The 230,686-nt window shown below is 34.7% G+C and carries 184 protein-coding genes, 1 tRNA gene, 1 pseudogene and 1 riboswitch (2 of these 187 running past the window's edge); of the genes and pseudogenes, 78 read left to right on the forward strand and 108 right to left on the reverse strand.

Annotation, left to right across the window (positions count from 1 at the left end; translation table 11 throughout):
• The 5 genes from FEZ18_RS01950 to FEZ18_RS01970 form a co-directional block, all read right to left on the reverse strand.
• Positions 1-439, reverse strand: the 5' end (the start) of a protein-coding gene (locus FEZ18_RS01950; RefSeq protein WP_153266756.1) for a type IX secretion system membrane protein PorP/SprF. 488 nt of this gene lie to the left of the window's left edge; only the first 439 of its 927 coding nucleotides appear in the window; its start codon is at positions 437-439; its stop codon lies off the left edge, out of view.
• Positions 440-462: 23 nt separating this feature from the next.
• Complete coding sequence (locus tag FEZ18_RS01955) at positions 463-8,709, reverse strand: PA14 domain-containing protein (protein WP_153266757.1); 8,247 nt, start codon at positions 8,707-8,709, stop codon at positions 463-465.
• A 1,397-nt stretch (positions 8,710-10,106) separates the two neighbouring features.
• Positions 10,107-11,414, reverse strand: a complete 1,308-nt coding sequence (murA, locus tag FEZ18_RS01960; RefSeq protein ID WP_153266758.1) for a UDP-N-acetylglucosamine 1-carboxyvinyltransferase — start codon at positions 11,412-11,414, stop codon at positions 10,107-10,109.
• A gap of 8 nt (positions 11,415-11,422) precedes the next feature.
• The gene (locus tag FEZ18_RS01965; RefSeq protein ID WP_153266759.1) at positions 11,423-12,073 is read right to left on the reverse strand and encodes a DUF4290 domain-containing protein; all 651 of its coding nucleotides are present in this window, start codon (positions 12,071-12,073) and stop codon (positions 11,423-11,425) included.
• Positions 12,074-12,138: 65 nt separating this feature from the next.
• A complete protein-coding gene (locus FEZ18_RS01970; RefSeq protein WP_153266760.1) occupies positions 12,139-12,432 on the reverse strand; it encodes a DUF493 family protein in 294 nt (97 codons plus the stop codon).
• A gap of 90 nt (positions 12,433-12,522) precedes the next feature.
• Here FEZ18_RS01970 and FEZ18_RS01975 point away from each other — a divergent pair, with 90 nt between their 5' ends.
• From FEZ18_RS01975 to FEZ18_RS01995, 5 genes are all read left to right on the forward strand, one after another.
• Positions 12,523-13,062, forward strand: coding sequence for an AAA family ATPase (locus FEZ18_RS01975; protein WP_153266761.1), 540 nt, complete (start codon positions 12,523-12,525; stop codon positions 13,060-13,062).
• Between the two features lies 1 nt (position 13,063).
• Positions 13,064-14,965: an ATP-dependent DNA helicase RecQ gene (locus FEZ18_RS01980; RefSeq protein WP_153266762.1), complete on the forward strand. Its 1,902-nt coding sequence runs from the start codon at positions 13,064-13,066 to the stop codon at positions 14,963-14,965.
• Positions 14,966-15,153: 188 nt separating this feature from the next.
• Positions 15,154-16,101, forward strand: a complete 948-nt coding sequence (gene fmt, locus FEZ18_RS01985) for a methionyl-tRNA formyltransferase (RefSeq protein WP_153266763.1) — start codon at positions 15,154-15,156, stop codon at positions 16,099-16,101.
• 182 nt (positions 16,102-16,283) lie between these two features.
• Complete coding sequence (locus FEZ18_RS01990) at positions 16,284-16,556, forward strand: HU family DNA-binding protein (RefSeq protein WP_153266764.1); 273 nt, start codon at positions 16,284-16,286, stop codon at positions 16,554-16,556.
• Positions 16,557-16,680: 124 nt separating this feature from the next.
• Positions 16,681-17,241 carry a YqgE/AlgH family protein gene (locus FEZ18_RS01995; protein ID WP_153266765.1) on the forward strand — a complete coding sequence of 187 codons (561 nt, stop codon included), beginning with the start codon at positions 16,681-16,683 and terminating at the stop codon, positions 17,239-17,241.
• On the opposite strand, the gene FEZ18_RS02000 is transcribed toward FEZ18_RS01995, so the two are convergent.
• Positions 17,238-18,080 (reverse strand): aminotransferase class IV, encoded by an 843-nt coding sequence (locus FEZ18_RS02000; protein ID WP_153266766.1) that lies wholly within the window; start codon positions 18,078-18,080, stop codon positions 17,238-17,240. The two genes, FEZ18_RS01995 and FEZ18_RS02000, sit on opposite strands and share 4 nt — an antisense overlap.
• A gap of 62 nt (positions 18,081-18,142) precedes the next feature.
• Positions 18,143-18,535 (reverse strand): START-like domain-containing protein, encoded by a 393-nt coding sequence (locus FEZ18_RS02005; protein ID WP_153266767.1) that lies wholly within the window; start codon positions 18,533-18,535, stop codon positions 18,143-18,145.
• Between the two features lie 133 nt (positions 18,536-18,668).
• Between FEZ18_RS02005 and FEZ18_RS02010 the strand changes: the two genes are divergently transcribed.
• A tRNA-Met gene (locus tag FEZ18_RS02010) sits at positions 18,669-18,742 on the forward strand.
• A gap of 104 nt (positions 18,743-18,846) precedes the next feature.
• Here the strand turns inward: FEZ18_RS02010 and FEZ18_RS02015 are convergent.
• Both FEZ18_RS02015 and FEZ18_RS02020 read right to left on the reverse strand, forming a co-directional pair.
• Positions 18,847-19,827 carry a D-cysteine desulfhydrase family protein gene (locus tag FEZ18_RS02015; RefSeq protein WP_153266768.1) on the reverse strand — a complete coding sequence of 327 codons (981 nt, stop codon included), beginning with the start codon at positions 19,825-19,827 and terminating at the stop codon, positions 18,847-18,849.
• Positions 19,828-19,971: 144 nt separating this feature from the next.
• The gene (locus tag FEZ18_RS02020) at positions 19,972-20,970 is read right to left on the reverse strand and encodes a metal-dependent hydrolase (protein WP_153266769.1); all 999 of its coding nucleotides are present in this window, start codon (positions 20,968-20,970) and stop codon (positions 19,972-19,974) included.
• A gap of 145 nt (positions 20,971-21,115) precedes the next feature.
• Here FEZ18_RS02020 and FEZ18_RS02025 point away from each other — a divergent pair, with 145 nt between their 5' ends.
• From FEZ18_RS02025 to FEZ18_RS02045, 5 genes are all read left to right on the forward strand, one after another.
• Complete coding sequence (locus tag FEZ18_RS02025; RefSeq protein ID WP_153266770.1) at positions 21,116-22,426, forward strand: TolC family protein; 1,311 nt, start codon at positions 21,116-21,118, stop codon at positions 22,424-22,426.
• Positions 22,427-22,490: 64 nt separating this feature from the next.
• A complete protein-coding gene (locus tag FEZ18_RS02030) occupies positions 22,491-23,567 on the forward strand; it encodes an efflux RND transporter periplasmic adaptor subunit (RefSeq protein ID WP_153266771.1) in 1,077 nt (358 codons plus the stop codon).
• A gap of 158 nt (positions 23,568-23,725) precedes the next feature.
• On the forward strand, positions 23,726-26,920 hold the full coding sequence (locus tag FEZ18_RS02035) for an efflux RND transporter permease subunit (RefSeq protein WP_153266772.1): 3,195 nt from the start codon (positions 23,726-23,728) through the stop codon (positions 26,918-26,920).
• A gap of 93 nt (positions 26,921-27,013) precedes the next feature.
• A complete protein-coding gene (locus FEZ18_RS02040) occupies positions 27,014-27,319 on the forward strand; it encodes a hypothetical protein (protein ID WP_153266773.1) in 306 nt (101 codons plus the stop codon).
• A gap of 29 nt (positions 27,320-27,348) precedes the next feature.
• Complete coding sequence (locus FEZ18_RS02045; protein ID WP_153266774.1) at positions 27,349-27,573, forward strand: DUF2892 domain-containing protein; 225 nt, start codon at positions 27,349-27,351, stop codon at positions 27,571-27,573.
• A gap of 428 nt (positions 27,574-28,001) precedes the next feature.
• On the opposite strand, the gene FEZ18_RS02050 is transcribed toward FEZ18_RS02045, so the two are convergent.
• The 4 genes from FEZ18_RS02050 to FEZ18_RS02065 form a co-directional block, all read right to left on the reverse strand.
• Positions 28,002-29,147: an efflux RND transporter periplasmic adaptor subunit gene (locus tag FEZ18_RS02050; RefSeq protein WP_194269503.1), complete on the reverse strand. Its 1,146-nt coding sequence runs from the start codon at positions 29,145-29,147 to the stop codon at positions 28,002-28,004.
• Positions 29,148-29,157: 10 nt separating this feature from the next.
• Positions 29,158-33,486, reverse strand: coding sequence for a CusA/CzcA family heavy metal efflux RND transporter (locus FEZ18_RS02055; protein ID WP_153266776.1), 4,329 nt, complete (start codon positions 33,484-33,486; stop codon positions 29,158-29,160).
• 81 nt (positions 33,487-33,567) lie between these two features.
• Complete coding sequence (locus FEZ18_RS02060) at positions 33,568-33,894, reverse strand: hypothetical protein (RefSeq protein WP_228122811.1); 327 nt, start codon at positions 33,892-33,894, stop codon at positions 33,568-33,570.
• Between the two features lie 276 nt (positions 33,895-34,170).
• Positions 34,171-34,665 (reverse strand): Hsp20/alpha crystallin family protein, encoded by a 495-nt coding sequence (locus FEZ18_RS02065; RefSeq protein ID WP_153266778.1) that lies wholly within the window; start codon positions 34,663-34,665, stop codon positions 34,171-34,173.
• A gap of 239 nt (positions 34,666-34,904) precedes the next feature.
• Here FEZ18_RS02065 and FEZ18_RS02070 point away from each other — a divergent pair, with 239 nt between their 5' ends.
• The 3 genes from FEZ18_RS02070 to FEZ18_RS02080 are packed head-to-tail and all read left to right on the forward strand — an operon-like array spanning position 34,905 to position 37,239.
• Positions 34,905-35,225 (forward strand): helix-turn-helix domain-containing protein, encoded by a 321-nt coding sequence (locus FEZ18_RS02070; protein ID WP_194269504.1) that lies wholly within the window; start codon positions 34,905-34,907, stop codon positions 35,223-35,225.
• A gap of 4 nt (positions 35,226-35,229) precedes the next feature.
• Positions 35,230-36,270: a DNA cytosine methyltransferase gene (locus FEZ18_RS02075; RefSeq protein WP_153266780.1), complete on the forward strand. Its 1,041-nt coding sequence runs from the start codon at positions 35,230-35,232 to the stop codon at positions 36,268-36,270.
• 6 nt (positions 36,271-36,276) lie between these two features.
• Positions 36,277-37,239 carry a HaeIII family restriction endonuclease gene (locus tag FEZ18_RS02080; protein ID WP_153266781.1) on the forward strand — a complete coding sequence of 321 codons (963 nt, stop codon included), beginning with the start codon at positions 36,277-36,279 and terminating at the stop codon, positions 37,237-37,239.
• Positions 37,240-37,476: 237 nt separating this feature from the next.
• On the opposite strand, the gene FEZ18_RS02085 is transcribed toward FEZ18_RS02080, so the two are convergent.
• The 11 genes from FEZ18_RS02085 to FEZ18_RS14810 all read right to left on the reverse strand — a co-directional run bounded on the left by FEZ18_RS02085 (position 37,477) and on the right by FEZ18_RS14810 (position 53,197).
• The gene (locus FEZ18_RS02085; protein ID WP_153266782.1) at positions 37,477-37,893 is read right to left on the reverse strand and encodes a hypothetical protein; all 417 of its coding nucleotides are present in this window, start codon (positions 37,891-37,893) and stop codon (positions 37,477-37,479) included.
• A 23-nt stretch (positions 37,894-37,916) separates the two neighbouring features.
• On the reverse strand, positions 37,917-39,290 hold the full coding sequence (locus FEZ18_RS02090; RefSeq protein WP_153266783.1) for an MBL fold metallo-hydrolase RNA specificity domain-containing protein: 1,374 nt from the start codon (positions 39,288-39,290) through the stop codon (positions 37,917-37,919).
• 5 nt (positions 39,291-39,295) lie between these two features.
• Entirely contained in the window at positions 39,296-40,138 is an 843-nt protein-coding gene (locus FEZ18_RS02095) for an ATP cone domain-containing protein (protein WP_153266784.1), read from the reverse strand.
• A gap of 315 nt (positions 40,139-40,453) precedes the next feature.
• Positions 40,454-41,284, reverse strand: a complete 831-nt coding sequence (locus FEZ18_RS02100) for a universal stress protein (protein ID WP_153266785.1) — start codon at positions 41,282-41,284, stop codon at positions 40,454-40,456.
• Between the two features lie 4 nt (positions 41,285-41,288).
• Positions 41,289-42,131 (reverse strand): universal stress protein, encoded by an 843-nt coding sequence (locus FEZ18_RS02105; protein WP_153266786.1) that lies wholly within the window; start codon positions 42,129-42,131, stop codon positions 41,289-41,291.
• Positions 42,132-42,153: 22 nt separating this feature from the next.
• Entirely contained in the window at positions 42,154-43,002 is an 849-nt protein-coding gene (locus FEZ18_RS02110) for a universal stress protein (protein WP_153266787.1), read from the reverse strand.
• Positions 43,003-43,443: 441 nt separating this feature from the next.
• Positions 43,444-46,011: a toxin-antitoxin system YwqK family antitoxin gene (locus FEZ18_RS02115; RefSeq protein ID WP_153266788.1), complete on the reverse strand. Its 2,568-nt coding sequence runs from the start codon at positions 46,009-46,011 to the stop codon at positions 43,444-43,446.
• A gap of 103 nt (positions 46,012-46,114) precedes the next feature.
• Positions 46,115-46,531 carry a hypothetical protein gene (locus FEZ18_RS02120; protein WP_153266789.1) on the reverse strand — a complete coding sequence of 139 codons (417 nt, stop codon included), beginning with the start codon at positions 46,529-46,531 and terminating at the stop codon, positions 46,115-46,117.
• A gap of 10 nt (positions 46,532-46,541) precedes the next feature.
• On the reverse strand, positions 46,542-47,531 hold the full coding sequence (locus FEZ18_RS02125) for a hypothetical protein (protein ID WP_153266790.1): 990 nt from the start codon (positions 47,529-47,531) through the stop codon (positions 46,542-46,544).
• A gap of 175 nt (positions 47,532-47,706) precedes the next feature.
• A complete protein-coding gene (locus tag FEZ18_RS02130) occupies positions 47,707-52,719 on the reverse strand; it encodes a DUF4132 domain-containing protein (RefSeq protein ID WP_153266791.1) in 5,013 nt (1,670 codons plus the stop codon).
• A 352-nt stretch (positions 52,720-53,071) separates the two neighbouring features.
• Entirely contained in the window at positions 53,072-53,197 is a 126-nt protein-coding gene (locus FEZ18_RS14810) for a hypothetical protein (protein ID WP_255473332.1), read from the reverse strand.
• A gap of 593 nt (positions 53,198-53,790) precedes the next feature.
• Here FEZ18_RS14810 and FEZ18_RS02135 point away from each other — a divergent pair.
• Both FEZ18_RS02135 and FEZ18_RS02140 read left to right on the forward strand, forming a co-directional pair.
• Positions 53,791-54,075: a hypothetical protein gene (locus tag FEZ18_RS02135; protein ID WP_153266792.1), complete on the forward strand. Its 285-nt coding sequence runs from the start codon at positions 53,791-53,793 to the stop codon at positions 54,073-54,075.
• Between the two features lie 168 nt (positions 54,076-54,243).
• Positions 54,244-55,134 (forward strand): phosphatase PAP2 family protein, encoded by an 891-nt coding sequence (locus FEZ18_RS02140; RefSeq protein WP_228122812.1) that lies wholly within the window; start codon positions 54,244-54,246, stop codon positions 55,132-55,134.
• Positions 55,135-55,439: 305 nt separating this feature from the next.
• Here FEZ18_RS02140 and FEZ18_RS02145 read toward each other — a convergent pair whose 3' ends face one another.
• From FEZ18_RS02145 to FEZ18_RS02175, 7 genes are all read right to left on the reverse strand, one after another.
• The gene (locus FEZ18_RS02145; protein ID WP_153266793.1) at positions 55,440-55,640 is read right to left on the reverse strand and encodes a hypothetical protein; all 201 of its coding nucleotides are present in this window, start codon (positions 55,638-55,640) and stop codon (positions 55,440-55,442) included.
• Positions 55,641-55,653: 13 nt separating this feature from the next.
• Positions 55,654-58,224, reverse strand: a complete 2,571-nt coding sequence (locus tag FEZ18_RS02150) for a DUF1963 domain-containing protein (protein WP_153266794.1) — start codon at positions 58,222-58,224, stop codon at positions 55,654-55,656.
• 1 nt (position 58,225) lies between these two features.
• A complete protein-coding gene (locus tag FEZ18_RS02155) occupies positions 58,226-59,095 on the reverse strand; it encodes a hypothetical protein (RefSeq protein WP_153266795.1) in 870 nt (289 codons plus the stop codon).
• Between the two features lie 465 nt (positions 59,096-59,560).
• Complete coding sequence (locus tag FEZ18_RS02160) at positions 59,561-59,947, reverse strand: hypothetical protein (protein ID WP_153266796.1); 387 nt, start codon at positions 59,945-59,947, stop codon at positions 59,561-59,563.
• Between the two features lie 5 nt (positions 59,948-59,952).
• Entirely contained in the window at positions 59,953-60,801 is an 849-nt protein-coding gene (locus tag FEZ18_RS02165; protein ID WP_153266797.1) for a universal stress protein, read from the reverse strand.
• A 111-nt stretch (positions 60,802-60,912) separates the two neighbouring features.
• Positions 60,913-61,965, reverse strand: a complete 1,053-nt coding sequence (locus tag FEZ18_RS02170; RefSeq protein WP_153266798.1) for a response regulator — start codon at positions 61,963-61,965, stop codon at positions 60,913-60,915.
• 100 nt (positions 61,966-62,065) lie between these two features.
• Entirely contained in the window at positions 62,066-63,949 is a 1,884-nt protein-coding gene (locus tag FEZ18_RS02175; RefSeq protein WP_153266799.1) for a PAS domain-containing sensor histidine kinase, read from the reverse strand.
• Positions 63,950-64,064: 115 nt separating this feature from the next.
• On the opposite strand from FEZ18_RS02175, the gene FEZ18_RS02180 reads away from it, so the two are divergent.
• From FEZ18_RS02180 to FEZ18_RS02205, 6 genes are all read left to right on the forward strand, one after another.
• Positions 64,065-64,475 carry a hypothetical protein gene (locus FEZ18_RS02180; protein WP_153266800.1) on the forward strand — a complete coding sequence of 137 codons (411 nt, stop codon included), beginning with the start codon at positions 64,065-64,067 and terminating at the stop codon, positions 64,473-64,475.
• Between the two features lie 3 nt (positions 64,476-64,478).
• Positions 64,479-64,778: a thioredoxin gene (gene trxA, locus FEZ18_RS02185; protein ID WP_153266801.1), complete on the forward strand. Its 300-nt coding sequence runs from the start codon at positions 64,479-64,481 to the stop codon at positions 64,776-64,778.
• 89 nt (positions 64,779-64,867) lie between these two features.
• Positions 64,868-65,473 carry a WG repeat-containing protein gene (locus tag FEZ18_RS02190; RefSeq protein ID WP_153266802.1) on the forward strand — a complete coding sequence of 202 codons (606 nt, stop codon included), beginning with the start codon at positions 64,868-64,870 and terminating at the stop codon, positions 65,471-65,473.
• Positions 65,474-65,484: 11 nt separating this feature from the next.
• A complete protein-coding gene (locus tag FEZ18_RS02195) occupies positions 65,485-66,570 on the forward strand; it encodes a site-2 protease family protein (protein ID WP_153266803.1) in 1,086 nt (361 codons plus the stop codon).
• A gap of 194 nt (positions 66,571-66,764) precedes the next feature.
• Positions 66,765-67,616 (forward strand): universal stress protein, encoded by an 852-nt coding sequence (locus FEZ18_RS02200; RefSeq protein ID WP_153266804.1) that lies wholly within the window; start codon positions 66,765-66,767, stop codon positions 67,614-67,616.
• Positions 67,617-67,911: 295 nt separating this feature from the next.
• The gene (locus FEZ18_RS02205; protein ID WP_153266805.1) at positions 67,912-68,307 is read left to right on the forward strand and encodes a VOC family protein; all 396 of its coding nucleotides are present in this window, start codon (positions 67,912-67,914) and stop codon (positions 68,305-68,307) included.
• A 68-nt stretch (positions 68,308-68,375) separates the two neighbouring features.
• Here the strand turns inward: FEZ18_RS02205 and FEZ18_RS02210 are convergent, their stop codons facing one another.
• The 3 genes from FEZ18_RS02210 to FEZ18_RS02220 all read right to left on the reverse strand — a co-directional run bounded on the left by FEZ18_RS02210 (position 68,376) and on the right by FEZ18_RS02220 (position 71,228).
• Entirely contained in the window at positions 68,376-69,365 is a 990-nt protein-coding gene (locus tag FEZ18_RS02210) for an MlaD family protein (protein WP_153266806.1), read from the reverse strand.
• Positions 69,366-69,674: 309 nt separating this feature from the next.
• Entirely contained in the window at positions 69,675-70,454 is a 780-nt protein-coding gene (locus FEZ18_RS02215; protein ID WP_153266807.1) for an ABC transporter ATP-binding protein, read from the reverse strand.
• Positions 70,455-70,457: 3 nt separating this feature from the next.
• Positions 70,458-71,228: an MlaE family ABC transporter permease gene (locus FEZ18_RS02220; protein WP_153266808.1), complete on the reverse strand. Its 771-nt coding sequence runs from the start codon at positions 71,226-71,228 to the stop codon at positions 70,458-70,460.
• A 134-nt stretch (positions 71,229-71,362) separates the two neighbouring features.
• Between FEZ18_RS02220 and FEZ18_RS02225 the strand changes: the two genes are divergently transcribed.
• Positions 71,363-72,121: a patatin-like phospholipase family protein gene (locus FEZ18_RS02225; protein WP_153266809.1), complete on the forward strand. Its 759-nt coding sequence runs from the start codon at positions 71,363-71,365 to the stop codon at positions 72,119-72,121.
• 161 nt (positions 72,122-72,282) lie between these two features.
• Here FEZ18_RS02225 and acs read toward each other — a convergent pair whose 3' ends face one another.
• The 17 genes from acs to rpsF form a co-directional block, all read right to left on the reverse strand.
• Positions 72,283-74,190, reverse strand: a complete 1,908-nt coding sequence (acs, locus tag FEZ18_RS02230; RefSeq protein WP_153266810.1) for an acetate--CoA ligase — start codon at positions 74,188-74,190, stop codon at positions 72,283-72,285.
• A gap of 44 nt (positions 74,191-74,234) precedes the next feature.
• On the reverse strand, positions 74,235-76,163 hold the full coding sequence (nagB, locus tag FEZ18_RS02235) for a glucosamine-6-phosphate deaminase (RefSeq protein WP_153266811.1): 1,929 nt from the start codon (positions 76,161-76,163) through the stop codon (positions 74,235-74,237).
• 173 nt (positions 76,164-76,336) lie between these two features.
• A complete protein-coding gene (locus FEZ18_RS02240) occupies positions 76,337-77,650 on the reverse strand; it encodes a sugar MFS transporter (RefSeq protein ID WP_153266812.1) in 1,314 nt (437 codons plus the stop codon).
• Positions 77,651-77,669: 19 nt separating this feature from the next.
• Entirely contained in the window at positions 77,670-78,737 is a 1,068-nt protein-coding gene (locus FEZ18_RS02245; protein WP_153266813.1) for a phosphotransferase enzyme family protein, read from the reverse strand.
• Positions 78,738-79,640 carry an NDP-sugar synthase gene (locus FEZ18_RS02250; RefSeq protein ID WP_153266814.1) on the reverse strand — a complete coding sequence of 301 codons (903 nt, stop codon included), beginning with the start codon at positions 79,638-79,640 and terminating at the stop codon, positions 78,738-78,740.
• 366 nt (positions 79,641-80,006) lie between these two features.
• Positions 80,007-80,642, reverse strand: a complete 636-nt coding sequence (locus FEZ18_RS02255; protein ID WP_194269505.1) for a carbohydrate-binding family 9-like protein — start codon at positions 80,640-80,642, stop codon at positions 80,007-80,009.
• A gap of 139 nt (positions 80,643-80,781) precedes the next feature.
• Positions 80,782-82,557 carry a beta-N-acetylhexosaminidase gene (locus FEZ18_RS02260; protein WP_228122814.1) on the reverse strand — a complete coding sequence of 592 codons (1,776 nt, stop codon included), beginning with the start codon at positions 82,555-82,557 and terminating at the stop codon, positions 80,782-80,784.
• A gap of 22 nt (positions 82,558-82,579) precedes the next feature.
• A complete protein-coding gene (locus FEZ18_RS02265) occupies positions 82,580-84,850 on the reverse strand; it encodes a glycoside hydrolase family 2 TIM barrel-domain containing protein (protein ID WP_228122817.1) in 2,271 nt (756 codons plus the stop codon).
• Complete coding sequence (locus FEZ18_RS14625) at positions 84,777-85,919, reverse strand: sugar-binding domain-containing protein (protein ID WP_228122819.1); 1,143 nt, start codon at positions 85,917-85,919, stop codon at positions 84,777-84,779. Before FEZ18_RS14625 ends, FEZ18_RS02265 begins: the two co-directional genes overlap by 74 nt.
• A gap of 296 nt (positions 85,920-86,215) precedes the next feature.
• A complete protein-coding gene (gene hisS, locus FEZ18_RS02270) occupies positions 86,216-87,589 on the reverse strand; it encodes a histidine--tRNA ligase (protein WP_153266817.1) in 1,374 nt (457 codons plus the stop codon).
• Positions 87,590-87,780: 191 nt separating this feature from the next.
• The gene (locus FEZ18_RS02275; protein ID WP_153266818.1) at positions 87,781-88,194 is read right to left on the reverse strand and encodes a type II toxin-antitoxin system VapC family toxin; all 414 of its coding nucleotides are present in this window, start codon (positions 88,192-88,194) and stop codon (positions 87,781-87,783) included.
• Complete coding sequence (locus tag FEZ18_RS02280) at positions 88,195-88,446, reverse strand: DUF6364 family protein (RefSeq protein ID WP_153266819.1); 252 nt, start codon at positions 88,444-88,446, stop codon at positions 88,195-88,197. It lies immediately after the preceding gene.
• Between the two features lie 783 nt (positions 88,447-89,229).
• A complete protein-coding gene (locus tag FEZ18_RS02285) occupies positions 89,230-89,697 on the reverse strand; it encodes a DUF6495 family protein (protein WP_153266820.1) in 468 nt (155 codons plus the stop codon).
• 18 nt (positions 89,698-89,715) lie between these two features.
• Complete coding sequence (locus FEZ18_RS02290) at positions 89,716-90,603, reverse strand: glycerophosphodiester phosphodiesterase family protein (protein ID WP_153266821.1); 888 nt, start codon at positions 90,601-90,603, stop codon at positions 89,716-89,718.
• A 73-nt stretch (positions 90,604-90,676) separates the two neighbouring features.
• Positions 90,677-91,120 (reverse strand): 50S ribosomal protein L9, encoded by a 444-nt coding sequence (gene rplI, locus FEZ18_RS02295; RefSeq protein WP_153266822.1) that lies wholly within the window; start codon positions 91,118-91,120, stop codon positions 90,677-90,679.
• 13 nt (positions 91,121-91,133) lie between these two features.
• Positions 91,134-91,430 (reverse strand): 30S ribosomal protein S18, encoded by a 297-nt coding sequence (rpsR, locus tag FEZ18_RS02300; RefSeq protein ID WP_153266823.1) that lies wholly within the window; start codon positions 91,428-91,430, stop codon positions 91,134-91,136.
• Positions 91,431-91,432: 2 nt separating this feature from the next.
• Complete coding sequence (gene rpsF, locus FEZ18_RS02305) at positions 91,433-91,771, reverse strand: 30S ribosomal protein S6 (protein ID WP_153266824.1); 339 nt, start codon at positions 91,769-91,771, stop codon at positions 91,433-91,435.
• 201 nt (positions 91,772-91,972) lie between these two features.
• Here rpsF and FEZ18_RS02310 point away from each other — a divergent pair, with 201 nt between their 5' ends.
• The gene (locus FEZ18_RS02310) at positions 91,973-92,668 is read left to right on the forward strand and encodes a LytR/AlgR family response regulator transcription factor (protein ID WP_153266825.1); all 696 of its coding nucleotides are present in this window, start codon (positions 91,973-91,975) and stop codon (positions 92,666-92,668) included.
• 457 nt (positions 92,669-93,125) lie between these two features.
• Here the strand turns inward: FEZ18_RS02310 and priA are convergent, their stop codons facing one another.
• From priA to nadC, 3 genes are all read right to left on the reverse strand, one after another.
• On the reverse strand, positions 93,126-95,576 hold the full coding sequence (gene priA / locus FEZ18_RS02315; RefSeq protein ID WP_153266826.1) for a primosomal protein N': 2,451 nt from the start codon (positions 95,574-95,576) through the stop codon (positions 93,126-93,128).
• Positions 95,577-95,579: 3 nt separating this feature from the next.
• Positions 95,580-96,521 (reverse strand): YihY/virulence factor BrkB family protein, encoded by a 942-nt coding sequence (locus FEZ18_RS02320; protein WP_153266827.1) that lies wholly within the window; start codon positions 96,519-96,521, stop codon positions 95,580-95,582.
• 62 nt (positions 96,522-96,583) lie between these two features.
• Positions 96,584-97,444 carry a carboxylating nicotinate-nucleotide diphosphorylase gene (gene nadC, locus FEZ18_RS02325; RefSeq protein ID WP_153266828.1) on the reverse strand — a complete coding sequence of 287 codons (861 nt, stop codon included), beginning with the start codon at positions 97,442-97,444 and terminating at the stop codon, positions 96,584-96,586.
• A 131-nt stretch (positions 97,445-97,575) separates the two neighbouring features.
• Between nadC and rlmH the strand changes: the two genes are divergently transcribed.
• Positions 97,576-98,049 (forward strand): 23S rRNA (pseudouridine(1915)-N(3))-methyltransferase RlmH, encoded by a 474-nt coding sequence (gene rlmH, locus FEZ18_RS02330; protein ID WP_153266829.1) that lies wholly within the window; start codon positions 97,576-97,578, stop codon positions 98,047-98,049.
• A 13-nt stretch (positions 98,050-98,062) separates the two neighbouring features.
• On the opposite strand, the gene hpf is transcribed toward rlmH, so the two are convergent.
• On the reverse strand, positions 98,063-98,362 hold the full coding sequence (gene hpf, locus FEZ18_RS02335; protein WP_153266830.1) for a ribosome hibernation-promoting factor, HPF/YfiA family: 300 nt from the start codon (positions 98,360-98,362) through the stop codon (positions 98,063-98,065).
• A 315-nt stretch (positions 98,363-98,677) separates the two neighbouring features.
• On the opposite strand from hpf, the gene FEZ18_RS02340 reads away from it, so the two are divergent.
• From FEZ18_RS02340 to FEZ18_RS02390, 11 genes are all read left to right on the forward strand, one after another.
• Entirely contained in the window at positions 98,678-99,250 is a 573-nt protein-coding gene (locus FEZ18_RS02340; RefSeq protein WP_153266831.1) for a non-canonical purine NTP diphosphatase, read from the forward strand.
• A 73-nt stretch (positions 99,251-99,323) separates the two neighbouring features.
• The gene (locus FEZ18_RS02345) at positions 99,324-101,537 is read left to right on the forward strand and encodes a RelA/SpoT family protein (RefSeq protein ID WP_153266832.1); all 2,214 of its coding nucleotides are present in this window, start codon (positions 99,324-99,326) and stop codon (positions 101,535-101,537) included.
• 27 nt (positions 101,538-101,564) lie between these two features.
• Positions 101,565-102,017: a Fur family transcriptional regulator gene (locus tag FEZ18_RS02350; RefSeq protein ID WP_153266833.1), complete on the forward strand. Its 453-nt coding sequence runs from the start codon at positions 101,565-101,567 to the stop codon at positions 102,015-102,017.
• A 7-nt stretch (positions 102,018-102,024) separates the two neighbouring features.
• Positions 102,025-103,299, forward strand: coding sequence for an adenylosuccinate synthase (locus FEZ18_RS02355; RefSeq protein ID WP_153266834.1), 1,275 nt, complete (start codon positions 102,025-102,027; stop codon positions 103,297-103,299).
• A gap of 401 nt (positions 103,300-103,700) precedes the next feature.
• Positions 103,701-105,506 (forward strand): OstA-like protein, encoded by a 1,806-nt coding sequence (locus FEZ18_RS02360; protein WP_153266835.1) that lies wholly within the window; start codon positions 103,701-103,703, stop codon positions 105,504-105,506.
• Positions 105,507-106,700 carry an aspartate aminotransferase family protein gene (locus FEZ18_RS02365; protein WP_153266836.1) on the forward strand — a complete coding sequence of 398 codons (1,194 nt, stop codon included), beginning with the start codon at positions 105,507-105,509 and terminating at the stop codon, positions 106,698-106,700.
• Positions 106,701-106,847: 147 nt separating this feature from the next.
• Positions 106,848-108,236 carry a tetratricopeptide repeat protein gene (locus FEZ18_RS02370; protein ID WP_153266837.1) on the forward strand — a complete coding sequence of 463 codons (1,389 nt, stop codon included), beginning with the start codon at positions 106,848-106,850 and terminating at the stop codon, positions 108,234-108,236.
• Between the two features lie 52 nt (positions 108,237-108,288).
• On the forward strand, positions 108,289-109,299 hold the full coding sequence (locus tag FEZ18_RS02375; protein ID WP_153266838.1) for a DUF368 domain-containing protein: 1,011 nt from the start codon (positions 108,289-108,291) through the stop codon (positions 109,297-109,299).
• Positions 109,299-110,315 (forward strand): DUF368 domain-containing protein, encoded by a 1,017-nt coding sequence (locus FEZ18_RS02380; RefSeq protein WP_153266839.1) that lies wholly within the window; start codon positions 109,299-109,301, stop codon positions 110,313-110,315. Before FEZ18_RS02375 ends, FEZ18_RS02380 begins: the two co-directional genes overlap by 1 nt.
• A complete protein-coding gene (locus FEZ18_RS02385; RefSeq protein WP_153266840.1) occupies positions 110,312-111,052 on the forward strand; it encodes a shikimate dehydrogenase family protein in 741 nt (246 codons plus the stop codon). Before FEZ18_RS02380 ends, FEZ18_RS02385 begins: the two co-directional genes overlap by 4 nt.
• A gap of 105 nt (positions 111,053-111,157) precedes the next feature.
• Positions 111,158-113,164 (forward strand): DUF349 domain-containing protein, encoded by a 2,007-nt coding sequence (locus tag FEZ18_RS02390; protein WP_153266841.1) that lies wholly within the window; start codon positions 111,158-111,160, stop codon positions 113,162-113,164.
• Between the two features lie 68 nt (positions 113,165-113,232).
• Here FEZ18_RS02390 and FEZ18_RS02395 read toward each other — a convergent pair whose 3' ends face one another.
• A complete protein-coding gene (locus FEZ18_RS02395) occupies positions 113,233-113,886 on the reverse strand; it encodes a TrmH family RNA methyltransferase (RefSeq protein ID WP_153266842.1) in 654 nt (217 codons plus the stop codon).
• A gap of 82 nt (positions 113,887-113,968) precedes the next feature.
• Here FEZ18_RS02395 and FEZ18_RS02400 point away from each other — a divergent pair, with 82 nt between their 5' ends.
• A complete protein-coding gene (locus FEZ18_RS02400) occupies positions 113,969-114,649 on the forward strand; it encodes an SIR2 family NAD-dependent protein deacylase (RefSeq protein ID WP_153266843.1) in 681 nt (226 codons plus the stop codon).
• Between the two features lie 60 nt (positions 114,650-114,709).
• On the opposite strand, the gene FEZ18_RS02405 is transcribed toward FEZ18_RS02400, so the two are convergent.
• The 5 genes from FEZ18_RS02405 to FEZ18_RS02430 form a co-directional block, all read right to left on the reverse strand.
• The gene (locus FEZ18_RS02405; RefSeq protein WP_153266844.1) at positions 114,710-116,731 is read right to left on the reverse strand and encodes a heavy metal translocating P-type ATPase; all 2,022 of its coding nucleotides are present in this window, start codon (positions 116,729-116,731) and stop codon (positions 114,710-114,712) included.
• Between the two features lie 486 nt (positions 116,732-117,217).
• Positions 117,218-117,493: a hypothetical protein gene (locus FEZ18_RS02410; protein ID WP_153266845.1), complete on the reverse strand. Its 276-nt coding sequence runs from the start codon at positions 117,491-117,493 to the stop codon at positions 117,218-117,220.
• Between the two features lie 335 nt (positions 117,494-117,828).
• Entirely contained in the window at positions 117,829-118,869 is a 1,041-nt protein-coding gene (locus FEZ18_RS02420) for a hypothetical protein (protein ID WP_153266847.1), read from the reverse strand.
• Positions 118,870-118,945: 76 nt separating this feature from the next.
• Positions 118,946-119,548 (reverse strand): hypothetical protein, encoded by a 603-nt coding sequence (locus tag FEZ18_RS02425; RefSeq protein ID WP_153266848.1) that lies wholly within the window; start codon positions 119,546-119,548, stop codon positions 118,946-118,948.
• Positions 119,549-119,645: 97 nt separating this feature from the next.
• Positions 119,646-120,506, reverse strand: a complete 861-nt coding sequence (locus tag FEZ18_RS02430; protein ID WP_153266849.1) for a M57 family metalloprotease — start codon at positions 120,504-120,506, stop codon at positions 119,646-119,648.
• 491 nt (positions 120,507-120,997) lie between these two features.
• Here FEZ18_RS02430 and FEZ18_RS02435 point away from each other — a divergent pair, with 491 nt between their 5' ends.
• On the forward strand, positions 120,998-121,195 hold the full coding sequence (locus FEZ18_RS02435; RefSeq protein ID WP_153266850.1) for a hypothetical protein: 198 nt from the start codon (positions 120,998-121,000) through the stop codon (positions 121,193-121,195).
• 644 nt (positions 121,196-121,839) lie between these two features.
• On the opposite strand, the gene FEZ18_RS02440 is transcribed toward FEZ18_RS02435, so the two are convergent.
• A complete protein-coding gene (locus FEZ18_RS02440) occupies positions 121,840-123,096 on the reverse strand; it encodes a glycosyltransferase (protein ID WP_153266851.1) in 1,257 nt (418 codons plus the stop codon).
• A 224-nt stretch (positions 123,097-123,320) separates the two neighbouring features.
• Between FEZ18_RS02440 and FEZ18_RS02445 the strand changes: the two genes are divergently transcribed.
• The 3 genes from FEZ18_RS02445 to FEZ18_RS02455 all read left to right on the forward strand — a co-directional run bounded on the left by FEZ18_RS02445 (position 123,321) and on the right by FEZ18_RS02455 (position 126,949).
• On the forward strand, positions 123,321-123,941 hold the full coding sequence (locus tag FEZ18_RS02445) for an adenylosuccinate lyase (RefSeq protein WP_317164448.1): 621 nt from the start codon (positions 123,321-123,323) through the stop codon (positions 123,939-123,941).
• Between the two features lie 88 nt (positions 123,942-124,029).
• A complete protein-coding gene (purB, locus tag FEZ18_RS02450) occupies positions 124,030-125,373 on the forward strand; it encodes an adenylosuccinate lyase (RefSeq protein WP_153266852.1) in 1,344 nt (447 codons plus the stop codon).
• Between the two features lie 220 nt (positions 125,374-125,593).
• Positions 125,594-126,949 (forward strand): transposase, encoded by a 1,356-nt coding sequence (locus tag FEZ18_RS02455; protein WP_153266853.1) that lies wholly within the window; start codon positions 125,594-125,596, stop codon positions 126,947-126,949.
• A 145-nt stretch (positions 126,950-127,094) separates the two neighbouring features.
• Here FEZ18_RS02455 and FEZ18_RS02460 read toward each other — a convergent pair whose 3' ends face one another.
• The 4 genes from FEZ18_RS02460 to FEZ18_RS02475 form a co-directional block, all read right to left on the reverse strand.
• Positions 127,095-127,646, reverse strand: a complete 552-nt coding sequence (locus FEZ18_RS02460) for a DUF4252 domain-containing protein (protein WP_194269506.1) — start codon at positions 127,644-127,646, stop codon at positions 127,095-127,097.
• 82 nt (positions 127,647-127,728) lie between these two features.
• A complete protein-coding gene (locus FEZ18_RS02465; protein ID WP_228122822.1) occupies positions 127,729-128,304 on the reverse strand; it encodes a DUF4252 domain-containing protein in 576 nt (191 codons plus the stop codon).
• Positions 128,305-128,384: 80 nt separating this feature from the next.
• Entirely contained in the window at positions 128,385-128,828 is a 444-nt protein-coding gene (locus FEZ18_RS02470; protein ID WP_153266855.1) for a hypothetical protein, read from the reverse strand.
• Positions 128,815-129,324 (reverse strand): RNA polymerase sigma factor, encoded by a 510-nt coding sequence (locus FEZ18_RS02475; protein ID WP_153266856.1) that lies wholly within the window; start codon positions 129,322-129,324, stop codon positions 128,815-128,817. The genes FEZ18_RS02470 and FEZ18_RS02475 overlap by 14 nt, the downstream gene beginning before the upstream one ends.
• Before the next feature lie 317 nt (positions 129,325-129,641).
• Here FEZ18_RS02475 and FEZ18_RS02480 point away from each other — a divergent pair, with 317 nt between their 5' ends.
• Positions 129,642-131,078 carry a S41 family peptidase gene (locus tag FEZ18_RS02480; RefSeq protein ID WP_153266857.1) on the forward strand — a complete coding sequence of 479 codons (1,437 nt, stop codon included), beginning with the start codon at positions 129,642-129,644 and terminating at the stop codon, positions 131,076-131,078.
• Positions 131,079-131,090: 12 nt separating this feature from the next.
• Complete coding sequence (locus tag FEZ18_RS02485) at positions 131,091-131,804, forward strand: ATP-binding protein (protein WP_153266858.1); 714 nt, start codon at positions 131,091-131,093, stop codon at positions 131,802-131,804.
• A 142-nt stretch (positions 131,805-131,946) separates the two neighbouring features.
• On the opposite strand, the gene FEZ18_RS02490 is transcribed toward FEZ18_RS02485, so the two are convergent.
• Positions 131,947-133,818, reverse strand: a complete 1,872-nt coding sequence (locus FEZ18_RS02490) for a TonB-dependent receptor plug domain-containing protein (protein ID WP_153266859.1) — start codon at positions 133,816-133,818, stop codon at positions 131,947-131,949.
• Positions 133,819-133,884: 66 nt separating this feature from the next.
• Positions 133,885-134,121: riboswitch (cobalamin riboswitch) on the reverse strand.
• Positions 134,122-134,192: 71 nt separating this feature from the next.
• Between FEZ18_RS02490 and FEZ18_RS02495 the strand changes: the two genes are divergently transcribed.
• The 6 genes from FEZ18_RS02495 to FEZ18_RS02520 all read left to right on the forward strand — a co-directional run bounded on the left by FEZ18_RS02495 (position 134,193) and on the right by FEZ18_RS02520 (position 140,991).
• Positions 134,193-135,335: an ABC transporter substrate-binding protein gene (locus FEZ18_RS02495; protein ID WP_153266860.1), complete on the forward strand. Its 1,143-nt coding sequence runs from the start codon at positions 134,193-134,195 to the stop codon at positions 135,333-135,335.
• A complete protein-coding gene (locus FEZ18_RS02500) occupies positions 135,336-136,367 on the forward strand; it encodes a FecCD family ABC transporter permease (RefSeq protein WP_153266861.1) in 1,032 nt (343 codons plus the stop codon). It abuts the gene before it with no gap.
• 190 nt (positions 136,368-136,557) lie between these two features.
• Positions 136,558-137,352, forward strand: a complete 795-nt coding sequence (locus tag FEZ18_RS02505) for an ABC transporter ATP-binding protein (protein WP_153266862.1) — start codon at positions 136,558-136,560, stop codon at positions 137,350-137,352.
• Between the two features lie 86 nt (positions 137,353-137,438).
• Positions 137,439-138,761 carry a DNA recombination protein RmuC gene (rmuC, locus tag FEZ18_RS02510; RefSeq protein ID WP_153266863.1) on the forward strand — a complete coding sequence of 441 codons (1,323 nt, stop codon included), beginning with the start codon at positions 137,439-137,441 and terminating at the stop codon, positions 138,759-138,761.
• Between the two features lie 403 nt (positions 138,762-139,164).
• Positions 139,165-140,043, forward strand: coding sequence for an Abi family protein (locus tag FEZ18_RS02515; RefSeq protein WP_153266864.1), 879 nt, complete (start codon positions 139,165-139,167; stop codon positions 140,041-140,043).
• Positions 140,044-140,439: 396 nt separating this feature from the next.
• Positions 140,440-140,991 carry an acyl-CoA thioesterase gene (locus FEZ18_RS02520; RefSeq protein WP_194269507.1) on the forward strand — a complete coding sequence of 184 codons (552 nt, stop codon included), beginning with the start codon at positions 140,440-140,442 and terminating at the stop codon, positions 140,989-140,991.
• A 116-nt stretch (positions 140,992-141,107) separates the two neighbouring features.
• Here FEZ18_RS02520 and carB read toward each other — a convergent pair whose 3' ends face one another.
• Together carB and rpmH are read right to left on the reverse strand one after the other, a co-directional pair.
• Positions 141,108-143,960 (reverse strand): carbamoyl-phosphate synthase large subunit, encoded by a 2,853-nt coding sequence (gene carB / locus FEZ18_RS02525; protein ID WP_153266866.1) that lies wholly within the window; start codon positions 143,958-143,960, stop codon positions 141,108-141,110.
• A 113-nt stretch (positions 143,961-144,073) separates the two neighbouring features.
• Positions 144,074-144,235, reverse strand: a complete 162-nt coding sequence (rpmH, locus tag FEZ18_RS02530) for a 50S ribosomal protein L34 (protein WP_153266867.1) — start codon at positions 144,233-144,235, stop codon at positions 144,074-144,076.
• A 306-nt stretch (positions 144,236-144,541) separates the two neighbouring features.
• Here rpmH and FEZ18_RS02535 point away from each other — a divergent pair, with 306 nt between their 5' ends.
• On the forward strand, positions 144,542-145,117 hold the full coding sequence (locus tag FEZ18_RS02535; RefSeq protein WP_153266868.1) for a DUF2892 domain-containing protein: 576 nt from the start codon (positions 144,542-144,544) through the stop codon (positions 145,115-145,117).
• 2 nt (positions 145,118-145,119) lie between these two features.
• Here FEZ18_RS02535 and cls read toward each other — a convergent pair whose 3' ends face one another.
• The 3 genes from cls to FEZ18_RS02550 form a co-directional block, all read right to left on the reverse strand.
• Positions 145,120-146,577: a cardiolipin synthase gene (gene cls / locus FEZ18_RS02540; RefSeq protein WP_153266869.1), complete on the reverse strand. Its 1,458-nt coding sequence runs from the start codon at positions 146,575-146,577 to the stop codon at positions 145,120-145,122.
• The gene (locus FEZ18_RS02545) at positions 146,578-147,507 is read right to left on the reverse strand and encodes a lytic transglycosylase domain-containing protein (RefSeq protein WP_153266870.1); all 930 of its coding nucleotides are present in this window, start codon (positions 147,505-147,507) and stop codon (positions 146,578-146,580) included.
• 145 nt (positions 147,508-147,652) lie between these two features.
• Complete coding sequence (locus FEZ18_RS02550) at positions 147,653-148,318, reverse strand: alpha/beta hydrolase (RefSeq protein ID WP_153266871.1); 666 nt, start codon at positions 148,316-148,318, stop codon at positions 147,653-147,655.
• Between the two features lie 114 nt (positions 148,319-148,432).
• On the opposite strand from FEZ18_RS02550, the gene FEZ18_RS02555 reads away from it, so the two are divergent.
• Entirely contained in the window at positions 148,433-148,729 is a 297-nt protein-coding gene (locus FEZ18_RS02555; protein WP_153269025.1) for an N-acetyltransferase, read from the forward strand.
• Positions 148,730-148,796: 67 nt separating this feature from the next.
• On the opposite strand, the gene mtaB is transcribed toward FEZ18_RS02555, so the two are convergent.
• The 4 genes from mtaB to FEZ18_RS02575 all read right to left on the reverse strand — a co-directional run bounded on the left by mtaB (position 148,797) and on the right by FEZ18_RS02575 (position 152,904).
• Positions 148,797-150,107 carry a tRNA (N(6)-L-threonylcarbamoyladenosine(37)-C(2))-methylthiotransferase MtaB gene (mtaB, locus tag FEZ18_RS02560; protein ID WP_194269508.1) on the reverse strand — a complete coding sequence of 437 codons (1,311 nt, stop codon included), beginning with the start codon at positions 150,105-150,107 and terminating at the stop codon, positions 148,797-148,799.
• 277 nt (positions 150,108-150,384) lie between these two features.
• Positions 150,385-151,110, reverse strand: a complete 726-nt coding sequence (locus FEZ18_RS02565; RefSeq protein WP_153266873.1) for a lysoplasmalogenase — start codon at positions 151,108-151,110, stop codon at positions 150,385-150,387.
• 114 nt (positions 151,111-151,224) lie between these two features.
• Complete coding sequence (locus tag FEZ18_RS02570; protein ID WP_153266874.1) at positions 151,225-152,415, reverse strand: GlmU family protein; 1,191 nt, start codon at positions 152,413-152,415, stop codon at positions 151,225-151,227.
• Positions 152,416-152,652: 237 nt separating this feature from the next.
• Entirely contained in the window at positions 152,653-152,904 is a 252-nt protein-coding gene (locus FEZ18_RS02575; protein ID WP_153266875.1) for a type B 50S ribosomal protein L31, read from the reverse strand.
• A gap of 156 nt (positions 152,905-153,060) precedes the next feature.
• On the opposite strand from FEZ18_RS02575, the gene FEZ18_RS02580 reads away from it, so the two are divergent.
• The 7 genes from FEZ18_RS02580 (at position 153,061) to FEZ18_RS02610 (ending at position 160,164) form a co-directional block, all read left to right on the forward strand.
• Complete coding sequence (locus FEZ18_RS02580; protein WP_153266876.1) at positions 153,061-153,591, forward strand: DUF4199 domain-containing protein; 531 nt, start codon at positions 153,061-153,063, stop codon at positions 153,589-153,591.
• A 36-nt stretch (positions 153,592-153,627) separates the two neighbouring features.
• Positions 153,628-154,578: a glycosyltransferase family 2 protein gene (locus tag FEZ18_RS02585; protein WP_153266877.1), complete on the forward strand. Its 951-nt coding sequence runs from the start codon at positions 153,628-153,630 to the stop codon at positions 154,576-154,578.
• A gap of 84 nt (positions 154,579-154,662) precedes the next feature.
• Positions 154,663-156,393, forward strand: a complete 1,731-nt coding sequence (locus FEZ18_RS02590; protein ID WP_194269509.1) for a phospho-sugar mutase — start codon at positions 154,663-154,665, stop codon at positions 156,391-156,393.
• Complete coding sequence (locus tag FEZ18_RS02595) at positions 156,393-158,219, forward strand: ABC transporter ATP-binding protein (protein ID WP_153266878.1); 1,827 nt, start codon at positions 156,393-156,395, stop codon at positions 158,217-158,219. The genes FEZ18_RS02590 and FEZ18_RS02595 overlap by 1 nt, the downstream gene beginning before the upstream one ends.
• Before the next feature lie 381 nt (positions 158,220-158,600).
• Positions 158,601-159,143, forward strand: coding sequence for an RNA polymerase sigma factor (locus FEZ18_RS02600; protein WP_153266879.1), 543 nt, complete (start codon positions 158,601-158,603; stop codon positions 159,141-159,143).
• A 46-nt stretch (positions 159,144-159,189) separates the two neighbouring features.
• Positions 159,190-159,699 carry a hypothetical protein gene (locus FEZ18_RS02605; RefSeq protein ID WP_153266880.1) on the forward strand — a complete coding sequence of 170 codons (510 nt, stop codon included), beginning with the start codon at positions 159,190-159,192 and terminating at the stop codon, positions 159,697-159,699.
• A gap of 15 nt (positions 159,700-159,714) precedes the next feature.
• A complete protein-coding gene (locus FEZ18_RS02610; RefSeq protein WP_153266881.1) occupies positions 159,715-160,164 on the forward strand; it encodes a sensor of ECF-type sigma factor in 450 nt (149 codons plus the stop codon).
• 43 nt (positions 160,165-160,207) lie between these two features.
• Here FEZ18_RS02610 and FEZ18_RS02615 read toward each other — a convergent pair whose 3' ends face one another.
• The 5 genes from FEZ18_RS02615 to FEZ18_RS02635 all read right to left on the reverse strand — a co-directional run bounded on the left by FEZ18_RS02615 (position 160,208) and on the right by FEZ18_RS02635 (position 165,507).
• A complete protein-coding gene (locus FEZ18_RS02615) occupies positions 160,208-161,257 on the reverse strand; it encodes a WD40/YVTN/BNR-like repeat-containing protein (protein WP_153266882.1) in 1,050 nt (349 codons plus the stop codon).
• A gap of 208 nt (positions 161,258-161,465) precedes the next feature.
• Positions 161,466-161,972 carry a GNAT family N-acetyltransferase gene (locus FEZ18_RS02620; RefSeq protein ID WP_153266883.1) on the reverse strand — a complete coding sequence of 169 codons (507 nt, stop codon included), beginning with the start codon at positions 161,970-161,972 and terminating at the stop codon, positions 161,466-161,468.
• A gap of 50 nt (positions 161,973-162,022) precedes the next feature.
• On the reverse strand, positions 162,023-162,388 hold the full coding sequence (locus tag FEZ18_RS02625) for a heavy-metal-associated domain-containing protein (RefSeq protein WP_153266884.1): 366 nt from the start codon (positions 162,386-162,388) through the stop codon (positions 162,023-162,025).
• Between the two features lie 173 nt (positions 162,389-162,561).
• Positions 162,562-164,802 carry a TonB-dependent receptor gene (locus FEZ18_RS02630; RefSeq protein WP_153266885.1) on the reverse strand — a complete coding sequence of 747 codons (2,241 nt, stop codon included), beginning with the start codon at positions 164,800-164,802 and terminating at the stop codon, positions 162,562-162,564.
• Between the two features lie 303 nt (positions 164,803-165,105).
• Positions 165,106-165,507: an HYC_CC_PP family protein gene (locus tag FEZ18_RS02635; RefSeq protein WP_228122824.1), complete on the reverse strand. Its 402-nt coding sequence runs from the start codon at positions 165,505-165,507 to the stop codon at positions 165,106-165,108.
• Positions 165,508-165,747: 240 nt separating this feature from the next.
• Between FEZ18_RS02635 and FEZ18_RS02640 the strand changes: the two genes are divergently transcribed.
• The 7 genes from FEZ18_RS02640 to rodA all read left to right on the forward strand — a co-directional run bounded on the left by FEZ18_RS02640 (position 165,748) and on the right by rodA (position 173,819).
• Positions 165,748-166,203, forward strand: coding sequence for a GAF domain-containing protein (locus FEZ18_RS02640; RefSeq protein WP_153266886.1), 456 nt, complete (start codon positions 165,748-165,750; stop codon positions 166,201-166,203).
• A gap of 183 nt (positions 166,204-166,386) precedes the next feature.
• Positions 166,387-167,919 carry a bifunctional phosphoribosylaminoimidazolecarboxamide formyltransferase/IMP cyclohydrolase gene (gene purH, locus FEZ18_RS02645; RefSeq protein ID WP_153266887.1) on the forward strand — a complete coding sequence of 511 codons (1,533 nt, stop codon included), beginning with the start codon at positions 166,387-166,389 and terminating at the stop codon, positions 167,917-167,919.
• 321 nt (positions 167,920-168,240) lie between these two features.
• Complete coding sequence (locus FEZ18_RS02650) at positions 168,241-169,269, forward strand: rod shape-determining protein (protein ID WP_153266888.1); 1,029 nt, start codon at positions 168,241-168,243, stop codon at positions 169,267-169,269.
• 23 nt (positions 169,270-169,292) lie between these two features.
• A complete protein-coding gene (mreC, locus tag FEZ18_RS02655) occupies positions 169,293-170,105 on the forward strand; it encodes a rod shape-determining protein MreC (RefSeq protein WP_153266889.1) in 813 nt (270 codons plus the stop codon).
• On the forward strand, positions 170,102-170,608 hold the full coding sequence (locus FEZ18_RS02660) for a rod shape-determining protein MreD (protein ID WP_153266890.1): 507 nt from the start codon (positions 170,102-170,104) through the stop codon (positions 170,606-170,608). Before mreC ends, FEZ18_RS02660 begins: the two co-directional genes overlap by 4 nt.
• The gene (gene mrdA / locus FEZ18_RS02665; protein ID WP_153266891.1) at positions 170,605-172,542 is read left to right on the forward strand and encodes a penicillin-binding protein 2; all 1,938 of its coding nucleotides are present in this window, start codon (positions 170,605-170,607) and stop codon (positions 172,540-172,542) included. The genes FEZ18_RS02660 and mrdA overlap by 4 nt, the downstream gene beginning before the upstream one ends.
• Positions 172,542-173,819 carry a rod shape-determining protein RodA gene (gene rodA / locus FEZ18_RS02670; protein WP_153266892.1) on the forward strand — a complete coding sequence of 426 codons (1,278 nt, stop codon included), beginning with the start codon at positions 172,542-172,544 and terminating at the stop codon, positions 173,817-173,819. The genes mrdA and rodA overlap by 1 nt, the downstream gene beginning before the upstream one ends.
• A gap of 69 nt (positions 173,820-173,888) precedes the next feature.
• Here rodA and gldC read toward each other — a convergent pair whose 3' ends face one another.
• Together gldC and gldB are read right to left on the reverse strand one after the other, a co-directional pair.
• The gene (gene gldC, locus FEZ18_RS02675) at positions 173,889-174,224 is read right to left on the reverse strand and encodes a gliding motility protein GldC (RefSeq protein ID WP_153266893.1); all 336 of its coding nucleotides are present in this window, start codon (positions 174,222-174,224) and stop codon (positions 173,889-173,891) included.
• Positions 174,224-175,210, reverse strand: a complete 987-nt coding sequence (gldB, locus tag FEZ18_RS02680) for a gliding motility lipoprotein GldB (protein WP_153266894.1) — start codon at positions 175,208-175,210, stop codon at positions 174,224-174,226. Before gldB ends, gldC begins: the two co-directional genes overlap by 1 nt.
• A gap of 76 nt (positions 175,211-175,286) precedes the next feature.
• Between gldB and nadE the strand changes: the two genes are divergently transcribed.
• A complete protein-coding gene (gene nadE / locus FEZ18_RS02685) occupies positions 175,287-176,075 on the forward strand; it encodes an NAD(+) synthase (RefSeq protein ID WP_153266895.1) in 789 nt (262 codons plus the stop codon).
• A 134-nt stretch (positions 176,076-176,209) separates the two neighbouring features.
• Positions 176,210-176,839, forward strand: coding sequence for a response regulator (locus FEZ18_RS02690; RefSeq protein WP_153266896.1), 630 nt, complete (start codon positions 176,210-176,212; stop codon positions 176,837-176,839).
• Here FEZ18_RS02690 and dnaG read toward each other — a convergent pair.
• Together dnaG and FEZ18_RS02700 are read right to left on the reverse strand one after the other, a co-directional pair.
• Positions 176,834-178,804, reverse strand: coding sequence for a DNA primase (gene dnaG / locus FEZ18_RS02695; protein WP_153266897.1), 1,971 nt, complete (start codon positions 178,802-178,804; stop codon positions 176,834-176,836). The genes FEZ18_RS02690 and dnaG overlap by 6 nt on opposite strands.
• Positions 178,805-178,952: 148 nt before the next feature.
• On the reverse strand, positions 178,953-180,308 hold the full coding sequence (locus tag FEZ18_RS02700; protein ID WP_153266898.1) for a UDP-N-acetylmuramate--L-alanine ligase: 1,356 nt from the start codon (positions 180,306-180,308) through the stop codon (positions 178,953-178,955).
• A 438-nt stretch (positions 180,309-180,746) separates the two neighbouring features.
• Between FEZ18_RS02700 and FEZ18_RS02705 the strand changes: the two genes are divergently transcribed.
• Complete coding sequence (locus FEZ18_RS02705; protein ID WP_153266899.1) at positions 180,747-186,857, forward strand: alpha-2-macroglobulin family protein; 6,111 nt, start codon at positions 180,747-180,749, stop codon at positions 186,855-186,857.
• A gap of 179 nt (positions 186,858-187,036) precedes the next feature.
• Here the strand turns inward: FEZ18_RS02705 and FEZ18_RS02710 are convergent, their stop codons facing one another.
• Positions 187,037-187,558 carry a DUF4136 domain-containing protein gene (locus FEZ18_RS02710; protein ID WP_153266900.1) on the reverse strand — a complete coding sequence of 174 codons (522 nt, stop codon included), beginning with the start codon at positions 187,556-187,558 and terminating at the stop codon, positions 187,037-187,039.
• Positions 187,559-187,692: 134 nt separating this feature from the next.
• Here FEZ18_RS02710 and FEZ18_RS02715 point away from each other — a divergent pair, with 134 nt between their 5' ends.
• Positions 187,693-188,799, forward strand: coding sequence for an alpha/beta hydrolase family protein (locus FEZ18_RS02715; protein ID WP_194269510.1), 1,107 nt, complete (start codon positions 187,693-187,695; stop codon positions 188,797-188,799).
• On the opposite strand, the gene FEZ18_RS02720 is transcribed toward FEZ18_RS02715, so the two are convergent.
• From FEZ18_RS02720 to FEZ18_RS02735, 4 genes are all read right to left on the reverse strand, one after another.
• Complete coding sequence (locus FEZ18_RS02720) at positions 188,796-189,509, reverse strand: ion transporter (RefSeq protein WP_153266902.1); 714 nt, start codon at positions 189,507-189,509, stop codon at positions 188,796-188,798. The two genes, FEZ18_RS02715 and FEZ18_RS02720, sit on opposite strands and share 4 nt — an antisense overlap.
• A gap of 112 nt (positions 189,510-189,621) precedes the next feature.
• Positions 189,622-190,620 carry a GTPase ObgE gene (obgE, locus tag FEZ18_RS02725; protein ID WP_153266903.1) on the reverse strand — a complete coding sequence of 333 codons (999 nt, stop codon included), beginning with the start codon at positions 190,618-190,620 and terminating at the stop codon, positions 189,622-189,624.
• 111 nt (positions 190,621-190,731) lie between these two features.
• Positions 190,732-190,911 carry a PLDc N-terminal domain-containing protein gene (locus tag FEZ18_RS02730; protein ID WP_153269028.1) on the reverse strand — a complete coding sequence of 60 codons (180 nt, stop codon included), beginning with the start codon at positions 190,909-190,911 and terminating at the stop codon, positions 190,732-190,734.
• 62 nt (positions 190,912-190,973) lie between these two features.
• Positions 190,974-192,089: an adenylate kinase gene (locus FEZ18_RS02735; protein ID WP_153266904.1), complete on the reverse strand. Its 1,116-nt coding sequence runs from the start codon at positions 192,087-192,089 to the stop codon at positions 190,974-190,976.
• Between the two features lie 145 nt (positions 192,090-192,234).
• On the opposite strand from FEZ18_RS02735, the gene FEZ18_RS02740 reads away from it, so the two are divergent.
• From FEZ18_RS02740 to FEZ18_RS02755, 4 genes are all read left to right on the forward strand, one after another.
• Positions 192,235-193,389, forward strand: coding sequence for a 5-(carboxyamino)imidazole ribonucleotide synthase (locus FEZ18_RS02740; RefSeq protein WP_153266905.1), 1,155 nt, complete (start codon positions 192,235-192,237; stop codon positions 193,387-193,389).
• Positions 193,390-193,466: 77 nt separating this feature from the next.
• Positions 193,467-193,949 carry a 5-(carboxyamino)imidazole ribonucleotide mutase gene (purE, locus tag FEZ18_RS02745; RefSeq protein WP_153266906.1) on the forward strand — a complete coding sequence of 161 codons (483 nt, stop codon included), beginning with the start codon at positions 193,467-193,469 and terminating at the stop codon, positions 193,947-193,949.
• A gap of 100 nt (positions 193,950-194,049) precedes the next feature.
• Positions 194,050-196,089 (forward strand): M3 family metallopeptidase, encoded by a 2,040-nt coding sequence (locus tag FEZ18_RS02750; RefSeq protein ID WP_153266907.1) that lies wholly within the window; start codon positions 194,050-194,052, stop codon positions 196,087-196,089.
• Between the two features lie 207 nt (positions 196,090-196,296).
• Positions 196,297-197,145, forward strand: coding sequence for a glycosyltransferase (locus FEZ18_RS02755; RefSeq protein ID WP_153266908.1), 849 nt, complete (start codon positions 196,297-196,299; stop codon positions 197,143-197,145).
• 22 nt (positions 197,146-197,167) lie between these two features.
• Here the strand turns inward: FEZ18_RS02755 and FEZ18_RS02760 are convergent, their stop codons facing one another.
• Both FEZ18_RS02760 and pafA read right to left on the reverse strand, forming a co-directional pair.
• Complete coding sequence (locus FEZ18_RS02760) at positions 197,168-197,977, reverse strand: DNA/RNA non-specific endonuclease (RefSeq protein ID WP_153266909.1); 810 nt, start codon at positions 197,975-197,977, stop codon at positions 197,168-197,170.
• A 1-nt stretch (position 197,978) separates the two neighbouring features.
• Entirely contained in the window at positions 197,979-199,649 is a 1,671-nt protein-coding gene (pafA, locus tag FEZ18_RS02765) for an alkaline phosphatase PafA (protein ID WP_153266910.1), read from the reverse strand.
• Between the two features lie 105 nt (positions 199,650-199,754).
• Between pafA and FEZ18_RS02770 the strand changes: the two genes are divergently transcribed.
• Both FEZ18_RS02770 and FEZ18_RS02775 read left to right on the forward strand, forming a co-directional pair.
• On the forward strand, positions 199,755-200,495 hold the full coding sequence (locus FEZ18_RS02770) for an MlaE family ABC transporter permease (RefSeq protein ID WP_153266911.1): 741 nt from the start codon (positions 199,755-199,757) through the stop codon (positions 200,493-200,495).
• Positions 200,492-201,259 carry an ABC transporter ATP-binding protein gene (locus FEZ18_RS02775; RefSeq protein ID WP_153266912.1) on the forward strand — a complete coding sequence of 256 codons (768 nt, stop codon included), beginning with the start codon at positions 200,492-200,494 and terminating at the stop codon, positions 201,257-201,259. The genes FEZ18_RS02770 and FEZ18_RS02775 overlap by 4 nt, the downstream gene beginning before the upstream one ends.
• A gap of 439 nt (positions 201,260-201,698) precedes the next feature.
• Here FEZ18_RS02775 and FEZ18_RS02780 read toward each other — a convergent pair whose 3' ends face one another.
• The 4 genes from FEZ18_RS02780 to argS all read right to left on the reverse strand — a co-directional run bounded on the left by FEZ18_RS02780 (position 201,699) and on the right by argS (position 206,820).
• Positions 201,699-203,162, reverse strand: a complete 1,464-nt coding sequence (locus FEZ18_RS02780; RefSeq protein ID WP_153266913.1) for a DUF389 domain-containing protein — start codon at positions 203,160-203,162, stop codon at positions 201,699-201,701.
• 110 nt (positions 203,163-203,272) lie between these two features.
• On the reverse strand, positions 203,273-204,355 hold the full coding sequence (locus FEZ18_RS02785; protein ID WP_153266914.1) for a mannose-1-phosphate guanylyltransferase: 1,083 nt from the start codon (positions 204,353-204,355) through the stop codon (positions 203,273-203,275).
• A gap of 67 nt (positions 204,356-204,422) precedes the next feature.
• Positions 204,423-205,019 carry a SprT-like domain-containing protein gene (locus FEZ18_RS02790; protein WP_153266915.1) on the reverse strand — a complete coding sequence of 199 codons (597 nt, stop codon included), beginning with the start codon at positions 205,017-205,019 and terminating at the stop codon, positions 204,423-204,425.
• Between the two features lie 16 nt (positions 205,020-205,035).
• Complete coding sequence (gene argS / locus FEZ18_RS02795; RefSeq protein ID WP_153266916.1) at positions 205,036-206,820, reverse strand: arginine--tRNA ligase; 1,785 nt, start codon at positions 206,818-206,820, stop codon at positions 205,036-205,038.
• A gap of 400 nt (positions 206,821-207,220) precedes the next feature.
• On the opposite strand from argS, the gene FEZ18_RS02800 reads away from it, so the two are divergent.
• Positions 207,221-208,069: a sensor histidine kinase gene (locus tag FEZ18_RS02800; RefSeq protein ID WP_153266917.1), complete on the forward strand. Its 849-nt coding sequence runs from the start codon at positions 207,221-207,223 to the stop codon at positions 208,067-208,069.
• Positions 208,070-208,447: 378 nt separating this feature from the next.
• Here the strand turns inward: FEZ18_RS02800 and ctlX are convergent, their stop codons facing one another.
• The 12 genes and pseudogenes from ctlX to pflB form a co-directional block, all read right to left on the reverse strand.
• Complete coding sequence (gene ctlX / locus FEZ18_RS02805; RefSeq protein ID WP_153266918.1) at positions 208,448-209,383, reverse strand: citrulline utilization hydrolase CtlX; 936 nt, start codon at positions 209,381-209,383, stop codon at positions 208,448-208,450.
• A 165-nt stretch (positions 209,384-209,548) separates the two neighbouring features.
• Complete coding sequence (locus tag FEZ18_RS02810) at positions 209,549-210,073, reverse strand: methyltransferase (protein ID WP_153266919.1); 525 nt, start codon at positions 210,071-210,073, stop codon at positions 209,549-209,551.
• A gap of 69 nt (positions 210,074-210,142) precedes the next feature.
• Complete coding sequence (locus tag FEZ18_RS02815; protein WP_153266920.1) at positions 210,143-211,204, reverse strand: 3-oxoacyl-ACP synthase III family protein; 1,062 nt, start codon at positions 211,202-211,204, stop codon at positions 210,143-210,145.
• A 104-nt stretch (positions 211,205-211,308) separates the two neighbouring features.
• Positions 211,309-214,161, reverse strand: coding sequence for an aminomethyl-transferring glycine dehydrogenase (gcvP, locus tag FEZ18_RS02820; RefSeq protein WP_153266921.1), 2,853 nt, complete (start codon positions 214,159-214,161; stop codon positions 211,309-211,311).
• 1,155 nt (positions 214,162-215,316) lie between these two features.
• Entirely contained in the window at positions 215,317-215,580 is a 264-nt protein-coding gene (locus tag FEZ18_RS02825) for a hypothetical protein (protein WP_228122826.1), read from the reverse strand.
• 2 nt (positions 215,581-215,582) lie between these two features.
• Positions 215,583-216,136 (reverse strand): annotated as a pseudogene (locus tag FEZ18_RS02830) (sigma-70 family RNA polymerase sigma factor).
• A gap of 187 nt (positions 216,137-216,323) precedes the next feature.
• A complete protein-coding gene (gene tsaA, locus FEZ18_RS02835; RefSeq protein WP_153266923.1) occupies positions 216,324-217,295 on the reverse strand; it encodes a tRNA (N6-threonylcarbamoyladenosine(37)-N6)-methyltransferase TrmO in 972 nt (323 codons plus the stop codon).
• A gap of 45 nt (positions 217,296-217,340) precedes the next feature.
• Entirely contained in the window at positions 217,341-218,417 is a 1,077-nt protein-coding gene (locus FEZ18_RS02840; RefSeq protein WP_153266924.1) for an iron ABC transporter substrate-binding protein, read from the reverse strand.
• A 6-nt stretch (positions 218,418-218,423) separates the two neighbouring features.
• Entirely contained in the window at positions 218,424-220,862 is a 2,439-nt protein-coding gene (locus FEZ18_RS02845) for a TonB-dependent receptor (protein WP_153266925.1), read from the reverse strand.
• 704 nt (positions 220,863-221,566) lie between these two features.
• Entirely contained in the window at positions 221,567-224,296 is a 2,730-nt protein-coding gene (ppdK, locus tag FEZ18_RS02850; protein WP_153266926.1) for a pyruvate, phosphate dikinase, read from the reverse strand.
• Between the two features lie 366 nt (positions 224,297-224,662).
• Complete coding sequence (pflA, locus tag FEZ18_RS02855) at positions 224,663-225,415, reverse strand: pyruvate formate-lyase-activating protein (RefSeq protein ID WP_228122828.1); 753 nt, start codon at positions 225,413-225,415, stop codon at positions 224,663-224,665.
• 77 nt (positions 225,416-225,492) lie between these two features.
• On the reverse strand, positions 225,493-227,718 hold the full coding sequence (gene pflB / locus FEZ18_RS02860; protein WP_153266927.1) for a formate C-acetyltransferase: 2,226 nt from the start codon (positions 227,716-227,718) through the stop codon (positions 225,493-225,495).
• 449 nt (positions 227,719-228,167) lie between these two features.
• Between pflB and FEZ18_RS02865 the strand changes: the two genes are divergently transcribed.
• Positions 228,168-229,940 carry an AMP-dependent synthetase/ligase gene (locus tag FEZ18_RS02865; RefSeq protein ID WP_153266928.1) on the forward strand — a complete coding sequence of 591 codons (1,773 nt, stop codon included), beginning with the start codon at positions 228,168-228,170 and terminating at the stop codon, positions 229,938-229,940.
• A 629-nt stretch (positions 229,941-230,569) separates the two neighbouring features.
• Positions 230,570-230,686: the beginning of a MarR family winged helix-turn-helix transcriptional regulator gene (locus tag FEZ18_RS02870; protein ID WP_153266929.1), read on the forward strand. 339 nt of this gene lie beyond the right edge of the window; 117 of the gene's 456 nt are visible here — the first part of the coding sequence; its start codon is at positions 230,570-230,572; the stop codon falls past the right edge of the window.

Genomic DNA, 230,686 nt, shown 5'->3' on the forward strand with positions numbered 1-230,686 from the left:
CCGCATCTTGATTTTGGTACACACCTTTTGTCCAATCGGTTGAAATATTATGCCAACCCGCCTTTACACCAAAGGATAGCTTGGTGTTGTTGTCATCAATAGGAATGGTGTACGAAAAATTAGCATCCAAAAAATTCTCGCGTGCCGGCCCCAAGCCATCACTAACAAAATTTAATCCCAAACCTATTCGCCTATTGCGTAATGGTGAGTGTACACTAAACGACTGTGTCTCTGGAGCACCGTCGATACCCACCCATTGTGTTCGATTTAAGCCTAAAATACTCAAAGTCTCACGTTGCCCTGCATAAGCAGGATTAATACTCATGGTATTATACATGTAATGGGTGTACTGCGGATCTTGTTGACTAAAACCATCTTGTGGAGCTAAACCCAGTATGAGCACCACAACAATAGTTGTTAATGAAAGTCTTTTTATCATCTTTTATGTTTTATAAGAATTTTTTATCTGTTTATATATAACCATCCTACTTTAGGTTTATTACCATCTCCTAAGTCTAATACATAATAATAGGTACCTACAGGAAGTTTCTCTGAGGCTCTTATAACCGAGCGCCCGTTTGATGTGCCATCCCAATCATTATTATAACCCGTTTTACGGTAAACCAAATTACCCCAACGATTATAAACCTCTAGTGTGTTATTAGGGTAATTTTCAATACAGTTAATTATAAAGGTATCGTTATTACCATCGCCGTTTGGTGAGAATAAATTAAATGTAACTAGACATCCTAATTCGGTCTCTACACCACTTGAAGCTCGAACAACTTCTCCATTGTTTGTTCCTACTGCCGAAATATTAACTGTATTAGATACACCGCCTGCCGTGATGGCTTGTTGGTTAATGGTAAAGCGCGCAGTATAAATAGCAATCTCTCCAGGCAATAAAGTGCCCTCTTCACTATTTAAAGATGAGCTCACAAATGTTGGCAAATTACTTAAGCTTAAGGCATTGTCTTGCGCATCGGTAAATATGTCATTCAATTCAAGACCAGATAATATCACATTCCCAATATTTTCAACTTCGATAGTATAATTAATTAGGTCTCCTATATTAGTTTCAGAAAAATCTGCCGTTTTAGTCACTTCTATGGCCGCTTGACATACAACATTAGTCGTTACTGGCAAGGTAATATTTGATGCATTAAAACTACAAGCATCAAGAGGATTGGTTTCTGTACCATCAGTATTCGCAATACCGTCTCCATCTGGATCAACTTCATCGGCATTGGTTACACCATCTCCATCACAATCGGCATTAGACCATATCGGATTGTTTAAATCTCCTAAAACAACTCCCGGATCGCATGGATCTAGAGGATCGCTTATTCCATCTGGAATTGCAGTGGTTCTTGGATCGTCAATTCCTGTGGTTTCTTCACAATCGCTAAGACCATCGCCATCGGTATCTACTGGAGATGGACAAGCTGCTACATCAACCGTTACGGTAGCTGTATCGCAGTTAGTCGGATTATTATTCTCGCAAAGCATATAAGTAACACTATATATCCCGCCAGGAGTTCCAGGTGTCACTGTAACTGTACCATCTGAATTCACGGTTAATTCTGGCGTCGCAGTCGATGTTATCGTCACATCCGATGGCACTACTGGTAAACCGTTTAAGGTATCATTATCTAAGACATTGATGCCTGCATCTCCACCATCGAAGCCGTTGATTGGGCCTGCACTGTCATCTACAGCAATTATTACTGGGGCTTCTACCGTGATGGTTACGCTTGCTGTACTACAATTCGTTGGGTTGTTGTTCTCACAAATCGTGTAATCAATGGTATAAGTGCCTGCTGGTGTCCCTGCCGTTACCGTAACTGTACCGTCTGTATTTACCGCTAATTCAGTAGTTGCTGTCGATGTGATTGTCACGTCCGCTGGATTTACTGCTACACCGTTTAAAGTATCGTTACCTAATACATTAATACCGGCATCTCCGCCCGTTGCCCCGTTGATTGGCCCTGAACTGTCAGGATTAGCAACTATTGCTGGAGCCTCTACCGTGATTGTAACTGTAGCCACATCACAGTTGGTTGGGTTATTGTTCTCGCAAATTGTGTAATCAATAGTATATACGCCTGCTGGTGTCCCTGGGGTTACCGTAACCGTACCATCTAGATTTACACTTAATTCTGGTGTTGCAGTTGATGTGATCGTGACATCCGCTGGATTTACTGCTACACCGTTTAAAGTATCGTTAATTAACACATTGATTCCTGCATCTCCACCATCGAAGCCGTTGATTGGGCCTGCAGTGTCAGCATTAGCAACTATTGCTGGAGCTTCTACCGTGATGGTTACGCTTGCTGTACTACAATTCGTTGGGTTGTTGTTCTCGCAAATCGTGTAATCAATGGTATAAGTGCCTGCTGGTGTCCCTGGGGTTACCGTAACCGTACCATCTAGATTTACACTTAATTCTGGTGTTGCAGTTGATGTGATCGTGACATCCGCTGGATTTACTGGCACACCGTTTAAAGTATCGTTACCTAATACATTAATACCGGCATCTCCGCCCGTTGCCCCGTTGATTGGTGCTGAACTGTCAGCATTAGCAACTATTACTGGAGCTTCTACCGTGATTGTAACTGTAGCCACATCACAGTTGGTTGGGTTATTGTTCTCGCAAATTGTGTAATCAATAGTATAAGTGCCTGCTGGTGTCCCTGCCGTTACCGTAACCGTACCGTCTGTATTCACGGTTAATTCTGGCGTGGCTGTTGATGTGATTGTCACATCCGCTGGATTTACTGGCACACCGTTTAAAGTATCGTTACCTAATACATTAATACCGGCATCTCCGCCCGTTGCCCCGTTGATTGGCCCTGAACTGTCAGGATTAGCAACTATTGCTGGAGCCTCTACCGTGATTGTAACTGTAGCCACATCACAGTTGGTTGGGTTATTGTTCTCGCAAATTGTGTAATCAATAGTATATACGCCTGCTGGTGTCCCTGGGGTTACCGTAACCGTACCATCTAGATTTACACTTAATTCTGGTGTTGCAGTTGATGTGATCGTGACATCCGCTGGATTTACTGCTACACCGTTTAAAGTATCGTTAATTAACACATTGATTCCTGCATCTCCACCATCGAAGCCGTTGATTGGGCCTGCAGTGTCAGCATTAGCAACTATTGCTGGAGCTTCTACCGTGATTGTAACTGCAGCCACATCACAGTTGGTTGGGTTATTGTTCTCACAAATCGTGTAATCAATGGTATAAGTGCCTGCTGGTGTCCCTGCCGTTACCGTAACTGTACCGTCTGTATTTACCGTCAATTCAGTAGTAGCTGTCGATGTGATTGTTACATCCGCTGGATTTACTGGCACACCGTTTAAGGTATCATTATCTAAAACATTGATGCCTGCATCTCCACCATCGAAGCCGTTGATTGGGCCTGCAGTGTCAGCATTAGCAACTATTGCTGGAGCTTCTACCGTGATGGTTACGCTTGCTGTACTACAATTCGTTGGGTTGTTGTTCTCACAAATCGTGTAATCAATGGTATAAGTGCCTGCTGGTGTCCCTGCCGTTACCGTAACTGTACCGTCTGTATTTACCGCTAATTCAGTAGTTGCTGTCGATGTGATTGTTACATCCGCTGGATTTACTGGCACACCGTTTAAAGTATCGTTACCTAATACATTAATACCGGCATCTCCGCCCGTTGCCCCGTTGATTGGGCCTGAACTGTCAGCATTAGCAACTATTGCTGGAGCTTCTACCGTGATGGTTACGCTTGCTGTACTACAATTCGTTGGGTTGTTGTTCTCGCAAATCGTGTAATCAATGGTATAAGTGCCTGCTGGTGTCCCTGGGGTTACCGTAACCGTACCATCTAGATTTACACTTAATTCTGGTGTTGCAGTTGATGTGATCGTGACATCCGCTGGATTTACTGGCACACCGTTTAAAGTATCGTTACCTAATACATTAATACCGGCATCTCCGCCCGTTGCCCCGTTGATTGGCCCTGAACTGTCAGCATTAGCAACTATTGCTGGAGCTTCTACCGTGATGGTTACGCTTGCTGTACTACAATTCGTTGGGTTATTGTTCTCACAAATCGTGTAATCAATGGTATAAGTGCCTGCTGGTGTCCCTGCCGTTACCGTAACTGTACCGTCTGTATTTACCGCTAATTCAGTAGTTGCTGTCGATGTGATTGTCACGTCCGCTGGATTTACTGGCACACCGTTTAAAGTATCGTTACCTAATACATTAATACCGGCATCTCCGCCCGTTGCCCCGTTGATTGGGCCTGAACTGTCAGCATTAGCAACTATTGCTGGAGCTTCTACCGTGATGGTTACGCTTGCTGTACTACAATTCGTTGGGTTGTTGTTCTCACAAATCGTGTAATCAATGGTATAAGTGCCTGCTGGTGTCCCTGCCGTTACCGTAACTGTACCGTCTGTATTTACCGCTAATTCAGTAGTTGCTGTCGATGTGATTGTCACGTCCGCTGGATTTACTGCTACACCGTTTAAAGTATCGTTACCTAATACATTAATACCGGCATCTCCGCCCGTTGCCCCGTTGATTGGCCCTGAACTGTCAGCATTAGCAACTATTACTGGAACAACAACGGTTACATCAATAGTAGCTGTCGCATCTGTACTACATGGTGGTGTTGCTGATACCGTATAAGTAACGGTTGCCGTACCGTCATTAATAGCTGTAATAAAACCAGTAGTGGAATCAACCGTTAAAACACTTGGATCGGAAGATGTATAAGTTCCTCCAATATCTCCATTTGTTGTTTCAGTTATAATGTCTCCCTCTGTTAAGGTTAAGGTAGGAGTGCTAAATACGCCCGCATTGGGTGCTGGGGTTACCGTTACTTCTACCGTTGATGTAGCCGTCTCTGTAGCACAAGCTCCAGATCCTGTTACGGTATATCTATAGGTATCGGCTGCTGTGATCGGAAAGCTTACCGCTGTACCGCTCGAATCTGTCCATGCACCACCAGAATCCGCGCCTGTTAAATTTGAAAATAAATCGGTTTCACTAATACTTTCTGTGGAACAGATGGCTATGGCGCCATTACTAACTCCCGCATTAGGTAATGCTGTAACCGTGATGCTGATTGTTTCTTCCTGCGAACACCCATTATTGGTGGAATACACCTCAACTCTATAATCGTTACCATCAAAACCAATTGGAATATTACTAATATTTAAAGTTGCTGTACTCGTACCTGAATAGGGCGCCACATCGGTTAAAGGTGTTGTACTCGCTCCTAAATACCAAGTGTATGCATAATCGCCTGTTGGAATAGCAATAGTTGTATCATCAGTAGTTGTTCCAGTTGTACCAAAATCAGTTACTCGAAGTCCAGTAGACGTGACTGTAATAGTAGCGTTAGCTCCTTCACAAAATTCAGCAGGGTTTGGCGCTATACTTAAATTACTAATAACATCACTAATAATTTCTGTACCATTAACACCATCATAACCTCCAACACCTCCAGTAACTAAACCGTTACTATCGAAACCTGTACCGTCTAACCTACCATCGTTATTGGCATCAATTCCACCAGATTCTACAACATCAAAACAACCATCGTTATCTGAGTCTAAATCCAATCGATCTGGAGTACCATCTCGGTCTGTATCTCTTTCTATAAAAGTAGTATGTGTAGATAGGGTACTAAATGGTACGTTGGTTTTGTTTATTGTGCTACTACTATAGCTTACAGTTAAGGTTTGATTCCCACTACGCTCATAAAACAAAATGGTAATTGGATAAACACCAGAAGTAAGATAAATATCACCAAATCTTTCTCGAGCACTGTGGTTACCATCGTTATCAACAACTTCTATACCATCGATAAAAAGTTTCGAACCATCATCCGACCGTGTATAAAATCTATAAGTATCAGCAGAAGTAATATTTATAAACCCTGTATAACGAACAGAAAAATTATTAGTGCTACCTGTTAATGCTCTACTTAAAACAGTTACATCAAAATCACCTACTGCGCCTGTGGCAAAAGCACCTGAGTTTGGGATATTATCTACAGTATTGCCTGCTGGTGGCGAATTATAAAACTCGTAGTTTAAACTCCCTGTGGCACCAAGCACAACAGATTCTACCTCATAAACATCTAAAATACCGTCGTTATCATCATCTAAATCGCATATATTATTAACGCCATCTCCATCTGGATCGTTTGCTGTGGGTGTTCCAACTATAGCGCCTTCACTACAAGGATCTTCAACCGTTAGGGTTGCCGATTCTACAAAAAGAACACAAACATTCTCCTCATGAGTTACCACAACATAATACGTCCTGCCATCTAAAGCTAAATTTACAGAAGTAATACTATAATATGGGCTATTAGCTCCAGTTATAATGGTACCTTGCACAGTCGTACCTGGTATGGTTATGGCTCCTCCTGCATCGGCGTAATACCACTGATAATTAAGTTTAGCACTAGCGTTTCCAAGATTTAAGTAATCAGGTGTCCTGTTCGTAATGGAACCTGTAAAAACAGTGGTTAAATCGGCTCGAGCAGAAACATTAAATAACGCTGCGGATCCCACATTAATTGTTTGGTCAACAAGTCCTGAGGTAATTGTAGCTCTTACTGCTCTTGTTTCATTACCTGTAAGTCCGTTATAACCGCCTGCGCCTCCCGTAACCAAACCATCGGCATCAACTCCAGTACCGTCTAACACACCATCGTTATTAGCATCAACTCCTCCAGATTCTACAACATCGTAACAACCATCGTTATCAGAATCTAAATCCAAGCGGTCTGGAATACCGTCACCGTCGGTACCTTTATTTTCATCCATTGTAAACGCTACAGGAGCCAATATAGAGAAAGGTACTTCAGTTTCACTTATACTACTGCTACTATAACTTACACTTAAGTTTTCTGCTCCACCACGCTCGTAATACAAAACACTAATAGGATATACTCCAGAATTTAGTGTAATATCCCCAAATCTGGTTCGAGCACCGTGATTACCATCGTTGTCGACAACTTCTACTCCATTGATGAAAAGCTTCGACCCATCGTCCGACCGTGTATAAAATCTGTACGTGTCGGCGGTGGTAATATTTATATACCCCGTATAGCGTATTGAAAAATTATTAATGTTTCCTGATAAAGCGGTACATAAAGCTGTTACATCAAAATCGTTTATTGTTCCTGAAGCAAAAGCCCCTGAATTAGGTATATTATCCACAGTGTTACCAGATGGTGCCGTATTATAGAACTCGTAACTAAGACTTCCAAATGCGCCAGGAACTCTTACCTTATTTTCTTCTGTATCTAAAATACCGTCGTTATCGTCGTCTAAATCATCTCTATTAAAAACACCATCACAATCTGTATCGCTTCGCGCGATTGAAAACGAATTATTACTCGTATTTATATCTACTTCGGCAATATTTACAATATTAGCGTTTAGTGTAACGGGCTGAATGGGGGCAGAAGCAGTTGCCTCTAAGGTTAGCGTAACGTTTTCTCCCGGCTCTAATAAGCTTATAGACCAAGTACTTGTTGTCGAGTTAAATGTTGCCACACCAGAGGACCCTACAGAAAAAGAAGCATTATCGCTTGAGTAAGTATAACCTATAGGTAACGGGAGATCCACTTCGAAACCATTAGAGATATTAGAACCTGAGTTAGTTACCGTAGCCTCGAAATTTACAACACCAGAGCATAAGGTAGTATTAGGCACTATAGATGCCGTAACACTGAGGTCTACAGGATTTACAGCAATGCTATTTTTGTTAAATGCCGTAAAGGCAATATCTGTATTTCCAGAGGTTCTGTGCACAAAATTTTCAATTAACAAAGCGTTGCCAGAAGTTATACCAAAATCTAATAAGCTAAAAGTTAAAACCCTCAAATCTCGATAAGTATTTGCACCAAAAAGGTTGTTTACACTCCCTGTTGCTGTGTCAATATTGTAAATCGTCCAATCCACGCCACCTACTACTGGTACTGAAGAAAAACCTACCGTTACAGCATTCCCAACAGTGTTACCCAAAGCATCTGTAAATTTAAATGTATCACTCCCGCTTGGTGCACCCGTTTGCGTCGCAATTATAGCTGGCGCATTGCTAATACTTGTGGGTAAATTTATAATTACGCTATTATAGGTAAAATCTTGTGCATTAATATTAAAAAAATTGGTACTTAACTCCAGACCATTTATTCCATCTTGAATAAAATAGGCTGGGTTAATAGGACTAAAAGTTCTTATATAATCAGTTGGCGCATTAGTTTGATTGGTACCGCCCCAATTGTAAGCAATACCAACCAACTCTTGAGCAGAGTAATTAACAACATCTGGCATTGGAAAAGCTTGAAACTCGGCAGGCGTAAAAGACACTCCATTTGAAGTTAAAATATTATCGTTTACACCCGTAGAGTAAGTGTTAGCGCCAACAGTAAAACCAATAAGATTATTAGAATCATTGGCTGTTACTCTCAACAATTCAGAAGATTGATAAAAACCTCCCTGATCACCATAAATGGTCGTTACATCTTGCTGAGCTACCGCACCAAAAGATGTGAACAAGCTTAAAACAAGTATGCCAGCCATTACTCCAAATTGAGTTTTGTGGAATAATGAACTGTCGTAATTTTTTATACCATTTATCCATGCGGTAATTAGATTACAGATTCTTAATTGAGGTATCGTATTTTTTTTCATAAAGTATGTAGGATAAGTTTTATAATTCTTAAAAACGCCTAAGTTTTTTAAGTGCTACTGTTAATGTTTGAGATGGAGTAAAGTCGTACAGTTTTTGTACCATAAAACATTTTAAGCTAGAACTATTTTAAGCTAGAACTAACCATTTAAACACTAAATCCAAAAAAGAATATTTTATATTCAATCTCTTGTTTAGTTGATTATGCTAGTGGAAACTATGATACTCTGTTTAATCATGAATATTTGCAAATAAGTGTTTTTAAGTAAAGACTTGGTCTTAGGTTCGAATAAATACGTTATTTCAAATTCACTCATTAAATTAGACTCATATTTTTAATTAAAAAACCAATATTTTAATCAGAATACAGCGAAAAATATTTTCAAAACTTTTTTAGATAAACTAACAAGTTCAATTCCATAAAAAACTTTAGTCTGCTGATATTTTGAACAAGCATCAGGTCTTATTAAAAATGATTTTTCCTAAAAAAAAAGAATGTAGTTTTAACTCATATAACCTTTATTAATTAATTATTTACTTTATAAACTTAATATTTTGACTTAAATCCTTTAGTTCGAAAAATATGAGTTAATTAATGCTATTCGAGATTAAATTGAACACTTTAAATGAAGCTATTTTCTATTGAAAACATTTTCCCTAAAGCACTCATTTTTAAACAAAACAATAATTAACATAAAATCTTGTTAAAAAATCCTATTTCACAAATATAATTCATTTTGAGAGAAAAAGAAACAATAACTGTAAATAATTATTAATAAAAGTATGTTAAATCTGAATAATCGTTAATTACTAACTGCATTTTCTTTAAATAAAAAACAGTATAACCGCTTGAAACATACTTGAACAGCCCTAAACAATAGGTGTGTAACTGTTGTGTTTAGATTATTTACTGAAAAAGAAAAAAATTGCAATCTAAATACAGATAAGCCAAAAAAAATCCTGAGAACAGCTCGAGTTTTGGCACAAAAACTTCAGATTTTGTAAACTTTACTCTGTTATAAAGTAAACCTTACTTCATAGAAATCCACCAGAATATAAAAACTTTAGGTAGGAGAATAAACAGATGATATGTCGACCATAGCATAAAAAAGCTTCAGCAATACAGAAGCATCAAAAAAGTCTAATTTCAAAAAACAGACCCCTAAGTACATATTACGAGCATTTAAGATAGCGAAGATTGATACTTATAGCTTTAACTAAACGACATTTCAAAATTAAATTGGCAGAAAAACTCTACAAAAAAGAAATTAAAAACAAAAACATTTAGCTTTTACTTTATCACCTATTCTTATTGTACAATCTGCTTAAATCGTTTATATTTTATTCGTATTTATTCAAAAATTAAACGACTACACAAAACAGCTCGTGCTGTGTATTATTAAATCCGCTCAATATGCGCTCCAATGGCACGCAAACGATCGTCAATATTTTCGTAACCACGATCTATTTGTTCTATATTCATTATCGTAGAGGTTCCTTTTGCAGAAAGTGCTGCAATTAGCAAAGAAACACCAGCACGTATATCTGGCGATGTCATGGTAGTAGCCTTTAAGGTCGATTTAAAATCATGACCAATAACGGTTGCGCGATGCGGATCGCATAATATGATTTTCGCTCCCATATCAATCAGTTTATCCACAAAAAACAAACGACTTTCAAACATTTTTTGATGGATTAGAACACTACCTCTAGCCTGTGTTGCAACCACCAAGACAATACTTAATAAATCTGGTGTAAATCCAGGCCAAGGTGCATCAGAAATTGTTAGAATAGACCCATCAATATAATTTTGAATTTCGTAACCGTTGGTATGCGCTGGTATATAAATATCGTCGCCGCGTTTTTCTACCGTAATACCTAATTTTCTAAACACATTAGGTATAACTCCTAAATCGTCCCAGCTCACATTGGTAATGGTTAACTCACTTCTAGTCATAGCCGCTAAACCAATCCAACTTCCAATTTCTATCATATCTGGAAGCATGGTATGCTCGGTTCTACCTAAGCGCTCTACCCCTTCAATAACCAACATATTAGAACCAACACCCGTAATTTTGGCACCCATTCTATTAAGCATTTTACAAAGTTGCTGCAAATAGGGTTCGCAAGCTGCATTGTAAATAGTGGTTTTTCCTTCGGCTAAAACCGCAGCCATAACTATATTTGCCGTACCAGTAACCGAAGCTTCCTCGAGCAACATGAATGTGCCTTTTAATCTTTCAGCCTCCACCCCATAAAACTGATCTTCTTTACTGTATTTAAAAGCGGCACCAAGCTTTATAAGTCCTTCAAAATGCGTATCTAAACGACGCCGCCCAATCTTGTCGCCCCCAGGTTTTGGGATATATCCTTTACCAAAACGAGCCAATAAAGGACCAACTATCATTATAGATCCACGTAAGCCTTTACCATCCTCTTTAAATTGTGGTGATTCTAAATAATCTAAATTAATGGTATCTGCTTGAAATGTGTACGATGACCGAGATAATTTTTCGACTTTAACGCCTAATTTTTTTAACAACTCGATGAGTTTATTAACATCTACAATATCGGGGATATTATGTATTGTAACGCGCTCTGGAGTTAATAAAACAGCACATAAAATTTGTAATGCTTCATTTTTCGCACCTTGTGGCTGTATACTTCCTTGTAATGTATAACCACCTTCAACTTTAAATGTTCCCATATTTGCGCTTAATAACGTTTTCTACTACGAGTACCCGTACCCTTTTTTTGGTGGCCGCCTTTTTTTCCAGAACTACCATATTTACTTTTAGTTCGCATTAGGCTTGTGGCGTCTGATAAGTCTTCCTCAGAATTTCTCAAATCTATCTTCCCTTCCGATAATTCATACAAATGCTCATAAATAACAGCATCTTGAACGGTATCCTTATTCCAATTTAAAAAACATTTTTTCATGTGATTTGCAATGGTATAAATTAAGGCCTCCTTAAGCTCTCCTTCTTCCCAGGTATTAGCGACGTCTATCATTGTTTTAATATTGTTTCCGTAGAATCGATATTTAGGGAAATTTTGAGGATATTTTAAGGGTTCAGGCTTCTCCTCGAAAAGTTCTTTTGAAGGTTGTGGAAAGGGTGAATCGACATCCAACTCGAAATTAGACATGATAAAGAGCTGATCCCACAATTTGTGCTGAAAATCTGGAACATCTCTTAAATGTGGTTGCATATTGCCCATTACAGCAATTATAGCTTTGGCCAATTTATTGCGTTCTTCTTTTGTTTCTTGGGTTTTAGCGTAGTTAATCATTTTCTGTATATGCCGCCCGTATTCTGGAATGATTAAATGCTCACGTTCTGTATTGTATTCTAATTCGTTTATCAAAATAAGTGTGTGGAGTTAAATTGTATGCATGTAGTTTGTATGCTTGTGCAAAGTACAAAAAATATCTAAAGACTTATAACGCCTTCAACTTTTTCTGCGACTTCTTTATACTTTTCAATGACTGCATCTGGATTTCTCATGAGTAAACTAACAGAAACACTGGTATATTTTCCGTTTTTAGACTCATGTGTTGTAATAACAGCACCCATATTATCAAATATGGCATCAATTTTAGCAATCTTATCTAAATTTGATTTTACTATAAATTTATACAAATACTCTGCTGGCCAATTATTCGCTTCCTCTAATTGCCCTTTTAACTTTTTGTAGAATTCTTCCGAATTTGGAGATGTGCTCATAAAATTATTTAATAAGTTGCAAATATACTGTTTATTTGTATTTTTTTTATAGAAGTTAAATTCCGATTTTTACAGCTTAATATTATTTATTTGGATACTAAAAGAATTGTTATAACTGGTGGTCCTGGAACAGGAAAATCTAGCATAATTAACGAATTGATTAATAGAGGTTACCTGTGTTTTGAAGAAATTTCGAGACAGGTCACTATAGACGCGAAAAAGAAAGGTATCGATCAGTTATTTCTAACAAACCCCCTATTGTTTAGCGAATTACTTTTACGAGGTCGCGAAAAGCAATACGACCAAACCAAAAACTTAAACAAAGAAGTGGTTTTTCTAGACCGTGGTGTTCCAGATGTTTTAGCTTATATGGATTTTATTGGAGATTCGTACCCCAAATATTTTAGGGATGTGTGTAAAGATACGGTTTACGACTCTATTTTTATTCTAAAGCCTTGGCAGGACATTTATGTGAGCGATAGCGAGAGATATGAGAGTTTTGAGCAAGCTGTAGGCATTCATGAACACCTCCTTAAAACCTATCATTCTCTTAACTACACATTAATTGATGTGCCTTTTGATACTGTTGAAAAAAGAGTAGACTACATTCTTAACACTCTAAATATGTAATATGGAACACCCCATAAACATATTAGAGCGCTATTGGGGATTTACATCGTTTAAACCCAACCAAGAGGCTATAATAAACGCCGTTTTAGAAGGCGAAGACACCTTCGCTTTACTTCCTACAGGCGGGGGTAAATCGCTGTGTTTTCAAATACCAGCTTTAGCGAAACCAGGAATCTGTATTGTTGTTTCTCCATTAATCGCACTTATGAAAGATCAAGTGCAGCAACTTAAACATAAAGGCATTAAAGCCATGGCGCTAACAAGTGGTATTTCTTATAGTGAATTAGACACGCTTTTAGACAATTGTATTTATGGAAATTACAAGTTTTTATATCTATCGCCAGAACGTTTACAACAGGAAATAGTGCAAGACCGTATACGTTTAATGCACGTCAATTTAATTGCTGTAGATGAGGCACATTGTATCTCGCAATGGGGCAGCGATTTTAGACCCGCCTACAAAAACATCACAATTTTACGCCAATTACAACCCAGTGCAAATGTTATTGCTTTAACAGCTTCGGCAAAACCAGAAGTTATTGAAGACATCACAAAAGAACTCGATTTTATACAAGCTAAACTGTTTAAACAGTCGTTTTACAGGCCTAATTTAGCCTATATGGTTTATCATGAAGACGATAAATATTACCGCATTCAAACCATTTTAAAAAAGTATAAAGCATCATCAATTATTTATGTTAGAAATAGAAAATCAACCTTAGAGCTCACTTCTTTTTTAGCCTCTAAAAATATTAGCGCTACCTATTATCATGGCGGACTTTCTAATGATGAGAAAGATATTAACATGATGCAATGGATTAACGACCAAAAACAAGTCATGGTCGCCACAAATGCTTTTGGAATGGGTATTGACAAACCCGATGTAAAAACGGTTATACATTTAAATTTACCAGAAAGCATAGAAAGTTATTTCCAGGAAGCTGGTCGCGCGGGTAGAAATGGTGAGAAGGCCTTTGCAGTTATCTTAAAAAATAATAGCGATGCCATTTTAGTTGAAAACCAATTTCTAAAAGTACTTCCTACCGTAAGTTTCGTTAAACAGGTTTACAAGAAACTGTGTAGCTATTTTCAAATCTCATATGGAGAAGGCGAAAACAGCACCTACGATTTTGATTTTAATAGCTTCTGCAAAACCTATAAATTTAACGCAATATTGTGCTATAATGCCTTATTAATTTTAGACAGAAATAGTGTAATAACCCTTTCTAAACAGTTTAAAAATAAAGTTACACTACAATTTATTGTCTCGAATGCCGCTATTTTTAACTATCTAGAAACACACCAAGAATTTAGTCTTGTTGTAAAATCTATGCTCAGAATGTATGGAGGCATTTGCGACCATGTTACTAAAGTAGATTTAAAACGTATTGCTGAAAAAGCTTCGACAACAGAGTTAAAATTGATTGAAATTTTAAATAAGTTACAGCATCATGAAATTATTGAGCTCGATTTGGCAAAAACCGATGCTCAAATTACCCTTATACAACCGCGTGAAGACGATAAAACTATAAATAGAATCGCCTCAATTATCGAGCAACAGAATCAATTAAAACAGGGACAAGTTAAAAGCATGCTTGAATACATTGAGAACAACGCAGTTTGTAAAAGCATGCAACTTCTTGGTTATTTTGGTGAAAAAAACCTTAAACCCTGTGGCATTTGTTCGGTTTGCATTTCGAAAAAAACAAGAAATAAACCAGAAGATATTAATGCTTTAATGAAACAAATTGTAAAATTACTTGAAAGTGGAGACCTGTCTTCTAGAATAATTAGTAGCACTTTAAAATGTTCTGAACAAGGTTTAAAAACGGCTTTGAAGGTATTGTTAGAACATCGTATAATTGATTTGACACAAACCAATACCTATAAATTAAGAAGCTAATTCTAATCCTTATATTTAGAAAAGCTGTAACTAATAATGCAAACAAGTTGTAAATAATAGGCATAATACTATATTTAGCAGATAGTCGCGTTAGGGATAGTAGTGAAAAGCCCGCAGGCACGAGGACTTGAAACGGATAGCCCGACCCGCAGGGGAACGCCAAAATTTTAAAAAAAAAGAATAAACAAATGAAAGATTTAAGAATTGTTTTTATGGGTACACCCCATTTTGCAGTAGCCACTTTAAAGATATTAGTAGAAAACAATTATAATATTGTGGGTGTTATTACGGCCCCAGATAAACCTGCTGGTCGTGGAAGAAAATTAAACGAAAGCGCCGTAAAGCAATATGCAAAATCGATTGGTTTAAACATTTTGCAACCCACTAATTTAAAAAATGAAGATTTCTTGGAAGAGCTTAAAGCTTTAAATGCTAATCTTCAAATTGTAGTGGCTTTTAGAATGTTACCAAAGGCAGTTTGGCAAATGCCAGAACATGGCACCTTTAATTTACATGCCTCTTTATTGCCAAACTATCGCGGCGCGGCGCCAATTAATTGGGCTATTATAAATGGGGAAACTAAGACTGGAGTTTCAACATTTTTTATTGATGAAAAAATTGATACTGGCGAAATGATACTTCAAGAAGAGGCCCCTATTGATGCCGAAGATAATGCAGGAAGCCTGCACGATAAATTAATGGGTATTGGTAGCCAACTCGTTTTAAAAACGGTTGCTTTAATAGAAAAAGGCAAGGTAGAAACGACGCCGCAAATAGATAGTGACACTATTAAGACCGCACACAAACTAAATAAAGAAAACTGTAAAATAAACTGGCATGATACTTTAGAAAATATTTACAATAAAATACGAGGTTTAAGCCCCTATCCTGCAGCTTGGTGTACTTTAATTAATAATGACGAAAAATTAGACCTTAAGATTTACAGTGCAAAAAAAGAAAAGACAACACACACTTTAGATATAGGCAAAGTTGTTTCTAACAAAAATGAATTAAAGGTAGCCGTCTCTAATGGATATATTAATTTAACAGAAATTAAACTTCCTGGGAAGCGAGCAATGGATGTGAAATCGCTATTAAACGGCTATACTTTTAACATCAATGCGCAAATGCTATGACCAAAAAACGTGCTTATTTCGTAAAAACATCGACAAACGCACAAGGCTTATTAACAAAAACAACAAGTTATTAACAATATGAGGTATTTCGCCCGCTATTGCTTGCATGATTGCATAATCCGTATAAATTTGTAGAACAATTAATAACTATAATCAATTTATTAATAATTAAATTTTATATCATGAACAAAACAGATTTAATCGATGCCATGGCAGAGCATGCAGGAATTACAAAAGCTGCTGCAAAAAAAGCTTTAGAATGTGCACTTATTGAAATTGAAGGAGCTTTGCAAAAAGGCAATAGAGTTTCTTTAGTAGGTTTCGGATCTTGGTCAGTTTCTAAAAGAGCTGCTAGAGAAGGAAGAAATCCTCAAACTGGTGAAACCATTAAAATAAAAGCCAAAAACGTTGTTAAGTTTAAACCTGGATCAGATTTAACTAATGCCGTAAACTAATATTTATTCTTAATATATTATCAAAAAGCCTTCCTTATCGAAGGCTTTTTTTTATTGTAATTTATAAAAGAGTTGCATTTTAAATAAATAAATACTAGTTTTAGTATCTAAACTGCATTATTATATGATTTCTATCAAACCAAAAAAAGGAGATTTGTTAATTGCAGAGCCATCAATAATTGGAGATGTTTCTTTTAACCGTTCCATTGTTTTATTGGCAGATCACTCACTAGAAGGTTCGATAGGTTTTATACTTAACAAACCTTTAAAGTACAGTATAAGTGATTTGGTACCAGAAATTGAAGTTAATTTCAAGGTTTATAATGGCGGCCCTGTAGAACAAGACAACCTTTACTTTATACATAAAGTACCAGAATTAATTCCTAACAGTATTGAAATTTCCTTAGGTATTTACTGGGGTGGCGATTTTAGTAAAGTGGCAGAACTTATAAAAAATGGAAAAATAAAAGAAAACGATATTCGCTTTTTCCTGGGGTATTCTGGTTGGGAAATTAACCAATTAAATCACGAATTAAACGCTAACTCTTGGGTTGTAACCAACAACAATTACAAAGCCTTAATTATTGAAAAAGATTACGAATCGTTTTGGAGGGAGAAAATGTTAGAATTTGGTGGCGAATATAGCATTTGGTCTAACGCTCCAGAAAACCCGAGCTATAACTAGGTCAATCTTATTTTTATATTCAATTTTTGCAATAACATTTTAGAAACCTCATTGGTAAATGTTTTTTTTCGGTATTTGGTTATGGGCTGAATACCAACCATAACATTGCTTATAAAAATTTCGTCGGCCTTTTGAAGCTCGAAAGGCGACACCGAATCTTCAACTAGCTCGTACTCTGAAATTGTTTTAATAATATCTATAAGTTGTTTTCTCATTATACCTTTTAAACAACCATCGGTAATGGGTGGTGTTTTTATAACTTGCCCTTTAACCACAAAAATATTACCATTTAATGCTTCGACAACATGTTTATTGGTGTTTAATAGCAAGCCATTGTCCAGTTTATTCTCTTTAGCATAAATACTCCCTACCACGTTAATGGCTTTATTGTTTGTTTTTAAGGTAGACAACAAGGTTGGTGCCACGTAAAAATCTTTAAACAAATCAACCTCATAGAAATCTGTTTTATGCAGGTAAAAATCCTCTGCAATAGGAATTGCTGTAATTAAAAAATCGACGGTATTATGCTCTGGCAAGTACAAACCACCTTCACGTCTTTGTACCATCAATTTCACGCGGGCAGACCCCTGCTGTATTTGGTTTGCTTTAAGTGTTTTATGAATTTCATCTTCAAGGTATTCCATCGTAAAATCCATAGGGATTTCCATTCGCATAATACGCATCGATGCCATTAATCTAAAATAATGGTCTTCCCAAAAAAGTATTTTTCCGTAGGAAATTTTTATGGTCTCAAAAAGCGCATCACCATAATTAAAACCGCGACTATGTATAGATAGATTAGAACTTGATTCTAAAATTTGTGTATTAAAGTTTACCATAAAAAAAAACACTCTTATTTTTATTAAGAGTGGCGCAAATATAATTTATTTATATGATATAGTTAGACTGAACCCAACACTTGTTTTAGGTCGGATATCTGGTTTTCCCAAAGCATTTTTGCTTCATCTATCTCATCTTCTTCTGCGAAATCGGTTATAATCAAAGAGACGTCTTTTGTAATTTCATCCACTTGAATTCTAATTTCAAAATGACTATTAATACCCTCTTCTTCATCGGCTAACCACTGAAATTTTATACGCTCTCCACTTTTTTTACTTAAAAGTTTGGCAGCCTCTTCACTATCGTCCCAAATAAAGGTAAAAAACTCTCCACGGGAGTTCACATTGTCTGCAAACCATTCGGATAACCCCGACGGTGTAGAGATATATTGATACAATAATTGTGGTGATGCCTGAATAGGAAACTCAATATTAAATTTAATTTTATCGTCCATAAGTTTAGAAAGATTTGTGGTGCTCAAGATATTAATTAAATAATGATTTTTTATGATAATTTTAAAATAAAATTTTTTGACAAAAAGTTTGCTGTAAAGCATAATGTTATATATATTTGCAGCCTTAAAATATGGCGAGGTAGCTCAGCTGGTTAGAGCGTCGGATTCATAACTCGGAGGTCGGGGGATCGTGCCCCCCTCTCGCTACAAATAGAGTACTTTAAAAAAGCTGAAGAGCAATCTTCAGCTTTTTTGTTTTACGCATTTCTTCTCATGTGCAGATCACTTTTTAAGCATGATTCCATGCTTGGTTATAGCTTTAAATCTTTAGAGTAATAGAAATTAGCCGGCAATCCGCCAGTATGCCAGAAAAGTACATTGCTGCGATTTCTTAATTTTTTAGTTTTAAGATGATCTAACATCCCGTAAAACGCACGTCCCGAATATACGGGATCTAAAATTATACCTTCAGTTTTAGCTAACTCTAATATAGCTTCCCGCTCGTTAGATGTTACCACACCGTAGCCCGCAGCATTATAATCGGCTATAAGTTTAGCGTCTTCAATAGTATATGCTCGCTTTATACCAAGTCCTTTTTGTCCTTCAAGTAATAAATCTAATACAACTTCATCTAAAGACTTAGATCCAAAAGCAGATTTATCTATACTTACAGGCATTAATTTTGCGTCTAAATCAAACAAATCAACTCCAAGTTTTAATCCCGCTTGTGTACCTCCAGAACCAGAAGCAAAAAAGATATAGTCCATTTTTAAATCTAACTCCAATAATTGGGTTTTCAATTCTCGAACAGCATCTACAAATCCTAAAGCACCAAGCGTATTAGAACCACCATATGGAACAACATACACCTTTTTGTTTTGAGCTTCCAAATTTGTTTTAACCTTATTTAAATCCTCTCCTTTCCTATTGTCTCCTGTAAAATGAATTTTTGCTCCTAACAAATGTGAAAGTAACAAATTACCGTTGTAATGCTCAGGTTCTTTACCCCCAAGTAATAAATGGCACTCTAAACCTGCTTTAGCACAGGCCGCAGCGGTTTGTCTACAATGGTTAGATTGCTGTGCTCCAGCAGTAATAATGGTATTGTAACCTTTGCTTAAAGCCTCGTGAATAAAGTATTGTAATTTACGAACTTTATTGCCTCCAGAGGCCAATCCAGAATTATCGTCTCGCTTTATAAATAAGTTGTAATCGGGATACTTTTTTGATAAATTTCCCATATGCTCCAAAGGCGTTGGAAAAAAACCTAAATCGTATTTATTATTTAGCATTTTGGCGTTTTTTTTATGAAACACCAATATAAAACTTCTTTACATCTAAATGAAATATTTTTCGACTTTACCCCAACATTTAAATTATGGCATGTGTTTAAATGCGGGTTGAAAACCAAATACATCTTTAGGTATTTCCACAGATTAATTTCCTTTTAAACGCTGCCATAAGTCTGATAACAACTTTTTTCCATCACGAGTATCTTTTGGTGCTTCTGTAAATATCACATTGCCAAAATTATCTACATCTATTTTGTACTGAAAAACGAAACTTTGAGATTGCGGCTCTAAACTAAGCAGTCCAAATCGCAAATCGTTAAAATATAGCTGGTCGTTCTTTTTTGTGATGGTAAACCAACCTTCAGAAATAGAAATCATAAGTTTTACCTTTTCGTTTTCTAACAGATTACCTAAAAGCTCATGGTTTTTCGGGTAGCTTTGAAAAGCAATAGGCTGGGTATCAAAAAACGAATAATTCCCCAATAAATAAGCATTTTCGGTTTCTACATTAGCACTCCAAAGTATGGTATTTAAAGGTGAAGGTCTGGTGTCTAACTGTAAATAGTTAATATCCTGATTTTTTAAAGCCAATTGAAATTGCGTGTAAGCCACCCCTTTTAAAATTATTGTAAGCATTAAATAAGAAGAACTTACTACCAAACCTAGGTTGTTGTAAAACCGCCGTTTTTCAGAAGTTCTTTTTTGTACCATAGCCAAAATTAAAAACACTAAAAAAGGCAAGGTATAAACGGGATCAATAACAAATATGGATTTAAAAGCTAGCCTTAAATCAAAAGGCCAAAATAATTGTGTGCCCCAAGTGGTATGCGCATCTAAAATAGGATGCGTAACAAAGGCTAAAAAAAACAACAGAAACCAACCTTTAAAATTCTTATAGGTCTCGTAACGCGATACCAACCAACCAAAAAGAGCACCAAAAAGCACAGCAAACAAAATAGAGTGCGTGAAACCACGATGGATATGAATGGCGGTAACCGTATCTGTGAAATGAGAACTAAGTATATCTAAATCTGGTATGGTTCCAGCAATAGCCCCATAAAGCATGGCTTTATTTCCAACTTTTCGTCCTAAAACAGCCTCGCCAACAGCGGCTCCTAATACTATTTGAGTAAGTGAATCCATATCGTTTGCAAAAATAAGACTTGTAAACGAAACCATTTAATAATACTTTGCTTTATCCTTTTTGTTGGGATACATTTGCTAAGTAACCTTTGTTACCCACTAGCTTTATTAAACGCACTATTTTTGTAACAGAAATAATTTAAAAATGAAAAAAACAATATACTCGATTCTACTTTTTAGTTTATTTGGACTGTACAATTTGCAAGCCCAAGACGTGGTTTTAATTTCAAAAACAGAAGTATGGTCTAAAGTGTCAAATAATAACACTTCTATTAAAATTTCTGAACAGGAATTCAAGCAAGCCAGAGCCGATTTTAGGCAAACAAACGCCATATTTTTGCCAAATATTACGGCAAGCCATACGGCCATAGCGACCACAAACCCTTTAATGGCTTTTGGCTCTAAATTAAATCAGGAAATTTTAACGCAAAACGATTTTAATCCTGCCTTATTGAATAATCCGTCGCAGATTGAAAACTACGCTACGAAATTCGAAATCCAGCAACCGCTAATTAACATCGATGGTATATATAAACGCAAAGCCGCCAAATCTAAAATGGAAGCGATGTCTTTAAAAACCGAGCGTACAGAAGATTATTTAGCCTTTGAAGTTAATAAAGCCTACATGCAATTACAATTGGCTTATAAGGCTGTTGAAGTTTTAGAAAAAGCTTTTAAAGCAGCCAATGCCAATAAAAAATTAGCAGATAATAGCTTAAAACAAGGTTTTTTACAACGGGCCGATGTCTTAAATGTTGAAGTACGGGTAACCGAGGTTCAAAACCAACTACAAGCAGCAAAAAGCAATGTGCAAAATGCTTCAAATTACTTGTCTTTCCTAATGAATGATGATACCTATGTCGTTTACAAACCATCAGATGAATTAGCGGTAGCAAGCCTAACCATAGAAGCGCAAAATATATCTGAAAACCGTGCAGACATTAAAGCTATGAAATTGGCCAGCAATGCTTTTGAAGCCATGAATAAAGCCGATAAAATGTCCTTTTTACCAACATTGAATGCCTTTGGTAGTTATGAGCTATACGACGACCAAGTTTTTCAAGGCGATGCCAATGGTTATCTGTTTGGTGCGCAATTAAGTTGGGATATTTTTAAAGGCTCAAAACGTTTTGGTAAAGCACAAAAAAGTAAGGCCGAATTTGAACAATCTAAATTAGAGTACCAACAATACGTATCGCAAAGTAATTTAGAATTAAATAAAGCCAAACGCGCTTTTATAGATGCTGAAAACAAATTAAAGTTAAACACTTTGGCTTTAGAACAATCTGAAGAATCTTTAAGAATTAGAACCAATAGGTTTAAAGAAGGTTTAGAAAAAACATCAGATTTATTAACAGCAGAAACCCAATACGCACAAAAAGAGTTAGAATATTATCAAACTATTTTTGAACATAATTATGCGCAAGCTTATTTACAATTTTTAACCAAAGAGTAACATAGAATTAAGATAAAAAATCAAGACAAAATACTCGAAAATTCGAGGCTTTAAAACCAATACAATGAAAAAATACCTATACCTATTTACACTAACTACAGCTTCATTATTTCTTACCAGTTGTGGTAGCGAAGACCAAAAAGCAGTTGATAATGGCCCAACAATTCCTGTAAAAGTCAATCAAGTACAAGCTAATGGCAACAGTCCGTTTTTATCTGTAAGCGGTAAAATTCAAGCTGCTAATAGTGCCGATTTAAGCACTAGAATGATGGGTTACGTTAATAAAGTACACGTTAATGTTGGCGATAAAGTGCGTAAAGGCCAATTATTAGTATCGATTAACAATGCCGATTTACAAGCGAAACGCGCCCAAGTAAATGCCGGAATTACCGAAGCTACCGTAGCCTTCAACAATGCTGAAAAAGATTATAAACGTTTTCAAAATTTATTCGCAGATAATAGTGCCTCGCAAAAAGAAATGGACGATATGACGGCACATTACAAAATGGCAAAAGCACGTTTAGAATCTGCCACCCAGATGAAAAACGAAGTTAACGCCCAGTTTGCTTATAGTAATATTACAGCGCCTTTTAAGGGCATTGTAACCAGTAAAAACGTTGAAGAAGGGAATATGGCAAATCCAGGAGTCCCTTTAATAAGCATAGAAACCCCAGGAGATTTTGAAGTTATGGCTATGGTGCCAGAATCGGAAATATCAGATATTAAAAAAGGTACATCGGTAGATGTTGTGGTAAAAGCCATCAATAAAACTCTAAAAGGAAAAGTTACCGAAGTGAGTACTTCTGCTAAAAACACAGGAGGACAATATCTGGTGAAAATTGATTTAGACAATACAGAAGCAAATATTCTGTCTGGTATGTTTACAACCGTTCAATTTCCTGTAGAAAGAAAAGCGAAATCTACCATGGTTTTAATTCCAACAGAAGCCCTTGTAACCAACGGTCAACTTTCTGGAGTTTATACCGTAAGCCAGAGCAACACAGCAATTTTACGTTGGTTGCGTTTAGGTAGAACTTTTGGAGATCAAGTAGAAGTATTATCGGGTTTAAATGCAGATGAAGCTTATATAGTTTCCGCTGAAGGGAAGCTTTATAATGGCGTTAAAATTTCAATTCAATAACTATAAAGCCGCGTTAAGGACCTGCCTGCCGGCAGGTAGTAGTGAAAATCCTTTTTTTGCTGCCATATATGGCAAAAAAAAGATTGTAACGGATAGCCTGTTAAAACGCCCAAAAAATAAAGATTACCTCCTTCGAGGTAAAATAAAAAGGAATCATTATGAAAGAAGGAATCGCAGGAAAAATTGCCAAAGTCTTTATGCAATCCAAATTAACAGTACTGTTAATGATTGTGTTTATGGTGGTTGGTGTTTACAGCTCATATTTAATTCCGCGTGAGGAAGAACCACAAATTGACGTGCCTATGGCCGATATATTTGTGGGCTACCCAGGCGCAAGTCCTACCGAGGTAGAATCGCGAGTAATTAAGCCTTTAGAGCAATTAATTTCGAATATTAAAGGTGTAGAATATGTGTATTCTACCTCTATGAAAGAACAAGGGATGGTAATCGTGCAGTTTTATGTGGGTGAAGACATTGAGCGCTCATTTGTAAAGCTATACAACGAAATAAGCAAGCACATGGATAAAATGCCGCAAGGTGTCACCATGCCTTTAATAAAAACGCGTGCCATTGACGATGTGCCGATGTTGGGTTTAACACTTTGGAGCGAGCACTACGACGATTACCAATTAAGCCGGATGGCGCAAGAACTGGAGTCTGAAATTAATAAGGTTAACGACGTTGCCATTACCCATAAAATTGGAGGAAGAGACCGTCAATTACGTGTAGTTTTAGATAAAAACAAACTGGCTGCTAGCGGCTTAGATTTCTTGTCGGTTTCTGAAATGATTAAAGCCAACAACAGCCAATTAAGCTCGGGAAGTTTTGATAAAAACGACACGGAATTCCTTGTAAATACTGGCAACTTTTTAGCTACTGTAACCGATGTTGAAAACTTGGTGGTTGGGGTGCAACAAAATCAACCTATTTATTTAAAGCAAGTGGCCAACATTATTGATGGTCCAGAAGTACCACAAAATTACGTGAGTCTCGGCTTCGGGAAAGGAAGCGTGAAATCTTCAGAATACAAATCAGAATACCCTGCTGTAACCATTTCTGTTGCGAAACGCAAAGGTGCAGATGCTATGCAAATAGCAGAAGTAATTATCGATAAAGTTGAGCATTTACGCGCTACTTTAATCCCAGACGATGTTCATGTAGAAATTACAAGAAACTATGGCGAAACGGCTTCTCAAAAAGTATCAGAACTATTACTGCACCTCATAGGGTCTATTATTGCGGTGACTATTGTTGTGATGTTAGCCATGGGGTGGCGCGGCGGATTGGTGGTGTTTTTATCAGTGCCAATCACCTTTGCCTTAACCCTGTTGAGTTATTATTTAATGGACTATACCTTAAACCGAATTACCCTTTTTGCTTTGGTTTTTGTTACAGGAATCGTGGTCGATGACTCGATAATTATTGCCGAAAACATGCATAGGCATTTTAAAATGAAACGCTTGCCATTTAAACAAGCTGCTTTGTATGCCATTAACGAGGTGGGTAACCCAACCATCTTAGCCACTTTTACCGTAATCGCTTCGGTATTACCTATGGCTTTTGTATCGGGTTTAATGGGGCCTTATATGGCACCCATGCCAATTGGCGCATCAATCGCCATGATTTTATCTCTGTTTGTCGCTCTAACCATTACACCTTATTTAGGTTTAATTTTCTTGAGAGAAAAAGACAAAAAGAAAACAGAAGAAAAGGAAGAAAAAGCCATAGAGCACACCCTTATCTACAAAATATACAACAAACTTGAAAGACCATTATTAGAAAACAAAGCAAAACGTTGGATGTTTTTAGGCGGAACCTTTGCCGTATTAATGGGGACTATGCTGTTGTTTTTAACCAATTCGGTAGCCGTAAAAATGTTGCCATTTGATAATAAAAATGAATTCCAAGTAGTTATCGATATGCCAGAAGGCACCACCTTAGAGCGTACTGGTGTTGTTGCTAAAGAAATTGCGCAATACTTAGCCACAAGGCCAGAAGTGGTGAGTTACCAGAATTATGTTGGTACCTCTGCGCCTATTACGTTTAACGGTTTGGTGCGTCATTACGATTTACGTGGCGGAAGCAATATGGCCGATATTCAAGTGAACTTAATTGATAAAAGTGAGCGCTCTGCACAAAGTCATGATGTCGCTAAATTATTACGTCCAGATATTCAAAAGATTGCTAAGAAGTTTGGTGCCAACGTTAAATTAGTCGAAGTCCCACCAGGACCGCCTGTACTATCTACCATAGTTGCAGAAGTTTACGGACCAGATTACGAGGAGCAAATTAGAATTGCCGATAATATTCAAGATATTTTAAAAAACACAGATGATGTGGTTGATATCGACTGGATGGTTGAAGACGACCAGATTGAATACCAATTCGAAATTAATAAAGAAAAAGCCATGTTGTACGGCGTTGCCCCGCAACAAATTGCTTACACCATGAATATGGCCTTATCTAACAGAGCCATCACGAATTTATACGATGAAAATGCCGTTAATCAAGTAGGTTTGGTTTTGGCTTTAGATGAAAAAGAGAAATCGACTATTACCGATATTTCTCAATTAAACGTAAAATCGAAGCAAGGGAACATGATCCCTATTGCAGATTTGGTGGACATCTCTCAAACTACGGCTGCAAAAAGTATTTATCGTAAAAACCAAAAACGTGTGGTTTATGTCATGGCCGATATGGCTGGAAAATTGGAAAGTCCTGCCTATGCTATTTTAGGAATGGAAGATAAATTGAAACAAATTCCATTACCAGAAGGCTACGAGCTTAATGAAATGTATTTAGGTCAACCAGATTACGAAGATAACTATACCGTAAAATGGGATGGCGAATGGCAAATTACTCTAGAAGTATTTAGAGATTTAGGTATTGCCTTTTTAGGTGCGCTTATCTTGATTTATATTTTAATTGTAGGCTGGTTTCAAAACTTTAAAGCACCAATTGTAATGATGGTTGCGGTGCCTTTGTCTTTAATCGGAATTATTTTAGGACACTGGATTATGGGTGCATTTTTTACAGCAACATCATTTATTGGAATGATTGCCTTAGCGGGAATTATGGTTAGAAACTCGGTATTGCTAATTGACTTTATCAATTTAAGAACCGCAGACGGTGTACCCCTTAAACAAGCTGCCATTGAAGCTGGCGCAGTGCGTACAACACCTATTTTATTAACAGCAGGAACAGTTGTTATTGGCGCATTTGTAATCTTGTTTGATCCCATTTTCCAAGGTTTAGCCATATCTCTAATGGGAGGTACTATTGTTTCAACGGTATTAACCTTGTTGGTTGTACCATTAGTGTATTATATGATAGAGAAGAAGAATTATAAATAATCATTTTTCCGGCAGATTTCAGAGATTCACGCAGCAAAAAAACACAATCTGCGTTATCTGTGAAATCTGCGGAAAACAAAAAATAAAGAGCATATGAAATTAGTTATAGTTACCTCAGTCGAAGCCTTTCAAAAAGATGTTTTAAAACTCTTCAAAAATGCGAATATCCACAACTTAAGCAGCTCTGATATTGATGGTTATAAAAACGGATCGTCGGTATTAATGGCTTCAAGCTGGTTTCCTGGTCAAAAATTTGGTGATGAATCACGTTTGTTTTTCTCGTTTACAGAAGATGAAAACATTGATGCATTATTTAATTTAATCAAAGAATTTAATGCAACTGTAGAGACTAAGAATGCGGTTAGAGCGGTTGTAGTTCCTATTGAGAAATTTATATAAAACAAATATTAATCTTAAAACAAATTAAAATGTTAAATACATATTTTAGAGTTATTGTTGGTTTCATGGTCTTGTTAAGTGTGGTATTAACCACTTTTGTTCACCCCAATTGGATGTGGTTTACGGTGTTTATAGGTGTGAATTTAATTCAATCGGCCTTTACAAAATGGTGCTTATTAGAAACCATTTTAATGAAACTTGGCGTTAAAAAAGGTGGCGGAAGCTGTGCTGTACCAACATCTAAAGACAGTTAAACTAAAACATATTTTATTACATTAATGTCCGATAAAAGACATAATACCGCTTCGCTTTTAGACATTAGAACCAAGACTAGATTCTAACTAACTGATTGGCAGAAGTGAATTGAATAATAAAACATCTCATCGCACTCTTTATAATTGTTTTATATAAACAAGGTATCATTTTAAAAGACGCGTCAAGTTCTTTATTTAAAAGCGATTAATGATTATAAAACATTTTTAGTCGGACACTAATGATTGTATTAGTTATTATCATTCTTTATGATGAATAAAAAAGCTAAGCATTTCTTTAAAAAAATGCTTAGCTTTTTTTAGTTCATAGTTAAAACTGACACTCATAAGACCTCACAGGTTTTTGAAACCGGTGAAGTCTATAAAAAAACTGAGCTTTTTCAAGCCGAAGTAAACTAAAAGATGCGTGCTTAATTCTCTACTAAACTAAACGCCCCTTTAGCTAGAAATTTAGTGTTTTCAGAAAAATTATCAATATTCTCTATTTTCGAAAAACCTTCATAGCTCGCTATTACCTTAACTTTCTCTTGACTAAAATAGTAGGTATCGCCTTCTTTCTTATTCAGAACTAAAACATAAGACGTGCCATCGACTTCAATAACAGATTCGCTTGGTAGCGCTTTCGCGGAATTTGATGCTGTTACTATTACCGCTTCTACAAACATGCCTGTTAAAAAGTTGTGATTGGCTTCATCATTAATATGTGCATGCACCGTAATGGTTCTGTTGTCCATAATAGTGGTGCCCACTAAATACACTGTAGCTTTAAATGCTTCTGTGGAAACCTCAGGGATTTTAAAAGTAATCTCTTGCCCCTTTTTTACTTTCATAATATCTTTTTCAAAAACCGAAAGCTCCAAATGGATATGCTTATTATCTATAATTTCTAAAATCTCGGTTGCTGGCGACACATACGCTCCTTTTGTAACATTTATTTTTGTAACACTACCAGAAACAGGTGCATACATATTAACGACCGAACTGATTATTCCGGCCCTTACTTGTGATGGGGAAATATTCAACATTCGTAATTGTTTTTCCAATCCCGTATGTCTTGCTAAAGCACTTTTATAATCACTCTCTGCTTTAAGAAAACTTTTCTGAGAGGTTATGTTTTCAGCTTTCATGGTTGTTTGTCTGTCGTATTCCGATTTTAAATACGTAAGCTGTCCATTAACCTCCATATACTGCTGTTGCATACTAATAAACTCAGGGTTTTCTATGCTTAATAATACCTGTCCTTTACGCACTTTATCACCCACAAGTAATGGTGCTGTTTTAATATAACCACCCATGGTAGCACTTACTACTGCCCTATTTGCTGGTGGTACATCAATCATTCCGTTTACATTCACAAGGGTTGGAAACGACTTTTCTTCAAGCTGAGCTAAACTCATGTTACTTTGTTGAAATTGCGCTTGTGTGACTTGAATATGTTCATTTTCCGTAGCCCTATCGTCAGACTCGTTTTCTGTAGATTGACTGCTTTTTTCGCCACAACTAAAAAGGGTAAAGATCAAGCTTAAAAGGACTGTTTTATATAGAATATTCTTCATGATTGTTTTTTTATAAGGTTAGGTAATTTATAGCAATAACGGTTTGATTGTATGCACTTAACTCCTCCAGATAACCTAATTTTATCTGGTAAGCACTTTCTAAACTTTGAATGTATTGATAAAAATCAATTTCACCGTTTTCAAAACTGCTATGTGCGGTTTTTAAAATTTCTTCAGAAAGTGTATCACCTTCATTTTCATAATAATACAAAGCCTCTTGAAGCTGAGACAAAGCCAACTTAAGCGCATTAAACTTGGCGTTAATCTGAATCTCGTAGTCTTTAGATTCTGATACAGCAACCTGTTCAGCTATTTTAGAAGCTTTAATTTTAGAGGCTTGTCCGCTAAAAAACAAGGGTATTTTTAAACCCAATTGGTAGCCGTACAAATGGCCTTTTAATTCTGAATTGGACCCCTGAAAATAATTAAGGCTAATGTCTGGCAGCAATTGTTGTTTTTCAAAACGACGTTCGGCTTGCAACAAGGCAATTCTATTTTGATAAAATGCCGTTTCTGCACTGCCGTTAATTTCTAAAGTCTGTAGTGGCACTTTTAATGAAGGCTGGGAGGCAATAACCAGTGCTTCATCTGCTTGAACAACTTTTATAACATTTGCATAAGCGGCTGTAACCTCTTTTTGTGCTTGCAAATAATTTAGATTAATTTGTTTCTGCTTAGAGGCTGCGGTAATCTTCTCTAAATAATTGGTTTCACCCAATTCAAAACGTCTAGCTGCAATTTGAGAAAAGTTAGTATATAAACTGTCTAGCGTTTTATAGACTTGTTCTTTTTCTCTAGCAATTTGATAGTTGTAATAAGCCGCAGTTACCTCTCGTTTTATGGCTTTTTCTTCAATATCATAACGACTTGATGTGATATTATAACGCGCTTTATTCATCTTCTTTTCTGAAAAATAAACCGTTGGGAATTTAAAGTCTTGCTGAATCCCGAAAATTTGAAGCGGTTCATTATTCACCGCTAAATTATTTTCATCAAACTCATAATACACTTGCGTTTTATCGAAACTAAAAGCCGAATTAATTAAAGCATCAAATTGTTGTGTTTCCAGTCGGTTTGCTTGTAATCCCGCATTATTCTCTATAGCTAAAGGTATTAAATCGTCTAAAGTTTGAGGGTTTTGCTGCGCCATTGCCGGTATTGAAAGTAATAAGGCTACGACACTTAGACCCACCATATTATTTTTATTCGTGCGTTTTTTATCTTCTTTAGGCGTATTAAAATGGGCGTATAACACCGGCAATACCACTAAAGTTAATAATGTAGCCGTAAACACGCCACCAATTACCACCGTTGCTAAAGGGCGTTGCACCTCTGCCCCAACATTGGTTGAAACCGCCATAGGCAATAAGCCCAGTGCTGTGGACGATGCTGTTAATAATACAGCGCGTAATCTATCTTTTGTACCTTGTTTTATTAGGGCGTCCATACTTTTAAATCCTTGAGTTTTTAGTTCTTTAAAATGTTCAATTAAAACGATTCCATTAAGCACAGCGACACCAAAAAGGGCAATAAAGCCAACACCTGCCGAGATACTAAAAGGCATATCTCGAAGCCATAACAATATGATACCACCTACGGCCGCTAGTGGAATTGCCGAGTACACAATAAGCGCTTCTTTAACCGATTTAAGCGCAAAATACAGTAGCACAAATATTAAAATAAGCGCTACAGGAACAGCAATCATTAATCTTGCTTTGGCACTTTGTAAATTTTCAAACTGGCCGCCGTAAGTAATGGTATAGCCTACAGGTAGTTTTATATTGTCGTTTATTAAGGCTTGCACATCGTCTGCAACCGACTGTAAATCGCGGTTACGCACGTTTATACCTACTACAATTCGCCGTCTGGTATCATCGCGAGAAATTTGTGCAGCTCCAGTTTTAAAACTAATATCTGCTAATTCACTTAAGGGTATTTTTCCGCCGGAAGGCAAATCGATATACAAGTTTTTTAAATCCTCAATACCTTGACGTTTTTCTTGTTCTAGTCTTACAACCAAATCAAAACGTTTTTCGCCTTCAAAAACACTTCCTGCGGTTTTTCCAGCAAATCCCATAGACACCATATCATTCAGGTCTTGAATGTTAAGTCCGTATCTCGCAATTTTAGAACGGTTGTATTGTACGCTCATTTCTGGTAATCCTGCAATTTTTTCAACAGATATATCTGCAGCACCTGCAACACCTTGTATTAGCTCACCTATTTCACTTCCTTTTTGAGCTAAAATTTCTAAATCGTCACCAAAAATCTTAATGGCTATATCGGCACGAACACCAGTAATAAGCTCGTTAAAACGCATTTCGATAGGCTGTGTAAATTCGACTTCCATACCGGGAATAATGGCCAATGCTTCTTTAAACTTATCGGCCAGTTCATCTTTTGAAGCTGCCGATGTCCATTCGCCTTTAGGATTTAACACAATAATAACATCGCTCTCTTCCATAGACATCGGGTCTGTTGGCACCTCGGCAGCACCAATACGGGTAACCACTTGATTAACTTCGGGAAACTCTAAAAGTATCTTTTCAATTTGGGTGGTTATTTCTACCGTATTACGCAGTGAGGTTCCTGTTTTTAATACGGGTTGAATTACAAAATCGCCTTCATCCAGAGTGGGCACAAATTCACCTCCCATAGTTGAGTATAAATACACCGAAAACCCTAATAATACAATCGCAATACTTAACACTAACTTTTTACTACGCAATGCCCAATCGATAACCGGATCGTACCATCTAGTAACCCATTTCATTATCCTAACAGCGATGTTTTTATCTGTGGCCTTAGAAGGTTTTAAAACCAAAGATGCGACCACCGGAACATAAGTAAAACAAAGTATCATGGCGCCAATAAGTGCAAAACTAAAGGTGAGTGCCATAGGTTTAAACATTTTACCTTCTACGCCGCTTAGTGATAAAATGGGAATAAACACAATAAGAATAACAAGTTGCCCGAAGATGGCAGAATTCATCATTTTTGAGGTCCCCGAAAAGGTGATCTTATCTTTTAAACTTTGTCTTTCAATTTTAGGTAATGCGTTAATAGTTAATTTTTGCTTTGTAATTTTAAAAGCCACAAACTCTACAATAATAACGGCTCCATCAATGATAATACCAAAATCTATAGCCCCCAAGCTCATTAAATTGGCATCGACGCCAAATAGGTACATTAAGGACAATGCAAAAAGCAAACACAAAGGAATAATGGAAGCCACTACAAGGCCAGAACGCCAATTACCTAGCAGCAATACCACTACAAAAATCACGATTAAACAGCCTAAAACCAAATTTTCGGTGACGGTATAAGTGGTTTTATTTATAAGCTCACTTCTATCCAGAAAAGCATTAATAAAAACACCTTCTGGTAGAGATTTTGATATCTCATCAACACGTATTTTAACGGCATCGATTACTTTTTTGGAGTTGGCATCTTTAAGCATCATAACTTGCCCGAGAACCTTTTCGCCTTCACCGTTACCCGTAATCGCGCCAAAGCGTGTAGCCCTACCAAAACCCACTTGTGCGACATCTTTTATGTAAATTGGCATGCCGTTGGTGTTTTTTACCACAATATTTTTAATATCGTCTAGAGACGTGATTAGACCTTCGCCACGAATAAAATAGGCTTGATTTACTTTTTCAATATAACCGCCACCAGAAACACTGTTATTCATTTCTAAAGCCGTAAAAATCTCACGGGCAGAAATATTCATCGCGTTTAATTTTTCGGTATTGATGGCGACTTCGTATTGTTTTAAAAAGCCACCCCAAGTATTCACCTCAACAACGCCAGGAATACCAGAAAGCTGTCGTTTAACCACCCAATCTTGAATGGTACGCAAATCTTCAACTGTGTATTGGTCTTTAAACTCTGGCTTTACATCTAGAATGTATTGGTATATTTCGCCGAGCCCTGTGGTAATAGGGCCCATTTCTGGAGAGCCAAAACCTTCTGGGATTTTTTCGGCAGCCGATTTAATTTTTTCAGCAATAAGTTGTCGGGGGAGATAACTTCCCATATCGTCTTCAAAAACGATGGTGACCACCGATAATCCAAACTTTGAAATGGAACGAATCTCGATAACACCCGGCAAGTTCGCCATTTCTAACTCCACAGGATAGGTAATAAATTGCTCCATATCTTCGGTGGAAAGATTACGAGAAGTGGTAATAACCTGAACCTGATTGTTGGTAATATCTGGTACAGCACCAATAGGGATTTGCGATAAAGAATAGATCCCAAAACCTATAATAAAAGTGGTGAATAGAAGAACAATAATTTTGTTCTTTAAACTAAAATTTATAATATACGATAGCATTTTTTTGTAAATAATCAAGGTTAAAGTGCCCAAACCACCATGATGTGATTAAGGAACAAAAAAGAATAAATCTGCGATTATTTATGAAAGCCGAGGCGGCTGAAAAAGGTTATCTGAATGCCATGAAGAAGATGGTGGCTGATAATAAAAATGATGTTTTCTAAATTCTGAAAACTCTAGAGTTCTGAATCCGTTTTTATTGGTAAACTGAAAAAAATAAGTCATAGAAGCCACATGAGTTTGCTGCTTAAAAGGAAGCTTTTCGTGGTCTTCTTTTTCCTCTTGATGATTTTTGTCATGTTCTGCTTTTAACTCGCCATAATGCTTAGAAATAAACATGAAAAGATTGTCGCCATGTGCTTCATTATGGAATTTAGCGTGTTCAATAAACTCGTCAATTTGAGACAAATCATTAAGGTTTATACCAAAACTTTGAATTAGTATAATGAAGGATAAGGCTATGGAACTAAATTTAAACACTATACAAATATAAGGATTTTAATAGTTTGAAATACATTATTTTTTTTATACCCTATGATGATTAGTTTCTTAACCTGAAATGCTCATGAATTTAAGGTAATGAACGTTTGGTTTTACTCGTTTAAAAAGCTGCATTACTGTAAAGTTAAATAAAAAAACAGAAAGCGGTTTAATTTAAAAGACTACTTTCTGTTTTTAAAGGTGTTAGTGAACTTCAATCACTTTTTTAGAAGCTTGTTTGTGGTCAACTGCTTCTAATTTAGACAACTTAATTTTTAAAATCCCATTCTTATAAGACGCTTTAACATCTTGATCTAAATCTACCGAAACTGGCAGAGCCATAGACCTTTTAAAAGTAGTATAATTAAACTCTTTACGAGAAAAATTATCGTCGTTATTCCCTTCTTCTTGTTCTTTTTCGCCAGAAACATGAAGCACATCGTCTTCAATAGTTACTTCAAAATCCTTTTTATCGAATCCGGGTGCCGCAAATTCAATTTTAAAATTGTTTTTGCGCTCTTCAATGTTCATTGCTGGCATGTGGCTATCGGGGTCAATAAAATCTTCAAATCTGGTAAGGCTGTCTAAACCAGTGTTGAAAAACATAGCATTCCAAGGTGTTAAAAAGTTACTTGCCCATGGGGATAACGTTTGGCCTTCAAATAATTTTCTCTTTCTTGGATTTAATAATGCTGACATAATGATACAACTTTTAGGTTAAACTGATATCTTGTGTTGTAGTCGTAATGTACAAACAGAACAGAAGCCATACAATGATACAAATCAGTCAGTTAACCAACTTAATCACACTGTAGAAACAGTTAATTCATGACAACACTTTCGATGTATTGGAAAAATCGAAAAAGCTTAAATTTTTCAAGATTAAGAATAGAATATTCCATGAAAAAGCTTAAATTTGTCAAAAAATGACAAGTCTCATGAAAACCACATTTGGAGAATACATCCGACTTTTACGAAACAAAAACAAATTGACTTTAACTCAACTTGCGGCTAAATTGAATTTGGACTCTGCAAATTTATGCAAAATTGAGAATGGAAAACGAGATTTTGATGAAAAACGCTTGCCAAAACTTGCGAAAATCTTCAAACTCAATCTTACAGATTTGCGAAATGAATATATTACCGATAAAATTGGAAAACATATTTATGAAACAAATTGCACAAAACAACTTTTGCAAGTTGCTGAACAAAAAGCAGAATACAGAAGAACACTTAACAAAACCCTTCAAACACAATAAAAATATGGATGTAGTATCATTTTTCGCAGGAGCAGGTGGTCTGGATTTAGGATTTCAAAAAGCAGGATTTAATGTGGTTTGGGCAAATGAATATGATAAAGACATTTGGGAAACCTACGAGAAAAATCATAAAAAAACCATTCTTGACAAACGAAGTATTGTAAACATTGAATCGCACGAAGTACCAGAATGTGACGGAATTATTGGTGGACCACCCTGCCAAAGTTGGAGTGAAGCGGGTTCGTTACGTGGAATAAATGACAAACGTGGTCAATTGTTTTTTGATTTTATTAGAATCTTAGAAGCAAAGCAACCAAAGTTCTTTCTTGCTGAAAATGTAAGTGGTATGCTGTTAGACAGACACAGTGAAGCTCTAAAAAACATTAAACAATTATTTAAAAATGCTGGTTATAAATTATCTTTCAAATTGCTCAACGCATCAGATTTTAACGTTCCGCAAGACCGAAAACGAGTTTTTTTCGTTGGCATTCGAAAAGACCTTGATTTCAAATTTGAGTTTCCCAAACCATTCAAAGAAAAAATAACTCTCAAGGAAAAAATTGCTGATTTACAAAATTTAGTTGTGCCTGCAAAAGAAGGCAACAAAACCAATAAGGAAAATTGCAAAGTTCCAAATCACGAATATATGATTGGTGGATTTTCATCTATGTTTATGTCTAGAAACAGAGTAAGAAGTTGGGACGAGCAATCTTATACAATTCAAGCGGGCGGACGACACGCACCAATTCATCCACAAGCACCAAAAATGAAATTTATAGAACAAAACAAACGTATTTTTGTTCCCGGAAAAGAAAAATTATATCGTAGGTTGAGCGTCAGAGAATGTGCGAGAATCCAAACTTTTCCAAATGATTTCATCTTTTATTATAAACATATAGCAGCTGGATATAAAATGATAGGAAACGCAGTTCCTGTCAATCTTGCAAAACATATTGCCATTAGTATAAAATCGCAGATTGAGAATGCGGAAAAGAAACAAAAATCAGTTTCACAAAATAAAATGGAATTAGAAAATACACTTTAATACAATATGGCAAGTCAAACAGTAAACGGTAAAGCTTTTGAATATGCGTTGCTTACAGAGTTTTATGAACGTTTAAAAAACTTAACAAGCGTTTCTATAACAAAAAATGAACCGTACAAAACAGCGAAAGGATTTTTTGATGAATTTAGAGAAAATGAGCAAGACACTTTTAGGATAACTGCAAGTGCTTCAATCAATTTTCTTATTGATATTGAACCAAGATTGTCAAATAAAATTAGTAAAGATGATATTTTAGTTTTGGAATTAGTTAGCGATAAAGCTGGACAAACAGGAGATGTTCGTGACGTTCTAATAATTCGCTCATTACAAAATTGGGAGATTGGAATTTCTGCAAAGAATAATCACAGAGCGGTTAAGCATTCAAGATTATCGCAAAGAATAAATTTTGGTGAGAAATGGCTTGGTGTTTCTTGTTCGCAAAATTATTTTCAAGAAATTAAACCAGTTTTTGATATGTTAACTAATTTAAGAGCTAAAGACAAATCAACGAAATGGACTTCGATTAAGAATATGCACCAAATAGTGTATGTTCCAGTTTTAAATGCTTTCAAGAAAGAATTACTTCGTCTGGATAAAGAAAACCCAAACTTAGTAGCAGAAAATTTAGTACAATATTTAATTGGTAATCGTGATTTTTACAAAGTCATTAAAGGAAAGAAGAAGGTTGAAATTCAGGCATATAATTTACACGGAACTCTAAATTTACCATTTGAAAAAGTAAAACCAAAAGCAAAGATTCCTAAATTGAAATTGCCGACCAGATTAATAGAAATTGTTTATCAAGAGAACTCGACAACAACGTTACTGGTATCTTTAAACGAAGGTTGGCAAATTTCTTTTAGAATTCATAATGCAAGTTCGAGAGTTGAGCCATCTTTGAAATTTGACATAAATTTAGTTAGTGCACCACATACTTTGTTTACGAATCATATTTTTGTTAATAGATAGCTTAAAGACATTCATATTTGCAATTCTTTCGATAGCAAACCCTTTACCAAAACATGAAAAAAACTTGTCTTTACTCATGCTAAATGACAACAGAAAGCGAAAAAAACAGTAGTTTAATAGCTTTAAAAAAGAAGGTAAGTAAATATATTTATTAAAAAAACTATAGGTAGCTGATTAAAAATCTATCATTAGATACAAATCAGTCAGTTAACCAACTTAATCACACTGTAGAAACAGTTAATTCATGACAACACTTTCGATGTATTGGAAAAATCGAAATTTAAAATTAGCGATTTCTGTTTTAAAATTAAACACTTGTAGTTCTAAGGCATCATGCTCTTGAATAAAAAAATTGTCGCAAGCCACATCGTCGCATTCAATTTTGTTGCTAATTTGATTCGCGTGCTGTTGCAAAGCGCTTAGCAGAGCTGTGCAGGTTGTATCTAAAGTCGCAATTTCCCGTTTAAAAATAACAAGCCTTTCGTATAAATCAAGAACTTGAGGCTTATAAATGGATTTTTTTAACAAGGTTTTGTAAAAATCTAAATCAATCTTAATATTTTCAAGATTTACAATATCCAGTGAGGTGGCATATTTAAGCGCTTCGATAGATTTTGTGCTATTAAAGCTTTTGTAAGTGAGTTTTGATTTCATTTTGTTTTAAATTTCGAAGCAGATTATAGCCTTAGTTTTTCGACGCTATTAAGTTTTGGTATTTTAACATGCCAACCATAGGTGTTCTCGATTTTAACTCTAAAAGCATCTAAAGCAGTAGGTTCGCCATGAATTAAGAACACCGTTTCTGGAATGTTTTTAATACTACTCATCCAGTGTATTAAATCGTTTTGATCGCCATGAGCTGAAAGGCTTCCTACACATTTAATAGTCGCTTTTACAGGGTAATATTTCCCGAAAAAGCGTATTTCGTGTGCACCTTCTTGTAATAACCGGCCTCTGGTACCTTCAGCTTGATAACCCACCAATAAAACGGTTGTAGACGGCTCATCTATCAGTTGCTGTAAATAAGTTAGTACACGGCCGCCAGTAACCATACCACTACCTGCGATAATTATTTTTGAGCGGTTATCATCTATAGTTTCCCAGGTTTCTTTATACGATTGAATAATATTAATATGATTACACATGGCATCATACTCTTCAGTAGATAATTTGTGCCACTTCGGGAAGCGTTTAAAAACGTCTAAAACGTTATTTCCCATAGGGCTATCTACAAAAATAGGAATATCAGGAATTTTGTTGGCTTTGTAGAGTTTCCAGAGCACATACATGAGTGTTTGTAAGCGTTCTACAGCAAAACTTGGAATGATTAAATTTCCTTTCTTATGAATGGTGTCCTTTATTAACGCCGCCAAAGTCTCCTCAATATTTTCTTTGGGATGTAATTTATTACCATAGGTACTTTCTATAAAAAGGAAATCTGCCCATTCTGGAGACTTGGGATCATCTAACAAATAGTCGTTAGGTCTACCAATATCGCCAGAAAACACAAAGCGTTTCCCTTGAATATCCAATTCTACAAACGTGGCACCAATAATATGCCCATTATATTGAAAACGATACGATATGTTTTCAGATAACTTTATCCATTTGTCTGGCATTTCAACTTGGAATAAGCTTATCGTTTTTTCTGCTTCAAGTGTTGTGTAAAACGGCAGTGCGGGTTCGTGTTTTGTGTATTTTTCTTTATTTGCTTTTTCAGCCTCTTCTTCATGTATTTTAGCACTATCTTTTAGTATAATTTCTGCAATAGCCAAAGTAGGTGCTGTGCCTATAATTCTTCCGGTAAACCCTTGCTTTAATAATCGCGGCAAATACCCTACATGATCTAAATGCCCATGGGTTAGAATAACGACATCTATAGCAGGAACATCAACTTCCAAATCTTCCCAATTTAGTTCTCTTAAGTCTTTTAAACCTTGAAACATACCGCAATCAATCAATATGTTTTTTTCTGGAGTTTCCAGAAGAAATTTAGATCCGGTTACTACCCCAGAGGCTCCTAAGAAGTGTACTTTAACAAATGTATCCATAGCTTTTAATGATTACACAATATTTTTATTTCTTTTAATATTCTTTGTTTTCGAGTTTCTGAAATGCCTAAATGATCTAAATAAAAATCGTCGCCAATTAAGGCTCTACACAACACCACATCTCTACTTAATAAAAATTGTTTCTCCCTATTGGTTAACAATGTAGATACTGTAATAGGGTACAATCCTAAACGATCAATGCGGTCTTTTAAACCATTGTTTTTTGGGTAATCCCAACTTAATAAATACAGTTTAACACATTTGCCGTATTGTAAAGCATCATTTGTAAAACGTGTATTGGTCACCACCCAGCCAGCTGTAAGCTTAGATTTGTTTTTTGAGCTACCATTCCAATGTTCCTTTACATCAAGGTAACGAGAATTTATGTAAAGCGGAATTTTAACGTTACAATTAAGCCCCTCTTGGCTATGAAATTTACATTCTATAATTGTAGTTTCACCGTTTTTATGAGCTAAAACATCAATCTCATGTCTTACACATTTACCTTGTAGAATCTTACCAACTTTGGTCTCGTATCCAGAGTACTTTAGCACATCGGCTATAAAACGTTCAAAAGGAAAACCCGTGGGGCCCAACTCATAAATAGCTTTTTTTAGCTTATATCTTGAAGCAAAATAGCTCTTCTCTTTTTTTAATAAAGCAAAAGCCCTATTATAAATTTCTTTTGTTGAAATGCCTTGATATAATTCATCCCTAACCCTATCTACAATTTGGTTTACAGTATGCTCGTCTGCACCACTACGCTTTAATGAGTCCTTTAATTTTTCTATTGAAAACTTTACTTTTTCACCCGAAGTTTTAATAATGTCAATTGTGCTTGTATCCATATTTAGTATTTAAAATTCAAGGTAACAAAAGCGATTATATAGCTAATACCAATTTAGTTTTGAAATGTCGTATTATTAATTTGAATTATTTTTTGTCCAGATGAGATAGAAAATCAAAGCATAGCCTGAGTTATGGTTTTATTTTATACCGAAATATGGGCAAAAAAGAACTGCGAAGCACATCACGAACACCTATTTATAAAATAGAAAGATGTGAGTAAACGAATTCTATGCGGCATAACATGGCTAATTTGGTATTAAACCCATCTAAATAAGATGTTATTAAATTTAAGAATAAGATACCTAATAATTAAATTACTCTGGTATCACTAAAAACGGTACAATAGGCTCGTAACCTATCTTTTTTATTAAAGGATCTTTTATAATTCTTTCAATAAGACTTAACTTAAAGTTTACAAGCACCAACATATCTATGCCCTTCTCTAGGATAAACTCATTAATCTTTTCTGATTTATTATCTAGTTTAGGTATCCAGTGTAAACTGTAATCGTAGTCAGCTAAATGATTTCTTAAGTTTTTTTGGTTTTGTTGTTGCGTATCGTTTAGTTCTTCATTTTTATGTATGTGCACTACGGCTATTTTAGAATGGTGTAAATCTACCAATTTCTTTAACGGTTCTATTTCTAATGCACTATGGCTACGGTTGTAGTCTGTTAAAAAACCAATTTGTTTTGGGATAATAAAATTAGGCTTTTCTGGAACTACTAAAACAGGGCGTTTTATAAGACCATTAATGAGACGCATGGTATTACCGCCCACAAAAAACTCTTTTGCCCCCGTTGCACCTTTTGCTCCCATTAAGACAAAGTCAATATGATGAGTTTCTATAGCATTGTCTACTGCTTTATTCAAATTGTTAATACTTAAAATAGTATGAAAATTATGATTAGGATTTGCGTGCTCTTTTTCTGCAGAGGCCTTTAAATCTAATAATAATCTCTTAGCGTCTTCTTGCATTTTTTTTAAAACTTCAGAAGAATACTTAGACCGCATAGCGGCATTAATATCAATGGAGTTCAGAAAATAAAAATTACATTTTTCTTTGGCGTATAATTTTAAAGTATAAGCCGTGGCCGTCCAGGCATTCGCAGAAAAATCTGTAGTAAGTAAGATATTGTATTCCATAATTTTAAATATTTGAAGGTATTACTAAAAAGGGTAGATTTAAATGAAATCCTATTTGGTTGATAGTCGATTTAAAGAACAGATTTTCGAAAAAAGAATGTTTATTATTTATCATAATTAACATATTAATACGTGTTTTTAATTGAAAATCGGTTATCGCATGGGGTACACTTTGATTACTCACATTATGAAATAAATGAGTTTGGTCTTTAAGATATTTTTTTAATGTTGCTTTGTTGCTTTGTTGTTTTTCAGTTAAATCGTACCCATAAGACACATGTAAAATATTAAGATTAGCGATAAAAAGTGAAGTAATATTTGTTATGGGTTTGATGTGATTATCGTTATAATCAATCTCATAATCTGTAGGGAAAAGAACCTCTTTAAGCGGTTCAAAGTCAAAATCATCTGGTATAGCGAGTATCGGGCATTTAATGTTTTTAAACATGTGTACCGTATTAGATCCAAATAAAACCTCTTTAGCACCAGTAGCCCCTTTGGTTCCCATAACAATATAATCGATGTTCTTTTCTTTAACAATGTCCTTTACTTCTGGAATAAGCATATTAAAAACCGCCATCGTTTCAATGGTATGATTTGGATTTTTAAATTCTTGATTCATTTTAAGTTCGAACTCTTCTAACTGTCTTACCGAAGTGTCTCGTGCTGAATAACCTAAGTCGAATTGTTCTGGACTAACCAAAACATATTCTGTGTGATACACGATAGGTGTGTAAGTATTTAACAAATAAAATGTACAGGTATCATCTTTAAAAAGCTGCAAAGCGTAAGCAATGGCGTTCCAAGAGTTTTGAGAAAAATCGGTTGGGAGAAGTATTTTTTTCATGATAATTTGGTTTTGTTGTATATTAATTCCGTCTCATATTTTGTAAGGCTAAAAACGGAATATCCAGATTTAAACTTAACTCGTCTATGGTTGATTGAAATAAAATATTCTCTAAAATGGAATACCTTGTATTGACCATAACTAAAATATCTGTATTATTTTCCTTGATATGTTTGTACACTGCATTAATAACATGTTTACTGTTATCTATTTTAAAATTTATGGTGTTTTTACCCAATTCATTTTCAATAAATTTCCTGTTATCTTCTTGTCGTAATGACAACCTATTGCTTTTTGAGACGTAAAGCATATCAATAGTCGCCCTATAAGGCGCCGCTATTTCGCAAAGCAGTTTAAGCTCGCGACGTTTATAGGGAATCATATAATCTGTGGTAAAAAGAATATGTTTTGGTTGCGTATATTTATAACCCTGAGGGATGGCTAAAACAGGACATTGAACGTATTTTAAGACCTGTAAGGTGTTGCTGCCAAATGTTAATTTTCTGTCGTCTGTTTTACCACGTGTTCCCATTAGAATGAGATCTATATTTTCATCATCTACAATTTTATTGGCCTCATCAACCAATAAATTGTTTGCTGATATGATGTGGTAAGAATGTCTTGGATTACTAAAAATACTTTTGGTATTCGCAACAATATCTTTTAATTTTTCTTCGGATGTTTTGCCTATAGCCGCCGCAACATCATCAATATTTTCTTGTGTTAAGGAAACCTCGTCTGCATAAACCTCATCTTGATAAGCATGTAAAAAATAAAACTCGCAAATCTCGTATTTAAACAAATCGACAGCATAATTTTTCGCGTTTTGGGCATTGTCTGAAAAATCAGTTGGAATAAGTATTTTTCTCATGGTTAGGATAAATTTATCACTAAAGTTAAGCAAAAAATTCTGCTGGTGCAATGATAAATATCAGCTAAGGGGTCTTCTGATTGTAAGTGCTTTTTTAAACATGAGCTCTCCCCTATAAATTTAGTCATTTATAGTCTAGATGCAGTTATAATTTAATGATACTGTTAATTAAGTAGAAACACGAGATTTTAGCTTATAAAAACGCACTTAAAGACTGTAAATTACTCGATACGCATCTTTTAAAAGTATGGTGTAGCTACCCCGACCTACACAAAAACACCTCGAATACCAAATTAACCATACGATATTTCAAAATTAAATTGGTATAATAATTTTTAGTAACAAATTATTAGAGGTGTGATTATGTCAAAACCAAATGGCTATCTAAACGAGCACGATATTAAAATAACATAATAACGTAGGAAACGTAGCCCATATGTGTTAGTATAAATCTTCTGGCTTGATATTATTAATATAGATATTTAAATTTTGTATAAATACTGTAGCTGTTCCAAAGGTTAATACTTCTTCTGCTTTTAATAGTACCTTGTTATTTTGCCCCATCAATCTAACCTTTACCGTACCTAAATCTCGTTCTAAAATCATGTACTCTGGTTTTCCTTTAATGCCATTGGCATTAAGTAAAACGCCACCTTCCTTAAGCTTACCATCGTCAAAAACGGCTTTATACTCTGCTTTTCCTTCCTTGTTGTATCTTACGACCTCACCGTGTAAATTCCTGCCTTTTAAACGATAACTAAAGCGTTTATTATTGGTATCACCATAATATGCAATCCCTTTAACTTGTGTTCCATTTTCGTAAAAAGCTAGGCGTTTGCCTTTATCGTCAGAATAAATACTTTGCACCAATTCGCCATTAGCAAAGGTTTGGTTCGTTTCTACCCCGTTAAACGTAAGTTGAACGATACGCGTGCCATCCATTGGCTTATCCGCTTTATAAGACATCTCGCTTAGCAACTTACCGTTTTTATCGTAGTAAGAAGCAAGCCCCTCTAATAGCCCGTTTTTATAAGTTTCTTTTTTTAATATATTGCCACTATAATCGTAGTAAGTAAAAAGCCCATCGGCTTTATCTTCAACAAAATTACCTGATTCTAAAACGTTATGGTTATAATCATATTTTTTATAAGCCCCATGACGCACACCTTTGGCTATGGTATATTTTGTTCTAATTTGTGGATCGTAAATTTGGCCCTCCCAAGGTTTGCCATCTTTATAGATAGCCTCTGCTATAAGCTCACCGTTTCTGGTATAAAACTTTGCGCAACAAGTAATGTCAATATCTTCAACCAAGACAGGATTAATCTCTCCATATTTACTTTGAATACCATAATCATAGCGCTTTAAGCTTAATTGCTTACCATTTTTAAAAACGGCTTTGCTTTTTAATTGGTCACTATTTCTAAAGAAAACAAACAATTTACCATCTTTTGCTTTGTAATCATATTCTCCTATTTTCTCACCTTGTTTGTTGTAAAAGGTACCCAATGTTTCAGTATAACCCGAGAATTTTATGTCACTTTGCATAACCCCATTGCTGTAGAAACGCTGTTCTCTGTTCTTTTTGAAACTATCGGGTTCAGTTAACTCAATGGTTTTAAATTTCTTTGTAACATTTTCAGCGACACGACGTGAGTAGTAACTGGTAATACTAACCCTGTACCCGTTACTATACAATTCTTCACTTCGAATATCCCCTTCTCTATCAATAAAATAACGATAACCATCTGTGGGTTTTTGATACCCGTTGTCGTCTTTTAAAATTAAACGCCCCAATTCCTCCCCATTTTTGTTGTAATAAATTTCGAGGTCTGAGGTTTTTCTGCTAAAAATCAGATTGGTATCTTGATAGTAATTCAACTCCTTAACCAGTTTACCGTCTTTATAGGTTTTGCTTCCGTTACCTATAATTTCTGTTCCTTCAACTGGATTCCAATTATTGTAAACCATTCTTGCAATCTCCTGACCTGCTTCATTGTAACTTATTTGTAACTCTTTTTTACCATCGGTATAAATTGTTTTAGATTTTAAGTTTTGATTCTCGTAAAATTGTTCGTCTTTTTTTAATTTCGAATTACTGTACTCACGGATTGAACGTATCAATTCTGTTTTGTCTTTATTATAATTGGAAAAAAACGTGATTTTACGACCATTAGCGGCTCTTAAAACATCATTTTTTAAACTGTACTCAATTTTACCTATTTTTTTCCCATCTGGACTAAAATAGGTTTTAGACAGTTCGTTTTCCATATTAAATTGCTCGCGAACTTGATTGTTGCAATAAAAAAAAGTAGACCCCAACCTCTTACCGTTTGGATAGTATATTATTTGCATAGGGCGCATAGGCGTTTCATAATAAAACACCTCTAAACCTCTAAAATTTCCTTTGTGCAGAAGTTCTCTTTGCCCAATAAATTTACCGTGATGATCATAATATTTCACTAACTTATCCCGATGACTTCCTAAGCTATATCTTTCAAACCTCGCGCCATTGATATCGTTTTCATAAATAATATTTACCACCGTATCTCCTCTAACTTCTTGATAATATCTCCTATTTTTTAGCCATTTTCCATTGGTTTTTCCTGAAATTATTCTACCGTTTTTAAACACTGCCTCTAATCGCTTGTCGTTTAAGTATGAAATGTATTTTCCTTCAAGTTTTCCGTTATTATAAGTGGCTTGTTGCAAAACACTACCGTCTTCATTATACCATGTTACTTCGCCTTGCCACAAATTGTTGTCAGATTTAGTAGACATTCCTCGCATTTGTAGCTGGCCAGAGCTATAGTAGTCTTCAATTTTATAAAGCGACCCCTGTTTTTGTACTGGTGGTCTAAAATACGCTGCGCTATCTTTAACCGTAAGTTTCCAATTGTTGTTGTAATACAGGGTGTCTTGCTGGGCGTGTACCACCAAGTTTACAAGGTTTAAAAAAACGAATAAGAACAAATTAGTATTTCTAAGTATAATGTTTTGAAACTTCATGTTATTTTTTTTTTAAGGCGATGTTAGTATATTGAAAAACAAAAGTAATAACTCATGTTTAAGGATCTACCCCTGTTTTCAGTTAATTTTTTTTAATGGTTTACTACCAATAGGCACCAGACAAAAAAGTCATACGAATAAAAGTTACACAACTTTGTTCGTTTAAGCTTATGGTTTGCTCTAAACTGGTGATTTCGTCATCGTTTATAAACACAAGGTACAGACCGTCTTTATGGGCTAATAAGGCATTTTCAATAGCCGTTTGTTCTACAGCCAAAGTTTTATTGGCCGTATCGCCAAAATTAATTTTACCCGATGCGCTTTGTTCCTTAATTTCGGTAGCATTTAAAAACGAAAGCACGTTAGCACCTTCACGTTTCTGGTTGTATTTACTTACTTCGTGACGCACACAGGCCGTTATGAGTTCTCGAAGGTTTTTAGGGCTTGAATCAAGCTCCATATTGAGCGTTTTAATCTTTTTCTTGCCTAAACGTTTGAGTTGTATCGTGAGTGTATTCATATTTTATTGTTTAAGGCTTACTGCTATTAAGCTCATTATATTTATTTAAAATAGTAGCATATTCTTGTAGCATCATACCTCCTAAAACGATTTGATAGGGCAACTCTTTATCTTCTCTTCTTAGAATTAAAAACAAGACACGATCATCCCCTTTCCAGATGGTGAATTTATGTTCAAATTCATAGGCTAAGTGGTATTGACTGGCAAACGCTTCAAAAACATCATAATTATCGATTGAGATATTAAAATTTACAGGAAAGAAATCTTCATGAGGAGACATTGCTAATAATTGTGTTATTTGGCTAACATAGGCATTGTATTTTTGTTCTGCTAATGTTTCTTGCGCTTGGTATGATAAATGTCCCGCATCATTAAAACCATAAAAAGTTTGAGAATGAGCTAAGTTTATTTCTGGCCAAAAATAAGCTTCCTGAAGGTCTTGTGCTGTCTCAAGCTCTTTTTCAAAATCCTCTTTAAAATCGTTATCCATATCATGCCCAATATTAGGATTAACTTCCCAAAGTTGTTCTAAATTTTTGATGATTTCCTGCTTTTTTTCCTCAGAATAATAAGGCAACTCCAAGATCAATTTTTTAAAGCTGTCTTTATCTGAAGCCGTAATATGCTTTTCATCTTTTTTTTCAAGACCCTCTTGTAAATCATCTAAAAAGGCATAAACGGTCGCCTGAGTAAGTGTTTTGGGTACTAGGTAATCTTGTGCGATTTTTTTTGCTACTAGAATTAGATTAGCGTCTAAATAATCAAATAGTGGTTCCTCGCCATCAAAAACAAATGCTTCAATAGCACAGCATAAATTTTCAATTTGAATTCTGGATAAAGTCACATGAGCCAAATCAAAATTTATAATTGTTTGAATTAGTTTATCTTTTTCGGCCAGCCACTGTTCACTAGTATTAGGTGCCTCAAGTCCCGAGGGTATCCTGGCGTAATCTGAAAAAACATCCCAAAAAGTGGCATGCGGATTATCTTTTTGGAGCATGTTATAAAATAAAAATTTGGGTGAAGTTTCTGTTAACCAAAAATTTTTCATTGGTGTTTTTTTGAGTTTTATTACAAATGTATGTCTAGCTGTAATGTATTAACATCGGCCAACTTGGTACAACTTAAACTTATTAAACTTAACATAAGCTGAAGTAAACCATTTATCTGCTTCATTAGGCTTTATTTATCTGTCCCAAGACTGTTGGGTCTTGAATTTTATGGTCTTCGGCTAAGAGTTTCATTTTAGAAATAAGTTCTGCTGTTTTTGGGTCGTCATCTACAAAAGGTAAAAACACACGGCCTCGATGCTGACTTTGTATGGCTATAATATTTAGTGCCAAACCGCCTTTGCTCACATTGGCACTGCCTAGATGGATACTGTATTCTGCCAGCTTTCCTTTTATGATGATGTGACGTTGCTTTACCTCAACATTATCCAACTTAAACAAACGTGCCGATTCTCGGGCCAACACGGCTCGCATTTCCATAGTACTATGACTGGCCTCTGGGTCCACACCACCCACATGAGCCACGCTTACCACCAAATCGATATCCCGCATCACCTCGCTAAAAATTACAGGTGGTATTTCGGTCATTGGTAAAGGTTTGTAATCTATTAAGGAATGAAAACAAATGTATTCTAAAGTGGGTGCTTCCACATCGGCAGGAGAAAACCAATCGGCCATAGCATACATAGTCACCATAAATCCTTTTTTATGATATACTTTTTGCAGGCCTTCTTCGCGGTTTACCGTCCAACCTCTGCTACGTAATAAAGCAACGGTTTTTTTAGGCTGAATTTGATGCCCTTGATAACGCTCTGACCGGAAACTGCGCTCGCGTTCATCTTCAGTAATTACATACAACTCCCTGAACACTTGTTTAAAAGGCTGAACCATTCTGTTTTCGAACAGGTATTTTTGATATAAATCCCATTGTACGGCTTGGTATAAATGAGAAGGATGGGCAATTACCAATCCATCGGACGGACTTAGCGCATGCGATTGACCTTCAGCATTAACCAAAACACCCGCTTTGTAAAACCCTGAAGCCTTAGTTTCTGGATTAAAAAGCACCAATTTACTTAACATGGCTTTCACCACGGGGTGCTGCATAATTTGATCCAGCTCTTTAAGTTCGAAAACATCTTCACGAATCATGGCGTTTTCAAGAGACAAGCGCGTTCTAGAATATTGCTTAGACAAATAACTCTTACTGTTTTTAAGTGCTATGATTTTTTTGTCTTTTTTATATTTTGCAGGAATCGTTTTTTGAGTTTTTTCACCCTTAAATACTTTTATGTCTGCCTTTCCGTAATCATCAACCACCAATTTTACAGTAACATCTTCAAATTGCACGGTGTCGTTTTCCATAATTTTCTCAGTCGCTTTGCCTTCCATGGCCCAACCAAACCTAATGCGGTCTTCAAAGCCAGCATTTCTAGAAAGGTTGTCTAGTGCAATTTCTGAAGCAATCTTCTCACTCTCTTGACGTTGCGCGCCAAATTTCTTACTCTCTTTAATGAAGTTTTGAATGAGATTATAACGGTTTAGCAAATCTTTTTCGGCATTAGCTTTACTTAAAGGAACCAATCCTAAAGCTCTTAGATAATCTTTATCCCGCTTATCCTTTATTTTTTTTAGGGTTTCTGTAATTTTAACTTCACCCAACATTACACCAGAGTAAAGTTTTACCTGCCTGTGCCCATTGCCACGAGAAATGTATTTGGCGCCGTCGTGCAACAGTTTCCAGTTAGCCTTACCTAAGCTGGAATACACCCGATTAAACCAATCAATATCGATAGCGCCTTTTGCAAAATCACTCTTATCAATGTTGGAATAACGTGCAATAATGGTTTCTTTATGAGCCGACATATAATCTGAGGCGTGGGCGTGAAACCACCAAATGGCATCCTCTAAATCGTCAATTTTAAGGTAGCGTCCAATCCACTCTGCCCATTGTGTAGCGTAACATGCAACTTCTACTAAGCGTTTTTTGGTGATTTTAGAAGCTTTTATTCCCGCTGCAAAAACTTCATAGGTATCGGTTTCTGAAGGTGTACTTATGCTTAATATGGTACTAAAATTTACTTTTTTACTCGTGTTATCATAACTGTAGCCTCTGTCTAGATTTTCTTTGCCTAAGCGTTCTAGAATTTCAAAAACATAATGTACGCCTTCAACCTTTACCAAGTTGCCAATGTACGCTGAAGCCTCGGTAGGCAAATCACCACGTTCAACTTCTACTTTTAATAAATTGGTTTTTAAAGCTGGAATACTACGGGTTGTAAAAGTTTTGTCTTTATACCTTCTTGTCCTATAACTTATGCCACCATTAAGCAAACGCAATAAATCGGGTTGATAAAAGGCTTGAAACATTAGATTTTCTTCTGGCAACACCCCTTTTTCAAATAAACTGAGGCTTAAATCCATGTTTGGAGGGCGCAGGCGCATATCGGTATTTTTTGTCTCTGTTACGGATTTAATAGTTGTTATTAGATTTGGAAATCCTAAACGCTGAGCAAACAGATAAAAACTTAAATCGTAATACCGTTTTGCAAGATTAATGTCTTGCGCCATTACCGTTTCAATTTCGTGAGTATAAATACCAAAAAAACTATCGTTAATCATATCTGTCCAGATCAAGTCGTTCAGATATTGAAATTTCTCACGTTTTAAATGTCGGCTTTTAAATTCTTCGGGACAATTGGCTATCATGTCTTCAAATACATCCACTTTAAAATTAATAAGCATCATCTCGTCACGATATACATTATTCAAAGCCGATAACACAATGGCAAGTTGCCTGTTTTTGCTATTGTAGCCCATATTAACATCATCACTAACCCATTTTTTTTCAGGGTAATAGGTTTTTATAAAATCTGCCATTTCACCGTAACGACCAAAGGGATCTCCGTAGGCATTCATGTAAAACAAGGCATAAAAGACTTCAAAATCGTTTAATTTACTTTCGGCATACCATGTTTTCCACACTTCGGCTAAGGGTAAATCGTTCAAGTACTCTTGATGAGTAAAATTTTTAGTAAGTCTTGTTTTTGTGTGTATTCCGTTACCCAATAAAATGGTTTCAGTTGCGCCTTGGTAACCCTCGTACTGGTATTCATAATTTCGATGTTCTTCATAAAGTGCCATCAATTTATTAATTTCGGTACCCATTTTCTTTTCATCAACAATACCTTTAAGACGAAAGTTTGTTTTAGATTTTATAAAATCAAACACACCTTTTTTATTTTCAAATTTATTTTTGGGTGTTATTAGAGGCGTCATTTTAGCGTAATCAATTACCCCGAAACCGTTGGCAAAGGTGTATTCGCTAGTCTGTTGTTTAGAGAATTTAGCTAAAAAAACCTCTTCGTTTTTGTTTAAGTTTTGGCGTTCTTGGTAATTAGACACCTGAGCTGTCACAAATTCAGGGTATTTTTGTGCTTCGTCTAAAACGGTTAAAATTTCTAGACCTGCCAGGCGTTGCTCCAGTTTTTTAGAACCTACCAAATTTTTAGTAGTGGATTTTAAGGTGCTTTCTGGTTGTTTTATTATTAATTCTATGGTGTGCTTTCTCAAGTCTTTACCTTTTCTTGCTAAAAGGGCCTCTAAGACATCGAGTTCTTCGGCACCTAAATCCATGTAATCAAAAGCTTTAAGACCTGTTGCCATCACAGCGCTGTTTCTATCGGTAACCGCCTGGCGCAACAAAACACGCTGCCAAGCATTTTTTTCAAAATTAAGTTTTGGAATGTCTGGTTGCTTGTTTTGGTAATAGTTTCTGGATAAAGAATACGTGTAATGCCTTGGAAAAATTTTTCGAATAAACGCCTCTCTAGCATGGCTTGGTAATTTTGCTAAATCTTGAGCCAAAAGTATCATTTGTTCTTCTTTGCCATACCTAATCAAATAATTATAAAAATAATATGGTGTAATTTGATAGGTTTTCCATTCAAAAACACCACCACCAAATCTTTTTCCATCTGCAGGTAAAGCATCGGCGGTAGCTTTTACTTTATGGAAGAACTCATCAGTCCATTCAAAAGTAGGCGCATTTAACAAAAACCAATAATCTAGTTCTACATCTTTGCCCCAATGCTCCATCATATAAGGCGTAAGTTTATGCTTGGTCCTCATGGTTTCATAAATAAAGAACAAGGCTAATAATTTTTTCTCTTTGCTTGTGTGATCACCAAACACCAAAGTAAACGCTTTGTTATTGGCTTGGGTCACATTGTGAAGCCCTAAAGTCCATAAAGCCACATAGGCCTCTAGATGATCTTTACTGTTTAGGGCATCGTCAACGTTTTCGGGATTGTCCATAAAGCTGGCTGCCAGCTCTAAGGTTCTTTTTATAGTTGCTTTTTTAGGAGCATCCCAGCCAAAGCCAAACCACGTATCTACCGCTCTTACTACGCTACTAAAACGCATTAAATCATGCTCTAAAATGGTATTCATTAAATAACGCAGGGCACCAATACTGGTTTCGTCTAAGCTTTCTAATATGGTTTGACGCAGGCCTTCTTGACGTTGTGCTGCCAATAAAAGACCTTCTACCATTTGCCAATTTTCCTTTTTATTTGTGAGCAACAAGGCTTTTATAATATCTCTAGACACGGCACCTGCCACCTCATCTTCACCTTTAATAATATCTGAAATGATGCTTTGTAGTTCTGGATTACCTTCCTTTAAAACCACAGCAAAAAAGTAGGCATTCCCCATATTTTGGTAATAACCAGTTAATTGTGCCTGCTCTGTTAAATTACAATCGGCAAAACCATAGTAGCTGGTATTTACAAAACTGCGCAATTGGTTTATAGCTTTAGTAATGTGTTGGCTATTTACAGCCATTCGAAAAGGGCGCCTATTATAACCAGACTGAAAAGGCAATTGTAAAAGTAGCGCCCACATGTTTTGAATATAAGGCGCCCGTTGTTTTCCAAAAAGCAATTGTGCCAACTTTAACCCTTCATCACTTGCCCATGGGCTTGTTTTATAATCTTTACCAAAAGCCTCTTCATAAAAATTAATAATTGGCGTTGTGTCTCTGTATTTTGGTAGTTTACCCACTAATAATTTTCCCAAAATCTCATAAGACTTTGAGAAATCACTAAAAGTTTCGTTTTTAAAATCTAGTTTCATTTTGTCCTTTAAAATGGCATCAACTTGTTTTTTTGAGATCATACTGTTTTGTTTTTTGGTATCATTGCCTTAGCTTTCCAGATGGAAACTGCTTCTTTTAGTTTAGTATATTACTTATTGAAAAGTAGTTTATTGTTTATTTCATGTTTTTATTATGCTGATTCTAATTTGTGAATCAATTTAAATTCTAGTTCGAACGACAAAAATTTAAGATACTTATCTGAATCTAGCTCGTCTACTTCTTCGAAAAACACGTTTAAAGCAAATATTAAATAAAGGCCTAAATAAAAACGCATGCCTTTAGCTTCAAGAAAAGAGAGTACACTACTGCATTTATAGATATCTAAAATTGAATTTTTTGTCAATCATGTCGCTCATCTTTTACTTTATAATACTAATGTTCATTAGTGATTTCTAGCCTATCGTCTAATACTAAATCTTCCCATAAACCAACGCCCTCTTCTAATGCAACATCTTTAAAAGCTTTATAAATTTGTCCTAAAAGTTGGAGTTTTCTCAATTACACAGGTTAAAATAGCGGTGTTTGTTTAAATATTATATCTAATTTATAAATATATTATAAAACTAAATTAATTCCTTTTATTCAAACCCCCTGTTTTCAGTGAAAATATAAGGTTTTAGCGGTTTTTTTACGCTAAGATGCTACATTTACTCTATTTTTAACTTGAAGACTTTTTTTTAAAATATGACAGTTCATGTACTGGAAAAGTAAACTAAAATACAGACTACCTAATACCCCTAGTAATCGTAATTATCAATTTCATTTGTTGGAGCTTTTGTTTCCTGAAATAGATTTTAAATAGATCAATGCTTTTTCCTTTACTCATACCTATGCTAATGAGTTAAACAAAGAAGAGGCCCTCGAGATATTTGAATGTGTAAAACGTCATATGAACTTAGACCATGCTGAAATACAACTTGATTTTTTTTGAAAAAAGCCTTTTGAAACCAAAGAACCTAGTGCATTTATAGCTACTTCAGAACTTTACAAAACGAACAACTTAAAATTGTGGAATACCAAAAAAGTGATTTGGGTTTTAGGTTTAATTAAGAATGACCACCCTAAAAAAGATATCAAATTTGGTGTTTATAATGACTCATGAATTCGCACATTATAATTTACTTAGTCAAAAACATTTTTTTAATGATGAAAAACTAACCGATATTTTTGCTATAGCTAGTGGTTCTGGCTCATATTGGCTGGAGGCACAAAATTGGAAGCGTTATTTTACTACAGAGCAATTAAGCTATCTCAATAAAGAAGAAGGTTTGTTTGCGTTAGGTCGTTGTCATGCGGTTTGCTCTCTTGATATTGATGTTAAAATACTCCCAAAACCTATGGCACATATAAGCTTATTTATCGACCAGAAAAATTAACAAATAGTGATTGGTTTCCTAGACAAAACAATTTAATTTTGACACTCAAAATGGCGATTATTTTTTAAAATTAAACATTTGCTGTTAGACCATCAAATTCAACACTTTACTAATATACTTCCCTAGAAATAGTGAATTCTTCGGGTGAAACCAAACATGACCAAACTAATGAATTTCAGCATTAAAAACCATCTAAATTATCAACCTTCAAAACCATATTTCATATTTTTTTTAGTAGTATCTATATTTTTTAGTAATGTATTACATACGCAAACCAAAAATAAAATTGAAAAAGATAGGACTACTTTATGGAATGATTTTACTTACGATATGGGAACGATATTTTCAGGAGTTGGTTATACTTATTCAAGACCATTGTATTGGCAAGGTAACGACTTCTTAAAATTGGGTGGTGTGGTAGCATCCACCATAGGAATTAGCTTACTAGACGAAAATATTTCAACAAAATTGAGAAGTCACAAAGATAACGTACCAAAAGAATTATTAGACTATGGATGGTATGCAGGTAGCCCACAAAATAATTATGGTGTTACTGGTGCTGTATATTTAACTGGTCTATTTACCAGAAATGAAAAGCTACGACGCACTGGTGTTTTACTCATTTCTTCTGCTACAGCCACAGGTTTTTTACAGCAACTCACTAAATCTGCTGCTGGTAGAGCCAGACCGAGTGCAGGATTTGGAAATCATCATTTTAAACCTTTAGGTGGTGATCCAAAATACAGATCTTTCCCTTCAGGTCATGCTGTACTCACCTTTACAAATGCTCACGTTATAGCAAAACAATTTAAGAGCTGGTGGTTAAAGGCTCCAATCTATAGTGTTGGACTTATTCCAGGTATCTCAAGAATCTATGCCGATGCCCATTGGGCGAGCGATGTTTTCTTAAGTTGGGCTACGAGTTATTTTGTTGTGGAAGCCATAGACATGTATCTCAATAAAAAGTATAAGGAAAAGTACAATAATAGTCCTAACAAAATAATTAGTTTCAATTTTACATTTTCAGGAAATACGTTAGGGGCAGTACTATCCTTTTAATGTTTTTATTGAAGTTCTCCTGTGTAATCTGATAAAAAAGGTAGAAATATATCTTTTTTATAACTATGGGATAAATTTTATAAAGGGAAATGCATTTGTTTGAAGACACTAAAAGCAATCGCATCTTTGCACCAACCAAAGAAGCTATAAGCATTAGTACAGCTATCTTTTGTTAGGAAAATTTTTAAAATTTTACAAACTCATAATGTTCTAAAGTTCACCTGTTTCAAATGTTAACTTCACCCAAGCTTTTACAATAAAACTCATAACTATTGGGCAACCAAAAAATGGGTTTCTAAGCTGTTTTAACCAGTACCTCCAAAAATTATGGCATCGGTATCTTCTAAAAGCATTTCATAGCTTAGCAAAACGGAAAACCTGAGAACACTATCCACATTTTTATAGTCCATGTTACGCCAATTTTCGTCTAAGATGCAACTGCCTGTAAGAACACCTTGCCTTAAAACGAATTTATGGCTTTTGTCTTTAATTTTGAGGTGTATCATTTACACTCAGTTCTTAACTGCTCTCCAATGTTACGAACACATTTGTAAAATCTTGTTTTGCCAAATCACTTTTATGGATAACAAAGAACAAATCGCCCGCATCTCCCCATTGCATATCGCCTGCCGAAGTTACCGTTAGTAATATTACCCAATCTTCGGGATTTCCTTTTTTGGATAAGGATGCTTGTAATTCTGGGGCTTCATGCTGGGTAAACCCGTATGCGTTTACGGCATACTGAAAGTTGTTTTTATCGTTAATAGGGCGCTCAAAGCTATCGTATAGACTATCCAGAAGTTGTTCATTGTCCATTAGTTTTTTCGCTTCACCCAAAAAATGGTGCTTATTTACATAACTTGCATAAAAGGAAGGCGCACTATTTATTTTATCAGGTTTTACTTTATAAGGAGCGTAAGCCTGATCAAACATTTCAAAATAATCGTCTTCGGTAAATTGAAAACGTTTGCCGGAAGCCAAGGCCTTATTATTTTTTACATAAATAACTTTCCCAGGATTATTGTCTCGTGCGTAAATATGGTGCATGGTCTCTAAAAAGAAAAATAAACTACCCGTTCGTGGCAAATAGTCTTGCAAATGGGCAATGGCCTCACAATTGATTTGCCCTATAAATTCATAAACATAATCCTCCTTACCTTCACGCCAGTTCTTTCCAAATCGAGGATAAGGCATGTTCTCGGGTAAATCTGGCATGCCACCAAAACGGTGATTACCCACCTTGCTATAATCTTCTGCTGCTTCATGACTAAAACCAATGGCTTTCTTAACAATGGATTGTAATCCCGTTGCATGTTCTTCCAGTTTCTTTTCTTTGAGAACCATCTGGATTTCAGATAGTAAATTGGCATCGTTTTGTGCCCAAAAGACGTTATCTTTCCATGGTACCAAGCCCTTTCCGTCCGCTCCTTTGTAACCAAAATCAAGTAAGCACAACTTATCTTCAATAGCCAAATCGATCTCCTTGATTATGTTAAAGGCATCAGGCAAGATTTTTAGAGGATTGTTGTTTAGTTTTATTTGTTTTAATTGAGGTTGCTTAGCCAGAGCTTCGGGCAAGCTCGTTAATTTGTTATTATTTAAAGAAATATTTTGCAAGGCAGGCAAATCAATATTTTCTGGAACACGTTTTAATTTATTAGAAGACAACCAAAGATATTTTAATTTAGGCAACTCAAAAATGCTTTGTGGTATAGTGTTTAACTGACAGTTACTTATATTTAACTGTTCCAACTCGGTAAGTTGGCCAATACTTTCAGGAAGATGTTCTAAGGCAGCACCACTAATACTAAGGCGTTTTAATTGTGAGAGTTTACCAATGGCTTCCTGGATTTCGTGTAGAGGGAGTTTAGTATTACTATAATTAGCGTCTTTATTAAAAATGGTGAGTTCTTGTAAGTTTTTAAACCCAAACAGAGCCCCTGGAAGTTTTAAAAAACTAGGGTTACGCAAAGAAAGCCAACGTACCTCTTCAGTCTTGGCGGATGCCGATTCTTCCATTGAGCTAAACCTATAATGGGACCAATTTAAACCAGAAACATCCATTTTTTTTGCTACGAAAATAGAATAAGCTTTATTATGGTAACTTTTAGTCATCTCCCCCTTAAGTAAAACCCAGCCGCTAGTAAAGGTAACCGAACCATTAAAAGCCAAACCGTATTCAAAACCTTTACTTCTGGCATTTAAAAACAATGGCGCATTGGTTTTTCCGTCTTCGAAATAAAATTGTCCCTTAACTTCTCCGTTATGGTGAATACCTATTGCGGGAATAGTAAAGCTAACTGTTCCATCACCGGGATAATCATCTAAAATTTTTGCGTTCTTAGCCTTTTTGGTGTTTTTAGTTTTTCCTTTGATGTTGAGCTGTAAATCTCTAGACATTTTACCAATACTAATACCAGTTTCTTCTGAAACGAAATCAAAATAAAATTCCCCCACTTTAAAAACCTCTTGACCATCTGCGGGAATTTGAACTTTTAAAAAGCTATTTTTTTTACGCTCTGCAGCTTTTTGCTCGTTAGTTTTTTGCGCTTCAAGTGTATTTTTATATTCCTTTTGATTGTCTATTAGATGCTGTGCATAGGCCTGTTTCCTAGCATCTTCATCGCCTAAAACAGAGAGGGATTTAAAGGTTTCTCCCACCCAATCATCTAATCTATTGGAAGCTATTTTTTCGTGAACGGTTTTAAATTCTAAAAAGAAGGTGTCGTCTAAAAACACAGCGACTTGAAAATATTGGAGCTTAAAATGGATGTTGTTCCAAGGGGCATCGGTATGCGCATGGACGATATAGGTTTTAAAGCCTTTAAATGGCGTTTCCTCGAAGCTTAAAAGCTCAGACTTGTAATGACGTGATAGGCACCAATCTTCCCATTTTTTTTGGAGCGTACTGCCTTTGTAGGAATCAGATTGTAAATCTTCCAACTTAAAAAGCCTTACTTCCAAATGTAGGTGCTGGATCTTGCAATTTTTATGACTATTTTCTGCTCTAAGCCCTATTTTAGTCTGCTCAAGAACTTGAAAACCATTTGGCAGGGCCACACTAAAAGCATTTGTTGTAATTGTTTTCATTCTATTTTGCTGTTATGGTGGCTGTAGCAGTTAGCTCGGCATCACTATTTTTATCCCACAAACGCACCTGCCATGTTATTGGGTTTTTAAGTCTGCCTTTTGTTAAGATAAGCGTAGATTGAATAACATCTTCATCTCTAATCACATCATAGCTGTGGTTCTCTAAAGCATCTTTAGATTTGGTAATTTCTACTCCGGCAGCATCGGTGACATGAATTTCCATGCCCAATTCAATTTTATTATTCTTAATTTTATAGCCTTCTAACAATTGAAAATCTAAGGATATACTTTCATCAAAACCGACTATACCATCGGTAAACACCTTGTCTTTAAACTTATTAAAAAGGTATACTTCTCTGACCTTTAGTCCGTTTTCTTCAATTTCGATATGTGGATCTTGAATTACTTTAAAATCCATTTCAGAAAAATAAGCCGCATCGCCTTTGGTATCATATAGTTTATACCTAGCGGTATATGTGTCTCCAGAAAAAATAGGGTTTGCCAAAATTAGCAAGCCATGTAATGTAGATACATCTTGAGGTTGCCCTAAACCGCCGAATAAATTCTTGTTTTCCAACAAAACAGTGCCTGCTTTAGAAACGACTACCACTTCCAACTCGGGAAAATAATCGCCATTAACGATTTTAAAACCACTAATATCCTTAAAATTAGTATAGAACGTTTGTCCGTAGAAAAAGGTGTTTTCGCCTGGTTGAACAGCTTCTGTAGACACAAAAACCGTGTCGACGGCAAGTCCTTCTGCCCTTGTTTTAAGTGTGTTATCTACATGAGGTTTTTCTGAAGTTTTGGTATTACAGGCTACCAAAAAACCTAAAATTATAATTGTGAGTGCTTTAAAAGTGGTCTTCATAGTTTTGTGAAAATTTTGCTTGGCTAAAAGTGATTTGAGCCAAAGTATTAAATTCTTTTTTTTAATGCGTTTTAATTAAGTACATAACAAAAATTAAATTTGAGGGTTAAGAACTATCAATTTTCTCGATAGAAGGGACTTAAGAGGTTTTGAAAATCTCTCTTTAGTCTTCATTTAAGACTTCGCTACTAACTGAACGGAATCTTCTACCAAACCTTCTATTTCGTGCATTTACATAGGCTAATTGTTCTTCTAATACAAAGTTCTGTAAATAAATGAAGGTTTACATCCCTTATTTCAGGGATTATTTTTAAAAATGCAATGAGAATTTTGTTTAAAGGTAAATAAAGTAATTAATCTTATGTTTTATTATGAGCTAAAAAAGCTCAAAAATTAAAAACCCCTAAGAAAGTCTTAAGGGTATATTTTAATTTTGATTGGTATATTTATTTTTCAGCTTAAATGTTATACAGGCACAACATTATACACTACATTTAGTAAATACAAGCCTACAAGCAATAATAAGGTATAAATAACTTGTACCCATTTTACATTAATGTACTTTAAAAAAGCAATTGTTCGCCTAGGAAAGATAAACAAAGACAACCCAATTACAAGGGAAGACCAAGCAATAATGGTGATTATAAGTTTCCAACTAAACTCCCATACATTATGTAATAAAATATTTATTAAACCCATCATTATGGCAAGAAACGACGATATTATTAAAAACTTATCGTTGTTTAAATAAACAAAGAACTGCTTAATACGCTTAGGGTTAAAACTTAATATTGTAAAATATATGATGAGGTACCAACCCCAAAATTTGGCTAAAAACATTGAATAATCCATAGTGTTTAATTTTTTTCGTGTACAACTAAAAACGGTATTTCTGTGTGATAACTTATGGCTTCAACTTTATTGTGATAAAAGATTTGCTGAAAATAATTTAAATTTTTTGCCACCATGCATACCATATCAATATGCCTACTTTCGACAAAGCATTGCAAGGCATCCTCAATTTTCTTGCTCGTTACAAAATGAAAATCATAATCTAAGTGATTAAAATAATCTTCTAACAATCCTTTATTTTTATTTTGAGTGTTGTCTAAGTCTGCACTATTTTTCTTGATATGAAGAATTTTTAATGCAGCTTTTTGTTGTTCTAAAATTTCGGTTAGTGGGTGGAGTACCTCGATATCATACGAAATAGAAAAATCGGTTAAAAAAGCGATTTCGTCGGGCTCTTTAAAAGTGGCATTCTCTGGAATTGCTAAAGTAGTACACTTTACTTTTGTTATAACATCGCCAGTATTGCTCCCTATAATAATCTTTTTTAATCCAGAAGCCCCTTTTGTTCCCATGACTATAAAATCTATTTTATATTGGTCGACATGGGTTCTTATAGATTCGATAAAAAAATTATAATCGGTAAGCGTGAAGAACTTATGATTTTTATTGCTGGGAACCTCTGTAGAAATACGTTCTAAAACACCTCTAAGTTTTCGCTTTGCAGGCTTTATAAAAAAATCGTCTATAGCATCTTGCGTAGTTAAATGTGGCACATCGCTAGCCATATTGTAATTTAACGCGCTAACATGCAAAACATAAAAATTACATGGCTGTTTTTCGAAAAAGCTCAAAGCATACCTTATGGCATTCCATGAGTTTTCGGAAAAATCGGTTGGAAGTAATATATTTTTCATTTTACAAAATCTTTACTAAAGCGAATTTAGTATTTACCCTCTTTTTGTAAAATGATATTGCTCACTTTTAATCATAAATAGCCATTTAGTTATCGTGTGGCCCCTTTATTCTTAGTTAATGCTTTTTAGTTTTTCCATATTTGTAACTTTAATATTTCGACCTTCTGTACTTATAATACCTTCTTTTTTTAATAGTGTTAAAGTTCTAATAAGTGTTTCTGGAGCAATACCAGCAACACTAGCTAAATCGTTTCGAGAAATACTTATCGCGTCTTCGGGTTTTCGATTAATTTTTTCGGCAAATTTTAAAATAGTTGCTGCTGTTCTTTGATATACCGAATTGTAGGCCATTTGCAATAACTCACCTTTAACCGTAGTGAGCTTGCGGGCTAATAATTCTGCAAGCTCAATTACCACTTTATGGTTTTTATTAAGTATGGCTTCAAAATCTGCGATTGAAATCCCCATAAGCTGGGTATTGCCTATAGCCGTTGCGGTTTCTTTGTGTGGGATGTTATTAATTAAAGAGTTGTACCCAAATAAATCATCTTCTTTATATAAGGCCGTTGTTAGTTCCTTCCCTAGTTCGTTTATTTGGTAACATTTAACGGCTCCGCTTAGTATTAAATAAATAAAGTTAGCGCGATCTCCTTCTCGATAAATAATATCGTTGTCTTTAAAATGAAATTCGTCGCCATGGTTTTCAAAAAAAACTTTTAAATCATTTAAGGTTTTTATTGCTCCTTCATTGCTATCTGTTTGCTCCTCTTTAGTTTGCTCGACATCCTTTAAAATAGCAACTTTTGCTAAGCGGCTCTCTATGGCGCTTATCAGCTCTTCTTCTGTAAATGGTTTAGTAATATAGTCGTCTGCTCCTAAATTCATCCCTTTTCTTAAATCTTCTCGCTCTGTTTTCGCTGATAAAAAAATAAAAGGAATAACCTTTGTGCTTTCATTGTTAGATAAAATTTTAAGTACGGAATAGCCATCTAATTCTGGCATCATAATATCGCAAACAATAATATCTGGAACATGTTTTTTGGCTTTCTCGACTCCAGACTTACCATTTGAAGCCGTTATTACCTTGTAGTTTGATAATTCTAGAAGCTCTGCCGTATTTTCGCGTAAAACCACATCGTCTTCTATTAGTAAAACTGTTTTCATTTGCTTTATTGTTTATTATATCAACATTTATAAGAATTACGTATTTTATGCTTGAAGCGACTTTTTAATTATTCCTTTTTAAGGACGCCCATTTATTAGCTTACAAAGTTGCTTGATTCGGAATTATTACCGTAAATATAGTGCCTTTATTTTCTTCACTAACAAAACTAATTTCACCCCCAAGATTTTCTAAATTATTCTTAACAATATTTAAACCTATACCAGTACCTTGCTGGGTATTTACCACATTTTCAGCCCTAAAATAACGTTCGAAAACGTGTTTTTGGTCTTTGGCTGGAATACCTATACCTTGATCTTTAATTTTAAAAATTGTGTTTTTGCTATTTTGCTCAACCTCAATTTCAATAGGTTTATGCTCTGGAGAATAATTAATGGCATTATATAGTAAATTGGACAATACTAACTCGACGATTTTTTCATCTTGAAAAATAGTAAGCTCATCCACATTTATTGGATAATTAATTTGCTGTCCTTCTTTTAAAAGCATATTAGCATTATAAACCACTTCGTTTAAAACTTTACTTAACTTAAAATGAGTTAATTTATAGTTAACCTTACCAGATTCTAATTTCTCGAACGATAAGAAGTCATTTAATATATTGTTTAGGTAATGAACTTTGTCGGTAATCGTTTTTATATGCTTATCTCGTTTTTCTTGCTGCTCAGATAATGTGTACTTGCTTAGTAATTGGGAAGACGTTAAAATACCACTTAAAGGCGTTTTAAATTCGTGAGAAACTAGAGATAAAAATTTTGTTTTTAACTCATTAAGCTCTTTTTCTTTATTGAGTGCAATTTCAAGTTGTTTCGTCCTTTCTTCAACCTTTTTCTCCAATTTTGTGGTATAGTTAATACGCTCTGAGATATCTATAATAAAGGCTACAAAAACTTCTTTTTCGCCTAAATACGACAATTGTAAATGTACCTCTGCGGGATATGTTGAACCGTCTTTACGTTTGTTTACCGTTTCAAACTTTAATTTTTCCTCACGATTGTGCAACAGTGTGTTAGTTATCTTGCGAAAATCGGCTTCATCATTATACAATTTTACATCTAAAGGAGTCATATTAATCAACTCTTCTAATGCGTATCCAATATTTTTTTGTGCACCGTAGTTTGCATTTAGAAATTTTAAGGATTTAGCATCAAAAACAAAGATCTCGTTTAAAGACTCATCGAAAATAGTAGCTAAATGTTGGCGCTCTTCTTCAATTTCCATTCGCTTAGTAACATCATTCTGAATGCCAATAAAATTAGTCACAATGCCTTCATTATTAGTTATAGGCATGACGTATAAATCGTTCCAAAATAAGGTGCCGTCTTTTTTATAATTACGTAAAATTACCTGGCAACTCTCGCCTTTCTTTACAGCTTTTCGAAGTTTTTTTAAAGGTTTTTGGTTATTATCATTACCTTGAAGAAACCTACAATTATTATTGAGTATCTCTTTAGTTTCATACCCTGTAAGTTTTTGAAAAGCCGCATTAAAATAAATAATCGGGTTATCCTGTTGCAAGGCATCGGTAATAACAATACCATTACTAGCCGATTCTAAGGCTCTACTTTTAAGCATTAATGTCTTTTCTGTTTTTTTCTTTTCAGAGATATCCTTAACCAAAACCATAATGTAGGTTTTGTTGTAAATATAAAAAGGATTTAACTCCACCTCTGCTGGAAAAATAGTACCGTCTTTTTTTAAACCATAAACATCCACACCACTGCCAATTTTACGTCGCTTTCCTCTTTCTATAAATCGCTCTATATAATTAAAATGAGTAGCATGATACTTTGAGGGAATAAGTAAATGAAGTGCTCTTTCAACAATTTCACCTTTGGTGTAGCCGAAAATATCTTGGGCAAAGGAATTAAATTCCACGATATGCTGATCCTTATCTACAATAATAACGCCTTCAGAAATAGCTTCTAAAAGAATGTTAAATATATCTTGATCTTTTTTAAACATAAACAACTCTTTAAATAGGAGTAACCCAAAGTTAGTATAAACTGATTAATATCATGTCTAAACATATAACTACTTTGTAAATTTATTGCTTTAATTTCTTTGAAGAAATAAAAATATGAAGACTCAAGAGGATATCATAATCGATTTTTACCAAAATCTAGGCAAATTGTTTTACGCAATTGCCGCTACAGATAAAAAAGTTCACCCAGCAGAGGTTACGAAGTTACAAGAATTGGTAGAAAAATATTGGTTAGATGTTAGTGTTATTGAAGATGTTCATTATAAAGATGGGGCGAATAAAATTGTGCTTTTTTTTCAAACTTTAAATAATGAGGGTAAACTTAGTGCTAAAACCTGTTTTAAAGATTTTGTGACCTACAAAAACGAAAACAAACACTTGTTTACCGACAACTTAAAACGCCTCATTATAAAAACAGCCACTGAAATGGCTCATGCCTTTTCTGGTCTCAATAAATCTGAGCTTATAGTACTTGCTAAACTAGATATTGAATTAAAAAACATATAAATTATGAAAAGTAGTTTTAACGACATAATACATTCTGAAACGCCTGTTTTAGTAGATTTTCATGCCAACTGGTGTGGCCCTTGTAAAATGCTTGCCCCCATATTAAAAGACGTGAAAAGTGAGCTTGGAGAACGCATAAAAATTATAAAAATTGATGTTGATAAAAACCAATCCTTAGCAAGTAAATATCAGGTTAAAGGTGTACCCACAATGTTAATTTTTAAAAACGGCCAACAAGTTTGGAGACAATCTGGTGTGCTTCAAAAAAATCAAATCGTAGAAGCCATAAAACCACATTTGTAAAATGACTTGCAAGTTGATCAATATCATTTTACGTCACAGAAAAAGTATATACTTTTATCACATATCACAATAACACAAAACATTTAGCTATGAAAAAAATTGTAATTGCTTTAATATTAATTCCTTTTTTTGGGTTTACTCAAACTATTAAAAACCTAGATTTTATTGCACCAATGTCCGATGATCTTATCGCGGTACAAAAAAACAATACCTGGGGCTTTATAAATAACGAAGGTACGCTTGTTATAGATTTTAGAGACGATTTGGTATCAACGCCTTCTGCTCAAGGCGAGTATCCTGTTTTTAAAAACGGTAGATGCTTAATTTCTGAAAAAAAAGATGGTATCACCTATTTTGGGTATATCGACAAAACTGGTGAAACCATTATAGAACCGCAATTTTTGAATGCCACAAACTTTGAAAATAACAAGGCTTTGGTGCTTCATGTCATTGAAGAGCGCATTGGAAAAAATGAGATACTCGGTAAAAACGTTGTATTCCATAGGTCTTTTGAAGTGGTTATAGATCAGGACGGTGAAATTAAGAATTATTTAAATCCAGAGGGCGTTAATATTGTTTTAAGCAAAACAAGATTGCGCACGCCTCCAAACATAACATCAAAAAAAATAACCGATAACATCTATGCCGTTTTAAACAAAAATAAGAAATGGACGGTAGAGGTTATCGATAAGTAATATTTATCTAAATGAAAGCAAATCTGAGTCTGGGTCGCGTTTCTGGAATAAAAATTTTGGTGCATTGGACTTTCTTCTTTTTAATCGCATGGATAATTTTTAGCGAGTTAAAAAGAGGGGGCAATACCGAAAGCATAATCTTTAATATCATCTTAATTTTAGCTGTATTCGTATGCGTTGTATTGCATGAATTAGGCCATGCTTTAACCGCGAAACGTTTTGGAATAAACACTAAAAAAATAACCTTATTACCCATTGGAGGTGTAGCTAGTTTAGAGCGCATTCCAGAATCACCCAGACAAGAGTTATTAGTAACTCTGGCAGGTCCTTTAGTAAACGTTGTTATTGCTATATTGCTTTATTTTATTGTTCCTGTACAAGATTACTTGCACCTAAATTTTACAGAAGCTTTTGAGGTTTTGATGACTTATTCTTTTAAAAATCTCTTATTTTATTTATTTATAGTCAACGTTGGTTTGGTTGTTTTTAATATTATTCCAGCATTTCCTATGGATGGCGGACGTATTTTAAGAGCGTTACTAGCCATGCAAATGAATCGTGTAAAGGCTACACAAATCGCATCTAGCATTGGGCAATTTATTGCTGTTTTCTTTTTGTTGGTCGGGTTATTATTTAATCCTTTTTTAATTATAATCGCTTTGTTTATTTTCTTAGGAGCTTATGCCGAAAACCAAATGGTGCAAAATTTGGCTTTACTAAAAGGTCATAATGTTAATGATGCCATGATAACCGATATCACAACTTTTCATCCTAAGGACTCCATAGATTTGGTCGTTAAAAAAATTATTTCTGGTACCGAAAACAACTTTATAGTCATGGAAGATAGCATGGTTAAAGGTATATTGTATCACAAAACTATTATTGAAAACTCTAATAAAAACATTTTAGTTAAAGACCTTATGAGCACCGATTTTAAAACCATAAAAAGTCATGACAGTTTGGATAAAGCATACCCCATAATAGTGAGTGCTAAAATTCCGTTTTTCCCTGTATTAGAAAACGATAAGCTTGTAGGCGTTATCGATAATATTAATTTAAACGAATTCCTCATGCTACAAGCTCAATTAGCGTATTAATCTGGTTTTGCTAAAGCCTAATTCTTTTAATAAAACTAATTGAAACCCCAATGGTAAACTGTATATTTCCCATAATATTTAAAGGTGTATCAAAGCAGAAGAAAGGCTTATAAAATAGCGTTATAATATTCTAAAAACACCATTCGAAAAAATTAAAAAATTGTAAATTTGTTAAGACCAAATAAAAAACGGCTATGAAAAAAATTCTATACGCAACAGATTGTAAAAACAACAGTGCTTCCGGACTAAAATACGCATTTCAATTTAGTCAAGTAATTAAAGCCGAATTGCATATCCTCCATGTTTACGATTTTCCTCAACTTAGCCGTTCCATCATTCAGCCGCGAGAAGCTGTAAAAAAAAGCATGCAACTTGAGCAAAAAGATACCGTTTTAAAATATTGTAAAACACATCTTGGCGACCAATTTAAAGAGGACGCCATAACGATTCATGTGGTCGAAAAAGTATCTGTTGCCAATAGTATTCTAAGCACAGCTAAAACCTTATCTCCAGATTTGGTTATTATTGGCATGAAAGACAGGCAAAGCAATAGAGGACTTTTTGCTGGTAATATAGCAGATAAGTTACTAGACAAAATTGAACGTCCTTTAATGATGGTTCCCAATAGTCTAGAATACAAAAAACTTGAAACTGTGGTGTATGCTACAGATTTTGAAAATGAAGATATTTTTTACATTCAAAAGCTAATAGAAATTGTAAGCCTATTTGATGCTCATTTAGAAATTGTGCATATTCAAAAAACAGATGAAACCGCACCAAAAGAACAAATGGAAGCTTTTAAAAATACCCTGTTAAAACAAATTACTTATTCGAAAATTAGCTTTAGAAACGTGGTATCTACTAAAATAAAATCTGGTTTATTAAGCATTGTAAACAACGAAAAAGTCGACATGCTAGCCATGTTAGAGCGCAAGCAGAGTTTAAGACTAAAGAATATTTTTCACAAAGATCTGGTAAAAAATATGGAGACGACGTTGGCTATACCGATACTTGCGTTTAGCAAAAGTGCTAAAAAAGCAAATTAAAATAATGCGTAATTGTATTGCTAACTTGGCAACAAGCTTAAAAAAAAGAGTCCTCCTGCGAATATTATGGAAAATAAATTTCGATATGCTGGCCTTAGGACTTTAAGATTTAGGACATCAGACTAAAACACTTGTGATAATAATTTTTGTTTTAGGAGTAATCGATATATCAAAATTTCATCAATCGAGAGTCTTACGTGCTTTTTTCCGATGTTAAATTCACTAAATAAAAATTCCTTCCCACTCAATTAATGGTTGAACCAATAAAAAGCAATAACAAAAAAAAACTGCAAGTATGAAATACGCATACACCATACTCTATGTCGAAAACGTCATGGAAACGATTGAATTCTATGAAAAAGCATTTGAGTTTAGGCGAAAATTTATGACACCTGAAAACGATTACGGAGAATTAATTACCGGTGAAACCACAATCGCATTTGCTTCAACAGAATTGGGAAACTCGAATTTTAAAAACGGATTTGAGAAAATAAATAAATCAGGAAAACCATTTGGCGTCGAATTAGCCTTTACAACCGAAAATATAGAAAGGGATTTTCAAAACGCAATAAAATCAGGAGCAACCGAATTTGAGCCTCTTACCGAAAAACCTTGGGGACAAAAGGTAGGTTATTTAAGAGATAATAATGGATTTCTAATTGAAATCTGTACACCAATCAAAAAGCAATGAAAATTTTGAAACAAAATTAACTATAGTGCCTGTCCACTCCACTAACCACAAGCAACCATGATATCTTTTTAATCATTACTGTTTTTTGCAGCCTTTTTTTGTTGGCGCTCTAATTTTTTAAAATAGCCTCGAGTTAAAAAGTTATGCTTAAAAGCTTCCATATTTTCATTAAATTTAGCGGTTCCTTCATTAACACTTTTAATGGTTTCTTTCAGGTTTTCCACCAATTCTTTATCGTTAGACAAATAATTTAAAGCGCCTTCCCCTTCTTTTACATTTATTATGGTTTCATTTAAATTATTAATAACAGTGTTTATTTCTTGACTAGAGGTATTAAGATTAGAAATTATATTTTTAACGCTATTTGCTGCATCGGGATTGTTTAAAAATACGCCAGCAACACTTTCATCCATATCAATTGTATTAAGAATGGAATTAACCTCTTGGATTGTTCTATTCGTGTTTGCACTTACTATTTTTAGATTTTGTACAGTTTGCTTAATATCCTTAGCGACAACCGTATCGTTAATTAACATCCCTAATGTACCTTCTCCTCTATTTATAGCTCTTGTAATCTCCAATAATTCGGCTGTTAGTAATGCCGCATTCTCGTTAGTGACACTTAAGGTATTTAGCATGTTATCGGCTCCTATTTTAGAATAAGATCGTATACTATCGCCTGAGGCAATAACACCAGCCTTGCCTTTTCCTGGAATAATATTAACAATCTTATTACCTACCAAACCATCGGTAGTGATAGTGGCTATAGCATCTTTTTTTATATGTTTTACCATATTCTGTTCAATAACCATATCCACCTTCACGGTAGAATCGTTAATCATGGAAATGGATTTTACCGTCCCTACATTAATTCCAGAAAACCGCACATTATTGCCATGCATTAAACCGTTAACACTATTAAAATGCGCACTAATATGAAATGTTTTAGCAAACATATTCTGACGTTCTCCTATAACGTAAACAGCAACCACAAAAAGCAGTAATGCCACAATAACGAAAACACCCAATTTCATTTTTTCACTAGTTGTTTTATCCATTGTTTTCTTTTTTTTAGAATCGTTTTATTAATTTAATTCATGTTTACCTGTTGATACAAATTAAACAACCAACCTCAACAGATTCACTTACAGTAAACTTACCATGTAAAGTCACAATCCATTTCTTTCCCGCCCATATTTCGGTATAACATAAAACCATAATTTTGGCTATGCTTTGATTTTAGCTCACGCCCATATTATAGTAAAATAACGAGTTCGTGAATCTGCGATTTCTATCTCATCTGAGCAAAAAATAATTCAAATTAACAATACGACATTTCAAAATTAAATTGGTCTTATTTATAATATTCATTTAAAAAATGCTTTTACGTTTTCATCTATAGAGCTCGCTAAATCACTAAAATTACCTTCGGCGTAGTTAACCCCATTTACCAATAAAATAATACGCTCAGACACTACTCTGGCACAATCTACGTCGTGCGTTATAATAAGTGATGATGTTTTATATTCCTTCTGAATTTTACGCATAAGTGCAATAATCTCTTTAGAAGTTATGGGGTCTAAGCCACTAGTTGGCTCATCATACAGAATTATTTTAGGTTTAAGTATTATGGCTCTGGCTAAGGCGATACGACGTTTCATACCTCCAGAAAGTTCGGCTGGCATTAAATTTATCGCTTCTACTAAGCCTACACTTTTAAGGGTCTCAAGAATTAATTTTTCCATATCTGCCTCACCTCTAAATTTGTTTTTATGTCGTCTTAAAGGGAACTCTAAATTCTCCCTTACCGTCATCGAATCGTATAAAGCACTGCCTTGAAACAAATATCCTATTTCGGTACGTAAATCATTTAAAGCATTGCGATTTAAATTTGTAATATCCTTACCCATTACCTTAATACTTCCTGAATCTGCCTGCATTAATCCCACTAAGCATTTAATCATAACCGATTTGCCCGAACCCGATTTGCCCATTAAAACAAGATTCTCACCTTCAAAAAGGTTTAAATTAAATCCTTTTAAAACATGATTATCTCCAAAAGATTTTTTCAAGTCTTTAATTTCAAGCACGCAATTTCTAGAGCTTAAAGATTCTGTGTTTTCGTGTATGATTTGTGTGTGATTCATGGTTTAAATTTCAAAAAATATATCGGTTACAAATACAGCGATAAAGTCAATTATAAAAAGTAACATGGATGAGAATACGACCGCCGAGTTTGCGGCTAAACCCACACCTACAGTCCCTTTTTTACAATAATAACCTTTAAAACACCCTACCAAGCCAATAGCAAATCCGAAGAAAAACGTTTTTATTGTAGCAGGAATAAGATCTCCAAAGCCCAAAGCATTAAACACTTGATTAAAATACAATTGAAACGATACTGCCCCTTTAGCATTTTCTACCAGAAAAGAGCCAAATAATGCTATAGCATCCCCTAGAATAACCAATAAAGGCAACATAAGCGTGGCAGCTAAAACTCTTGTTACAACCAAATACTTAAAGGGATTGGTTCCAGAGACTTCCATGGCATCAATTTGTTCGGTAACCCGCATAGAGCCCAATTCTGCTCCAATTCCAGAGGCTATTCTACCCGCAAAAGTTAAGGCAATAATTACAGGCCCTATCTCTCTAACTATAGAAATGCTAACCATAGAAGGCATCCAAGATGCTGCTCCAAATTCTTCTAAAGTTGGTCGGGTTTGTAAAGTTATAACTAAACCTATAATAAAACCCGTTACAGCAACTAGTAAAATAGATCGATACCCAATACTATAACATTGTCTTATAAGGGCCTTAAATTCAAAAGGGCGAGAAAAAAGCTCTTTAAAAAATCGACTAGCAAAATAAGAAAGTTCGCCAATTTCAACAAAAAACGATTTTATATTAAGGGATTTTAGCATGTAACATGTATTCTAATTTAGAAAAATATGATTTTATGTGTAGGTGTAAAATGATTAAAATCATATCCCGACTGATACTTGTCATGTTATAAATTTTGTTTTCTGCTTATTTTCGACGTTTAAAGTAAAAAAACATGCAAATAGGGTTGGTTTTATCTGGCGGTGGTACGCGTGGTGTTGCTCATATTGGCGTAATAAAAGCTCTGGAAGAGCACAACATTCACCCCACCCATATTGCGGGCACAAGCGCTGGTGCTATTGTAGGAGGCATGTATGCTTATGGATGCAGCTACGAAGCAATTTTTAAGTTTTTTAAAGATACTAATGCCTTAGATATTACTAAATATGCTATAAATAAGCCAGGTTTTATCGATTCAGAAAAATTTTATGCCGATTTTAAAACCTATATAAAAAATGATGATTTTAAGTTTCTTAAAAAAGAGCTTTATATCACAGCAACAGATATTTTAGAAGGCACACTCAAAATCTTTGATCAGGGCGAGTTAATTAAACCTATTTTAGCGTCGGCAACCGTTCCTGGAATATTTGCACCTTTAAAAATAGGACATTCGTATTATATTGATGGCGGCATACTCAATAACTTTCCTGTAGATGTATTACGGGATAAATGCGACAAAATTATTGGGGTTAATATTAACGCATTTGAAAAAACCTCTATAAAAGATTTAAAGCACTCTTATAGCATTATTGAACGTGCTTTTAAATTAAAATTCATTAAAGAAGACCGCGAGAAATTTAAGGACTGTGACCTGTTAATTGCTCCTAAAGCATTAAGTAAATACGGCACATTCGATAAAAAAAATTTAGATCGCATTTTTAAATTAGGCTATGATGCAACGATAAAAGCCTTAGAGGATAGTAAAATTTTCTAACCGAATTAAAAACTTAGGTATAAAACTAAAAAACTCAAAGCTTATCGCCTTGAGTTTTTTTCTAACATACCATTAATTCAATTTTAAGATAGTAAAATATTGGTATGAATACCAAATTAACCAAACGACATTTCAAAATTAAATTGGTTTAACGCTTAAAACTAGAGTACATTATCCATAATATCTTTCACTATTTCTGGGTTTTGTAGTGTAGACGTATCGCCCAAATTACTCGTGTCGTTACTAGCTATTTTTCTTAGTATACGTCGCATAATTTTTCCCGATCGTGTTTTTGGTAAACCGTCTGTAAACTGTATTTTATCTAGTTTTGCAATTGGCCCAATATGTTCGGTAATAATTTGATTTATTTCTTTCCTTAAATTGTCTTGATTTCTACTTTCTCCAGTATCTTTTAAAGTAACATAGCCGTATAAAGCATTACCTTTAACATCGTGAGGAAAACCAACAATAGCCGATTCTGCAACAGCAGGATGTTCGTTTACAGCATCTTCAATAGGTGCAGATCCCAAATTGTGTCCTGAAACTATAATTATATCGTCTACTCTACCCGTAATTCTGTAGTAGCCAACCTCATCTCTTAAGGCGCCATCACCAGTAAAGTATTTACCCTTATAGGTAGAGAAATAGGTTTCTTCATAACGTTCGTGATTTCCCCAAATGCTGCGTGCCATTGATGGCCATGGAAATCTAATACATAACTTACCTTCAACTTGATTTTCGGTTAATTTTGTACCATCTTCACCCATTAAAACAGGCTGAATACCAATAAACGGTAAGGTGGCATAAGTAGGTTTTGTTGGTGTTACAAACGGTATAGGAGTAATCATTATCCCTCCTGTCTCGGTTTGCCACCAGGTATCTACAATCGGACTCTTCTTTTTACCAACATTATCGTTGTACCAATGCCAGGCTTCTTCGTTAATAGGTTCTCCAACAGAACCAAGAACCTTTAATGAGGATAAATCGTATTTATTAATCAAATCGTTACCTTGTCTTGCTAAAGCACGAATGGCCGTTGGTGCGGTGTAAAATTGATTGACCTTATGCTTGTCTACAATGTCCCAAAAACGACCATAATCTGGGTAGCTCGGCACGCCCTCAAACATTAGAGTAGTCGCTCCGTTTAATAATGGACCGTAAACAATATAACTATGCCCTGTTATCCAACCGATATCTGCGGTACACCAATACACGTCATTTTCTTTGTACTGAAATACGTTTTTAAAACTATAGGCGGTATATACCATATACCCTCCAGTTGTATGCACCATGCCTTTTGGTTGCCCTGTAGATCCAGAGGTATATAAAATAAATAAAGGATCTTCTGCTTCCATAATCTCAATGTCACAAACATTAGAAGCTTCATCTAGAAGCGGCTGTATCCATTTATCGCGACCAGCTTTCATATGTACATCCGAGTGAATGCGTTTTACCACTAGGGTAGTCTCAACGCCAGGGCATTGTTCAAGAGCTTCGTCTACAATGCCTTTTAAATCAATAGTTTTTGCTCCTCTGTAAGAACCATCACTAGTTATTACAAGCTTACAATCACTATCGTTAACCCTTGAAGCTATGGCTGTAGACGAGAATCCAGCGAATATTACAGAATGTATGGCTCCAATTCTAGCACAAGCTAAAATAGCTATAGCCAACTCCGGAATCATAGGTAAATAAATACAAACTCTATCGCCTTTTTTTATGCCTTGATTTTTTAAAACGTTAGCAAATTTATTTACCCGCTCGTGTAGCTGTTTGTAAGTTATGTGCTCGGCTGGGTCTTTAGGATCGTTAGACTCGAATAGTATAGCCGTTTTATCGCCTCGTGTAGAAAGATGCCTATCAATACAGTTTTCTGTAATGTTTAGCTGCGCACCTTCAAACCATTTGACTTTAGGTTTTTCAAAACTCCAGCTTAAGACTTCGCTCCATTTTTTTCGCCATAAAAAATGTTCTTCAGCAATCTCTTCCCAAAATTTTTCAGGTTCTTGCACAGATTTTCTATACACTTGATAGTACTCTTCTAAATGCTTAATATGATAATTGCTCATGTCTTTTATGTTTTAAAAGTTAATAAAAAAATTTAAGTTAAATATTAAAAATGCCATCTAACAAAGGCTTCCATAGCAGCATAATGTGCTAAACCTAGTTGATCGTATAAGTTTGCTGTTTCTTTATTTCTATCCTCGGCACGTTGCCAAAATTCTCTACTATCAGATCCTTGAAATACAACACCATCTTTTTGCGATTGATGTTTAAAGATACCTTTTCTTTTCTCCAGGACTTGGTCTGGTCCCATTGGTACCGCCATTTCAATCTCATCGATACCCCATTCTTGCCAAGCGCCTCTGTACAGCCACACCCAACAATCGTCCATGAATTTTTCAGACTTTAAGTTTCTCACTGCTGCAAAAACAGCATCTAAACAGACTTTATGTGTGCCATGCGGATCGGCTAAATCGCCAGCGGCATATATTTGATGTGGTTTGACTTTTGCAATAAGATCTTCTGTCATCTTAATATCTTCTTCACCTAATGGATTTTTTTCAATAGTTCCAGTTTCGTAAAATGGCAATTCCATAAAATGAATTTGCTCATCTGGAATACCAACAAAATGGCAAGTAGATCGTGCTTCTCCTTTTCTTATTAACCCCTTTATGTATCGCACTTCAGGGATATCAATTTCACTCGATTTTTTATTTTTCAGAAAGTTAACCGCCTTGTTATAAATGCTTAACGCCTCATCACTTTCAATACCAAATTTTTCATTATAATCACAAACAAAACTGGCAAAACGCAAGGCTTCATCGTCTGCTACAGCGATATTTCCGGAGGTTTGATAAGCCACATGTACTTCATGTCCTTGCTCGTGCAACCTTTTAAATGTACCTCCCATACTAATAATATCATCGTCTGGATGCGGACTAAAAATGATAACTCGTTTTTTAACAGGTTCTGCACGTTCGGGACGTTTACTATCGTCTGCATTGGGTTTGCCACCAGGCCACCCTGTAATTGTATTTTGTAATTTATTAAATATTTTAATGTTTATATCGTACGCTGGTCCAGAATCTGCTAACAAATCACTCATTCCGTTTTCAATATAGTCGGCATCTGTTAGCATTAAAATAGGCTTATTAACATGAATCGCTAAACTTAACACCGCTTTTCTGATGAGTTTATTCGTCCACACAATCTTTTCGACTAACCACGGAGTATCGATTCTAGTAAGTTTAGATGCCGCTGCCTGGTCTAACACAAAAGTAGCGTTTCTGTGTTCTTGCAAATAAGAAGCTGGAACACGACTAGTTACTGGTCCTTCTGCCGAGGCCTTAATAATGTTAGATTTACTTTCGCCCCATGCTAACAGGATAACCTGCTTGGCCTCCATTATTTTTTTTACTCCAATGGTAATTGCGGTTCTGGGCGTATTATTTAAGCCAGAAAAATCTTTACTTGCCGCAACTCTGGTGATGTGATCTAGAGCTACCAAACGCGTTTTAGAATTTTGAAGGGAACCCGATTCGTTAAAACCAATATGACCGTTACCTCCAATACCTAGAATCTGCAAATCGATACCGCCTAAGGCATCTATTTTAGCCTCAAATTGATCGCAGTAACTTCTAATATCTTCTTTAGCTAAAGTACCATCTGGAATATGACAGTTTTCTGGTAAAATATCCACATGATTAAATAAATGCTCCTGCATAAAGCGCACATAACTGTGTATAGAATCGGGCTCCATGGGATAATATTCATCTAAATTGAATGATATCACGTTTTTAAAACTCAAGCCTTCTTCTTTATGCAAGCGCACTAATTCGGCATACAAGCCCTTTGGTGAAGACCCCGTTGCTAAACCCAAAACACATGGTTCATTTTTAGATTGCTTATCTTTTATAAGTTTTGCTATCTCATTAGCAACTGCTGCAGATGCTGTTATTGAGTTTTCGTAAACAACAGTACCTATATTTTCAAATCTTTTCTCGAAACCTGTTGCTTTGTCTATACTGCTTTCTAACATTATTTTGGTTTTTTAGTTTTATTAATTTTTAAATCTCTCCTTAATACTAGAGCTTTATTTAGCATTGTTTTACAACCTATTTTATGCTATTTTATTATTCTTAGTCTCCTAATCTCTTACGCATCCAAAGTTACAAATGGAACAATTACCGTGAATTAGTTATACTTTTGGCGTCACTTCCAATTTTTAATTCGATGTCCCCAAACAGCAAAAAACAAAATAATCGCATAACAAGGAATTAAAATCCAGTAACTACTAGTTGAAGCTGTCGCAATGGCTTCGGTTTCATTTAAACCTGTAACAACCAATTCGTGTTTACTAGCATCCACTATTCTACCATATAATGGTGGTATTATTGCACCTCCAGAAATAGCCATAATTAATAAGGCCGAAGCTGTTTTAGTAAATTTACCTAACCCATCTAAAGTTAAAGGCCATATTGCTGGCCATACTAGTGCATTTGCAATTCCTAAAGCAGCAACAAATAGGATAGACGTAAATCCTGTAGTGTAAATAATACAGAAACTAAAAATAATACCTAAAATAGCACTTCCCTTTAACGCCGTTTTTTGAGTTATATATTTAGGGATTAATAAAACTCCTGCTGCATAGGTGCCCACCATAGCCATTAGGGTATACGTTGTAAAAAACTTGGCCTCTTCGCCAGAAAAACCAAGAGATAAACCATAAGCAATAATTGTATCGCCAGCGATTACTTCTGCCCCAACATAAACAAATAAGGCCAATACACCTAGCCATAAATGCGGGAATTGAAAAATACTAGTTTTTGTACTTTTTCCCGCCGCTTCTGCTTCCACGTCTTCAGCTTCAACGTGGGGCAAAGGTGCTTTTCTAATTAAAAGGCTAAATATAAATAAAACAGCTGCCATAACAATATAAGGAGTATATACACTGTTGGCTGTCGCATCGAGAAGCACACTTTTCTCTTCTAATGATATTGTTTTTAGCTTCTCTTGAACCTCGTCAATTCCAGAAAGCAATAACGCTCCAAAAATAATTGATCCTAAAGCACCTGCTACCTTATTTGCTATTCCCATCATGGCCATACGCTTCGCTCCACTTTCTATAGGACCTAAGATTGTGATATAAGGATTTGCAGCAGTTTGACAAATAGTCATACCCACACCTTGAATAAAAATGGCTAATAAAAATACCCAATAGGTTCTAGCCTCGGCTGCAGGTATAAAGACCAATGCTCCCAAAGCCATAACAAACAAACCCAAAGACATCCCTTTACGATAGCCTATTTTATTAATTATAAACGAGGCTGGAAGTGCCATAACCACAAAAGAAATGTAAGATGCCGATGCTACCCAATAAGACTGCGCCTCAGTTAATTCATTTATGGTTTTCATAAATGGTATTAAAGCACTATTGATCCAGGTTACAAACCCGAAAATAGCAAACATGCCACCAATTATAATAATAGGCACTAAGGTTTTATTTGAATTTGTATTGTGCTTCATATATTTACTAATTTAAAATTTATAGCTGATTATATCTATCTGTAAAACTGTCTATGAGTTTAAATTGATTTTTTGCACGATCGAAATTGTGCTCTTGGTATTTGGTCTTATAATAAATATCGTTATTTAAATAATCGGTTAAAAACCTTAAAGCCATAATAAATGTCATGGTTTTTGCTGCCAACGGAAGGTAATCGATTTCTGTTGGTGTTAGCGTATCATTCATTTTTTCTAAAAATCCTTTTTTGTAAGCCTTGTAATAATCCAAATTAAACTCGACGATATCTAAATTGGTTTCATCTTCGGCTGCGGTATTACAAATGGTTCTAATAGCATCTCCAAAATCGTAGTGAACAATACCAGGCATCACGGTATCGGTATCAATTACACAAAGCCCTTTATTATTTTTTGAGAATAGGGCGTTCGATATTTTAGTATCGTTATGAGTTACGCGCAATGGGATGTCTCCCGACTCCTTTAAGTGTTGAAGAATATGCATTTCTTCTTTCATATCTGCAACGCGTTCTATATATAATTTCGCATGATCAAGACGTTGTTTCGAAGCGGAATTAAGGGCACTTTCAAACTGAGCATATCGAAATGACATATCGTGAAATTTTGGTATAACTTCAGTTAATTTCGACACCGGAAAATCGTGTGTTAAATTTAAAAACTCGCCAAACAATTTACCACCTTCAAAAGCAATTTCTTCATCTTTAACCGTTTCGTAGGTATAACTATTGTCGATATAATACATTAAATTCCAATAATTCCCGTCGTCTCCTCTATAATAAGCTTGATCTGCTTTAGTTTTCACGAAAGACAAAACGCGCCTATTCAACTCGTTTTGAGGCAAATGCTTGAGCTTTTCTTTAACATGAAGGCTAACATGAAGTTTATTGTTAATTAAACCTGGAACATCTTTAAAGATGTTATGATTAACACGTTGTAATATAAAATAAGGTTTGTTTTTTGTGGTGACTAAATAAGTATCGTTAATATGACCTGATTCCAATTCATGATGCTTAACAAACGTACTGTCATGTTTAAATTGATTAAAAATAAATTCTACCTTTTCTGCAATCATCTACCAAAGTTTTTTTGGGTATTCTCCCTTTATTTTTAATGCCTTTATGGCTTGCTCAACGGTTTTCTTATCTTCTTTATAGGTTACACCAAACCATTTAGAATCCGATTTTAAAACCTGAACAGTTGCCTTTCCCGATTTAATAATCTCGTTTACAATAGTAGGAATGAAAAATTCGGCTTTCAAATTGGTTTGGTTATTTTCTAAAAACGTTTTGAATAAACCTTCTCCAAAATCAAAAATATTTGGAGTAAACCCCCAGAAATTCATTGAAACGACCGTGTTTTCATCAATAGGCACAAAACTCCCATCGTTGTCTTTTCGCATCAATTTACCATCTATTTTTTCAATATGGGTACGCTCGGTGACATCGGTTAAAAATTGGTTTTCATCTACTTGACATTCACCTCTGGAGACATAGCCATGTTCTGAAATTGTATTTTTCAAGAAATAAGCCATGGTGGCAAACTCATAAGACGCAGTGTCCATGGCTTTTAAAGCTTTCGCCATTACAGCAAACGCTTCTTTACCATAAAAATCGTCTCCATTTATAACGGCAAAATTTTCTTTTACAACCTCCTTGGCCATTAAAAGTGCATGTCCCGTTCCCCAAGGTTTAACCCGTTCTGGTTGTATGTATTTTTCTGGAACATTTTCTAACTCTTGGTAAACATAATCAACCTCTGCTCTACCCTGTAATTTTTTACCAATATTTTCTTTAAACTCGGCCTCGAAGCTCTTTCTTATAATAAATACAAATTTACCAAAACCCGCTTGCAACGCGTCGTAAATAGAAAAATCGATAATCGTGTCGCCTTCTTCTGTAAAGCTGTCTAATTGTTTTAATCCTCCATAGCGACTCCCCATGCCAGCAGCTAAAATTACGAGTGTTGGTTTTTTCATCTGGTACTTATTAGTAAAAAGTGATTTCTGAATTTTAAAAATACATTTGTAACTTAAAAAACAGCTGGGTTAAAATATTTCAAAGGAAACAAATCTAACAATAAATTTTTCAATAAAAAAAGGATGTTTAAAACAATCTTTTAGAACACAAATAGTTGAGGTCATCAACATTTACGGCTCTTTAGGTGTTTTATTCTGTTTCGAAATATGTTGAAACCTGATAACTGTTTAAATTAAGCGCTTGCAAATGTTTAAAACTTAATACTTAATTTTCATGTGCTATGACCTCATATAAACCATGCAAAACAATCTTAACATATCTTTTACCCATTTAATTTTGAATGTGGTATAGTTAATTTGGTATTACTACTCCAATTTTAAAACTCCAAAAGACGACGCATTATGGAAGTCTGGAGACTCGGTTTTAGGGTCCACCCAAGTTATCCAAGTGGGTTTATAACTTCCATCTGCTTGTTTACGGTATTTAGCGCGATAAAGTCCTGTTTGAATAATCCCGTCATTTAGTAATTTAAAGGTTTTTAACGAAGACAAACTTATAGCGCCTTCAACCTTGAAATAATTTTCCGTTTTAACAGATTCTACAACAATATCTTTAGCCGGCCAGTGCCAATTAAAATCAAAATTTTTATCAGATTTGGCACGAAAATCCATAATTCTTGGCGTTGGGTCTATTTCTAAACAATAATATGGATTTAAGTTTTTATCTGATCTAAAAAAAAGCTCAACGCGATCGGAATTATTAATGCTATTATAAGTATCGTCTAAACGATCTACATAAACTGCATTGTCGAAAACTTTAAAGCTAAAATACAAATGCGTTTTGCTGTAAAGCACCCTAAATTCTATTTTATTAACAGCACTCTTATCCCATGGCGAATTGAAATCGCAAAGGACTTCAGCCTTTTCCCATGCTATATTATTGTCTAACCCACAGCGACTTGGCGCCTTAACTGCAACAGGATTTACCTTGTATGTTTTCAAAACTATTTGTGTGTTTTTGAGATTAAAAGACGTGTTAATTAGCCCTTTATTTTAATATACAGTACTTAAAAAAACACACCCACTTATAAGCTTATAAATGGATGCGTGAATATAATACTAGGTGTTTTCAATACTTAGATTAATTATTTTCAGTTTGATTAACTTTAATATTCTTTTCCTTTTGAAAAGTGTGCTTAGCATAATTTAATTCTAGGGCATCATAGCGTGCTCTAAATGTGTTTAATCTGTTGCTAAAATCGTCCCAATCTCTGGTTTCTTTGGCCGACCATACCACTTCAGACAACGCTGTCATTCGAGGTAAAATCATGTATTCAACATGATTGGTAGTCTTCATATATTCGGTCCACACGTTACCTTGCGCCCCTAAAATAAATTGGTGTTTATTGGCATCTAATTCTTCTGGAGTAGGCTCGTATGCATAAACATCGGCAACTGTTGTTTTTCCACCAATTGCTAGCGGCTCATTTGCTTTATCTTCTGTTTGAAAATGATCGAAATAACAAGAATGTCCTGGTGTCATAATGACATCGTGGCTCTGTTTAGCAGCTTCAATACCACCTTGAGTACCTCGCCAAGACATTACCGTTGCATTTGGTGCTAAGCCACCCTCTAAAATTTCATCCCAACCAATAATTTGTTTTCCTTTAGAATTTAAGTATTTCTCTATACGTGTAATAAAATAACTCTGTAATTCATGCTCATCTTTTAAGCCTTCATTTTTAATACGGTATTGACAACTTGTACATCTTTTCCAATTTTCTTTTGGGCATTCATCACCACCAATGTGAATATATGTAGAGGGAAACAACGCAATAACTTCGTCTAAAACATCTTCAAGAAAGTTAAAAGTTTTTTCACTTCCAGCACAATATACATCATCAAAAACGCCCCAAGTTTCTTGAACAATTTTGGGGGTTCCAGCCGCTTGAATTTCTCGTCCCTTTTTCGACCCCATACCTCCAGTTACAACCGTGGGTTCATCTGGAAAACAACTTAAGTAAGGGTATGCTGCAATCGCCGCACTACTATGCCCTGGTAATTCTATTTCTGGAATAACGGTAACATGTTTTTTAGAGGCATAAGCCACGATTTCTCTAATATCATCTTGAGTATAAAAACCTCCGTATTTTTTTTGATCGTTCCCTGTACCAGGATGGCGCCCTATTATTGTGCCTTGTCTCCAAGCTCCAACCTCTGTAAGTTTTGGGTATTTTTTTATCTCAATTCTCCAACCTTGATCTTCGGTTAAGTGCCAATGAAACGTATTCATTTTATGCATGGCAATTAAATCGATATATTTTTTTATAAATTCCTTTGGAAAAAAGTGGCGTGCTACATCGAGGTGCATGCCTCTGTAACGGTATCTTGGATTGTCTGAAATAGCTACGGCAGGAATGGTTAATTCTTTTACACTGCTATCTTTAGATTCGACACTTGCAGGCATTAATTGCCTTAGGGTTTGAATACCATAAAACACACCTTTAGGGTTTTTCCCAGATATTTTAATGGTATCGAACGAAACATTTAAAGTATAAGCCTCTTCGTTTTCAATTGTGTCGTCTAGTTTTAGAATAATATTTCCTTGTGCTTCGGATGAAAAACCCACAGACTTTCCTGTTGCAGCATTTAATAGACTTGCCAAAAACTCACCTTCATTCTTTAAAGCCGAACTACCAGTAATTTTTGTGTTTTCGTTCACTAAAAACTTACCAGAAAGCATATTTAATTCCAATGGTTTTGGAATAATTTGATAATCTTCAGGGGTGTTTTTTATATCCTTGTAGTTATTGGTACAAGAAAAAGCTAGTAAACTAAGTAGTGCAATAATCGAAATCCTCATGGTTTGAAATACTTTATTTTGGTTTATAAATATAATCTTTATTTTTATGATCATGACTTATTAAAAACTTTGAATACTATTGCTTAGCACCATAATTTTTGCTCATTTTTATGAAATCTTGCTTAGTTTTATTTTGAAAAGGGATTAAATAAAAACTATAGCTATGCATGTCATTGCTTTTTAATTGATATTTCTTTTGGGGTTTCGAATACCAACTATCGTCACCCCCAACACCACGTTGATCTAAATCGATATTTAACTGTATTAAATCTTTTTCTTTGATGTCTGTTGTGTGCTTTGAGGTGTTTATCTCTGGAATTCCATCTATTCTGTATTTAAGTTCTAGCGTATTCGAGTTCCCATAATCCAACCCAGCTGTGGCGTCAAAATCTTCGTTTTCCATATGAAGGGCACTCACACCTAAACCTTCACGCACATGAGCTGCAACAACCAATAATCCGTTATTATTACCGTTGGAAAATGCCACCCATCTCACATTGGTTTTATAGCCGTTTTCTTGTGGTCTGATGTAAGGGACGTATTGATCTGCAACTTTCGATTGGTACAAATCTACAAATGCCGATGCTTTTCTATCTTGATAATTCTCCCATGGACCACGGCCAAAATAGGTCATACTATCAAATTCTTTTTGAATTTGCATACGCATACCCACTCGTGGTATATCTCCTTTATATTCGCTCGCATTTAAAGTGTTCTCTATTTTTATCACCCCATTATTGTGAAACGTATATACCGATTCGAAAGCAGTTTCCACACCAGGTAAATTATAAGTAACAAATAATTGAATGGCGCCATTAGACAGCTTTACTTGGGCTAATTTTGATACTTCAAAAAACAAAGAAGCCTTTTTCCACTCTATATTATTAACGTGCATTTTGTTACCAAAATCATTATCTGTAAGTCCGCGCCAAAAATTTGGTTTTGGGCCTTTTTCATCTTTTAACAGTTCTTTGCCCTCGTATATGTAAGATGTTATATATCCTTTAGATTGATTAAAAACTGTTTTAAAGTTAGCGTTAGATATAACCGTCTCATCACCCTGCTTTACAACCTTTAGCTCTGCTTTAGTCGATTGATTTGTAGTTTGTATTTTGTATTTTTCGTTTAAAGGAATTTGCTCGCGCGCTACTTCAAAACCTTTTGGTAATAAGCTCCAATCGGTTTTAGTTGTAGCCGATAGATGTACAAAATACTCGGTATTTGGTAAAAACTCAATACCATCAAGACTTAAACGAATAAGTTTACCCGTATTAGGTTCTACTTTAATAGTTTCAACTTCTATGGTTTTTAATGGGTTTCCATCTGCCTTAATGGTAGCGGTAATATTAAAATTTTCAAGATCAGTGAAATCGTATAAGTTCTCTACTAATACTCTTAACTCGTTATATTTATTTAAACCTTTGTTTTTAAAATTAATAAACTCGTGTGCCTTTTTAACCTCATGTAAAGCCGGCTGTGGTGTGCGATCTGGAAATACGATACCATTATTTAAAAAGGTATTATCTGATGGCATATTTTCGCCATAATCACCGCCATAGGCATAAAAACGCTCGCCTTTTTCGTTAGTTTTCCAGATAGATTGATCTACCCAATCCCAAATAAATCCGCCCTGTAGATTATCGTATTGTTCAATAATATCCCAGTAGTCTTGAAAATTACCTGTACTATTTCCCATGGCATGCGCATACTCACTAGGTATAAAAGGCCTGTCGGTTTTAGACCGTCCTATCTCCTCAAAACGTGCCGGACTTGGGTATTGTGGTACAATAATATCGGTGTTTGTATCCATATCATACAAAGTGCCATCACGGTCTTTGTAAGGTCGCTCGTACTGCACCGGGCGCTTGGTGTTATCTATAGCCTTTATGGCATCGTAACCCGCAAAAAAGTTAATACCATTTCCGCCTTCATTGCCCATAGACCAAATAATGACTGAAGGATGATTTTTATCGCGCTCCACCATTCTTACCATGCGTTCAACATGTGCCTTTTGCCATTCTGGTTTTTTAGCTAAAGAGTGTTTCCCGTAATACATACCATGAGACTCAATATTGGCCTCGTCTACCACATATATACCGTAAATATCACATAGCTCGTAAAACCTTCTGCCTCTTGGATAATGACTTAGTCTTACCGCATTTATATTGTTTTCTTTCCATAGACGCATGTCTTTCATCATCATCTCTTCAGACATAACGTGCCCCGTTTCAGGATCGGTTTCTTGAGCATTAACTCCTTTTAAGGTAATGCGTTTACCATTTAAAAGTAATAATCCGTTTTTTAATTTCAACTGTTCTAAATCCGATTTTAGTCGGAATAACTTCAAAAACATGATCTTTTTTATCTTTTAAAGTAATTATTAAATCGTATAAATTGGGATGTTCTGCGCTCCATGGTTTCACTAGCGGTATTTCTGCTTTAAAATTAACATTCATCTTATTATTAGAACCCACTAAAACTGGTAAAGATTTCGAAGCGATTTGCCTCTCATTGTCATCTAATAGTTTAAAGTTAACCTCTATATTTTCATTTTTTGAAAAATGATTTTTTAAAGTCACTTCTACATTGAGTAAACCGTTAATATACGCACCGTCTAGCACAGAAACCACCTCAAAATCTTTAACTCTAATTTTTGGTTGAGCATAAATATAAACACTGCGCTCTATCCCACTAATTCGCCAAAAATCTTGACCTTCGAGATACGAACCATCCGTCCATCTAAATATTTGGATGGCTATGGTATTATTGCCCACTTTTGCTGCCTTGGTAATATTAAATTCTGCAGGTAATTTACTGCCTTGAGAATACCCAATATACTCACCATTTAACCATACAAAACCACCAGATTTCATGGCTCCAATATGCAAAAACAGCTCTTTATCTCCCCAAGATTCATCAATTTGAAAATCTCTACGGTAAGACCCCACAGGATTGTATTGATCTGGTACATCGCCTGGGTTTTTAGGGTATATTCTATCTACCAATTCCATATCTTCTGCAATTGGGGCTTTATAATCGGCAAATTCATATTGATGATTGACATAAATAGGAATACCATAACCTTCAACTTCCCAATTAGACGGCACTTTGATATTGTCCCAGTTTGAAACGTCTTCGTTAGGATTCATAAAAGTTGTAGGTCTGTCTTTTGGGTTTTTCACCCAATTAAACCTCCATAAACCATCTAAACTCTGCCATAAACCGTTGGTACGATTTAAGGCCTCTTTTTCTGAGGTGTATGACGTAAAGGATGCTCGGGCGTCCAATTTATTTTCACCAATAATCTCTGGGTTTTCTATATATAATTGATAGTCTGTAATCGGGTTTTTACTCTGACTATTCAAAGCGAAAAAACTAATGCATGCACAAATGGCTAAGAGGTGTTTTAAGATCATGAACTCGATATTTATTTAAAAATAATTTTTACTGAAATGTGAAAAAACGCATTATAAAATCAAAAGTTGAAGTGATTTTTACACAGCTCGAAACTACTGAAAATTTTAAAATAAATAAAAAGGGAAGAAAATAATTATGGTATCGCAGCTTTAAACACAAAAAAGCTTGATAAAAACCAATAAAATGGTCTAATATCAAGCTTTTTAATAAGGTTTTATTATGGCATAAAACCTGTATACAACCAGAGCTAAACTAGGTTTGATGTCGTTTTATAACTGGTATAAACACCCAAAAGTTACTTATTAATTTTAGAAATTAATGCCTCGAGAGACACCTTATTTTGCTCTCCAGAAACCATATCTTTTAAGGTGTACGTATTAGAGTTAATTTCTTCTTCACCAACTAAAACTACGAACGGAATAGCCCGTTTATTAGCATGATTCATTTGTTTTTTCATTTTGGTCGCGTCTGGATACAACTCGGCATTTATACCCTGTAAACGCAGTTCCTTAATCGCTTTTAAACTAAATAAGGCCTCTTTATCGCCAAAATTAATGAATAGAACCTCTATGTTTTTAGAAACTGTTTCTGGGAATAATCCGAGTTCTTCAAGTACTAAATAGATACGGTCTAGGCCAAAACTAATACCAACACCACTAACATCTTTCATACCAAAAATACCAGTTAAATCGTCGTAGCGTCCGCCACCGCCAATAGAGCCCATTTTAACCTGTTCTGGAGCTGCCACCTCAAAAATAGCCCCTGTGTAATAGTTTAAACCACGTGCTAAAGTAACGTCGAGTTGCAAGGTTGCCGTGGATAAACCTAATTCTGAAATGGCATCATTTATAAACGCCAATTCTTCAATCCCTTTTTTACCAGCTTCGGAGGTGTTCAGAATACTTTTCAAGCCTTCTATTTGAGATTCGAAAGATCCAGACAAATTAAATAAGGGTTGTAATTTAGAAATCCCAGCTTCCGAAATACCTTTAGAAAGCATTTCTTCTTTAACCTTCTCTTCACCAATTTTATCAAGCTTATCGAGTGCCACCGTAAAATCGATTAATTTATCGGACGCGCCAATAACCTCGGCAATACCAGAGAGTATTTTTCTATTGTTAATTTTAATGATTACCCCTTCTAATTTTAAAGCTGAAAACACCGTATCGTAAAGCTGAATAAACTCCACTTCTTGCCACAGGCTTTTGCTTCCAACCACATCGGCATCGCATTGGTAGAACTCTCTGAAACGTCCTTTTTGTGGTCTATCGGCACGCCAAACAGGTTGAATTTGGTAGCGTTTAAAAGGGAATTCTATGTCGTTTTGGTGTTGCACGACGTAACGTGCAAAGGGTACGGTTAAGTCGTAACGGAGTGCTTTTTCTGAGATGGATGCTGTGATTTTACTAGAGTCTTTTTCGAGATAGGCTTGTTCGTTAGCTTTCGATAAAAAATCACCAGAATTTAAAATCTTAAAAATTAATCGGTCGCCTTCTTCGCCATATTTTCCCATCAAGGTATCTGAGTTTTCAAAACTTGGGGTTTCAATAGGTTGAAATCCGAAAGTTTCAAAAGCACCACGAATGGTGTTAAAAATATAATTTCGTTTGGCCACTTGCTCTGGATTAAAATCTCTTGTGCCTTTTGGAATACTTGGTTTTTGAGCCATGTTAATGATCTGCAAAAGCAGTTTTATTTTTTATTTTTTATAATTTATTTATTGATGGTTTCCGCATCGTACCTTTTGGTTTGTGATGGTGTGATGTGGAAACCATTTTATTGTTTGTTGTGTCTTTGCTAAATCAAATCTAGAAAAGTATTATAAACGAACTAGAGATTAATTAAACTCAGTTTTTTACTTTATCTTCCTACTAAATAAGTTTGAGGTGTTAAAATAGCTAATTCACTCTTTTTAAAATCTTTTAAATTTCTTGTAAGAATAATTTTAATTTCCCCGTCTTCTATTGCTGAAAAATTTTGTAATGCATCTTCAAAATCTTTAAATTCAGAATTCAAAGCTTTTATGACCGCATTTTTATCAATTTTCACAATGTCGATAATGTTGAGAAGTTGTTTAATTCTATCAATTACTATATGGTGCTTTCCCGCCTTTCTTAACAAATAGTAAACATTAGAAATTATAACAGGGGTTGTATATCCCTTTATTTCTTTTTCTGCACAAAGATTTAGAATCTCTGCTGAGTAGTCTGAAAACGGTTTTCTGTCGAAAAATAAATCAAGTAGAACATCGGTGTCGATTAGAACTTTTTCCATTTACAAATATTTTTGTTCTAATCGATTTTTGAGCTCTTTTTTATAAGCCATATCTTTTGGCATTTTGAAAGAACCTCTAAGCGATTTTACAGCAGGATTTAGTTTTTTATTTCTACTATTCTCTTCTTCTTGAGTAAGCAGTTTTAAATAGTTTTCAATAATATCAGACAAACTACGATTTTTTGCTTTAGCATAATTTTTAGCTTTTTCGATTATTTCTCTTTCTATCGTTAATGTCAATTTTGTGTTCATAAATAACCAGATTGTGATTTAATGATTATAAAGTTACAAAATAATTTTAATATACGTGTTGGTGTTATTTTTTTTACACGTGTCAATTTAACAATAATTAGAGCTATTTATTTTTATTTATCTTGGTGCTTTAATTTGATCGGTTATTGAAAGAGGTAAGAAATATAGTTTTCTTTTAGTAACATCCACAGTTCTATAATACCAAGTTGAACCATCGGGTGTGCAACCCAGCAGGTATTCAAATTCACTAAGCTTTTTTATTTGGTACTCACCACAAACTTTGAAATCATTTTCTAATATTATTTTACCTAATGTAAAGAATTCATCACTGTTTGGTCCTCTCCAATCGTAAACAATAGCTTTTTGATAAATACTAGGCCCATATGCATCCGAATTCTCACAACCCCTAGATAAAAAAAGAGTTAGCACAAAAATTAGAACCCCTGCAAATATCCAAACACATCCGTTTGACTTTTTTTCTTATATCCACATTTAGGACATGTACTAGCGGTATCACTAATATTTTCGTTGAATTCTGAACAAATAACTAAAGCCATAATTTTAAATTTAATGTATATACAAAAATATATAATGCAAACGTCTTTACCCCCTTTTCGCTAGAAAAAAAGTAAGATAATCATTTCAATTAGTCCATAATTTTAAAAATAGAACTAACCAATAAAAAGATTGCCACGTCGTGCCTCCTCGCAATGACAATAAAGAGAGATAAATCTAATCTTCAATTGTCAACTTTAATAAATTAAATAGGATAAACAACAACCTTTAATTTATAATCTTATAAAAATACTTATACAAATCGCCTTTAGTAATCACCGCTCCTTGTTCAATCATTTTAAATTTATCCAGGTTCTTATCTTCGGTATAATCTTTATAAGCTTGTAAAAATTCCACATTGTCGTCCATTAAATTTTCGCGCAGCCAGTTATAACCTTCTTTGGTGGTAATATCGATTTCATTCTTCAAATTAACCACTATGGCATGCATTTTATCGTCGGCTAAATGAAATAAATACATGTGTTGTGGAGAAATATGTTCTAAATATTCTGCCTTATTTAAGGCGCCTTCCCAGATTAAATCGCTAAAAACATCCAGTTCCATTTCGGCTAATTCAGGCTTATTTTGTTTCAGATTTTCCCACTCTTCAGCAGTCACCGATTGTGTCGCCAGAAAATTAATAAATTCTTGATGTAATTCTTCAAATTGCTCTTTGGTAAGTCTTGCGTATTTCATGTTCTCTTATACGTTTAATTATTTTACAGTATTTAACGCTGCAGCTGCTTGAAACGGTCGGTCTGTGGCCATGATATCTATACCCATATTATGCCAAACCCCATATAATGAATCCCCTTTAGTAGCGGCCTGTTTGTCTAAATTTCCTAAAGTGCCCAGCATGGTTTTAATACCTAATTTATGAATATTATCATACAATTCAATATCAGACAACATCGTGCCAGTAAAGGCTAACATATTTTGTGTTGGTACATTGGCAGCCAATAACCCCGCGAGTTCTTTATGATTTCTAGCCGATACCGATAACAGCAAATCGGGCGCCAATTCGTGTGCCTTAACGGCTTGACTAACATCGTAAGTGATTATGATCGAAATATCTTCTGCCCGATGTTCTCTTATGGTATTAATCACCTCATCCACCTTAACGCTTCGTTTAATATCTACGGTAAGGACCACTTTATTTTTCTTTGCCCAATTTAGCACATCTATAAATTTGGGTATTTTATAGTCCGTTTCATTACCGAAATCGTCAACCAAATTGAAATCTAATAATTCTTCGTAGGTGTACCTATCTAATCTGTCAAACCCCGTTGTTGTGCGGTCTAACGAGTTGTCATGCATAAGCACTAAAACATCATCTTTGGTTTTGGCAACATCTATTTCGAAAATCGCATAAATACTATCGTTTATATATTTTATGGTTTCTAAACAATTTTCTGGATAATTTTCAAGACCTACACCACCGCGATGCACGCTTATTAGCGGGTCTGCATTTGCGTTGTACTTAAATTGATTAATAAGTTTAGAAACTACTAACTCATTGTTTTGTGCTGTATCTATTTTGGATGCTGAATCCTTACATGATACAAAGATTATGGCGAATAACAGAAATGTAAAACGTATCATAGCTATAAGTATAAAATTAAAAAAACCGTTTAGAAAAGCATCTAAACGGTTTAACTATATGGTAATTTAAAGCTTATGCTTGTGCAATAACTTCAAATTCTAAATCTACAGATACTTCTCTGTGTAAACGAACTACAGCAGTGTATTTACCCAATCGCTTTACAGTTGTAAGCGAAATGAATTTTTTGTCGATAGACTGGCCTTCTTTATCTAAAGCTGCCGCAACATCAATGTTGTTTACCGAGCCAAATAATTTATCGCCCGTACCAACTTTAGCAGGTATTTTAATTTCTAATGCTTTTAACGCTTCTGCAATTTTATTCGCATCGTCAATAATTTTCTTTTCTTTAAAAGCACGTTGCTTTAAGTTTTCTGCTAATACTTTTTTAGCAGAAGCCGTAGCTAAAACAGCTTTCTTTTGGGGAATTAAAAAATTTCTACCATAACCGTTCTTAACTGTTACAACATCGTCTTTAAATCCTAAATTTTCAACGTCTTGTTTTAATATAAGTTCCATTGTTATGTGTATTTTATTTTAATAAATCTCCTACGTAAGGCATCAAGGCTAAGTGGCGTGCTCTTTTTACAGCAACAGCAACTTTTCTTTGATACTTTAACGATGTTCCTGTTAAACGACGTGGTAAAATTTTACCTTGCTCGTTTATAAATCGCATTAAAAAATCTGCATCTTTGTAATCAACATACTTGATTCCAGATTTTTGAAACATACAATACTTCTTCTTCTTGTTTGTATCGATATTAAGAGGAGTTAAATATCTAATTTCTCCGTCTTTTTTTCCTTTGGATTGTTGTTCTATTGATGACATAATTAAGCTTTTTGTTTAAGTTTTTCTCGTCTTCGTTCTGCCCAAGATATAGCGTGTTTATCTAACGCTACAGTTAAATAACGCATAAAACGCTCATCACGTCTAAACTCTAATTCTAAAGGCTCGATTACTTCACCAGGTACAGTGTACTCAAACAAGTGATAAAACCCACTTTTCTTTTTCTGAATTGGGTAAGCTAATTTTTTTAGACCCCAGTCTTCTTTAGCTATCATCTTAGCACCGTTAGAAACAAGAAAATCTTCGTATTTCTTTACTGTCTCCTTTATCTGTTCTTCAGATAAAACGGGATTTAAGATGAAAACAGTTTCATAATGATTCATAAAAATTGTTTTTTATTATTAAAAATTGGCTGCAAAATTAGTTATTTCTACCGTTACAAACAAAAATATTTCATTTATATTTTCAGTTTTTTAAAAAATCAATAAAATTATAACTAATCAAAAACACTTCACCGATGATTATAGGATTTTTACCGAATTTATTGTATTTTTGTACCTGCCTTAACTGAAATAAAAAGTGTTATGACATTAAACTGTGTAGTAGTAGACGATTCGGCCTTACAACGTCTCTCCATCGTTAAGTTAGTCGAGAACCATCCAGCTCTCAACTTAGTAGCTGAATACAGCAGTGCTTTAGAGACCAAAAATGGTTTAAATACGCAACAAGTAGATTTAATTTTCTTGGATATAGAAATGCCCGTATTAAATGGGTTCGAACTCTTGGATGTCTTAAAAAACAAACCTCAAATAATTTTTGTTACTGGCAAAACCGAATATGCTTTTAAAGCCTTTAATTACGACGCTACCGATTATTTGCATAAACCTATTACCAGAGAACGCTTTAATGCTTCTGTAGACAAAGCTTTAGATCATCACAAATTAACTTTAGATTTTAAAGAAGAAGAAGGGGAACACATTTTTGTAAAAAGCAACCTTAAAAAACGTAAAGTATATATTAAGGACATTAAATGGATTGAAGCCCTTGGTGATTATGTAAAATTAGTTACAGAAGACACCAGTTTAGTTGTTTTATCTACAATGAAGTCTTTTGAAAAAGAATTACCAGAAGATAAATTTTTAAGAATTCACAAATCTTACATTGTTAATCTTGATAAAATAGATAGATTTAATAGTAAAAATGTTGAAGTTGGTGCTTATGAGATTCCATTAAGCAGAAACAAAAAAACACAGCTGGTTGAAGCTTTAAATAATATCTAGAAGCTAAGCGATATTAAACCAAACTTGTTCTGGTTATCTTCTTCAGTATTTAACAAAAATATACCGGCATCCCGATTTTTATTGAGGTGATATACCTTATACCAAATTAGCCATGTCATGCCGCATATAATTTGTTTACTCACATCTTTCTATTTTATAAATAGGTGTTCATGATGTACTTCGCTGTTCTTTTTCGCCCATATTTCGGTATAAAATAAAACCACAACTCAGGCTATGCTTTGATTTTAGCTCACGCTTCTATTATAGTAGAAAAAAAGAGTTCATGAATCTGCGATTTCTATATCATCTGAACAAAAAATAATTCAAATTAATAATACGACATGTCAAAACTAAATTGGTTTTATACATTAAATTAAAAGGCGCCGGAATTCAACGCGATAAAATCAATGGGGATTTTGTAGTGCGTCTTACAATCTTCAAAAAACGCCGTGTTTCACTAATAATTATCGACATTTAGAACAAGCCTAACCGATCTAAAATCTTTGACACTAAAAAAACTATTGTTTATTTTAGTAATGGCTTCTTTTGTTTTCCCTAAACTTTGTTGCTTGGGTATTTTTATAAGAATGGTTTTGTGAAACTGATTTCTAATTCTAGAAATTGGTGGCGATTCCGGACCTAAAACATGATCGCCAAATACTTGTCTTAAAGCTTTAGCTAACCAAATAGACGCACTCTCTACTCTATTGTAATCTTTATGTTTTAGGGTTATTTTTATTTGTTTATAAACTGGCGGATATTTAAAATTATAACGATCGTTCATTTGTTCTTTAAACATCTCCTTATAATTATTTGTAGAAACCTGTTGAAGTATATTATGGTGCGGATTATAGGTTTGAATTAACACTTTACCACGCTCCTCTGTTCTACCAGCCCTACCAGCCACCTGTAACATTAATTGGAAGCTGCGTTCGTGAGCCCTAAAATCTGGAAAATTCAACATATTATCGGCATTCATGATGCCAACCAACTTCACGTTTCTAAAATCCAAACCTTTGGTTAACATTTGGGTGCCCACCAGAATATCTATCTCTTGCTGCTCTAAAGCGGTAATAATTTTTTCGTAGCCGTATTTTCCGCGTGTGGTGTCTAAATCCATTCGTGCCACTTTATAATCAGGAAACAACAGCTTCACCTCCTCTTCTATTTGCTCGGTACCAAAACCTTTATTATCTAAATCTTGACTACCACAAGCCATACAATCTTGCAACATCGCCATAACATAACCGCAATAATGACAACGTAATTGATTGCGGTATTGATGATAAGTTAAGCTCACATCGCAATTTGGGCATTGTGGCGCATGCCCACAGGTTTTACACTCGATTATAGGCGAAAATCCACGTCGGTTTTGAAACAGAATTATTTGATGTCCTGCCTTCAACGTGTCGGTCATTTCCTCAAGTAATCGATCGCTAAAATGCCCTTTCATAAGCTTCTTTTTATACTTTTCTTTGATATCTACCAATTCGATATCGGGCATTAAAACATCATTAAATCGATGCATCAATTCCACAAAACCATACTTATTTTGTTGGGCATTAAAATAGCTTTCTAAACTTGGTGTTGCCGAACCCAGAAGCACTTTTGCTTGATGAAAATTACCGAGCACAACAGCCGTATCGCGGGCATGATAACGCGGTGCTGGATCGAACTGTTTAAAGGATTGCTCGTGCTCCTCATCAACCACTATTAATCCTAGATTATCAAAAGGCAAAAATACTGATGAACGTGCGCCTAAAATAATTTTCGCTTTCGCGGAATTTTGTAAAACCTTATTCCAAACCTCAACCCGTTCATGTGAAGAATATTTAGAGTGAAAAACACCTACTTGATCCCCAAAATAATTTTGTAAACGGGTTACTAACTGCGTGGTTAAAGCAATTTCTGGCAACAAATACAAAACTTGCTTACCTTGGTTTACAGCGTCTTCAATGAGTTTGACATACACCTCGGTTTTTCCAGAAGAGGTTACACCATGCAATAACGTAACATGGTGCGCTTTAAAAGTCTCTTTTATTTCGCTTAAAGCGGATATTTGATGATTATTTAACGTCTTTGTCGCCTCTGTATCTTCTCCAGAATACTGAACACGGTCTATCTGAATATGATATTCTTCTAGAATACCTTTATCTATTAGAGTTTTAATGATAGCTGTTGAGGCTTCACTTTCTTCTGCTAGATCTGAGACTTTAACAGGTTTTTTGGTTTTGGCAGAAACAGAAAACAGGGTCATTACCACGTCTCGCTGCTTTGGCGCTCGACTTAAATCTTCCAACAGTTTTTGCAAAGCGTCGTTTGAAGCATAATTGGAATGTAATTTTACATAGCGCACCAATTTAGGTTTGTATTTTTCGTAAACCTCTTCTTCAACCGTAATCACTTCTTTCTCAATTAAACGATTTAGTATTGGCAGCACATGTTTCTTGTCTAAGATATTAGAAATGTCATGAATTTTTAAAGACGATTGATTTTGAAGTGCTTCATAAACCAAAAACTCCTCATCTTTTAAAGTGTCGATATCAATAGTATTTTTACTTTTAGTAATAACCGTCTCACTTTCTAAAATAAAGCCACTTGGCAAAGCGGCTCGCATAACATCGCCTAAAGTGCACATATAATAGCTAGAAACCCATTGCCATAATTGGAGTTGTTTCTGGTTTACAATGGGGGTTTCATCTAAAATTTGATGAATGTCTTTTGCTTGGTAAGCTGTTGGCGCTTCACTATGAATTTTAAAAACAACACCTGTATAGATTTTCGATTTCCCAAAAGGTACAGCAACCCGCATTCCCGATTTTAAAAAGTTAAATTCGGCAGCGGTTATACTATAAGTAAATAGTTTTTGTAACGGGACAGGTATAATGACATCAATAAAATACTGCATAAACTAGTTTTGTTTTCGTAGTTTATTCAAAGATGCATTTAATTCATAACCTAACAATAAGATATTTGAATTTAACCACAAATAAAGTAACAGAATTAACAAAGCACCAATAGAACCGTATAATTTATTAAACTGACCAAAGTTTTCGATATACATACCAAACAAGTAAGACGTTAGCACAATGAGTAGCGTAGTAAAAAGCGCACCAATAGAGAAGAACTTAGACTCCTTTCCTTCTCGAGTGCCAAAGTAATAAAGCGTAGCAGTAGCCAAGTAAATTATTATTACAAAAAAAACGTATTGTACAATACGAGTCCACGTGAACACTTGAGAGTCTACCTCATAGCCTCTTTCTTTAAGTACACCAAACAACTCTTGAACCACATAAATTTGAAAATATCCCAACACCACAATCGTAATGATTATTAAAAATGCCAGAATTAAGGAAACACTTAAGGCATAGAGGTATTGCTTAAATATACTTCGCGCAATTTGTTCGTGATAAGAGCTTTCAAACCCAGAAAAAACAGCACTTACGCCATTTGCCATTAAAAGAATAGAGAGTAAGAAAACCGAAGAAAGCAATCCCGTTGGTTTTGTTTTATCGATATTCTCGAAAATGTTTTGAAAGAAAAAATCTGATGTCGTTGGTGGTAAAAACGATTCTAAAAACACCAAAAACTCGTCTCTAAAACCATCTATTGGTATATACGGAATGATTATTAATATAAATAGTAAAAACGGAAAAATAGCCGTAAAAAAATTAAAAGCAATAGCACTTGCTCTCGTTGTTAAAGCACCTCTAATAATACCAATAAAATAAAGCTCTAATAAATCGTAAAACGATAATCCTTCAAGTCCAGGTAATTTTATTTTCTTTAAAAAACGGACTAATACATTTATAACAGGAATTTTCTCTAATTTATCCTCAGTAGGTTTCGTCACGTATTAAAAATTTAATCAATGACCTGTTGGTCAATATCAATAAATATATCACTTTAGTTCGTTTATTTAATGGCCTTTAAACTTAAGTCCATATTATGTACTGAGTGTGTTAAGGCGCCACATGAAATATAATTCACCCCACATTCGGCATAGTGCCTTACTGTAGCCTCGTTTATATTTCCAGAAGACTCCGTAAGACAAGTATTCCCAATCATTTTTACCGCTTTTCTGGTGTCTTCGTAATCAAAATTATCAAGTAAAATTCTATACACACCTTTATTTTTTAAAATCTCTTTCACTTCGGCTAAATTTCTAGCCTCTACCATAATTTCGAGATCCTTACCGGTTTCGTCGAGGTACTGCTTAGTCATTTCAATCGCTTTGGTTATACCTCCAGCAAAATCAATATGGTTATCTTTAAGCATAATCATATCGTACAAAGCAAACCTGTGATTTTCGCCGCCTCCTAATTTAACGGCCCATTTTTCTAAAACTCTGATTCCAGGCGTGGTTTTACGAGTATCCAGAATTTTAGTTTTTGTACCTTCTAACAAATCGACAAAGACTTTGGTTTTTGTTGCAATGGCACTCATACGTTGCATGGCATTTAAAACAGTACGCTCTGCTTTTAAAATAGATTGCGCAGAACCCTCAACGTACATTACAACATCTCCAAAAGTAACCTCAGTGCCATCTTGAATGCGCACATCTAATTTTAAATTTTTATCGACGTAAGCAAATACTTTTTTTGCAAAATTGACCCCGCCAATAACACCTTTATCTTTTACTAAGAGCTTTGCTCTACCTTTGGCGTTTTTTGGAATACACGCCAAAGAACTGTGGTCACCATCACCAACATCTTCTCTTATAGCATTAGAAATTATGTACTTTAACTCGGTATCAAATTGTTCTTGTGTAATCATGTTGTTATATAGTTTGTGCTAAAATAAGAAAAATGAACAACAAAAATTTCAAAAAATAAGTACCAAGTTTTATAAAATTGATTTAAATCTTAGTTTTCTAATTTTTAAACTAAAAAATGTAATTTTGTGGTATGACCATAAAATTGATTGCCATTGGCAAAACCGACAACAAAGAATTAGAAACCCTAATTAAAGCTTATACGAAGCGCTTGGGTTTTTATATTAATTTTAGTTTAGACCTTATACCAGATATTAAAAACACGAAAAGTCTTAGCGAAGCTCAACAAAAACAAAAAGAAGGCGAACTTATTCTTGGGAAACTAAAAGCAACTGATATTTTAATTCTATTCGACGAAAACGGCAAACAATTTGACTCTATTAGTTTTTCAAATTATTTACAAAAACACATGAATTCTGGTATTAAGCAATTGGTTTTTGTTATTGGAGGCCCATACGGATTCTCTGAAGAAGTGTATAAAAAAGCAAATGGGAAAGTGTCGTTATCTAAAATGACATTTTCCCATCAAATGATTCGCTTATTTATTATCGAACAACTTTACAGAGGCTTTACCATTTTACGAAATGAGCCTTACCACCATCGATAACAAATAATACATACTAATGTGTTTTAAAAACCTCTTTACGTTTTTTAAGTTGACGCTCCAAATCGTTAATGGTTTCTCTAACCGAAACTTCGAAATTATTTTCGTTAGAAGTTGCAAATATTCTTGGTCCTGGCAAACTTAATTCAATATTACAGATTTTACCTAAATCGTGCTCTTTCTCATTTTGCTTAAAATACACCATGGCACTAATTAAGAAATCGTATTTATTAAATAGTTTTTGTAGTTTTTCTTCCGTAAAATCAGAAAGGGTTTCGCTTACATCTACACCCACATATTGAAACTTTACTGTCATAACATTGCTTTTTTTGTTAATATTCAAATGTAAAAAAGTTTTCCATTTATAGTAGGCTTTTGGAACGAAATAATTCATAAATATTCGGCTTTCAATTCAAACGAATTAACACATAACTACTTACAACTTCCAATAACTAAAACAAAAATCCAAAAAATTATTTTCGTTGGAATTAAAATCATCCATTTATCCTTTCTAAACTCAAAATACATCGGGGAATCATCATTTATATCAAAATAGCACTTTTAAACAACCAAACCACGGTTAGCAAATTAATATTTGTTTACTTTTACCCCTTAAATTCAAACCATTTTTATGCAACTCGTCTTCGCCACCAATAATCTTAATAAAATAAAGGAGGTACAAGCTTTAATACCTGAACATATTAAACTACTTAGCTTAAAAGACATAGGATGTTTTGAGGATGTCCCAGAAACCCAAAATACCATTGAAGCCAATGCCAAACAAAAAGCGGCATACATTAAAAAGCATTATGGTTATAATTGTTTTGCAGACGATACTGGCCTAGAAGTAGAAGCGCTACAAGGTAAACCAGGAGTGTATTCTGCCCGTTATGCTGGCGAGCAACGCAATGCAGAAGATAACAACAATAAGTTGCTTGAGGCATTAAAAAACAAACAAAACAGACAGGCGCAGTTTAAAACCGTAATTGCTTTAGAATTAGACAACCAACAACATACTTTTACTGGTATCTGCAAAGGAGAAATAACTACTAGTAAATATGGTGAGAAGGGTTTTGGTTACGATCCTATTTTTAAACCTCACGGACATGATATCACATTTGCTGAAATGGAATTAAACTTAAAAAACAGTATCGGTCACCGTGGAAAGGCCATAAATTTGCTCGTAAATTTTTTAAATTCGTAAAAGTTGAGTTTTTTAAACACAAAAAGATAAAATCTTATTGTTTGTTAATCTTGTATTTGTTATATTTAATTTTATGACAGAAGAAGCCTTAGAAAAAGAAAATATTGCCATTGCTAAAGCCTATAAAGAGTTATTAAAGGTAAGCTATACCACGCTTTCAACAGAAGATAAAAAACTAATTCGTAGCGCTTTTGATGTGGCTATTGATGCGCATAAAAATCAGCGCAGAAAATCTGGAGAAGCGTATATATTTCACCCCATAGCAGTGGCAAAAATTGTAGCACAACAAATTGGTTTAGATGGCACCTCTATTGCCGCAGCACTGCTACACGATGTTGTTGAAGATAGTGAGGATTACTCCATAACAGATATCGAGAATTTATTTGGCGAAACTGTAGCAAAAATTGTAAATGGTCTCACAAAAATATCATCACTAAAAAAAGATATGGATGTGTCGCTGCAAGCCGAGAATTTTCGCAAAATGCTTCTTACTTTAAATGATGATGTTCGGGTTATTATTATAAAAATTGCCGATAGGTTGCATAATATGCAAACCATGGGTTCTATGCGAGACGATAAACAAGTTAAAATCGCCTCAGAAACCCTCTATATATATGCTCCTTTAGCGCATAGAATTGGCCTGTACAATATAAAAAGCGAACTTGAAGACTTAGGATTAAAATACACCGAACCCGAAGTTTACAACGACATTTTACATAAAATAAAAGAAAGCAAAGAAGAGCAAGACAAATACATAGAGGACTTTAGTGAGGTTATAAAAAATTCATTGGATAAAGAATTACTTGACTACACCATAAAAGGGCGTCCAAAATCGATATACTCGATACGCCGAAAAATGCAAAATCAAGGCGTTTCGTTCGATGAAGTTTACGATAAATTCGCCGTTAGAATTGTTTATAAAAGCGACCCTGAAAACGAAAAGTTTTTGGCTTGGAAAATTTACTCGATTGTAACCGACCATTTTAGACCAAATCCTACACGCTTACGCGATTGGCTTTCTTCGCCAAAATCTACGGGTTACGAGGCTTTACACATAACCGTAATGGGCCCAAGAGGCCGCTGGGTAGAAGTGCAAATTCGAAGCGAACGTATGAACGAAATCGCAGAAAAAGGCTACGCTGCACATTATAAGTACAAACAAAAAGGTGAGAAAGAGGACAGCTTAGAATCTTGGATTAACAGACTCCAAGAAGCCTTAGAAAGTGCCGATACGAATGCGGTAGATTTTGTAGAACAATTCAAATTAAATCTGTATTCTAAAGAAATATTCGTGTTTACACCGACTGGAGAATTAAAATCCCTCCCAAAAGGAGCCACTGCTTTAGACTTTGCTTTCAGTATTCACACCCAAGTTGGTATGAAAACCCGAGGTGCCAAAGTTAATGGTAAACTGGTACCACTAAGTCATGTTTTGCATAGTGGAGATCAAGTAAATATTTTAACATCAGATTCTGCCAAACCCAATTCCAATTGGCTAGACTATGCCACGACAGCAAGAGCAAGAAGTAAAATTAAAACAGCTCTTAAAGAAGACAGAAAGCTTATTGGTGAAGAAGGTAAAGAGATTTTAAAGCGTAAATTAAAACAACTTAAAATTACTCTTAATGAAAATTCAATAAACGAATTAGTAAATTTCTTTAACCTAAAAACAAGCCTAGACCTCTTTTATAGGGTTGGTATTGGTACTATAGACAATACCATGCTTAAAAATTATGCTGCCTCTAGAAGCAATGCATTAATGAGCTTTTTAAAGAATAAAATCTCACGTAAGCCCACTATAAGAAAAGAAGACTTAGACAAAGATGAAGTTACAGCAAAATACGATTCGCTAGTTTTTGGTAGAGAGGAAGAAAAATTAGATTATAAATTATCAACATGCTGCAACCCCATACCTGGTGATCTCGTTTTTGGATTTCTAACCATTAAAGATGGTATTAAGGTGCATAAAAGAAACTGCCCCAATGCATTAAGTTTGCAGTCCAATTACGCATACAGAATAATGCCGGCAAGATGGATAGATTCATCGCAACAAGAGTTTATGGTTCAAATTATGCTCTCAGGAATAGACCATATTGGTTTGGTAAATGATATAACCAACATTATATCAGAAGACATGCATGTTGACATGAGGAGTATAAGTTTTGAAACTAACGACGGCTTATTTTCTGGAAAAATCAATGTGGTTGTAAAAAACAACAACATTATAAAAAAACTATTACATAAACTTAAAAAAATTAATGGTATCGATAAGGTTACCAGAGTTTAAAAAATAGTGTAAATTTGCCATGACATTATGGAACCGAAAATAGAAAAAAAAAATCAAGACATCGTTAAAAGCGTATTTACAAGCTTTTTAGAAAATAAAGGACATCGAAAAACGCCCGAACGTTACGCTATACTCAAAGAAGTTTATAATAGTAACGAACATTTCGATATCGAGTCTTTGTATCTCACCATGAAAAATAAAAAGTATCGGGTATCTCGAGCTACACTTTATAATACTATCGAACTGCTTTTAGAATGTGGTCTAGTTAGAAAACATCAATTTGGTAAAAATCAAGCGCATTACGAAAAATCGTATTTTGATAGGCAGCACGACCATGTAATACTAACAGACACTGGCGAGGTCATCGAATTTTGCGATCCAAGAATTCAATCTATAAAAAAAACAATCGAAGAGGTTTTCGATATTGAGATAAATAATCATTCACTCTATTTCTACGGGAATAGAAAATCAAACAAATAATTTTAAAATGGCAGTAGATTTACTTCTAGGATTACAATGGGGAGACGAAGGCAAAGGAAAAATTGTTGATGTACTTACCTCTAACTACAACATTATTGCACGTTTTCAGGGTGGTCCAAATGCAGGACACACACTTGTGTTTAACGGAAAAAAACATGTATTACACACAATTCCTTCTGGAATTTTTCATCAAAATGCGACCAATTTAGTAGGAAATGGGGTAGTTATAGATCCCGTAATCTTTAAAAAAGAACTAGATAAACTAGAAGAGCAAGATGTAGACTACAGAAAAACTCTAGTCATTTCACGTAAAGCACATATTATCCTGCCAACACACCGCTTGTTAGATGCTGCTAGTGAAGCCTCTAAAGGAAAGGCTAAAATAGGATCGACACTTAAAGGTATCGGTCCCACTTATATGGATAAAACGGGACGTAATGGTATTCGTGTTGGCGATTTAGAACTAAGCGACTGGAAAGAACGTTACAGAGCCCTTGCAAATAAGCACGAATCGATGATTGCATTTTACAATGTTAACGTTGAATATAATTTAGCCGAGTTAGAAAAAGAATTTTTTGAAGCGATTGAAGTTTTAAAATCTTTAACTTTTATCGATTCTGAAGAATATATTTACCAAGCACAAAAAGCAGGACAATCTATTCTAGCAGAGGGCGCTCAAGGCTCTTTACTAGATATTGATTTTGGAACCTACCCTTTTGTAACCTCTAGTAACACTACGGCAGCTGGTGCTTGTACCGGTCTAGGTGTATCGCCAAATCAAATTGGCGAAGTTATTGGAATTTTTAAAGCCTATACAACCCGTGTGGGATCTGGACCTTTCCCTACAGAATTATTCGATAAAGATGGGGAAACCATGGCTCAAGTTGGTAGAGAATTTGGAGCGACTACCGGACGATCAAGACGCTGTGGCTGGCTCGATTTAATAGCCTTAAAATACGCTTGCCAAGTAAATGGTGTTACACAACTCATGATGATGAAAGGCGATGTGCTCTCTGGTTTCGAAACCTTAAAAATATGTACCGCATACAAATATAAAGGTGAAATTATTCATCATTTCCCTTACAATATAGAACCACAAAACGTACAACCGATATACACCGAGTTCAAAGGATGGTCTGAAGATTTAACACAAATGAGTAACGCTTCAGAATTCCCAAAACCTTTAAACGACTATATTGAATTTATAGAAAAAGAACTGGAAATACCAATTTCTGTGGTGTCTGTAGGTCCCGATAGAAAACAGACTATTTTTAGGAAATAGGCTGCTATTAAAACATAGAAATTTAAACGCTTCAACTTATTTTGAAGCGTTTTTTATTTCGTTGTAAAACCAATTTAATTTTAAAATGTCGTACGGTTAATTTGAATTCTTTATTGTTCAGATGAGATAGAAATCGCAGATTCACGAACTCTTTTTTTTACTATATTAGAAGCGTGAGCTAAAATCAAAGCATAGCCAAAGTTGTGGTTTTATTTTATACCGAAATACAGACGAAAAAGAACTGCGAAGCACATTATGAACAACTATTTGTAAAATAGAAAGATGTGAGTCAACGAATTATGGGTGACATGACATGGTTAATTTGGTATAAATCATAAAAAAAACATAACAGATAATTAAACATCATTATTATCGTTATTTTTGCCTTAAACTTTTTCACCTTGAAACTATCTTATCTTTTTTACAGCATACTTTTTATTTGCATTGGGCATTTTGGTTATAGCCAAGACGCAAAGAAGATTAAAATTGAATTTGCTGGATTTGTCAATATCGATGAAAAATTGCACCCTGGAGCAAAAATACTTACGCGCAACGACCAACAACAAGTACACGTTATTCACGGCGGCGTAAATATGTGGTGCGACCAGGCGATACATTATGGTAATGAAGATTTTGTTGAAGCCTATGGCGATGTTATTGTAAAGCAAGGAGACACGATTAATATGACCTCAGAATATGTTGAGTACAGTGGTAAAACGCAATTAGCCTTCGCTAGTGGCAATGTGGTTTTAAAAGATCCGAACTCCACTATTTCTACAGACACCTTATATTTTGATCGCACCAAACAACAAGCCTTTTATAATGCTGGAGGTACAGTGGTTAAAGATTCGTCTGGTACAATTACTAGTAAAATTGGACGCTATTATATGGAAAACAAAAAATACCAGTTTGTTGAAAATGTGGTTTTAATTAACGAAGAAGCCAAAGTAGAATCTAATTTTTTTGATTTTTATTCAGATAGTGGTCACGCCTACTTATTTGGCCCTTCTACTATTACCACTCCAGAGAGTGTAACCTATTGCGAAAAAGGCTTTTACGATACCAAAACCAAAACAGGTTATGCGATGAAAAAAGCCAAAATAAACTACAACAATAGAACTATAGAAGGAGATAGTTTATATTTTGACAATAATACCGGTTTTGCCTCAGCAACCAATAACATAACCGTTACCGATAGTTTAAACAAGAGCCTTTTGCGTGGTCATTATGCTGAAGTTTTTAGACCAAAAGACTCGATGTTTATAACAAAACGCGCGTTGGCAATTACCAAGCAACAGCAAGATTCTATTTATATACATGCAGACACACTTATGCTAACTGGCAAACCAGATAAACGCATTACGAGAGCTTTTAGAAATGCCCGTATCTACAAAAGCGATATGAGCGCTAAAGCAGACTCTATACACATGAATCAAGAAACTGGTTTAACACAACTTATAAACATCTCGAAATTTGATGTAGATGATGCTTTCGCCGTAAAACGAAAACCCATTATTTGGAATATAAAAAATCAAATGACAGGCGATACCATACATTTAAAATCTAATACTAAAACCGATAAATTAGATTCACTTATTGTTTTCGATAATGCTTTTATAATAAGCAAAGACACCTTAGGCACTGGTTACAACCAGATAAACGGAAAAAAACTATACGGCTTATTCAATGAAGAAAATGACTTGTATCAGGTAGATATCATTCAAAATGCGCAGTCTATATATTATTTGAGAAATGACGATAATGAATTAGTGGGGATTGATAAATCGAAATCTGGGAGTATTAAAATTTTAATCGAAAATCGAGATATTGAAGAGGTTAGAAAAATAAATCAAATAGACGGCAATGTATACCCCGAATCTAAATACCCTAAAAACGAGCAGCTTTTAAAAGGTTTCGATTGGCGAGAAGATGAGCGCCCAAAAAGTGTAGAAGACTTATTTAAGGATAATCCGCCTTTGGTTTTACCAATAATAAAAGGTCTAGACGACTATGTGCCTCAAGAAGACTTTGTAGATGAAGGGATGCTAGAACGTATCGAAAAAGCAGATAAAGAAGCTCGACCCACTCTAAACCAAAAGTCTAAAGCATCGAGAAATTTACCAAAACCTAACAAGAATAGTATGATGCTAGACACTACCAAACTCGAAACCACAAGAAAACCTAAAAAGGCTACAAACCAACAGTAAATGAAAACCGATTTTTTTAAACATCAAGCACAAACTTCGCCCCATCCTTTAGCCATGGAGATTTCGCATGCTAAAGGTTCGTATATATACGACACTAATAATAAAGCGCATCTTGATTTTGTTGCTGGTGTTTCAGCATGTACATTGGGTCACAACCACCCCAAAGTGGTAAGTGCGATAAAATCGCAATTAGATAAGTATATGCACGTTATGGTGTATGGCGAGTATATTCAAGAACCCGCCGTAAAGCTTACAAAGTTATTAGCCGATTATTTACCTGAATCTTTAAACAAAACCTATTTAACAAATTCAGGAACCGAAGCCATAGAAGGGGCCTTAAAATTGGCAAAACGCGCCACAGGAAGAAGTGAGATTATTGCAGCTAAGAATGCTTATCACGGCAATACCATGGGAGCAATGAGTGTTATGGGATTTGAAGAACGCAAACAAGCCTATCGTCCGCTACTGCCTCATATTCGATTTATTGATTTTAATAATACATCAGACTTAAAATATATAACCCAAAACACCGCTTGTGTTATTTTAGAAACTATTCAAGGAGGTGCTGGTTTTATTGAACCCAAAGATAATTATTTAACAAAAGTTAAAAACCGATGTAAAGAAGTTGGCGCCTTACTCATTTTAGACGAGATTCAACCTGGAGTGGGCAGAACGGGCAAACTTTTTGGATTTCAGCATTACAATTGCACTCCAGATATTTTGGTGACAGGAAAAGGTTTAGGCGGCGGTATGCCAATTGGCGCATTTACAGCGTCTAAAAAACTTATGGATTTATTAGCAGACAAGCCTAAACTTGGTCATATCACCACCTTTGGAGGACACCCCGTTATTGCGGCCTCTGCCTTAACAACATTACAAGAAGTGACTACAAGCACAATCATGGAGGACGTTCTTGAGAAAGAGCAATTATTTCGAAAACTATTAATCCATCCTTTAATTAAAGAAATTCGAGGAAAAGGACTAATGCTCGCCCTTATAACACCTTCTGAAAAAATAACAAACGATTTAATTCTAAGTTGTAAAGATCATGGATTAATACTGTTCTGGTTGCTCTTTGAGCCTAAAGCGGTAAGAATTACACCGCCTTTAACTATTTCAAACAAAGAAATCACCGAAGGCTGTGCACTCATTATCAAAATTCTTGATACTTTAGAAAAGCAAAACACGATTTAAAACCACAAACAATAACAAAAAAACAATGCAAAAACGACAGTTATGGTATAACTGTTGATTACTTTGTTAAAAAGATTTAAGATGTCATGCATAAAAACAATGTTAGAGTCTTAACTTTATTAAAAGTAGAAAACCACAAAAGTGCTTATGGAGTTTAGTTATAACGACAACGATAATTTACCAATAATAAAATTTGAATCGATGCTAAAAACAAATCATGTTTTGTTTTTCGACTCGGAAGAATTTGAAAATATTATTCATCACTACCTCAATGAAGGTAAAATTAACATTGCCAAAAAAGCGATTAAATTTGGTTTAGACCAGCATCCAACTTCAATTAACTTAAGACTATTTAAAGTTGAAATTTTTGTTTTTGAAGATAAGTTGGATGATGCCGATACATTATTACATGAACTTTACAATTTAGACCCTTTTAATGAAGAGATCTATATTCAAAAAGCAAATATTCTATCTAAAAGAAATGATCACTTAAAAGCTATTGAGGTCTTAAAAAAAGCTGTAGAACTCACTAATGATGTTGTAGATTTATACGCTTTAATAGGCATGGAATATTTATTTTTAGATCAATTTGAAAATGCTAAAACCTATTTTATAAAATGTTTAGAGCATGACATAAATGACTACTCGGCACTTTACAATGTTATTTATTGCTTTGAATACCTTAACGATAACGAAGCTGCAATAACATTTTTAAATACGTTTTTAGATAAAAACCCCTATTGTGAAGTCGCCTGGCATCAACTAGGAAAACAATATTTTGTACTAAAAGAGTACAACAAAGCCCTATCGGCTTATGATTTTGCCATCATTTCAGATGATACATTTGTGGGCGCATATTTAGAACGCGGTAAAGTTCTTGAAAAATTAAAACGCTACAACGACGCTATAGAAAATTACAAAATTACCCTCAACTTAGAAGATCCAACATCGTTTGCCTTATTGCGAATTGGCAAGTGCTACGAGAAACTAAAAAATGAAGATTTGGCGGTTCAATATTATTACAAAACTGTGCACGAAGACCCCATGTTAGATAAAGGTTGGATCGCAATTACAAAGTTTTTTAATAAAAAACAAAATTACCAGAAGGCGCTTTATTACATTAATAAAGCCATTAATCTTGACACAGAAAACGTTATATACTGGAAGTTGTACTCGCAAATTAATCAAAGATTAGGTCTATTTGAAGAAGCAGAACGCGGCTATAAAAAAACTTTAGAACTGGGTAATTACGAATTAAACACTTGGTTATCTCGAGGCGACTTGTTAATAAAATTAGGAGAACCTCAAGCAGCGATTTATAATTTTGAGCAAGCCGCAGAGTTTTACCCAGAGAACGCCGAATTGGAGTATCGTTTAGCTGGGCTTTATTTCTCTATAAACGAAAACGACAAAGGCACTTTTTATTTAAAAAACGGTTTAAAGCATAACCGAGAATACAATTTTATTATAGAAGAGCTTTTTCCGATCATCTCTAAAAGAATACTAGTAAAAAACCTACTTAAAACAAATCCGTAAGTAAACGTTTAATTAAAATACATACCTTTGGTTGCTGCTTAAAAATCAAAATATGCAAAGACGTTTATTAGACTATGTCATTATTTCTTTAAAAGGTGTCGCCATGGGAGCAGCAGATGCTGTTCCTGGAGTTTCTGGTGGCACAATCGCTTTTATTTCGGGCATTTACGAAGAACTTATTTCGAGTATTAGCAACATTAACCTCGCCTTATTTAAAACGCTTTTTACAAAAGGAATAGGCGCCTTTTGGAAACAGGCTAACGGTAATTTTATAACTGCACTCTTACTCGGGGTAATCGTTAGTTTTATCTCGTTTATGAGGCTTGCCAAATACTTACTAGAACATCACCCTATTTTAATCTGGTCGTTCTTTTTTGGACTTATTGTAGCCAGTATTTATTTTGTAGGAAAACAAATCTCTAAATGGACTATCGCTACAGTATTAAGCTTAATAGTTGGTGCCGCAATAGCCTACTATATTACTACCCTGCCCGCGCTTGCCAATAACGATAATTCTTGGTTTTTATTTCTATCGGGGGCACTCGCTATTTGCGCTATGATACTCCCAGGTATTTCTGGTTCTTTTATTTTAATAATTCTTGGGGCATACAAAACCTTAAGTGTTGCTATTCATGATTTCGATGTAAAAAAAATAGCTGTTTTCGCCACTGGCGCCCTTGTAGGCTTACTGTCTTTTAGTCATGTTTTAAAATGGCTGTTTAAACATTATCACAACATCACACTGGCTATACTTACTGGTTTTATCTTTGGATCTTTAGATAAAGTTTGGCCGTGGAAAAAAACAGTTTCGGTAATGTTCGATCAAACAGGAGAAGTTATGCCTTTTAGCGAAGTGTCTAACCTGGGAACACTTGCGGTTTGGCAAAAAAGCACAAATACTTTCGAAGGGTATAAAACCGTAATAGAACGCAGTGTTTCTGCCTTCCACTACTCGGAAATAAATAATTATACCAACCCGCAAACCATACAAGCCATTGGCTTAATGATTCTGGGATTTTTTACTATTTTTATTTTAGAAAAACTAGGCTCTAAAAAAATATAATGCAAAGCACCAGAACTTTTACAGACAAGATTTTTCTAATTCTAAAAGGATTAGGCATGGGAGCGGCTAACAAAGTTCCTGGAGTATCTGGTGGTGTTGTAGCTTTTGTAGCTGGTTTTTACGAAGAGTTTATTTACTCGCTTCAAAAAGTGAATGGCAAAGCATTAAAGCTATTAATTAATGGACGCTTTAAAAGTTTCTATCAATATATAAACGGACGATTTTTAAGTTTACTTTTCCTCGGGATGGTAATTAGCTATTTTAGTGTCTCAAAAATCTTAGATTATCTCATAAAACATTATGAATTATTTGTTTGGAGTGTTTTTTTTGGGATGATTATCGGTTCTATTTTTTATCTCTATAAGGATTTTAAAGACTGGAATTACAGAACTTATTTAGCGCTATTTGTAAGTATCGCCCTAGGTTTAAGTGTAAGCTTTTTAAACCCTGCTAAAGAAAACGATAACCTTTGGTTTGTATTTTTCTGCGGAATAATTAGCGTTTCAGGAATGACCCTTCCCGGATTTTCTGGTTCCTTTATTCTTATTATCTTAGGTAATTATGTATTATTATTAGTGGATTCGGTAAATGCTTTATACGATAGCGTCTCTGATATTCTTACCGGAAATTTCAATTTTATTGAAGACCCTAAACGCTTAAGATTATTACAGGTTTTAGGAGTTTTTACTTTAGGCTCGATAACAGGTTTGGTAACTTTCTCTCATCTTTTAAGTTATATCCTAAAGCATTACAAAAGCATTACGCTAGCCGCCATTATAGGCTTTATTGTAGGGTCTTTAGGTGTGGTTTGGCCATGGAAAAAAACCATTTATCAAATAAACGAAAATGGCAATTTTATACTAGATTCTACCGGAGAAAAAATCATATCTAATTACAAACGATTTATACCCGAATTAAACACAGAAACTTTCTATGCCGTGATATTTATTGCTATAGGCATGCTTATAGTATTAGCCCTTGAAGCTTACGGTAAAAAAACAAGAAAAACAAAATGAAAAAACTAGGACTTTTAGGCAAAAATATATCGTATTCATTTTCAAAATCCTATTTCGAAAATAAATTTAAAAACGAAAACATTAAGGATATCACTTATGAAAATTTCGATATCAACGCCATCGATTTATTTCCCGAGATACTAAAAAATACAAAAAATCTAAAAGGTCTCAGCGTTACCATTCCATATAAAGAAGCGGTTATTCCTTATCTCGATAAATTAAACAAAAAAGCAAAGGCTATTGGTGCTGTAAACACCATAAAAATAACTAAAAAAGGAAAGCTTGTAGGCTACAATACAGATTGCTATGGGTTTAAAAAATCATTAAAACCATTTTTAAAATCACAGCATAAAAAAGCTTTAATTTTAGGCACTGGAGGGGCGAGTAAAGCCATTGCTTATAGCTTAACAGACCTTAACATCCCCTACAGCTATGTATCTCGAACAGTTTCAAAACAGGTTCAATTTACGTATGCCACTTTAACTCCAGACATTATAAAAGATCATCAAATTATCATAAACTGCACACCCTTAGGTACATTCCCAAATGTAGATGATTGTCCAAACATTCCCTACAGCGCAATTTCGGCGAAACATATTCTATTCGATTTAATTTACAATCCTGAAGAAACCAAATTCCTCAATCACGGAAAAAACGCTAACGCTACAATTATAAACGGATTGGATATGTTGAAATTTCAAGCCGAAAAAGCTTGGTCTATTTGGGATTTACATTAAAAAACCAATTTAACTTATTAAAAAGTTTATTCAGTTTTGTAAATACTATACTTGTTACTATCTTTAAACAATTAAAAGTATTAAACGAACCTAAACATTTTTTAAATGTCTGAGATAGATAAGGCAAACAAAGCCGACGGAATAGAAGAAAACAAACCAGTTAATACCAACGATGAAGGGGTAAAAAACACCACATCAGATTTAAAAGAATCTGTATCACTTGAAACTTCAAATCAATCTGCAAATGCAGATACGCACAAGGAGATTAAAGAAACTTCAACAAAAGAAGATCCTAATAAGGACACCCCTAATAATGAAGATGTTATTACTGAAATAGAAACATCTAATGCAGAAGACGCTGAAGACGATGGTAATAAAGATCGACATACCATTACGGTTAAAGAATACGACAAAATGTCTTTAGAAGCTTTAACGGCAGAACTTGAAACCCTTATAAAAACTCAAAAAATTCAAGCTATTAAGTCTCATGTAGACTCTATAAATAGTGAATTTAAAACCAAGTTTCAAGCTTTACTGGATGAGAAAAAATCGGATTTTCTTAACAATGGCGGTAACGAAATAGATTTTTTCTACTCATCTCCCATCCAAAAGCGTTATAAGGCCACTTATAAAGAATACCGAAATAAGCTAAACGAACACTATAAAAGTTTAGAGAAAAACCTGAAACAAAACCTAGCAGATAAACTCCAAATTATTGAAGAGTTAAAAGGTTTAGTAAATCTTGAAGAAAACATTAACACCACCTACAAGCACTTTAAAGAACTTCAAGAACGCTGGAGGAATACAGGACCAATACCAAGAGATAAGTACAATAACGCATGGAATTCGTACCACCACCATGTAGAAATGTTTTACGACTTTTTACACCTAAACAGAGACCTACGCGATTTAGACTTTAAACACAATTTAGACAAAAAGTTAAAAATTATTGAGCGAGCTGAAGAACTTGCTGCAGATACGGATGTGATGCGGGCTTTTAGAGAATTACAAGAACTTCATAAAATGTGGAAAGAAGAGCTTGGTCCGGTAGCTAGAGAACATCGCGAAGACATTTGGGAGCGATTTAAAGCGGCTACAAAAATTATTAATGACAAACGTCAAGAATACTATAAGGAAATAGACAAGGTTTACGAAAAAAACCTGGAAAACAAACTTGCCATTATCGCAAAAATTGAAGCCATCAACACCCAAACAAATGGCTCCCATAGTGTGTGGCAAAAGAGAATAAAAACAGTAGAAGCTTTGCGAAACGACTTTTTTAATGCTGGTAAAGTGCCTATAAAAGTTAACGAAGCCACTTGGGCTAAATTTAAAACTGCCGTTAGAGCATTTAACAAAAATAAAAATGCATTTTATAAAGGTTTAAAAAAGGAACAATTTGAGAACCTTCAAAAAAAGTTAGAACTTATTAAAATTGCAGAAGACAATAAAGATAGTGACGATTTTGAGGCTACAACGCCACTGATGAAAAAAATCCAAAGTGATTGGAAAAAAATTGGTCATGTGCCTCGCAAAGACAGCGACAAAATATGGAAACAATTCAAAGCCGCATGCAACCATTATTTTGATAAATTAAATGCGCAAAGAAATGCTGCCAGTCAAGAACAAGTAGATGCTTATAACAAAAAGCAAGAACTTTTAAATAGCCTAAAAGATTTAAGCTTATCTGGAGATAAAGATAAAGACCTATCTACTATAAAAGCACAAATTGACACCTGGAAAAGTATTGGCAGAGTGCCAAACGACAAACGTTATATTGAAGGGAAGTTTAATAAATTACTAGACGGATTATTTTCTAAATTGAAAATGGATAAGAATGCCTTAGAAATGATTAAATATGAAAATAAACTAGAAAACTTAAGCAGTGGCGATAACGACACTAGAAACCTTGATAATGAACGTATTTTTATTAGAAAGAAAATAGACGAGGTTAAAAGCCAAATTAATCAACTAGAGAATAACCTGCAGTTTTTTAGTAATGTTGATGATGAGAATCCGCTAGTGAAAGAAGTCCACCATAATATTGAGGCACACAAAAAAGATTTAGAGCTTTGGAAAACTAAACTTAGTAAGATTAAGGCAATGTATTAAAAGCATAATTAACTAGCCTTAAATAGTCGATTCAGATTAACTAAGGCTAGTGTTTTTATAATAATTATTTAAAGTTTATAAAAACGCTCAACAATATCGTCGTAACTTTTAATCGTTTTTTTAATCCAATCCAAACGTTTTACAAGCATTTCTTCTTCAGATAATTGCCAATTAACCTCTGTTTGTTTCAGTTTTGTAATAACATGTTGTAAAATAATGGCTGCCGATACCGAAATATTCAAGCTTTCTGTAAATCCAAACATAGGTATTTTTAAAAAACAATCAGCTTGATCAATAACTTCTTCCGATAGGCCTTCGGTCTCTCTTCCAAAGAAAAAACACGATTTTTTTGTCACATCAAATTCATGAAGTACAGCATCGTTTTCATGTGGGGTTGTCGCTACTATTTGATACCCCTTTTGTTTTAAATCTTGCAGACAATCTTTTACGGCATGAAACCTATTGATATCCACCCATTTTTGAGCACCCATAGCAATTTCTCTATCTATGCGCTTTGAATTCTGCTCTTCAACAATATGAATTTCCTGAATACCAAACACATCGCAACTTCGCATTACTGCGCTGGTGTTATGCAATTGATATACATCTTCGGTAGCCACCGTAAAATGTTTGGTTCGTTGGGATAAAACAGCATCAAAACGCGCTTTACGTTCTGGAGTTAGGTAAGTTTCTAAATGTTCTAAAAGTTTTAAATCGATCATCGTAAAAGTTAAACTTCGAAATTAGTAAAATTGAATCAAATTTTTTACTTTGTTTAAATTATAAATAACTTCTTTTTAAAATATGAAAAAACATATAGTTGTACTCACTGGTGCTGGAGTTAGTGCTGAGAGCGGTTTAAGTACTTTTAGAGATGCCGATGGTTTATGGGAAGGACACGACGTTATGGAGGTCGCTTCACCCCAAGGTTTTAGCAATAACCCTGCATTAGTTTTAGATTTTTATAACCAACGCAGACGACAACTATTACAGGTAAAACCCAATGAGGCGCATAAAGACTTGGCGCATTTAGAAACCGATTTTCAGGTAACCATTATCACGCAAAACGTTGATAATTTGCACGAACAAGCTGGAAGTTCTATGGTGATTCATTTACATGGCGAATTATTTAAAGTGAGAAGCACTGGGAATGAAAATGATATTAAGCACTGGGAGAGCGATTTGGTTTTGGGAGATACTTGCAAAAACGGCCATCAATTAAGACCACACATTGTTTGGTTTGGTGAAGATGTACCTCTAATACCCAAAGCCATAAGTATTTGTGAAACTGCTGATATTTTAATTGTAATTGGCACCAGTATGCAAGTCTATCCCGCGGCAAGTTTAATGCATTATGTACCCGAAAATACACCAACATTTTTCATAGATCCTAAGCCCAATATGATTAGTAATAAAAACTTAACCGTTATCGCAGAACCCGCTACCATTGGTGTAAAAAAAGTTGTTTCCCTGTTAAAAAAATGACCTTGTAAAATCTTATGAATTAACGGTTGTTTTTGTACCCAAAGCTTTAAAAAAAACAATTTAGGCTGTATTATTATTTGTTTTCATCTCAAATTTCAGCAATCTCAAAGCATTTAAGACTACAATAATTGTAGAGCCTTCATGACCAACAACAGCGGGACCTATAGCTATGGCACCCATAAGGGTTAAAGGCACTAAAAACATGACCATACCTAAACTAATTATTAGGTTTTGTTTGATGATGCGATTTGCTTGCCTACTTAAACTTATAGCGAACGGAAGATTGTCGAGCCTATCTGCCATTAGTGCAATATCGGCTGTTTCTAAAGCAACATCCGATCCTGCTGCTCCCATAGCAATCCCCACCGTACTTTTTGCCATTGCAGGCGCATCGTTTACCCCATCGCCAACCATAGCAACCGCGCCTTCTTGATGTATTAATTGCTCTATAGCCTTAACCTTATCTTCGGGTAGTAAATCGCCCATAGGATTTGTTATTCCAAGAGTTTTGGCAATGGCGTTTGCCACTTTTTGGTTATCACCTGTAAGCATAATCATGCGCTTAATGCCTATTTTTTTTAGTTTGGTTATGGTTGCAATAGCTTCGGGTCTTGCGATATCCATTGCCGCAATTATGCCTAAATACTCCTCATCTCGATGCACAATCATAGCCGTATGGCCAGTAGATTCAAGCTCGGCCATCTTCTGGTCTATGTCATCAGGAACACGAGCACCAGTAAGTTCTTCAAAAAGCCTTCTATTCCCAATGTGAACAGTACTGCTATTCAAACTAGCTTGAATGCCTCTCGCCGTTAAAGATTTAAGCTTATCGGCTATTGGGATCTCAATATTTCCCAATACTTTTCTACCACCATCTACTATTGCGGCTGCCAGGGGATGATCACTCAATGCCTCGACAGCCACCGCCACTTTTAAAAGCTCTGTTTTGGTGACTTCACCAAAGGGAATGGCGTTTGTTAAGGTTGGTCTGCCCTCGGTTAGTGTCCCTGTTTTATCAAAAGCAATAGCACTTATCCCTCCTAAATCTTCGAGCGGACGCCCCCCTTTAAATAACACTCCTTGACGTGCTGCTCTAGCAATTCCAGCTAATACAGCACTAGGTGTAGAAATGGCAAGTGCACAAGGTGAAGCTGCTATTAATACAGACATCGCTCTGTAAAAACTCTCTTGAAAAGTTTCATCAATAACTAAAAACCCAAATAATAATAACACAACAAAAAGAAGTACAACAGGAACATAATACTTTTCAAATTTATCTGTAAGATGTTGCGTTGGTGATTTTTGTGTTTCGGCTTCTTTTACTAAATAAATTAGCCGTGACAACGTACTGTCTTTTGCTTCCTTTAAAACTTTAATTTCTAGCGCACCGCTACCATTAATGGTACCTGCGAAAACACGGTGTTCAGGAAGAAGTTTTGTAATCTCTTTTTCATCTTGCCAGTTAGAACTCGGATATTTGTTAATGGGCATACTCTCGCCCGTTATCGATGCTTGATCCACGGCACTTGTGCCTTTAGCAACTACACCATCGGCAGCGATTTTCGAGTTTGGTCTAACGACAATAATATCCCCAACTTTTAGGCGCTCAATCGGGACTTCTTTCAACCCATCATTATATTTAACAAGTGCCACTGAGGGTGCTAAGTTTGAAAGCGCAGTAATAGATTTACGTGCGCGTTCCATAGCATAATGCTCTAAGGCATGACCTAGACTAAACAAAAAGAGCAACAAGGCGCTTTCACCCCATTTCCCCAATATGGCAGCACCTACAGCTGCAAATAACATCAAAAAATCAATTTTAAACTGACCTTTTAACAAATCTTGACCTGCCGAAATGAAAGTAAAAACACCTCCAAAAATCGCTCCAATAATAAAAAGTGTTGTTGTTGTATTTGCAAAACCAGAGACAAAAGAAAAGCCCAACCCTAAAACCCAAAATACACCACTAATTACAGCAAAATAAAGCTCTGTGTTTTTTCCGAAAATATTCAGATTAAAATGGCTATGACCAGATTTAGTGTGCTTATGGAGAGCTTTTTGGTTATTCGTTTTTAAATTCACAGTTTATTTATTTACTTATTTAAGGACTTTATTTTTCATGCAAACTTCTCGAAAAATATTGGTGGCAATCTATTTCAAGTTATCGTTCACTATTTTTAAATTAAAGTTTGGTTTTCCAAAGTTCTAATTTTTTTATGATGCACATTCAATTTGGGTTTGCTGTGTTATAATATATCCAAAAAATACTATAACCGAGCAAAATTTGATTTCTATTCAATTCAAAATTATAGTTTTTTTATATAAAAACAAGTTTTAAATTAGCTTATAGTTTTTGTATGAGAAGTTTAATTTGTGATATAAAAAAAGAACACCAATTAAGGTGTTCTCTATTAAAACATAACTTTTGATTACTTTAACAAACTTGTAATAAAAGTAGTGAAATAAAAGTGTTTTACATTTTAAATTAAAATTAAACACCGATAAAAAATAATGGGTTTAGAAAACACACTTTACTCCTTTTTAACAAAGTATTACAGCAAGCATAAACTAATCAGTATAAACAATTCTACTTCCTTTCCAAATATTTCCTCTTCTTGAAGCTCCCACAAAATCCATTTTAACATCATCATAATCATATAAATTGGGTATTATTATGTTACCAAATACATCTCCAACATTAGAAATATTAGTAGAATAATTTCCTTGATCATCAACATTGACATTAAATTTAAAACCTAGACCAAAATTATAATCTAATCTACTTACAATTTTTTTAGTGTTTAAAACTCTTCTAGCTAGGTCTACATAATTTAAATAAACCACAGTTGGCGTATAAATTATATGTGTAACATTTTTTGGCTGTCTATTTTTATATGTTTGAACTATACTTTTTGCACCTTGCCATATTCCTTGATAAAAAAGTTATCTCATTTTATCAACAGACATATCATAACCTGGTGTATCTGACAGAAATTCTGTTACAACTACCTCACTAACAAAAGGAACTTCAGGAAAAGGTGGCTTGTAAATTGAATTTGAATAATTTTGTAATTGCGATTGACTATTAAATATCTTATTCTCAAAAAAGTAAAATCTTGGCGGCGCATAAGATTGAGGAAAATTAGGAATATTTATATTAAATTTAAATGAAGCTTGGCTTACAGATAAGGCAAATTCATCTGTACTTTTGGCCCTCCAAAAACCTGTCCAACCCTTTTTTTGATGTTTAACTTTAACCCAATAGAATTCCATATTAAGTAATTTTCTTTCCAATATTTTGTTTTTGTTCTGTAGTCCGAGCTAAAATTGGAGTAGTATTTACGACTTACTCCTAACACACCAAAACCACTATTTAAGAAACCTGTTAAAGTGTTACAAGCACCTAGATTATTACTTAAATCGACTAAATTATCGGTATGAGAAGGCGTTTCTGGGTTGTTTGAACTAGTATTGTTAGAATTTCTATTATTATTATTTCCAATTGAAAAACACGAAGAACGTATAAAAGGACTAATATGAGTACCCTCCACAAAATTTCCATTAGTATCAATATAACTAGGTGTAGCCGAAGCCAAACTTCCGCAATCATCAGGCGGATATAACATTTGCTGCCTAGTAGGTAAAGATTGTGTGATTTTTGCAGTTGGTTTAACCACTCCTCTTGTTAATGTAGAAACTTCGGGCATTAAGTATTCAATATTATTTTCTTGAATATAATTGTCTAAAAGCGTTTTGTCGTTTTTATGTACTGAAAACATCCCACTATATGTGTATTTATACAAAATATCTGCAATAATGACTTCTCTTTTGTCATTTAGAATTGATGCAAATTCATCATCTGAAATTAAATCATCATCAAATTCTTCTACTAATTCTCCGTCTTCATCAATTTCTGTAGGTATTGTTCTTGCTTGAATACTAGGTTTTAAATTGCTTTTAAATGTAATGACTTTTTGAAGCTTTTCTTTTTTTCTATTAGAAAATTCTTGAAGTTTTCTGATATCGTTTTCTGAAAAATGAGGAAATAAAGGCATAAACCCTTTTTTGTAAAATTCACTTAATTTTACTTCCTTTTCAATATTGCCAATTTCTTTTAATTCGGTCACTGTTCTTCCCAACAAATCTTTACTTGAAAAAGATAAAACTCCATTTTCAACTTCAATTTTATCTAAAATTTGTAGAGAATTTTCAATTTGCATAGTATCGTCTTTCTAACAGGAAAGAGATAATAAAATGATTGCTAAAATTAAATATGTTTTTTTCATTTCTTTTAGTTTAAAATAATATTCCAAGGCTTAACATTGTTCCTTTAATTTGCGTCCAGCTTTCAGATCTTCTAATCGATAGGCCATCATTACTAATAGTTTTATAACTATAGCTTATATCTGTAACCATAATAAATCGATTTTTATTTAAAGGAAATTTAAAACCAACCCCTATATTAAAAATGGCTCCATTATTTTTACCGCCTTCTATTTTAACTAAAGTCCCATAGTTAGTGTATAAATATGGACTTGATTTACCATCATTAAAATAGGTTCTTAAATCCAAAAATATTGGAAGCGTGTTAAAATTTGGGTTACTGTAGCCATCTAACCCGATACCGATACCGGCAGAAAAATAAGGGCTAAAAAAATAACCATTAATAGTTTGTAGACTATAAGCTGTTGCCCTATTAATAGGTAGTTCAGTTACTACAATTCCATTTGTTGTCGAAAATGTTTCAAGTTTAGCCTCGTTTACCTTTATATAACTGAATCTTGTAATGTTAAAGTAGCCTTTATTTCTATATTCATCGACATTATTTTCTTGTTTATTTTGTGAAAATGATGACATAAATAATGACAATAATAATGTAGTAAAAAATTGTGTTTTCAATGTTTAGATCGTTTTAAATCTGTTTTTATTAAAAAAATAGATACTAAAACATGGTTACGTTTTCGATAAACGTAACCATGTTTTTTTTTACAACTATTTAATACATATATTGTAAACCAATAATATCGTCGTTGTCAAACTCGCCATCTTCGTTAGAACTAAAACAAGCGACCATAATAGAATTGGGGTTATAACCAGAAGAAGTCCCTGGTATTGCATTAGCACCAACTCCAGCAGTACCTTCATTAGTATTTCGACCACAACTTTGTCTGGTTTGCCAATCGGTATGTCTAAATCCAACTGAATGACCAATTTCGTGTGTAATAACGTGTTCTATTACATTAGTATCGTAGTTTCCTAAACCATAAATTTGTACAAATTTATGTGGTAAACCGCCACTTGGAAAACCGGCAGAACCGCCTGCTCCCGATTGATTGGGGTTATTGTATACAACCATATCTTTATTTTGGTAATTGGTACCAAAAGTTAAGGTAAAAGAAATAGAAACACCAGACAACCTATTAAAATTGTTCACAGCCCATTGCAACGCCGTTCGCTCTTTGCTGGAAAGACCAAATCCGCCACCACCAGTGTAACCAACAATAGATATGTTTCGACCTTGAGACACCAAATTATTGGTGTGGTAATTTCTATCTGTTAGTCCTGAGCCAAAGCGCAAATCCATGATTTGATCCTCGGTCAGGTTAATGTCTCCTTCTACTTCGTACATCACCGTAGTTGAGCCATCTGGTAGAAGAAAGTCTATTTTCTTAACGCCATCTGGATTTAAATAAAAGTCTGAGAGTTTGCTGATAATAGCTTCCGAGACATCACTATTTTGTACATCTGTAGCGGTTTCAGTCTCGGCTTGAGGTTCATTTATGTCTTCTTTTTGGCAAGATTGTAAGAAGAAAGAAAGCGAGATTATCGCCAATAAAAATATTCTGAAATTTTTCATTTTTTTGGGGAAATGTTTTAGGTTAATAAATTAATAATGTTGCGCTTACGTAAACATTTGAAATAACCTGCCTGAATCAGTTATTTTAGATAAATACTGACAAATTATTTCTTTAAAATAAATTTATTTATAATCCAAATATAAGTAATTGAAAATAAATAATTTACATTTTTTTACATAAAAAACACTTTTAGTATCAAAAAATTGGATTATTTGTAAATAATTAGGTACATTATTCAACAATACTAAAGGATTGAGTATGAAAAATAAATTTACTAAGTACAGACTTTTTTTTCGATTACTTTTAATTCTTTCAAATTTTGAACCTCATTTTAAATTTTAGGCTGTCGTAGATTTCTTTAAACTCCAATACTATCCATTACTTAATCTTATATTTATTGGAGAGCTCACAGGGGTAATACCGTATTATAGACCGATTACAAAAAATCCTCTAAAGACTTAATTTTTAATACAAAAAAATTATTTTAACCATGGCACTAATAAAACAACAGGTCTTAATTTTTATACTGCTAGCAACCGTTTTTAGTTGCGATAGCGTAGAAGAAAAGCAGTTAAGAAACTTTGATCAAAACGATATAAAAATACGTGACAACATTTCACAATGGGACAGCTTAATGGATAGTATGATTAAACACAACATTAAATATGGAGAAAACGATAGTTTATAACACATACTAAAACACCATCGTTAGCTAAGCCCTTTCGTTCTCAACTCATCAATAAAGGCGTTAAGAGCATATGAGTAAGAACATTAGAGAGAAATTTTATTGATGCCGAATTGAACATTGGCCAAGACCATGAATTGAGAGAAACATATTTAACCTGGACCACTTGTCACCCCAGCATATCGGGTTCGGCTTTTTATAATTATTGGAATGACCGAATAATTATGAAACAAATAAATGACAATTGGTGGCTATGAACTATTTATTAAGTATTGTTTTAAATAAACTATGATAGCCTAAAATTAGACATGTTTTTAAAATCCAACTCTTCAAAACACAAACACGTTCTAATTAGCTTTTGAATTTAATATGTTCAATATCCCTACAATTCAAGACTGTATTTTTAGATTTATTTTAAATAATCAATACCCGCTAAAAGATATAAGATCGCTTCGCTTTTAGAATTAAGAACAAAGACGTGATTGCAACTAACTGATAAACAGAAGTGCTTTAATTAACAAAACACCTTCTTTAAATCTTAATAATTGTTTCAAATAAGCAGGATAACACATAAAAAAAATGTGCAAAGTTCTTTATTTTAAAATAATTGGCTGCATCATAATGTTTTTAATCGGACATTAGTGATTTTACATACTATTATTTTTCCCCTTCTCCTCTATCCATTTACTCATAAACTTCGTGCTTTGATGCCTGTGGTGAAGTAGCATGGCACCTGTAAAATTGTCTAGACGTTTTTCACCAAGGTGTTTTGATGTTTCTCTAATACGATTTAAAAGCTTTTGTTGATGCTCAGCCTTGTTAAAACGTTTATTAATAATTTTGAAGCCGTTTTGCTGCTTTTCTTTCCATAGTAGTTCATCCTGATATAATCGAATTGCTTTATTGGCAAATTCTTGAGGACTATCTGCAACAAATCCGTTGGGTTTTAAGGTTCCAAACATACCCTCTGCGCCTATTGATGTTGTGATACAAGGCGTTCCGTTTTGCATGGCATCAATTAATTTCCCCTTTAAACCTGCACCAAATCGAATGGGAGCCAAACAGATTTTAGATTGCTGCATAACTTTGTTTACATCTTCTGCAAATCCTTTAATTAGAAAACCTTCCTTTTTATGGTGCAACTGCAAAACTTTTTGAGATGCATAAGCCCCGTATACATGCATTTCGGCTTTGGGCAGTTGTTTTCTAATAAGCGGCCAAATCATTTCTTTAAGATATAAAACGGCATTATAATTAGGTGGATGCAAAAAATTTCCGATGGTAATAAAATGTTGTCGCGCTCCAAAACTCGGATATTTAGAGGTGTTTTTAATCGAAATTTCATCAATCATAAATGGTAAATACATCAATAAAGAGGCATCCACCTTAAACTGATTTTTAAGTCGTTCCATTTCAGCTTCAGAAATAATTAAACTTAAATCACTTCTGTAAATACTAGCAATTTCTCGCTTTGCCGTGTCGTTAAATAAATGTGTTTTATCAAAAACTTCTTTATTCTTAAAGGCCTCCTGCCTGCCTTTACGTAAAGCGTGCAAATCTTCGGTGTCAAGAATTCTTAAAGCATTAGGGCATTGCTGGGCAACGCGCCAACCAAATTGCTCTTCGGTCATAAACCGATCGAACAAAACAAGATCTGGATCTAATACTTTTATAAACTCATCAAAACTAGAATGATTCAGCTGAATAGTAACCTGCTCAATCCCCAGGTTTTCTAAATTGAAAGCCTTATCGCCTTTACCACAAGTACTCGCAAAAGTTATGTGATAGTTTTCAGACTGAAACACCTCAATTAATTGAAGCATCCGGCTACCAGCAGCAGAACTTTTGGGCTCTGGCCATACAAAACCGATAATAAGTAATTTTTTATGAGCTGTTAATGCCATGTTATTTTCTGGTTAAAGTACATTTCATTGAACCTAACTTTTACATATGTCCTTTTTAAGCTGACATTGCAATACATCCCCATATAAAATTCTGGTTTTGTTCGTCAAAAAAAAAATCTATCCGTATAAAACAGGTTTCTTTTTACTACTTTTATCTGTAGAGATGTTATTTTCATATAAATACCCACTATCTTTTTGAGATGACCGAGTTACAAACTCTAATTTTGTCAATCCTACTTGTCGATTACATACGAGAACTTAAAAATACGAAAAACGCATTGACCACAGAAGAACTTTATAACGAATTAAACCATGTTAATCATTCGCGTGAAAACCGCTTGTTTTATGCCAACTTGATTACTCATAATCACGAATTAATCTCAAAATTGTTAGAAATTATGTTTCGGGTTAACGATAAAGCGTCGTCTCGCGCTGCTTGGGTTTTCGAGTTTGTATGTAACCAGAATATAGACCTTATAATACCCTATTTAGATACGTTCACAAAGAACATTCATAAAGTTCATCTCGATTCTGCTGTAAGGCCCGTTGCCAAAATTTGTGAGTATATAGCGAAAGCCTTTACCGCAAAAACCAATAACGCTATAAAACAAGCTTTAACACCCTTATATAAAGAACGCATTATTGCCCTTTGTTTTGATTACATGATTAATGATGAAAAAGTAGCCGCAAAAGCATACAGCATGTCTACCCTTTTTTTATTAGGAAAAGACGACGCTTGGGTTTATCCAGAATTAACACGGATTTTAAAAGAAGATTACTCCAAACAAAGTGCCGCTTTTAAAGCACGTGCAAGACAGATATTAAAGAAAATAAAGCAGAAATAGGCTTTAAAACTATAAAAACTTCGGTCTTCGGTCTTCCAACTTCGGTCTTAAAAACCTATATTTGCAAATTCTTAAAACATTTCAAAATATGTCATTAACACCCTTAAACGCTATCTCTCCAATTGACGGAAGATATAGAGATAAAGTAAACGAATTAGCACCTTATTTTTCTGAAGAAGCGCTAATTAAATACCGCGTATTAGTTGAAATTGAATACTTTATTGCGCTTTGCAAAATTCCGTTACCTCAACTCGAAACCATTGACACAGCTGTTTTTGAAGATTTAAGAGCAATTTACAAAACGTTTTCTGTTGAAGATGCTTTGCACATAAAGAAAATAGAACGTGTAACCAACCACGATGTTAAAGCGGTTGAATACTTTATAAAAGAGAAATTTGACGCTTTAGGCTTAGAGCAATATAAGGAATTTATCCATTTCGGACTAACCTCTCAAGACATAAACAACACCGCAATTCCATTAAGTATCAAGGAAGCCATGAACGCAGTTTATGTTCCCGAATACTTAAATGTTGTAAAAAAACTAGAAGCTTTAGCTCAGGACTGGGCAGCCATACCAATGCTTGCTAGAACACACGGCCAACCAGCCTCTCCTACGCGTTTAGGCAAAGAAATAGAGGTTTTTGTGGTACGTTTAAAAGAACAGTTTAACTTATTAAACGACATACCAAGTGCTGCTAAATTTGGAGGTGCCACTGGTAACTTTAATGCGCACCATGTTGCTTACCCAAACATCGATTGGAAAGCTTTTGGCAGTTCATTTGTTCGAGATACCTTAGGTTTACAACACTCATTTCCAACCACACAAATTGAGCATTACGACCACATGGCCGCTTTGTTTGATACACTTAAACGTATTAACACCATTGTAATTGATTTAGATAGAGATGTTTGGACCTATGTTTCAATGGATTATTTCAAACAAAAAATTAAAGCGGGAGAAGTTGGTAGTAGTGCCATGCCACATAAGGTAAACCCTATTGATTTTGAAAACTCTGAAGGTAACTTAGGTATCGCTAATGCGATTTTCGAGCATCTCTCGGCTAAATTACCCATTTCCAGATTACAACGCGATTTAACCGATAGCACCGTTTTACGTAATGTTGGCGTACCTTTTGGGCATACCCTAATTGGTTTTAAAGCGACTTTAAAAGGCTTGGATAAATTACTTTTAAATGAAGCCAAATTTGCTGAAGATTTAGAAAACAACTGGGCCGTAGTTGCCGAGGCTATCCAAACTATTTTACGTCGTGAAGGCTACCCAAATCCTTATGAAGCTTTAAAGGGGTTAACAAGAACAAACACCACCATAAATCAAGATTCTATTGCTAATTTTATTGACACCTTAGACGTTACAAACGCTATTAAGGCAGAATTAAAACGCATAACACCTAGCAATTATACGGGTATTTAATACCAAACAACGCCTAAATTAGGTCTTGTTTCAAAACATAAGGGTTGCACGTTATAACGTGCAACCCTTATGTTTTTCAGGCCATTTGCCTATTCAAAGGCGCATTCATAAAACGTTAAAACCTTAGTAAAACCGATATTTTTTTCGTAAATTGAAGTAAATAAAAACCCCGAAAAAGGCCATTAAGAGCCAAAAACGGGGTTTTCTTTTATCTACAATCATGAAAATACAAAGAATTAGTGAATTACAGCACGAATTTTCATTTTTATCTGCTACTGAAAATTTTGATGCGTTTTATACCCGTTTTTTAAAGAGTGACCTAGGGAAGATTTACTTAGCTATTCCCTGGAAATCTTTAGTCGAAGCTTTTCAGATTAAAGAAAAAGCATTTGGTTCAAAAATGATCTTTAGCCCCAAGGGAAGAATCGCACTGATGTTTTTAAAGCATTACACATGCAGTTCTGATAGGAAGCTGATAGAACAGCTCAATAGTAATATTGATTACCAATTTTTTTGTGATATTCATTTAGGGTTTTCTAGGATTACGAATTTTAAAATAGTTAGTCAAATACGCTGTGAACTGGCAGAAAAACTCAAGATTGACGCATTAGAAAAGTCACTTTATAAACATTGGCGACCCCATATAGAAAATAAAAATCAAATCACAGTTGATGCCACCTGCTATGAGAGCGAGCTCCGTTATCCCACGCCTCAAAAGCTCCTATGGGAAGCTGTAGATTGGTTGTATAGGCAGCTAAAAAAAATCTGTAAGGTTTTAGGTTTAAAAATGATGCGCACCAAGTATATAAAATGGAAAAAGCGCTATTTTGGATTTAGTAAAATGCGCAGAAAAACCAACAAGAAAAGAAAGCCACTTACCAGGGCGTTATTACACCTATTAAATAAGCTTATAGGCTTTGAAAAAGAGCTTCGCACTTCTTATAAACTTGAATGTCGTGTAGCTTATTTTAGAAGAGTCGCTACTATCAAAAAAGTATATGCGCAGCAACAGCAATACTTTGAAACAGGCGTATCACCAAAAAACAGAATAGTAAGTATTGCGAAAAGTTACCTTAGACCAATAGTGAGAGGAAAAGAAGTAAAATCTGTTGAGTTCGGAGCCAAAGTAAACAAGCTGCAAATAGACGGTATCAGCTTTATAGAGCATTTAAATTTCAATGCTTTTAATGAAGGTACAAGATTAAAGAAAACCATTTACAAAGCACAATCGCTTACAAAAATAAAAACAAAAATAGTAGGAGCCGATGCTATTTATGCCACCAATATGAACCGCAAATTTGTTACCAAGAACAATATCAAGACGGACTTCAAGCGTAAAGGCAAGCTTCCTAAAAACTATCAGCAAGAAAAAAAACTCAAAGCATTAATTGCTAAAGAGCGAGCTACTAGGCTAGAAGGTAGTTTTGGAAATGAAAAAGAGCACTATCATCTCAAAAAAATAAAAGCCAAGACGAAAGCTACTGAAAAACTATGGATCTTCTTTGGTATACATACCGCCAATGCTCTGGAAATAGGTAGGAGAATACAAAATAATCTAAACCAGATGGCCGCATAAATTTAAGAGTTAAAACATCATGGGATAAGTATGCCTTGTCGGTAATAAAAATATAATTTTTGACCCAAAAACTTAAAAAAGAAAACCCAAGACTTAAAAATGAATTAAATCTTGGATTTTTTTTATCGATAACATTCATCATGGGTTAAATTCTGAATGTGCCTTCAAAAAATGCGATAATATCTTCAAACTGGTTTTCATCTATATCAGTCTCCTGCAAGGTTTTTGCCAGACTTCCCAGTTTCACCAAATTCATGTCGCTACCTAGTACACGAACAATCCCAAAACCCGTTTGTTTTTCACTTCCAAGCACAACAAGCTCGTCGGTTTTATTAAAATGGCCTTTGTATTTTACAATAATTTTATGGCCTTTATCACTAAACTCCATCAACTTACTGTAGCTTTTACCTTTTAAAATACGCTTTACTTTGGCCAATTCAACTTTATAGGCTTCGGTGTTGCTACCATCAACTTTAAAGCCCAAAAAGTTTAAATGTTTTACAGATGCAAAAACTTCTTTTTCGGCCTCTGTAAATTGAGAGTCGTTTACTTTTAGCATAGACACAGGCATATCTCGAGCAATAAAATTCACGGCCTCTTGGTTATCAAGAAAATAGCTATTTAAACTTATACCCTCGGTATCTTCATAGTTTTTACAACCTGTAAATACCAAAAACAAAATAAATGTGTAAAACATTCCTTTTATAACCCTATACATAGTTTATTTTAAATAAAATGAATTTTATAATCTTAAAATATGGCAGCCTTAGGCCACAGATTTATTCTTCCTTTTTCTCTAAATGTTTACCGCCCGGAATATTCATTTTGTCGGTAAGCTTAGAGATTTGTTTTAAATTAATATCACCTTTTAACGATACAACTACCGTTTCAATTTTTCGTACTTCTCCATTAACCTCAACCTTATCATCCATCAAGCTGTCTAAACCATTTACAAAAATTAAAAGCTCTTTTACATGGTTTATATCCTTACCCTCTTTTACGTAAAAATATACTTGAGAGCCCCCATCTCTAACCTCCATAAGCTCTTCTAATCCGCTAGAATTTAACTTAACCCATTGGGCGATATCGGCAGAGATATCTTTGTTATCGGTAACAATAGTTCTAAAACTTGTAATACTTTTCACCATATCCATATAAGCTTTAGACTCTTCGTCTTCAACATCAATGCCCATTTCTGCAATCATCTGAAACATTTTAGGTTTAATATTTACATAAGTAACATTGATATTATCACTGTATTTATCAAATATATTATGCTGTGCTAAACCAGTAAAAGGCCATAACATTATGGCTACTACAACGACTATTAATTTGTTTTTAATATTTTTCATCATTCTTGTTTTTATTTGTTCGTTATCTAAAATTACATTTAGTTTTTAAAAATTATTTCTATTCCTCTATCCATTTCATTAAGCTATTCAAGCTTGGCTGTGCCTTTGTTCAATTCATTCAAATACACTAGCGTAGACGCCCCTTTATTCAAACGATTTGAGATCTTTTCTAAAGCTTTCGTCATTTCACTAAAAGCGATTTCGGGATCATTATAAGTCCCTAGATCGTTATTATTAACAGTTTTTAAATAATAGACCCCCAACGTGATAACGGCAAGCGCTGCCACCCAAAACCATTTAAAATTTAACATCGGTTTAATTTTTGCAGCTCGAACATCTAGAGCTAAAGGCTTTGTAAATTGCTCCTTTTTGTTTTCCGAAAAATACAAAAACATAGGTTTGTATCTTTCCAAATGAGGTGCCACCATCTCGCCAGAAAAATACGCTTTTAACTCCTGTTCTTCGGCTAAAGTCGTTTCACCGTTTTCAAATTTTTTCAGTAATTTTTCTATATTATTTAATACCATAATTATGCGTATTAATTAATTGTTCTCGTATTGTTTTTCTAGCTCTCGATAAGTTAACCCGCACTGCTGTATTATTCATGTCTAACATTTTTGCAATCTCATCAAGACTATAAGCCTCAATATCTCGCAACTGTATTATGCTGCGCTGTTGCTCTGGCAAGGCTTCAATAATTTTAGACACCCACTGTACACTATCGTTTAACTCCACCTGTTTTTGTAAGGGTGTTTCTCGAGCTTCATAATTACTATGTTCAATTTTTAAGTTTTGAGCTGGTTTAGATTTTAACCTATCAAAACAAAAATTTTTAGTCATCGTCATTGAAAATGCTTCCACATTTTGATACTGAGAAATCTTCTTTTTATGCCTCCATAATTTCAACAAAATCTCTTGAGTCGCATCTTCAGCTTCCTCGGTCGATATAAGTAAGCGCTTTGCCAACCTAAAAACCTTGTCTTTAAAAGGCACTATCATATTTAAAAACTCCGTTTGAGTCATTTTTAGTTACATTTAAAACAACGTAGTCACGGCTGTTTAATATTACGACGACCAAAGCGTTGTTTTGTTACATTACCACAACAAATGTTTGGGCGTATCCCTATCGGGTCGGGCTTTCACTACTCGCTTCCTCCTACGTCGGCGAGCTCAAACAGGCCGTTCAATCCCTTACGCGAGCCTTGCCCTTAAATTACCATTCAAATTATAATTCTAGTAATTAACCTGCTTTATCAGGGAAAAAATATAGAATAAATTATTTTTTATTAAACAATAATGTAAGTAAATTTAAAGTTTTATACTCAACAAATACAAACACTATGCGATATTTTAAACTTATCATTCTAATAATAATTTCACTTAGTACCTTGAGCTGTTATGAAGATCAAGATGACGTTCAAGTAACCGCAAGCGAAATCAACGATTTTGTTTGGAAAGGTATGAATGTTTTTTACTTGTACAAAGATGAAGTGCCAAACCTGGCAAACGACAGGTTTTCCTCAAATAGTGATTATGCAAGTTACTTGAATACCTTTACTACACCCGAAGATTTATTTGAAAGTTTAATATACCAGAGGGAAACCGTAGACCGCTTTAGCGTCATTTATCCCGATTATTTCGAATTGGAGCAACGATTTCAAGGTATCTCGAAAACTAACGGTATGGAATTTAACCTGTTTTATCAACCCAACAGCAACACGACAGTATTCGGGGTTATAAGACTGGTCTTGCCAAATAGTCCAGCAGATAATATGGGTTTAAAACGCGGCGATATTTTTTATGGCATTAACGGCGAGCAACTCGTAAAGAATAATTTAAGTACTTTACTAAACCAAGAAAACTACACTTTAAATCTTGGCTTTTATAACGACAAAGGTACCCCCGAAACCACTGACGATTCTATCGATGCACTAAATACCGATGTGGCTTTAATCAAAATTGAATACACAGAAAACCCTATTTATAAAACAGCCTCAGAAATTATTGACCTTGGCAGCGAAAAAGTGGGCTACCTGATGTATAACGGGTTTGTTTCAGGTTCTGAAAACGAACTAAACACCGTATTTGGCAACTTTAAATCTAATAATATACAGCATTTAGTTGTCGATTTACGTTACAATCCTGGTGGAGCCCTATCCACAACCACCTTTCTAGCTAGTATGATAACAGGACAGCATAACGGCGAAGTGTTCGAAAAGCTAATTTATAATAGCGATTTGCAAAATAATAATACGTCGTATAATTTTACCGATACATTAAACAATGGCACCCCAATTAACAGCTTAGGCTTACAAAAAGTATATATATTAACAACAAGCAGCTCTGCTTCGGCAAGCGAAGCTTTAATAAATGGACTTAGCCCCTATATTACGGTTGTACAAATTGGGGGAAAAACCACAGGAAAAACGCAAGCTTCAATTACGATATACGACTCTCCTGATTTTAAACGAGAAGGCGCTAACCCCACACATACCTATGCCATGCAACCCCTAGTTTCAACAGGCGTGAACAAAAATGATGTGGCCGTACCAGCATCTGGCCTGTCACCTTCTCTTGGTTTTGAATATAAAGAAAACCCATATAACTACGGGGTTTTAGGCGATGTAAATGAGCCTCTGTTAGCATTGGCCTTAGCAGACATTCAAAATGCAAGCTCTAAATTCATGGCTATAAAATCTAAATCGGGGAAAACCTTTAAATTAGTTCTCGATAGTAACACATTAAATCCGCTTGAAGGCGGCATGGTAATAGACTAAAATCTAGATTTTTTGACTAAACATAAAACTTATTTTAATTGGAGTTCTGGTAAAGATTCCGCATTGGCTTTGTATTACCTTTTGCAAGATGAACGCTATAGTGTAGACAAGTTAATTACTACGGTTAATACCCACTACAATCGCGTATCTATGCACGGCGTAAGATTAGAATTGCTATTTGCTCAAGCCAAATCGCTAAACATAAAGCTAAACCTTATCGAATTGCCAGAAACCCCCAATATGGAGATTTACGAACAAAAAATGTGGGAAACTGTGGCCCAGTTAAAAAATAACGGATTTACACACACAGCTTTTGGCGATATCTATCTGGAGGATTTAAAAACCTATCGCGAAACAAAACTTGCTAAACAGAATATAAAAACCGTTTTTCCGCTCTGGAAACGCGATACCAAAGAACTTTTAAACGAGTTTTTAGATCTAGGCTTTAAAACCATCGTGGTTTGCGCCAACTCAAAATATTTTGATAAACATGTTGTAGGAACTGTTATCGACAAAAATTTTATAAATAATTTACCCAAAGATGTCGACCCCTGCGGAGAAAATGGCGAGTTTCACACCTTTTGTTTCGACGGCCCTATTTTTGAAAACCCTATTCCCTTTACTTTAGGAGAAAAAGTTTTTCGTGAATACGACGCCCCAAAATCTAAAGACTCACCATTTAATGATGGGAAATACGGCTTTTGGTTTTGTGATTTAATCCCATAAAAAAAGTCGCTCTAAATAAGAACGACTTTTAGTTTTTTTTTGAGGGTAGGAAGCTTTTCTAAGATAAACGCGATTACGGTTTCTCGTGGCTCCTACTTCGCTCTGTCGAAATAACTGTGTGCTTTTGTTTGAATTCTAAAAACTATAAATTAATATTCAAACCTAAGTTTACATTTCTACCTTTTGTGGTATAGCCTAAAATCTCGAAATAGTCTTCATTAAAAATATTCGTTACACTCGCAAAAAGGGTCACTTTGTTTTTAATTAATTTCTGACTAAAATATAAATCAATTAAAGAGAAAGATTCTAATTCTTCATTTGTATAGGTCGAAAAATTGGTATCTGTTCGGCTTCCTACATATTGGTAATTTATAGAAGCAAAAGTGTTTTTATGAAAATTATAACCCACACTCGCATTGGCTTTGTGTTTTGGGATACGTAAACGAATACCATCCTTTAACTCGGTAAACGTGTAATTGGCACTAATGGTAAAATCTTTCAGCTTTTTTAATTCTGCTTCTGCTTCAAAGCCATGTACCGTAGCATCGGTAGTGGCGTTTTCATAAGCTGTGGTGTAAATTATGGTGTTTTCTTCTTTTCTATTAAAATATACCCCGTTTATGCGAAACCCTTTTTTGTTAGAAAACTCTAAACCGCCTTCAATGGTCGTGTTTTCTTCAGCTTCTAAGTCTGGATTAGCTCCAAAAAAACCAAACAATTGCGATAAATTTGGGGCAATAAAAGATGTGGCATAAGAACCAAAAACCTTAGCATAACCCGTATTTACAGGAATACTGTAAGACGGATTTAAACTATAAACCAAATGCGAACCATATTCGCTATGGTTGTTAAAACGTGTACCTGCATTTATATTCAAACCAAAGTCTGAGACATAAACCACGTTTAGATAAGGATCGGTATTGGTGTAACTTTGCTCATCGGCAAAAACACTTTTGTACTCCGCATAGTTTAACCCCACAATAGTATAAAACGCATCGTTAAACACGTATTTATTAAAGGCATCTATCACAATGCTTTCGCCTTCATAAGTGGCTCCAAAGTCGGAAATTGTTTCTCTATCAATTTTTGAAAAAGCCGCATTTAAATGAAGACTTCCGTTGTTGTATGCAAATTTTGGAGCAATTCCAACACGGGCTTGCTCAGAAATAAATTTATCATCGGTATCTGCAAACGTATAACTTGGTGCCGGAAAACCGTCTATGTCGGTCTTAAATTTATCGTAACTCGCAAAAGCGTCAATTTGGAAAGCATCACTAATGTGGTAGCCCAGTTTAACATTCGTATTAAATCTTGAAAATGGATCTTTTTCTGGATTATCTGATTTTGCTGCCGATAAACCATCTGCATACCTATTTCCAAAACTTGCTAAATAAGTAAATTTGTTTAGGCTACCGTTAACCGAGACATGATTAGTAAAGCTAGAGCCGTTGTAATTTAAATCGTCTTGGGTTTGGTTTGTCCCCACTACAGTTAAAAAACTCCCTGAAATTTCTTTTGATGACGCTTTTTTAGTGGTGATGTTCACAACAGCAGTTGCTGCTGCATTTCCGTACAAGGTACTAGCCGCACCTTTTATAATTTCTATAGACTCAACGGTGTTTAAATCAACCAATCGCAAATCGAAATCGTTTGCTACCATCGATGGGTCGTTTACTTGCACACCATCAATAAGTACTAAAACCTGTCTATTATTACCGCCTCTAATATAATTGCCAAGATTCTGACCTTCTACACTGCGTGTGCCATTAATTTCAATACCACTTTTGGTGTTTATTAATTGAGCTATAGTTCTACCTTTGTTATTTTCAATTTCCTGGTTTGAAATTTTAATCACGGTTTTACCAGAATTTTCACGTTTTAGTTCAAAACGCGAATCGCTCACAACCACCTCATCTAATTGTTGTTCTTGTAATAAACTGGTTTGCTCTTGTGCAAAACCAAATAGAGACGCACCTAAAAACAGTGCTCCAATAACATTTGTTTTGTTATTCATTTTAATTGTTAATTACTCGGAATAGTATGACGTTGCACACCAAAACTTTTATCCCGAAAGTTTGACTTATTTATTTTTGAAATTGGCAGGTCTCCTGACTTATTTTATGTTATTTTACCTTCCCATTCGTAAAACGAACAGTGGCTTAAAGAAGAAATAACATCCTTAAAAAAGGCACCCAATAATATTGAGTATAAACTTACAGTTGCGGGAACAGTTCTGGAATTGATTATACCATCGCACCAGATTCCCTTTTAATTCCTTCAGGACGTACTGAACGAAACCAAATTTCGATGCGAAAGTAAACATTTTGTTTAATCTTTAATTAAAAAGATTTAATAATATTACATTTGAAGCATCTAAAAGAAACCTTCATGAAAAAAATAGTTCTTATCTTACTCTCGGTTGTCCTATTGTCTTGTAAAAATGAGGCCTCAAAAACGGTTTTAAATTCTAAAGCATCAACCCAGTTGGATTTGAAATATGCCCAAGGCTTTAAAGTATCAGACTTTAATACCTTTAAAGTTTTGGAGATTATAAATCCGTGGCCAAAAGCTAAAAAAAGTTATCGTTACGTTTTAATTAGCAAAGAAAACGCTGCTAAAACAACCTTTAACAAAAGTGAATACGATGGTATTATTACCAATCCTATCGAGAGCCTAGTGGTCACCTCAACCACACATCTCCCAGCTTTAGAACTATTGGGTGTTACACACACTTTAACTGGTTTTCCAGGAACACATTTTATTTCGTCTAAAAAAATAAGAACTCGTGTTGATCGTGGTTCCTTAAGAGAACTTGGCAAAAATGAAAGCATAAATACCGAAGTATTATTAGAATTAAACCCCGATGCTGTAATAGGCTTCGGTATAGACGGCAACAATAAAACCTTCGAAACTATTAAAAATTCTGGAATTCCTGTAATTTACAATGGGGATTGGGTAGAAAATTCGCCCTTAGCAAAAGCCGAATGGATAAAATTTTTTGGCGCACTTTATAATAAGGAAAAACAAGCCGATTCTATTTTTAAAACTATTGAAAACAATTATATTGAAGCCAAAAAACTAGCACAAGCGGCAAAAAACAAACCCACGATTTTAAGCGGTGCCATGCATAGTGATATTTGGTATTTACCAAACGGCACAAGTACCGAAGCGCAATTTTTAAAAGACGCCAACACCAATTATTTATGGAAAGACAGTACAGGCTCAGGAAGCTTAAAACTTAATTTTGAAGCTGTTTACACAAAAGCCAAAAGTGCCGATATTTGGTTAAATCCATCAAATTATATCAGTTTAGAAGCACTTAAGAATGCGAGTACACACCATACGAAGTTTAACGCCTATAAAAACAAAACCATTTACACGGTTGCGAATACAACAGGTGAAACTGGTGGTGTTTTGTATTACGAATTGGGATTTGCTAGACCAGATTTGGTATTAAAAGATATTATTAAAATTGCACATCCCCAATTATTAAAAGACCATGAATTATTCTTTTTTAAACCTTTAAAATAAGTGTCTATTTCAAAAACATACAAACTTCCATTTATAGTATTAGTTCTAGTGCTGTTCGTTTGCTTTGTAATTAATATAAATTTAGGTTCGGTTTACATTCCTTTAAAGGATGTGTTTAACAGTCTAATTGGCAGTGATACTAATGTCGAGGCGTGGCAACATATTATTAATAACTACAGATTACCAAAAGCGATCACAGCTATTTTAGTGGGTTCTGGATTAGGAATTTCGGGCTTGTTAATGCAAACACTTTTTAGAAACCCTTTAGCGGGGCCTTTTGTACTAGGAATTAGCTCTGGTGCAAGCCTAGGAGTTGCCTTAATTATATTGGGATCGGGTTTGTTTGGTGGTCTTTTTGCATCGTTTTTTGTATCGAAATGGAGTATAGTAATCGCGGCGAGTTTAGGAAGTTTTTTAGTACTTTTAGCGGTCTTAACAGTTTCCATTAAGGTACGGGACACTATGGCTATTCTTATTATAGGACTTATGTTTGCCAGTATAACAGCAGCCATTGTTAGTGTGCTTTCTTATTTTGGTTCGGCAGAGCAGCTACAACAATACATTTTTTGGGGTTTTGGCAGCCTTGGAAATTTATCTTGGAATGAGTTATTTATTTTCGCTGTAATATTTTGTTTTGGTATCGTATTAAGCATCGTATCGATTAAATCTTTAAACACCTTGCTTTTAGGAGAGAATTACGCTATAAGCTTGGGCTTAAACATAAAAAAAAGCCGGTTAATTATTATTGCTGCGACCAGTCTATTAGCAGGTACTATTACCGCATTTGCAGGCCCCATTGCTTTTATTGGTTTGGCTATTCCGCATATTACGCGTCAGGTTTTTAATACTTCAAATCATAAAATTTTATTACCCGCTGTTTTTTTGTTTGGTGCCATTGTCATGTTAATTTGCGATAGCATTGCGCAATTACCACATAGTGATTACACCTTACCTATTAACGCCATAACCTCTATAATTGGCGCACCGGTAGTAATTTGGTTGTTAGTTAGAAAACAGAAAATGGTATTTTAATAAGAAACATTTATAACTAAAACGTGATACCCAAGGAAATGATTAAATGGATGTCGCATGTGACCGATGAAAAAACAATAGATATAAACACATGAAAACACCTTTTAACACAGCTCTAAACAAAGTCCAAAATACACAAGATAGGCGTCTACATATTTTATGGAACGTCGCGATTATAATTTATTAAGTCATGAGTGCAGCCGAATCACATAGCATCTTAAAAGCTGAAGATTTAACGATTGGTTATTCAACTAAAAAGTTGCAAACTGTCGTGGCTTCGCATATAAATATCGAATTAAAACAAGGTGAGTTGGTTGGTTTAATTGGTGCCAATGGTGTTGGAAAATCTACACTAATTAGAACCCTTACCAACGTACAAAAGCCATTGCGAGGGTCTGTTTTTATAAACGATAAAAACACAAAACAATTTAATCCTATCGACTTAGCAAAAGTTATGAGTTTGGTTTTAACCGAGCAAATAGCCTCTAAAAACCTAACCGTTTTCGAACTTATCGCTTTAGGAAGGCAGCCCTACACCAGTTGGATTGGTAATTTATCGCCATTAGATTACAACATTATAAATAAAGCCATTACCCAAACCAATATTACACGTTTAAAAGACAAAAAATGTTATGAATTAAGTGACGGCCAACTACAAAAAGTTATGATTGCCAGGGCTTTAGCACAAGACACCGACTTAATTATTCTAGACGAGCCCACAACCCATCTGGATATGTACCACAAAGCATACATTTTAAAACTGCTTCAAAAATTAGCACAAGACACTGGTAAAACAATTTTGTTTTCGTCGCATGAAATAGATTTGGCCATTCAATTATGCGATAAACTGGTTGTAATGACCGAAGACGAAGTGGTTTCAGACGAGCCGTGTAATCTCATTTCAAAGGGCACTTTCAACACCTTATTCCCCAAAGATTTAATAAAGTTTGATAAGATTTCTGGTAGTTTTCGTATTAAAAAATAGCAGCTCACGCCGATTAGCATTCTAATTTTAATCCCATACAAAAATCCGCTTAAAACAATTATCTTTGAATACATTTCTTTAATAAAATGAACAATAATCTAATCCTTATCGCAGCTATTCTTGTTTCTGGTGGCTTTGGAGCTTACTTAGGTATACTATTCGCCAAACTAAAAAACAAAAGCGAACAAAGCACTTTAAAAGAACGTGAAAATCAAATGACTCATACCATTGAGGCTCTAAAAGAAAATTTAAATAAAATTGAACATGACCGCGAAGACATCCGAAGAGAAAAAGATTTTCTAAATGAGGAATTGGCCAGAAGAAACACCGAATACCAGAACCTGCAACAACTCCATTTAAAACGCGATGCAGAACTAGAAAAACGGCAAGAACATCTGCGAAAAGACTTCGAGTTATTAGCCACCAAAATACTCGATGAAAAGTCTGAAAAATTCACCCTGCAGAACAAAGAAAACATTAAAAATATATTAAATCCGCTACAAGAAAAAATAAAGACTTTTGAAGAAAAAGTAGATCTAACTCAAAAGGAAAGCATTAGTATGCATTCGGCTTTAAAAGAGCAATTGTTGGGTTTAAAAGACCTCAACCAACAAATGTCTAAAGAAACCACCAACTTAACAAGAGCTTTAAAAGGTGATAGCAAAATGCAAGGCAATTGGGGTGAGTTGGTATTAGAGCGTGTACTCGAAAAATCTGGTTTAGAAAAAGATAGAGAGTATTTTGTACAGCAAAGTTTCACTTTAGCCGATGGGTCGCGTGTTTTGCCAGATGTGGTGTTACACTTACCAGATCGTAAAAAAATGGTAATTGACAGTAAAGTATCTTTAACAGATTACGAGCGCTTTGTTAATGCGGAAGATCACGATAAAGCCCAGTATTTAAAAGGCCATATTAATTCCATAAAGAAGCATGTCGATCAGCTTTCCGAAAAAAATTATCAAGATTTATACACTATCGAATCACCCGATTTTGTCTTGATGTTTATCCCTATCGAACCCGCTTTTGCGGTTGTTGTAAATGAAGACAACACGATATACAATAAAGCTTTTGAAAAAAATATTGTTATCGTAACCCCTTCCACATTATTGGCAACATTACGCACGATTGATAGTATGTGGAACAACGAAAAACAACAGCGCAACGCCATCGAAATTGCTAGACAAGCAGGTGCCCTATACGATAAATTTGAGGGTTTAGTAAGCGATTTAACTGGTATTGGCAAAAAAATAGATGCTGCAAAAAGTGACTATGCCGCTGCTATGAATAAATTAGTTGATGGTCGAGGTAATTTAATTACCAGCGTAGAGAAGTTAAAAAAAATGGGGGCTAAGGCAAAAAAGTCGCTTCCAGAATCTGTAATAAAGCGTGCAGAAGAAAACGAAATTTAAAGCAAATTAAAAAGCTTAAAACATTAATTAAGATATCCATTGCTAACTTATTGTAATTATTAGTTTTTTTAGCGCAGTTTACTTTTTAAATTATAGCGAAGGCGTTAGAGTGGGCAAACTTGTTAAATTTAGTAAAAAAAGGGTATTCTCTAAAACTTGGGAAGTTCAAATAAGCCAAGGCGTTTCCGATGCTCAAACCTTCATTTTTTTCTGTTGAGGACAGCGAAAAAGAAATTGCCAACAATACGACTGAACCAAGTACCTAAAATACAGACTATTAAAATCTCTTTATTTTTTTACCTACTGTTTTTAGCTTGTTTGCGGAAAAATTAATAAACTAAATTTATGAGTTAATTCTTATCTTTAGACTTTTTACAAAAACCAATAGACATCAATTTAATAAATGGGTAATATAGCCACAACCGTTGACCAACAAATTGCGAAATTAATAAACAGAGGCCTTGTCTTAAACAATAATAAGGATATTGAAAAAGCTAAAGAAATATTATCAGACATTGGTTATTATCGTCTAGGTTTTTATTGGTATTACTTTCAAGATAAAGACACTCATGAATTTAATGATAATATAACTTTAGATGATATTGTAAAGCTCTATTATTTTGACTTTGACCTAAAAATGAAACTGCTTCGATATATTTATAGAATCGAAGTACATTTTAGAACTCAACTTGTGTACGAGGCTTCAAATCATTATATAAACAATAACACTTGGTATGTCGACCCTAAGATAGTCAATCAAATAGACCTTGATGAATTTGAAAAAATATATGATAAAATCAAAAAAAACAGTAAAACTTTAGCAAAACACCATGTTAAAAATCCTAATCAAGACTATGCACCTGCGTGGAAAGTTTTTGAGTTTCTAACTTTTGGTCAGGTTTACAATTTTTTTAACAATCTAAAAAACCAAGAATTAAAGAAGAAAATATCTGGAATATATGGCTTCAGAGATGTCAAACTTTTGAACAATTATTTATTATCACTAATTAATATTAGGAATGTTTGCTCGCATAATGGAGTTCTTTTTGATTATGAACAACCTTATGGAATAATGCGAATACCAAATATGCAATATAGAAATAAGACCTTTAATAATACGAATTTGAATGCATCAATTAGATTATTACTATTTATATTAAGCAAGGTTTCTAAAAATCGAGCTAATGAATTAGAACAAGATTTAAAAGATATGTTTTCGCAAGCTAAGGAAAACAAACTAGTTTACGATGTTATTAATTCTAAAATTAAATTTGACTTGTAATGTTAAATATTAACCAATATGACAAAATTTGGTATTATTATTGTATATTTGTCCTCTGAAAGTGCCCGTTTATACATTCTGCTATATATGAGCACTATAAAATAAGAAAATCGACCTAGACATGAAAATGCTCTAGGTTTTTTTTGCTTCTGACTGTCAGCAATTTGACATCGTTTAAAAAAATAAAGTATTCAGTATGTCAATGAACGTCCTTACTGATTGAAAAGTACAGTTGGCAACAAAGTATACTTATAGACAATCTTAAAGAATTTCAAGGTAATTTTATAAAACTTTGCTATTTTGAGCCCCAGAAAAACACCTTTTGCAGGCATCTCCTAATATTTTATAATTAAAGTTTAATAAGAACAAAACGAATAATATAATTGTATTACAACCATGTTTAAACACATTGAAGAATCTCAAATAACTATAACGCAGCTCATGCTGCCATCGCATTCCAATTTTAGCGGTAAAATTCACGGTGGTCATATTTTAAACCTCATGGATCAAATTGCATTTGCCTGTGCATCTAAGCACTCTAGACACTACTGTGTAACGGCATCGGTTAATAAAGTTGATTTCTTAAATTCCATTGAAGTTGGCGAGCTCATGTCGTTAAAAGCATCTATAAATCATACAGGACGAACCTCTATGGTTGTTGGTGTTAGAGTGGAATCTGAAAACGTTCAAACCGGAGAAATAAAACATTGCAACTCGTCTTACTTTACGATGGTAGCCAAAGATAACGACGGCAATAATGTGCCTGTACCAGGTATTATTTTAAAGACTAAAGACGATGTACGTAGATTTTCTAGAAGCATCATGCGACAAGAACACTCTAGAAACAGATCTGAGAATTTTAAACGTTCTGTCTTTAAAATTGAAGAGCATATGGACTTGGTTAAAAATCAAAATGCTAAAGTGGAATTTGAATTAAATGACCATTGAAAGATGTAATAGGTAGTGTAATTCAAACAATCTATTTCCTATCACGCAGCATTTCGATACAAACTAGTATTTTAAAAATAAATAAAGCCGCACAAAGCGGCTTTTATTTATTATCATTATTTACTCAAATACATTTTTCGTCTGGAGTATAAATCGTAAAACTGGTCGTCTTTTAAACTATCTATAAACAAGATACTTTCTCCTGTACTCTTCATTTCAGGCCCGAGTTTCTTGTTAACATTATGAAATTTATCGAACGAAAACACGGGCTGTTTAATAGCGTAGCCCTCTAACTTAGGCTTAAAATTAAAATCTTTAATTTTATTTTCACCTAACATCACCTTTGTTGCATAGTTTATATAAGGCTCTCCGTATGCTTTTGCGATAAAAGGTACAGTACGAGATGCTCTAGGGTTGGCTTCAATAATATAAACCACATCGTCTTTAATGGCAAATTGAATGTTAATTAAACCCACAGTATTTAAGGCTAATGCTATTTTTTTGGTATGATCTTTAATTTGTTGCATGACAAACTCACCTAAATTAAAAGGTGGTAATGTCGCATTACTATCGCCTGAGTGAATACCGCAAGGTTCAATATGCTCCATAATACCAATAATATAAACATCTTCGCCATCGCAAATGGCATCGGCCTCAGCCTCTATAGCACCATCTAAATAGTGGTCTAACAGGAGTTGATTTCCAGGCATTCTAGCTAACAAATCGACCACATGTTTTTCTAACTCTTCCTTATTAATAACGATTTTCATGCCTTGTCCTCCTAACACATAAGAGGGGCGTACTAAAATTGGAAAGTCTAATACATCGGCTATCGCTGCTGCCTCGTCTGCGGTAGTCGCAATATCGAATTTTGGATAAGGAATGTTATTTTCCTTTAAAAGTTTGGAGAACACCCCGCGATCTTCAGCTAAATTTAACGATTCGAAACTCGTGCCTATAATATTAATACCGTATTTGGTTAGTTTTTCAGCGAGCTTTAAAGCTGTTTGCCCACCTAATTGCACGATAACCCCTACTGGCTTTTCGTGTTTAATAATATCGTAAATGTGCTCCCAGAAAACGGGTTCAAAATATAATTTATCGGCGATATCAAAATCGGTTGAAACGGTTTCAGGATTACAATTAATCATAATCGTTTCGTAACCACACTCGGCAGCAGCTAAAACACCATGAACACAACAGTAGTCGAACTCTATACCTTGCCCAATCCTATTTGGACCAGAGCCTAAAACGATAATTTTTTTCTTTTCGGTTACAACACTTTCATTATGCGAAAAACGCTTGCCATCGGTCGTTTGCATATCGCTCTCAAAAGTAGAATAATAATAAGGGGTCTTGGCTTCAAATTCGGCTGCACAAGTATCCACTAATTTATAAACACGATTAACCCCAAGGTCTTCTCTCTTATTATACACCTGACTTTCCAAACAGCCTAACATATGCGCAATTTGCCGGTCGCCATAACCTTTTTGTTTTGCTTCAAGCAGTAAATCCTTCTCGATCGTATCAATAGTAAATGTTGAAATCTCATTGTTGAGCATATGTAATTCTTCGTATTGCTTTAAAAACCACATATCAATTTTTGTGATCTCGTGAATTCTACTTAGTGGAATTCCCATTCTGATGGCATCATAAATTATAAAAACACGATCCCAAGAGGCATTGGTTAATTTCTCTATAATCTGGTCGTAATCTTTATTTTCCTTACCATCTGCACCTAAACCGTTACGCTTAATTTCTAAAGATTGTGTGGCTTTATGCAAGGCCTCTTGAAATGATCTTCCAATACCCATAACCTCACCTACAGATTTCATTTGAAGCCCTAAAGTTCGGTCACTACCTTCAAATTTATCGAAATTCCAACGTGGTATTTTTACAATAACATAATCTAAAGTTGGCTCGAATAAGGCCGAAGTCGATTTTGTGATTTGATTTTTTAATTCATCTAAATGATAGCCCAAAGCTAATTTAGCTGCAATTTTTGCAATGGGATACCCTGTTGCTTTACTGGCTAATGCAGAAGATCGCGAAACCCGTGGATTAATTTCAATAGCTATGATGTCTTCATTTTCGTCTGGAGATACGGCAAACTGCACATTACATCCACCGGCAAAGTCACCTATACTACGCATCATATGCATAGCCATATCACGCATTTTTTGATACGTTTTATCGCTTAAAGTCATAGCTGGAGCCACCGTTATTGAATCTCCTGTATGAATTCCCATGGGATCCATATTCTCGATGGAGCAAATAATAACGACATTATCGTTGGCATCTCTTAACAATTCCAACTCATATTCTTTCCAACCTATAAGCGCTTTATCGATCATAACCTCATGAATAGGAGAAATCTCTAAACCGCGAGTTAATAACTCATCAAAATCTTCTTCTTTATGCACAATAGAGGCACCAGCCCCACCCAATGTATACGAGGCTCGAATGACCAAAGGAAAGCCATATTCCTGAGCAATTTCTTTGCCTTTTAAGTAAGATGTAGCTGTGGCTTGAGGCGCCATAGGTACCCCAATTTTAAGCATGAGTTCCCTAAACTGTTCCCTGTCTTCTGTAATATTTATAGCGTCAATATCGACCCCAATAATATCAACACCAAAATCTTCCCAAATGCCTTTTTCATCGGCTTCAATACATAAATTCAACGCCGTTTGTCCTCCCATTGTAGGTAAAACAGCATCTATTTGAGGGTGTTCTTTTAATATTTTTATTAAGGATTTTGTAGTAAGCGGCAACAAGTACACATGATCTGCCATAGACGGATCTGTCATAATAGTTGCTGGATTAGAATTAATTAAAATAGTCTCTATCCCATCTTCCCTTAAGGATCTTAAAGCTTGAGAACCCGAGTAATCGAATTCGCATGCTTGACCAATAATAATAGGTCCAGAACCAATAATTAAAACAGATTTTAGTTTTTCGTTTTTAGGCATTTTAAATCGAGTTAAGTGATGAATTTAATTTCATATAAAAATAATAATATTTGGGTATAAAAAAAGGCGTTACAATTAAGTAACACCTTTTTAATATCTTCAATAGTCGATCATTATTTCTTATGTCTAATTTCAGATGACACAGATAATTTTTTTCTTCCTTTAGCTCTTCTACGTGCTAATACTTTTCTTCCGTTAGCAGATGCCATTCTCTCTCTGAAACCGTGTTTATTAACTCTTTTTCTCTTAGAAGGCTGAAATGTTCTTTTTGGCATGATATTATCTTTTTAAAATCTGATATTGTAAATCTTTATTATTTTGCTTTTCGGTCTACTCCAAAACCGTCGGCAAATATACAAAGCCTTTATTACTCTCGCAAACCTATTTTAAAAATATTTTTTAATTTATAGATTTGAATAAAAAACACCCTAATAAGCTTTATCAATTCACGTTAAACCCCACCATTTCTTATTTATAGATACACCTCGTTTAATAAAAATTTGCTTTCTTTGCAGCAGCAAAACATCAAATAGCGAACGTTTTGTGTAACGAACCATCTTTTTTATTTAAAATTAACGATCATGTTTAATAAAATTATAAAATTAATTATTGCTGCGGGTCTTATTGCTCTTGCCATTTATCAATTTACTGAAGGCTTTATAGGTAATGGCATCATGTTTTTATTACTATCCACAATTTTTATTTTTCTATATTTTAAAAATGAAATTATTTTACTGGCATTCTTAAGGTTGCGTAAACAAGATTTTGAAGGTGCGAAGAAATGGTTAGATAAAATTAAAAATCCCGAGGCTGCATTAGTTAAAAAGCAACAAGGATATTACAACTACTTACATGGCTTGATGGTATCGCAAACCAATATGAATGAAGCCGAAAAATATTTTAAAAAGGCGATTGCATTAGGCTTATCGATGAAGCACGATTTAGCCATGGCAAAATTAAACTTAGCGGGTATTGCATTCTCTAAACGCAGAAAATTAGAAGCGCAAAAACTTTTAAATGAAGCTCAAAAGCTAGATAAACAAGGTATGCTTACCGATCAAATAAAAATGATGAAGCAAAATATGAAACGTGCCACAGGTCCAAATCAGCATTACGGTGCCGGTGCTTCTTTAAGAGCTCAAAAAAGAAGAGGTTAATTTTAAATCAAGGGAGACCACAACCGTGCATACGATTCTTTAAACTTCTCAAACTTTGAGCGGTTTAAAAAGGTTTCGTACTCTATTAAAGTACTCTGGGTTAAATCTTCAAAAAAATGACTTTTTAATATTTCACTTTGCACGCTGTCGTACATAAAACTATTAATTTCAAAGTTAATATTAAAGCTGCGATAATCCATGTTTGAGGTACCAATGGTGCAAAACACATCATCAATCACCATGGTTTTTGCATGTATAAAGCCTTCATGGTACTTATAAATTTTTACGCCAGCATCCAACAAAGCTTTTAAATAGGAGTTAGAGGCGTGTTTAACAATCCACGAATCGGACTTTTTCGGGATAATTAACCTCACATCAACACCGCTTTTGGCTGCGATTTGTATCGCGGTTAGCATTTCAGAATTAGGCACAAAATAAGGTGTTGTTATATACACGTATTTTTGAGCAGTTAGTATTGCAGTAAAAATAACTTCCATAATATTTGCCCAATCTGTATCTGGCCCACTAGCCGCAATTTGAATGGCAACTTGCTCGTTAAAATCTTCAACTTTAGGAAACAAGGGCTTATAACTAGCTATGTTTTCATTAGAAACAAAATCCCAAGTAGATAAAAAATGAACTTGCAAGGATTTTACAGCCTCGCCATAAATACGTGAATGCGTATCGCGCCAATACCCCTTATCTCGGTATTGGTTTACATATTCATCTGATATGTTTACCCCTCCAACATAACCTATTACACCATCAATTACAGCAATTTTTCTGTGATTTCGATAGTTCATTTTACCTGTAAACTTTGAAAAAAACACAGGCATAAATGCCCTATGCCTTACGCCAGCATGGGTGAGTTTACGTTTCATTGATCTTGATATTTTACTACCAACATCATCATAAATTAATCGCACTTGCAACCCCGCTTTAGCTTTCTCACAAAGCGCATTTAAAACTTTTAGTCCAATTTTGCTATCCATAACAATATAATACTCTAAGTGAATGTGATGTTCTGCGCGCTTAATATCCTTTAAGAGTGCCTCAAATTTATCGTCACCACTTTTAAATATCTCGACCCTGTTATTTAAGCTTAGTGGTTCGTTATCATTAGTGCGCAACAACTTAACCAGTTTAATTTTATCTTCTAAAAAGGCTTGAACTTGCTTTACTTCTTCTCTGTTAAGCTCTAATTCATCATCGATAGATTGGACCACCCGTTCGTTTAAAATACGTTTTTTCTTGAAGATTTTATTTTTCCGATACTCTTGACCAAATAAATAATAAATCAATAAGCCCACAAAAGGAAAAAACACTAGTACAATAATGTACGATAGTGTTTTAGTTGGATTTATACGTTTAAAAAAAATGGTAATTACAGCCGATATAGCTAATATGTAGTTAACAATAAACAGTGCATACCAGATGTTATTTTTAAAAAATTCAAGCATTTACGGATTGGCTTGGTAGTAACCTTCCTTCGGAATGTCAATTTTGTAGGCTTTCTTAGATTTATTATTAAGATGTGGCTCACGAAGCCAAGGGTTGTGCAATTTTAATATTTTATAATTAATACCAAAGTTTTTGGCAAATTTTGCGAAATCACTAACAGCAGTGTCAACCTCAACTTTATAAGTTGGTATTGTTTTGTACAAATCCTTCTCTCTAAAATTAAAACCGTACTTATCTGGGTACGATAATATTTCTTTAAGCGCTACAATTCTAAACAAATAACGTCCTGTTTCCTCGCCCAACAACAAATCGTAATAATTATTAACATTTTGTGCTTTTAGACGTCTCGATATACCGGCATTTCCAGCATTATAAGCTGCTGCAGCCAAAGTCCACGATCCCAATCGTTCTTTAGACTTAATGAGATATTTACAAGCCACTTCAGTAGCTTTTTCTAAATTATATCGTTCGTCGACATTGTTGTTAATTTCTAAACCATTTTCTTTTCCTGTGGCCTTCATTATTTGCCAAACCCCACGTGCGCCCGCTGGCGAAACCGCGTTGGTTAAACCACTTTCTATAACGGCAAGGTATTTAAAATCGTCCGGAACACCATGTTTTGCCAAAATAGGTTCAATTATTGGGAAGTATTTTTTAGAGCGTTTAAACATTAATAAACCATTAGACTGCCAATAGGTATTAACCAATAGCTCTCTGTCCATGCGCTCTAAAATATCGGGGTTCTCTAGAGGTACTGGCTCTCCCGCAAAATTTAAATAGTCTGGAATTTGCAGAGCGTAAACATTGTAGTCGTTTATTACTTTGGTTTCAAAATTTTCGTCGGTAGGCGCGTTTTGTACAGCATAAATAAACATGCCACAAAGGCTTAGTAATCCGATAAAGGCGAGGGTTTTTTGTATTAATTTCATTCTAATAGATTTTTTATTAAAGATAGAAAAAATAATTACAACTAAATAGTTAATTTTTAGTGTTTTAAAACTTGTTTAAACGAATTAAGCTTTTAAAAAAGGCTAATCGCCACGTTTACACAATTTCAAACAGGTTAAAATCCAGTTAATTTTTTAAAATGAGTTCTGGTAAATTTGCGTTAAACCATTTGTATTTGGTAATTATCATAACGTGCGAACCTCCTTTAACAGTGATACAATTCGAAATGTTTTTTATGGGAAAGACACTGTCTTTATCCCCATGAATATGTATAATTTCTGGGTGATGTTTTACTGGTTTCCAACACAGCATATTTTTAATTGCCCAACTTAAATATTGACTATCGTTAACGGCGAGATACTTTTTGTAAAACTCTAAACGCTTTGTGATATCGCTTCCAGATACGTATTTAACAAGCCCCTCTAAACCACCAACAAAATGGGTTGGTATTAACTTATAAAGCTTAGTTGATTTTACAATACGCATACGCTTGGGCATTTCGTGTGCCGATTTTATACTTGAAATAATAATAAGTTTTCTAACCCTAATTTGGGTCGAAATTTCCTGAACTAAAACACCTCCAAAGGAGATACCTACCAAAACAACATTATCGTGATATATATGTTTTGAAATTCGCGAAGCATAACTGCTTAATGATTCGTTTTCTAACGGATTTATCCATTCTAAGGTATGCATTTTAAACTTGTTCTCTGGCAACTTTATATACTCGAAAATTTTAGGGCTTGCCGCCATCCCAGGCATAAAATACACATGTATTATCTCTTGATGCATAAGGTTTTAACCATTAGTTTCGTGGATTACAACTATTTTTTTCGTACTTTCGTACAAAGTTATAAAATAGTCCTCGCTATTTTAAAAATTCCTTTAGAAATAAAACAAATCATTATGGTTGAAACTGCAGAATTGATTGACAACGATTTTTTACGTCAATATGAAATTAAAATTGATGAGCATTTGGCGATAATCGAATATTCTTTACAAGAACGAAAAATTTTCTTAACCAAACTTATTGTGCCCAACGGTATAAAAGATGACGAATTTACGAAAAAATTTTTAGAAGTTGTTTTTGAACAGATTAGAGGACGCAACTTAAGCGTGGTTCCTACTAGTCCAGAAATTGCTAAATTTGTAAGAAGCAACAGAAAATATAAGCGCATGCTTCCTGTTGGTTTAAGGATTTAAACGTCTATAAACGTCATAAAAAAACCGAAGCCTTTTACTCTTCGGTTTTCCATTTATTTGGGTTTTATTACAAAAAGTCAAGTCTTACCGCACCATCTTCATCAATTTTAGTAAGCTTAACATCATGCAAGGTATTTACCAAATCGGGATTCCAAGGTGTTTTTACTTTGACGTAATTTTCGGTAAAGCCATAAATATAGCCTTCTTTATTTTCGCTCTCAAACAATACATTTCGGTGCGTTCCTAACTGATTTTCGTAAAAAGCACGTCGTTTTTTAACAGATAAGCCACGTAGCATTTTACTGCGCTTGCTTCTAACATTATTAGGCACAACGCCATCCATGGTAATGGCCTGAGTATTATCACGCTCAGAATAGGTAAAAACGTGTAAATAAGAAATATCTAAATTGGCTAAGAAATTATAGGTTTCCAGAAACAACTCGTCGGTTTCACCAGGAAAACCAACAATTACATCGACACCAATACAGGCATGTGGCATTACCTCCCTAATTCTAGACACCCTATCTGCGTATAGTTCTCGCATATAGCGGCGTTTCATTTTTTTTAGAATTGCATTACTTCCTGATTGTAAGGGGATGTGAAAATGTGGTACAAAAGCTCTAGACCTTGAAACCAAATCTATGGTTTCGTTTTTTAGAAGATTGGGCTCTATTGAGGAGATTCGCAGGCGCTCTATTCCCTGGACTTTATCTAATTCGGTAACCAAATCTAAAAACGTATGCTCGTGTTTTTTATTTCCAAACTCACCTTTTCCATAATCACCAATATTAACACCTGTTAAAACGATTTCCTTGATATTTTGTTTAGAAATATCTTGGGCATCCTTTAAAACATTCTCTAAAGCATTACTTCGGGAAATACCTCGTGCCAAAGGAATGGTGCAAAATGTACATTTATAATCGCAACCATCTTGTACTTTTAAAAAAGCACGAGTGCGATCGCCTAACGAATAACTTCCTACATAAAAATCGGCCTCTTCAATTTCGCAAGAATGCACTTCACCAAAATCATTTTTAGACAAATCGTTTAAATAATCGGTAATCTTAAATTTTTCGGTTGCCCCAAGCACCAAATCAACACCATTAACATCGGCTAATTCTTCCGGTTTAAGCTGTGCATAACACCCCACCGCAGCAACAAAAGCATCAGGATTAATTTTTTGTGCTTGCTTAACTATGGTTTTAAAACGCTTATCTGCATTATCTGTAACCGTACAGGTATTAATAACGTATATGTCTGCTTTTTCAGAAAAATCTACTCGATCGAAACCTTCTTTATTAAAGCTTCTTGCAATGGTTGATGTCTCAGAAAAGTTAAGCTTACAACCTAAAGTATAAAATGCTACTTTTTTATTCATTTTTATAGATGTACCTGTGCTTGAATCAGGTATTTATTATTTTGAAAATTATATATTCAATACGAATTAAAATCGTTATTTTAAAACGAATATTCAAACAAGTGAAGCTGCAAAACTACAATTAATAACTAATATTGAAAAAAAGAGTAGCCATTAATCATGATATTTAAAACGACTAAGTACACGACTGCCTAAAAATTATGTGTTAGCGTATTAATTTAGACTTTAAAACTACCCTAAAAAGACTTCTTAAAAAGCTTATAAAAAGATGGAAACACTAAATATCTGTATCGTCTGAAAACAGCTCTGCTTCCTTCTGTTCGCCCTCTTTCTCATTAATTATTCCAAATACTAAAAAATAAACAGACATCCCATAAAGCAGCATGATTATCACATCTTCAAATGGTAAAGGAAATTTAAATGTTTTTATAGCCATAATACTTTCACTTATGGTGAATAATAAAACTCCAATAAAAACAGAGTTAAAACTAGTAGTATTATAAACCCCTTTTCTTAAAAAAGCAAATTGCAACATTAAGAGGGTTAGAAAAAACGCAATTAATGCGGGAATCATAAAGGCGTGAACATCTACAAATAAAAAGGCAACGATAAGGATAATGTAAACAAATATGGCAAGCGTAAAGGGTATTAATTTCGAGATTTCAAAATCTTTTTTATGGGAAAATTTAGCGCAAAAAAACAATTTACCAATCGAAAAAAACAATATACTAATTAGAAAAAAATTGACGTTTTCGTGAATTATAATAGTGATATCCCCAATTAAAAAAGATAATAAAGCTAAATACACCCAACCATGTCTTTTCTTGTTATGCCCAACTTTGCTATAAAAAAAGTAGACCATTAACAAAATCATTAACCAAGGTTTAGACATAAACCGATACGGAAACTCAGGTAGGCCAACCTTAACTATTATATCAATTAACAGTACAGAAAAATATAAGAATGCAAAGTTTTTGTGGTTAGTAAAAAGTGGTTTTATCATGGTTTAACTTAGACTAGGACTTTACAAAAGTAACTAAATTTTTATTTACAAAACCATATAACTTTCATGTTTGCAACATTTTAGGGCGTATCTTGATTTAAAAAACCATCAACCTTATGATTTATGCTCTTCATTTTTCCGGTATTTTTTTGTTAGCTCAAAAACATGCTCAAAAATAGCTCTATCGTGTTTTGTAAATTCTATTTTTTTTCTTTCCATAACAGCCTTAGTTACCTCGAAAACCTTATCGATTCGATAAGTTGCAAGACCAGCACTGCCCCCCCAACTAAAACTAGGAATAAATTTTGCAGGAAAACCAGCTCCAAAAACATTAGCACTCACACCAACAACGGTTCCCGTATTAAACATGGTATTTATACCGCTTTTGCTGTGATCGCCCATCATAAGTCCACAAAACTGCAATCCTGTTTTAACAAAATTTTCGGTTTCATAATTCCACATACTCACTTCGGCATAGTTGTTTTTAAGATTAGAACTGTTGGTATCTGCACCTAAGTTACACCATTCTCCCAAAACTGAATTTCCCAAATAGCCTTCGTGACCTTTATTTGAATTTTGAAAAATAACTGAATTTTTAATTTCACCGCCTACTCTACTACATGGCCCTATGGTCGTTGGGCCATAAATTTTAGCTCCCATTTTTATCGCCGCTCTTTCCCCTAAAGCTAACGGTCCTCGAACAAGTACACCTTCCATAATCGTAGCGTCTTTACCTATATAAATGGGCCCTAGGCTTGCATTAAGTGTAGCAAACTCTAAAGTAGCGCCTTGCTCTACAAAAATGTTTTCTGGAGCAATAACATTATTACTGGCAGGAATTGGTTGAGATTGCCTTCCCTTAGTAATTAAATTAAAATCTTCTTGAATAGCTTCACCGTTTTTAGAGAAAATATCCCAATTATGCTCAATTTTTATAACATCGTCATGAAACTCAATGGCTTCATAATTGTCTAAATCAACATCGGTTTGAGAAGCTTTAGTATAAAATGCAATTACATCTTCGCCGTCAAAAATGGCTTGATTTTCTTTTAAATCAGCAACAAGATCTACTAAAAGTTTATTTGGTAAATAGGAGGCGTTTATTAATATATTTTCATCCATTTCGACCATTGGAAACTTATCAGACAAATAATCTTCAGTAACCGTCGTCATGGTAGAGCCTAAAAACAATTCCCATTTTTCTCTTATCGTTAAAATGCCAATTCTAATGTCGGCAACGGGTCTTGTAAATGTAAAGGGCAACAAATTATTGCGGGCAGGCCCATCAAATAAAATATAATTCATGTTTTATTAATTGGTGTGTTTATGCATAGGACAAGGCCTACGAATAATATTTTAACGCAACAAACCCTACAAGCTAGGATAATTTGCTTTTTTCACATCAAATATAAACATTACAATAAATATTCCTATTCTTTTTTAAAAGGTAAACTATATAGCTCTGGCTTACTAATCTATATATAAGCACAAAAAAAGCCTTTCAGTAAACTTGAAAGGCTTTGTAAATCTATCGGACTAAGCTTATTTTTTAAACTTAGCATATTTTGTTTTAAACTTATCAATACGACCAGCAGTATCTATTAATTTAGATTTACCAGTATAAAATGGATGTGAAGTTCTTGAAATCTCCATTTTTACAAGCGGATATTCAACACCATCCACCTCTATTGTTTCGTTAGTGTTTGCAGTAGATTTAGTTAAAAACACATCGTCGTTAGACATATCTTTAAACGCTACTAATCTATAATTCTCTGGGTGTATACCTTTTCTCATCGCTAAACGCTTTTTATGCTTTATAATTTCAAGCTGCAAATTTAAGCTTTTTTTATAACTTTGCAATACTTTTTAATAAATTTTATAAACTTATAAATGATAAGCTTTTTCTATCTTTGAAAAATAAGCGTATAAATTACACTAAATTCTATACTTATGGAAAAAGCCTTAAAAACAATCGCCACAAATTACGGTTTGTACCTAGGAGCCCTACTAGCACTATTAACCGTGTTGGCTTATGCTCTAGATTTAACGCTCATGACGAATATGTGGTTTGGAATATTTATTCTTGTGGTTGTAATTACCTTAGGTATTATATCGGTTGTTAAAACCAAACAGGCCTTACTTGGTTTTGCAACTTTTAAGCAAGCTTTTGCGTCTTACTTCTTAACCGTATTAATTGGATTAGTAATAAGTAATTTTGTATCTTATCTCTTATTTAATTTTATCGATCCAGAAGCAGCCGACACTTTAAAACAATTAACAATAGAGAAAACCATTGCCATGCTTGAGGGCTTTAATACACCAAATGAAATTATAGCAGAATCGGTGGATCAAATGGAATCTCAGAATCAATATTCCTTGGTAAACATTATAAAAAGTCTTGCCGGTTCTCTTGTTCTCTTTACTTTAATTGGATTAGTAGTAGCAGCCTTTATGAAAAAAAATAATCCAGCAGCTCAATAATTTGAGTATTTTTGAAGCGAAATTTTAAACGTATAAATGAATATATCTGTAGTTATACCGCTACTTAACGAACAAGACTCACTTATAGAACTTAACGATTGGATTCGAAAAGTTATGAGGTCTCACAATTTTTCTTACGAAGTAATATTTATCGATGATGGTAGCACAGATGATTCTTGGAAAATAATTAGCAAACTTTCTACCAACGATAAGGACGTTAAAGGTATTAGATTTGTAAAAAACTTTGGCAAGTCTCAGGCATTACACGCTGGTTTTAACAAAGCCGAAGGCGCTGTTGTTATTACCATGGATGCCGATTTACAAGACAATCCTGACGAAATACCAGAGCTTTACAACATGATTGTAAATGAGGGATTCGACTTAGTTTCTGGTTGGAAAAAAAAGCGATACGATGCCGTGTTATCAAAAAATTTACCCTCAAAATTATTCAATTGGGCCGCAAGAAAAACCTCTGGTGTTAAATTAAATGATTTTAACTGCGGACTTAAAGCCTACAAACTCGAGGTGGTAAAAAACATTGATGTAAATGGTGAGATGCACCGCTATATTCCCGTGTTATCTAAAAACGCAGGATTTACCAATATTGGCGAAAAAGTAGTACAGCACCAAGCGAGAAAATATGGGCAAACTAAATTTGGAATGAATCGGTTTGTACATGGTTTTTTAGACCTTATCACCATTTGGTTTATATCGCGCTTTGGTAAACGCCCCATGCACTTATTTGGCGCTTTAGGTTTTATCATGTTTGCCATTGGCTTTGGGTTTTCGGGATATTTAGGGGTCGATAAACTTTTTTTTAATCCTGACGGAAGACTTATAAGCCAGCGTCCAGAGTTTTTTATCGCATTAGCAACCATGATTATAGGTACGCAGTTTTTTGTTGCTGGTTTTTTAGGTGAAATTATTTTACGTACCAAATCAAATAAAAAACGTTATCTCATTAAAGATGAATTGAATTTTAAATAAAACCGACCGTCTTAAACCAAAAAGCAACCTATTAACTCGTGAAATGCTTATTTTTGCGACGACATAATTAACGAACTTACATTAATGATACACATTAAACCTGAAATCTTAAAGAGAATAAACACGTGGTTAACCCCAACTTTCGATGAACAAACGCAACAAACTATAAAAGATAGTATTGCCAATAATCCCCAAGACATTCAAGAAAGTTTTTATAAAGATTTAGAATTCGGTACTGGTGGCATGCGCGGTATAATGGGTGTTGGCACCAATAGAATTAACAAATATACCCTTGGTAAAAACACACAGGGACTAAGTAATTATTTACATCAATCGTTTCCAAACAAAACCCCAAGAGCCGTCATTGCTTTCGATTGCAGACACAACAGCAAATCCTTAGCCCAAGTGGTAGCCGATGTGTTCTCTGCGAATGGTGTTGAAGTGTATTTGTTTGAAGATTTAAGACCTACCCCGCAATTATCTTTTGCTTTAAAACACCTAAACTGTCATTGCGGTATTGTTTTAACAGCATCACACAACCCGCCAGAATACAATGGCTATAAGGTGTATTGGCAAGATGGCGGACAATTAGTACCACCACATGATGATGCAATAATCAATGAAATAAACCAAATAGATTATGCCGATATAAAATTTGAAGCCAAATCCGAATTAATTCATTCTATAGGTCGAGATATCGATGAGGTCTTTATTAACGCCGCTGTAAAAAACGGAAGCTTTAATACCCCTCAAGTCGCAAAAGACGATTTAACTATCGTTTTCACGTCCCTCCACGGTACATCCATTGTTTCTGTGCCTGAAACTTTAAAACGCGCAGGTTATAAAAACGTTCATATTGTAAAAGAACAAGAAGTACCAGATGGTAATTTTCCAACAGTAGTGTCGCCAAACCCTGAAGAACCTGAAGCCTTAAAAATGGCTTTAGAATTGGCCGAAAAAGTAAATGCTGATATTGTTATTGGTACCGATCCAGATTGCGACAGGTTGGGCGTTGCAGTGCGTAATACAGAAAATAAATTACAGATACTTAACGGCAACCAAAGCATGGTTGTTATGACAGATTTTCTTCTAAAACAATGGAAAAAGGCCGACAAAATCAAGGGTAAAGAATTTGTAGCATCCACTGTAGTTTCTACCCCTATGTTTAGCACCATTGCAGCAGCCTATCAGGTAGAAAGTAAAATTGTACTTACGGGTTTTAAATGGATTGCCAAATTGATTCACGATCTTAAACACCTTGATTTTATTGGTGGTGGCGAAGAAAGTTTTGGTTTTATGGTTGGCGATTTTGTGCGTGATAAAGACGCCGTAACAGCCACGCTTTTAGCCTGCGAAATTGCGGCTCAAGCTAAAGCGAATGGCAGCTCGATGTACGAAGAATTAATTGATTTATACATAAACCACGGTTTTTATAAAGAACATCTTATCGCTTTAACCAAAAAAGGTATTGAAGGTGCTCAAGAAATAAAACAGGTTATGATTGATGCCCGTGAAACACCACCAAAAACGATAAACGGCTCCAAAGTAATTAAAATTGAAGATTACCAATCGTCAATTGCTAAAAATATCTTAACTGGCGAGGAAGTTGCAATAACAATCCCAAAATCTAATGTGCTTATTTATTACACAGAAGATGGCACCAAAGTCGCATTAAGACCAAGTGGCACCGAGCCCAAAATAAAATTCTATATCAGCGTAAATACGACTTTAAATTCGACAGCCGAATATAAAGCCACAGAAGCTCAGTTAGATGCTAAAATAGACGCGATAATAAAAGACATGAAACTAAACTAATGAATCATTTTTATAATATTTTAAAATACGCTAAACCTTATAAAGTTTACGCACTGGGACACATTATTTCTAATGTGTTTTTTGCTTTATTTGGAGCCTTATCTTTTGTAGCCCTAATCCCTATGCTAGATATACTTTTTGAAAAGAAAGATAACCTTATACCTGTAACCAAACCTGTATACGAGGGGATTTCGAGTTTAAAAGATTTTTATAAAGATTACTTAGCCTATCAAGTAAATTTATATGCAGAAAACGATCCGCAAAAAGCGTTATTACTAGTTGTAGGATTAATAATAACTTTATTTCTTCTAAAAAATATTTCTGGCTATTTCGCTAATTACTTCATGGTCTTTTTAAGAAATGGTGTGGTGCGAGATCTTAGAAATAAGATTTATAAAAAAATTCTTGACCTACCACTTTCATATTTTTCCGAACAAAAAAAAGGCGATATTATGGCGCGAGTTTCGAATGATGTATCGACGCTACAATATTCTATGCTACCCGTTTTAGAACTTATTGCCAGAGAGCCTTTAATGATTATATTCACCCTAATCATGATGCTTATTATAAGTGCAAAACTTACATTTTTTGTGTTTATTTTTATTCCACTATCTGGAATTATAATTTCTAGAATTGGTAAAAGTTTAAAACGGAAATCCGATCGTGTACAAAAAGAACAAGGTGTAATTTTATCTACTTTAGAAGAAACCCTAACAGGATTGCGTATTATAAAAGGATTTAATGCTGAAAAAAAATTTAACGACAGGTTTCAAGAATCTACCAATCGCTTTTATAACTTTTCGAACAAATTATTAAATCGTCAAAATTTAGCCTCTCCCACAAGTGAAGTGTTGGGCATCTTAGTAATTTCGGTGCTATTGTGGTACGGCGGTCAGCTAGTTCTTGTTGATAACTCTCTCGATGGCAGTTCTTTTATAGCTTACATGGGTTTAGCCTATAATATCATGGTACCGGCTAAAGCGATTTCAAGAGGCTTATATAACATTAAACAAGGTAATGCTGCCGCAGAACGCATTCAAGAAATTATAGACACCCCAAACCCATTAAAAGATAAAGAAAATGCCATAGTAAAAACCAGTTTTGATTCTGAAATTAAGTTTGACAACATCTCATTCAAATATCAAGACGAGTACGTCCTAAAAAACTTTTCTCTAACTGTACCTAAAGGAAAAACAGTAGCTCTAGTAGGACAATCTGGGAGTGGAAAATCGACTATTGCCAATCTCATCACCCGATTTTACGATGTAAACAAAGGGCAAATTTTAATTGATGGTTTAGATATTCGCAACTTGACAACAAGCTCTCTGCGCGAACAATTAGGTATTGTAACACAAGACGCCATATTATTTAACGACAGTATAAAAAACAACATTAAACTTGGGGGTGAAAATGCCACTGAAAACGAGATAATTGAAGCTTTAAAAATTGCCAATGCCTGGGAGTTTGTTAAAGATTTGCCAGACGGCATTCATACCAATATTGGAGACTCTGGAAACAAGCTATCTGGCGGTCAAAAACAACGTTTAAGCATTGCTCGCGCCGTATTAAAAAGCCCACCTATTATGGTGCTAGACGAAGCCACATCGGCACTCGATACAGAAAGCGAACGCCTCGTGCAAATGGCACTGGAAAACATGATGAGAAATAAAACATCAATTGTGATTGCCCATAGGCTGTCTACCATTCAAAGCGCAGACCAAATAGTGGTTTTAAACAAAGGCGAAATTGTTGAGCAAGGACAACATAGCGAACTTATAATAAAAAATGGAACCTACAAGAAATTAGTAGACATGCAGACCTTATAATTTGGTATGTCGTTCTAAAAATTTTAAAAGGATAGTGGTGCAAACTTCTATCCTTTTTTTCTGTGTACACTTACATCTTAAACAAAAACATACACGAATACCGATTTAATTTTGTAATGTCGTATGGTTAATTTGAATTGTTTTTTGATCAGTTGAATTAGAACATCAAAGCATAGCCAGAGTTATGGTTTATGGTATACCGAAATATACGCGAAAAAGAACTGCGAAGCACATCATGAACACCTATTTATAAAATAGAAAGATGTGAGTAAACGAATTATAGGCGACATGATATTTTTATTTTAGTAGAAAACACCAAAAAACAGATTTATAATTAAACTTTAATATAAGATAAGAGTCTAACACCTAAATGGAGATCTTTTGATTGACGAGATAGCGCTATTACAACAATTACAATCTGAATCTTATAAAGAAGAAGCTTTTAAAACCCTGCTTACTTTATATAAGGAGCGCTTATATTGGCATATTCGAAACATAGTGAAATCTCATGACGATGCCGACGACGTCCTACAAAACACCTTTATAAAAGTATATAAAAACATAAACAGCTTTAAAGGCGAAAGTAAATTATTTTCTTGGATGTATCGCATCGCCACTAACGAAGCCATTACTTTTTTAAATAAAAAAGCAAAACAATTACAAATAACAAGTGAAGAAGTACAGCAAATCGCGATAAACAATCTCATTTCAGATGTTTATTTTGAAGGAGACGCCATTCAATTGAAACTACAAAAAGCCATTGCCACCCTACCAGAAAAACAACAGTTGGTATTTAATATGAAGTATTTTGAAGCCATTAAATACAAAGATATGGCAGATATTCTTGAAACTAGTGAGGGCGCTTTAAAAGCCTCTTATCATATTGCCGTGAAAAAAATAAAAGATTATTTAAGCCATGAGTGAAAAGTGAAAATTAAACCTTTTATATTTAAGCGAGTCTAATACGGAGATGAAAAACAATAGTTTACATAATAAAAATAATTCGGGGTTTAAGACGCCAAATTCATACTTTGAATCTTTTGATGAAACCTTTTTTACTAAATTGAAACATGAAGAGAAATTAAGCGATCTTAAATCTGCCGGATTTAAAACGCCAAAGGCTTACTTTAATACCGTCGACGATAACATTTTAAATCGTATTAATAGCGAAAAAGGCACTAAAGTAATTTCTTTATTTTCATGGAAAAACATCGCTTTAGCATCGTCTGTGGCAGCTAGTCTTGTTCTTATGTTTCATGTATTTTTTAACTCTGATCAAACATTAACTCTAGACAGTTTAGAAACAGCCGCTATCGAAAACTATTTAGTCGAAGTAGATTTTACAAGTATCGATTTTGCCGCTTTATTAACTGAAGATGACATAACTGCTGATGCACTTATAAACCATGATTTTTCAGAAGATATCATAGAAGATTATCTTATCGATAATACAGACCTTGAAGATTTATTAACAGAATAAACAGATTACAGCATCATGAAAAAAATTATTATAGCTATTCTTTTCTTAAGTGCAACCCTTACGGTGTTCGCTCAAGGCCATGAAAAAAAAGACCAGATAAAAGCACTTAAAATAGCATATATTACAGATAGATTAGACTTAACAACAAGCGAAGCACAGAAGTTTTGGCCCATATACAACACCTATAACGAAACTATAAGAACCCTAAGACATGAGGTTATTAGGAACATTCGTAGAGATGTTAAACAGAATTACAATACACTTACAACCGAAAAAGCTACAGAACTTTTAAAGCAACTAACTGAAGCAGAAACCAGCATACACAACGAAACCATATCATTAACAGAACAGCTTAAAACAGTTATTTCCTCTAAAAAAATACTCTTATTAAAAATTGCCGAAGACGAGTTTAATCGAAAACTCTTAGGGCATATGAGAAAAAGATACAAGGGAAACAAGAATTAAATGTCGTATTGTTAATTTGCTATTAGCTGCCACCATACTCGAGTTACTCGCTAAAGGTTAGTTTAGAGATTCTGCCAGAACCAGCAGCATAAGCCACGCTATCGTTTACAAACCGAATGGTATAAAAACCTTCAGGGCTTAAATTTTTCCAAGTACTACCAGAATCGCTACTGTAATCAATCCCTTTAAACCCAATAGCAACCAATTCCTTTCCTTTCCTATTTGGAATGTATTGCACACAACTTCTGTAATTTGGATTTTTATCTGGTGCAACTAATTCCCATGTTTTACCTCCATCACTAGTTCTTATTTTATTGGCGGTATTATTATCGGGTTGGGTGTAATCGCCACCAATTCCAAAACCATTAAGTGCATCGTAAAAATCGATAGAATACAGGCCTGTAGTTGCAAGACCTTGTACAATTGGGGTGCTATAAACTTCCCAAGTTTTGCCTTTATCTGGCGAGTATAACACTCTGCTTGCCTTTCCTCCTGTTGCTACCCAAGTATGATTACCAACAATAGCAATATTAGTATTGCTGGCGGCAAAAGCAGCTTCGCCATCTAAAATTTTCGGCAAATTCTCGCAAGACAATTTCGACCATGATTTACCGCCATTTCTGGTAATAATAATGCTCATGCAATCATTGGTGGGATCGCCAATAGCAATGCCCTCATTGTTATTCCAAAACCGCATAGCGTTATAAAAAGCTTTCGGGTGATGGTCTTGATAAACCAATTCCATATTCCCCGTATCTCCCGTTTTATATAACAAGGCTGGCGACCCCACGCTTAACATAAAAAAATCTTGAGCCGTTTGAGCAACGGCTCTAAATTCTAAATTAAGGGAATCAAAGACCTGCTTTGATTTTAATAAACTATGTGTTTTAACATTGTATAATCCGTAGGTGTTATTATTCCCAGCAAAAGCCAAATTGCCATCATTAAGTAATTGAATTGCTCGTATACTTAATAAGGAATCCTGCATAACGGTTTCAATTTTAACAGAATTTATATCTCTAGGCACAAACTCTTTTTCATCTTGACATGAAAACAATACCAATAACACCAGTACAAATACGCTATGCTTCATTTTAATAATTTTCTATAAAAATAACAAAGCTATCTTCACAAACATAGCAGAATTAGAGATTTCATCTTATATTCCTGTAAACCTTACATCCAATTATCTTTTCATCTATAAAGCGAATCAAATAGTTTTAACAGATTCCATGACTAAAACTATAATTTGGTTTAAACACCAAAATACTCATAAATTACAACCCTGTTGGGCTTGAGTGTTATAAGGATTTTCTAAATATTAATCTATTTCCTCTTTCACTCAATTCAAATTCACTCACATATTCCATCTTTAATTTTTCTAGTACTTTTCTTGACCTTATATTTTCAGGACTAACTGTTGCTATTAATTCTGTCAAATTCATTTCGTTTTTTGCATAGTCCAACCAGAATTGGCCAATTTCTGTGGCTAGACCTTTGCCCCAATTATTATCATCAAGTATAAATCCAAACTCATAATTATCCCGATTTAAATAATTGCATTTTAGTAAGCCTGTAATTCCGATAAGGCGATCTTCTGAGCCAGAAGTTAGGCACCAGAATCCCACTTGATCAGTTTCAGACTTAATGAAATCTTCTTTCAGTATTTTTTTGAATTCGTTCTTGGTGAAAACTCTTCCTTTTAAAGCTGTTTTCATCACCAAATGGTTTTTACAGAATAGTTTTTCTAAATCTTTTTCATATTTAGAATTTAATGGTTTAAATTTTAATCTATCTGTTTCCAACATCAATTATATTATTTTCAGTTTTAGAACTAAAAGCCGACTATCAAATAAAACTACTTTCCGCCCGAATCTTTATGTTCTTCAACCACAACTTCATCGCGATATTTACAGCAGGAATGGATGGCATTATAAGCCTCATCTGGTGCTTTTACAGCCTTGGTATCATGACCAACGCTGGCTATTTTTTTGCTTATGGTTTCTAAATCAGTTTTACGCTCATCGTAAATCAATTGTAACTCATGCGTTTTAACATTCCAAACGGCAGATTTTACCCCTTTTGATGATAAACAAGCCTTTTCAATTCGGCTTTTACACATCATACAAACCCCATCTACTTCAATTGAGGCTTTAGCGTTTTTATTTTGTGCAAAAGTTGTTGTTCCTATCAGCATTAATGCGAAGATCATTATTTTTTTCATGTGTTTATATTTATTGTTTTTACATTGGTAACATGCGACATCTCTTTAATCATTCCCTTGGGTATCAAGTTTTAGTTATGGATGTTTCATGTCTTGATTTTATTTAATTAATCATATAATTTAGTACTTTAAAATTAAAAAAAGCCAATCCTCAATCGTATTATTTCGAGATTTTACTTTATTTTAAATCGTAAACCCGCATAGTAGCTTGCTCCAAAAATTGGTCCGTACACAAAAGTAGTATCAAAATTTGAACCAAAAGGGTTATTTGCCCCCAAAATAGGATTATCTTGTTTTGTATTGGTCATGTTTTCGCCACCAAAATACACTTCAAATTTAGGGGAGAACACTTTGGTAATTTGTGCATTTAAAGTCGTTACACTTGGTGTGTATTCTGGCAACTGAAATGCTAAAGGACTCGTAACTGTCGAAGAAAAACGTTGTTTACCTAGCCAATTGAAAGTCACATCAAACCGCCATTGCCCAGTATCATTATCGTTCATGTGTGTTTCGTAGGCCGCATTTGCAAAAAATCTATTTTTAGGGGTTAGAGGTCTTTCTAGTTTTTCAGATTGGTATTGGGTTTTCACATCGTAATATTTGTAAGCCAACCGTAAATCGAAATGTTCAAAGACATTATAATTCATTTCTATTTGAAAACTATTGGCATAACTATCACCTTCTAAATTATAAAAATTCACTTCTTGCGGATTTTCAAAATCGACCACAACTTGATTTTCAAAATCAGTTCGATAAAAATCTACAGTAATATCGGCTTTTCTTTTAAAAAGATTAAAGCCTTGTAAAAATGAGATCCCGTAATTCCATGCAATTTCTGGATTTAGTCCATAAATTTCGCCATCGCTGTTTAAAATATTAAGCAATCTAGAGGTCGAGAAAACACTTTGATTTTCGGCAAAAATATTAGCACTTCGTTTCCCTCGACCAAATGACGCGCGTAGTGCCGATTTCCCCCATGGCGTATATCTCGCATGAAATCGTGGTGTTACAAAGGTACCCCATAAATTGTGGTTATCTATTCGCAGGCCTGCCGTTAAATTAAGTTTTTCTAAATTATCGAAATTATACTCAAAAAAGCCACCTACAGAGCGTTCGGTTCGCTCGTAATCTGTTGTGTTCACAAGCTCATCGTAATGATCGTAAGTGAAGCTCATTCCTGTTTTAATTTTATGCCTTGAATCACTAATTATCGAATTGTAAATAGCATTAGTGTAGAGGCTATTCTGCTTAATATGATAGAGATTTAAACCATAATACGACTCTTGTTTATGATTGCTATATGCCGCTTGCACCCCTATACTTTGCCAAGGGATTTCCGGATTTATATAACCAAATTTTGTCGATATCTCGTAACGCCTAGTGTCAATTTCGCTTCCCCAAGCATTTGTTGTGCCTTTGTCGGTTTTCGAATTAAAATTAACCTGCCCAGTTTGTTTCTCATCATTTAAAACATTCAAATTCAAAAACGTTACAAAACCTTTTTCGGTATCGATATATTGCCAACGGTTCATGACACTTACTTGTTCTTGTAAAGGCATATCTAAAAACGAATCGTTATTATTATCGTGTTTGGCATCTCTTAAATTACCATGCATATACAAGCCTGTACTCCATTTATCGCTTATTGGCGTGTTTAAATGGGTATTTAATTCTAACCGCCCGTTTGCATTGGCATAGGCATTAATATAAACTTTATTATCTGTAAGCGGTTTAACCAATTCGGCGTTTATTTGCCCTGCAATACTCTCAAAGCCATTTACTACGCTTCCTGCGCCTTTGGTTATTTGGATACTCTCTATCCAAGTGCCTGGAATAAAACTCATCCCAAAAGCCTGTGATGCCCCCCGTATGGACGGGATATTTTCAGTGGCAATCAAGATATACGGACTTGTTAAACCTAGCATTTTTATCTGTCGAGTACCAGTCACGGCATCGGCAAAATTAACATCGATAGAAGGATTGGTTTCAAAACTCTCAGATAAATTACAGCAAGCAGCTTTTAATAGCTCTTCGCTACCTACTGTAAAAGTATTCGCTGCGTGTAAATACGATTTTGTTGTAGTTTGCTTTCTTGAAGTTAGAGTTACAGTGGCTAAATCTCCTTTAGATTCGAGCCAATGACGTATCGTTTTTGGTTGAGATATTGTTAAGGTATCGGTTTTAAATCCTACATAACTTATAACTAATTTTTTGTTTTCGGATGTGTATGGGATACTAAACCTGCCCTCAATATCGGTAACTACCCCAATAGTGGTATCAAGCCAATACACATTTGCTCCAGCTAAACCTGTAGTTGTGTTTTCGGCGTTGGCTTCCATAACAATGCCGCTAACTCTATCTTGCGAAAAACTTATTAATGGTAGTAAAAATAGTAGATATCGTAATGGTTTCATTTTTTTAAATTGAATTGTTTTACATGATGTGATAAAAATCATGATGCGATTTTATTAAAATTGTAGCTTTCTTAAATCGTGGACTAATAATTTACAGGCTTGTATGCTTACACCTTAAAACACTAGGCGCAGACCCCTAAACACCAAATACTTATAAATACTGATAATAAAGCTCTAGCGACTTGCATAACTAGAATACCACAGTTGTAAATTATCCTAATTAACAACTTCAATTAGAAGTGCATAGAATATAAATACACGATTTTTGAGATTTCGCTACAGCGGAAAAAAAATTGGATAAAATCAAATTAAAAAAACATCGAAAAGCACCTGAATATCTTTAACAAGAATAACCGATGCATAATGTTTGTGAGGAATAATCTCCTTTTTAAGAGTTTTAAAAAGATTGGTATAAGCATCGGCAAAAGACATTAGAAACTGCAGATGTTGAAGCTCTAAATCCTCAAACGACGAGAATTTTAAAACGTCTTGTCCTTTTACAACCTTCGTAATATCTTTACAACATTTCTTGTCGTGATTTACTTCTAAACTTTCCTTTTCACACTTCTTGGCTTCAGCAAAAATAGCCGAATCAATAAGCACATCACCACAAAAGTGTTTCTCTACAGTAAAAGATAGTGTAGATAACAACACCAAAACCGTCATTAAGGTCGAAAAGATTTTATTTAAATTTAAATGTCTCATAATGCTCATTGCAAAAATATAAAACTTAAGCCAATCGCAACTAATTTTCAAAATTATTAATAGATTATAAACTCAATAAATGAATTAAGATTTTGACCCATCGGAAACAGCTCGTATTTCAAAACAGCTTTTTAGCAGTAAATCTCACCGCAATGTTGGCGATGTCATGGCGTCGTATTATTTTAGAAATAATAAATCAATTCGCCGCATTTTAATACTTTTGCTAAAAAAAATAAACCTATGTCTTTCGAATTATTAAAACCGCAAGTAGAAACTATAATTTCTAACAGTACAAAAACCAAAAACGAACGTTTACAAGCCATTTGCCAATTACTAGAATCTAACATAGACTATTACAACTGGGTTGGTTTTTATTTTGTAAACGGAGACAAACAAGAATTAATTTTAGGCCCTTATGTTGGCGAACCTACAGACCATACAGTTATTCCGTTTGGAAAAGGTATTTGCGGACAAGTTGCTGTAAGTAACAAGAACTTTGTCGTGCCAGATGTTAAGGCTCAAGATAATTATATTGCCTGCAGTCTTACGGTAAAGTCTGAAATTGTAGTACCCATTTTTGTTAACGGTAAAAACGTGGGACAAATAGATATCGACTCGAATACCTTAGACCCTTTTACCGAAAAAGACGAGCGTTTTTTAGAGTTTGTTTGCGAAAAAGTATCGAGCATTTTATAAACTGCAAATTAATAAGTTAACCAACAGTTGTGGTGCTTTACTGCAATACGAACACGATAATATAACGTATTGTAAACCTCGCTTTTTTAAATGCAAAAAATTGACAGTCTTTTTTTAGGGGTTAAAAGCCAAAGTTTTAGCTTAAATAATTACTTTTGCATTTTTTAACACAACATACTAATAATGAGCAACGAAAAAACAATTAAGTCTGCACTAATTTCGGTATTTAACAAAGAGGGATTAGCACCAATTGTAAAAAAACTAAACGCCCAAGGAGTAACCATTTATTCTACTGGTGGCACAGAAAAATTTATTAAAGATTTAGGTGTCGAGGTGATCCCTGTTGAGGATGTGACCTCCTACCCTTCTATTCTAGGCGGTCGTGTAAAAACATTGCATCCTAAAGTTTTTGGAGGCATTTTAAACCGACAAAACCACGATGGCGATGTTGCCGAATTAGCAGAATATGACATTCCACAAATTGATGTTGTTATTGTTGATTTATATCCATTTGAAAAAACAGTTGCTTCTGGAGCAAGCCAACAAGATATTATTGAAAAAATAGATATTGGTGGTATTTCGCTAATTCGAGCAGCGGCTAAAAATTTTGCTGATGTAATTTGTGTATCCTCAGTAGATGATTACGACGAGTTTTTAGAATTGATTTCTGAAAATAATGGTCGTCTTTCTGAAGAAGATAGAAAACGCTTTGCTGGAAAAGCCTTTAATGTTTCGTCGCACTATGATACCGCAATTTTCAACTATTTTAATAAAAACCATAACGAAACGGTTTTAAAAATAAGTGAAACAAAAGGAAAAGTTTTACGCTACGGAGAAAATCCGCATCAAAAAGGTTTTTTTTACGGAGATTTCGATGCCTTATTCACAAAAATACACGGCAAAGAGTTAAGTTATAACAATTTATTAGATGTTGATGCTGCCGTAAATTTAATGAACGAGTTTAAAAATGATGCCCCAACTTTTGCTATTTTAAAACATAATAATGCCTGTGGTCTAGCCCAGCGAAGCACGCTACACCAAGCCTATACCGACGCACTAGCAGGCGATCCTGTGTCTGCTTTTGGAGGTGTTCTAATTAGTAATACAGCAATCGATTTGGAAACGGCAGAAGAGATACACAAACTGTTTTGCGAAGTTGTTATTGCTCCCGCTTTTTCTGATGAGGCTGCAGCCCTATTAAAAGGAAAGAAAAATAGAATTCTTCTGATTTTAAACGATGTCGAATTACCTGAAACCCATATTAGAAGCTGTTTAAATGGCCTGTTGGTGCAAGACAAAGACCACATCACCGATCGTGTTGAAGATTTAAAAAATGTTACAAATCTAAACCCATCGCAAGCCGAATTAGAGGATTTAATTTTCGCTTCAAAAATTTGTAAACACACCAAATCGAATACCATTGTTTTAACAAAAAACAAACAACTATGCGCTAGTGGTACAGGCCAAACCAGCCGTGTTGACGCCTTAAATCAAGCCATACATAAAGCTCAATCATTTAATTTTGATTTAAATGGTGCTGTTATGGCGAGCGATGCCTTTTTTCCATTTCCAGATTGTGTGGAAATTGCTAAAAACGCTGGTATTACTGCGGTAATTCAGCCTGGTGGCTCAATAAAAGATCAATTAAGTATTGATTATTGCAACGAAAACAATGTGGCTATGGTTATGACAGGGACCCGTCATTTTAAGCATTAAACCCGTTATTTAGAAAAATAATCAATAGCTTCATATGCTCTAGTTAAGTCAAGAAACAAGAGTTAATACTGCACTCGAATTTAAAATCGAGTGCAGTATTACAATGTTAAAAACCTTTCGTTTGTCATCAAGACTGCGTTAAACCTGTATTTTAATCTAACTCTAGAGCATAAATACATCAAATAAAATCGATAAAAAGCCAATATTAAGTTAATACTTGTTTTTCAATGGTATTTGACCACCATTAAAACCCAATATATTTATTTACTTTTATTACTTTTACGAAATTACTTTAACACCCCCTTAAAAGATTTAAAATACATGGGCTTTTTTGACTTCTTAACCGAAGAAATCGCAATAGATTTAGGTACTGCAAATACACTAATTATTCACAACGACAAAGTTGTAGTAGATTCGCCATCAATAGTAGCGCGCGATAGGGTTTCTGGAAAAATAATCGCCGTTGGGCAGCAAGCGAGTTTAATGCAAGGTAAAACTCATGAAAACATCAAAACAATTCGCCCTTTAAAAGATGGCGTTATTGCAGATTTTGATGCTTCAGAGCAAATGATTAGCATGTTTATTAAAAACATTCCTGCCTTAAAAAAGAAATTTTTTACTCCCGCATTACGCATGGTTATCTGTATCCCATCAGGCATTACAGAAGTAGAAATGCGTGCCGTAAAAGAAAGTGCAGAACGCGTTAATGGCAAAGAGGTATATCTAATTCACGAGCCTATGGCCGCAGCCATAGGAATTGGTGTAGATATTATGCAACCTAAAGGAAACATGATTGTAGATATAGGTGGTGGTACTACCGAAATCGCTGTACTTGCCTTAGGTGGTATTGTTTGCGATAAATCGGTTAAAATCGCTGGCGATGTATTTACAAATGATATTGTTTACTATATGCGCACCCAGCACAATTTATATGTGGGAGAACGTACTGCTGAAAAAATAAAAATACAAATTGGCGCTGCGACAGAAGACTTAGAATTACCTCCAGAAGATATGAGCGTGCAAGGGCGTGACTTACTCACAGGTAAACCTAAACAAGTATCGATATCTTATAGAGAAATCGCAAAAGCACTAGATAAATCTATATTGCGCATTGAAGATGCCGTTATGGAAACTTTATCGCAAACCCCTCCAGAGTTGGCTGCCGACATTTACAATACTGGTATATATTTAGCAGGTGGTGGATCTATGCTACGTGGTTTAGACAAGCGTTTATCTCAAAAAACAGACCTTCCTGTTTATATCGCAGAAGACCCCTTACGTGCTGTTGTTAGAGGAACAGGGATCACCCTTAAAAACTTAGGAAAATTTAAAAGCATTCTGATAAAATAAAAGCTAAAAACAGTTCCTAAATCATGCAACAGATTATAAATTTTATAATTAGACACAAAACCTTTTTGTTGTTCTTCTTGTTGTTCTTATTAGGTATTGCTTTTACCATAAATTCACACTCTTATCATAAAAGTAAGTTTATAAACTCTGCCAATTTTTTAACGGGAGGTGTTTATAATTCTTTTAACAACTTGAGTATTTATTTTAAACTAAAATCACAAAACAACCTTCTACAAGAAGAAAATAATCATCTCAGAAACCTTTTATTCAATTCAAAACACATCAATAATTCCGTGTTTTCAGATAGTGCTTATTTTGATAAACCTTACCAAGTTATTAGCGCTAATGTGATAAAAAACAGTTATTCGACCAAAAACAATGTCATCTTAATCAATAAAGGTTTAAATGATAGTATAAAAGAAGATTATGGGGTAATTACCAGCAAAGGTATTCTGGGGATTATAGATAATTCTAGCCGTAATTATTCCACAGTTATTTCCATTTTAAATACAACAAGTAAAATTAGCGCTCAATTACAAAAAACAAACCATTTTGGTTCTTTAACCTGGAATGGAGAAGCACCAAATATTGTACAACTAATAGATGTAGAGAAAATAGCTCCTGTGGCCCTAGGAGATACCATTGTAACCTCAGGACGCTCTTCTATTTTTCCAAAAGGCATTCCTATTGGAACCATAAAAGATTTCGAGCTAGATATTGCAGAAAACTACTATGCCATAAATGTAAAATTGTTTAACGACATGACCAATCTTGAACACGTTTACATTATTGAAAATAGAGATATTGATGAGATTACTAAATTGCTAAACGAATGAATGCTATACTCGCTACACATAGTTTACGTTTTGTAATACTCATCTTAGTTCAGGTGCTAATATGTAGTCAAATAGATTTTTTAGGCTACATTAATCCCTACATTTACATACTTTTTATCATTTTGTTTCCGGTAAAAAACAATCGTGTTGTATTCATTTTGCTTAGCTTTTTACTGGGATTAGTAGTGGATCTGTTTCTAGACTCTGGCGGTATTCATGCGGCAGCTTCCGTTTTTATTGCTTATGCACGACCCTTAGCTTTAAAGTTTTCTTTTGGTATGGTATACGAAAACCAAAACATGAAATTTAATAATGTTGAGTTTGGAGCAAAACTAACCTATATCACACTGCTCACTGTTGCCCATCATATTATTTTATTTTTTTTAGAAATATTTAGCATTTCTAAAATAATTTTAATCGCAGAAAAAACGTTATTCTCAAGTATTTTTACTATACTACTTTGTATGTTAATAACTATTATTTTTAGTCGAAAATCTACATGAGACAACTTTTACTTTTTATCACGGTAATCCTCGTAGGACTTGTTTTTATATCGAGACTTTTTTATTTACAGGTATATAATTCAACAGCAAATAGTTTATTTGATGATAATGCCATAAGAAAAGTGTACGATTACCCTAAACGGGGCTTTGTTTACGATAGAAATGGCACTCTTTTAGTAGCCAACCAGCCTGCATACGATGTTATGGTAATTCCAAGAGAGGTGAAGCCACTAGACACTTTAGAGTTTTGCGCTTTACTAAAAATAGACAAAACTAAATTTATAGATACCTATAATAAAGCATACCATTACTCCCCAAGATTGCCATCGGTTTTTGTATCGCATCTCTCAAAAGAAGACTACGCCATTCTACAAGAAAAAATGCGAAAATTTGAAGGTTTTTATATTCAAAAACGTTCACTTAGAAAATACGAAACCACTATTGGAGCAAATGTTCTAGGGGATATAGGAGAAGTGAACAATGCCATTATAAAAAAAGACCCCTATTATAAAATGGGAGATTTAATTGGCAAACAAGGTATAGAGGCGTCTTATGAAAACACTTTACGCGGCGTAAAAGGCATTAAATTTATACAAAAAGATAGATTTAATAGAAATATTGGCCCTTATAAAAATGGTGCGTTCGATACTATTCCAGTCCAGGGTAAAGACATCACCATTACTATAGATGCAAAACTACAAGAATACGGCGAACTACTTATGCAAAACAAACGCGGTGGCGTTATTGCGATCGAACCCGCAACTGGTCAAATCTTAGCAATGGTTGCGGCACCATCATACGACCCTAATGACTTAGTAGGTAGAAAACGCTCCAAAAATTTCAATAAACTTATACGTGACAGTATCGCAAAACCACTTTTTAATAGAAGTTTACAAGGGGTTTACGAACCAGGATCACCTTTTAAATTAATGAATGCCCTTATAGGATTACAAGAAGGTGTGATAACTCCTAACGAAACCGTAACCTGCTATGCCGGCTATAAATACGGCAATCGTTTTATGAAATGCCATTGTCGCGTGGGCAAACGAAACGACTTAGTAAACGGCATTCAAGAATCGTGTAATGCTTATTTTGCAACCGCTTACAGACGTATTTTAGATAAAACAGGAAATGCCTCAACGGGCATTGATGTTTGGAGCAATCACGCCAAAAGTTTTGGCTTGGGTAACTTTTTAGGCTACGATTTAAGAGTGGGTCAAAAAGGCAGAATTCCAGATAGAGCATATTACAAAAGGGTTTACCCAAAAACATTCTACTCCACATATACCATTTCGAATTCTATTGGGCAGGGAGAAGTAGCCACTACCCCAATTCAATTGGCTAATATGACTGCTGCCATAGCAAACAGAGGTTTTTTTTACACCCCGCATATCATTAAATCCATAGAAGGTGAAACCATTCCGGAAAAATTTACAACACCAAAATACACCAGTATTGATAAAAAACATTTTGAACCTGTTATTGAAGGTATGCATCAGGTGTATAAAAACGGAACTGCAAAATGGTTACAGGTTGAAGGTATTGATATTTGCGGAAAAACAGGAACAGTTGAAAATTTCGCCATAATAGACAGTGTTAAAACGCAATTAACAGACCACTCTATTTTTGTGGCCTTTGCCCCAAAAGATGATCCTAAAATCGCTATTGCCGTTTTTGTTGAAAACGGATATTTTGGAAGTCGGTTTGCTGGAAAAGTAGCTAGTCTAATGATAGAAAAACACATAAAAGGGTTTACAACTCGAAAAGATTTAGAGAAATGGCTTTTAGAACGCAGTTTAGAAGAAGAGTATGCTAAACAATATTCTGGCGAACCCTTTAAAATAAACAGACAAAGCACTTATCAATTCGTTGATAAAGAGGAGTTTGAACAACTCTATAACAGATTAAATGCAATTAATAACGCATCGCATTAATGACCAGAGAAACGAATAGATATTTTAGATTCGATTGGATTACCATAATTCTCTTCTTGATGCTGGTTGGATTTGGATATTTAAATATCCTCTCGGCATCACATTCGGGGAACACCATAGATTATTTCGATTTTTCGCAGCCCTATGGCAAACAACTTATTTTTATTTTTTTAAACTTTGGTTTAATTGTGCTATTATTAGCTATCGATGCGAAGTTTTACGAACGGTTTTCAAGCGTGATATATTTTATTTCTATACTCTCGCTCATCGGACTTTTTCTTTTCGGAAAAACAGTAAATGGCGCACTATCATGGTATGCTATTGGAGGGATGACCATTCAACCCAGTGAATTTGCTAAAATGGCCACAGCCCTTGCAGTCGCCAAATACGTAAGCGATTTAAATACTGATATTAGGGTCTTTAAGGATCAAATGAGAACCTTTTTAATCATTCTCACTCCTGCTATTTTAGTACTGTTACAAAACGATACCGGTAGTACTATTGTATACGGTGCTTTCTTTTTTGTTTTATATCGAGAGGGCCTACCAAAGTACCATTTAACTCTAGGAATCTCTACCATTATACTGGCTGTATTATCCTTGAAATTCGGTGCGGTTATGACATCAATTATTGCATCAATTATAATAATTAGCATGCATGTTTTAAGAAAAAAGAAAATACGCCTTTATCAAACTATATCCATCTTAAGCCTTACTATTGCCTTTTCTTTTGGAGTAAAATTCTTCTACCAAAGTATTCTAAAACCGCACCAACAAGACCGCATAAGCCTATGGCTTAGACTAGAAAAAGACCCTGTTAAATTGCAGCAAATGAAAAGAACTTTTGCTTATAATTTAAATGAATCTGAAAAGGCGATAAGCTCGGGGAAATTAACTGGAAAAGGTTTTATGGAGGGCACACGAACCACTGGTAATTTTGTACCAGAACAGCATACCGACTATATTTTTACTACGGTTGGTGAGGAATGGGGCTTTTTAGGCACCACATTTGTCGTTGTGCTTTTTGTGCTTCTCATTATAAGAATTTTACATTTAGCCGAACGCCAGAAAAATCAATTTAGCCGGGTTTATGGTTATGGCGTAGCCTCAATAATTTTTATGCATTTCTTAATAAACATAGGTATGGTCATGGGACTAATTCCAACTATTGGTATTCCTCTCCCTATGTTTAGTTATGGTGGTTCTGGCCTTTGGGCTTTTACTATATTGCTTTTTATTTTTATTAAATTAGACTCTAATAGGATTAATGAGTGGTAAATAGGTTTTAGTCTGTAGTCTATGCTCTATCATCTATTGGCGATCGTCCATCCTCTAAAAACCATAAACTCACTTCTTAAGCTCCAGTTTTTCAGCAAAATAATCACAAAAATCTTTCATGGTAGCCGTCATTTTTTCATCTTGGGTCGCCCTATGAAACGTATCAGACATGGCTACTAAGGTTTGATAAAAAAACACTTTCATCTCGTTAACAGGCATATCTTTTGTCCACAAATCTATACGTAAAGTCTCTTTCTTTTTAGCATTCCAAACACTAAGCATCATGGCTTTGGCTTCTTCATTTGTAACATCGCCATCTTGGGCGGTCCAGAATAATTTTTCAGGAATTTTATTCTCATCTAATTCAACTTGTAGTTCTATTGTAGACGTTTGATTTTTTGCCATTACTTTCGAGGTTTAAATTTACTATTATTAAATATTTCTTCGGTAGATTTCACGAACATATCGGTTAGATTCACGTTGTTATTCTCCATATAAGCCCTTACAATTTGCCATCCTATATATTGACCTAAGCGTCCTGGGGACTCGGCATCAATTTCTTCTAAATAAAACTTGGTAAAAGGTGCAGGATTAATAAATCTGCTGGGGAGTTTAGAGTCTGTACTAAACAACAGTTCTCGCTCTACAAAATAACGCCAAATATAACTCTCGTTATCAATCGCCCAACGTAATTGCTCTGGTTGGTAGTTAATGCGTTCTGCTTCGGTTTTAAAAGGGATTACCCTATCTTTAAAATAAAGTAACTTTCCAAAATAAACCATTTCGTCTAACAGCGTTTTATTGTGCTGTCTGGGTACGAATTTTTTAGCATAAGCTTGGGCTAAATCGATAACAACCTGTTCTTTTTTAAAATCTTGATAAACATATTTTGGAATGTTGCCATAGACATAAAACTCATGATCGCTCCCCAAATAATTATCTAATGCCAGCAAAACTAAAGAATCTGTAACGATTACTTTATTGCGATAATCGACCTCGTTAGTAACTGTAATTACTCGCGGTGGTACAAACTCAGGAAAATAATATGTTAAATGATTGAACAACGATTCTATATCTGCCTTAGGGGCACTAAAATCTGAAAATACTTTACTAACCTCTTGAGAAAGGAGCTTTTGTAAGGTATCGTTTTTCTTTGCCAACCAGAAAGAATCTGAATATTGCTCAGGAAACATAAAAGGATATTCTTTCTTTAAGTTTGGAAAATCGTTTGGCGAAACGTTTGCAAAAAGCATATCAAAACGCTCTATATCTATACTTGTATTTAATTTAGCAATACGCTTTTCCAATTCATTTTCCGGCTTACAAGAAAGCACCATAAAAAAAATAACAAAGCAAAATATCAGGTTTTTTAAATAAAACTTAAACAACATATATTTATTTTTATTGATAGGTTTCGTTTATTTTTGTTTACAAAGGTACTATTATTAGATTAAAATCGATTTAAATATGCAAACAGAAAAAGTGATTCATCACATTGTTAACTGGTTAAAAGATTACGCCAACAATGCTGGTGTAAATGGTTTTGTAATTGGTATTTCTGGAGGTATCGATTCGGCAGTAACCTCTGTGTTATGTGCAAAAACTGGGCTAAATGTCTTATGTGTTGAAATGCCAATACATCAGGCAGAAAGTCATGTTAGCAGAGCTAGAGAACAAATACGAAGTCTTAAACGACGCTTTAGCAATGTTGATGATACCCGAAGTGATTTAACCCCTGTTTTTGAATGCTTTAAAACCGCTGTTTTTTTTGATGCCGATCAAAAAACAATCGATATGGCTTTGGCAAACACCAGAGCGCGTTTACGCATGACCACCCTCTATTTTTACGCTGGAATGTATAACTTACTAGTGGCAGGAACAGGTAACAAAATTGAAGATTTTGGTATTGGTTTTTACACAAAATACGGTGATGGCGGTGTGGATTTAAGTCCTATTGCAGATTTATTAAAAACAGACGTCTATAAATTAGGTGAATTTCTTGAAGTTCCAGAATCCATCATGAAAGCGGCACCAAGCGATGGTTTATTTGGCGATGCTAGAAGTGACGAAGATCAAATTGGAGCATCTTACCCAGAACTTGAATGGGCCATGAAAATGGATACTTTAGGAAAAACAGCAACAGATTTTTCTGGAAGAGAACAGGATGTCTTTAAAATTTACAAACGCTTTAATACAGCGAATAAACACAAAATGATCCCTGTGCCAATTTGCAAAATTCCTAATGATTTGAAGTAATTACTATTATATTTCAATAAATTAAAGTAATTATTGTCATTTTGTCAAAATGTCTTATCTTTGTATAAGACAACATCTCCGAGTAACCATCCTAATATCCAACAATTAGGATGAAACCAATAAAATATTAAACAATGATAAAATTACTAATTGCAGACAGTCACCCCATTATTAGAAAGGGTTTAGAGCACCTGTTTTCGGTATCTTCAGATATAAAAATTGTAGGTAGCGTAGCCAATGGTACTGAAATCTTAGACTTTATTAAACACCATGAAGTTGACATTCTTTTAACCGAGATTAACCTACCTAAAATGAACGGCTTAACCGTTTTACGCCATTTAAAGAAAGACCATCCAGAGCTAAAAACATTAATTTTTAGTAGCGAACCAGAAGAGGTATATGGCATAAATGCAATTAAAGCTGGCGCTTCAGGATTTGTTTCGAAATCGGTAAATATAATAACGATAAACGACGCCATCTTAAGAGTTCATCAAGGCGGTATTTATTTAAGTGATGCCTTAACGCAACAGCTTGCTCAAAGTGCGAAATCGAATAAATCTGGATCGTATTACAAAAAGCTGTCGACACGCGAGTCTGAAGTTTTAAAATTACTGTCTATTGGTAAAAAGAATAAAGAAATCGCCAAAGAACTTAATATTAACGAGAAAACTGTAAGTACTTATAAAGCGCGTTTAATGCGAAAATTAAAAGTTGACAATTTAATCGACCTTGTTAATCAAGCAAAAATCTCCTTAGAATCATAAAACGCGATTAAGCTTTCTTGACAACAACATTTTTAGACTCAAATAGTCTTTTACTTCTTCAAGTATATTTCTATTTGTGTCTATTTTATTTTCAACAGTTTCTTGTTGATACTCTTTCACTTTTTGATCGATTAAAAAGCAGCGTAAACTCAAAATAGTTTCGCTCACCAATTGGGCAACGCTTTTGTTTTTTTCTTTCGGAAAAATATCCATCCTATTCCAATCGTCCAAAACATAACGCTCGTCATCCATTAGAATGGTTGTAATTTCGTTGGCCATATCTTGATCTACCGAATTTATAAAAGATTTTAGCTCGAAATTATCACTTTGATTTAACTTGTCTATAATCGTAAAATACAATGTTTTAAATTGTGGATTAGAGAATTCCATTTCATCATCTTGTAAATCTAAAAACACCTTTTCAAACACTTTAGCTTGGTGAATTACGGGCTCTAAAACCAACTCATTTTTATCATTTTCTTTTAGAACCAAATCTTCAAAATCTTCTGTTTTATTTCCGTAAAGCAATAATACCTCTATTATTTTACGCTCTAAAACATACTGTATATCGACTTTACGAGTTTCAAAATCATTTTTAACTACATCAAATAATTTCGCATCTTTAAATTCATCATTTTGTACTCGTTTAGTCAAATCGTCTATTCTTCTGCTTCTAAAGCGCGCAATGGAATCATACATTCTGCTCTCATCAACATCCATTATGGATGAAATTCTTCTTGCATAAATCTGTTGTTTTATTTCATCTGGTATGAGTGCAATTGTAGTAATCATACTTGTTATAGCTTCAGTTTTTTTTACGGGATCATCTCTTGTTTCGTCCAACAATAAATTTGCTTTAAACTCGATAAAATCTTTAGCATTTTCTTCCAAATAAAGCGAAAGCGCTTCTAAAGAATTCTTTTTAGCAAAACTATCGGGATCTTCGCCCTCTGGAAACGTGCAGACTTTTACGTTCATGCCTTGTTCCAGAATTAAATCTATACCCCGAAGAGCCGCACGCATACCCGCTGCATCGCCATCAAATAAAACCGTAATGTTTTTTGTAAGCCTATTTATTAGTCTTATTTGATCGGGTGTTAAAGCGGTTCCTGATGAGGAAACTACATTCTTTATACCCCTTTGATGAAATTGAATAACATCGGTATAGCCTTCAACCAAATAACAATTATCTTCTTTTGCAATACTCTGTTTAGCCAGATAAATGCCATATAACACTTTACTTTTGTTGTAAATAGGGCTCTCTGGTGAATTTACATATTTGGCCGCTTTTTTATCGCTAGTTAAAATACGACCGCCAAAACCTAAAACACGACCACTCATGCTTTTTATAGGAAACATAATACGCCCTTTAAACCTATCGAAGCGTTTTGTTTCTTTAACTATAGTAAGCCCCGTTTTTTCTAAAAAATCTATGTTATAGCCTTGTTTTAAAGCTTCATCTGTAAATGCCTGCCAAGCATCTAACGAATAGCCTAAGTCGAATTTCTTAATGGTTTCTTCTGTAAAACCACGTTCTTTAAAATAGCTTAAGCCTATAGATTTGCCTTGATCGGTTTTATGTAATATTTTTTTAAAGTAGTTGCTTGCAAATTCACTCACTAAATACAAACTCTCACGCTCGTTTGCCGCCTCTTTTTGCTCGTCGGAATGCACGGTTTCTTCAATCTCAATATTGTATTTTTTAGCCAAATATCGTATGGCTTCCGGATACGTGAAGTGCTCGTGCTCCATTAAAAACGATACTGCCGTACCGCCTTTTCCCGTTGAAAAATCTTTCCAGATCTGCTTAACTGGCGACACCATAAAACTTGGTGAGCGCTCGTCGCTAAACGGACTTAAGCCTTTAAAGTTACTGCCTGCTTTTTTTAGTTGTACGAAATCGCCAATAACCTCCTCTACTCTGGCGGCTTCAAATACTTGATCTATGGAAGATGGTGATATCACTGAATAAACTTTGTTTTATATGTAAAAATAATACAATCTCTGTATTTAAAAAACCCAAGTGATTTAAGAATTTGATGTAAAAACAAAAACCATTCTGGCATGGTATACAATCTACTTCCTAAATTAGTTAAAAAAAAATGAAGTACTCTTATTTAACCAAGCTTTTCAAGTCGTCGAAATCTAATCCGCCATAATCACCTGAACTCATTAATAACAATACTGTATTATTTAAATTTTGTGCGAATAAAAAGGCTTTAAAATCTTCTGGATTAGTGTAAATAATAATATCGTCTCGCTGAAAAGCATTTGCGATTTGCTCCTGTGTAACTGGCTCTAATTTTTTTATATCTACAGCCTGCGGTGAATAAAATACCACAGCAACATCGGCTGCATTTAAGCTGCCTTTATAAGCTTTTAAAAATTCGGCATTTAAACTGCTATAAGTATGCAACTCTAAGCAGGCAATTAACCTTCGATTTGGATATTGCGCTTTAACCGCATTCGTTGTAGCTTTCACTTTACTTGGTGCATGTGCAAAATCTTTATATGCCACACTAGTTTCGTTTTCTGCTATTTTTTCTAAACGTTTACTAGCGCCTTTAAATGTGGAAATGGCCTCGTAAAAATCATCCTCGTCAATACCCATATGCTGACAAATCCATTTTGCCCCCGCCAAATTATTAAGGTTATGCTTTCCAAAAATCTCGATAGGTAAATCGCCTTCTGGCGTTTCTAAAAGTGTTTGTCCACCCTCAACCGAATATTGTGGCGTGTTATACGGTATTTTTCGAATTGGATTTTCTGATGCTTCAACGACACGAACAACCTCGACATCTTCTTCGTTGTAAGTAATGCTTCCCCCATTAACAATGGAATCTATAAAAACACTAAACTGCTCAACATAATTCTCGTAAGTTGGAAACACATTAATATGATCCCAAGCAATACCGCTTAATAAGGCTATGTTGGGTTTGTAGAGATGAAATTTTGGACGTCTGTCTATAGGCGAACTTAAATACTCATCGCCCTCTAAAACTATAAAATCATTTTCGTCGGTAAGTTTTACCATGACATCGAAACCGTCTAATTGCGCACCAATCATATAATCGACCGCTCTATCGTGGTAGTGCATAACGTGCAAAATCATTGCGGTTATAGTTGTTTTACCGTGACTTCCACCAATTACAACACGTGTTTTATGCTTAGATTGCTCGTATAGAAATTCTGGGTAGCTGTATATTTTTAAATCCAATTCTTGAGCTTTTAATAGCTCGGGATTATCAAGCTTAGCGTGCATACCTAAAACAATAGCATCTAAATTTTTGTTAATCTTATCAGGGAACCAACCCAGCTCGTCTGGTAATAAACCTTTGGCTTCTAACCTGGATTTTGAGGGTTCGTAAATAACATCATCACTTCCGGTTACTCGGTAGCCTTTATTGTGTAGCGCTATCGCTAAATTATGCATTGCAGAACCACCAATAGCAATAAAATGTATATTCATTTGTGTTGTTTTGAAGATTTGCAAATATACTTTTTTGACTTGAATTCAATACTGTTTTAAAGATATAAAATATCATGTGCTCACTAAAAACAAATAACCATTAATGCGTATTGCAGCTCTAAACATTTATTCATTTTCAAGACATAAAATGCTAAGTCTGCTTTACAGCCAAAAGCAGCCACATTATCACAGTACTATGAAGAACCTTTTATATTCTTTAAAGTGATTTAATACTTTCTTTGAAAGGTTAAAAATGAGTTTGAAGTGTAAAAAAACAACGTTAGAAACCCGGTGGTTATATTTAATTTGAAATACAAAATGAGAGTTAACAATTTAATTCAAAATTGATTAACTTTCCCTGAATTAAGCAAAACAATTACGAGCCTCTTAGTTTTTGGAACAACTTTTGAAAGCTATAATGAAGATAAAACGAAACTCATGAAATACGCCCTACTCACATTGACTGTTATTTTTTTTTCAAACACCATACAAGCGCAACACCCAGATTATAAGAATTTATGGACTAAAGTCGAGCAGCTAGAGGCTGAAGGTTTACCAAAATCGGCCCTGAAAATTGTGGAAGCCATAGGCAAACAGGCTAAAAAAGACAAAAACAATCCGCAATTTATTAAAAGCATGCTTTTTAAAAGCAAGTTTGCTTTGGTTTTAGAGGAAGATGCACAACTAAAAATTGTAAATAACTTTAAAAGTGAAATTAAATCTAATAGTTTTCCCACTAAAAACATCCTTGAAAATATTTTAGCCAATTTATACTGGCAATATTTTAACCAAAACCGTTGGCAATTCTATAACCGTACCAAAACCGATGTCAAGATTGATGCGATAGATTTTAGAACATGGGATTTACAAACACTTTTTAAAGAGATTGATTTCTATTACAAAACCTCTTTAGAAAATGCAAAGCAACTTCGGTTAGAACCTTTAACCCATTATAATGTGCTTTTAAATGAGCAAAAAGGTTCTAAAATTTACAGACCAACCTTGTTTGATTTTTTAAGTCATAATGCCTTACAATTTTATAAAACTAACGAAACACATATTACCAAACCCGCCTATAAATTTGAAATTAATAACAAAGCCTTTTTAGCCGATGCGGTGGCATTTTCAAAACTTAAAATTGCGTCTAAAGATTCTACTTCGCCACAATTAAAAGCTTTAAAAATCTATCAGAATTTAATACAATTTCATTTAGAAGAGAAATCAGTCTATGCCTTGGCTCATGTTAATATAGAGCGTTTAAAGTTTGTGTTTCAGCACGCCACATTTAAGGATAAGCAATCTGTTTTTTTGGAGGCTTTAAAAGCAGAAAGCCAACGCCTAAAAACGCATGAAGTTTCGGGTTTATACGATTTTGAAATAGCCTCTATTTACTACCAACAAAGCGCAACATACGTTCCAAAAATTAAGGAGGAACACCGTTGGAAAACTAAAGATGCCATTAGCATTTGCGATAGTGTTATTGCAAAATTCCCCAAAAGTAAAGGTGCCGAAAACTGCCAAGTTTTAAAGCAGCAAATAGAACAACAAAACCTTCAAATTACTGCCGAAAGTTTCTTACCTATTCTTAAAGATTCACGATTATTAGTACGCTACAAAAACTTAAATCAACTTGAATTTAAAATCTTTAAAATTTCTAAAAATCAATTTGAAGAATTTAACAAAACCTACCAAAAAGAGACCCAATTAGCTTTTATAAAAAAGTTAAATCCTGTTACGACATTTAATAATGTATTGCGTGATGAAAATGATTTTCAAACACACACCACCGAAATTTTGTTGCCTAAACTTAAAAACGGCAGGTATTTAATTTATGCAAGTCCGAAAAACAATGAATATATATTTGCCTTTAGCATTGTTCAAGTTAGCGATTTAGCTATCGTTGAAACCGATGAAAATGATTGTAAAATCTTTCAAGTAATTAATAGAAATAACGGAGCACCTGTTGGCCAAGCAAAAGTTGAACTAACGCTCAATTATAATAGTAAGCGGAACACCCAAACCCAAAATCGCACTACAGATGCCCTAGGTCGTATTGAAATCGAAAAACAAGATAATCACTACAGCAACGTCCTTATAAAAGTAGAACACCATAATGATATCGCGTATTTTGGAGATTACTATGTAAATCAATCTTACGAACTGCAAAAAATAACACGCATTTACAAAACCTTCCTGTTTACCGATAGAAGTATTTACAGGCCAGGACAAACGGCTTATTTTAAAGGCATTGTCATGAAAACCGAAGATAACACCTCTGAAGTTTTAGAAAACGAAAAAACAAAAGCTACCCTATACAATACCAACGGTGAGAAAGTAAAAGCATTAGAATTAACAACCAATGAATTCGGTTCGGTTTCTGGGACCTTTATTTTACCAAACACAGGCTTAAACGGGCAATACTATATCACCCTTGAAACAGAATCGGGTTCTCACTCAAAAAGCTATACCTATTTTTCGGTTGAAGACTATAAGCGTCCAAAATTCGAAACCCAGTTTAATCCCATAACCGAAACCTACAAAATTAACGATTCTATCACTGTAAAAGGCCATGCTTTAGCTTATGCTGGCAGCCCGATAACCGATGCCAAAGTAGTGTATCGCGTACACAGAAAAGTAGAATACCCGCATTGGTATTTTTGGTATCGCCCGTGGTTTAACAGCGCAGCTCAAGAAATTACTTTCGGAGAAAGTATAACAAACCATAAAGGGGAATTTGAAATTACCTTTAAAGCACAGCCAGACCAAAGTGTCGATAAGAATAATTTACCCATTTTTAATTATGAAGTCACTGCCGATGTAACCGACTTAAATGGTGAAACACGAAGTGCAACGACCGTGATTAAGGTTGGCTACCATGCCCTAACGGCTAATATGACCATTGCAAATAGTTTAGACAAAACTAAAAAAACACATTCCATTGGCATTAATACTAAAAACTTAAACGGCGAATTTGTTCCTGCTAAGGGCACCGTTAAAATATATAAATTACAAGCCCCAAACTCGGTTTTAAGACCACGCCCATGGCCTGCACCAGATTATCAAAATTTCACAGCAGAAGAGTTTAGAAAGGCATTCCCTAATGAGGCTTATAATAATGAGCAAAACCCCAATAATTGGGAACAAGGAGAATTGGTTTTCAATAAACCCTTTAATACCGAAAACTCGGCAAAAGTAAATCTTGGGAATATTAAAAAGTGGGAGTCTGGAGCCTATGTAATCGTTTTAGAAAGTAAAGATAAATTTGGACAAACCGTAAAAGATGAAATAAAAACCAGCCTTTACAGCGCTGCTGATAACATGGTAGCAGACCATCAACTCTTTAGCATTACAAGCAAGCAATCTAGCTATGTTACAGGCGATACGGCAATAATAACTTTGGGCAGCGCCGCACATCATTTAAACGTTACGGTATCTATTGAAAAACAAAAAAAAATTATAAACACACAAATTATTCAGTTGAATAATAACAAGAAAACCATCAAAATCCCCATAACAAAAGAAGATGTTGGAGGCTTTTCTATAAAGTATAGTTTTGCCGCCTTTAATAGTTTTGAATCGGGTGTTTTAAATATTGCTGTGCCTTACCCAAAAACCGATTTACAAATTGAAACCACCACCTTTAGAGATAAATTACAGCCAGGCACCGATGAAACTTGGAGTTTTAAAATTAAAGGCCCAAAAGGCGACAAAGTATCTGCAGAATTATTAGCGAGCATGTACGATGCGTCTTTAGACCAGTTTAAACCGCATACTTGGGGTTTTAACCCCATTAATAATCCTATAAATTTTTCTCACAATAGCAGTAATGCCCGCCATAGTTTTGGCGTACAACAGTTCCGGGTTTATAATGAAGTGTTTCGTGGTTATTACCAACATCAAAATTATGACCAGCTGAATTGGTTCGGACTTTATTTTGGGAATGGGAATCACTATTTAAGAAAATCTTTAAGCGGAAGAATTGCTGGAATTCAAGTTGTTGAACATGATACTGAAGTTGAGGAAACCGTTATAGAATCAACAGAAACTGATTCGCACTTTGCAGTTATGCTTGAAACGCCCCAACCATCAGATTTAGAAGAGTCTTCAAATGAAAACGCCTTAGAAAAATTAGAAAGTGATTTCGGTAACATCAAAATTCGTAAAAATCTTCAAGAAACCGCGTTTTTCTTTCCGCAGTTAAAAACAGACGACACGGGAGCAGTAAGTTTCAGTTTTACAACGCCCGAAGCCTTAACCCAATGGAAATTACAGTTATTAGCCCACAGCAAAACATTAGAAAGCGCCACCAAAAGTTTAACCGCCATCACACAAAAAGAACTGATGGTTATACCAAACGCTCCACGTTTTTTACGCGAAGGCGATACCATTAACATCAGTACAAAAATTGCAAATTTAACAGATAAACAACTTTCTGGACAAGCCGTATTAATCTTAACCGATGCCATTTCTGGTAAAGATATTACTTCAAAACTACTAGACAAACAAGCTAATAGTCATGCTTTGGGAGAGCAAGAGCAGGATTTCACCGTATCTGCTTCTGGCAACACGCAAGTGACTTGGCAGATAGCAATTCCAGATAATGTGCAGGCCGTTCAATATAAAATAATGGCTAAAGCATACGATTTTAGTGATGGTGAACAAAACGCCTTACCGGTTTTAAGTAATCGCATGTTGGTTACCGAGACGCTTCCTATGTGGGTTAAAAGCAATGAAACCAAAACCTTCACTTTAGATAAACTAAAGAACAACAGCTCACCAACATTAAAAAACCACAAATTAACATTAGAAATCACTTCCAATCCCGCTTGGTATGCCGTGCAGGCCCTTCCCTATTTAATGGAATATCCCTACGATTGTAGTGAGCAAATTTTCAGCAGATATTACGCTAATGCTTTGGCAAGCTTTATTGCCAACTCCAATCCTAGAATTCAAGAGGTTTTCAATCAATGGAGAACTAGCGATGCCTTAATTTCTAACTTAGAAAAAAACGCCGAATTAAAATCTATTTTAATTCAAGAAACGCCTTGGTTACGCGATGCACAAAGTGAAACAGAACAGAAAAAACGTATCGCTTTATTGTTCGATTTGAATAAAATGAAAAACGAGCTGGAGTCTGCAAAACGCCAACTAGAACAAAACCAAATGCCTTCTGGAGCTTGGGCTTGGTTTAATGGTGGACCAGAAAACAGATACATCACACAGCATATTATAGCTGGTTTTGGGCATCTTAATAAACTAACAGTCCATGCGAAAACAAGAGAAGCGAGCGACAAGAAAGAGCACAATCAAATGATTCTTAAAGCCATCGAATACCTCGATGAAGCCTTTGTAAAGGAATATGAAGACATTAGAAAATACAATTCTAAAATAGACCTCAGCAAAGACCATTTAAGCTATACGCAACTACATTATTTATACCTGCGGAGTTTTTATCCAGACGTTAAAAAATCTGATAAAGTTGAAGACATCACTAAATATTATCACACACAAATCCAGAAGTACTGGTTAAAACGCTCGTTGTATGCTAAAGGATTGATGGCTTTAATTGTTGATAGAATGGATGACCAAACGACTTCAGTTAAAATTTTAAAATCCTTAAAAGAAAACAGTATAACGTCTGAAGAACTAGGTATGTACTGGAAAGCCAACGCCAACTCTTGGTATTGGTATCAAGCCCCAATAGAAACACAGGCTTTATTAATTGAAGCTTTTTCAGAAGCAGGAACCCTGATTCAGAGTGCAGCGCAGAATCTGGAAACCGTAGATAATCTTAAAATTTGGCTGCTTAAAAACAAGCAAACCAACCGTTGGAAAACCACCAAAGCCACGAGCGAAGCTGTTTATGCCTTACTATTACAAGGTAGCGATTGGTTGCGTGTAACAGATTTAGTCGATGTGCTTGTTGGCGGACAAAACATAGCGCCTTCAAAACTAGAAGATGTGAAAGTTGAGGCGGGAACTGGTTATTTTAAAACGTCTTGGAATACCTCAGAAATAAAACCAGAAATGGCAAGCGTACAACTTAGTAAAAAAGGAAAGGGAATGGCTTGGGGTGCCTTGTACTGGCAATACTTTGAAGATTTAGACCATATAAGCTCAGCAAAAACCCCTTTAAAATTGAATAAAAAACTATTCTTAAAAACCAATACCGCTACTGGCGAAGAAATTTCTGAAATCACAGCAAACACCAAAGTTAAAGTGGGCGATTTAATTCGCGTGCGTATTGAATTGCGCAACGATAGAACGATGGAATTTGTACACATGAAAGACATGCGAGCCGCAGGTTTAGAGCCCATCAATGTAATTTCTACGTACAAATGGCAAGATGGTTTAGGCTATTATGAAAGCACTAAAGATGCGAGCACAAACTTCTTCTTCGATTATTTACCAAAAGGCGTTTATGTGTTTGAATACGATTTAAGAGTTAATAATGCTGGTGTTATGAGTAATGGCATCACCACCATACAAAGCATGTATGCTCCCGAGTTTAGCAGCCATAGTGAAGGTGTAAGAATAACGGTAGATTGATAAAAATTAAATTTAAAACATATCGTACATGCAATTTTTAAGTTAACCAAGACCTAACAGAGGTTTTATCACAAATTCTGTTAGGTCTGTACAACGTGCAAACTGCAACATAATCAAGATGTGCGTTTTGTGTTTTTATTGGACTTTTTTGTAAGGGACTAAGTACGCGTCTATCCAATTTATTGCTTTGGCGGATAGTTTACCAGCATTTTATCTATAATCGCATGCAGTCGTGTTTCTCGTTTTTCTGGAGAAGCATCTGGGTCGAAACTAGCTTCACTAACAGCTTGCCAAAAAAGACCTTTACCGTTTTCGTCTACAAAATCGATAGCAATTTTACGATTTACACTAGACTGTCCAATAGGAATGCCTACAGATACGCCTCCACCAACATGGCCGCCACCTCCACCAACACCAACGCCCATAGTGCTACGTTGGGGTGTTTTAAAAGTGCTACTTTTAATATCGATGAAAAAATTTGGTGTATCGTCTAAACGAAAGCCTTTAGCACTCATTTTTTCATCTAAAGCATCCAAAAAACGTTTGGTGTCTAAATCGCTTAAACCGGTATTCATATTTGTATAATAATTGTAGGTTTTATACTGCGAGAAGTCTGTACTTCTATCAAAATCGTAATTAACACGAATGGGAGCGCAAGACACGATAAGCAAAGTTAAACTGAGTGTTTTTAAGAATTTCATAATAATAGTTTTGCCTAAAATTAATCAAAAATTATGCTATGGCGCTACATACATTTGTTAAATTAAGCTATCTTTAGATAGTTTTCGAACAATCCATATTATTTAAGGCTTAAAAAATGAAATGCTACAAAACCATGAAACACATAAAATTTGTTGTCTTAGCATGTAGTTTTACCATATTAGGCTTCTCGCAAACCAAAAGACCTCAAGAACCAAAAGCCCCTTTTGATTATCCTTCTGAATTGGTTTTTTTTGAAAACCCTAACGACGAAAACATAAAATTAGCAGGCACACTTACCTTGCCAAAAGATGTGAAAAAACCACCTGTTGCCATATTAATAAGTGGTTCTGGCCCTCAAAACAGAGATGAAGAACTTATGGGACATAAACCATTTTTAGTACTTGCTGATTATTTAACCCGTAACGGTATTGCAGTTTTAAGATATGATGACAGAGGAACGGCCGAGTCTACGGGTGATTTTAATATTGCTACTACTTTCGATTTTGCCAGTGATGCGGAAGCCGCAATGCGCTATCTAAAAACGAGAAAGGACATCAACCCCAACAAAATTGGATTAATTGGCCATAGCGAAGGCGGGCTAATTGCAACTCTAGTGGCCGCTCAACATAAAAATGTAGCCTTTATAATTATGCTAGCAGGAATGGGTGTAAATGGTCGCGCTGTTTTAGAATCTCAAAGTTGGGAAATTGCAAAACAAATGGGAGCCAGCGAGGAAACCTTAGATTTTAATAAAGCCTTTACAAGTACTGCTTACGATGTATTAATGACCGAAAAAAATGAAAATAAAAATGAAATAGAACCAAAAATCAAGACCGCATTAAAAAACTTTAAAACAGATTTAGAGACTAAAAATAGCCCCTACGCCATGTATGTCTCCGATGCTTTAATAGAGCGTTTAGTTAATCAAATTACAAGCCCATGGTTTATAAACTTTATTAAAATAGAGCCTAAAGACTATTTAGAAAAAACAACTTGTCCGGTTTTAGCTTTAAATGGTAGTAAGGATTTGCAAGTCTTAGCTAAATTAAACCTAGAGGCTATTGAGTCTGCTTTAATTACAGCTGGGAATAAAGATATAACCCTTAAAGAATTAGAAGGTTTAAATCATTTATTTCAAACCGCAAACACTGGTAGTCCGAGTGAATACAGTGTTATTGAAGAAACGTTTTCTCCAATAGCCTTAAAAATTATTAAAGATTGGATTTTAAACCGTTTTTAAGGCGTTTCTTCTTTCTTATCCACAGATTTTGTTAAAGCGGAAGATATAATTCCCGTTGGTATGGCAACGATACCCAGACCTATCATAAGAATAAAAAATGTAAACACTTTACCGCCTACCGTAATGGGATAAACATCTCCATAACCAACCGTAGTAAGGGTAATAATTGCCCACCATAAACTATCGAAAATTGACGAAAAATGCTGTGGTTGTGCCTCGTTTTCAAAATAATAAATACCCACAGCAGAAAAGTATATTAAAATAAGTGTAATAAATATAAACAAGAGAATTTCTTCTTTAGCCGATTTTATAGCACGCGAAAAATGATTTAAAGCCCGATTGTAACGCGCTAATTTTAAAATTCTAAACAACCGTAAAAACCGTAAGGCCCTTAAGGATCGTAAATCGACTCCAAACGATAAATAAAATGGTAAAATAGCAAGCAAATCTATAATGCCAAAAAAACTAAATATAAACTTGGTTTTGTGTCTCGACACATAAATTCTTAAAATGTATTCTAAAGTAAACACAATTACACTAAACCATTCTATAGACTGAAGAATGATTCGCGTTTGAGGGCTTAAATTTGGTAGGGTTTCAATTGAAAAAGTAACTACCGAAACTAAAATTAAACCTTGAATAAAAAAAGCAAAATATCTACTTAGCTTATTGTCGTTAATTTCAACAATACTTTTAATGCGTTGTTTCACCTGTGTACTTCTTGATTTTTAAACGTGCAAGATCATCATATTATAATCCATCTTTAGTCTAAATAGAACCTGTTAAAAAGGCCATACTCAAAATAAAGAAAACAATTAATAATTAGGGATTCAACATTTTCCATAACATATCTTTAAGTTCTGTAATGCCTTGCTGTGCAACAGATGATATGAATATGTAAGGAATTGGGAGTTCGTTATCCAACTCCGTTTTGAGCTCAGCTTTGAGTTCTTCGTCTAGTAAATCGGACTTTGAGATGGCAATTATGCGCTCTTTGTCCAACATCTCGGGATTGTATCTGCGCAATTCGTCTAGCAGAATATCATACTGCTTTTTAATATCGTCTGCATCGGCAGGAATTAAAAACAGGAGAATGGAATTCCGTTCAATATGACGTAAAAAATAGTAACCCAAACCTTTACCCTCTGCAGCACCTTCAATAATTCCAGGAATATCGGCCATTACAAAGGTTTGAAAATCACGATAATTTACAATACCTAAGTTCGGTTTTAATGTGGTAAACTCGTAATCGGCTATTTTTGGTTTTGCTGCCGTCATTACCGACAACAAGGTAGATTTACCGGCATTAGGAAACCCCACTAAACCAACATCTGCTAATATTTTTAATTCTAAGGTTATATATCGCTCTTCTAAAGGTAAACCTGGTTGTGCGTATCGAGGTGTTTGGTTTGTAGAGGACTTAAAATGCCAATTTCCTAGGCCGCCTTTCCCCCCTTTTACAATAATTTTTTCCTCGCCGTGCTCGGTGATTTCGAAAATAATTTTGTTGGTTTCGGTATCTCTTACCACCGTTCCCAACGGTACATCAACATAAACATCTTCACCATCGGCACCTGTGCTTCGATTTCGGCTACCGTGTTCACCATGACCGGCTCTAAAATGTTTTTTAAATTTTAGTGGTAAAAGGGTCCATAGGTTTGAGTCACCTCTAAGTATCACGTGTCCTCCACGACCACCATCGCCGCCATCTGGACCGCCTTTGGTAATATATTTCTCTCTGTGTAAATGTGCAGAGCCTTTACCGCCGTTACCAGAAGCAACATACATTTTCACATAATCTACAAAATTTCCTTCAGTCATAAATAAAGTTAAAAGTTAGGAGTTAAAAGTTAAACGTTTTTCGCTCTTGCTTTTAATCTTATTATTAATTTTTCGCAAACCTATCTAGTGATAGATCATAGCGACAATAATTTATTCTTTTACTCGCGTAGGTCTACCAATGATATTATAAAGAATTGGACCTAAAAATGGTAACAACAAAACCACCAAAACCCATATTAGTTTGTCATTATTTTTAAAGTTGTTTTTTAAAATACTAATTAAAGCTGCAACAGGTAAAATAAATAAAGTTATCGCTATAATTACTAACAGTAATTGCTATAATCCAATACCGTAATGCCCCTGATGGTTTAAAAAAACAACATAAAATAGGTTTAAAAACCATCAATCAAATTGCTTATTCTTATATTGATATCTTCAATGCTACCCACACCATCAACACCAAAATACTTATCTTTTTCAGAGTAAAACTCTTTTAATACCGCAGTTTTATTATAGTATTGCTTAATTCTATGTCTAATGATAGACTCGTCTGCATCGTCGGTTCTTCCGCTAGTTTCACCACGCTTTAATAAACGTTCAACCAAAACCTCATCGTCTACTTCTAAGGCTATCATGGCATTAATTTGCGAGTCTTTACGCTCCATCAAGGCGTCTAAAGCTTTCGCTTGTGCATCAGTTCTAGGGAACCCATCAAAAATAAACCCCTTAGCATCGGCATTCTTTTCGACCTCGGCCTCCAACATATCTATAGTTACTTGATCTGGAACCAACTCGCCTTTATCGATGTACGATTTTGCAATCATACCTAAAGCCGTTTCATTTTTTATGTTAAATCTAAACACATCGCCTGTAGAAATGTGGACTAGATTATATTTTTCTTTTAAAAAATTTGCTTGAGTTCCTTTTCCAGCTCCTGGAGGGCCAAATAGCACTAAATTTGTCATGTGTTGCGTTTCTTTTATTTGATATACTTCTGGTATATTTCTTCCTAATCCATCATAATCAAGTCCGTATCCCACTATAAATTTATTAGGAATTTCTATACCTATGTAATGTAGTTTATAATCTTTTTTGTAAGCCTCGGGTTTATAAAATAAGGTTGCGATTTTTAGTGCTTTTACATTTTCGTTTTTAAAAATACGATGCACTTCTGCCAAGGTATTACCTGTGTCAATAATATCTTCTAAAATGACCACGGTACGACCCGATAAGTTCTGGGTTAAACCGATTAAACGCTGAATATCTTCAGTCGATTTAACACCCTCATACGATGCCAGTTTTATAAACGTGACTTCACAAGGTTTGGGATATTTCTTTACAAAATCGCTTACTACCATAAACGATCCGTTTAAAATACCAACAAATACAGGGATTTCATCTCCAATATCGTTAGAAACCTCATCGACCATACGTGCAATAGCAGAATCGATTTCTTGAGCAGAAATAAAAGGTTTAAAGTATTTATCGTGTAACTTTATTGTTGTCATTTTTATTTTAAAAGCCTCAAAGATAATCAATAGATTAACGTCCTAATAACTATCGCGATATTTTTTTTAATTTGAGATTTAATCTCAAATTGATTTTAAAATGTATTTTTGTAAAAATTGACTAAATCTTAATAAACGAAACAACATGAATTATTTCTCTTCAAATTTTAAACTCGGTATTCTAGGAGGCGGCCAACTGGGAAAAATGCTACTAAACAATACCAGAAAATTTGATGTTTACACCTGTGTTTTAGACGCCAGCGACCAAGCTCCATGTAAAATTGCATGTAATGAGTTTCATTTGGGCGATTTATTAGATTACGATACCGTTTATAAATTTGGAAAGCAAGTTGATGTCCTAACCATCGAAATTGAAAATGTAAATGTAGACGCTTTAGAAGCACTTGAGAAAGAAGGCATAAAAGTTTACCCTTCTTCAAAAACATTACGTACTATTCAAAACAAAGCGACACAGAAATTATTTTATATAGATAATGATTTACCTACAGCTCCATTTTCTCGTTTTGCTTATACCTCTCAAATTAAAGATGCCATAAAACATGGGGGCCTAAACCTGCCTTTTGTTTGGAAGTGTGCACAATTTGGATACGATGGTACGGGCGTTAAAATTGCACGAACATTAGAAGATTTAGAGGGTTTACCTAATGTAGAATGTATTACAGAAAAACTTGTGCCTTTTAAAAATGAGTTGGCCGTTATTGTGGCTAGAAATGCCAATGGAGAGATAAAAACATTTCCTGTGGTAGAAATGGAATTTCACCCAGAGGCCAATCAAGTCGAGTATGTAATTTGCCCTGCTCGAATTGATAGCAAGATTGCAGAGATGGCCACCCAAATTGCCTTAAATGCATCGAAAGCGTTTAATCATGTTGGTCTTTTAGCTGTTGAAATGTTTCAAACGGAGGACGATAATATTTTAATTAATGAAGTCGCGCCACGACCACATAACTCTGGTCACCAAACGATTGAAGCCAGTTTTACCTCACAATTTGAGCAGCATATTCGAGCCGTTTTAAACCTTCCTTTAGGTCGCACCGATAGTAAAGTTGGCGGCATTATGGTCAATTTAGTTGGCGAAGAAGGCTACTCTGGTAACGTGATTTACCAAAATATTGAAAACATAATGAAAATGGACGGTGTTACACCACACATTTATGGCAAAAAACAAACACGACCTTTTCGTAAAATGGGTCATGTAACTATTGTTAACGAAGATTTGGTTGAGGCGCGCAGAATTGCACAAGAAGTTAAGAATACCATTAAGGTAATAAGCGAATAAATACAGAAAACACATTTCAAAATGAGACCAAATTCTAATTTTTGGAGCTGAGTTTGGATTTAAAATTTTAAAATTTTATGAATAAAGTAGGAATTATAATGGGAAGCAAAAGTGATCTTCCTATCATGCAAGAAGCGATTAACATTTTAAAAACATTTGATATTGAGGTGGAAGTCGATATCGTGTCTGCCCACCGCACACCCGAAAAATTGTTTGAGTATGGTAAACAAGCGCACACAAAAGGCTTTGCTGTCATAATTGCTGGCGCTGGTGGTGCCGCACATTTACCTGGTATGATAGCCTCGCTATCACCACTTCCAGTAATTGGCGTACCAGTTAAAAGCAGCAACTCTATTGATGGTTGGGACTCTGTGCTTTCTATTCTTCAAATGCCTGGTGGTGTGCCTGTTGCTACTGTAGCTTTAAATGGCGCGAAAAACGCAGGCATATTGGCTGCACAAATTATAGGCTCAAACAATGCCTCTGTTTTAAATAAAATTATAGCATATAAAGAAGATTTAAAACAAATGGTTCATAACTCGGCTAAAGACTTGAATTAAAAAACAAGTTAAGCAATCAAAAAAAAATTGAACTAACCTTACGACTTCCTTTGAGTTTTACAACAACTCTAAGTTACAAACACCTTATTACGATTTAAAAATGAATAACAACATACTAAATACACCTTTTGATACCGCCTACAATACGGCTCCATTTTCTAAAATAAAAGACAGCGATTTTCTTCCTGCTTTTAAAGTGGCTATTAAAAATGCCAAAGCAGAAATTGATGCCATTATTGAAAACAAAGACACACCTAGTTTTGAAAACACTATTGAAGCTTTAGAATTCTCGGGAGAACAACTCGATAGAATTTCTAACCTCTTTTTTAATTTGAATGCTGCCGAAACCAATGATGACATTCAAAAAATTGCTCAAGAAGTTTCACCTCTACTCTCAGAATTTAGCAACGATATTACCCTAAACGAAGCACTTTTTAAACGTGTAAAAAAAGTTTATGATACCAAGGACGAGCTCAATTTAAACGAAGAGCAACACATGCTTTTAGAAAAAAAGTACAAAAGCTTTTCGCGCAATGGCGCTAATTTAACAGACGATAAAAAAGAGCAACTTCGCAGTATAGACAAACAGCTTAGCCAATTACAACTCCGCTTTGGCGAAAATGTTTTGGCCGAAACCAATAGATACAGCTTGCTTATAACAGACGAGAAAGACCTCGCTGGTTTACCTGAAGGATTTAAGGAAGCCGCAGCACAAGAAGCAGAGGCCAGAAACAAAAAGGGCTGGTTAATCACTTTAAATTACCCGAGCTTTATTCCGTTTGTTACTTACGCCGATAACCGTGAGCTTAGAAAAGAAGTGGCTATCGCCTCTGGTGCAAAAGGCTTTAAAAATGATGCCCTAGACAATCAGGGTCTTGTTTTACGAATAGTTAAATTAAGGCACGATCGCGCTACCTTATTAGGTTATAAAACGCATGCTCATTTTGTTTTAGAAGAACGAATGGCCAAAACTCCAGAAACAGTAACCACATTCTTAGAAGATCTTCTAGAGAAATCGAAGCCAGCCGCAGAAAAAGAATTTAAAGAACTTGAAAATTTCGCAAAAGAGCTCGACCGTATTGATAATCTTGAAAAATGGGATTCGGCGTATTATGCCGAAAAACTAAAACAAAAATTATTCAGTTTAGACGATGAGCAATTAAAACCTTATTTTAAACTAGAAAATGTTATTAACGGTGTTTTTACGATTGCTCATAAACTATTTGATTTAAACTTTGAGAAAATTAGCAATATCGATACCTACCACGACGATGTTGAAACGTATAAAGTAACTGACAAAAACGGAGATTTAGTGTCTATTTTTTACGCCGATTTCTTTCCCAGAGAAGGGAAACGCAATGGTGCATGGATGACCTCCTACAAACCGCAATACATAAAAAATGGTATTAACGAAAGACCACATGTATCGATTGTTTGTAACTTTACAAAACCAACAAAAAGCAAACCGTCGCTATTAACGTTTAACGAAGTAACCACCTTGTTTCATGAGTTTGGTCATGCCCTACACGGTATGCTAGCCAATACCACATACCCTAGTTTATCGGGCACTAGTGTGTTTTGGGATTTTGTTGAATTACCAAGTCAGGTTTTAGAAAATTGGTGTTATCAAAAAGAAGCCTTGGAGCTCTTTGCAACACATTACGAAACTGGAGAGCTTATTCCGATGGATTTAATTGAAAAGATAAAAAAATCATCTAATTTTCAAGAAGGCATGCAGACGCTACGCCAGGTGAGTTTTAGTTTGTTGGACATGAGTTGGCATGCCACAGATAACCCAGAAGCTATAACATCAGTTAAAGACCATGAAAACATAATTTTCGAAAACACCAGTCTGTTTCCTATTGTTCCAGAAAACTGCATGAGCACCTCGTTTTCTCATATATTTCAAGGGGGTTATTCTTCAGGATATTACAGTTACAAATGGGCAGAAGTTTTAGATGCCGATGCTTTCGAATATTTTGAAGAAAAAGGTGTTTTTAACAAAGAAGTCGCCACTAAATTTAAAGACCATGTTTTAAGTCAAGGTGGTACAGCCGAACCTATGGAACTCTACAAACGCTTTAGAGGTCAAGCTCCAAAACCTGAAGCTTTATTAAGACGAGCAGGCCTATTAAAATAGATTTGATATTAATACCAAATTAACAATACGACATTTCAAAATTAAATTGGTAGAAAACATAAAGTCTTATCGAAAAAAAAATAGAAGGTGTGGGAGCTCTGCAAAGAACTCCCACATTTTATTTTATATAACCGCTGGCTCTTTAAAAAACCAAATCTATAGATTACTGTAGATAATATCTTAAATTTGAACTCAAATCTGTATACTTTGAATTTCTATATCGTAATTCCTGCACACAACGAAGAAGATGTTATAGCACAAACGCTAGACTCACTAACAGGGCAAACTCTTTTACCCAAAAAAGTCGTTGTAGTTAACGATAACTCAACCGATAAAACGCAAGACATAGTTGAAGCTTTCGCTGAAAAATATGCTTGGATCTCCTTAATAAACTCAAAATCTTCAAACCAACATTTACCGGGTTCAAAAATTGTTAATGCCTTTTATAAAGGTTATGAAACTTTAGATGCTAATTACGATGTGATTTGCAAATTTGATGCAGATTTAATTTTTCCGAAGGATTATTTAGAACAGCTCAGTCTACATTTTAAAACCAACCAAAACCTAGGCATGGTTGCTGGTTTTTGTTATATAGAAAAGGATGGAGAATGGGTTTTAGAAAACTTAACCAACAAAGATCATATACGAGGGGCACTAAAGGCGTATAGGAAACCATGTTTTGAGCAAATAGGAAAACTTAAATCCTCTATGGGTTGGGATACCGTTGATGAATTGTTAGCTCAATTTTACGGTTGGAGCATTTTTACAGATCCAAATCTAAAAGTAAAACACTTAAAACCAACAGGAATTAACTACAGCCAAGCGTCTAAATATTTACAAGGCGAAGCTATGTATAAAATGCGTTATGGTTTTGTAATCACTTTTGTTTCGGCTGTTAAACTCGCTTATAAAAAAGGAAGTTTCAGTTTATTTAAAGATTATTTAGCGGGTTATTTTAGGGCAAAAAAACAAAACATAGCGTATTTAGTATCCGAAAAGGAAGGCCAATATATTAGAAATTTACGTTGGAAAGGCATGCTGAATAAATTAAAGTAAAGGTTCCAGAATCACAGAAACACTAATTAAAACTCCAGCCTTTAGAGCTGCTAGAAGCCTCTAGTTTGTCTTCTAATACATCATCCAATTCATGAAAAAAGTCTATGCCTGTTAAGGCTTCAATTTTATCGACCGAAACCACAAATTCGTACAAAGGTCTATCAGAATTTTCGTGAGGTAGTAAAAACGCTATCATCTTTGTATTGTTCTTATTATAATCAATAAGTACCTTATAAAAATAGTTGGGAACGGAAACCTCTTCTTCTCCAATAGTTTTTAAATCCCCTTTTAAAACACCACCAGTAACCACAAAAACACCGTCGTATTTTCGGGCCCAATACCGTATTCTTTGCTCTAAGCTATTCCAAATACCAGCATTAAACGCCTGTTTTTGAGGCGTAATATTACTGGTTAAAAAGGTTTCGTCGTAGGCGTATTTACTATACCTTCTATCGCCTGCTGGACATAAATGCCCACGGTTATAACCAGATTTTTTATAATTGCGCCAGCTTGCAGCCCCTGTTTTTACAGCCTTATCTATTTCAAAATAAGGCCGTTTAAAATTGTTTTTTGATAAATGCGACTTCTTCAACTCATAAGCCACCCATTCTGCTTGCTCATGGGATTCGCTATAAGACAAAGAATAACCTTCATGGTGCACTACTTGGCCAGTTGTACTGGTTGGTAAGAAAAAAGCATTCGTGTCCTTTTTAAGAGTCTCACCTTCATGGACGATATCGTTTTTTAGTTTTAAATCTAAATAATAATCGTAACCTTGAACACCAAAAACGATTAGTAAGGCGATAATTGAATATAGCGTATGTCTACTCAAACTAATCTAAAACAAATTCTAATGGTGTACCCGTAGATCCGTTAGGGAAACTAGTACCTAATAAAGCCGACATGGTAGGCGCGATATCTGTAATACTTGTTTTCTGTAAGGTTTCGCCCTTCTCAATCCCTTTTCCAAAAAACAATAATGGTACATGGGTGTCGTGATTTAAACCACTACCATGAGTAGAACCTGTTCTAGAATAAGAAATAAAAGAAGGATCTGGAACAATAAGCACATCTCCTGAACGCTTTTGATTGTACCCCATTTGCATTAAAGATTCAATACCCGTATTAAATTGTGTGGTTGCCATAGTTGTAGCACTATATACCTTGTCTACATTCTTATAACTTATAAGCTCATTTACAATAGCCTCTTGCACGTTTTGTAAGTTTAAACCAAGAGCTTTTATTTTTTCACGATTTAAAAACACTTGATTGTTGCTTATATTCTCAACTAAATCTGACGCCTTATAGGTTTCCTCCATAAAGGCCTTAAAACGTTCTCTAGTCTGTTTAAAATCTAAATATCCAGCGGGGATTCTAACCGATTGCAAATACGCTGGCGCATCTATTGCAGCATGATCTGCGGTTAAAAACACCGTATAATTATTTTCGCCAACATGACTATCTAAATAATTAAGTAAACGCTCTAAATCTTTATCTAAACGCAGGTAAGTATCTTGAACCTCCTTGGAGTTTACACCAAAATTATGTCCCACATAATCTGGGCTTGAGTAACTTAGGGCTAATACATCGGTATAATCATCTTTTCCTAATTGCTCGCCTTCAATAGCAGCCAAAGCAAAATCTGTGGTTAAATTATTTCCAAAAGCGGTAGCTTTCAATATTTCGTAACCTTCATTTTTATCCTTTAAATCATCAAGATTATAAGGAAATGTTGCGGTTTCTTTACCTTTAAAACCCCCTTCAAAATTATTCAAATCAGGGCCACTTTCGGTATAGGTACTAATATCGTAAAGCGTGTTCCAAGTGGTTAGGTATTTAGACACCGAGTGTTCTTTGTTAAAATCCTTCACCCACTTTGGTAATTCATTCATGTAAAAAGTGCTCGAAATCCATTGGCCTTCATCTTTTCCATGAAACCAATACGCCGCATTTGCTGTATGTCCTGCAGGTAAAATAGCGCCTCTATCTTTAATGGCAATTCCTATAGTTTTACCACGCATTTGTGTAAACAATCGGTTTTCGTCACCAAAAGTTGTAGTTTGCATTCTGTGTGGTGACATTTGGCCAGAGTTCGCCTTCGTTCCCACAGATTGTACCTTGCTGTCTCCAGCACAATATACGCGCTCCTTACTTTCTTTATCGTACCAATAATTCGCTATAATCCCATGGTATTTTGGAGTTGTTCCTGTATAAACACTAGCGTGACCAGGCCCGGTATAGGTAGGCACATAATTAAAATGATTGTTTTTACAGTTAAAACCTTCATTTATCATACGTTTAAAACCGCCTTCACCAAATTTATTTTCAAAACGCGTTAAATAATCGTAACGCATTTGATCCACAACGATACCAACAACCAATTTAGGCCTTGAACTTGTGTTTTCTAATAATTGTTCACTTATTTTTTGGTCTGCTGCGCGCTGTGAAAAACAAGCATGAGATAATAAAAAAATAAAAAAAATTGTAAACGTATTTTTCAACATGATTTTTAATTTATAAGTCCAAAAATACAAATTTTAAAAGATGATATTTTAAAATTTGGGTTTAATTCTATAAACTTTATTTACTTTAGCACTAATATTTTTTTTATGACGTACCTACACAACATAGGAGCTTATTTTTTAATGATTGCAGAAATGTTTCGCAAACCCACAAAGTGGTCTGTAATGAAAACTTTAATACTAAAAGATATTGACGATTTAGTAATTAAATCTTTGGGAATAATTGCTTTCATCTCGTTTTTTATTGGTGGTGTAATTACCATTCAAACGGCATTAAACATTAGTAATCCTTTAATCCCGAAATATCTTGTTGGTTTTACCACTAGGCAATCTATAATACTAGAGTTTGCACCCACATTTATCTCTGTTATAATGGCCGGTAAAGTGGGGTCTTTTATTACTTCTAGTATCGGAACCATGCGTGTTACAGAACAAATAGACGCCCTAGAAGTTATGGGAATAAACTCCCTTAACTACCTCGTTTTCCCAAAAACCATAGCAATATTGTTATATCCATTTGCGATAGCTATTGGCATGTTTTTAGGTATTCTAGGAGGTATGGCCGCCTGTGTTTTTGGCGAATACACCACCTTAGCAGACTACTTGTACGGTTTGCAAATTGATTTTAACGGATTTCATGTCGTCTATGCATTTATTAAAACCTTTGTTTTTGCTTTTGTTTTAGCTACCATCCCATCGTTCCATGGCTATTACATGAAAGGTGGTGCTTTAGAAGTTGGAAAAGCAAGTACCACTTCTTTTGTTTGGACATCGGTGGTCATTATTTTATTAAATTATATACTAACCGAAATGCTTCTAGGCCAATGATTGAAGTTAAAAATTTACATAAATCGTTTAATGGTAATAAAGTACTAAAAGGGATTTCTGCGACTTTTGAGAAAGGAAAAACCAATTTGATAATTGGTCAAAGTGGATCTGGTAAAACGGTGTTTTTAAAATGTCTATTAGGTTTATTTGATTATGAAGAAGGCTCCATTTCTTATAGCGGAAAATTATTTAAACAATTAACCGAAGATGAAAAACGGAATTTAAGGGCAGAAATTGGCATGGTTTTTCAAGGTAGTGCTTTGTTTGATTCTATGACTATATTACAAAATGTCATGTTTCCTTTACAGATGTTTACCAAGCAAAGTAAAAGTGAGATGGAAGACCGCGCAAATTTTGTTTTAAAACGTGTAAATCTGGAAAGTGCCCACAATAAAATGCCTAGTGAAGCTTCTGGAGGTATGCAAAAACGTGTCGCCATAGCACGTGCTATTGTAAACAATCCCAAGTATTTATTTTGCGATGAACCCAACTCTGGACTAGATCCTAGAACCGCAATTGTAATCGACAATTTAATTAAAGAAATTACAGAAGAATACGATATCGTTACCGTAATTAACTCTCATGATATGAACTCGGTAATGGAAATAGGAGAAAAAATTATATTTTTAAAAGATGGTTTAAAGGCTTGGGAAGGCACTAAAGACACTATTTTTAAAACCGATAACGAAGCAGTTACCAATTTTGTTTACTCTTCAAACTTGTTTAAAAAAGTACGCAAAATGTACATTGAAGAAAACCAATAATTTCGTTTTATTGGTCTCTGCAATTCGCTAGATTCTAAGTGGGTTTGATTAAAAACAAACTCCCAACTCAAGCTGCACCTATTTTCATAAAGCTTGCCGAAATTTAAGAAAATAAATTCTTACTAAATCGGGATAAGCCTCAATTCCTGCTGTCTCATACCAAATTATCCATGTCATGTCGCATATAATTCGTTTACTCACATCTTTCTATTTTATAAATAGGTGTTCATGATGTGCTTCGCAGTTCATTTTCGACCATATTTCGGTATATAAAAACTTTGGCTATGCTTTGATTTTAGCTCACGCCTTATTATCGTAAAATAACGAGTTCGTGAATCTGCATTTTCTATCTCATCTGAACAAAAAATAATCCAAATGAACGATACGACATTTTAAAATTGCATTGGTATTAATCTTAAAAATGTACTTTAAGTTAAACTTAATTTACTCGCTTAACCACTAGAGTATCTAAATCTAACTTTAGTTTTAACCATTTTTCTAGTTTATCTCTATCCTTTAGTCTTGATTTTTCGTTTGTTAACGAATCTACCCATTTTACAGAAAAAACTGTTAGTGTATCAAACTTCTTAAAGTTAGAATTAATAATTTTAGAATAAGACAGTTGTTCTATAGTTTCGTAATTAACCTCTATTTCTTTAGTAAGCTCTGCAAAAGGAATAAGATCGCGTTCCAATCTTGCGAGTCGATTTACTTGATTTTCTAAATACTTAATTTGTTGAGTTTGCGATAACAAATCGAGCGAATCGCGAGTGCGCAGTTCTTCCATATATCGATAATTATCTAAACCTTTAGATATGTTTTGGTTTACCACTAACTCTGTACTAACTAAGGCCTTATAATCTTTCATACTATTTTTTAATAGGGCAATAGTAGATTCTGGAATTTCATCTAAACCAAAGGTATTTAATTCAATACTCGAGTTTTGTTTATCGACATACTTATAAGACGCATTTCTTTTTATAAACTCTGCATGTGGTAAACCACTGAGTTCATTATTTATAAATTTGCTCGCATCTCTTTCAAAATTACTTAAGCTCAACACATTTATAAAGGTCCAAATTGCAGGAATCATAACGACAATAGCAATTGCCATGGCAATTCTAGAAATACGTCTTCGTTTAGCAGAGTTCGCATATTTAAGCATGGGAAACCTTAACAGCTTGAGTACTAAGAAGGTTGCTAAAGCAATAAAAATGGTGTTAATAATGAACAAGTACATGGCACCTAAAAAGTAATCCCAGTTCCCTATTGCTAGTCCATATCCAGCTGTACACAAGGGTGGCATTAATGCTGTGGCAATAGCAACTCCAAAAATAACGGAGGCAATTGTACCGCGTTTTGTTCGTGCTATAATAAGTGCTAAACCCCCAAAAAAGGCTATAAGTACATCCCTAATATCGGGCTGAACCCTCCCTAAAAGCTCGGAAGTATCTTCACTTAAAGGAAAGAATTTAAAAAACAAAAATGCCGTTAGTAAACTTAAACCAATCATGGTAGCTAAGTTTATTAACGATCTTTTTAGGGTGTCAATATCGTTAATGGCTATGGACATTCCTACGCCCAGAATGGGTCCCATTAATGGCGAAATTAACATGGCACCAATTACAACTGCCGTAGAGTTTGCATTTAAACCAATGGAAGCGACAAATATGGAAAATATTAAAATCCACGCCGTAGCCCCTTTAAACGAAATATCTCCCTTTATAGCATCTACCGTGGCGTCCCTATCGGTTTCTTCTCTAAAATCTAATAACTCCTTAAAGAAGGTTTTGATGCTCTTCCACAAGCCTTGAGCGTCTTTTTTAACGGCTTCTTTAGAGACCTCTACGGCTTTATCTTTGTTTTTTTCTTCTTCAGAAAAATCGAATTTGCTTTCTTCCATTTGTTTATTTTTAACATCAAAAGATGTGCTGTCGCAACACTAATATACAAAATAAAATCATTCACAATTAATTTGTGCACGCATCTATTTTCAATCTTTATTCAAGCTAATTAACCCAAGTGATTTCCGTACGTTGCCTTTACCTTTTTAAGCACCTCTTTAATGTTTTGCTCCTTCGATTTTGGGTAGATAAGCAAAACTTCGGCATTATCGACAATAATGTAATCTTTTAAACCATCAACCACAACAACTTTATTCTCGCTTGTACGTATCATGTTTCCTGAGGTTTCTTCGGTTATAGTTCTGGCGTTTACAACCGCGTTTCCGGTAGCATCTTTGTCTAATTTATCATATAAATTACCCCAAGTTCCCAAATCATTCCAATCGAAATCTGCAGCAATTACAAATACATTATTCGATTTTTCCATAATGGCATAATCCACCGATATGTTTTCGGCTTTAGGGTATGTCTCTAAAATAAAATCGTCTTCAAGTGCTGTATTATAAACGCTTATCCCTTTTTCAAATAAGGCATACAATGCTGGTTGATTTTTTTTAAATGCTTCCACTACACTTTTCACATGCCACATAAAAATCCCGGCATTCCATAAAAAATTACCTTGGGAAATAAAGCTTTTTGCCGTATTGTAATCTGGTTTTTCTCTAAACTGATTTACAGATTTTATCGCTTCCGCGGAAGTGTTATCAAATTCAATATAGCCGTATCCGGTATTCGGGAAAGTTGGAGTGATACCCAGTGTCATTAAAGCATCATTTTTGGCGCAATAAGTGAATGCTTGTTCTACGTTTTTAGAAAAAGCCGCTTCGTCTTCAATCCAATGGTCACTTGGTGCTACAATTATGCTTGCATCTTCGTTTTCTTTTTGAATTTTTAACGAGGCATACAAAATACATGGTGCTGTATTTCTCATGGCAGGTTCTAAAATAACCTGACGCGTAGTAAGATTTGGCAATTGCTCTAGAACCAAATCATTATAACGTGCATTGGTTAAAATAAAAATGTTTTCCTCGGGAATTAAACGTGTTAAACGATTGAATGTTTTTTGAATAAGGGTTTCTCCTGTTCCTAACATATCGTGAAACTGCTTAGGAAATTCTTCTGTACTTACCGGCCAAAATCTTGAGCCTACACCACCCGCCATTAGTATGGCGTAGTAATTTTTATTTTTCATAATGTTATTCTTGTTTGTTTAAAAAGGCATTCAAACTAAAGACCTTTTAACGCTGCCTAAGATACTATTAATTTATAATTTCTACCTCGGCATTTGGGTTGAAAAGATACATCTTTCCGGTTTTAAGCTCAATACACTCATGTCGTTTTACACGTTTATGTCCCTTTCTAAATATTCTACCGTTGTAAATTTTAAAAGTAGTCCCAAAGGGCACTTCAAAAACATAAATCTTACCGTTGGGCGGATCAAATTGTTTTAAGGCTAAAGCCAATTCTGTATCGGTATCACTAGAGGCTTTGGGATTTTTAAAATGATTTGCCAAAAGCGGCAGTATTGTACTAGGGAAAATGCCAGGGTTTAAAAACGGTAACATTAAATGCTGAAAACTGCGTTTCCATTCCACACCATGTGGTTTTATAAAGCGGCCATAGGTTTTATAGGCTTCAAAATGTGCGATTTCATGAATTAAGGTGATTAAAAACCGGTAGGCATTCAAATTGGAATTTATGGTTATTTGATGCTTACCATCTGGCATTTGCCTGTAATCGCCATGACGCGTTTTGCGTTCTTTTTTAATTATAACCGTTAAATTATCGTGTTCCAAAAGTCTTAAAACTTGTGGAATAGACGATTTCGGGATATAATCTTGAAGGCTATTCTGCATCTTATAAAAAGATAAATTACATACGTTCTGGAACTTCAATCCCTAAAACAGCAAATGCGTTTTTTATTGTTAAAGCTACTTGGTTTGAAAGCTGTACTCTAAATATTTTATCTGAGGTATTATCTGCTCCTAAAATAGAAACGTTTTGGTAGAACGAATTAAAGGCCTTTACCAATTCGTAAGTATAATTAGCAACTAGAGCCGGACTGTGCTGCGCCGCCGCGTTTTGAATAAGCTCCGGAAACAATTGAAGCTGTTTAATAAGTTCTTTCTCTTTAGGATCTAATACCCTGTCGTTTGGATTTAAAGCCACAGCATAATCAAAATTGGCTTTTCTAATTATAGATTGAATTCTGGCATAAGTATATTGAATGAATGGCCCAGTATTGCCCTGAAAATCTATAGACTCTTTCGGATCGAACAAAATACGCTTTTTAGGATCTACTTTTAGTATGAAATATTTTAAGGCGCCTAAACCTATTATTTTATAGAGTTCTTGTTTTTCCTGTTCTGAATAACCATCGAGCTTTCCTAATTCTTCAGAAATTTCTCCAGCAGTTTTGGTCATTTCATCAATCAAATCGTCGGCATCGACCACGGTTCCCTCTCGACTTTTCATTTTTCCGCTAGGTAAATCAACCATACCGTAACTTAAATGGTATAGATTTTTGGCCCAATCGAATCCTAATTTTTTAAGTATTAAGAATAATACTTGAAAGTGATAATCCTGCTCGTTACCCACGGTATACACCATTCCTCCAACATCGGGAAAATCCTTAATTCGTTGTATAGCCGTGCCAATATCTTGGGTCATGTAAACCGCTGTACCATCTGCGCGTTGCACTATCTTTTTATCCAATCCCTCTTCGGTTAAGTCACACCAAATTGAACCATCGTCTTCGGCAACAAAAACACCAGTTTTTAAACCCTCTGCCACAAATTCTTTTCCTAAGAGATAGGTATTGCTTTCGTAATATAATGTATCGAAATCTACCCCGAGGTTTTTGTAGGTGGTATCAAAACCTTCATAAACCCAACCATTCATTTTTTTCCAAAGGGCGACAACTTCTTTGTCTCCAGCCTCCCATTTTAAAAGCATCTCTTGAGCTTCTAATATTAAAGGTGCTTTCTTTTTAGCCTCTTCGGCACTTAGCCCCTCAGAAATTAAATTCTCTATCTGTTTTTTATATTCTTGATCGAATTTCACATAGTAATTACCCACGAGTTTGTCTCCTTTAATTCCAGTGCTTTCAGGAGTTTCACCATGACCAAATTTTTTCCAAGCTAGCATGCTTTTACAAATATGAATACCTCTGTCGTTTATAATTTGAGTTTTATAAACTTTTTTTCCAGAAGCTTTTAAAATTTCGGCAACACTGTAGCCTAATAAATTATTTCTAATGTGTCCTAAATGCAGGGGCTTATTGGTATTTGGTGAAGAATACTCGACCATTATCGCCTTTTCTTCTTTATTTACACTTGAAAACCCGTAGTTTTCTTCTTCGAGCATATGGTTAAAAACTGTAGCGAAATAACCATCGGTAATTTCTATATTTAAAAAGCCTTTTACAACATTAAAATCCTTAACCGCATCTATATGGGTAACCAAATATTTACCAATAGTTTCTCCTATTTGCACAGGATTCCCCTTAATAAACCGCAACATAGGGAAAATTACAACCGTGATATCACCAGCAAATTCTTTTCTAGTTGCCTGAAACTCTACGGTCTCAATTTCTTTATTATAGGCCGCCTTTAAGGCATCTTTAACGTGATTGGACAATATATTTTGAAGACTCATGTTATATTACTTTTTAAGTGCGCAAAGATAAAATTTTATTATCTCATTTTAACATTAATTAACCTTAATGTAGAGTTTACATTAACTAGGGACTTGCTAAGACTTGCTAAGGCTAGGCACTATTTTTGATAAAATCTAGTGTATTGTGCCATATAAATTTGAAAAATAAAATTAAAACCTTGTTAAAATTAAGCATAAGCTAGGAATTTTAGTTAATTTAATGCTGCGCTTTTAAGTTATGGCAATAAGGAGATTATCTCGTGTATACCGTAAAATGGTCTGAATTAAAATATTCTATGAGAACGTTATTATCCATTATTATTAACTAATAGCTCTGTGTTCATCCCAAACAACAGAGCTACAAACGTTTTTTACAACCAATCGTTTTTAAAAGACAAAAATGATTTCACGCTTCAGATTATTTTATTTCTTAGTCGTATTATTGATTGTTGGTTTGATTTTAATATTGATTTTTAAGCAATCGGGAAACGATTTAAAACACACCAAAAAACGTCACGATAAAATAAAAACCGAAAACAAAACTCTTAGAAAACAAATAAAAGCACTGCAAAACGACAACCAATTAAAGGATAGACTATTCTCTATTATTTCGCACGATTTAAAAGACTCTATATCGCCTGTTAAAGGGCTTATTGATTTACTAAAGGACGGCACCTTAACACGCCAAGAATTCGACGATTTAATACCCGAGCTAAGCGAAAACACCGATAACGCCTGTTTATTATTATTCAATTTATTAAATTGGTCTAAATCTCAAATGAAAGTTTTAAAGGCCAAACCAAGTGCTTTTAATGTTCAAGAAGTTATTGATGACAAAATTAAATTATACAAACCACGTGCTAAAAACAAGAATATTACGCTTAAAAACCAGACGAAACCAAATGTTGTTTATGCCGATAGAGATATGTTTGAAATTGTTTTTCAGAATTTACTAGCAAACGCATTAAAATTTAGTGATTCTGGAGCATCGATAACCATTTCTACCCAAGAAAAAGCAGATACTTGTATTATTACCGTTGCCGACACCGGTATAGGTATCCCTAAGAAAAACCTAAATAAACTTTTTAAAAGTACTAATTTATCAACTCGTGGTACTAATAATGAAAAAGGAACAGGTTTAGGACTCTCCATTTGCAAAGAATTAGTGGCACTTAATTCTGGCAAAATCTGGGTAGAAAGCATTCAAAATATTGGCAGCACGTTTTATGTAGAATTACCAAAACCTTAAAGGCCTCACTAAATTTTTTACTTGTATACACACCAAACTTACGGATGGTTATAAGTTTCTTTTCTAATGTCTAGTTGAAGAATTGCTAATGTAATCAAGCTTATTACTTGTATGTTATACCAAATTAGCCATGTCATGTCTCCTATAATTAATTTACTCACATCTTTCTATGTTATAAAAAGGTGTTCATGATGTGCTTCGCAGTTCTTTTTCGCCCATATTTCGGTAGAACATAAAACTATACCTTTGGCAATGCTTTGATTTTAGCTCACACTCATATTATAGTAAAAAAAAGAGTTGGCGAATCTGCGATTTCTATCTTATCTGAACAAAAAATAACTCAAATTAACCATACAACATTTCAAAATTGAATAGGTTTTAGGTTTTAGGTAAAAACACCTCAGCCATCATACATCTAGCACTTCCACCACCACAAGCCTCAATAGTATCTAAAGAACTTGATAAAATTTTACCGTGTTTTTCTAGTGCACTTATCTGATTTGCCGATAAGCAATTGAAAGCCGCTTGACTCATCACGATGTATAAATCATCATTGTTGTTTTTAAGCTGTAGCATATTACCCGCAAAATTACTCACCTGATTTTCTGAAATATCAATAATTTCTTTCTTGGTTTCTTTTAAATATTTAACGAGGTTTTTGCGCTCTTTTTTATCGTCAATACTATCTAAGCATACCACAGCAAAGGTTTCGCCTAAACACATCATGACATTGGTGTGGTATATAGGCAAACGCTTTTCTTGTATTGTTTGATATGCAGTAAAAACAACTGGGGTAAATTCGAAATCCTCACAAAACTCTATGAATAAATCTTCATGAGCGCGCGGAGATAAGGCACAATAAGCTATCCCATTTGTACGATCTAACACGACACTGCCCGTGCCTTCAAGGAAAACATTTTCTTCTTCGGCACTCGTATAATCGACTATTTGTTTAATTTCAAATCCTTCTTCTTCTACGCGTACCAAAACATCTTCACGGCGCTCTAAACGCCGGTTTTCTGCAAACATGGGGTATAAACCAACAGTTCCGTTATCATGGAAAGAGATCCAATTGTTAGGAAATATAGAATCGGGGGTATCAAATTCATCTGTATCATTTACCACCATAACATGTACACCAATACCTCTTAGTTTTTCTACAAATCCATCAAATTCTTGTTGGGCTTTTACATTAACAGTTTCTGGTAGTAAGCTGTCTATAACTTTTTGATAATAGTTATTTACAGCCGTTTGCTCGTTCATCCTAAAATTTATAGGACGAACCATTAATATGGTATTTGTAGTTTGTTGCATGCGCTTAAAATTTGAACTACAAAAGTATAACTATTTTGCAATAGAAAATAGTTAATTTGAAGCTTTGAAATTTAAAAATCAAAACCGCGTAACATTTAAGAATAACATAACGCGTTAGGTTTTTGTAAGGTGAAAAATGAAGAATTTACTAGGTGTTTTAAATGCTTATTTTACGCGCTCGGCATAAACTATATAGTATCTTGGCGCAAACCAGCGTAATAACGGACGTAAACCTATTTTTTTTGTTGGGTTTGTCCACTTTTCTCTATCCATAATTTTCCAACCAGCTTTTTCTAGCAACCAATCGAATTGCCAATCTTCAAATTCATGAAAATGCCTATCTAACATATCTGTTTTACTTCTATACGCAGAAGAAAACCATAATCGAAGCGGTACACTAGCTACTAATGTATTGGCTTGTATAGATTGTAAAACGGTAAATGGAGATAACAAATGTTCGAATATTTCGAAGGCCACAACAACCTCAGATTCCGAGTTTTTAATAGTTGATGTATCTACGTCTAAATCTTCTCCTTTAGTGTTTTCAACGTTATAACCATGCTCTTGCATAATTTTGGTTAACGGATTTACAACGCCTAAATCTAAAATTGGTTGAGAAGTAGAAATGTGTTTCTTCAAAAACTCAATAGTAAGCTTATAGCGTTTACTCGGAAAGCTTTTTTCGTACATCCAAACATTTGTTTTTTTTATTTCCGCGAAAGCGAAAATTTCTGGCAATTTATAAAGCGAAAATATATACTATACTTTGTAAACAATTGCGTTAATATTCATACCTGCACCAACACTAGCGAATAATACAATATCACCTTTATTAATTGCATGGTTTTCTAATTCTCCTTTTAAAATTAAATCATACAAAGTAGGGATGGTGGCCACACTAGAATTACCCAATTTACCAATAGTCATTGGCATGATATCCTTAGGCATTTTTAAGTTATAAAGCTTGTAAAACCGTTTTACAATAGCCTCATCCATTTTTTCATTAGCCTGGTGAATGAGTATCTTTTTTACATCTTTAATGTCTACGCCACTTTTATCTAAGCACGCTTTCATGGCTTGTGGAACGTTCACAATAGCAAATTCATAAATTTTTCTGCCATACATTTTTATGTATCGACGTTTATCACTTACCTCTTGATTATTGGTCTCTCCAAAATGTATAAAATGTGCCTCATCTAAAGCATAGGTTGCTGTTTCGTGTGCTATAATACCACCAGTTTCTTCATTTGTAGATTCTACAATAACAGCACCGGCACCATCACTATAAATCATGGAGTCCCTGTCGTGCGGATCGATAACACGCGACAAGGTTTCGGCACCTATAACTAAACATTTTTTTGCCAACCCAGAGCTTATAAATGCTTTGGCTTGAATAACGCCTTCTATCCAACCAGGACAACCAAAAAGGATATCGTAACCAACACATTTTGGATTTTCAATCTTTAAAAGATGCTTAACTCTTGAGGCAATACTTGGAATGGTATCACTTTGCTCGGTGTTGTATTTTACATCTCCGTAGTTATGAGCTACAATAATATAATCTATATCTTCACGATTAATATTTGCATTTTCTATGGCTTTTTCAGCAGCAAAAAAGGCGATATCGGAAGTGTTTAACTTTTTATCGGCATACCTACGTTCACCTATCCCAGTGATGGCTTTAAATTTTTCTACAATGACTTCATTTGGAGCATTAATAGCAGAACCATCTGTATTTAAAAACTGATTCTCGTAAAAATCTTCATTCTTTTTGACAGTATTTGGTATGTAACTACCAGTCCCTGTTATTTTTATAGTCATAAAATAAAATATCGGCTTTAATTGTAAACTAAATACTAAGATAGCAGTTTACAATTAAAAGCCAAGTTAATTTAATCTCAATTTTACGATGTTCAAAAGCCAAATTAAACTTCGGCATAGGCCTCTATAGGCGCACATGAACAAATTAAATTTCTATCGCCATAAGCATCGTCAACACGTCTTACACTTGGCCAAAACTTATTGTCTTTAACATACTCCAACGGAAAGGCCGCCTGTTCTCTTGAATATGGGAAATTCCACTCGTCGCTAGTCACCATATCTAAAGTATGCGGTGCGTTTTTAAGCACATTGGTAAGCTCGTCTTTTGAGGCTTGTTCAATTTCTTTACGTATTGAAATCATGGCATCACAAAAACGATCTATTTCCGCCTTACTCTCGCTTTCTGTAGGCTCGATCATTAAAGTTCCTGCAACAGGAAATGATACGGTTGGTGCATGAAAACCATAATCCATTAAGCGTTTTGTAATGTCGGTCACTTCGATGCCGTTAGCTTTAAACGCTCTACAATCTACAATCATTTCGTGAGCGGCACGCCCGCGTTCACCAGAATATAAAGTTTCAAAACTGCCCTCTAAACGCGCTTTGATATAATTAGAATTTAAAATAGCCACCTTAGTTGCTTGCGTTAAGCCCTCTGCGCCCAACATTTTTATGTATCCATAAGAAATTAAACACACTAAAGCTGAGCCAAAAGGTGCGGCAGAAATTGCAGAAATAGCCTGTTCTCCACCAGTTTTAACTATGGGATTACCCGGTAAAAATGGCACAAGCTGCTTAGCCACACAAATAGGCCCTACACCAGGACCACCACCACCGTGAGGAATTGCGAAGGTTTTATGTAAGTTTAAATGGCAAACATCTGCTCCAATATTTCCTGGATTGGTTAATCCAACTTGGGCATTCATATTAGCGCCATCCATATAAACTTGTCCGCCGTTATCGTGAACAATTTGAGTTATTTCCTTAATGTCCGATTCATAAACGCCATGTGTAGATGGATAAGTAACCATTAAGCAGGATAAATTATCTTTATGCAATTCTGCTTTTTCGCGTAAATCATTGACATCAATATTACCTTCTGCGGTAGACTTTGTAACCACCACTTTCATGCCAGCCATAACTGCACTTGCAGGATTTGTACCATGTGCAGAAGACGGGATTAAACAGATATTACGGTGATGATCGCCACGCGATTCGTGATACGCTTTTATAACCATAAGCCCAGCAAACTCGCCTTGGGCGCCAGAGTTTGGCTGTAAAGAGGTGGCTGCAAAACCTGTAATTTCTGTGAGTTGATCTTCTAATTCTTTTAACATTTTTAAATACCCTTTGGCCTGTTTGAGCGGCGCAAAAGGATGAATATTACCCCATTTAAACCAACTTAAAGGCAGCATTTCTGCAGCGGCGTTAAGCTTCATGGTACATGATCCCAGCGGAATCATAGAATGGTTTAATGCCAAATCTTTACGCTCTAAAGATTTTATATATCGCATTAATTCGGTTTCAGAATGGTGGGAATTAAATACCGAATGCGTTAAAAACTCAGAGTTTCTTTTAAGGGTTTCTGGTATAATATCATTTACCTCATTCACATGAGTGACTGTTATGGTTTCTTTCTTGGCAGCTTCTGCAAACACAGAAATTAAGTTGTTAATATCTGTAATAGAAGTTGTTTCATTAATAGAAATCGTAACAGTGTCTTTATCTGGGTAGTATAAATTTATCTTTTTTGCATTCGCAATCTTCTTTATTTTTTTGGCCTTAGTTTTAATTTGCAGGGTATCAAAATACGAGGTATTTGCTTGTTCGAAACCTAATTTTGATAATGCATCGGCTAAAGCAGCGGCCTTATTATGCACTTTGTTAGCGATAAAACTCAAGCCTTTAGGCCCGTGATACACGGCATACATGCTGGCCATAACAGCTAAAAGTACTTGGGCTGTACAAATGTTAGAAGTGGCTTTATCGCGTTTTATATGCTGCTCACGTGTTTGTAGTGCCATACGTAAGGCTCTGTTGCCATTGGCATCGATCGTTACACCAATAATACGACCTGGAAGCTCACGTTTATAGGCCTCTTTGGTTGCAAAGAACGCCGCATGTGGTCCACCATAACCCATTGGTATACCGAAGCGTTGTGTTGTGCCCACCACTACATCGGCTCCAAATTTACCTGGTGCTTCTAATTTCACTAAGCTCAAAATGTCGGCAGCTACGGCTACTTTTATATCGGCAGCATTCGCTTTTGATATAAACGATTTAATATCGGTTATCTGACCGTGTTTCCCAGGATATTGCAATAAAGCACCGAAAAATTCATTTGAAAAATTAAAAGTATCCTCGTTCCCAACCACTAATTCAATACCGATAGGATTGGCTCTAGTTTCCAGAAGAGATCGTGTTTGGGGTAAAATGTTTTCTGAAACAAAAAATTTATTTATGCCCGCTTTTTTCTGACTGCGTTCACGAACCGAAAATAGTAGTCCCATAGCTTCTGCTGCAGCCGTACTTTCGTCGAGTAAGGAAGCATTGGCAATTTCCATACCTGTTAAATCAATAACCATGGTTTGAAAATTTAAAAGAGCTTCTAATCTGCCTTGAGCAATTTCAGCTTGATATGGCGTGTAAGCTGTGTACCAACCTGGATTTTCGAATACATTTCGTTGAATTACAGCTGGTAAAACAGTAGGATGATACCCCAAGCCAATATATGTTGTATATACTTTATTTAGTTTAGATAGCTCATGGGCATGAAGTAGATACTCATGCTCGGTCATGGGCTCGTCTAGTTTTAACCCGTTTTTTAAACGAATATCATCTGGGACAGTTTCGTTTATTAATTGATCTAAGGAGTCTACACCTATGGTTTTTAACATCAAATTTTGGTCGTCTTCTCGAGGTCCAATATGGCGAAGTGCAAAAGCTTTTGTGTTCATTAGAAATGATTTTTTAGTCTTTAAAGTGCAAAAATAAGCAATAATAAGCTTGACCTACAGATAAATCTAAAAGTTTTTAAGCTTTTTAAACTATTATTAACGCTTTGTTTATTTTGGCGAAATGAGGCGCTTACAGTACATTTTTAAAGTATATGATAACCGTAGTATTCACGTCGCCTTATCTGTGTTTTTATTAACTTAAATTACCCTAATCGAATTTAATTATGGTTTGATACGAACATGTTATACCTTGTTTTTTTCGCGACCATGGTTGGCTATAATTTTATTAAAGAATTTTGAAATAACTGATTATCATTAATGTCCGATAAAAGACATAAGACCGCTTCGCTTTTAGATATTAGAACCAAGACTAGATTCTAGATAACTGATTGACAGAAGTGAATTGAATAATAAAACATCTCATCGCACTCTTTATAATTGTTTTATATAAACAAGGTATCATTTTAAAAGACGCGTCAAGTTCTTTATTTAAAAAAGATTTACGATTATAAAACGTTTTTAGCCGGACACTAATGACTGATTATTATAAACCAACGCTTGCGACAAGGTTAAAAACCACGCCATCAATTTCGATTTCTAGGTTTGTTTTATGCGCTCCTATTTGGTTCAATTAAATGAAAATACTCCCAGTGGTATTACAATTTTGAGATTTATCACTTTTTTGTTCGCCAAGCCTTTTCTACCCAAGCATTTCATTCATAAAAAGAAACAGGATTTAAGAAATACTAGCAGTATAAAAATTTATGCAATTGCCTTGGTTTAAACTGGTGTATCTGTGTTGTTGCCTTTATTACATTTACAACATAACCTATTGGCGCCAGACGTTTTACTTACTGTATTGCAACGTTTTATTTTTGTGGTAGTTTTAATGTTTCCTTTTGAGCTTAGGGGTTTAAAGTACGACCACCCAAAACTCGCAAGAATTCCTCAACGCATAGGAATACAACGAACTAACATAGTAGGCATGACGCTTTTGATACTCTTTTTTCTCATTGAATTTCTTAAGAATGAAGCGTCCATTTTAAGTGTCATGGTGCTTTTAATATTTTTAGAAGTTATGCGCACAAATTATTACAGTGGCTTTTGGGATGAAAGCTTACCTGTATTATGACTTATACTAATCCTTAATACACGCTAATCTGAATGTTCGTTAATCGCTTTTTTCAAGGTGGTTTTCATAGCTGCCTTACATGATTCATCTAAACATTCTAATTTAGATTCTTTAAGTTTTTTGGTAAGCTTAATATTATTTTTTGTGAATTTTTTACAGGCGCCACAAAACCACAAGTGTAGGTACAGTTTTAGTTTCTCAAAAAGTGAGGCTTCTTTATACTGCACTTTATCACAAATGTGATTGGCTTCTTTGCAAGTGCATATTATTTTCTTCTTTTTGCTCATAATTAAAGCCAATTTTCTTTTAAGCAATGGGCCATAGCTTTTCGTGCTCTGTGAATAGTTACCCATAGGTTAGACGCTGTTATGTTTAAGGCATTACAAATAACCTCGGTTTCGAAACCTTGAATGGTTTTCATTTTAAAAACTTGAGCTTGCTTTTCTGGCAACTTGGCTAAACATTCGTTTATTGCATCGGCTAATTCGGAATTTCGCAAAGCATCTTCAGCCGTTTTATCGTACGGATCTGCCACTCGCTCTTCCAACCAATCGCCTTCAGTTTCTATATTATTGTTATAAGCAATGCGAACTTCAGCCTTACCTTTTGTAGAATTTATTTTGCGGTAGTGATCAATAATTTTTCTTTTAAGATAGAAATTAACCATGTACGCTCGTTGGCTTCTCCCTTAAAATTTTTCATGGACTTTAAAGCCGCCAAGAAAGTATCCTGCACTAAATCTTGAGCAACATCCCTGCTACTAACCCTTGTAATCGTGTAGTTATATAAATAGTCTGAATATAAATCAATCCACCTATCTGGGTCTATGTGATGCTTAAGCACTTTAGAAGCCATTCTTTTCTTTTTGAATATCAAAAATACGCTAATAAAATGGATTTTTTATTTTTAATAGAATGAAGAAGAAAATTGGTAATACTAAAAAGTCTCACCCTTTTTAAAACTCATGTATACAGTACCAAAATATACATTTCTTTAAGGGTAAGACTTTTGTTTAAAAAACTCCAAATTATTAAATATAAATTTTTTCAGAATCTGCTAAAGCGGTAAGCTTCACATTAAACAATGTATTTAAATCTAATTCTAAGATTTTAAAAGCGGCTGCTGTAGTCATTTCTTTAAACTGAGCTACAATTTTTGGATCTTTATTTTTATTTTGTTTAAAAGTCTTGAATACAGTACTATAATTAGGCATAACCTGGTCTATCTTGTCGTGTATATCATCTTTGGCCAAAACCTCAACTTGTAAGTTACACGCTTTATGTTTTAGAATTAATGAAAACACGTTGCCATCTAATAAGGTTAATTTTTTATTACCAATCGTGCAGCCAGTTACCAATTGAACACCATCAATAAAACAAGATTGAGTTCTAACTTCAGCTTCAATATTTACTAAATTATCTGTTTGTTTTTCAATCTCTTTAAGCGCTAAAAAAGATGCTATAACGCCTAAAGACGAACCTACGCAGTAATGCCCATGAATCTGACCTGTTTTAAGTAATAAGGCCTCTACTTTATTCTTTTCTATTAGTGTTTCTATGTCGACCCTAGGATTTTCTTTATATCTTGGAATGTAGAGCGGATGTGTTTCAACTAAAATAGTATCTGCATTCTTAATATCTAAAATAGGGGTGTCATTTATGGCATCTATACCTGTAACATATAATTTATTTTTAACTCTTTTAATCAGTTTTACGGTGGTGGTACCAATATTATTTGGTCTTCTAGGGCTTCTACAAGCAAAAACACCGCGATGCTCGCCTAAAGGGGTTTCACAGATGAAATTAAAATCCTCAGATTTATGGAAATAAAAAAACACCTTAATGAATTCTAGCTTTTCTATTGCAAATAAACCATCCTCAAATTCTTTGTTGATTTCTAAAACCGTTACCGAATTTTTAATGTAATCTACTTCTGAGAAATCTACAGGTTCGTTAAAATCATTTCTAACATAACCAATTGGTTTTAATTTAAAGGTTTCCATATTATTTGTTTTATGTCTATCTAAAATTTATTTGTTTTCCTGATATTACAAGTTGCTTTTATCTAATTTGTTAAAACTGTGCTTAAAGGCATCCAAGCTAATATTCCTACCTAAAAAGGTGGTTAATATTTCATTTAATTTCTCACGTATAGTAATGTCTTTAAAAGCATCTGGGTAAATTGTTTTAGCAATGTACCAAGAATTGGCTAGCACCATTTCGTAATTGGTAGAGTAATTGTTATACCCAAACGTACAAAACAACTGGTCTTTTTTTACAGCGTTTAGGCTATGGAAAAGTGTCGGATTTGAATTGTAGTCTTCTTTAACCAAATTAATTCCGGACTCATCGACGAAAACAAAGTCTGGATTCCAGATTAATAACTTCTCCTTATCTATAGAAACACCTTTTACCTCTGAACTGTTATTATCCTCTGAAGCCACATTTTTGGCATTCGCAAATATAAAAGGCGGATAATTTATTTGAGTGGAATAAAAACCACGAGCGCCTTGATAAGACACTCCACCTATATATACTTTTGGCTTACTCGTAATATTACGCGTTCTCTCCTCTAGCTCTTCAATATTCGTTTTGATATAAGAAATTAAAGCGTTGGCACGTTCATTTTTATTAATAATTCGCCCTACCAATTTAAGAGTGTCAAATAATTCATCTTGCTCTACCGCCATCTCTGGTGTTTCAATCACTACGACAGGAACACCTGTTTTTGCTTGTAAAGCATCGGCATTAGCCATGGTGGTAAAAGATAAAAATATAACGTCTGGTCGCACTCTTAGAATTAATTCTGCTTCACCACCGTGCTGTGGTCCAATACGCGGTAGCTCACTAATTTCTGGATTGGCTAAATTGTAAGGCCTTGTCATGTCACGACCTTCATTTTGCTCGACACCAACAATAAGGGCTAAAGCATCCATATACAACAAAGTTCTAAGAGATCCAGGACCTAAACCTACAACCCGATCTACTTTTTTTGGGACATGAATTTCTCTACCTAACCTATCGATAACTAAAAGGGTGTTTTCATTAGCCTTTTTATTGCTATTACAGCTTGTAAGCTGAAGTAACAATAAGAAAGCCATTAATATTGCTAATTTACTTTTCATAATTTTTTAGAGCATTATGGTTATGGAGCCTACTATAGTTCTGGGTGCCCCAAAAAAGTATGATGCACTACCGTTTTGCCCATCGTCCCAGGCCGATACAATACCAATATATTTTCTGTCTAAAACATTTTTCATTTCTAAGCTAAAAGAACAAGAACTTAGCACTTTGTTAAACTTGGTATTGTACTTAATAGCCGCATCAAAAACAGTGAAATCTGAAACTTTTTCTATGTTTGTAGCATCTCCAAATCGCTCTCCTGTGTAAGTCATGGCAGCATTAAAGCTCAATCCGTTTTTGTTATACATAATTCCCGTTTTCACCATTTCTGAAGGCGTAGCAGGCAATTGATTATCTTTTATAAGTATAGTTTCTATGTTGCCTCCTCTTACAAAACTCATATTTTCATCGTAAGTCATTTTTGTATATGACGGATGTAGGAAATATACCCAATTTTTATAAAAATTAAAATACGTTTCTAATTCTAAGCCATACCCAGTTACTGTGCCGCTATTTTGGTTGTAATTAACGTTAATGGTTGGATCTAAAATATTAGAAATTAAATTCTGTTGCTTATTGTAAAAGGCGGTTGCGTATATTTTAACCTTATTTTTAGTGAAGTTTATACCCAAGTCGAAATTATCTGAGGTTTCCATCTCATAAGAATCCATAAGGCTTTGGTAGGTCATGTTGTTCGCTAAAAACACGTCCCGATTATTTAGGTACGTATTAAAGGTTGGCCCATATTTATACGGTCTCATATAACTTCTGCCATAATTTAAATACATATCTAGGTTATTAGAAAACTTATAACCGATACCAACCGATGTTAAAAACGCGTCGTGCTTTAATTTTTTAGTGTTCAAATCTGGATCTGATGTCGGACTATATGCATCTATAGCTGTTGATAAAAAACGCTCAGTTCCTGGCTCTTGGTTATACATATATCTCAGACCAACTTGAGCCTTGAACTTATTGAAGCTTCGAGACAATTTAACATATGGGTTATGTATAGTGGTGTTGCCATCACTTACAGATTTGTAATTATTTCGCCATTTAAATTCTAATCCATCACTTAAAATAAAATAATCTTTGGTGTTTAAATCGCTTTCAAAAGACTCGAACCAATAGCCAAAGGCATAATTGTAATCACTAATTTTTCCAGACCAATTCGCTGTAATACCAATTTGACTTAAATCTCTAGTATTGTCTCTTTTCATGGGTTGCATGCCAGAACCACGTGTAAAACTATAGTCTGCCTCTTCTTTGGTATAATACACTTTGAAGCTACCTTTATTGCTACGGTCTTTAGTGTAATTTAAACTTGCGATGCTTAAATGGTTTTTAAAATCGCCCTTATTATAATCGAAATAAAAACGATCTTGAGCAAGCACACCCGTTAATTCGTCATTAAAATCTAATGTATAATTATCTTTATAATCTTGTATTTGACCATAATTAAAACCTCTTAAATTATGTTTAAACACATCGTTGTAATTGTACATTAATTCAAGCTCTAACTTATCGCCTAATTTCTGATTTACCCCAGCCGTGACATGGTTTCGTTCACCTAATACCCCTAGTCCTTTCCATTTTTGTGCCTCGGTGTACGAGTAAGAAATAAAGGCCGATGTATTTGTTTTTAATTCTTTACTATCTAATCTTAAAAAAGTTCTTTTAAAATCGTCGGTTCCATAAGATTGTTTAGTTTCTATCTCGGCAACCTTAGTAGGTCTTTTATATCTAATATCGATACTACCACCACGGTTACCATTGGCCGAGAAAACATCAGCAGGAATCGCACCTTTATGCAGGGTAATGCTCTCTAAGTTTTCAGCATCATAAATATCATTTCTAGCTCCTACAGGACTAATACCATAATTTGGAATGCCATCGGTTGTTGTACCACTATAATAATCACTTACACCACGAATACGCATATCGGTTTCACTAAGCCCGTAAGCATCGGCAGATTGCACAGAAACCGAAGGCACAATATTTAAAACATTATAAATGTTATTGTTTCCAGAAACCCCAACAAGTTCTAAACCTTTTCTAGTAATTTTTGTGCCCGTATGCAAAGCATCTTCTATCTTTTTTGTCGGCTGAGTTGGTGTAGCAAAAAGTAAAATCTCTTCTAAAGACACATCAAAACTGTTGAGTTGTATATCTACAACAACTTGCTCATTGGTGTTTAACTCAACTGCTTTTTGGTTATATTTAAACCCTTCTAAATAAAAATACACAGTGTAATAATTCTGCTCTAGATCTTTAAAGGTAAATTTACCGTTACTGTCTGTTGTCGTTTTTCTGGATGAAGGACTTAAAGTTACCTCCACATTGGGAATGGGTTGATTGTTTTTCTCGTTTGTTACAGTACCAGTTATAGACTGGGAATGGGCACTACAAAGGCACATAAAAAAAATAATAAAGCTAATGGATTTCATAAAAAAAAGTTATCAAAATTTAACACAAAACTACTCGAGTAATACTTTCTTTAACAAAAGTAATACTTATATTTAAATTAGTAATACTTTTATAGATAAAAATTATACTCTTTGGGTTTTTGCTGAGACTAAAACCTAGTAAACCTTTTACTTTGAGAGTTTTAGAGCAAAAACAATCTGCTTTTAAACTGTTGTTTTTTTAGCTCATTTTTATGTCATTTTTACGATTATCAAGCTCTAACCAATATTTATATATAACCTCACGACTACTGGCGCTATGAGTATTTATGAATATTGGGGTACTAATACTTAAAAAAAAAAAAAATGCTCATGCATTAGGCTTCGCTTTTTAAATTTTATGGAGTCCTTCTCTACATTGAATTAGAATATCGATTCATAATATAAAAAAAACAAACCCCCAAACTAACATGTAGCCTGGGGGTTTTGTTTTCGTACAGTAATATTTTAAAACATTAATGTCTGACAAAAGACATAAGACCGCTTCGCTAATAGACATAAGAACCAAGACTTGATTCTAACTAACTGATAAACAGAAGTACTTTAAATTAACAAAATAGTTCCTTTAAATCTTAATCATTATTTCAAATAAGCAAGGTGACATTTTAAAAAACGTGCAAAATTCTTAATTTTAAAAGGATTGACAGCATTATAATATTTTTAATCGGACACTAGTGATTTTAAAATTACAAGGTGTCTTTTATAGACGCTTGTGCCGACACCAATCGTGCAATGGGAACTCTATAAGGTGAGCAACTCACATAATTCATACCCGTTTTATAACAAAATTCTACAGAGCTAGGTTCGCCACCATGTTCGCCACATATTCCCACTTCTAAATTTGGTTTCACACTTCGCCCTCTTTCTGTACCAATTTTTACTAATTGACCAACGCCTTCTTGATCTAAAATTTCGAAAGGATCATGTTCTAAAATGCCTTTTTCAATATAAATTGGTAAAAATTTGCCAGCATCATCACGGGAATACCCAAATGTCATTTGAGTTAAATCGTTCGTTCCAAAAGAGAAGAAATCGGCTTTTTCTGCTATTAAATCTGCCACTAAAGTCGCCCGAGGAATTTCTATCATCGTTCCTACGGAATATGCAATGGAATCCTTTCGTTCTTCAAAGATTTTATTAGCTGTTGTTCTAATAATGTCATTCTGCATGTCAAACTCTTTAACGGTGCCAATTAATGGTATCATTATTTCTGGTTTACAAATAACGCCCTTTGCTTTTAAATTAAGAGCGGCTTCAATAATGGCACGTGTTTGCATTTCGGTAATTTCAGGATAGGTATTACCTAATCTACAACCGCGATGGCCTAGCATGGGATTAAATTCCTCGAGATCTGCGACTTTGTTTTTAACGTCGTCTAAAGAAATGCCCATCTGTTTAGCAAGTGCTTTTTGAGTGACTAATTGATGAGGTACAAACTCATGAAATGGCGGATCTAACAATCGAATGGTTACAGATAAACCTTCCATAACTTCCAAAACCTCTTCAAAATCGGTGCGTTGCATAGGCAGTAATTTTTCCAAAGCTTTTTTTCGACCCTCTTCGGTATCCGAAAGAATCATTTCCCGCATCGCTTTTATTCTATCGGCTTCAAAAAACATGTGTTCTGTTCTGGTTAAGCCAATACCTTGCGCACCAAAATCGCGTGCTGTTTTCGCATCAGCAGGATTATCGGCATTGGCTCTTACTTTCATCACAGCATATTTATCGACAAGGGTCATAAGTTCTGCAAACTCACCACTCAGCTTGGCCTCCATGGTGGCCACTTCGCCCTCATAGATATCTCCTGTAGAACCGTTTAATGAAATCCAATCGCCTTCATGATATTCTTTATTATCTACAATGAGTTTTCTCTTTTTATAGTCAATCCTTAAAGCACCAGCTCCAGACACGCAGCATTTCCCCATACCACGGGCTACAACCGCAGCATGCGAAGTCATACCACCGCGAGCCGTTAAAATACCTTTGGCTAGATTCATGCCTTCTAAATCTTCTGGCGATGTTTCAATCCTTACAAGAATACTGTTATTGTATTTACTTGCTTCATCTGCAAAAAACACTATTTGGCCAGACGCTGCGCCAGGAGAAGCTGGCAAACCGTGAGCGATAACTTTCGCGTTTCTTATGGCCTTTGGATCAAATATAGGATGCAAAAGTTCTTGCAATTTATTGGGCTCTACAGATAGTAAAGCTTCCTTTTCTGTAATGATGCCCTCTTTTACTAAATCTATAGCAATTTTAACCATGGCCGCACCAGTACGTTTTCCGCTTCTGGTTTGTAAAATCCAGAGTTTTCCATCTTGAATGGTGAACTCTAAATCTTGCATATCGCGATAGTGCTTTTCTAAAATTTCTTGATAGGTATTTAGCTCTTTAAAAACAGAAGGCATTAATTCTTCTAAAGATGGGTAATTTTTGGCCCGTTCTTCTTCATCAACCTTAGCCAATTCGGCCCAACGTACCGAGCCTAGTTTAGTAATTTGTTGTGGTGTTCGGGTACCAGCAACCACATCTTCGCCTTGCGCATTAATTAAATACTCTCCATTAAATACATTTTCACCTGTTCCAGAATCGCGTGTAAAACAAACCCCTGTGCCCGAGTTGTTCCCCATATTACCATAAACCATCGCTTGCACGTTTACTGCGGTGCCCCACTCTGCTGGAAAGCCATTCATGTTTCGGTAATATACAGCTCTATCTGTGTTCCAGCTGTTAAATACAGCTATTATGGCACCCCAAAGCTGATCCCATGGATTTGTTGGAAAATCATGCCCTGTTTGTGTCTTGACAGCTACTTTAAAATCTTGAACGAGATCCTTTAAATCTTGAACAGTAAAATCGGTGTCTAATGTGATACCTCTTTCTGCTTTAAGAGTATCCATGATTTCTTCAAAGGGATCAATGTCTTCTTTTGTTTCGGGTTTCATCCCTAAAACTACCCCGCCATACATTTGAATAAAACGACGATAGGAGTCCCATGCAAACTGTTCATTATTAGTTTTTTTTGCTAAACCTTGTACCACCTCATCATTAATACCTAAATTTAAAACAGTATCCATCATACCGGGCATAGATACCCTTGCCCCAGAGCGTACCGAAACTAATAACGGATTATCTTTATCTCCAAAACCTGACCCCAATAACGACTCAAGGTTTAACACAGATTGCTCCACCTCTTGCTTAATCAACTCGATAACGGCTTTCTCACCCAGCGCGTTATACTCGGTACAAACCTCGGTTGTAATTGTAAAGCCAGGAGGCACGGGAATACCAAGAGCACTCATTTCTGCCAAATTTGCGCCTTTACCGCCTAACAGGTTTTTCATTTTACTGTTTCCATCGGCTGTTTTAGCACCGAATTTGTAAACTCTAGGCTTTACATTTTCAAGTTTTTTCATGTTGTTAATTTTAAATTCCTTCGGGTTAAATGAATTAAGGATGGCCAAAAATATAAGTTAAAAAAAAGACTGTTTATGACATAAATCATATAATACTTAAAAAAACAGCCTATTTTTTAAACTATTCTGATTATTGCACCTTTAAATCGCTATCTATAAAAAATACGATAATTAATATACGAGAAATAAGATTTTAATGCAGTACCAAAGCTAGACTTAGTTCATGGAAATGACAACCTCCTTAACATAGCTTTTAGATATTAATAGAAAAAAGACTTAAAAAAGATTTTTATTTCGCATTCCACAAACCAAATGACGTATTGATAAATACTGAAGCTCTTGAGATACACTAAGAAAAGTGTGTATTTAATTGATTTTAACTTCTTTGAAGTAGTTTTTAAGAAGATTTGATGCGGCTTGTAATTCTTGTTCGGTATTTTCTCGGGCATCTTTTAGTTGATAGTCCCAACCTAGGGCTTCCCATTTGTGAATGCCGAGTTTATGGTAAGGCTGAATTTCAATTTTTTCAATCGTTTTATAATCCTTAAAATGCGCGCCTAAAGCGTGTAATAATTCTGGATTATCTGTAACTCCGGGAATTAAAACATAGCGTAACCACATTTTTTTACCCGATGCTTCTCTGTGTTTTGCTAGATTAAAGGCAATATCTTTATTAGGTTTACCTGTTAAAGCCACGTAACCAGCCTCTGTGACGTGTTTTATATCTAGCATGATTAAATCGGCATAATCGTCTAATAATTCTTTTGAAAAACTATTTAATATTCTACCATTAGTATCAATATTGGTATGAATACCTTCTGCTTTCAATCTTTTAAACAAAGGAATAAGGGCTTTGGCTTGTAATAATGGTTCGCCACCAGAGACGGTAACGCCACCTTTTTCACCAAAATAAGATTTCATTTTAAGAGCCATTTCTACCAATTCTTCTATTTGATATGCTTTACCGCCAGAGGTATCAATAGAATCTGGATTATGGCAATACAGACATTTTAATTTACAGCCTTGTAAAAATATGATAAAACGAATGCCTGGACCATCGTGTGTTCCAAAAGATTCGATAGAGTGTACATTTAATATGTTATGGTCTGTTTTGATCATCGGGAATTTTAAATGAAGCACCTGAATAAAACTGACTAACTCATTATTCAGGTGCTTTTCAAAATTTTAGCAATAAATTACATCGATTCGTGAAACGATCGTGTAATAACCTCCAATTGCTGCTCTTTTGTTAATCTTACAAAGTTTACGGCGTAACCAGACACTCGAATGGTTAATTGCGGATATTCTTCTGGGCGCTCCATGGCATCCAATAAAGTTTCCTTGTCTAACACATTCACATTAACGTGCTGGGCGTTTCTTGAAAAATACCCATCAATTATAGTGGCTAAATTTTCAATTTGCTCGGCTTTACAAGCTCCCAATGATTTTGGTACTACCGAAAAGGTGTTTGAAATACCGTCTTGAGAATCTTCATAATTAATTTTAGCTACCGAGTTTAACGATGCTATAGCCCCATTGGCATCACGACCGTGCATAGGGTTGGCTCCTGGTGCAAAGGGCACCCCTTTTGCTCTGCCATCTGGTGTTGCGCCCGTTTTTTTACCATAGGCCACGTTAGAGGTAATGGTTAACACAGACATGGTGGGTTGGGCATTTTTGTATACTGGTAGTTGTTTTAATTCGTGGTTAAAATCGGCAACAGCTTGCGCAGCCAAGACATCTACTCTATCATCATCATTACCATAACAAGGAAATTCACCTTCAATTTTAAAATCTACTGTTAAACCATCTTCATCTCTAATGGGTTTTACTTTAGCGTATTTAATAGCTGATAGCGAATCGGCTACAATAGATAAACCTGCAATACCATAGGCAATATCAATTTTTGGATTGGTATCTATTAAAGCCATCTGTGCTTTTTCGTAGTAGTATTTATCGTGCATGTAGTGAATAATATTCATCGAATCGTTATACACACGTGCCACTTCCTTCATGGCTATTTTAAAGTTAGCCATTACTTTGTCGAAATCTAAATACTCACAGTCACAAGGCTCAATGCCATCTACCATTTGCACTCCAGTTTCTTCGCAGCGCCCGCCATTAACGGCTAACAATAAGGTTTTAGCGAGGTTGGTACGTGCACCAAAAAACTGAATAGATTTTCCTAACTCTTGGTACGACACACAACAAGCAATACCATAATCGTCTGAACCTCTGCTCTTTCTCATTAAGCTATCATTCTCAAACTGAATTGAAGAGGTATCAATAGAAACTTTAGCACAATAATCTTTAAAGTTTTGTGGTAAATCTTCAGACCAAAGAATGGTCATGTTTGGCTCTGGCGATGGTCCTAAATTATAAAGTGTGTTTAAGAAACGGAATGATGTTTTAGTCACTTTTGTTCTACCGTCTTCAAACATACCACCAATGGCTTCGGTTACCCAAGTAGGATCGCCTGCAAAGATCTCGTCGTAAGCATTCATTCTTAAATGGCGTACCATGCGCAATTTCATTACAAATTGATCGATGTATTCTTGAGCTTCTTCCTCGGTAATTACACCGTCTTGTAAATCGTTTTCTATATAAATATCTAAAAATGTAGAGACATTACCTAAAGACATAGCAGCACCATCTTGTTCTTTTACGGCGGCCAAATATGCCATATAAGTCCATTGTACAGCTTCTTGCGCATTTTTTGCCGGACGACTTAAATCTAAATTATATTTAGAACCTAAGTCTAGCATTTCTTTTAAGGCCTTTATTTGTTCTGAAACCTCTTCGCGTAAACGAATTACAGCATCAGTCATAGGACCCGTAATATTTTCTAGATCTCCTTTTTTTGCTTCAATTAAAAAATTGATACCATAAAGTGCGACACGACGGTAATCCCCTATAATTCTACCTCTGGCATAATTGTCGGGTAAACCGGTTAAAAATCCTAAAGAGCGAAATTTTAAAATTTCAGTATTATAAGCGTCAAAAACACCATCATTGTGTGTTTTTACGTATTTTGAAAACAGCTCTGTAATGGTTTCATCGGGTGCAACACCTTGTTCAGACAAAGCTTTTTGAACCACTTTAAAACCACCAAAAGGCTTCATGGTTCGCTTTAATAATTCGTCGGTTTGTAAACCAACTATAACTTCGTTCGCTTTATCGATATATCCAGCACTAAAGGCACTAACAGTAGAAATAGTTTTAGTATCTACGCAGCGTACACCATTATTTTGTCTTTCTTCCTGAGTGGCCGACTTACAGATATCCCAAAGTTTTTGAGTTTTATTGCTGGGTCCAACTAAAAACTCATGCGTTCCGTGATAAGGCGTTATGTTATTTATAACAAAATCTCTTACATTGACTGTTTCAGTCCAAATCCCGTTTCTAAATTGTTTTACTTCCATTGGTATCATGAATTAGTTTTTCAAGAAAATCTCTGTACTTTACACTTTCAAAAATAGATATCGACGCTAATTAAAAACCTGACATTTGTCATTAAATCAATAAAACGACATCATCTTAAACCTTAATTTTATTACGAAAACGATTGAGTAGCAGTTTTTTAAAATAAGAAAATTAGATTTTTAACTGATAACAAAAACATTTACAAAACGATTTTTCAATAAGCTTAATATTTTACCATAAAAAAGTTAAAAAAATAGAATATTGATAAAAATCACCCTCAAAAACGAGATATCAGCAATTTGAAACCGTTTTAGCCTCAAAAGGGATTCATTTCCAACTATTCCCCTGCCTTTTTTGCAAGCCCTCAACCAAGCCCAAATACCAAGTTCTTATTTGTAAATCGTTTTTAATTTCATATTTTGCAAGGCTTTTAATTACAATTTTAACAATGACGCAACCAACTCGACTTTTCGATTTTCCATACTATCAATTAAAAAACAAACCCAACGCTAAAGCCCTTATTACCAAATACCATGGTAACTGGGAAGCTATATCTACACAGGAATATGTAGACAAATCGAACGCCATGAGCAGGGGTCTGTTACGATTGGGGGTTAAAAAAGATGACAAGATTGCGGTCATTTCGTCTACAAACAGAACCGAATGGAATATTATGGACATTGGAATCCTGCAACTTGGGGCACAAAATATCCCAGTATACCCCACCATTAGTGTAGAAGATTATGAATATGTGCTAAACCACAGTGAATCCATTTACTGTTTTGTCTCAGATGAAGAGGTTTTAGAGAAGGTAAAAAAGATACAAGACAAAACAAAAATTAAAGAAATTTACTCCTTCGATCGTATTGAAGGTTGTAAACATTATTCAGAATTACTAGAACTTGGAAAAGACGACAGCAATCAACCCGAAGTTGAAGCTTGTAAAGATGCGGTAAAACCGCAGGATCTGGCAACGATAATATACACCTCTGGAACCATAGGACAACCAAAAGGCGTGATGCTTTCGCACTGGAACATCACTAGTAACGCATTAGATAGCAGCCCCAGAGTACCACTTTTAGAAGGAGAAAATCGGGTCTTAAGCTTTTTACCAATTTGCCATGTTTTCGAACGTGTTTTAATTTATGTCTACCAATATGCTGGGATCTCTATTTATTATGCTGAAGCCTTAGATAAAATTGGTGATAATGCTAAAGAAGTAAAACCGCACCTCATGAGTGTGGTACCACGCTTACTTGAAAAGGTATTCGATAAAATAATGCTAAAAGGTGAAGACTTAAAAGGCATTAAAAAAGCCCTTTTCTTTTGGGCAGTAGATTTGGGAGAACGTTGGGAACCTTATAGAGCCAACGGCTGGTGGTACGAATTTCAACTAAAAATAGCCAATAAAATTGTTTTTAGTAAATGGCGCGAAGCCCTTGGTGGTGAATTGAGGACTATGGTTTCTGGAAGCGCAGCACTACAACCCAGACTAGCACGAGTTTTTGGAGCGGCAAATATGAAAGTTATGGAAGGCTATGGTCTAACCGAAACCTCTCCTGTAGTTACCGTCGGTTTATACAAAAACAACATGTATAAAGTTGGAACCGTGGGCCAACCCATCGCTAATGTAGAGATTAAAATAGCAGACGATGGCGAACTACTTGTAAAAGGACCAAACGTAATGCTGGGTTATTATAAAGATCCTGAGAAAACAGCAAGCGTGATGACGGGCGAATATTTTCATACTGGAGATAAAGGCGAAATTGATAAAGACGGCTTTTTAAAAATTACTGGTCGAAAAAAGGAAATGTTTAAAACCTCTGGAGGTAAATATATTATTCCACCGCTTTTAGAAAACGACATGAAACAATCACGATTTATAGAACAAATTATGGTAATTGGTGAAGGCGAAAAAATGCCAGCAGCCATAATTCAACCCAACTTCGAATTTATACGAGATTGGATCGATTTTAAAGGCTATAATATTGGAAAAACCGAAGAAGAGATTGCAACTTCAGAAATTGTAATAAACCGAATTCAAAAAGAAATAGACAAGTTCAACCAGAATTTTGGCAAATGGGAGCGTATTAAACGTTTTGAACTCACTTCGGATGTTTGGTCTATTAAATCAGGCCATCTTACACCGACTATGAAAATGAAACGCCCCGTAATTAAAGAAATTTATCAAGATTTATACGATAAAATTTATCGTTCGTAATACCTAACATAGCATTCTATCTACAGGTGTTTTAAGCTCAATTATGCCGTAAAAATACTTTATCATTATTGAAAAACTCTAGAATTAATACGGCAGCACTCCGTAAATCTGGGCGAAAAGGCTGTGTAATAATAAAATCACTTATACACCTGGCAAGCTTTTTTTTGTAAACAAATACATAATATCTCGATTGCTTTGTGCCTCTGCCCCTTTGGGATGACAAAAAACTTCAGATTAATAAAGCGATCTCCTGAAAGATTATGTCGTACACCAAAGTTAACCGCTTATAAGCTACAATACAGCTCCTTTTATCAAAATCTCCTAAGAAAATCACCAGCCTTAATTATTTAAAAACAAGCTGCTTATCTGATTCAGGAATAACTACACAAGCACCATCTCGACTTAAAACCTAAAGCTTCTCAAGTAAAACTTTAAAGCGGACTCCAACTAAAATTTTAACGATTCAGTCTAATAAATTTTCTGTTTTTATTATGCATGCATAGTATTTTTTTACTATCTTTGGTATTTATATTTATTTAAGGAAACATCCATAACGAAAACTTGACACCCTAAGAAATGATTAAATGGATGTCGCATGCGACGCATGAAAAAGTAATGAAGACAAATACATGAAAGAAAAAACTATTGATTATATTTTAAGAACCACGTGGCTAGCGGTAAATAAAATGTATAACGAGGAAGCTTCTCAATTTGGCACAACGATGTCTACCGGCTTTGCATTGTTA

This window comes from Oceanihabitans sp. IOP_32 (assembly GCF_009498295.1).
GTDB classification, from domain to species: domain Bacteria; phylum Bacteroidota; class Bacteroidia; order Flavobacteriales; family Flavobacteriaceae; genus Wocania; species Wocania indica.

What these genes read in the sequence shown, in the direction of transcription:
- fmt (WP_153266763.1), top strand. Translation starts at nt 15,154, where the DNA reads ATGAAAGATTTAAGAATTGTTTTTATGGGTACACCCCATTTTGCAGTA.
- FEZ18_RS02125 (WP_153266790.1), bottom strand. Translation starts at nt 47,531, where the DNA reads ATGCTCCAAAAAGATAATCCGCATGCCACTTTTTGGGATGTTTTTTCA.
- FEZ18_RS02775 (WP_153266912.1), top strand. Translation starts at nt 200,492, where the DNA reads ATGATTGAAGTTAAAAATTTACATAAATCGTTTAATGGTAATAAAGTA.
- FEZ18_RS02140 (WP_228122812.1), top strand. Translation starts at nt 54,244, where the DNA reads ATGAATTTCAGCATTAAAAACCATCTAAATTATCAACCTTCAAAACCA.
- FEZ18_RS01955 (WP_153266757.1), bottom strand. Translation starts at nt 8,709, where the DNA reads ATGAAAAAAAATACGATACCTCAATTAAGAATCTGTAATCTAATTACC.
- FEZ18_RS02045 (WP_153266774.1), top strand. Translation starts at nt 27,349, where the DNA reads ATGTTAAATACATATTTTAGAGTTATTGTTGGTTTCATGGTCTTGTTA.
- FEZ18_RS02845 (WP_153266925.1), bottom strand. Translation starts at nt 220,862, where the DNA reads ATGAAATCCATTAGCTTTATTATTTTTTTTATGTGCCTTTGTAGTGCC.
- FEZ18_RS02625 (WP_153266884.1), bottom strand. Translation starts at nt 162,388, where the DNA reads ATGAAAAAAATAATGATCTTCGCATTAATGCTGATAGGAACAACAACT.
- FEZ18_RS02605 (WP_153266880.1), top strand. Translation starts at nt 159,190, where the DNA reads ATGAAAAACAATAGTTTACATAATAAAAATAATTCGGGGTTTAAGACG.
- FEZ18_RS02370 (WP_153266837.1), top strand. Translation starts at nt 106,848, where the DNA reads ATGGAGTTTAGTTATAACGACAACGATAATTTACCAATAATAAAATTT.
- FEZ18_RS02440 (WP_153266851.1), bottom strand. Translation starts at nt 123,096, where the DNA reads ATGGCATTAACAGCTCATAAAAAATTACTTATTATCGGTTTTGTATGG.
- rlmH (WP_153266829.1), top strand. Translation starts at nt 97,576, where the DNA reads ATGACCATAAAATTGATTGCCATTGGCAAAACCGACAACAAAGAATTA.
- cls (WP_153266869.1), bottom strand. Translation starts at nt 146,577, where the DNA reads ATGCTTGAATTTTTTAAAAATAACATCTGGTATGCACTGTTTATTGTT.
- FEZ18_RS02495 (WP_153266860.1), top strand. Translation starts at nt 134,193, where the DNA reads ATGAAAAAAATAGTTCTTATCTTACTCTCGGTTGTCCTATTGTCTTGT.
- FEZ18_RS02015 (WP_153266768.1), bottom strand. Translation starts at nt 19,827, where the DNA reads ATGCTAAATAATAAATACGATTTAGGTTTTTTTCCAACGCCTTTGGAG.
- FEZ18_RS02780 (WP_153266913.1), bottom strand. Translation starts at nt 203,162, where the DNA reads ATGGAAGAAAGCAAATTCGATTTTTCTGAAGAAGAAAAAAACAAAGAT.
- FEZ18_RS02275 (WP_153266818.1), bottom strand. Translation starts at nt 88,194, where the DNA reads ATGGAAAAAGTTCTAATCGACACCGATGTTCTACTTGATTTATTTTTC.
- FEZ18_RS02550 (WP_153266871.1), bottom strand. Translation starts at nt 148,318, where the DNA reads ATGCATCAAGAGATAATACATGTGTATTTTATGCCTGGGATGGCGGCA.
- FEZ18_RS02430 (WP_153266849.1), bottom strand. Translation starts at nt 120,506, where the DNA reads ATGAAAAATTTCAGAATATTTTTATTGGCGATAATCTCGCTTTCTTTC.
- acs (WP_153266810.1), bottom strand. Translation starts at nt 74,190, where the DNA reads ATGAGCAATTATCATATTAAGCATTTAGAAGAGTACTATCAAGTGTAT.
- FEZ18_RS02585 (WP_153266877.1), top strand. Translation starts at nt 153,628, where the DNA reads ATGAATATATCTGTAGTTATACCGCTACTTAACGAACAAGACTCACTT.
- FEZ18_RS02120 (WP_153266789.1), bottom strand. Translation starts at nt 46,531, where the DNA reads ATGAATACACTCACGATACAACTCAAACGTTTAGGCAAGAAAAAGATT.
- FEZ18_RS02490 (WP_153266859.1), bottom strand. Translation starts at nt 133,818, where the DNA reads ATGAATAACAAAACAAATGTTATTGGAGCACTGTTTTTAGGTGCGTCT.
- FEZ18_RS02505 (WP_153266862.1), top strand. Translation starts at nt 136,558, where the DNA reads ATGAGTGCAGCCGAATCACATAGCATCTTAAAAGCTGAAGATTTAACG.
- FEZ18_RS02515 (WP_153266864.1), top strand. Translation starts at nt 139,165, where the DNA reads ATGGGTAATATAGCCACAACCGTTGACCAACAAATTGCGAAATTAATA.
- FEZ18_RS02545 (WP_153266870.1), bottom strand. Translation starts at nt 147,507, where the DNA reads ATGAAATTAATACAAAAAACCCTCGCCTTTATCGGATTACTAAGCCTT.
- pflB (WP_153266927.1), bottom strand. Translation starts at nt 227,718, where the DNA reads ATGGAAGTAAAACAATTTAGAAACGGGATTTGGACTGAAACAGTCAAT.
- murA (WP_153266758.1), bottom strand. Translation starts at nt 11,414, where the DNA reads ATGGGAACATTTAAAGTTGAAGGTGGTTATACATTACAAGGAAGTATA.
- FEZ18_RS02055 (WP_153266776.1), bottom strand. Translation starts at nt 33,486, where the DNA reads ATGCTATCGTATATTATAAATTTTAGTTTAAAGAACAAAATTATTGTT.
- FEZ18_RS02590 (WP_194269509.1), top strand. Translation starts at nt 154,663, where the DNA reads ATGATACACATTAAACCTGAAATCTTAAAGAGAATAAACACGTGGTTA.
- FEZ18_RS02395 (WP_153266842.1), bottom strand. Translation starts at nt 113,886, where the DNA reads ATGATCGATTTAAAACTTTTAGAACATTTAGAAACTTACCTAACTCCA.
- FEZ18_RS02340 (WP_153266831.1), top strand. Translation starts at nt 98,678, where the DNA reads ATGCAACTCGTCTTCGCCACCAATAATCTTAATAAAATAAAGGAGGTA.
- tsaA (WP_153266923.1), bottom strand. Translation starts at nt 217,295, where the DNA reads ATGGAAACCTTTAAATTAAAACCAATTGGTTATGTTAGAAATGATTTT.
- FEZ18_RS02770 (WP_153266911.1), top strand. Translation starts at nt 199,755, where the DNA reads ATGACGTACCTACACAACATAGGAGCTTATTTTTTAATGATTGCAGAA.
- FEZ18_RS02280 (WP_153266819.1), bottom strand. Translation starts at nt 88,446, where the DNA reads ATGAACACAAAATTGACATTAACGATAGAAAGAGAAATAATCGAAAAA.
- FEZ18_RS02225 (WP_153266809.1), top strand. Translation starts at nt 71,363, where the DNA reads ATGCAAATAGGGTTGGTTTTATCTGGCGGTGGTACGCGTGGTGTTGCT.
- rodA (WP_153266892.1), top strand. Translation starts at nt 172,542, where the DNA reads ATGACCAGAGAAACGAATAGATATTTTAGATTCGATTGGATTACCATA.
- hisS (WP_153266817.1), bottom strand. Translation starts at nt 87,589, where the DNA reads ATGGCTCAAAAACCAAGTATTCCAAAAGGCACAAGAGATTTTAATCCA.
- FEZ18_RS01980 (WP_153266762.1), top strand. Translation starts at nt 13,064, where the DNA reads ATGGAACACCCCATAAACATATTAGAGCGCTATTGGGGATTTACATCG.
- FEZ18_RS02155 (WP_153266795.1), bottom strand. Translation starts at nt 59,095, where the DNA reads ATGAAGACCACTTTTAAAGCACTCACAATTATAATTTTAGGTTTTTTG.
- FEZ18_RS02700 (WP_153266898.1), bottom strand. Translation starts at nt 180,308, where the DNA reads ATGAATATACATTTTATTGCTATTGGTGGTTCTGCAATGCATAATTTA.
- FEZ18_RS02810 (WP_153266919.1), bottom strand. Translation starts at nt 210,073, where the DNA reads ATGTACGAAAAAAGCTTTCCGAGTAAACGCTATAAGCTTACTATTGAG.
- FEZ18_RS02785 (WP_153266914.1), bottom strand. Translation starts at nt 204,355, where the DNA reads ATGAAAAATAAAAATTACTACGCCATACTAATGGCGGGTGGTGTAGGC.
- FEZ18_RS02580 (WP_153266876.1), top strand. Translation starts at nt 153,061, where the DNA reads ATGGAAAAAGCCTTAAAAACAATCGCCACAAATTACGGTTTGTACCTA.
- FEZ18_RS02865 (WP_153266928.1), top strand. Translation starts at nt 228,168, where the DNA reads ATGACGCAACCAACTCGACTTTTCGATTTTCCATACTATCAATTAAAA.
- FEZ18_RS02400 (WP_153266843.1), top strand. Translation starts at nt 113,969, where the DNA reads ATGAAAAAACATATAGTTGTACTCACTGGTGCTGGAGTTAGTGCTGAG.
- FEZ18_RS02470 (WP_153266855.1), bottom strand. Translation starts at nt 128,828, where the DNA reads ATGGTATTAAATAATATAGAAAAATTACTGAAAAAATTTGAAAACGGT.
- FEZ18_RS02065 (WP_153266778.1), bottom strand. Translation starts at nt 34,665, where the DNA reads ATGTCAGCATTATTAAATCCAAGAAAGAGAAAATTATTTGAAGGCCAA.
- FEZ18_RS01970 (WP_153266760.1), bottom strand. Translation starts at nt 12,432, where the DNA reads ATGAGCACATCTCCAAATTCGGAAGAATTCTACAAAAAGTTAAAAGGG.
- FEZ18_RS02220 (WP_153266808.1), bottom strand. Translation starts at nt 71,228, where the DNA reads ATGCTAAAATCCCTTAATATAAAATCGTTTTTTGTTGAAATTGGCGAA.
- FEZ18_RS02635 (WP_228122824.1), bottom strand. Translation starts at nt 165,507, where the DNA reads ATGAGACATTTAAATTTAAATAAAATCTTTTCGACCTTAATGACGGTT.
- FEZ18_RS02195 (WP_153266803.1), top strand. Translation starts at nt 65,485, where the DNA reads ATGAAAGCAAATCTGAGTCTGGGTCGCGTTTCTGGAATAAAAATTTTG.
- FEZ18_RS02080 (WP_153266781.1), top strand. Translation starts at nt 36,277, where the DNA reads ATGGCAAGTCAAACAGTAAACGGTAAAGCTTTTGAATATGCGTTGCTT.
- rpsF (WP_153266824.1), bottom strand. Translation starts at nt 91,771, where the DNA reads ATGAATCATTATGAAACTGTTTTCATCTTAAATCCCGTTTTATCTGAA.
- FEZ18_RS01995 (WP_153266765.1), top strand. Translation starts at nt 16,681, where the DNA reads ATGATTTCTATCAAACCAAAAAAAGGAGATTTGTTAATTGCAGAGCCA.
- FEZ18_RS02105 (WP_153266786.1), bottom strand. Translation starts at nt 42,131, where the DNA reads ATGAAAAAAATACTTCTCCCAACCGATTTTTCTCAAAACTCTTGGAAC.
- FEZ18_RS02100 (WP_153266785.1), bottom strand. Translation starts at nt 41,284, where the DNA reads ATGGAATACAATATCTTACTTACTACAGATTTTTCTGCGAATGCCTGG.
- FEZ18_RS02150 (WP_153266794.1), bottom strand. Translation starts at nt 58,224, where the DNA reads ATGAAAACAATTACAACAAATGCTTTTAGTGTGGCCCTGCCAAATGGT.
- FEZ18_RS02455 (WP_153266853.1), top strand. Translation starts at nt 125,594, where the DNA reads ATGAAAATACAAAGAATTAGTGAATTACAGCACGAATTTTCATTTTTA.
- FEZ18_RS02535 (WP_153266868.1), top strand. Translation starts at nt 144,542, where the DNA reads ATGTTTAATAAAATTATAAAATTAATTATTGCTGCGGGTCTTATTGCT.
- FEZ18_RS02130 (WP_153266791.1), bottom strand. Translation starts at nt 52,719, where the DNA reads ATGATCTCAAAAAAACAAGTTGATGCCATTTTAAAGGACAAAATGAAA.
- FEZ18_RS02350 (WP_153266833.1), top strand. Translation starts at nt 101,565, where the DNA reads ATGGAACCGAAAATAGAAAAAAAAAATCAAGACATCGTTAAAAGCGTA.
- FEZ18_RS02840 (WP_153266924.1), bottom strand. Translation starts at nt 218,417, where the DNA reads ATGAAAAGTAAATTAGCAATATTAATGGCTTTCTTATTGTTACTTCAG.
- FEZ18_RS02640 (WP_153266886.1), top strand. Translation starts at nt 165,748, where the DNA reads ATGTCTTTCGAATTATTAAAACCGCAAGTAGAAACTATAATTTCTAAC.
- priA (WP_153266826.1), bottom strand. Translation starts at nt 95,576, where the DNA reads ATGCAGTATTTTATTGATGTCATTATACCTGTCCCGTTACAAAAACTA.
- rpsR (WP_153266823.1), bottom strand. Translation starts at nt 91,430, where the DNA reads ATGTCATCAATAGAACAACAATCCAAAGGAAAAAAAGACGGAGAAATT.
- carB (WP_153266866.1), bottom strand. Translation starts at nt 143,960, where the DNA reads ATGCCTAAAAACGAAAAACTAAAATCTGTTTTAATTATTGGTTCTGGA.
- obgE (WP_153266903.1), bottom strand. Translation starts at nt 190,620, where the DNA reads ATGACTGAAGGAAATTTTGTAGATTATGTGAAAATGTATGTTGCTTCT.
- FEZ18_RS02660 (WP_153266890.1), top strand. Translation starts at nt 170,102, where the DNA reads ATGAATGCTATACTCGCTACACATAGTTTACGTTTTGTAATACTCATC.
- FEZ18_RS02020 (WP_153266769.1), bottom strand. Translation starts at nt 20,970, where the DNA reads ATGGATTCACTTACTCAAATAGTATTAGGAGCCGCTGTTGGCGAGGCT.
- pafA (WP_153266910.1), bottom strand. Translation starts at nt 199,649, where the DNA reads ATGTTGAAAAATACGTTTACAATTTTTTTTATTTTTTTATTATCTCAT.
- FEZ18_RS02030 (WP_153266771.1), top strand. Translation starts at nt 22,491, where the DNA reads ATGAAAAAATACCTATACCTATTTACACTAACTACAGCTTCATTATTT.
- FEZ18_RS02420 (WP_153266847.1), bottom strand. Translation starts at nt 118,869, where the DNA reads ATGCAAATTGAAAATTCTCTACAAATTTTAGATAAAATTGAAGTTGAA.
- mrdA (WP_153266891.1), top strand. Translation starts at nt 170,605, where the DNA reads ATGAGACAACTTTTACTTTTTATCACGGTAATCCTCGTAGGACTTGTT.
- FEZ18_RS02630 (WP_153266885.1), bottom strand. Translation starts at nt 164,802, where the DNA reads ATGAAACCATTACGATATCTACTATTTTTACTACCATTAATAAGTTTT.
- FEZ18_RS02595 (WP_153266878.1), top strand. Translation starts at nt 156,393, where the DNA reads ATGAATCATTTTTATAATATTTTAAAATACGCTAAACCTTATAAAGTT.
- FEZ18_RS02160 (WP_153266796.1), bottom strand. Translation starts at nt 59,947, where the DNA reads ATGGATTATTCAATGTTTTTAGCCAAATTTTGGGGTTGGTACCTCATC.
- FEZ18_RS02610 (WP_153266881.1), top strand. Translation starts at nt 159,715, where the DNA reads ATGAAAAAAATTATTATAGCTATTCTTTTCTTAAGTGCAACCCTTACG.
- FEZ18_RS02245 (WP_153266813.1), bottom strand. Translation starts at nt 78,737, where the DNA reads ATGATTGCAGAAAAGGTAGAATTTATTTTTAATCAATTTAAACATGAC.
- ppdK (WP_153266926.1), bottom strand. Translation starts at nt 224,296, where the DNA reads ATGAAAAAACTTGAAAATGTAAAGCCTAGAGTTTACAAATTCGGTGCT.
- FEZ18_RS02800 (WP_153266917.1), top strand. Translation starts at nt 207,221, where the DNA reads ATGATTTCACGCTTCAGATTATTTTATTTCTTAGTCGTATTATTGATT.
- FEZ18_RS02165 (WP_153266797.1), bottom strand. Translation starts at nt 60,801, where the DNA reads ATGAAAAATATATTACTTCCAACCGATTTTTCCGAAAACTCATGGAAT.
- FEZ18_RS02365 (WP_153266836.1), top strand. Translation starts at nt 105,507, where the DNA reads ATGAAAACCGATTTTTTTAAACATCAAGCACAAACTTCGCCCCATCCT.
- purB (WP_153266852.1), top strand. Translation starts at nt 124,030, where the DNA reads ATGTCATTAACACCCTTAAACGCTATCTCTCCAATTGACGGAAGATAT.
- FEZ18_RS02390 (WP_153266841.1), top strand. Translation starts at nt 111,158, where the DNA reads ATGTCTGAGATAGATAAGGCAAACAAAGCCGACGGAATAGAAGAAAAC.
- rpmH (WP_153266867.1), bottom strand. Translation starts at nt 144,235, where the DNA reads ATGCCAAAAAGAACATTTCAGCCTTCTAAGAGAAAAAGAGTTAATAAA.
- FEZ18_RS02565 (WP_153266873.1), bottom strand. Translation starts at nt 151,110, where the DNA reads ATGATAAAACCACTTTTTACTAACCACAAAAACTTTGCATTCTTATAT.
- FEZ18_RS02075 (WP_153266780.1), top strand. Translation starts at nt 35,230, where the DNA reads ATGGATGTAGTATCATTTTTCGCAGGAGCAGGTGGTCTGGATTTAGGA.
- rplI (WP_153266822.1), bottom strand. Translation starts at nt 91,120, where the DNA reads ATGGAACTTATATTAAAACAAGACGTTGAAAATTTAGGATTTAAAGAC.
- FEZ18_RS02705 (WP_153266899.1), top strand. Translation starts at nt 180,747, where the DNA reads ATGAAATACGCCCTACTCACATTGACTGTTATTTTTTTTTCAAACACC.
- FEZ18_RS02025 (WP_153266770.1), top strand. Translation starts at nt 21,116, where the DNA reads ATGAAAAAAACAATATACTCGATTCTACTTTTTAGTTTATTTGGACTG.
- FEZ18_RS02815 (WP_153266920.1), bottom strand. Translation starts at nt 211,204, where the DNA reads ATGACTATAAAAATAACAGGGACTGGTAGTTACATACCAAATACTGTC.
- FEZ18_RS02480 (WP_153266857.1), top strand. Translation starts at nt 129,642, where the DNA reads ATGCGATATTTTAAACTTATCATTCTAATAATAATTTCACTTAGTACC.
- mtaB (WP_194269508.1), bottom strand. Translation starts at nt 150,107, where the DNA reads ATGAATAAAAAAGTAGCATTTTATACTTTAGGTTGTAAGCTTAACTTT.
- gldB (WP_153266894.1), bottom strand. Translation starts at nt 175,210, where the DNA reads ATGTTGTTTAAGTTTTATTTAAAAAACCTGATATTTTGCTTTGTTATT.
- FEZ18_RS02385 (WP_153266840.1), top strand. Translation starts at nt 110,312, where the DNA reads ATGAAAAAACTAGGACTTTTAGGCAAAAATATATCGTATTCATTTTCA.
- FEZ18_RS02145 (WP_153266793.1), bottom strand. Translation starts at nt 55,640, where the DNA reads ATGATACACCTCAAAATTAAAGACAAAAGCCATAAATTCGTTTTAAGG.
- FEZ18_RS02215 (WP_153266807.1), bottom strand. Translation starts at nt 70,454, where the DNA reads ATGAATCACACACAAATCATACACGAAAACACAGAATCTTTAAGCTCT.
- FEZ18_RS02620 (WP_153266883.1), bottom strand. Translation starts at nt 161,972, where the DNA reads ATGTTGGAAACAGATAGATTAAAATTTAAACCATTAAATTCTAAATAT.
- purE (WP_153266906.1), top strand. Translation starts at nt 193,467, where the DNA reads ATGAATAAAGTAGGAATTATAATGGGAAGCAAAAGTGATCTTCCTATC.
- FEZ18_RS02250 (WP_153266814.1), bottom strand. Translation starts at nt 79,640, where the DNA reads ATGAAAAAACCAACACTCGTAATTTTAGCTGCTGGCATGGGGAGTCGC.
- hpf (WP_153266830.1), bottom strand. Translation starts at nt 98,362, where the DNA reads ATGACAGTAAAGTTTCAATATGTGGGTGTAGATGTAAGCGAAACCCTT.
- FEZ18_RS02190 (WP_153266802.1), top strand. Translation starts at nt 64,868, where the DNA reads ATGAAAAAAATTGTAATTGCTTTAATATTAATTCCTTTTTTTGGGTTT.
- FEZ18_RS02240 (WP_153266812.1), bottom strand. Translation starts at nt 77,650, where the DNA reads ATGAAGCACAATACAAATTCAAATAAAACCTTAGTGCCTATTATTATA.
- FEZ18_RS02735 (WP_153266904.1), bottom strand. Translation starts at nt 192,089, where the DNA reads ATGACAACAATAAAGTTACACGATAAATACTTTAAACCTTTTATTTCT.
- FEZ18_RS02740 (WP_153266905.1), top strand. Translation starts at nt 192,235, where the DNA reads ATGAATTATTTCTCTTCAAATTTTAAACTCGGTATTCTAGGAGGCGGC.
- rmuC (WP_153266863.1), top strand. Translation starts at nt 137,439, where the DNA reads ATGAACAATAATCTAATCCTTATCGCAGCTATTCTTGTTTCTGGTGGC.
- FEZ18_RS02070 (WP_194269504.1), top strand. Translation starts at nt 34,905, where the DNA reads ATGAAAACCACATTTGGAGAATACATCCGACTTTTACGAAACAAAAAC.
- FEZ18_RS02200 (WP_153266804.1), top strand. Translation starts at nt 66,765, where the DNA reads ATGAAAAAAATTCTATACGCAACAGATTGTAAAAACAACAGTGCTTCC.
- FEZ18_RS02575 (WP_153266875.1), bottom strand. Translation starts at nt 152,904, where the DNA reads ATGAGAAAAGGTATACACCCAGAGAATTATAGATTAGTAGCGTTTAAA.
- FEZ18_RS02115 (WP_153266788.1), bottom strand. Translation starts at nt 46,011, where the DNA reads ATGAAGTTTCAAAACATTATACTTAGAAATACTAATTTGTTCTTATTC.
- mreC (WP_153266889.1), top strand. Translation starts at nt 169,293, where the DNA reads ATGCAACAGATTATAAATTTTATAATTAGACACAAAACCTTTTTGTTG.
- argS (WP_153266916.1), bottom strand. Translation starts at nt 206,820, where the DNA reads ATGAGTCTTCAAAATATATTGTCCAATCACGTTAAAGATGCCTTAAAG.
- FEZ18_RS14625 (WP_228122819.1), bottom strand. Translation starts at nt 85,919, where the DNA reads ATGATCTTAAAACACCTCTTAGCCATTTGTGCATGCATTAGTTTTTTC.
- FEZ18_RS02285 (WP_153266820.1), bottom strand. Translation starts at nt 89,697, where the DNA reads ATGAAATACGCAAGACTTACCAAAGAGCAATTTGAAGAATTACATCAA.
- gldC (WP_153266893.1), bottom strand. Translation starts at nt 174,224, where the DNA reads ATGGCAAAAAATCAAACGTCTACAATAGAACTACAAGTTGAATTAGAT.
- FEZ18_RS02085 (WP_153266782.1), bottom strand. Translation starts at nt 37,893, where the DNA reads ATGAAATCAAAACTCACTTACAAAAGCTTTAATAGCACAAAATCTATC.
- FEZ18_RS02005 (WP_153266767.1), bottom strand. Translation starts at nt 18,535, where the DNA reads ATGGACGATAAAATTAAATTTAATATTGAGTTTCCTATTCAGGCATCA.
- ctlX (WP_153266918.1), bottom strand. Translation starts at nt 209,383, where the DNA reads ATGCAACAAACTACAAATACCATATTAATGGTTCGTCCTATAAATTTT.
- FEZ18_RS02715 (WP_194269510.1), top strand. Translation starts at nt 187,693, where the DNA reads ATGAAACACATAAAATTTGTTGTCTTAGCATGTAGTTTTACCATATTA.
- FEZ18_RS02465 (WP_228122822.1), bottom strand. Translation starts at nt 128,304, where the DNA reads ATGATGAAAAATATTAAAAACAAATTAATAGTCGTTGTAGTAGCCATA.
- FEZ18_RS02460 (WP_194269506.1), bottom strand. Translation starts at nt 127,646, where the DNA reads ATGTTTTACACATTTATTTTGTTTTTGGTATTTACAGGTTGTAAAAAC.
- FEZ18_RS02095 (WP_153266784.1), bottom strand. Translation starts at nt 40,138, where the DNA reads ATGGATACAAGCACAATTGACATTATTAAAACTTCGGGTGAAAAAGTA.
- FEZ18_RS02210 (WP_153266806.1), bottom strand. Translation starts at nt 69,365, where the DNA reads ATGGATAAAACAACTAGTGAAAAAATGAAATTGGGTGTTTTCGTTATT.
- trxA (WP_153266801.1), top strand. Translation starts at nt 64,479, where the DNA reads ATGAAAAGTAGTTTTAACGACATAATACATTCTGAAACGCCTGTTTTA.
- FEZ18_RS02180 (WP_153266800.1), top strand. Translation starts at nt 64,065, where the DNA reads ATGAAGACTCAAGAGGATATCATAATCGATTTTTACCAAAATCTAGGC.
- FEZ18_RS02570 (WP_153266874.1), bottom strand. Translation starts at nt 152,415, where the DNA reads ATGAATTATATTTTATTTGATGGGCCTGCCCGCAATAATTTGTTGCCC.
- FEZ18_RS02555 (WP_153269025.1), top strand. Translation starts at nt 148,433, where the DNA reads ATGGTTGAAACTGCAGAATTGATTGACAACGATTTTTTACGTCAATAT.
- FEZ18_RS02110 (WP_153266787.1), bottom strand. Translation starts at nt 43,002, where the DNA reads ATGAGAAAAATACTTATTCCAACTGATTTTTCAGACAATGCCCAAAAC.
- gcvP (WP_153266921.1), bottom strand. Translation starts at nt 214,161, where the DNA reads ATGAACACAAAAGCTTTTGCACTTCGCCATATTGGACCTCGAGAAGAC.
- FEZ18_RS02475 (WP_153266856.1), bottom strand. Translation starts at nt 129,324, where the DNA reads ATGACTCAAACGGAGTTTTTAAATATGATAGTGCCTTTTAAAGACAAG.
- FEZ18_RS02435 (WP_153266850.1), top strand. Translation starts at nt 120,998, where the DNA reads ATGGCACTAATAAAACAACAGGTCTTAATTTTTATACTGCTAGCAACC.
- FEZ18_RS02310 (WP_153266825.1), top strand. Translation starts at nt 91,973, where the DNA reads ATGACATTAAACTGTGTAGTAGTAGACGATTCGGCCTTACAACGTCTC.
- FEZ18_RS02035 (WP_153266772.1), top strand. Translation starts at nt 23,726, where the DNA reads ATGAAAGAAGGAATCGCAGGAAAAATTGCCAAAGTCTTTATGCAATCC.
- FEZ18_RS02290 (WP_153266821.1), bottom strand. Translation starts at nt 90,603, where the DNA reads ATGATACGTTTTACATTTCTGTTATTCGCCATAATCTTTGTATCATGT.
- nagB (WP_153266811.1), bottom strand. Translation starts at nt 76,163, where the DNA reads ATGTTAGAAAGCAGTATAGACAAAGCAACAGGTTTCGAGAAAAGATTT.
- FEZ18_RS02090 (WP_153266783.1), bottom strand. Translation starts at nt 39,290, where the DNA reads ATGGATACATTTGTTAAAGTACACTTCTTAGGAGCCTCTGGGGTAGTA.
- purH (WP_153266887.1), top strand. Translation starts at nt 166,387, where the DNA reads ATGAGCAACGAAAAAACAATTAAGTCTGCACTAATTTCGGTATTTAAC.
- FEZ18_RS01990 (WP_153266764.1), top strand. Translation starts at nt 16,284, where the DNA reads ATGAACAAAACAGATTTAATCGATGCCATGGCAGAGCATGCAGGAATT.
- FEZ18_RS02380 (WP_153266839.1), top strand. Translation starts at nt 109,299, where the DNA reads ATGCAAAGCACCAGAACTTTTACAGACAAGATTTTTCTAATTCTAAAA.
- FEZ18_RS02175 (WP_153266799.1), bottom strand. Translation starts at nt 63,949, where the DNA reads ATGTTTAAAAAAGATCAAGATATATTTAACATTCTTTTAGAAGCTATT.
- FEZ18_RS02790 (WP_153266915.1), bottom strand. Translation starts at nt 205,019, where the DNA reads ATGCAGAATAGCCTTCAAGATTATATCCCGAAATCGTCTATTCCACAA.
- FEZ18_RS02690 (WP_153266896.1), top strand. Translation starts at nt 176,210, where the DNA reads ATGATAAAATTACTAATTGCAGACAGTCACCCCATTATTAGAAAGGGT.
- nadE (WP_153266895.1), top strand. Translation starts at nt 175,287, where the DNA reads ATGCAAACAGAAAAAGTGATTCATCACATTGTTAACTGGTTAAAAGAT.
- FEZ18_RS02040 (WP_153266773.1), top strand. Translation starts at nt 27,014, where the DNA reads ATGAAATTAGTTATAGTTACCTCAGTCGAAGCCTTTCAAAAAGATGTT.
- FEZ18_RS02355 (WP_153266834.1), top strand. Translation starts at nt 102,025, where the DNA reads ATGGCAGTAGATTTACTTCTAGGATTACAATGGGGAGACGAAGGCAAA.
- FEZ18_RS02375 (WP_153266838.1), top strand. Translation starts at nt 108,289, where the DNA reads ATGCAAAGACGTTTATTAGACTATGTCATTATTTCTTTAAAAGGTGTC.
- FEZ18_RS02520 (WP_194269507.1), top strand. Translation starts at nt 140,440, where the DNA reads ATGTTTAAACACATTGAAGAATCTCAAATAACTATAACGCAGCTCATG.
- FEZ18_RS02170 (WP_153266798.1), bottom strand. Translation starts at nt 61,965, where the DNA reads ATGAAAACAGTTTTACTAATAGAAGACGATGTGGTTTTACGCGAAAAT.
- FEZ18_RS02000 (WP_153266766.1), bottom strand. Translation starts at nt 18,080, where the DNA reads ATGGTAAACTTTAATACACAAATTTTAGAATCAAGTTCTAATCTATCT.
- FEZ18_RS02650 (WP_153266888.1), top strand. Translation starts at nt 168,241, where the DNA reads ATGGGCTTTTTTGACTTCTTAACCGAAGAAATCGCAATAGATTTAGGT.
- FEZ18_RS02615 (WP_153266882.1), bottom strand. Translation starts at nt 161,257, where the DNA reads ATGAAGCATAGCGTATTTGTACTGGTGTTATTGGTATTGTTTTCATGT.
- FEZ18_RS02050 (WP_194269503.1), bottom strand. Translation starts at nt 29,147, where the DNA reads ATGAAGAATATTCTATATAAAACAGTCCTTTTAAGCTTGATCTTTACC.
- FEZ18_RS02825 (WP_228122826.1), bottom strand. Translation starts at nt 215,580, where the DNA reads ATGAGCAAAAAGAAGAAAATAATATGCACTTGCAAAGAAGCCAATCAC.
- FEZ18_RS02260 (WP_228122814.1), bottom strand. Translation starts at nt 82,557, where the DNA reads ATGATCATAAAAATAAAGATTATATTTATAAACCAAAATAAAGTATTT.
- nadC (WP_153266828.1), bottom strand. Translation starts at nt 97,444, where the DNA reads ATGATTACACAAGAACAATTTGATACCGAGTTAAAGTACATAATTTCT.
- FEZ18_RS02345 (WP_153266832.1), top strand. Translation starts at nt 99,324, where the DNA reads ATGACAGAAGAAGCCTTAGAAAAAGAAAATATTGCCATTGCTAAAGCC.
- FEZ18_RS02710 (WP_153266900.1), bottom strand. Translation starts at nt 187,558, where the DNA reads ATGAAATTCTTAAAAACACTCAGTTTAACTTTGCTTATCGTGTCTTGC.
- FEZ18_RS02135 (WP_153266792.1), top strand. Translation starts at nt 53,791, where the DNA reads ATGACTCATGAATTCGCACATTATAATTTACTTAGTCAAAAACATTTT.
- pflA (WP_228122828.1), bottom strand. Translation starts at nt 225,415, where the DNA reads ATGATCAAAACAGACCATAACATATTAAATGTACACTCTATCGAATCT.
- FEZ18_RS02205 (WP_153266805.1), top strand. Translation starts at nt 67,912, where the DNA reads ATGAAATACGCATACACCATACTCTATGTCGAAAACGTCATGGAAACG.
- FEZ18_RS02750 (WP_153266907.1), top strand. Translation starts at nt 194,050, where the DNA reads ATGAATAACAACATACTAAATACACCTTTTGATACCGCCTACAATACG.